225 protein-coding genes and 1 pseudogene (1 of these 226 cut by a window edge) are annotated in these 229,777 nt (G+C 63.8%); 62 read left to right on the forward strand and 164 right to left on the reverse strand.

The genetic code is table 11. From position 1 onward, the window contains the following. A pseudogene (locus tag E3T51_RS16740) lies at positions 1-443 on the forward strand (hypothetical protein); the annotation flags it as partial. Positions 444-648: 205 nt separating this feature from the next. On the opposite strand, the gene E3T51_RS09245 reads toward E3T51_RS16740, so the two are convergent. Together E3T51_RS09245 and E3T51_RS09250 are read right to left on the reverse strand one after the other, a co-directional pair. Then, the gene (locus E3T51_RS09245; RefSeq protein WP_134529603.1) at positions 649-2,454 is read right to left on the reverse strand and encodes an ABC transporter ATP-binding protein; all 1,806 of its coding nucleotides are present in this window, start codon (positions 2,452-2,454) and stop codon (positions 649-651) included. Next, positions 2,451-4,313, reverse strand: a complete 1,863-nt coding sequence (locus E3T51_RS09250; protein ID WP_134529604.1) for an ABC transporter ATP-binding protein — start codon at positions 4,311-4,313, stop codon at positions 2,451-2,453. The genes E3T51_RS09245 and E3T51_RS09250 overlap by 4 nt, the downstream gene beginning before the upstream one ends. A gap of 576 nt (positions 4,314-4,889) precedes the next feature. Here E3T51_RS09250 and E3T51_RS09255 point away from each other — a divergent pair. Further along, positions 4,890-5,579, forward strand: coding sequence for a DedA family protein (locus E3T51_RS09255; RefSeq protein ID WP_134529605.1), 690 nt, complete (start codon positions 4,890-4,892; stop codon positions 5,577-5,579). Between the two features lie 92 nt (positions 5,580-5,671). On the opposite strand, the gene E3T51_RS09260 is transcribed toward E3T51_RS09255, so the two are convergent. The 6 genes from E3T51_RS09260 to sucC form a co-directional block, all read right to left on the reverse strand. Beyond that, positions 5,672-6,751, reverse strand: coding sequence for a Glu/Leu/Phe/Val dehydrogenase dimerization domain-containing protein (locus E3T51_RS09260; RefSeq protein WP_134529606.1), 1,080 nt, complete (start codon positions 6,749-6,751; stop codon positions 5,672-5,674). Between the two features lie 227 nt (positions 6,752-6,978). Then, on the reverse strand, positions 6,979-8,646 hold the full coding sequence (gene purH, locus E3T51_RS09265) for a bifunctional phosphoribosylaminoimidazolecarboxamide formyltransferase/IMP cyclohydrolase (RefSeq protein WP_134529607.1): 1,668 nt from the start codon (positions 8,644-8,646) through the stop codon (positions 6,979-6,981). Positions 8,647-8,649: 3 nt separating this feature from the next. Next, positions 8,650-9,234: a phosphoribosylglycinamide formyltransferase gene (purN, locus tag E3T51_RS09270; protein WP_104193332.1), complete on the reverse strand. Its 585-nt coding sequence runs from the start codon at positions 9,232-9,234 to the stop codon at positions 8,650-8,652. A 10-nt stretch (positions 9,235-9,244) separates the two neighbouring features. After that, a complete protein-coding gene (locus E3T51_RS09275; protein WP_134529608.1) occupies positions 9,245-10,492 on the reverse strand; it encodes a cell division protein PerM in 1,248 nt (415 codons plus the stop codon). 106 nt (positions 10,493-10,598) lie between these two features. Beyond that, positions 10,599-11,486, reverse strand: coding sequence for a succinate--CoA ligase subunit alpha (sucD, locus tag E3T51_RS09280; RefSeq protein WP_134529609.1), 888 nt, complete (start codon positions 11,484-11,486; stop codon positions 10,599-10,601). 13 nt (positions 11,487-11,499) lie between these two features. Further along, a complete protein-coding gene (gene sucC / locus E3T51_RS09285) occupies positions 11,500-12,669 on the reverse strand; it encodes an ADP-forming succinate--CoA ligase subunit beta (RefSeq protein WP_134529610.1) in 1,170 nt (389 codons plus the stop codon). Between the two features lie 253 nt (positions 12,670-12,922). Between sucC and E3T51_RS09290 the strand changes: the two genes are divergently transcribed. Next, positions 12,923-13,633, forward strand: coding sequence for a VIT1/CCC1 transporter family protein (locus E3T51_RS09290; RefSeq protein WP_134529611.1), 711 nt, complete (start codon positions 12,923-12,925; stop codon positions 13,631-13,633). Positions 13,634-13,693: 60 nt separating this feature from the next. Further along, positions 13,694-14,104, forward strand: coding sequence for a DUF3054 domain-containing protein (locus tag E3T51_RS09295; RefSeq protein WP_241989244.1), 411 nt, complete (start codon positions 13,694-13,696; stop codon positions 14,102-14,104). Positions 14,105-14,138: 34 nt separating this feature from the next. Here E3T51_RS09295 and E3T51_RS09300 read toward each other — a convergent pair whose 3' ends face one another. From E3T51_RS09300 to E3T51_RS09325, 6 genes are all read right to left on the reverse strand, one after another. After that, positions 14,139-14,900, reverse strand: coding sequence for an FAD:protein FMN transferase (locus tag E3T51_RS09300; protein ID WP_241989245.1), 762 nt, complete (start codon positions 14,898-14,900; stop codon positions 14,139-14,141). A 9-nt stretch (positions 14,901-14,909) separates the two neighbouring features. Then, positions 14,910-15,383 (reverse strand): FMN-binding protein, encoded by a 474-nt coding sequence (locus tag E3T51_RS09305; RefSeq protein ID WP_134529612.1) that lies wholly within the window; start codon positions 15,381-15,383, stop codon positions 14,910-14,912. Then, the gene (locus tag E3T51_RS09310) at positions 15,380-16,804 is read right to left on the reverse strand and encodes a ferredoxin reductase family protein (RefSeq protein ID WP_241989246.1); all 1,425 of its coding nucleotides are present in this window, start codon (positions 16,802-16,804) and stop codon (positions 15,380-15,382) included. The genes E3T51_RS09305 and E3T51_RS09310 overlap by 4 nt, the downstream gene beginning before the upstream one ends. A gap of 65 nt (positions 16,805-16,869) precedes the next feature. After that, a complete protein-coding gene (locus tag E3T51_RS09315; protein WP_241989247.1) occupies positions 16,870-17,955 on the reverse strand; it encodes an FUSC family protein in 1,086 nt (361 codons plus the stop codon). Between the two features lies 1 nt (position 17,956). Further along, positions 17,957-20,497 (reverse strand): ATP-dependent helicase, encoded by a 2,541-nt coding sequence (locus E3T51_RS09320; protein WP_134529613.1) that lies wholly within the window; start codon positions 20,495-20,497, stop codon positions 17,957-17,959. A 50-nt stretch (positions 20,498-20,547) separates the two neighbouring features. Next, positions 20,548-21,543 (reverse strand): glycerophosphodiester phosphodiesterase family protein, encoded by a 996-nt coding sequence (locus E3T51_RS09325; RefSeq protein WP_134529614.1) that lies wholly within the window; start codon positions 21,541-21,543, stop codon positions 20,548-20,550. Positions 21,544-21,763: 220 nt separating this feature from the next. Between E3T51_RS09325 and E3T51_RS09330 the strand changes: the two genes are divergently transcribed. The 3 genes from E3T51_RS09330 to E3T51_RS09335 all read left to right on the forward strand — a co-directional run bounded on the left by E3T51_RS09330 (position 21,764) and on the right by E3T51_RS09335 (position 24,250). Further along, positions 21,764-22,582 (forward strand): Bax inhibitor-1/YccA family protein, encoded by an 819-nt coding sequence (locus E3T51_RS09330; protein WP_134529615.1) that lies wholly within the window; start codon positions 21,764-21,766, stop codon positions 22,580-22,582. 90 nt (positions 22,583-22,672) lie between these two features. After that, positions 22,673-22,822, forward strand: coding sequence for a hypothetical protein (locus E3T51_RS16745; RefSeq protein ID WP_166806424.1), 150 nt, complete (start codon positions 22,673-22,675; stop codon positions 22,820-22,822). A gap of 216 nt (positions 22,823-23,038) precedes the next feature. Continuing rightward, the gene (locus E3T51_RS09335; RefSeq protein ID WP_134529616.1) at positions 23,039-24,250 is read left to right on the forward strand and encodes an MFS transporter; all 1,212 of its coding nucleotides are present in this window, start codon (positions 23,039-23,041) and stop codon (positions 24,248-24,250) included. Positions 24,251-24,316: 66 nt separating this feature from the next. On the opposite strand, the gene E3T51_RS09340 is transcribed toward E3T51_RS09335, so the two are convergent. The 12 genes from E3T51_RS09340 to guaB form a co-directional block, all read right to left on the reverse strand. After that, positions 24,317-24,592 (reverse strand): hypothetical protein, encoded by a 276-nt coding sequence (locus tag E3T51_RS09340; RefSeq protein ID WP_134529617.1) that lies wholly within the window; start codon positions 24,590-24,592, stop codon positions 24,317-24,319. 64 nt (positions 24,593-24,656) lie between these two features. Beyond that, the gene (locus tag E3T51_RS09345; RefSeq protein ID WP_134529618.1) at positions 24,657-24,956 is read right to left on the reverse strand and encodes a hypothetical protein; all 300 of its coding nucleotides are present in this window, start codon (positions 24,954-24,956) and stop codon (positions 24,657-24,659) included. A gap of 31 nt (positions 24,957-24,987) precedes the next feature. Further along, positions 24,988-25,536, reverse strand: a complete 549-nt coding sequence (locus E3T51_RS09350; protein ID WP_134529619.1) for a GNAT family N-acetyltransferase — start codon at positions 25,534-25,536, stop codon at positions 24,988-24,990. A 129-nt stretch (positions 25,537-25,665) separates the two neighbouring features. Then, positions 25,666-25,857, reverse strand: coding sequence for a hypothetical protein (locus E3T51_RS09355; protein WP_174844581.1), 192 nt, complete (start codon positions 25,855-25,857; stop codon positions 25,666-25,668). Between the two features lie 161 nt (positions 25,858-26,018). Then, entirely contained in the window at positions 26,019-27,632 is a 1,614-nt protein-coding gene (gene guaA, locus E3T51_RS09360; RefSeq protein WP_134529620.1) for a glutamine-hydrolyzing GMP synthase, read from the reverse strand. Further along, a complete protein-coding gene (locus tag E3T51_RS09365) occupies positions 27,629-28,063 on the reverse strand; it encodes a DUF3817 domain-containing protein (protein ID WP_134529621.1) in 435 nt (144 codons plus the stop codon). Before E3T51_RS09365 ends, guaA begins: the two co-directional genes overlap by 4 nt. Positions 28,064-28,072: 9 nt before the next feature. Then, entirely contained in the window at positions 28,073-28,852 is a 780-nt protein-coding gene (locus E3T51_RS09370) for an SURF1 family protein (RefSeq protein ID WP_241989268.1), read from the reverse strand. Positions 28,853-28,857: 5 nt separating this feature from the next. Continuing rightward, positions 28,858-30,333, reverse strand: coding sequence for a cation:proton antiporter (locus tag E3T51_RS09375; RefSeq protein ID WP_134529623.1), 1,476 nt, complete (start codon positions 30,331-30,333; stop codon positions 28,858-28,860). A gap of 3 nt (positions 30,334-30,336) precedes the next feature. Continuing rightward, the gene (locus tag E3T51_RS09380) at positions 30,337-30,864 is read right to left on the reverse strand and encodes a cation:proton antiporter regulatory subunit (protein ID WP_134529624.1); all 528 of its coding nucleotides are present in this window, start codon (positions 30,862-30,864) and stop codon (positions 30,337-30,339) included. Positions 30,865-31,010: 146 nt separating this feature from the next. Continuing rightward, positions 31,011-32,741, reverse strand: coding sequence for a glycerol-3-phosphate dehydrogenase/oxidase (locus tag E3T51_RS09385; protein WP_134529625.1), 1,731 nt, complete (start codon positions 32,739-32,741; stop codon positions 31,011-31,013). 222 nt (positions 32,742-32,963) lie between these two features. Beyond that, entirely contained in the window at positions 32,964-34,082 is a 1,119-nt protein-coding gene (locus E3T51_RS09390) for a GuaB3 family IMP dehydrogenase-related protein (protein ID WP_104193350.1), read from the reverse strand. Between the two features lie 96 nt (positions 34,083-34,178). Then, positions 34,179-35,681 (reverse strand): IMP dehydrogenase, encoded by a 1,503-nt coding sequence (guaB, locus tag E3T51_RS09395; RefSeq protein ID WP_134529626.1) that lies wholly within the window; start codon positions 35,679-35,681, stop codon positions 34,179-34,181. A 297-nt stretch (positions 35,682-35,978) separates the two neighbouring features. On the opposite strand from guaB, the gene E3T51_RS09400 reads away from it, so the two are divergent. From E3T51_RS09400 to E3T51_RS09415, 4 genes are read left to right on the forward strand one after another with little or no spacing between them, the layout of a single operon-like run. Then, positions 35,979-37,244 carry a branched-chain amino acid ABC transporter permease gene (locus tag E3T51_RS09400; protein WP_174844582.1) on the forward strand — a complete coding sequence of 422 codons (1,266 nt, stop codon included), beginning with the start codon at positions 35,979-35,981 and terminating at the stop codon, positions 37,242-37,244. Between the two features lie 9 nt (positions 37,245-37,253). Beyond that, the gene (locus E3T51_RS09405; RefSeq protein ID WP_104193353.1) at positions 37,254-38,234 is read left to right on the forward strand and encodes a branched-chain amino acid ABC transporter permease; all 981 of its coding nucleotides are present in this window, start codon (positions 37,254-37,256) and stop codon (positions 38,232-38,234) included. A 55-nt stretch (positions 38,235-38,289) separates the two neighbouring features. Further along, a complete protein-coding gene (locus E3T51_RS09410; RefSeq protein WP_233206011.1) occupies positions 38,290-39,180 on the forward strand; it encodes an ABC transporter ATP-binding protein in 891 nt (296 codons plus the stop codon). Further along, positions 39,167-39,934, forward strand: coding sequence for an ABC transporter ATP-binding protein (locus E3T51_RS09415; RefSeq protein ID WP_104193355.1), 768 nt, complete (start codon positions 39,167-39,169; stop codon positions 39,932-39,934). Before E3T51_RS09410 ends, E3T51_RS09415 begins: the two co-directional genes overlap by 14 nt. Before the next feature lie 57 nt (positions 39,935-39,991). On the opposite strand, the gene E3T51_RS09420 is transcribed toward E3T51_RS09415, so the two are convergent. From E3T51_RS09420 to groES, 4 genes are all read right to left on the reverse strand, one after another. Continuing rightward, the gene (locus E3T51_RS09420; protein WP_134529627.1) at positions 39,992-41,290 is read right to left on the reverse strand and encodes an ABC transporter substrate-binding protein; all 1,299 of its coding nucleotides are present in this window, start codon (positions 41,288-41,290) and stop codon (positions 39,992-39,994) included. A 127-nt stretch (positions 41,291-41,417) separates the two neighbouring features. Next, positions 41,418-42,125 (reverse strand): type 1 periplasmic-binding domain-containing protein, encoded by a 708-nt coding sequence (locus E3T51_RS09425; RefSeq protein ID WP_134529628.1) that lies wholly within the window; start codon positions 42,123-42,125, stop codon positions 41,418-41,420. A gap of 75 nt (positions 42,126-42,200) precedes the next feature. Further along, complete coding sequence (gene rarD, locus E3T51_RS09430; protein WP_134529629.1) at positions 42,201-43,145, reverse strand: EamA family transporter RarD; 945 nt, start codon at positions 43,143-43,145, stop codon at positions 42,201-42,203. Positions 43,146-43,244: 99 nt separating this feature from the next. Further along, positions 43,245-43,541: a co-chaperone GroES gene (gene groES, locus E3T51_RS09435; RefSeq protein ID WP_092107311.1), complete on the reverse strand. Its 297-nt coding sequence runs from the start codon at positions 43,539-43,541 to the stop codon at positions 43,245-43,247. 125 nt (positions 43,542-43,666) lie between these two features. Here groES and E3T51_RS09440 point away from each other — a divergent pair, with 125 nt between their 5' ends. Then, positions 43,667-44,872 (forward strand): class I SAM-dependent methyltransferase, encoded by a 1,206-nt coding sequence (locus E3T51_RS09440; RefSeq protein ID WP_134529630.1) that lies wholly within the window; start codon positions 43,667-43,669, stop codon positions 44,870-44,872. Between the two features lie 55 nt (positions 44,873-44,927). Here the strand turns inward: E3T51_RS09440 and E3T51_RS09445 are convergent, their stop codons facing one another. From E3T51_RS09445 to glmS, 10 genes are all read right to left on the reverse strand, one after another. Continuing rightward, positions 44,928-45,329, reverse strand: coding sequence for a hypothetical protein (locus E3T51_RS09445; protein WP_134529631.1), 402 nt, complete (start codon positions 45,327-45,329; stop codon positions 44,928-44,930). 101 nt (positions 45,330-45,430) lie between these two features. Further along, on the reverse strand, positions 45,431-45,868 hold the full coding sequence (locus E3T51_RS09450; RefSeq protein ID WP_134529632.1) for a DUF4190 domain-containing protein: 438 nt from the start codon (positions 45,866-45,868) through the stop codon (positions 45,431-45,433). 84 nt (positions 45,869-45,952) lie between these two features. Beyond that, positions 45,953-47,023, reverse strand: a complete 1,071-nt coding sequence (tsaD, locus tag E3T51_RS09455) for a tRNA (adenosine(37)-N6)-threonylcarbamoyltransferase complex transferase subunit TsaD (protein ID WP_134529633.1) — start codon at positions 47,021-47,023, stop codon at positions 45,953-45,955. Continuing rightward, positions 47,020-47,526 carry a ribosomal protein S18-alanine N-acetyltransferase gene (gene rimI, locus E3T51_RS09460; protein WP_134529634.1) on the reverse strand — a complete coding sequence of 169 codons (507 nt, stop codon included), beginning with the start codon at positions 47,524-47,526 and terminating at the stop codon, positions 47,020-47,022. The genes tsaD and rimI overlap by 4 nt, the downstream gene beginning before the upstream one ends. Further along, complete coding sequence (tsaB, locus tag E3T51_RS09465) at positions 47,523-48,158, reverse strand: tRNA (adenosine(37)-N6)-threonylcarbamoyltransferase complex dimerization subunit type 1 TsaB (RefSeq protein WP_104193364.1); 636 nt, start codon at positions 48,156-48,158, stop codon at positions 47,523-47,525. The genes rimI and tsaB overlap by 4 nt, the downstream gene beginning before the upstream one ends. A gap of 54 nt (positions 48,159-48,212) precedes the next feature. Beyond that, on the reverse strand, positions 48,213-48,980 hold the full coding sequence (locus E3T51_RS09470) for a sulfite exporter TauE/SafE family protein (RefSeq protein WP_134529635.1): 768 nt from the start codon (positions 48,978-48,980) through the stop codon (positions 48,213-48,215). Between the two features lie 68 nt (positions 48,981-49,048). Further along, on the reverse strand, positions 49,049-49,570 hold the full coding sequence (tsaE, locus tag E3T51_RS09475) for a tRNA (adenosine(37)-N6)-threonylcarbamoyltransferase complex ATPase subunit type 1 TsaE (RefSeq protein ID WP_134529636.1): 522 nt from the start codon (positions 49,568-49,570) through the stop codon (positions 49,049-49,051). After that, positions 49,563-50,684, reverse strand: coding sequence for an alanine racemase (gene alr, locus E3T51_RS09480; protein ID WP_134529637.1), 1,122 nt, complete (start codon positions 50,682-50,684; stop codon positions 49,563-49,565). The genes tsaE and alr overlap by 8 nt, the downstream gene beginning before the upstream one ends. Beyond that, positions 50,681-51,037 (reverse strand): holo-ACP synthase, encoded by a 357-nt coding sequence (locus E3T51_RS09485; protein WP_104193368.1) that lies wholly within the window; start codon positions 51,035-51,037, stop codon positions 50,681-50,683. The genes alr and E3T51_RS09485 overlap by 4 nt, the downstream gene beginning before the upstream one ends. Before the next feature lie 19 nt (positions 51,038-51,056). After that, positions 51,057-52,907, reverse strand: coding sequence for a glutamine--fructose-6-phosphate transaminase (isomerizing) (gene glmS, locus E3T51_RS09490; protein ID WP_134529638.1), 1,851 nt, complete (start codon positions 52,905-52,907; stop codon positions 51,057-51,059). Between the two features lie 34 nt (positions 52,908-52,941). Between glmS and coaA the strand changes: the two genes are divergently transcribed. Beyond that, positions 52,942-53,898, forward strand: a complete 957-nt coding sequence (gene coaA / locus E3T51_RS09495) for a type I pantothenate kinase (protein WP_104193370.1) — start codon at positions 52,942-52,944, stop codon at positions 53,896-53,898. Between the two features lie 54 nt (positions 53,899-53,952). On the opposite strand, the gene glmM is transcribed toward coaA, so the two are convergent. From glmM to truA, 4 genes are all read right to left on the reverse strand, one after another. Continuing rightward, positions 53,953-55,314: a phosphoglucosamine mutase gene (gene glmM / locus E3T51_RS09500; RefSeq protein WP_104193371.1), complete on the reverse strand. Its 1,362-nt coding sequence runs from the start codon at positions 55,312-55,314 to the stop codon at positions 53,953-53,955. 19 nt (positions 55,315-55,333) lie between these two features. Further along, complete coding sequence (gene rpsI / locus E3T51_RS09505) at positions 55,334-55,819, reverse strand: 30S ribosomal protein S9 (RefSeq protein ID WP_104193372.1); 486 nt, start codon at positions 55,817-55,819, stop codon at positions 55,334-55,336. Between the two features lie 50 nt (positions 55,820-55,869). Then, positions 55,870-56,316 (reverse strand): 50S ribosomal protein L13, encoded by a 447-nt coding sequence (rplM, locus tag E3T51_RS09510; RefSeq protein WP_104083755.1) that lies wholly within the window; start codon positions 56,314-56,316, stop codon positions 55,870-55,872. Positions 56,317-56,448: 132 nt separating this feature from the next. Next, entirely contained in the window at positions 56,449-57,399 is a 951-nt protein-coding gene (gene truA, locus E3T51_RS09515) for a tRNA pseudouridine(38-40) synthase TruA (protein WP_241989248.1), read from the reverse strand. 92 nt (positions 57,400-57,491) lie between these two features. Here truA and E3T51_RS09520 point away from each other — a divergent pair, with 92 nt between their 5' ends. Next, positions 57,492-59,447 carry an acyltransferase family protein gene (locus tag E3T51_RS09520; RefSeq protein ID WP_134529640.1) on the forward strand — a complete coding sequence of 652 codons (1,956 nt, stop codon included), beginning with the start codon at positions 57,492-57,494 and terminating at the stop codon, positions 59,445-59,447. A gap of 3 nt (positions 59,448-59,450) precedes the next feature. On the opposite strand, the gene E3T51_RS09525 is transcribed toward E3T51_RS09520, so the two are convergent. The 59 genes from E3T51_RS09525 to E3T51_RS09815 all read right to left on the reverse strand — a co-directional run bounded on the left by E3T51_RS09525 (position 59,451) and on the right by E3T51_RS09815 (position 106,945). Beyond that, positions 59,451-60,494, reverse strand: coding sequence for a GNAT family N-acetyltransferase (locus E3T51_RS09525; protein WP_134529641.1), 1,044 nt, complete (start codon positions 60,492-60,494; stop codon positions 59,451-59,453). Between the two features lie 32 nt (positions 60,495-60,526). Next, entirely contained in the window at positions 60,527-61,570 is a 1,044-nt protein-coding gene (locus E3T51_RS09530) for a GNAT family N-acetyltransferase (RefSeq protein WP_134529642.1), read from the reverse strand. An 86-nt stretch (positions 61,571-61,656) separates the two neighbouring features. After that, the gene (gene rplQ / locus E3T51_RS09535; RefSeq protein ID WP_134529643.1) at positions 61,657-62,202 is read right to left on the reverse strand and encodes a 50S ribosomal protein L17; all 546 of its coding nucleotides are present in this window, start codon (positions 62,200-62,202) and stop codon (positions 61,657-61,659) included. Positions 62,203-62,252: 50 nt separating this feature from the next. Then, positions 62,253-63,242 carry a DNA-directed RNA polymerase subunit alpha gene (locus E3T51_RS09540; protein WP_104193385.1) on the reverse strand — a complete coding sequence of 330 codons (990 nt, stop codon included), beginning with the start codon at positions 63,240-63,242 and terminating at the stop codon, positions 62,253-62,255. Between the two features lie 125 nt (positions 63,243-63,367). After that, positions 63,368-63,766, reverse strand: a complete 399-nt coding sequence (gene rpsK, locus E3T51_RS09545) for a 30S ribosomal protein S11 (protein WP_092107270.1) — start codon at positions 63,764-63,766, stop codon at positions 63,368-63,370. A gap of 46 nt (positions 63,767-63,812) precedes the next feature. Next, positions 63,813-64,187, reverse strand: coding sequence for a 30S ribosomal protein S13 (gene rpsM / locus E3T51_RS09550; protein ID WP_092449488.1), 375 nt, complete (start codon positions 64,185-64,187; stop codon positions 63,813-63,815). Between the two features lie 143 nt (positions 64,188-64,330). Beyond that, complete coding sequence (gene rpmJ, locus E3T51_RS09555; protein ID WP_035834639.1) at positions 64,331-64,444, reverse strand: 50S ribosomal protein L36; 114 nt, start codon at positions 64,442-64,444, stop codon at positions 64,331-64,333. Between the two features lie 68 nt (positions 64,445-64,512). After that, on the reverse strand, positions 64,513-64,734 hold the full coding sequence (gene infA / locus E3T51_RS09560) for a translation initiation factor IF-1 (RefSeq protein WP_035834638.1): 222 nt from the start codon (positions 64,732-64,734) through the stop codon (positions 64,513-64,515). Between the two features lie 181 nt (positions 64,735-64,915). Continuing rightward, entirely contained in the window at positions 64,916-65,698 is a 783-nt protein-coding gene (gene map / locus E3T51_RS09565; protein WP_134529815.1) for a type I methionyl aminopeptidase, read from the reverse strand. A 171-nt stretch (positions 65,699-65,869) separates the two neighbouring features. Further along, positions 65,870-66,466: an adenylate kinase gene (locus E3T51_RS09570; protein WP_134529644.1), complete on the reverse strand. Its 597-nt coding sequence runs from the start codon at positions 66,464-66,466 to the stop codon at positions 65,870-65,872. Further along, a complete protein-coding gene (gene secY, locus E3T51_RS09575; RefSeq protein ID WP_134529645.1) occupies positions 66,463-67,785 on the reverse strand; it encodes a preprotein translocase subunit SecY in 1,323 nt (440 codons plus the stop codon). The genes E3T51_RS09570 and secY overlap by 4 nt, the downstream gene beginning before the upstream one ends. 144 nt (positions 67,786-67,929) lie before the next feature. After that, complete coding sequence (gene rplO / locus E3T51_RS09580) at positions 67,930-68,490, reverse strand: 50S ribosomal protein L15 (protein ID WP_104193395.1); 561 nt, start codon at positions 68,488-68,490, stop codon at positions 67,930-67,932. Further along, the gene (gene rpmD, locus E3T51_RS09585; RefSeq protein ID WP_066597599.1) at positions 68,490-68,672 is read right to left on the reverse strand and encodes a 50S ribosomal protein L30; all 183 of its coding nucleotides are present in this window, start codon (positions 68,670-68,672) and stop codon (positions 68,490-68,492) included. Before rpmD ends, rplO begins: the two co-directional genes overlap by 1 nt. Beyond that, positions 68,672-69,379 carry a 30S ribosomal protein S5 gene (gene rpsE / locus E3T51_RS09590; RefSeq protein WP_369827303.1) on the reverse strand — a complete coding sequence of 236 codons (708 nt, stop codon included), beginning with the start codon at positions 69,377-69,379 and terminating at the stop codon, positions 68,672-68,674. Before rpsE ends, rpmD begins: the two co-directional genes overlap by 1 nt. Then, entirely contained in the window at positions 69,376-69,747 is a 372-nt protein-coding gene (gene rplR, locus E3T51_RS09595; RefSeq protein ID WP_092107252.1) for a 50S ribosomal protein L18, read from the reverse strand. The genes rpsE and rplR overlap by 4 nt, the downstream gene beginning before the upstream one ends. 2 nt (positions 69,748-69,749) lie before the next feature. Continuing rightward, positions 69,750-70,286, reverse strand: coding sequence for a 50S ribosomal protein L6 (rplF, locus tag E3T51_RS09600; RefSeq protein ID WP_092339429.1), 537 nt, complete (start codon positions 70,284-70,286; stop codon positions 69,750-69,752). Positions 70,287-70,292: 6 nt separating this feature from the next. After that, the gene (rpsH, locus tag E3T51_RS09605) at positions 70,293-70,691 is read right to left on the reverse strand and encodes a 30S ribosomal protein S8 (RefSeq protein WP_104083772.1); all 399 of its coding nucleotides are present in this window, start codon (positions 70,689-70,691) and stop codon (positions 70,293-70,295) included. A gap of 209 nt (positions 70,692-70,900) precedes the next feature. Further along, a complete protein-coding gene (rplE, locus tag E3T51_RS09610) occupies positions 70,901-71,509 on the reverse strand; it encodes a 50S ribosomal protein L5 (RefSeq protein ID WP_134529646.1) in 609 nt (202 codons plus the stop codon). After that, a complete protein-coding gene (rplX, locus tag E3T51_RS09615) occupies positions 71,509-71,868 on the reverse strand; it encodes a 50S ribosomal protein L24 (RefSeq protein ID WP_092107244.1) in 360 nt (119 codons plus the stop codon). Before rplX ends, rplE begins: the two co-directional genes overlap by 1 nt. 2 nt (positions 71,869-71,870) lie before the next feature. Next, entirely contained in the window at positions 71,871-72,239 is a 369-nt protein-coding gene (rplN, locus tag E3T51_RS09620) for a 50S ribosomal protein L14 (protein WP_092451145.1), read from the reverse strand. A 34-nt stretch (positions 72,240-72,273) separates the two neighbouring features. Then, a complete protein-coding gene (gene rpsQ, locus E3T51_RS09625) occupies positions 72,274-72,573 on the reverse strand; it encodes a 30S ribosomal protein S17 (RefSeq protein WP_035834619.1) in 300 nt (99 codons plus the stop codon). A gap of 2 nt (positions 72,574-72,575) precedes the next feature. After that, positions 72,576-72,920: a 50S ribosomal protein L29 gene (gene rpmC, locus E3T51_RS09630; RefSeq protein ID WP_134529647.1), complete on the reverse strand. Its 345-nt coding sequence runs from the start codon at positions 72,918-72,920 to the stop codon at positions 72,576-72,578. Beyond that, the gene (gene rplP / locus E3T51_RS09635; protein WP_035880247.1) at positions 72,920-73,339 is read right to left on the reverse strand and encodes a 50S ribosomal protein L16; all 420 of its coding nucleotides are present in this window, start codon (positions 73,337-73,339) and stop codon (positions 72,920-72,922) included. The genes rpmC and rplP overlap by 1 nt, the downstream gene beginning before the upstream one ends. After that, entirely contained in the window at positions 73,339-74,109 is a 771-nt protein-coding gene (gene rpsC / locus E3T51_RS09640) for a 30S ribosomal protein S3 (RefSeq protein WP_092107240.1), read from the reverse strand. The genes rplP and rpsC overlap by 1 nt, the downstream gene beginning before the upstream one ends. Beyond that, positions 74,109-74,474 carry a 50S ribosomal protein L22 gene (gene rplV / locus E3T51_RS09645; protein ID WP_035880249.1) on the reverse strand — a complete coding sequence of 122 codons (366 nt, stop codon included), beginning with the start codon at positions 74,472-74,474 and terminating at the stop codon, positions 74,109-74,111. The genes rpsC and rplV overlap by 1 nt, the downstream gene beginning before the upstream one ends. 26 nt (positions 74,475-74,500) lie before the next feature. After that, positions 74,501-74,782 (reverse strand): 30S ribosomal protein S19, encoded by a 282-nt coding sequence (gene rpsS / locus E3T51_RS09650; protein ID WP_092107237.1) that lies wholly within the window; start codon positions 74,780-74,782, stop codon positions 74,501-74,503. Between the two features lie 9 nt (positions 74,783-74,791). Then, complete coding sequence (rplB, locus tag E3T51_RS09655; protein ID WP_092339441.1) at positions 74,792-75,631, reverse strand: 50S ribosomal protein L2; 840 nt, start codon at positions 75,629-75,631, stop codon at positions 74,792-74,794. A gap of 21 nt (positions 75,632-75,652) precedes the next feature. After that, positions 75,653-75,955, reverse strand: coding sequence for a 50S ribosomal protein L23 (rplW, locus tag E3T51_RS09660; protein WP_092107233.1), 303 nt, complete (start codon positions 75,953-75,955; stop codon positions 75,653-75,655). Then, a complete protein-coding gene (gene rplD, locus E3T51_RS09665) occupies positions 75,955-76,605 on the reverse strand; it encodes a 50S ribosomal protein L4 (protein ID WP_104193398.1) in 651 nt (216 codons plus the stop codon). The genes rplW and rplD overlap by 1 nt, the downstream gene beginning before the upstream one ends. 5 nt (positions 76,606-76,610) lie before the next feature. Beyond that, a complete protein-coding gene (gene rplC / locus E3T51_RS09670; RefSeq protein ID WP_092107229.1) occupies positions 76,611-77,270 on the reverse strand; it encodes a 50S ribosomal protein L3 in 660 nt (219 codons plus the stop codon). A gap of 8 nt (positions 77,271-77,278) precedes the next feature. Beyond that, positions 77,279-77,587 carry a 30S ribosomal protein S10 gene (gene rpsJ / locus E3T51_RS09675; protein WP_035834607.1) on the reverse strand — a complete coding sequence of 103 codons (309 nt, stop codon included), beginning with the start codon at positions 77,585-77,587 and terminating at the stop codon, positions 77,279-77,281. Between the two features lie 483 nt (positions 77,588-78,070). After that, positions 78,071-78,508, reverse strand: a complete 438-nt coding sequence (locus tag E3T51_RS09680) for a hypothetical protein (protein WP_134529648.1) — start codon at positions 78,506-78,508, stop codon at positions 78,071-78,073. Between the two features lie 144 nt (positions 78,509-78,652). Beyond that, positions 78,653-79,846: an elongation factor Tu gene (tuf, locus tag E3T51_RS09685; protein ID WP_104127849.1), complete on the reverse strand. Its 1,194-nt coding sequence runs from the start codon at positions 79,844-79,846 to the stop codon at positions 78,653-78,655. Positions 79,847-79,980: 134 nt separating this feature from the next. Beyond that, on the reverse strand, positions 79,981-82,095 hold the full coding sequence (gene fusA / locus E3T51_RS09690; RefSeq protein WP_134529649.1) for an elongation factor G: 2,115 nt from the start codon (positions 82,093-82,095) through the stop codon (positions 79,981-79,983). A 135-nt stretch (positions 82,096-82,230) separates the two neighbouring features. Continuing rightward, entirely contained in the window at positions 82,231-82,701 is a 471-nt protein-coding gene (gene rpsG / locus E3T51_RS09695; protein WP_092107221.1) for a 30S ribosomal protein S7, read from the reverse strand. Continuing rightward, positions 82,701-83,075, reverse strand: a complete 375-nt coding sequence (rpsL, locus tag E3T51_RS09700; protein WP_035834602.1) for a 30S ribosomal protein S12 — start codon at positions 83,073-83,075, stop codon at positions 82,701-82,703. Before rpsL ends, rpsG begins: the two co-directional genes overlap by 1 nt. Positions 83,076-83,503: 428 nt before the next feature. Continuing rightward, entirely contained in the window at positions 83,504-84,220 is a 717-nt protein-coding gene (locus tag E3T51_RS09705) for a spermidine/putrescine ABC transporter substrate-binding protein (RefSeq protein ID WP_134529650.1), read from the reverse strand. A 63-nt stretch (positions 84,221-84,283) separates the two neighbouring features. After that, positions 84,284-84,775: a DUF6121 family protein gene (locus E3T51_RS09710; RefSeq protein WP_134529651.1), complete on the reverse strand. Its 492-nt coding sequence runs from the start codon at positions 84,773-84,775 to the stop codon at positions 84,284-84,286. A 178-nt stretch (positions 84,776-84,953) separates the two neighbouring features. After that, positions 84,954-86,060: an energy-coupling factor transporter transmembrane component T family protein gene (locus E3T51_RS09715; protein ID WP_134529652.1), complete on the reverse strand. Its 1,107-nt coding sequence runs from the start codon at positions 86,058-86,060 to the stop codon at positions 84,954-84,956. 88 nt (positions 86,061-86,148) lie between these two features. Continuing rightward, positions 86,149-86,814 (reverse strand): hypothetical protein, encoded by a 666-nt coding sequence (locus E3T51_RS16750; RefSeq protein WP_166806425.1) that lies wholly within the window; start codon positions 86,812-86,814, stop codon positions 86,149-86,151. Positions 86,815-86,816: 2 nt separating this feature from the next. After that, positions 86,817-87,485 carry a hypothetical protein gene (locus E3T51_RS09725; protein ID WP_134529653.1) on the reverse strand — a complete coding sequence of 223 codons (669 nt, stop codon included), beginning with the start codon at positions 87,483-87,485 and terminating at the stop codon, positions 86,817-86,819. Continuing rightward, positions 87,482-88,597 carry a type IV pilus assembly protein PilM gene (gene pilM, locus E3T51_RS09730; RefSeq protein ID WP_134529654.1) on the reverse strand — a complete coding sequence of 372 codons (1,116 nt, stop codon included), beginning with the start codon at positions 88,595-88,597 and terminating at the stop codon, positions 87,482-87,484. Before pilM (E3T51_RS09730) ends, E3T51_RS09725 begins: the two co-directional genes overlap by 4 nt. A gap of 37 nt (positions 88,598-88,634) precedes the next feature. Then, complete coding sequence (locus E3T51_RS09735; protein ID WP_134529655.1) at positions 88,635-90,425, reverse strand: hypothetical protein; 1,791 nt, start codon at positions 90,423-90,425, stop codon at positions 88,635-88,637. Next, complete coding sequence (locus E3T51_RS09740) at positions 90,425-91,099, reverse strand: prepilin-type N-terminal cleavage/methylation domain-containing protein (RefSeq protein WP_134529656.1); 675 nt, start codon at positions 91,097-91,099, stop codon at positions 90,425-90,427. The genes E3T51_RS09735 and E3T51_RS09740 overlap by 1 nt, the downstream gene beginning before the upstream one ends. Next, positions 91,099-92,499, reverse strand: coding sequence for a type IV pilus modification PilV family protein (locus tag E3T51_RS09745; protein ID WP_134529657.1), 1,401 nt, complete (start codon positions 92,497-92,499; stop codon positions 91,099-91,101). Before E3T51_RS09745 ends, E3T51_RS09740 begins: the two co-directional genes overlap by 1 nt. Positions 92,500-92,648: 149 nt before the next feature. Continuing rightward, entirely contained in the window at positions 92,649-93,107 is a 459-nt protein-coding gene (locus E3T51_RS17420) for a prepilin-type N-terminal cleavage/methylation domain-containing protein (RefSeq protein ID WP_198417852.1), read from the reverse strand. 270 nt (positions 93,108-93,377) lie between these two features. After that, on the reverse strand, positions 93,378-94,607 hold the full coding sequence (locus tag E3T51_RS09755) for a type II secretion system F family protein (protein ID WP_134529658.1): 1,230 nt from the start codon (positions 94,605-94,607) through the stop codon (positions 93,378-93,380). Then, positions 94,607-96,016, reverse strand: coding sequence for a type IV pilus twitching motility protein PilT (locus E3T51_RS09760; protein WP_277613343.1), 1,410 nt, complete (start codon positions 96,014-96,016; stop codon positions 94,607-94,609). Before E3T51_RS09760 ends, E3T51_RS09755 begins: the two co-directional genes overlap by 1 nt. Before the next feature lie 219 nt (positions 96,017-96,235). Next, the gene (locus tag E3T51_RS09765; RefSeq protein ID WP_134529659.1) at positions 96,236-96,901 is read right to left on the reverse strand and encodes a hypothetical protein; all 666 of its coding nucleotides are present in this window, start codon (positions 96,899-96,901) and stop codon (positions 96,236-96,238) included. A 4-nt stretch (positions 96,902-96,905) separates the two neighbouring features. Further along, positions 96,906-97,451, reverse strand: a complete 546-nt coding sequence (locus E3T51_RS09770) for a hypothetical protein (RefSeq protein WP_134529660.1) — start codon at positions 97,449-97,451, stop codon at positions 96,906-96,908. A 107-nt stretch (positions 97,452-97,558) separates the two neighbouring features. Further along, complete coding sequence (pilM, locus tag E3T51_RS09775; protein WP_134529661.1) at positions 97,559-98,611, reverse strand: type IV pilus assembly protein PilM; 1,053 nt, start codon at positions 98,609-98,611, stop codon at positions 97,559-97,561. 71 nt (positions 98,612-98,682) lie between these two features. Further along, complete coding sequence (locus E3T51_RS09780; RefSeq protein WP_134529662.1) at positions 98,683-99,525, reverse strand: prepilin peptidase; 843 nt, start codon at positions 99,523-99,525, stop codon at positions 98,683-98,685. Beyond that, positions 99,518-100,894 carry a hypothetical protein gene (locus tag E3T51_RS09785; RefSeq protein ID WP_134529663.1) on the reverse strand — a complete coding sequence of 459 codons (1,377 nt, stop codon included), beginning with the start codon at positions 100,892-100,894 and terminating at the stop codon, positions 99,518-99,520. Before E3T51_RS09785 ends, E3T51_RS09780 begins: the two co-directional genes overlap by 8 nt. After that, on the reverse strand, positions 100,876-101,529 hold the full coding sequence (locus E3T51_RS09790) for a hypothetical protein (protein ID WP_134529664.1): 654 nt from the start codon (positions 101,527-101,529) through the stop codon (positions 100,876-100,878). The genes E3T51_RS09785 and E3T51_RS09790 overlap by 19 nt, the downstream gene beginning before the upstream one ends. 16 nt (positions 101,530-101,545) lie before the next feature. Further along, positions 101,546-101,941 carry a type IV pilus modification PilV family protein gene (locus E3T51_RS09795; protein WP_134529665.1) on the reverse strand — a complete coding sequence of 132 codons (396 nt, stop codon included), beginning with the start codon at positions 101,939-101,941 and terminating at the stop codon, positions 101,546-101,548. Positions 101,942-102,046: 105 nt separating this feature from the next. After that, positions 102,047-102,499, reverse strand: a complete 453-nt coding sequence (locus tag E3T51_RS09800; protein WP_134529666.1) for a prepilin-type N-terminal cleavage/methylation domain-containing protein — start codon at positions 102,497-102,499, stop codon at positions 102,047-102,049. A gap of 156 nt (positions 102,500-102,655) precedes the next feature. Continuing rightward, positions 102,656-103,885: a type II secretion system F family protein gene (locus E3T51_RS09805; RefSeq protein ID WP_134529667.1), complete on the reverse strand. Its 1,230-nt coding sequence runs from the start codon at positions 103,883-103,885 to the stop codon at positions 102,656-102,658. Beyond that, entirely contained in the window at positions 103,886-105,064 is a 1,179-nt protein-coding gene (locus E3T51_RS09810) for a type IV pilus twitching motility protein PilT (protein WP_134529668.1), read from the reverse strand. 159 nt (positions 105,065-105,223) lie between these two features. Continuing rightward, the gene (locus E3T51_RS09815; RefSeq protein ID WP_134529817.1) at positions 105,224-106,945 is read right to left on the reverse strand and encodes a GspE/PulE family protein; all 1,722 of its coding nucleotides are present in this window, start codon (positions 106,943-106,945) and stop codon (positions 105,224-105,226) included. Positions 106,946-107,481: 536 nt separating this feature from the next. On the opposite strand from E3T51_RS09815, the gene E3T51_RS09820 reads away from it, so the two are divergent. Further along, positions 107,482-108,879 (forward strand): HNH endonuclease signature motif containing protein, encoded by a 1,398-nt coding sequence (locus tag E3T51_RS09820; RefSeq protein WP_478213444.1) that lies wholly within the window; start codon positions 107,482-107,484, stop codon positions 108,877-108,879. 102 nt (positions 108,880-108,981) lie between these two features. Here E3T51_RS09820 and E3T51_RS09825 read toward each other — a convergent pair whose 3' ends face one another. From E3T51_RS09825 to E3T51_RS09880, 12 genes are all read right to left on the reverse strand, one after another. Further along, on the reverse strand, positions 108,982-114,267 hold the full coding sequence (locus E3T51_RS09825; RefSeq protein ID WP_134529670.1) for a VWA domain-containing protein: 5,286 nt from the start codon (positions 114,265-114,267) through the stop codon (positions 108,982-108,984). Next, the gene (locus E3T51_RS09830) at positions 114,268-115,533 is read right to left on the reverse strand and encodes a variant leucine-rich repeat-containing protein (RefSeq protein WP_134529671.1); all 1,266 of its coding nucleotides are present in this window, start codon (positions 115,531-115,533) and stop codon (positions 114,268-114,270) included. A 101-nt stretch (positions 115,534-115,634) separates the two neighbouring features. Continuing rightward, positions 115,635-117,497, reverse strand: coding sequence for a DUF7937 domain-containing protein (locus E3T51_RS09835; protein ID WP_134529672.1), 1,863 nt, complete (start codon positions 117,495-117,497; stop codon positions 115,635-115,637). 50 nt (positions 117,498-117,547) lie between these two features. After that, entirely contained in the window at positions 117,548-119,134 is a 1,587-nt protein-coding gene (locus E3T51_RS09840) for a variant leucine-rich repeat-containing protein (protein ID WP_134529673.1), read from the reverse strand. 75 nt (positions 119,135-119,209) lie between these two features. Next, positions 119,210-119,809 carry a hypothetical protein gene (locus E3T51_RS09845; RefSeq protein WP_134529674.1) on the reverse strand — a complete coding sequence of 200 codons (600 nt, stop codon included), beginning with the start codon at positions 119,807-119,809 and terminating at the stop codon, positions 119,210-119,212. Beyond that, a complete protein-coding gene (locus E3T51_RS09850; protein ID WP_134529675.1) occupies positions 119,796-120,650 on the reverse strand; it encodes a PP2C family protein-serine/threonine phosphatase in 855 nt (284 codons plus the stop codon). The genes E3T51_RS09845 and E3T51_RS09850 overlap by 14 nt, the downstream gene beginning before the upstream one ends. 3 nt (positions 120,651-120,653) lie before the next feature. Next, positions 120,654-122,264 (reverse strand): DUF5684 domain-containing protein, encoded by a 1,611-nt coding sequence (locus E3T51_RS17395; protein WP_166806427.1) that lies wholly within the window; start codon positions 122,262-122,264, stop codon positions 120,654-120,656. Then, positions 122,265-124,814: a transglutaminase domain-containing protein gene (locus E3T51_RS09860; RefSeq protein ID WP_134529677.1), complete on the reverse strand. Its 2,550-nt coding sequence runs from the start codon at positions 124,812-124,814 to the stop codon at positions 122,265-122,267. Beyond that, complete coding sequence (locus E3T51_RS09865) at positions 124,811-126,070, reverse strand: DUF58 domain-containing protein (protein ID WP_233206013.1); 1,260 nt, start codon at positions 126,068-126,070, stop codon at positions 124,811-124,813. The genes E3T51_RS09860 and E3T51_RS09865 overlap by 4 nt, the downstream gene beginning before the upstream one ends. A 125-nt stretch (positions 126,071-126,195) precedes the next feature. Next, positions 126,196-127,161: an AAA family ATPase gene (locus E3T51_RS09870; RefSeq protein ID WP_104193432.1), complete on the reverse strand. Its 966-nt coding sequence runs from the start codon at positions 127,159-127,161 to the stop codon at positions 126,196-126,198. 30 nt (positions 127,162-127,191) lie between these two features. Continuing rightward, complete coding sequence (locus tag E3T51_RS09875; protein WP_134529678.1) at positions 127,192-133,191, reverse strand: Ig-like domain-containing protein; 6,000 nt, start codon at positions 133,189-133,191, stop codon at positions 127,192-127,194. Between the two features lie 16 nt (positions 133,192-133,207). Continuing rightward, entirely contained in the window at positions 133,208-134,371 is a 1,164-nt protein-coding gene (locus E3T51_RS09880) for a serine/threonine-protein kinase (RefSeq protein WP_241989251.1), read from the reverse strand. Between the two features lie 531 nt (positions 134,372-134,902). Here E3T51_RS09880 and E3T51_RS09885 point away from each other — a divergent pair. Continuing rightward, entirely contained in the window at positions 134,903-135,334 is a 432-nt protein-coding gene (locus E3T51_RS09885) for an EAL domain-containing protein (RefSeq protein WP_134529680.1), read from the forward strand. 14 nt (positions 135,335-135,348) lie between these two features. Here E3T51_RS09885 and E3T51_RS09890 read toward each other — a convergent pair whose 3' ends face one another. The 12 genes from E3T51_RS09890 to rpoB form a co-directional block, all read right to left on the reverse strand. Next, positions 135,349-135,984 (reverse strand): type IV pilus inner membrane component PilO, encoded by a 636-nt coding sequence (locus E3T51_RS09890; protein WP_134529681.1) that lies wholly within the window; start codon positions 135,982-135,984, stop codon positions 135,349-135,351. Then, positions 135,981-136,649 (reverse strand): hypothetical protein, encoded by a 669-nt coding sequence (locus E3T51_RS09895; RefSeq protein ID WP_134529682.1) that lies wholly within the window; start codon positions 136,647-136,649, stop codon positions 135,981-135,983. Before E3T51_RS09895 ends, E3T51_RS09890 begins: the two co-directional genes overlap by 4 nt. After that, a complete protein-coding gene (pilM, locus tag E3T51_RS09900; protein ID WP_134529683.1) occupies positions 136,646-137,734 on the reverse strand; it encodes a type IV pilus assembly protein PilM in 1,089 nt (362 codons plus the stop codon). The genes E3T51_RS09895 and pilM (E3T51_RS09900) overlap by 4 nt, the downstream gene beginning before the upstream one ends. Before the next feature lie 6 nt (positions 137,735-137,740). Further along, entirely contained in the window at positions 137,741-139,147 is a 1,407-nt protein-coding gene (locus tag E3T51_RS09905) for a polymer-forming cytoskeletal protein (protein WP_134529684.1), read from the reverse strand. Then, positions 139,138-139,665 carry a hypothetical protein gene (locus E3T51_RS09910; protein WP_134529685.1) on the reverse strand — a complete coding sequence of 176 codons (528 nt, stop codon included), beginning with the start codon at positions 139,663-139,665 and terminating at the stop codon, positions 139,138-139,140. Before E3T51_RS09910 ends, E3T51_RS09905 begins: the two co-directional genes overlap by 10 nt. A 47-nt stretch (positions 139,666-139,712) precedes the next feature. Continuing rightward, positions 139,713-140,147, reverse strand: coding sequence for a type II secretion system protein (locus tag E3T51_RS09915; RefSeq protein ID WP_134529686.1), 435 nt, complete (start codon positions 140,145-140,147; stop codon positions 139,713-139,715). 36 nt (positions 140,148-140,183) lie between these two features. Further along, positions 140,184-140,615, reverse strand: coding sequence for a type IV pilin protein (locus E3T51_RS16900; protein WP_134529687.1), 432 nt, complete (start codon positions 140,613-140,615; stop codon positions 140,184-140,186). 149 nt (positions 140,616-140,764) lie between these two features. After that, the gene (locus E3T51_RS09925) at positions 140,765-141,994 is read right to left on the reverse strand and encodes a type II secretion system F family protein (RefSeq protein ID WP_134529688.1); all 1,230 of its coding nucleotides are present in this window, start codon (positions 141,992-141,994) and stop codon (positions 140,765-140,767) included. After that, entirely contained in the window at positions 141,991-143,223 is a 1,233-nt protein-coding gene (locus tag E3T51_RS09930; RefSeq protein WP_174844583.1) for a type IV pilus twitching motility protein PilT, read from the reverse strand. Before E3T51_RS09930 ends, E3T51_RS09925 begins: the two co-directional genes overlap by 4 nt. Positions 143,224-143,241: 18 nt before the next feature. Beyond that, on the reverse strand, positions 143,242-144,912 hold the full coding sequence (locus E3T51_RS09935; RefSeq protein WP_134529689.1) for a GspE/PulE family protein: 1,671 nt from the start codon (positions 144,910-144,912) through the stop codon (positions 143,242-143,244). A gap of 228 nt (positions 144,913-145,140) precedes the next feature. Next, on the reverse strand, positions 145,141-149,064 hold the full coding sequence (locus E3T51_RS09940) for a DNA-directed RNA polymerase subunit beta' (RefSeq protein ID WP_134529690.1): 3,924 nt from the start codon (positions 149,062-149,064) through the stop codon (positions 145,141-145,143). A 42-nt stretch (positions 149,065-149,106) separates the two neighbouring features. Continuing rightward, positions 149,107-152,598, reverse strand: a complete 3,492-nt coding sequence (gene rpoB, locus E3T51_RS09945; protein WP_104193447.1) for a DNA-directed RNA polymerase subunit beta — start codon at positions 152,596-152,598, stop codon at positions 149,107-149,109. Between the two features lie 338 nt (positions 152,599-152,936). On the opposite strand from rpoB, the gene E3T51_RS09950 reads away from it, so the two are divergent. Beyond that, positions 152,937-153,821, forward strand: coding sequence for a spermidine synthase (locus tag E3T51_RS09950; RefSeq protein ID WP_134529691.1), 885 nt, complete (start codon positions 152,937-152,939; stop codon positions 153,819-153,821). Between the two features lie 78 nt (positions 153,822-153,899). Here E3T51_RS09950 and E3T51_RS17135 read toward each other — a convergent pair whose 3' ends face one another. After that, the gene (locus E3T51_RS17135) at positions 153,900-154,175 is read right to left on the reverse strand and encodes a hypothetical protein (protein ID WP_233205994.1); all 276 of its coding nucleotides are present in this window, start codon (positions 154,173-154,175) and stop codon (positions 153,900-153,902) included. On the opposite strand from E3T51_RS17135, the gene E3T51_RS17140 reads away from it, so the two are divergent. The 3 genes from E3T51_RS17140 (at position 154,164) to E3T51_RS09965 (ending at position 156,334) form a co-directional block, all read left to right on the forward strand. Then, positions 154,164-154,451 (forward strand): hypothetical protein, encoded by a 288-nt coding sequence (locus tag E3T51_RS17140; protein ID WP_233205995.1) that lies wholly within the window; start codon positions 154,164-154,166, stop codon positions 154,449-154,451. The genes E3T51_RS17135 and E3T51_RS17140 overlap by 12 nt on opposite strands. A 160-nt stretch (positions 154,452-154,611) precedes the next feature. Further along, on the forward strand, positions 154,612-155,784 hold the full coding sequence (locus tag E3T51_RS09960; RefSeq protein ID WP_241989252.1) for a PQQ-dependent sugar dehydrogenase: 1,173 nt from the start codon (positions 154,612-154,614) through the stop codon (positions 155,782-155,784). A gap of 37 nt (positions 155,785-155,821) precedes the next feature. Next, on the forward strand, positions 155,822-156,334 hold the full coding sequence (locus tag E3T51_RS09965; protein WP_134529692.1) for a SprT-like domain-containing protein: 513 nt from the start codon (positions 155,822-155,824) through the stop codon (positions 156,332-156,334). Positions 156,335-156,408: 74 nt separating this feature from the next. Here E3T51_RS09965 and E3T51_RS09970 read toward each other — a convergent pair whose 3' ends face one another. Both E3T51_RS09970 and E3T51_RS09975 read right to left on the reverse strand, forming a co-directional pair. After that, positions 156,409-157,674 (reverse strand): hypothetical protein, encoded by a 1,266-nt coding sequence (locus tag E3T51_RS09970; RefSeq protein ID WP_134529693.1) that lies wholly within the window; start codon positions 157,672-157,674, stop codon positions 156,409-156,411. Positions 157,675-157,711: 37 nt separating this feature from the next. Further along, positions 157,712-158,152 (reverse strand): EVE domain-containing protein, encoded by a 441-nt coding sequence (locus tag E3T51_RS09975; protein WP_241989253.1) that lies wholly within the window; start codon positions 158,150-158,152, stop codon positions 157,712-157,714. Positions 158,153-158,210: 58 nt separating this feature from the next. Here E3T51_RS09975 and E3T51_RS09980 point away from each other — a divergent pair, with 58 nt between their 5' ends. Further along, positions 158,211-158,771, forward strand: a complete 561-nt coding sequence (locus E3T51_RS09980) for a hypothetical protein (protein ID WP_174844584.1) — start codon at positions 158,211-158,213, stop codon at positions 158,769-158,771. A 16-nt stretch (positions 158,772-158,787) separates the two neighbouring features. On the opposite strand, the gene E3T51_RS09985 is transcribed toward E3T51_RS09980, so the two are convergent. The 3 genes from E3T51_RS09985 to E3T51_RS09995 form a co-directional block, all read right to left on the reverse strand. Next, positions 158,788-160,152, reverse strand: a complete 1,365-nt coding sequence (locus E3T51_RS09985) for an enolase C-terminal domain-like protein (RefSeq protein ID WP_134529694.1) — start codon at positions 160,150-160,152, stop codon at positions 158,788-158,790. An 11-nt stretch (positions 160,153-160,163) separates the two neighbouring features. After that, positions 160,164-161,783 carry an aldehyde dehydrogenase (NADP(+)) gene (locus E3T51_RS09990; protein ID WP_134529695.1) on the reverse strand — a complete coding sequence of 540 codons (1,620 nt, stop codon included), beginning with the start codon at positions 161,781-161,783 and terminating at the stop codon, positions 160,164-160,166. Between the two features lie 109 nt (positions 161,784-161,892). Next, on the reverse strand, positions 161,893-162,807 hold the full coding sequence (locus tag E3T51_RS09995; protein ID WP_134529696.1) for a LysR family transcriptional regulator: 915 nt from the start codon (positions 162,805-162,807) through the stop codon (positions 161,893-161,895). 114 nt (positions 162,808-162,921) lie between these two features. Here E3T51_RS09995 and E3T51_RS10000 point away from each other — a divergent pair, with 114 nt between their 5' ends. The 5 genes from E3T51_RS10000 to E3T51_RS10020 all read left to right on the forward strand — a co-directional run bounded on the left by E3T51_RS10000 (position 162,922) and on the right by E3T51_RS10020 (position 167,958). Next, positions 162,922-163,851 carry a 5-dehydro-4-deoxyglucarate dehydratase gene (locus E3T51_RS10000; RefSeq protein ID WP_134529697.1) on the forward strand — a complete coding sequence of 310 codons (930 nt, stop codon included), beginning with the start codon at positions 162,922-162,924 and terminating at the stop codon, positions 163,849-163,851. An 81-nt stretch (positions 163,852-163,932) separates the two neighbouring features. After that, positions 163,933-164,787: an IclR family transcriptional regulator gene (locus E3T51_RS10005; RefSeq protein WP_241989254.1), complete on the forward strand. Its 855-nt coding sequence runs from the start codon at positions 163,933-163,935 to the stop codon at positions 164,785-164,787. A gap of 53 nt (positions 164,788-164,840) precedes the next feature. Further along, positions 164,841-166,133, forward strand: coding sequence for a glucarate dehydratase family protein (locus E3T51_RS10010; RefSeq protein ID WP_198417853.1), 1,293 nt, complete (start codon positions 164,841-164,843; stop codon positions 166,131-166,133). Then, positions 166,130-167,125 carry a 2-hydroxyacid dehydrogenase gene (locus E3T51_RS10015; protein ID WP_241989255.1) on the forward strand — a complete coding sequence of 332 codons (996 nt, stop codon included), beginning with the start codon at positions 166,130-166,132 and terminating at the stop codon, positions 167,123-167,125. The genes E3T51_RS10010 and E3T51_RS10015 overlap by 4 nt, the downstream gene beginning before the upstream one ends. Positions 167,126-167,265: 140 nt before the next feature. Next, complete coding sequence (locus E3T51_RS10020) at positions 167,266-167,958, forward strand: ribonuclease activity regulator RraA (protein ID WP_241989256.1); 693 nt, start codon at positions 167,266-167,268, stop codon at positions 167,956-167,958. Here the strand turns inward: E3T51_RS10020 and E3T51_RS10025 are convergent. After that, positions 167,952-168,650, reverse strand: a complete 699-nt coding sequence (locus E3T51_RS10025; RefSeq protein ID WP_134529698.1) for a GntR family transcriptional regulator — start codon at positions 168,648-168,650, stop codon at positions 167,952-167,954. The two genes, E3T51_RS10020 and E3T51_RS10025, sit on opposite strands and share 7 nt — an antisense overlap. Positions 168,651-168,725: 75 nt before the next feature. Between E3T51_RS10025 and E3T51_RS10030 the strand changes: the two genes are divergently transcribed. After that, the gene (locus E3T51_RS10030) at positions 168,726-170,300 is read left to right on the forward strand and encodes an ABC transporter substrate-binding protein (protein ID WP_241989257.1); all 1,575 of its coding nucleotides are present in this window, start codon (positions 168,726-168,728) and stop codon (positions 170,298-170,300) included. Here the strand turns inward: E3T51_RS10030 and E3T51_RS10035 are convergent. The 6 genes from E3T51_RS10035 to E3T51_RS10060 are packed head-to-tail and all read right to left on the reverse strand — an operon-like array spanning position 170,281 to position 176,711. Beyond that, on the reverse strand, positions 170,281-170,997 hold the full coding sequence (locus E3T51_RS10035; RefSeq protein WP_134529700.1) for a sulfite exporter TauE/SafE family protein: 717 nt from the start codon (positions 170,995-170,997) through the stop codon (positions 170,281-170,283). The genes E3T51_RS10030 and E3T51_RS10035 overlap by 20 nt on opposite strands. After that, positions 170,994-172,079, reverse strand: a complete 1,086-nt coding sequence (locus tag E3T51_RS10040) for an ABC transporter ATP-binding protein (RefSeq protein ID WP_134529701.1) — start codon at positions 172,077-172,079, stop codon at positions 170,994-170,996. Before E3T51_RS10040 ends, E3T51_RS10035 begins: the two co-directional genes overlap by 4 nt. Then, entirely contained in the window at positions 172,072-173,115 is a 1,044-nt protein-coding gene (locus E3T51_RS10045) for an ABC transporter ATP-binding protein (protein ID WP_134529702.1), read from the reverse strand. The genes E3T51_RS10040 and E3T51_RS10045 overlap by 8 nt, the downstream gene beginning before the upstream one ends. Then, positions 173,115-174,125: an ABC transporter permease gene (locus E3T51_RS10050; RefSeq protein WP_134529703.1), complete on the reverse strand. Its 1,011-nt coding sequence runs from the start codon at positions 174,123-174,125 to the stop codon at positions 173,115-173,117. Before E3T51_RS10050 ends, E3T51_RS10045 begins: the two co-directional genes overlap by 1 nt. Next, positions 174,106-175,101, reverse strand: a complete 996-nt coding sequence (locus tag E3T51_RS10055; RefSeq protein ID WP_134529704.1) for an ABC transporter permease — start codon at positions 175,099-175,101, stop codon at positions 174,106-174,108. Before E3T51_RS10055 ends, E3T51_RS10050 begins: the two co-directional genes overlap by 20 nt. A gap of 38 nt (positions 175,102-175,139) precedes the next feature. After that, positions 175,140-176,711 (reverse strand): ABC transporter substrate-binding protein, encoded by a 1,572-nt coding sequence (locus E3T51_RS10060; RefSeq protein WP_134529705.1) that lies wholly within the window; start codon positions 176,709-176,711, stop codon positions 175,140-175,142. A gap of 310 nt (positions 176,712-177,021) precedes the next feature. Here E3T51_RS10060 and E3T51_RS10065 point away from each other — a divergent pair, with 310 nt between their 5' ends. The 5 genes from E3T51_RS10065 to E3T51_RS10085 all read left to right on the forward strand — a co-directional run bounded on the left by E3T51_RS10065 (position 177,022) and on the right by E3T51_RS10085 (position 182,272). Next, complete coding sequence (locus E3T51_RS10065; RefSeq protein WP_241989258.1) at positions 177,022-178,026, forward strand: 2-hydroxyacid dehydrogenase; 1,005 nt, start codon at positions 177,022-177,024, stop codon at positions 178,024-178,026. A gap of 51 nt (positions 178,027-178,077) precedes the next feature. Beyond that, the gene (locus E3T51_RS10070) at positions 178,078-178,716 is read left to right on the forward strand and encodes a DUF1684 domain-containing protein (protein WP_134529706.1); all 639 of its coding nucleotides are present in this window, start codon (positions 178,078-178,080) and stop codon (positions 178,714-178,716) included. Positions 178,717-178,988: 272 nt separating this feature from the next. Beyond that, the gene (locus E3T51_RS10075; RefSeq protein WP_134529707.1) at positions 178,989-180,578 is read left to right on the forward strand and encodes a DEAD/DEAH box helicase; all 1,590 of its coding nucleotides are present in this window, start codon (positions 178,989-178,991) and stop codon (positions 180,576-180,578) included. A 105-nt stretch (positions 180,579-180,683) separates the two neighbouring features. Continuing rightward, complete coding sequence (locus E3T51_RS10080; RefSeq protein ID WP_104193453.1) at positions 180,684-181,175, forward strand: GNAT family N-acetyltransferase; 492 nt, start codon at positions 180,684-180,686, stop codon at positions 181,173-181,175. Between the two features lie 101 nt (positions 181,176-181,276). Next, on the forward strand, positions 181,277-182,272 hold the full coding sequence (locus tag E3T51_RS10085) for a nucleoside hydrolase (protein ID WP_134529708.1): 996 nt from the start codon (positions 181,277-181,279) through the stop codon (positions 182,270-182,272). Positions 182,273-182,390: 118 nt separating this feature from the next. On the opposite strand, the gene E3T51_RS10090 is transcribed toward E3T51_RS10085, so the two are convergent. Then, positions 182,391-182,975: an NUDIX hydrolase family protein gene (locus tag E3T51_RS10090; RefSeq protein ID WP_104193455.1), complete on the reverse strand. Its 585-nt coding sequence runs from the start codon at positions 182,973-182,975 to the stop codon at positions 182,391-182,393. A gap of 319 nt (positions 182,976-183,294) precedes the next feature. Here E3T51_RS10090 and E3T51_RS10095 point away from each other — a divergent pair, with 319 nt between their 5' ends. Continuing rightward, positions 183,295-183,957: an alpha/beta hydrolase gene (locus E3T51_RS10095; protein ID WP_134529709.1), complete on the forward strand. Its 663-nt coding sequence runs from the start codon at positions 183,295-183,297 to the stop codon at positions 183,955-183,957. A gap of 51 nt (positions 183,958-184,008) precedes the next feature. On the opposite strand, the gene E3T51_RS10100 is transcribed toward E3T51_RS10095, so the two are convergent. After that, on the reverse strand, positions 184,009-184,446 hold the full coding sequence (locus E3T51_RS10100) for a DUF5997 family protein (protein WP_104193457.1): 438 nt from the start codon (positions 184,444-184,446) through the stop codon (positions 184,009-184,011). Positions 184,447-184,529: 83 nt separating this feature from the next. Between E3T51_RS10100 and E3T51_RS10105 the strand changes: the two genes are divergently transcribed. Then, positions 184,530-185,381: a LysR family substrate-binding domain-containing protein gene (locus E3T51_RS10105; RefSeq protein ID WP_166806430.1), complete on the forward strand. Its 852-nt coding sequence runs from the start codon at positions 184,530-184,532 to the stop codon at positions 185,379-185,381. A 4-nt stretch (positions 185,382-185,385) separates the two neighbouring features. Here the strand turns inward: E3T51_RS10105 and E3T51_RS10110 are convergent, their stop codons facing one another. The 3 genes from E3T51_RS10110 to E3T51_RS10120 are packed head-to-tail and all read right to left on the reverse strand — an operon-like array spanning position 185,386 to position 187,809. Beyond that, entirely contained in the window at positions 185,386-185,784 is a 399-nt protein-coding gene (locus E3T51_RS10110; RefSeq protein WP_104193459.1) for a VOC family protein, read from the reverse strand. A 31-nt stretch (positions 185,785-185,815) separates the two neighbouring features. Next, positions 185,816-186,748, reverse strand: coding sequence for an ABC transporter permease (locus E3T51_RS10115; protein WP_134529711.1), 933 nt, complete (start codon positions 186,746-186,748; stop codon positions 185,816-185,818). Then, entirely contained in the window at positions 186,745-187,809 is a 1,065-nt protein-coding gene (locus E3T51_RS10120; RefSeq protein ID WP_241989259.1) for an ATP-binding cassette domain-containing protein, read from the reverse strand. The genes E3T51_RS10115 and E3T51_RS10120 overlap by 4 nt, the downstream gene beginning before the upstream one ends. A 259-nt stretch (positions 187,810-188,068) precedes the next feature. On the opposite strand from E3T51_RS10120, the gene E3T51_RS10125 reads away from it, so the two are divergent. Further along, positions 188,069-188,530 (forward strand): hypothetical protein, encoded by a 462-nt coding sequence (locus E3T51_RS10125; RefSeq protein ID WP_134529713.1) that lies wholly within the window; start codon positions 188,069-188,071, stop codon positions 188,528-188,530. A 36-nt stretch (positions 188,531-188,566) separates the two neighbouring features. Here the strand turns inward: E3T51_RS10125 and E3T51_RS10130 are convergent, their stop codons facing one another. The 3 genes from E3T51_RS10130 to E3T51_RS16760 all read right to left on the reverse strand — a co-directional run bounded on the left by E3T51_RS10130 (position 188,567) and on the right by E3T51_RS16760 (position 192,238). After that, positions 188,567-189,853 carry an ATP-binding protein gene (locus E3T51_RS10130; RefSeq protein WP_134529714.1) on the reverse strand — a complete coding sequence of 429 codons (1,287 nt, stop codon included), beginning with the start codon at positions 189,851-189,853 and terminating at the stop codon, positions 188,567-188,569. A gap of 231 nt (positions 189,854-190,084) precedes the next feature. After that, entirely contained in the window at positions 190,085-191,863 is a 1,779-nt protein-coding gene (locus E3T51_RS10135) for an aldehyde dehydrogenase family protein (RefSeq protein ID WP_198417854.1), read from the reverse strand. Between the two features lie 132 nt (positions 191,864-191,995). Continuing rightward, positions 191,996-192,238 (reverse strand): hypothetical protein, encoded by a 243-nt coding sequence (locus E3T51_RS16760; protein ID WP_166806431.1) that lies wholly within the window; start codon positions 192,236-192,238, stop codon positions 191,996-191,998. Between the two features lie 57 nt (positions 192,239-192,295). Between E3T51_RS16760 and E3T51_RS10140 the strand changes: the two genes are divergently transcribed. Next, positions 192,296-192,736 (forward strand): MarR family winged helix-turn-helix transcriptional regulator, encoded by a 441-nt coding sequence (locus tag E3T51_RS10140; RefSeq protein ID WP_134529715.1) that lies wholly within the window; start codon positions 192,296-192,298, stop codon positions 192,734-192,736. Positions 192,737-192,783: 47 nt separating this feature from the next. Here the strand turns inward: E3T51_RS10140 and ald are convergent, their stop codons facing one another. Beyond that, entirely contained in the window at positions 192,784-193,899 is a 1,116-nt protein-coding gene (gene ald, locus E3T51_RS10145; RefSeq protein ID WP_134529716.1) for an alanine dehydrogenase, read from the reverse strand. A 150-nt stretch (positions 193,900-194,049) separates the two neighbouring features. On the opposite strand from ald, the gene E3T51_RS10150 reads away from it, so the two are divergent. Continuing rightward, positions 194,050-194,535: an Lrp/AsnC family transcriptional regulator gene (locus tag E3T51_RS10150; RefSeq protein ID WP_134529717.1), complete on the forward strand. Its 486-nt coding sequence runs from the start codon at positions 194,050-194,052 to the stop codon at positions 194,533-194,535. A gap of 23 nt (positions 194,536-194,558) precedes the next feature. After that, entirely contained in the window at positions 194,559-195,185 is a 627-nt protein-coding gene (locus E3T51_RS10155) for a LysE/ArgO family amino acid transporter (RefSeq protein WP_198417855.1), read from the forward strand. Between the two features lie 108 nt (positions 195,186-195,293). Here the strand turns inward: E3T51_RS10155 and E3T51_RS10160 are convergent, their stop codons facing one another. From E3T51_RS10160 to E3T51_RS10175, 4 genes are read right to left on the reverse strand one after another with little or no spacing between them, the layout of a single operon-like run. After that, on the reverse strand, positions 195,294-195,476 hold the full coding sequence (locus E3T51_RS10160) for a hypothetical protein (RefSeq protein ID WP_134529718.1): 183 nt from the start codon (positions 195,474-195,476) through the stop codon (positions 195,294-195,296). Between the two features lie 45 nt (positions 195,477-195,521). Then, complete coding sequence (locus E3T51_RS10165) at positions 195,522-195,860, reverse strand: hypothetical protein (protein ID WP_134529719.1); 339 nt, start codon at positions 195,858-195,860, stop codon at positions 195,522-195,524. Further along, positions 195,860-196,507: an Asp23/Gls24 family envelope stress response protein gene (locus tag E3T51_RS10170; RefSeq protein ID WP_134529720.1), complete on the reverse strand. Its 648-nt coding sequence runs from the start codon at positions 196,505-196,507 to the stop codon at positions 195,860-195,862. Before E3T51_RS10170 ends, E3T51_RS10165 begins: the two co-directional genes overlap by 1 nt. Further along, a complete protein-coding gene (locus E3T51_RS10175) occupies positions 196,504-197,079 on the reverse strand; it encodes an RNA polymerase sigma factor (protein WP_241989260.1) in 576 nt (191 codons plus the stop codon). Before E3T51_RS10175 ends, E3T51_RS10170 begins: the two co-directional genes overlap by 4 nt. 130 nt (positions 197,080-197,209) lie before the next feature. Between E3T51_RS10175 and E3T51_RS10180 the strand changes: the two genes are divergently transcribed. The 8 genes from E3T51_RS10180 to E3T51_RS10215 all read left to right on the forward strand — a co-directional run bounded on the left by E3T51_RS10180 (position 197,210) and on the right by E3T51_RS10215 (position 201,550). After that, on the forward strand, positions 197,210-197,689 hold the full coding sequence (locus E3T51_RS10180) for an Asp23/Gls24 family envelope stress response protein (RefSeq protein ID WP_134529722.1): 480 nt from the start codon (positions 197,210-197,212) through the stop codon (positions 197,687-197,689). Then, the gene (locus E3T51_RS10185; protein ID WP_134529723.1) at positions 197,686-197,880 is read left to right on the forward strand and encodes a DUF2273 domain-containing protein; all 195 of its coding nucleotides are present in this window, start codon (positions 197,686-197,688) and stop codon (positions 197,878-197,880) included. The genes E3T51_RS10180 and E3T51_RS10185 overlap by 4 nt, the downstream gene beginning before the upstream one ends. A gap of 2 nt (positions 197,881-197,882) precedes the next feature. Further along, positions 197,883-198,323, forward strand: a complete 441-nt coding sequence (locus tag E3T51_RS10190) for a hypothetical protein (RefSeq protein WP_134529724.1) — start codon at positions 197,883-197,885, stop codon at positions 198,321-198,323. Then, positions 198,320-198,928: an Asp23/Gls24 family envelope stress response protein gene (locus E3T51_RS10195; RefSeq protein ID WP_134529725.1), complete on the forward strand. Its 609-nt coding sequence runs from the start codon at positions 198,320-198,322 to the stop codon at positions 198,926-198,928. The genes E3T51_RS10190 and E3T51_RS10195 overlap by 4 nt, the downstream gene beginning before the upstream one ends. Then, on the forward strand, positions 198,925-199,530 hold the full coding sequence (locus E3T51_RS10200; protein WP_134529726.1) for a hypothetical protein: 606 nt from the start codon (positions 198,925-198,927) through the stop codon (positions 199,528-199,530). The genes E3T51_RS10195 and E3T51_RS10200 overlap by 4 nt, the downstream gene beginning before the upstream one ends. Positions 199,531-199,606: 76 nt before the next feature. After that, entirely contained in the window at positions 199,607-199,780 is a 174-nt protein-coding gene (locus tag E3T51_RS10205) for a CsbD family protein (protein WP_104193475.1), read from the forward strand. A gap of 155 nt (positions 199,781-199,935) precedes the next feature. After that, on the forward strand, positions 199,936-200,373 hold the full coding sequence (locus tag E3T51_RS10210; protein WP_166806432.1) for a hypothetical protein: 438 nt from the start codon (positions 199,936-199,938) through the stop codon (positions 200,371-200,373). A 118-nt stretch (positions 200,374-200,491) separates the two neighbouring features. Further along, a complete protein-coding gene (locus E3T51_RS10215; RefSeq protein ID WP_134529728.1) occupies positions 200,492-201,550 on the forward strand; it encodes a YihY/virulence factor BrkB family protein in 1,059 nt (352 codons plus the stop codon). 75 nt (positions 201,551-201,625) lie between these two features. Here the strand turns inward: E3T51_RS10215 and E3T51_RS10220 are convergent, their stop codons facing one another. Continuing rightward, positions 201,626-202,000 carry a hypothetical protein gene (locus E3T51_RS10220; RefSeq protein WP_166806433.1) on the reverse strand — a complete coding sequence of 125 codons (375 nt, stop codon included), beginning with the start codon at positions 201,998-202,000 and terminating at the stop codon, positions 201,626-201,628. Positions 202,001-202,319: 319 nt separating this feature from the next. On the opposite strand from E3T51_RS10220, the gene E3T51_RS10225 reads away from it, so the two are divergent. After that, entirely contained in the window at positions 202,320-203,597 is a 1,278-nt protein-coding gene (locus E3T51_RS10225; protein ID WP_134529730.1) for a hypothetical protein, read from the forward strand. 198 nt (positions 203,598-203,795) lie between these two features. Here E3T51_RS10225 and E3T51_RS10230 read toward each other — a convergent pair whose 3' ends face one another. From E3T51_RS10230 to E3T51_RS10240, 3 genes are all read right to left on the reverse strand, one after another. Further along, positions 203,796-204,314 carry a CarD family transcriptional regulator gene (locus E3T51_RS10230; protein WP_104193480.1) on the reverse strand — a complete coding sequence of 173 codons (519 nt, stop codon included), beginning with the start codon at positions 204,312-204,314 and terminating at the stop codon, positions 203,796-203,798. Positions 204,315-204,325: 11 nt separating this feature from the next. Then, a complete protein-coding gene (locus tag E3T51_RS10235) occupies positions 204,326-204,997 on the reverse strand; it encodes a TetR/AcrR family transcriptional regulator (RefSeq protein WP_134529731.1) in 672 nt (223 codons plus the stop codon). A 101-nt stretch (positions 204,998-205,098) separates the two neighbouring features. Then, on the reverse strand, positions 205,099-207,456 hold the full coding sequence (locus tag E3T51_RS10240; RefSeq protein WP_134529732.1) for a trehalase-like domain-containing protein: 2,358 nt from the start codon (positions 207,454-207,456) through the stop codon (positions 205,099-205,101). 259 nt (positions 207,457-207,715) lie between these two features. Between E3T51_RS10240 and E3T51_RS10245 the strand changes: the two genes are divergently transcribed. After that, the gene (locus E3T51_RS10245; protein ID WP_134529733.1) at positions 207,716-208,726 is read left to right on the forward strand and encodes a heparan-alpha-glucosaminide N-acetyltransferase domain-containing protein; all 1,011 of its coding nucleotides are present in this window, start codon (positions 207,716-207,718) and stop codon (positions 208,724-208,726) included. A gap of 90 nt (positions 208,727-208,816) precedes the next feature. On the opposite strand, the gene E3T51_RS10250 is transcribed toward E3T51_RS10245, so the two are convergent. Next, positions 208,817-209,587 (reverse strand): hypothetical protein, encoded by a 771-nt coding sequence (locus E3T51_RS10250; RefSeq protein ID WP_134529734.1) that lies wholly within the window; start codon positions 209,585-209,587, stop codon positions 208,817-208,819. Between the two features lie 182 nt (positions 209,588-209,769). Between E3T51_RS10250 and E3T51_RS10255 the strand changes: the two genes are divergently transcribed. Beyond that, positions 209,770-209,988, forward strand: coding sequence for a hypothetical protein (locus E3T51_RS10255; protein ID WP_134529735.1), 219 nt, complete (start codon positions 209,770-209,772; stop codon positions 209,986-209,988). A 105-nt stretch (positions 209,989-210,093) separates the two neighbouring features. Here the strand turns inward: E3T51_RS10255 and E3T51_RS10260 are convergent, their stop codons facing one another. Together E3T51_RS10260 and E3T51_RS10265 are read right to left on the reverse strand one after the other, a co-directional pair. Then, complete coding sequence (locus tag E3T51_RS10260; protein ID WP_198417856.1) at positions 210,094-210,387, reverse strand: DUF1905 domain-containing protein; 294 nt, start codon at positions 210,385-210,387, stop codon at positions 210,094-210,096. Between the two features lie 19 nt (positions 210,388-210,406). Further along, a complete protein-coding gene (locus E3T51_RS10265) occupies positions 210,407-211,213 on the reverse strand; it encodes an alpha/beta fold hydrolase (protein ID WP_134529737.1) in 807 nt (268 codons plus the stop codon). Between the two features lie 124 nt (positions 211,214-211,337). On the opposite strand from E3T51_RS10265, the gene E3T51_RS10270 reads away from it, so the two are divergent. The 5 genes from E3T51_RS10270 (at position 211,338) to E3T51_RS10290 (ending at position 216,702) form a co-directional block, all read left to right on the forward strand. Continuing rightward, complete coding sequence (locus tag E3T51_RS10270) at positions 211,338-212,069, forward strand: mycothiol-dependent nitroreductase Rv2466c family protein (protein WP_134529738.1); 732 nt, start codon at positions 211,338-211,340, stop codon at positions 212,067-212,069. Positions 212,070-212,091: 22 nt separating this feature from the next. Next, entirely contained in the window at positions 212,092-212,595 is a 504-nt protein-coding gene (locus E3T51_RS10275) for an SRPBCC family protein (protein WP_134529739.1), read from the forward strand. Positions 212,596-212,706: 111 nt separating this feature from the next. Continuing rightward, entirely contained in the window at positions 212,707-214,035 is a 1,329-nt protein-coding gene (locus E3T51_RS10280) for a M20 family metallopeptidase (protein ID WP_134529740.1), read from the forward strand. A 57-nt stretch (positions 214,036-214,092) separates the two neighbouring features. After that, positions 214,093-215,667, forward strand: a complete 1,575-nt coding sequence (locus tag E3T51_RS10285; protein WP_134529741.1) for an AbgT family transporter — start codon at positions 214,093-214,095, stop codon at positions 215,665-215,667. Between the two features lie 72 nt (positions 215,668-215,739). Next, positions 215,740-216,702 carry an ATP-grasp domain-containing protein gene (locus E3T51_RS10290; RefSeq protein WP_134529742.1) on the forward strand — a complete coding sequence of 321 codons (963 nt, stop codon included), beginning with the start codon at positions 215,740-215,742 and terminating at the stop codon, positions 216,700-216,702. Between the two features lie 62 nt (positions 216,703-216,764). Here E3T51_RS10290 and E3T51_RS10295 read toward each other — a convergent pair whose 3' ends face one another. Next, positions 216,765-217,640, reverse strand: coding sequence for an EamA family transporter (locus E3T51_RS10295; RefSeq protein ID WP_134529743.1), 876 nt, complete (start codon positions 217,638-217,640; stop codon positions 216,765-216,767). A gap of 44 nt (positions 217,641-217,684) precedes the next feature. Between E3T51_RS10295 and E3T51_RS10300 the strand changes: the two genes are divergently transcribed. From E3T51_RS10300 to lepB, 5 genes are all read left to right on the forward strand, one after another. Beyond that, the gene (locus E3T51_RS10300; RefSeq protein ID WP_134529744.1) at positions 217,685-218,176 is read left to right on the forward strand and encodes a MarR family winged helix-turn-helix transcriptional regulator; all 492 of its coding nucleotides are present in this window, start codon (positions 217,685-217,687) and stop codon (positions 218,174-218,176) included. Positions 218,177-218,421: 245 nt separating this feature from the next. Then, a complete protein-coding gene (locus E3T51_RS10305; RefSeq protein WP_134529745.1) occupies positions 218,422-218,850 on the forward strand; it encodes an SRPBCC family protein in 429 nt (142 codons plus the stop codon). Positions 218,851-218,910: 60 nt separating this feature from the next. Then, complete coding sequence (locus E3T51_RS10310) at positions 218,911-219,282, forward strand: alpha/beta fold hydrolase (RefSeq protein WP_134529746.1); 372 nt, start codon at positions 218,911-218,913, stop codon at positions 219,280-219,282. A gap of 202 nt (positions 219,283-219,484) precedes the next feature. Then, positions 219,485-220,369 carry a multicopper oxidase family protein gene (locus tag E3T51_RS10315; RefSeq protein WP_338145156.1) on the forward strand — a complete coding sequence of 295 codons (885 nt, stop codon included), beginning with the start codon at positions 219,485-219,487 and terminating at the stop codon, positions 220,367-220,369. 29 nt (positions 220,370-220,398) lie between these two features. After that, the gene (gene lepB / locus E3T51_RS10320; RefSeq protein WP_166806442.1) at positions 220,399-220,893 is read left to right on the forward strand and encodes a signal peptidase I; all 495 of its coding nucleotides are present in this window, start codon (positions 220,399-220,401) and stop codon (positions 220,891-220,893) included. A 341-nt stretch (positions 220,894-221,234) separates the two neighbouring features. Here the strand turns inward: lepB and E3T51_RS10325 are convergent, their stop codons facing one another. Continuing rightward, a complete protein-coding gene (locus tag E3T51_RS10325) occupies positions 221,235-223,460 on the reverse strand; it encodes a fibronectin type III domain-containing protein (protein WP_241989262.1) in 2,226 nt (741 codons plus the stop codon). Positions 223,461-224,596: 1,136 nt separating this feature from the next. Between E3T51_RS10325 and E3T51_RS10330 the strand changes: the two genes are divergently transcribed. Together E3T51_RS10330 and E3T51_RS10335 are read left to right on the forward strand one after the other, a co-directional pair. Then, complete coding sequence (locus E3T51_RS10330) at positions 224,597-225,616, forward strand: lipase family protein (protein ID WP_166806434.1); 1,020 nt, start codon at positions 224,597-224,599, stop codon at positions 225,614-225,616. Between the two features lie 97 nt (positions 225,617-225,713). Continuing rightward, the gene (locus tag E3T51_RS10335; RefSeq protein ID WP_198417857.1) at positions 225,714-226,367 is read left to right on the forward strand and encodes a Pr6Pr family membrane protein; all 654 of its coding nucleotides are present in this window, start codon (positions 225,714-225,716) and stop codon (positions 226,365-226,367) included. A gap of 718 nt (positions 226,368-227,085) precedes the next feature. Here E3T51_RS10335 and E3T51_RS10340 read toward each other — a convergent pair. Beyond that, complete coding sequence (locus E3T51_RS10340; RefSeq protein ID WP_241989263.1) at positions 227,086-227,751, reverse strand: hypothetical protein; 666 nt, start codon at positions 227,749-227,751, stop codon at positions 227,086-227,088. Between the two features lie 14 nt (positions 227,752-227,765). Between E3T51_RS10340 and E3T51_RS17155 the strand changes: the two genes are divergently transcribed. Further along, positions 227,766-228,155, forward strand: coding sequence for an alpha/beta fold hydrolase (locus tag E3T51_RS17155; RefSeq protein ID WP_241989264.1), 390 nt, complete (start codon positions 227,766-227,768; stop codon positions 228,153-228,155). Between the two features lie 265 nt (positions 228,156-228,420). On the opposite strand, the gene E3T51_RS10345 is transcribed toward E3T51_RS17155, so the two are convergent. Beyond that, positions 228,421-229,777 carry the 3' portion of a hypothetical protein gene (locus tag E3T51_RS10345; protein WP_134529750.1) on the reverse strand. It continues 77 nt past the right edge of the window, so 1,357 of the gene's 1,434 nt are visible here — the last part of the coding sequence; the start codon falls outside the window, past its right edge; its stop codon occupies positions 228,421-228,423.

Consider the following 229,777-nt stretch of genomic DNA (forward strand, 5'->3'; position numbering starts at 1 on the left):
GCCGCTGGCCCGGCTGCGAACAACCACCATCGTGGACCGAAACCCACCACATCAAAAACTGGGCCGATCAAGGACTCACCAACATCGACCAAGCCATCTTGCTCTGTGCACTGCATCACCTGCTGCTGCACAACCGACATTGGAAAATACTGCTTCAGGGCGGCCGGTATTGGCTCAAACCCCCGACCGACATCAACCCCGAACAAATCTTGATTTACCTCCCCAGCAAGAACCCGCTCATGCACACGGCCCTGAAATCCGACCTGTCGAATTCGGCCCCACCCGTGGCTGGCACCGACGACAGCCGCCAACCACGAAATGGTGAACTCGGTGAATTCGACCAACAGGGTGGAGATGGCCCGAACCCGCACAACCCGCACAACCCGCACAACCCGCACAACCCGCACAACCCGCACAACCCGCACAACGACTATCAAAACTAGGCATACGTTCGTTTGGTGTACCTGCGACTAGCGCTGAGCACAATTGCGAGTGACGCAATGGCGGTCTCGACCAGCTCACTGGGGATCCGCGGCCGGCTCAGCTACACGGCGACTGCCGAAACTGGCCCTAAATTTGCACGAGCGACGTGGTTTCAAAATACCGTTCTCGGGGAGCGACGAAGACGCTCGCCGCCCCCAAGCGCGGCTACACGAGTGACTCGCGCCAAGCCGCGTGCATGGTCGCGAAGCGGCCGGTTCCCGAGATGAGGTCGTTCGGAGTTCCGTCCTCCACGATGCGACCGTGTTCCATCACGAGCACCCGGTCGGCGATCGCCACCGTCGACAGGCGGTGGGCGATGATCACGGCTGTGCGATCAGCGAGCAGGGTTTGCAACGCCTCCTGCACGAGCCGTTCGCTCGGGATGTCGAGCGACGACGTGGCCTCATCGAGGATGAGCACCGCCGGGTTGGCGAGAAAAGCGCGCGCAAACGAGATCAGCTGGCGCTGCCCGGCTGACACGCGCCCGCCGCGCTTATTCACGTCGGTGTCATATCCGTTCGGTAGATTCTCGATGAAGTCGTGAGCGCCGACGGCAGCCGCGGCGGCCCGAATTTGTTGCGCCGAAGCATCCGGCTTTCCTATTGCGATGTTCTCGGCGACCGAACCGCTAAACAGGTACGCCTCCTGGGTGACCATGACGATCGCGCGCCGCAGGTCCTTGGGATGCAGATCGCGCAGGTCAACGTCGTCGAGCCGAACCCGGCCATCCGTCGGGTCGTAGAACCGACTCATGAGCTTAGCGAGCGTCGATTTACCGGCTCCGGTCGACCCGACCAGGGCGATGGTCTGCCCGGCCGGAATATCGAGGTCGAAGTGCGGCAGAATCTCCCGATCAGCCCGGTATGCGAACTGCACGTTCTCGAACCGCACCCGACCACGAGCCTCCCAGAGGTCCACCGGAGCGACCGGATCGGGCACGCCGGGGCGTTCCTCAAGCACGCCCGAGATCTTCTCGAGCGCCGCAGCGGCCGACTGGTAAGAGTTGTAGAACATCGCCATCTCCTCCATCGGGTCGAAGAACCGGCGAGTATAAAGCAACGTCGCGAGCAGCGCGCCGATGGCCAGCTGGCCGTCAGCCACCCGAAAACCACCAACGAGCAGCACGGCAGCGACCGTGACGTTGCCGATGAGAACGAGCCCCGGGTCGAAGACCCCGAACAGCTGGATGACGCGCGCGTTGACCAGGCGGTAGCTTTCGACGAGCTTGCCGAACACCGACTCGTTGTGCTTTTCGGTGCGAAAAGCCTTCACGGCACGAATTCCGGTCATCGTCTCGACGAAACGCACGATCAGGCTGGCCGATGCGACCCGCGACTGCCGGAACAGGCTCTGCGAGCGCACCTGGAACCAGCGTGTGAGAATGACGAGCGGCAGCAGTGCGCCCAGAAGCACGAGTCCACTGGTGCCGTCGAGCAGCACCAGGGCAATCGCGGTGAACGACATGTAGAGAATGCCCTGCACTAACTGATTGATGCCGGAATCGAGCAGTTCGCGAATGGCATCGAGGTCACTGGTCTGCCGCGAGATGATGCGGCCGGAGGTATACGATTCGTGAAATTCGAGGCTGAGCTTCTGCGTATGCAAAAACACGCGCTTGCGCAGGTCGATCAGTACAGCCTGGCTCACCCGGGCGCTCAACACGGTGTACCAGGCGATGAGCAGCGCGCCGAACACCCCGGCGACCAAGTAGATCGCGCCGGTCGCGGCGAGCGGCACCCAGTTTTGCTTGAGCAATGCGGGTAGCCCGCGGTCGATGCCGAAGGCGATGAGCGTGGGGCCGGCGACCTGGGCTGCGGTCGAGACTACGACCACGAGCATGGCGAGCACGACCTTGCCGCGCACGGGCACCAGCAATGAACCGAGCAGGCGCAGCGAACGTGCACGAATCTGCTTGCTTTCGGCCTTGGTGAAGTCGTGGCGTTCTTCGCCCTTGACGCCGCTGACGGTCACAGGGCTTCCTCCGCTCGGTTCGATTCTCTGCGTTCTTCGTCTTCGAGGCTGGAGATGACGAAGGTGTAGTGCGCGCTGGTGCGCAGTAGCTCGGAGTGCGTTCCGACGGCGGTAATGCGGCCGTTCTCAAGCAGCGCCACGCGGTCGGCGAGCATGACCGTTGACGGTCGGTGCGCCACGATGAGCGCGGTGGTGTCGACGAGCACCTCCCGCAGCGCGTTCTCCACGAGCGATTCGGTGTTCACATCGAGCGCCGACAGCGGATCGTCCAGAATAAGAACGGATGGCCGCGCCGCGACCGCGCGGGCAAGCGCGAGACGCTGCCGCTGCCCGCCGGACAAGCTCATTCCCTCCTCACCGACGAGGGTGTCGACGCCAAGCGGCAGGTCGTGCACGAAATTGGCCTGCGCGATCTGCAGGGCCTGCTCGAGTGCGGCATCCGCTTCGGGGCTACTGTCGGCAAGGTCGGGACGACCGAGCAGAACGTTGTCCCGAACGGATGCCGAGAACAAGGTGGCATCCTCGAATGCCATCGCGAGGTGGCTGCGCAGTTCCTCCCGGCGCAGCGCCCGCACGTCGACACCGTCGAGCGTCACGGCGCCCGCAGTCACGTCATACAGCCGGGTGGTGAGGGCCGTGAGTGTGGACTTGCCGCTTCCAGTGAGGCCGACGAGCGCCATGGTCTCCCCCGGTTCGAGAACGAGGTCGATGCCGTTGAGCAGGTCGGGAAAGCGCTCCGGCGAGTCCGGATAACGAAAGTGCACGTTATCGAACGCGAGTCGGCCGAGCGGCGCGGCCACGGTGGCCGGGTCCTTCGGGTCGGTGATCTCGTTCGGGGTGTCGAGAATGTCGAAGAAGCGGTCGGTCGCGGTGCGCGCGTCGAAGGTCATCGACAGCAGAAATCCGATCGATTCCACTGGAAACCGCAGCACGGTCGCCGTGGCAAAGAACGCCAGCAGCTCGCCGCCGCTGAGCTCGTCCAGGCTGGTGAGCCAGACGCCGGCCACGAGACAGAGCGCGAACGCGACGTCGGGCACGAGCAGCAACCAGAGCCAGATACCGGCGATGGCGCGGGCCTTCTCGATCTCGGTGCCGCGCAGGTCTTCCGCCTGCGAAGCGAAGTTCTTGAGCGCGAACGATCCACGGCCGAAGGCCTTGAGCACCCGAATGCCGTGCACGGACTCCTCGACGGCGGTTGCGAGGTCGCCGGCCTGATCCTGGCTGCGGCGGGCGATCACGGAGTACTTCTCCTCAAAGACGTAGCCGTAGATCCAGATCGGAATCGAGCAGACCACGAAGATCACACCGAGCAGCCAGTGCATCCAGAGCAAAATAACGACGCCGACGACGATGGTGAAAAAGTTGACCACGAGCAGCACGAACCCGAACGACACCCAACGGCGGATAAGGTTCAGGTCGCTCACGGCGCGCGAGAGCAGCTGGCCGCTCGGCCAGCGGTCGTGAAAGCTCACCGGTAGGTCCTGCAGCCGGGCGTAGAGGTGGTTGCGCATGCGCGCCTCGATGTGGGTGCCGGGGGTGAGCACGAACCAGCGGCGCAGCGCGATCATGATCGCCTCGAGCACTCCGAGTCCGAGAACAATCCACACGGCCGGCCAGATCTGCGCAGCACTGTCGCCATTCCCGGCCTCGCTGAGCGGGCCGTCGACGAGCCAGGCCAGCACCTGCGGTATGGCCAGTGCTACGAGTCCGGCGAGAAGCGCGGCGACCATGCCGAGGTAGATACGGGGCAGAGCCGGTTGGGCATAAGGATAGAGCCGTTGCAGGCTGCGAAAGGTGTTGCTGCGTATTGGGGCGTCGTTGGTGGGAGGCGGCGGTACCTTCGGTGCGGTGGTGGTCATGGTCCAGTCCTGATTGTGGTGCGGCCGCGCCTCGGGTTGCGCGGGTGCAGCGGATAACTCTGGTCGTCGATAGCGTGCCCGCAACGTGCTGGGAGTGCTGACGAGACGTGTCGCAGTGGGTGAGGCGTCACGTGCGGCGGTACGGTGCGGCTATACGGTCAGGCGGTGTTGGCTCACGGGCACAATTGCAGAGTGCCTGCCCTGATGAGCAACGACGAAACTAGTCGGCGCAGGTCACAGTGACGGCGCCGCGGGAGGTTACGGGGCAGGGAAAGAAGCGCCAAAGGGAGCGCCGTCGTTCGCAACCGTTGCGAGCGTGACCGGTGCTGTCTTTGTCATGTCTGCCTCCTGGGCGCCTCAAGTCTGTCTGTCACATGCCCCTGGAACAGGCAGCCTTTCAGAATATTGGAAAACGGGGGCAGAACGCAAGTATTTTCTGAGCCGGGAACATCCGCTCACCTTGAGGGCATACCTGCGCCGACGCCCAACAGCCCGGCATCACGTCACGTAGTCTGGAGTCTGCGCCTCTCGTTGGCATGGCCATGCCCCCGCGCACCCGTGTTGGAAGGACTCTTCATGCTGCCCACCCTGTTCGGAATCGATTTTCTCGACTCTGAGTGGCTGATCTACTCGTTTGGATCGTTCGTGCTGCTGGGCGTCGCCGTTATCGTGTTCGTCGAGACCGGCTTCATCGTCTTGTCGTTCCTGCCGGGCGATTCACTGCTGTTCACCGTCGGCCTGCTCACCGCGACCGGCGTCGTGCCGCTGCCAATCTGGGTGACCTGCCTGGTCGTCTTTGCGGCCGCATTCGCCGGTGACCAGCTCGCCTACGTCATCGGCCGAAAGGCCGGTCCCGCAGTGTTTTCACGCGAGAAAAACCGGTTCTTCAACCCGAAGAACGTCGAGCGCACCAACGCGTTTTTCGCGAAGCACGGCGGTAAGTCCATCATCCTGGCCCGCTTTCTGCCGGTCTTCCGTGCCTTCGTGCCGGTTGCCGCCGGCGTCGGCAAGATGCGCTACCGCAGCTTTGTGACCTACAACGCGATCGGCGCCTTCGCCTGGGGCGTCGGCCTCACCCTGGTCGGATTCTTCCTCGGCCAGTTTGCCTTTGTCGCCAAGTACTCCGAATACTTCATCATCGGAATCATTCTTCTTTCCGGAATTCCGATCCTCACCGAGCTGGCCAAGGCCGCCCGCACGACGCTGAAAGACCGTCGTGCGGCCGCCCGTGTTGTGCCCACCATCCCGGCCGACCTGCGCGAATAAGCTATGCCTGCCGTGACCGAGCCCAACCTCGGCGGTCGCTACAATAACCGTACATAGCGCCCCCAATGGGGCGCGCTCATGCAGTGGGCGGACTACCTGGCAGCGTTCAGACGGGTCGCGGCGAGCATCTCGGCGGCCGCGAGGGTCGTGATCTCGTCCGCCCGGGCATCCGCGAAGATCTGCGTGAGCACGGACCCGATGGCCGCAACGCGCTCGGTGATTTCAGCTCGGTCAGCGTTCGGTTCGCTCGCCAGATCGAGGTAGACGACGCCACCGGCGTTGACGACGAAATCGGGTGCCCAGAGAATGCCCCGCGCATCCAGCTGGGCGGCACCGGCCGGGTTTTCGAGCTGGTTGTTGGCTGCGCCGCAGATGCCGAGCACATTCAACTCCGCGATCACGGCTTTCGTCAGCACACCACCCAGGCCGCACGGCACGAACAGGTCGGCGTGCACCCGGTGCGCATCCGCGACCGACACCCACCGGGCGCCGAGTTCGTCGGCAAGCGCGCGCTTGTCGGGGTTGATGTCCGTGACGGTGAGGGTGGCGCCGGCGGCGGCGGCGGCCGTAGCCACCCGGCCACCCACCTGGCCGAGGCCCGAGATCACCAGGTGGCGGCCGCGCACATCACCACTGCCGAACAGGGCTTCGAGAGTGGATTCGATGCTCGCGTATACGCCGGCCGCTGTGGCGTCCGCTGGCTCGCCAACGCCGCCGCTCGCAGCGGGCAGTCCGCAGACGTGGCTCGTGCGTTCGGCCACGATGGCCATGAGCTCAGCGCTCGTGCCGACGTCCTCTGCCGTCATGTATGCGCCGTTCAGGCTCTCGATGGCGTCGCCGAGGTCGAGCATCGCCAGACGCTTCTGGGCCTCCGTCAATACCGTGCCAAGCGGCAGGTAGATGACCGACTTACCACCGCCGCGATTCAGACCGGCGGCCGCGTTTTTCAGGGTCATGGCGGCGGAGAGGCGCAGCGCGTCGGCGACCGCGTCGGTCCAGCTTGCGTACTGCCACAGGCGGGCGCCGCCGAGGGCCTGACCGAGACGGGTCGAGTGGATAGCCACCGTGATCAGCAACCCGGATCGTTCCCCAGTCGTGATCAGCACTTTTTCATGGGAAAGTGGAATCTCTGCGAGGGAATCGAGGGCGGCGGCAGGGTGCGTGAGGGTCATGGAAACTCCGTTGTCTCGGGCCTTGTGGGCCGAATGCGGCGGTGCCGGTGTGTGGCGCCGCCTCGATTAGGATACCCGGAGCTGGTGCCGTCGTGAACAGCTGCGCTCCGCTCGGCAGGCATGAGAATTCCACAACCGGATTTACCTCTCACCCCTGTGGGAGGACGTCTGGGTAGGCAAAAAGCACCTTCAATTCAACATCGAAGGTGCTTTTCGTGCGCGGGGACCTAGTGGAAGAAGTGGCGCTCTCCGGTGAAGTACATTGAGACACCCGCCGCGGCGGCCGCAGCGATGACCTCAGCGTCGCGCACCGATCCGCCCGGCTGCACGACGGCCGCAATGCCAGCCTCAAGCAGCACTTCGAGTCCGTCAGCGAAGGGGAAGAACGCATCCGACGCCGCAACCGAGCCTTCGGCCCGTTCGCCGGCCCGGCTCACGGCGAGGTGACAGGAGTCGACCCGGTTGACCTGGCCCATACCCACACCGACAGATGCCCCGGCGTGCGCGAGCAGAATGGCATTGGACTTCACAGAACGACACGATTTCCACGCGAATTCAAGATCGGCGCGGGTGGCGGCATCCACATCGGGGCCGGCCACGAGGGTCCAACCGGCTGAGCTGAAGTCTTCGAAGCTGTCGGCTTCCTGCACGAGCAGGCCACCGGAGATTTGGTGCAGCTCGAGCGAGGAACGCTCGTAGTCGGCGGGCAGCTCAAGCAGGCGAATGTTCTTCTTCTTGGTCAGCAGTGCAACCGCTGCCGGCTCGAAGCCGGGAGCGACGAGTACCTCGGTGAAAATCTCGCTGATGGTTTCGGCCATGCCGAGGGTGACGACGCGGTTCGCAGCGATCACGCCGCCGAACGCGGAGATCGGATCGCAGGCATGAGCGCGCAGGTGCGCGGAGGCGATGGCATCCGGTGCGTTGGGCTTGGCGATGGCGATACCGCACGGGTTGGCGTGCTTGACGATGGCAACGGCCGGCTCGCTGAAGTCGAAGGCGGCGCGCACAGCGGCATCCGCGTCGACGTAGTTGTTGTACGACATTTCCTTGCCGTGCAGTTGCCTGGCTTGCGCGATGCCGCGACCGCCTTCGCCGACGTAGAGCGCAGCCGCCTGGTGCGAGTTCTCGCCGTATCGCAGGATAGCGTCGCGGGTGACCTCGATGCCGAGCCCCTCGGGGAACGGCGACTCGTCGTCATCCTCTTCTTCGGCTGCCTCGAACGTGACGTCCTCGCCCGGCGCTTCGACGTCGTCCTGCCACTGGTCGTAGACGTTCTCGGTGAACCAGGCCGACACGCTCAGGTCGTAGTCGGCGGTGTGCTCGAAGGCGAGCGAGGCGAGTTTCTGGCGCAGCTTGAGGGTCGATCCGCCAGCGGCGACGGCTTCGATGATCTCGCCGTAGTTGGCCGGGTCGACGACGATGGCCACGTTGGCGTGGTTTTTAGCGGATGCACGCACCAGCGCCGGTCCGCCGATGTCGATCTGCTCGATCACGTCGGCCGGCTCAGCGCCGCCCTCGACGGTTTCGACAAAGGGGTACAGATTGACCACGACGAGCTGGAAAGCCTTGATGCCGAGCTCGGTCAGCTGCGTTTCGTGCGCTTCCAGGCGCAGGTCGGCGAGGATTCCGGCGTGCACGCCGGGGTGCAGGGTCTTGACGCGACCGTCGAGCGATTCCGGAAAACCGGTAACCGCGGAAACGTCGGTTACGTCTAGGCCGCCGGCGCGAATGGTGGCCGCGGTGGAGCCGGTGGAGACGATTTCAACGCCATCCGCGGACAGAGCGGCGGCGAGCTCGAGCAGTCCGGTCTTGTCGCTCACGGAGATGAGTGCACGCTCGATCACGATCTGGTCCCGGTTACGGTCCGAGCTGGGCGCGTTGGTGTTACCACTCATGCGTTAGTTCTCCTTGAGGTTCATGTGTCCGTTGGCGATGTCGAGCACAGCCTGGATAAGCAGGCGTCTCTCGACGATCTTGATGCGATTCTGCAGGGAAGTCTCGGTGTCTCCGGGCAGAACGTCGACGCGCTCCTGCACCAGGATGGGGCCAGCGTCGACACCGTTGTCGACCACGATAATGCTCGCTCCGGTCTGTACCGCGCCGGCGGCCAGGGCGTCGCGCACGGCGTGCGCCCCCGGAAATTCGGGAAGGTAGGCGGGGTGGGTGTTGATCAGGTTTGGCGACAGGGCGGCGACCACGCGCGGCGGAAGCAGGCGCATCAGGCCGCTCAGCACGACCAGGTCGGGCTGCCACTGTTGAATCTGCGCGAGCAGTTCGTCGCCCCAGGCCGCCCGGTCTGCAAACGAGGAGAACGGAACGGAAAAGGCCGGGACACCGAATTCGACGCCGAGCTCCAGCCCGTCGGCGTCGCGGTCAGCGCCGATCGCCACGATTCGTGCCGGAAACTCGGCGTCTTCTGACGCCTCCAACAGGGCTCGAAGGTTGGATCCTCCGCCGGAGATCAACACGACAATAGACAGCACGATCTTGAGCCTACCGTTTGGAAGAGCGCCGACCGGGGAGCCGTACCCGGCCGGCGAGCATGCCGAGGGCCGCAGCGACGCCAATTTCGGCGGCGGCGAGCGCGCCGACCAGCAGCGGATTCGGCCCGACCTCAACCAGACGGCCCGGGCCCATCGCTCCGGCCGACCACCAGGCGAGTAGACAGAGGAGCGCGCCGGCGACGACGCCCATGCCGAGACCGGTGAGAACGTGCGCGAGTGTGGTTCTCTCGGGGACACCAGCGCGGTCTAAAAACTGCCGGGTCACGACCGCGAAAACGAAACCGATCAGAACGGGCGCAAGTAACCCGAGAAAGCCGTAGGTCGGGGTGCCCTGCGGCAGCGCGCCAAACAGGGGCAGGCCGGGAAGGGTTCCGACGACTGTGCCGATCGGCGAAACTGTAGTGCCAACGCCGAGCGCGATACCGGGCCCGACAAACCATGCGGCAGCCCAGATCACGAGGTTGGGAATGAGTGCGAGCTGCGCCAGGGTGATGGTAGCGCCACCGAAGACACCGGCCTGAACCGCCTCATAGAGCCCGATAATGGTCGCGTAATTGACCGCGATGAGCACGGCGACAGCCACGGCCGACACGATCAGCACGCCCGCCGCGGCGGCTATTCCGCCGCGCAGCGCACCCTCGATGACGGTACGAGTGGTGTGCGGTATCCGCTGGTAGGCCGCGCGGATGCCGCGGCTCACCAAATCCAGGCCCTCCGCGGCCCTCGCTGTCTTCCGCCGCCCCAGTTCCGCCCCCACCAGAACCCCGGCAGCATAGATGAGCGTCGGCAGCACGATCCCCTGCAGTTGGTTGGGCGCAACCGTTTCCGACACCGCGGACAGGGTCACCAGCGCGGCGAGAATCGCATACGTGCCCACGGCGACTCCGACGCCGGTCCACCGGTGCGGGGTCTCGGCGGCGCGACGGCCGGTGTGCACGCCCATCAGTACCGAGAGCATCGCGAAGCCGAGCGGCACGACCGAGATGAGAAAGGGGGTGTCTGCGCCGGTCAGGGCGAGCGCCGCGGCGACGTCAGGGCCAAGCTGCACCGTGAGGTCGACGCCATTGCCGAGCAGCCAGATATCGGCGGCAGCGCGCCAGAAGACGAACCATTCCACGGAGAGGCCAAAGTGGGCGGCCCAGAGCACGGTGAGCGGCACCATGGCGATGCCGATGCCGATGGCGACGACAAGTAATGCCTCGAGAGCGGCGAGCAGGGCGGTCGTTATGCGGTTCATCCGTTGCGAGCCTATATCGCCGCACCGACAATGCTCGCCAGCACGCGCCCGATACGCCGAAGGGACCCGCCGCGAATCGGCGAGCCCCTCACGACGTGCGTGCTGCCTACAGTGCGGCTAGTGCTTGGCGCAGCAGGTTCGCAGCCTCGCTCGGCGTCTTGCCGACCTTGACTCCGGCAGCCTCGAGGGCCTCCTTCTTGCCCTGGGCGGTTCCGGCTCCGTCGGAGACGATGGCGCCGGCGTGGCCCATGGTCTTGCCCTCTGGTGCAGTGAAACCGGCCACGTAGCCGATGACCGGCTTGGTGACATGCGCCTTGATGTACTCGGCGGCCTTCTCTTCAGCGTCGCCGCCGATTTCGCCGATCATGACGATCGCCTTGGTCTCCGGGTCGTTCTCGAAGGCCTCAAGGGCATCAATGTGCGTGGTGCCGATGATGGGGTCGCCACCGATACCGATCGCGGTGGAGAAGCCGAGGTCCCGCAGCTCGTACATCATCTGGTACGTCAGGGTGCCCGACTTGGAGACGAGACCGACCGGGCCCTTGACGGTGATGTTCGCCGGTGTGATGCCGACGAGTGCCTCACCGGGCGTGATGATGCCGGGGCAGTTCGGACCAATGATGCGGGTCTTGTTGCCCTTTTTGATGGCGTAGGCCCAGAACTCGGCCGAGTCCTGCACGGGAACACCCTCGGTGATGATGACGAGCAGCGGAATCTCGGCGTCAATCGCTTCGATGACGGCGTCCTTGGTGAACACCGGCGGCACGAAGATGATCGACACGTCGGCGCCGGTCTTGGCGACGGCCTCCGCGACCGTTCCGAAGACGGGCAACTCGACCGAGCCGTGCACGACGGTGGTGCCGGCCTTGCGGGCGTTGACGCCACCGACGACCTGGGTACCGGCCTTGAGCATGAGGGCGGTGTGCTTGGTGCCCTCACCTCCGGTGATGCCCTGAACGATGACCTTGGAGTCTTTGTTGAGGAAGATTGACATGCGTGGTTGTCCCTTACTTCGCTGCGTGGGCGAGTTCGGCGGCCTTGGCGGCGCCCTCGTCCATGGTGGCGGCCAGTGTTACGAGCGGGTGGTTCGCCTCGGCGAGGATGCGACGACCCTCCTCGACGTTGTTACCGTCGAGGCGCACCACGAGCGGCTTGTTGGCGCTCGCACCGAGCTCGGCGAGCGCGCCCACGATGCCCCTGGCGACGGCGTCACACGCGGTGATTCCACCGAAGACGTTGACGAAAACGCTCTTGACCTGCGGGTCGCCGAGAATGACGTCGAGGCCGGCGGCCATAACCTCAGCGGATGCTCCGCCCCCGATGTCGAGAAAGTTGGCCGGCTTGACGCTGCCGAAGTTCTCACCGGCGTAGGCGACGACGTCGAGCGTGCTCATGACGAGCCCCGCTCCGTTGCCGATGATGCCGACTTCACCGTCGAGCTTGACGTAGTTGAGGCCGGCAGCCTTGGCCTTGGCTTCGAGCGGGTCGGCCGCGGAGGCGTCCTCGAGGAGAGCGTGCTTGGGGTGGCGGAAGTCGGCGTTCTCGTCGATCGTGACCTTGCCGTCGAGGGCGATAATGTCGCCCTCTTCGGTGAGCACGAGGGGGTTGACCTCGACCAGGGTCGCGTCTTCGCCCGTGAATACGTTGTACAGCTTGACGAAGACCGGGGCAACCTTGTCGACAAGCTCGGCCGGGAACTTGGCGTCGATGGCGATCTGCTTCGCCACCGCCAGGTCGATGCCGACCGAGGGGTCGACGGCCGTGTAGGCGAGCGCTTCGGGCTTCTCGACGGCGAGAACTTCAATCTCCACGCCGCCCTCATAGCTGGCGAGCGACAGGTAGGACCGGTTGGACCGGTCCAGCAGCACGGAGAAGTAGAACTCCGCCTTGATGCGGGCTCCGCCGGCCACCATGACGCGGTGAACGGTGTGACCTTTGATGTCGAGGCCCAGGATGCTCTGGCCAGCGGCCTCAGCGTCATCCGGAGTCTTGGCTACCTTGACGCCGCCGGCCTTGCCGCGACCGCCGACCTTGACCTGTGCCTTGACGACAACCACGCCACCGAGCTTCTCGGCCGCTGCACGTACTTCGGCGGGGGTGTCCGCGATGATGCCCGGCAGAACCGGCACACCATATTCCTCAAAGAGGTCTCTCGCTTGGTATTCGTAAAGATCCACGCTGCTCTTCCAATCCGCGTCTTGGCGATCACACCGCCGGTGAAGATATATGAGGTTGTTGGTAACAGCAGTCGGTGCCGTAAATTAGCTCGACATCAAGACATACCGGCCCGAGAAAACTCTATCGCGTGATTCGAGCGGCGCGGCGCACGTGCCCAGCCGCCGAAACACCACTGTGGTGCCACGAAACACCACCGCGAAGGCTAGCCACACCTTGCTGGACGAGGCCCCCACTGAGTGCTTATCTAGGTCTATGACTGATCTTGTTCAAGCGGTGGAACCGCACGCCGCCGGCCTCGCTTCCCGGCTGAACTGGCTGCGCGCCGGTGTTCTCGGCGCGAACGACGGCATCGTCTCCGTCGCTGCCCTCGTTGTCGGTGTTGCGGCCGCGACGACCGATTCCCACGTCATTCTCATCGCCGGTGTCGCGAGCCTCCTCGCCGGCGCGATTTCGATGGCCCTCGGCGAGTACGTGTCGGTGAGCAGTCAACGTGACTCCGAACGCGCCCTCATCGCCAAGGAAACCTGGGAACTCGAGAACGAGCCCGAGGAAGAACTCGCCGAATTGGCTGGGTTCTACCAAGCCAAGGGGCTTTCGACCGCGACCGCCCAGCAGGTAGCGATCGAGCTCACCCAGCATGACGCCCTCGCAGCCCACCTCGAGGTTGAGTTGCATATCACCGAGCAGGACGTGTCGAACCCCTGGCACGCGGCCTACGCATCCGCTATCGCCTTCACCGTCGGTGCCGCGCTTCCCCTGCTCGCCGTACTGCTGCCGCCGGCCGAATACCGCATCGGTGCCACGTTCGTCGCGGTCCTGGTCGCCCTCGTCATCACCGGCTGGCTCAGCGCCCACCTCGGCAACAGCCCCAAGCCGCGGGCCATCGCCCGCATCGTCATCGGCGGAATCCTCGCCCTCGCCGTGACCTACGTGATCGGCGCACTCATCGGCGGCAGCGTCTGATCGAGCTGGGCTCACAGCCAACTCCGGGTTCCATCCCGACCGGGTGGATAGGCTGAAAATATGGCATCACTGCACATCGGAGCTGGCCCTATGTCGCGATCCTCGATCGGTACGGCGGTCGCTCTCGACGCGACCCTCGTGCTGGCTTTCGCCGCGATCGGCCGATTGAGCCATGGCGAGAGTCTGGCGGGACTGGGCGTAACCTATTGGCCGTTCCTCGGCGGTTTAATCATCGGCTGGCTAGTGCTTCGTGCCTGGCGACACCCGCGCCGCATCGTCTGGACCGGCCTCGGCATCTGGATCGCCACCGTGGCGGGCGGCCTTCTGTTGCGCCTCGCCAGTGGCCAGGGCGTTCAACTCAGTTTTGCGATCGTTACGACCATCGTGCTCGGCCTGTTTCTCCTCGGCTGGCGTGCCGTCGCCGCGCTCCTGCGCCGCCGCGACCGCCAGCACATGCCCGCCGCCGCCTGATTTCAGGATCACGCTGGCCCACACGCACACTCACCTACTCGGCCCGCCTGAGACCCGGAGTCGCGAGCAACTGGCCGTCACGCAGCACCGCGAGGACGTCGATGGCGAAGCGCTCGGTCATCTTGTTCAGGGTCGTCTCTCCGCCGGCCACGATCGCCGTCGCGAGTATGTCGGCAGTGACGATATCGGCTGCGAATACACTCACCTGGCGAAACGGCGACGGTTCGCCGTTCAGGGCGGTCCAAATGTGTTCGCCCCGTTCGGCGCTACCCGACGTTGCCACGGCCCGCAGCGGATGCCCCAGCGGTACGTTCGCAATCACGGTGCCCCGATTGCCCGGATCGACGATCGCTACGACCCGTTCGGGGTGCCCGGCATCCTCGCTGACCAAAACATCACCGCCAGCGTTGATAGACCAGTTGGCCGGGCCGCGCGCCGTCAGAGCTGCTCCGGCTTCGGCGATGGCGAGCGCCTTAACGATGCCCGAGAGGTCGATGACGCCATCGGCACGATGTGGTGTGAACACGCCCTGGGTGCGTTCCCGCCACTTCAACGCGAGGGCGTAGCAGTCGCGCAGACCCTGACTCGCCTCGGTCAAACGGATGTCCCCGCGCGCGATGCGACTCAGCTCTGAGTGTTCTCGGTACAGGCTGAACTGCTCGTCCCAGCGACGAAACACCGTCTCGACCCGTTCAACGGCATCGGCAGGGGCAGGCGAATCGGGCAGTCGCAGACTCACGACCGTCCCCATCGTTTCGAAGGTGAGCGCGGGCATCCGCTTGTAATCGCGGCGCACGGTGGGCACCTAGAACCCCGCCGTATCGAGAGCCGATTGCAGTGATTGCCGGTAGCCGTCGCTCGTGTACGTGGCGCCGCTCACGTTTTGCACGCTCGCGGACTGCGCGGCAAGCACCTCGGTGCGCAGGATTGGTGCAGCTCGGTTGCTGATCTGCACCGACCTGCCGTCGTGGTTGGTGAGCTGGAGGGCGGAGATGTCAGTGATGGCACCAGCTGCGATTGTCACGGAGACCTGCATGTTGCCAAACCGGGTGGCCACGACCGAGCCGGTGAAGGTTCCCGATTGAGCGGCGGATGCGGCCGTCGCGCTGATCGCTTCAGTAGCTGCCGGATTGGCCGCGCTCGCGGCAGCGGCGTCGGTTCCGGAGGCACTCGAAACAAGACTGTGCGACGCGTCGATCGCCTGCGATCCAAGTTGCCAGCCGACGCCGACAATCGAGATGGAGGCCAGTGCGGACAAGGCCACTGCACGTGCTCTCACCAGTCAAACCTTTCGTAGTGGATCTGCTTCTTGGGAACTCCGCCAGCGCGGGCATCTCGCACGACGGCGTCGGTCCACGGCCGGGGGCCGCAGATGTAGATATCGGAGTCAAGTAGTTCAGGCACGATCGTGTGCAGGGTGATGCCGGCGCGGACAGCATCCGCTGGAAGCCAGGTACTCACGCCCGTGGGTCGTTTGCCGGCGATGATGCGCAGCTCGGCGCCGCGAAGCCGGCACAGGTCGGTGAGTTCATCAACCAGGTAGGTATCGCCGAGGCTGTGCGAGCGGAGCAGCACGGTGGCGTTGCCGGGCACGAATGACACCGTTTCCAGCAGCGACCGAATGGGGGCGACGCCGATACCGGCCGCGATCAGCACGACGCGAGGCGAGGTTCGAGCGTTCTCGGTGAAAAGCCCGTACGGGCCTTCGAAGCTGACCCGGGTGCCGCGTTTCACCCGGGGAAGCTGCTGCGAGGCATCGCCCAGTCCGCGAACCGTGATGCGCAGTCCGCGCTCACTCGGCGCTGACGACAAAGAGAACGGATGCGCCTGCCACCAGAGTCCATGGGCCCAGAACCGCCAGACGAAGAACTGTCCGGAGGTCGCCCGGAGTTTGTCCAGCTTTCGGCCGGTCAGGGTGATGGAGACGACGCCAGGGGCGACGGCGTCCACTCGGTCCACCACGAGACGGTGGCGCAGCGACCGGGTGACCGGCAGCAGGAACCGAAATACGATAATGGAGCCGGCAACGGCAACGTAGAGGGCGAGCCAGTAGTAGCGGGCGATGGCGCCCTCACTGAGTAGGTTCCCCACGCTCAGCTGGTGCGGGATGGCGACAAGCACGGACAGGTAGGCGAGCAGGTGCACGGCATGCCAGGCCTCGTAGCGAAACTTACGACGCACGACCACGAGCGAGGTGATGACGACGCCGATCATGAGCGCGAGGCCGAGAAAGGCAAGCGGCATGTCAGGCAGGCCCGTGAACATGTTCCAGGTCTCGGCAACTACGTTCACGTTCTCGGCGAGCGCGTAGCCGGTGATGAGCAGAGCCGCATGGCCCAGGATGAGGTACAGGGCCGGCTTACCGAGCGACTGGTGCACGGCCATGGCCTGATCGTGCCCGAAGGCGCGGTCGATCGGGGGCAGCCGCGCGGCCAACACGAGCATTACGAGCAGAAGGTCGGTGCCGACCAGCCCGGCGACGATTCCGAGCGAGCTGAAGGCCTCGGCGGGCGTTCCGAACCTGGCAGCTCCCCCGTCAGCGAGAAAGATGGCGATCACGATGGCGACCGATGCGACGCAGAGAATCTGCAGGCTATCGGCCAGGCGCATCCGCTTGTTGTAGGCGGGGTGCAGGGTCGCAGCGCGGCTCCGGCGCGTGGGCACCGGGGCGGTTCGAGTGGTGCGCGTGTCGAGGCTCATGAGTAGAGCATCGACCGGGGTGCCATCGAATGGCTATCGATAACCTGTGAACAGTCTGTGTGTCGTCAATGCCTCTTTTTCAGCTGCGCCCTCGCCCGCACGAGCAGCACGATGGCCAGGGCGATGACGCTGCCGAGTACCGTCTCGAGCACCCGATCGACCAGTAGCGCCGGCACCGGAACCGGGCTCGTGAGGTGCACCACGGTGAGAGCGAGCGGGGTTACGAACAGCAGGGCCGCTCCGTAGTGGCGACCGATCAGAATTTCGGCGCCGAACTGGCCGAGCGCGATGACCAGAATGAGCACGGCGACCGGAGACCCGGGCAACAGCACGAGGGCGGTCAGGCCGACGCCCAGCGTTGTGCCGATCATACGGTGGAACGCTCGCGACACGGAGTGCTTCGCTCCCGGTGGCGGCAACACCGCAATCACGCTGACGACCGCCCAATACGGATGCCCGATGCCGGCCGCGATGGCGAGGGAACCGGCGGCGAGTGCACCGACCACGTTTTGGGCAATCGACACCCACACGCGTCGGTCTCGGATGGCAGCCGGACGGGTGAGAGCGCCGTGTACCAGATTCTTGTAGAGGTCGGGCTCACGGCGTCCGGCGACTCGGCGCAGCAACCAGCCCGACATGGTGAGCAGCCAGGCGAACGCTGCCGAGGCCACTGCCACGGTCAGCCTCGGCCAGAACTCATCGCCGGGCGTGGGCAGCTGGGCAATCACGGCGTACCCGAAGACGAAGAAGATCGGCGTGGCCGGAAAAAGCCCTGCCATCGATGCGACGACAATCCCGGCCACGATCACCACGACCAGCCCTGCGGTCAGCACGATCAGGGGTGCCTCGACCAGGGCGAGTATGAGGGCGAAGGTGATGATGGCGAGCATGAGCGTTCCGGCAACGGTGACGGTGCGCAGCCGTACCCGGTAGGGCTCGTTGCGGCCAAACAACGCCGTCATTCCGCCGAAGGCAGCGTAGGCGGCCCAGTCCAGTTGTCCAGTGAGCACGAGCACGGTGAGCGGCAGCGCAATGGCGACTGCGGCGCGGGCGGCGACCTCGAATTGGACGGCACGCAGGGAAACCACCCACTGTTTCAGGGATTCCGGCTTGCCCGGTTCCCTGTCCGGGCCGGGACCAACGGCGTGCACCCTAGATTTTTTCGATCGGGGCGATCTTGATCAACAGCTTTTTGGCGCCCGCAGTGTCGAACTGCACGTGCGCGATGCGCTTGGTGCCCTCACCGGTGACCTGGTTGACCCGGCCTTCGCCGAAGTCGTGATGACGGATACGGTCGCCCGCCGTCAGTTCGAGGCTGCCGTTGTCGCGCACCGTTCCGGTGATTTTGTTGGCCCACTCGGTCTTCGGCTTGCCTGGCGGCAGACCGGTCTGCTGCCTGCTGCGCCCGCCGAAGCCATCTGAACTGCCCGATCCACTCAGCGAGTTGCCGAAACCGCCGAAGCCACCATCGCGGCGCGCGTTGAGCGCCCGCGGCTGGGTACCGCCGCGGGAGTTGGCCATGCCCGGCGACTGTTTCCAGTCGATGAGATCGGCCGGAATCTCCTGCAGGTATCGACTCGGCATGGCCACGTTAATATCGCCGAACTGGGCCCTCGTCATAGCGAGGGAGAGGTAAAGCCGCTTGCGGGCGCGAGTGATGCCCACGTAGAACAGGCGGCGTTCTTCAGCGGGACCGCCCGGCTCGTTCGCCGACATCTGGTGCGGAAGCAGCCCCTCCTCGACGCCGGTCAGGAACACGGCCTCATATTCGAGGCCCTTCGCGGTGTGCAGCGTCATCAACGAGACCGTGCCGGAGGCGTCGTCGAGGTCGTCGGCCGCGGCCACGAGGGAGACCTGCGTGAGAAAGTCAACGAGACCGCCGTCGGGGTTTTCTTTGTTGAAGTCCTTGGTCTGGGCGACGAGCTCCTCGATGTTCTCGGCCCGCACCTCGTCTTGCGGGTCACGGCTGTTCCGCAACACGGCGAGCAGACCGCTGCCGCTGAGGAGGAACTCGAGCACTTCGCTCACGTTAGCGGCACCGTCATTGGAGCCGCCGACCGGTACACCATCGTCGGTGACCGAGGTCGGCACGAGCATGAGCGCTGCGGCATCGAGCAACTCGGCCAGTTTCAGGATGGCGCCGGTCACCTTCGGGCCGAGGCCGAGCGCGGCCGAGTTGCGCATGGCCTGCCGAAAGGTGAGTTCGTTGTCGTCGGCGAAGCTCGACAGCCCGGTTTCGGTGGCCGGGCCGATGCCGCGCTTGGGGGTGTTCAGAATGCGGCGCAGCGCGAGTTCGTCGACCGGGTTGGCGACGGCGATGAGGTAGGCCAGGGCATCCTTGATCTCGGCTCGCTCATAGAACTTGGTACCACCGACCACCCGATACGGCGTGGCCGAGCGCACCAGGATCTCTTCCAACGCTCGAGTCTGCGCGTTGGTGCGATAGAACACGGCCATGTCGCGGTACGCCATGCCGGCGGCGTGCAGCACCTGGATCTCGTCGGAGACGAACTGGGCTTCGTCGTGCCCGGAATACGCGGTGAAACCGACGATCTTCTCACCGTCGCCGCCCGCACTCCAGAGCTTCTTGTCGGTGCGGTCAAAGTTGTGGCCGATCACCGCGTTCGCTGCCGAGAGAATGTTCTGGGTCGACCGGTAGTTCTGCTCCAGCAGAATCACCTTCGCGCCCGGGTAGTCCCGCTCGAAACCGCTGATGTTGCGGGTGTCTGCGCCGCGGAAGGCGTAGATCGACTGGTCGGAGTCGCCGACAACGGTGAGCGACGCCCCGGGGATGGCGCCGGTGGCGTCACGCAGGTTACGCACGTGCACGCCGTCGTCTTCCATCTCCTGGGCGAGCTCGGCGGTGACCGGCCGGGTGAGCTCGTGCACGAGGGCATACTGGGCGTGGTTGGTGTCCTGGTATTCGTCGACCAGCAGGTGCCGAAACCGACGTCGATACAGGGCGGCGACCTTGGGGAACGCGCGGAACAGGTAGACGGTCTCGCCGATAAGATCGTCGAAGTCGAGCGCGCTCGCGGCGCGCAGCCGGGCGGAGTACTGCCGAAAAATCTCGACGAACATGACCTCCTGCGGGTCGCTCATGTTCGCATTGCGGGCGTAGGAATCGGCGTCGGCGAGCTCATTCTTGAGCTTGGAGATCTTGGCGCCGGCCGAGCCGGGAGTGAACCCGTAGGTATCGGCGTCGAGCCCCTTGATGATGCGCTTGAGGGTGACCTTGGTGTCGGCCGAGTCGTAGATGCTGAAGGTGCTCGACAAACCGATCTTCTCGGCTTCGCGGCGCAGAATGCGCACGCAGGACGAGTGGAAGGTGCTGATCCACATTCCATCGGAGCCCTGGCCGAGGATGGCGTGCACCCGCTCGCGCATTTCGGCGGCGGCTTTATTGGTGAAGGTGATGGCAAGAATCTGGCTCGGCCAGGCATCGCGCGTTTCGAGCAGGCTCGCCACCCGCCGGGTGAGCACGCTGGTCTTGCCCGAGCCGGCGCCGGCGATGATGAGCAGCGCCTGGCCGCGATATTTGACGGCCTCTTTCTGCTGCGGGTTGAGCCCGTCGAGCAGTGGGCTCTGTTCGCGTTCCCCCGTGCCCGCGTACCCGTTCGAATCGAGAATAATCGGCGTGGCCGAACGATTTGAGGTTGCGGGCGCGGATTCCGCGTTCAGAGGTGTGGTCATGTCGGTTTCCAGTGTAGGCGAGGCCCCTGACAGGCGGGCGGGCGGCATACTCAGAGTGCGTCCCGCACGTGCACGGCCAGATCGGGGTGGTCAGCGAACACACCGTCGATGCCCGTCGTAAGGATGAGGCGAAACTCCGCCTGCCATTGACCGAAGTCCGCCCTGCGGATACCGCGCCGAAACGTTTTCGCCAGAAACTTGTTCTCTGGACGCAGGGTCCAGCAGTAAATCTCCAGCCCGGCGGTCTGCGCGTCATTGACCAAAGCGGATGCCCCAGTCACCTCCCCCGCGGCATCCGTTTGGAGAATGAGGGATTTGGGCACACTGATGCCGTCGATCCCCGTAAATTCCGCGGCCAGGTTTGCGAGCCCATTAGCGGTCAGGTGATCGGTGTAGCTCACGTCGCCGGCCTCGGCGTCGGCCGGGTGGCCCTCAGCTTCGAGCAGAAAGATGCGTTTGCCGCGCACGCCCTGATCCCGAACCGCGGCGAGCACGCTCGGTTCGAAGCTCTCCACGGTGAGTCGGTCGGTGTTCCAGCCGGCCGCGGATACTTCGGCGGCGAACAGCTCGGGCAGCGGCAGGTCGAGCGCTGCGAAATAGTTGCCGTGTTTGATCTCGGCGACGATGCCGAGCACCCGATCGGTCTTCTCAGCCGCAGCGTCGACGAGGTTGCACAGGTCCCGCAGCCGCAGAATCGGCTGCTGGTCGTCAAAGGTCGTGTTGCTCTGCCGCAGCGACGGCAACCGTTCCCTGGCACGCAGGGTGCTCAACTCTGCCCAGGTGAAGTCCTCGGTGAACCAGCCGGTGACCAGCTTGCCGTCAACGTGTTTTTCGGTGCGGCGAGCGCCGAATTCAGCGCGCGTGGCGACATCCGTTGTGCCGGAAATCTCGTTTTCGTGGCGGATCACGAGCACACCATCTCGGGTTGCCACCAGATCGGGTTCGACGGCGTCGGCGCCGAGCGCAAAAGCAAGATCGAAGGCGGCACGCGTGTGCTCTGGCCGGTGGCCGCTCGCCCCGCGGTGGCCAATGACGATAGTGTGCATGTTTTCAGGCTATCCGCGCCGAGAGGACGGATGCTGAGGGGTGCTCTCCGCCTGTAGCGAAACGTCGTCGTCTGACGCCCGGAATGCTGCAAATCGGCTGATCCCCAGCACATTCGAATGCGCACTCGGGTAGCTTTGATGAAGTGCCGCACCAGGCGCTGCGTGTTGGTTCGCCCGCGCGCAACCGTGACTCCCCAGCTGATTGTGAGTACAGCAACACATGGCATCCTCCAACCCCGCTTTCTCCCGCAACGAGGCGTTCGGCCCTCGCGGCGCAGTGGCGTCGTCGCAGGCCCTCTCTGACAACGATCTGCAGTCGATGTACAACCGGCCTTCCGCCGGTGCGCAAGACACCGAACGCATGACCTACGAAGACACCATCACCAAGACCGGCCTCGGCTTCGCGCTGCTGCTCGTGGCGGCAATGATCTCCTGGGTCGCGACCCCGGTGCTCCCGTTCCTGTTCATCCTCGGCGCCATCGTCGGTTTTGTGCTCGGCCTCGTCAACACGTTCAAGAAGGAGCCGTCGGCTCCGCTCATCCTCGCCTTCGCGGCGGCACAGGGCTTGTTCGTTGGCGGCATCTCGCGCGTCTTTGACGAAAGGTACGGGGGCGTCGTAGTGCAGGCGGTCCTCGCCACCCTCGTCGTCGTAGCCGTCACCCTGGCCCTGTTCAAGAGCGGCAAGATTCGCGCCTCGAAGAAGGCCACCAAGATCTTCCTGATCGCCATGGTCGGCTACGCCGCGTTCTCGCTGATCAACGTGGGAATGATGATCTTCGGTGGCACCGACCAGGCCTTCGGCATGCGCAGTGCGAGCATCAGCATTCTCGGCTTCGACCTCAAGCTCGGCATCATCATCGGCCTGCTTGCGGTGCTCCTGGCCGCGTACTCGCTCGTGCTCGACTTCGACTTCATCCAGAAGGGCGTCAACAACCGCCTGCCCCGCAAGTACGGCTGGACCGGCGCGTTCGGTATCATCATGACCGTCGTCTGGCTCTACGTCGAGATGCTGCGCATCTTCGTGCTCACTCGCGAGTAGCAGCATCCGCTTTCGATCAGGCGCCCTCGTTCTCGTAACGCGGGCGCTTTTTCGTACCCCGCGAACGCCACACTGTGGTTGGCTTAAGCAATGAGTTTCACTGACCTGTACGTGCTGCCCCTCGAAATCAGCGGCTCGAATGCCGCGTTCGGCTACATCGGTAGCGCCATCGTGCTCCTCGGCCTGGCCTGGGTTGTCGTGCTCGCCATTCGCCGCTATCTCAAGGCCCCCAAGGACTGACTTCACAGGTCTCAAAACGATGTGAGGCTGCTCGATCCATTCGTGCGCTTCGTTCTTGGCCGGCCGGTACAGCGTCAGAGCCCGCTCGTGTCGGCGACCCTGCTCCGGTTGTCACTCGCCAACGTGACCTGCGCCATCACCGCAAGAAGGTACCGTAGCGAGCCATCGCGTTCACCTCGAGGGCGTGCGCGCCGGTGCCTGCCCTAGACTCGGGTCATGTCGCTCGGTCGCCCATTTCGAGCGCTGTGGGTATCGAGTGCCTCCGCTAATCTCGCTGACGGAGTCGCGTTCATCTCGATGCCACTTCTGGCGGCATCGCTTACCGACGATCCGCGACTGGTTGCCGGACTGGCGACGACCTACGCCCTGGTGCGGCTTTTGGTGGCGCTGCCTATCGGGGTGTGGGTCGATCGGATCGATCGACGCAACCTGCTGATCGCCGCTAACCTCATCCGCGGACTCGTCGTGATCGCCCTCGCGGTCTCCATTCAGTTGGAGCTTGGAACCTTGCCGCTGCTCTATGCGGTGTTTGCGGTGGTCGGAACGCTGGAGAGCGCGGCGGATAACGCATCCGTTTCTCTCCTGCCCGCGGTTGTGCCGGTGAAGCAGCTGGATCGCGCGAATGGCCGCATCTCGGCAGCACAGCTTGTTGCCGATGAGTTCGCAGGCCCGCCGCTTGGCGGACTGTTGTTTGCCGTCGCGGCCGCGGCTCCCATGTATCTCATGGGCGGACTATGGGCTGCGGCCGGGCTCCTCGCACTGGCATTGCCGATCCGGCGGCTCGGGTCGAGTGCTGAGCGCACGCATCGCCAGCCCGTTTTCCGCGAGGCGCTGGACGGAGCGCGATGGCTCGCCGGCAACCGCACCGTTGGCGGGCTCGCCCTGATCGGCGCCCTCGCGAGCGTGGGCTACATGCTCCCGTTCTCGATCCTCGTGCTGTTCGCCGAGCAAAATCTCGACCTCGATGCCGTCGGCTATGGAGTGATCCTCGCCATTTCAGCGCTCGGTGGGCTGGTCGGTTCGTTCATGACAGCACGGCTCACCAGTTGGATCGGCTACCGCCGCACGATCATTGCGAGCCTCGTCACGGGGGCGGCAGCGCTGTTCGCGCTGTCACTCACCACGAACGGAGTCCTCGCCGCGGTGCTTCTCGCGGTCTACATCCTGCACGCCGTAGTGTGGGGAATCTGCGCCACCTCCCTTCGCCAACGGCTCGTGCCCGATGCCCTCCGCGGCCGAGTCAACGCTGCGTCTCGCGTGCTCAGCCTCCTCGGGCTGGCGCTCGGTTCGGCGCTCGGCGGCCTGCTGGCCGTCACGAGCCTGCCGCTGCCGATCGCCGTCGGTGGTGGAGTCTTCGTGGGTTGCGCGGTACTGGCCGCCATCGTCCTCCCGCACGATCCTGCCCATAGCCGCGCCCGAAACGGGTAGCCGCTAGACCGGTTACCGGAGCAGCCACCCGTTTCGGACCCAGTCGCGGGTAGCACGTGCAAATTTCTAGCTATCTATCGTCCAGCCGAGCCGTTCCCCCAGCCACGACAGACCGGCCAGGCCTTCGGAGAGCTGAAACGCGCGCAGAGTCGGCATATTCGCCGGAGCGGGTTTTTGCGCTGCATCCAGAAAGTAGGCAGTCAGCCCCGACAGCACGGCGTTGATGGCGAGGTCATCCGCTTCAGCGAAGAGCGGATGCGTCGCGATGATCTCATCAGCGTCAGCGTCACTTCCGCGCAGGCGCGCGTCGAGCAGGAACGTGAGGGCGTCGAGCCACCGCACCCCGACGCCTGCCCACGGCCAGTCGACCAGCCACGCCCGGCCGGTGTCATCGAGCAGGATATTGTCACTCCGCAGGTCGAGGTGCCAGGAGCCGCGGTACCGCTAGGGAGCCGGGCAACATCCGCAGCACGGCCAGCTCGCGCCGGTGAAGGTCGACGGTGTCGGAGTTTCGCTCGCGACTCGCGGCCTTCACGAAGGCACTGCGGCCGTTGTCCGCGCGCACCCGGTCGGCGCTTCCGGGCGAGAATCCGTTGGCCTGGCTGAGTGCTTCGACGACGCATCCACTTAGAAGGTTCTCAACGGTCGTGTGAATCGAGGCCGGTAATTCCGGCCAGGTCAGTCGCAGCTGGTGACGGTCCGTCATCTGGCGAGCCTAGCGGGCGGACCGTTCTCCCTCAAAGTCGCATGAGGTACTGGCGGCAAACGTGCACACGAGAGTAGCGCTCACGCAGCTCGTTCTCGAATTCAATGGGCGCGTGCATGAACGCCTGCACGGGTGTTGACAGCCCAGCGGGAGACTCGAATCCGTCGTCCCCACTCGCCGAATCTTTGTAGACGTGCAGGTAACGATAGTTCTCACTGAACCCGGCGGATGCGTACCAGGCGTTCGCGCTCTGGGTTGCTCGCGTCCACGCATCCAACGACGTCACGTTCTCCGGCAGGCGCCGAAGCGCTTCGTGCAACAGCTTCGACGCGACCCCCTGGCGCTGGGCGCGCGGGTGCACGGCGATTGAGTCGATTGTCGCGGCGTTGCCGTCAATCTCCACGTCAAGCAGTCCCAAAACCTCCTCTCCACGCACCGCCACCAATTCCACACGACCATTCGTAAATGTGGTCTTGCAAATTTTGACATCGTCGTAGTAGTCGGTGTCGAAAAAACTCAGCAACCGGCAGATGAGCCAGCTGCGTTCGTCAGCAACGCGGTAGTTGCGTATCTGAAGCATCGTGTCCTTGATCGTTGCAAGCTCGGTAGCCAATCGTGCGGAATGCACGACAGCGCGAAACAATCAGGAGCGGAACATGTTTTGACTGTACTGCGCAGCCCTCTGCTTCGGCAAGCGATCGCGGCGGGCTCAGGCATCCGCTCGGGTTGCTCGCGCCTCAACGACCAGAACGACCGCGACACCGCCGCCGCAGGGCGCGAACCCGGCCAGGGTCAGAAGCGTCAGCGGCTCACCGAGCAGCATGGCACCGGTCATGGCCGTCGCGGGCGCGACCAGAGACAGAGGGGCGTTGAGGGCGGTGATGCCCACCTGATGCAGCAATGCCCGCGCCCGCTACGGGTGGCCGCTCCAACTATCACGGGTGCGCTCACCCATAGCGGACGCGCTCACGAGCGGATGCCGCGGGCACGCCCACGGCCGAGGGGCCGGCTCCTGCGAGCCGGCCCCTCTTGTCACGCTCCTGTTTCAACGGTGCTGCAGGATCACTCCCACTCAATGGTTCCCGGCGGCTTCGATGTAACGTCGAGCACGACACGGTTGACGCCGTCTACCTCGTTCGTGATGCGGTTTGAAATCTTCGCGAGCAGGTCGTACGGCAGGCGAGTCCAGTCGGCGGTCATGGCGTCTTCCGACGACACGGGTCGCAGCACTATGGGGTGGCCGTAGGTGCGGCCGTCACCCTGCACGCCCACTGACCGCACATCGGCGAGCAGCACGACCGGGCACTGCCAGATCTCGCGGTCGAGGCCGGCGGCGGTCAACTCGTAGCGCACGATCGCATCCGCTTTGCGCAGCAGATCGAGGCGTTCCTGGTTGATCGAGCCGACGATGCGAATGCCGAGGCCGGGGCCGGGAAACGGCTGGCGCTGCACGATTTCGGCAGGCAGGCCGAGCTCGGCGCCGATCGCGCGCACCTCGTCCTTGAACAGGGTACGCAGCGGTTCGACCAGTTCGAACTTGAGGTCGTCAGGCAGACCGCCGACGTTGTGATGGCTCTTGATGTTGGCAGTACCGCTACCGCCGCCGGATTCGACGACGTCGGGGTAGAGCGTGCCCTGCACGAGGAAGCGGATCGGGTCGCCATCGATTTCCTTGGCCTCCTCGATCAGTTCAGCCTGGGCCTGCTCGAAGGTACGGATGAACTCGCGGCCGATGATCTTGCGCTTGGTCTCCGGGTCGCTCACGCCCTCGAGCGCCGTGAGGAACTGCTCGCGCACGTCGACGGTGACCAGGCGAATGCCGGTGGCCTTCACGTAATCCTCTTCAACCTGGCGACGTTCGTCTTCGCGCAGCAGGCCGTGGTCGACGAAAACGCAGACCAGCTGGTCGCCGATGGCCTTGTGCACGAGGGCCGCGGCCACGGCAGAGTCGACTCCGCCGGAGAGTCCGCAGATGACCTTGCCGCTGCCGACCTGGGCGCGAATCTTTGCGACCTGCTCGGCGATGACGTTGCCGCTGTTCCAGTCGGGGTTGATTCCGGCGGCGCGGTGCAGAAAGTTCTCGAGCACGTGCTGGCCGTTTTCGGAGTGCTTGACCTCGGGGTGCCATTGCACGCCGTAGAGCCGCTTTTCATCGTTGGCGAATGCCGCGACCGGGGTGGAGGTCGACGAGGCGAGCACGGTGAACCCTTCGGGCGCGGTAGCGACCGAGTCGCCGTGGCTCATCCACACCGTCTGGCTGTTGGGCTGGTCAGCGAGCAGCACGTTGTCGGCGTTGCCGACCATGACGGGGGTCGAGCCGTATTCGCGGCCCCCGGTGTGGGCGACGGTGCCGCCGAGGGCGGTCGCCATCACCTGGAAGCCGTAACAGATGCCGAGAACGGGCACGCCGAGTTCGAAGATCGCGGCGTCAAAGGTGGGCGCACCCTCGGCGTAAACGCTTGACGGTCCCCCGCTCAGCACGATTCCGCGCGGATTTTTGGCTACCACCTCGGCGGCAGTGATGGTGTGCGGCACGATCTCTGAATATACGGATGCCTCACGCACGCGCCGCGCGATCAGCTGCGCATACTGCGCGCCGAAGTCGACCACGAGAACGGGGCGATCCAGCCCCGAGTCGGCGACGGGAGCATCCGGTGCATCGGCGGCGGCATTCATGAACATACCTCGGCGGTCTTTTTTGCTTCGAGCTGCGCGAGGGAACGTTTGACGCGGCGGGTCATGGGGCCTTCCAGGAAGAACGAGAGCGTGGGAATGACGCCGCCGAGAGCGATCAGCACGAAGAGCGGGAACGGCCAGCGCATCAGGCTCCACAAGCGAAAGTCGGCGAACAGGTACAGCACGTAGAACCAGCCGTGCACGATCAAAATGATCGTGCTGAGGTTGATCGCGGCGACCGTGTCTCGGGGCACGAGGGCGAGAAAACCTTCGGAGCCGTTCATCTCAAGTTCGTAGCCGAGCACGAACTTGGCGTAGACCTCGGCGCAGAGCAGTAGCAGAAAAACACCGGTAATGATGGACGACACCTGGTAGAGCCGAAGCGCACCGGGGATTCGGGAAATATCGGCGGGCTTGGGATCAAGTGGCATGGGCTGATTCTACGCGCCCGCGCTGGGAGCCCCGGCAGCGGCGCTCTCGAGCGCTGCTTCTTCCTGCTCGCGTTCCACGGCATCACGCACCATCCGGTACCAGAAGAACACGGCAAAACCGGCGAAGACGACCCACTCGATCGCGTAGAAGATGTTCAGCCAGTTCAGCGACTGGTCGACCTGGGGTATCGGGGAGTCGATCAGGTCGAGGCCCGTCGGGGCCGCAGCGTCGACGATATAGGCGGAATACACCGACTGGTCGGTGAAATCGGTCCACAGATTGATCAGAGCGGATGGCGCGACCTTCGTCAGCTCCATTGAATCGCCCTCGGGGTCGGGCAGCTCGGGGGCCTCGCCCGTAAGAAAACGCCCGGTCAGGGTGACCGGAGTGTTTTCCGGCTCGGTCTGCAGGGCTTCGATGGCGGCCTCGGCCGTGGCCCTGTCTGAAGCCCATCCGCGCGCAACGGCGATGCTGACGGCGGCATCCGTTCGAAAATGGCTGACGACCCAGAACCCTTTGACGCCGCCGTTAAAGCGGGTCGTGATCAGCGTCTCGTCACCGGCCACCCAGCTGCCGTCGGCGGCTACCATCTGGCCGGTCGCGATCTGCGTCACCCCGCCGTCAGGTTGCGCCACTTCGACGAGCGGCTTCACCTGCTCGGTACTGCGCTCCACAACGACGCCGGACTCGATGGCGCGGTCCAGCTGCCAGTGCCCGAGCAGGGCAAAAGCCGCCGCAATGCCGAGGGCAAGCAGCAGTGCGGCCACCCAGCGGGGGCGCAGCATCATTCTGATCACGAATAGTCACCTGTGTGGTTTTCTCGCCCGGGTTTGCGTGCCGGTGTGTCGGCCGTCTCATCGGGTTCTGGGGTGTGCTGACCGAGCGCGAAATCGGCCATCGAATCTAAGTCAGAATCGCCCGAATGCGCACGTCGTACTGTATTCACATTATCGACCGACGCTTGGGAATTGGCCGAGTCGTACTTGGACCCCCGGCGCGTGGACTCGTCGGCCTCCGCTGCCTGGGCGGCCGTCGCAGCCTCGACAAGGGCGATCTCTTCGTCGAGCATCGGGTTGCGCGGCGCACGAGGTTTAACGGATACTGACATCCGGCGGCGCAGCGCCGACCCGATCTTCTCGGAATTCGCCGCGAACAGCGGACCAAGGATTGCCATGACCAAGACGTAGAGTCCCGCGAACGGTTGCAACCGCGGGTCGAGCCCGGCCGAGACGGAGAGCGTTGCCAGAATCAGCGTGAACTCGCCGCGATTGACGAAGATCGCGGCGGTGTTGAGGGCCTCGCGCGGCCCCATTTTGTGCAGCCAGGCCAGCAGCGCTCCCGACAGCAGGCTCAAGATGAACGTCATCACGATGGCGATCAGCACGACGAAGATCACCGATCCGAACTGGGCCACATCGAGGGCGAGGCCGAAGTTGAGAAAGAAGAATGCCGCGAAAATATCCCGCAACGGTACCGCCACGCGTTCGATCCTGGCGCGATAGCTGCTCGCGCCGAGCACGACGCCGACCAGGAACGCGCCAATCGCATCCGTCACACCGATGATCTCGCCGATGCCGGCAAACAAAACCACGAGGCCGAAGAACAAAATAGTGAACAGCTCGTCGTCTTTGGTGCGCATGAGGCGGGATACGACTCGGCCGCCCCATCTGGCGAGCGAGAACATGGCCACGAGAAAGAGGAATGCGATGGAAAGCTGCAGCACGATCGGCCAGATCTCGGTCTTTCCGCTGAGTACAACGGAGACGATCGACAGGTAGATGGCGATGAAGATATCGCCGACCACGGTCACGCCGAGGATCATCGGTGTCTCTTTGTTCGCGAGGCGGCGAAGTTCGATGAGCAGTTTGGTGATGATCGCGCTCGAGGAAGTACCGGTCATGCCTGCGATAACGAGGGCTTCGCGCGGTCCCCAGCCCACGAGCAGGCCGAAGATGAAGCCGGCGCCCATGTTGATGAGAATCCAGGATCCGCCGGAGATGATCAGGGTTTTGGCGTTGCCGAAGAATTCCTCCTGGTCGAACTCGAGGCCGAGGCTGAACAACAACAGAATCAGGCCGAACACCGCGATGAGTTCGATGTCCGCGGCCTGAAAGTCCAAGGGGAAGAAGTCGGTGTTCGGACTCGCGAGAAGGCCCACAATCATATAGATCGGGATGGTGGGGAGCCCGATCAGCTTGCCCAGGCGGCCAAGAACGTAGGCGACGACGAGCAGTATGCCAAGAACGAGGAGATCTTCGCCCAGGTGCATCGATTACCCCCCGGGTGGAGCGTCGACGGTCTTCGCCTTCACTTCACCGGTGCGGAAGAACGCGAAGGCCTTGACGACTTTTTCAGGCGAACCCGCGACGACGAGCGTGTCACCGGGGAAGACCTTGAAGTCGGCAGCGGGGGCCGGGTTGGCCGATTCGCCGCGCACGACGGCGACGACGGTGAGTCCGGCGATGCCGCGGTCGGCCGGGTTGCCGAGGGTCTGGCCGGCGATGTGGTCTTCATAGTCCACGGTGAACCAGTCGATGCTGAGTCCGGGAATCTGATCTAGGGCGCTGAGCGACTCGGTGATCTGGGTGCCGCCGAGCAACTCAGCGAGGGTGTGTGCCTCGTCCTCATTGAGCCGCAGCGAGACCTTGCTCGCATCTGGTCCTCCCTCGTCGTCAGCGAAGGTAATGAGGTCGCTGTGGCCGGAACGATGAGCGATGACGCCAACCTTGCCACCGTCATCCGTGATGAAGGTGTGCAGCACACCCACGCCGGGAAGTTTGACCCGCCGAACATCAACCATTGTCATGACTCCTGAGGTCTAGGTGCAGTAGCCCTAGTCTACCGGAGCCTCTTTTACCGCTGCGCGCCGCGCGCGCCACTTAAAGCTGGAGCGGTTACCGCGAATGGGCGCGGCCACCGACAGCTGGCGCAGTGACGCGGTCGCAGCTAGTTGGTGACCACAATGTCGGGGGCCTCGAGGCGCACCCGGTCGGCGGATTCGTCGTTCGGCTCCTCCTGCGAAGCACGCTCGGCGGCAACCCGGGTGAGGTAGAAGCCGACCTCGCGGTCGATGCGCTCCTGGTCCCAGCCGAGCACGCCGGCCATCAGCGCGGCGGCGACGGGTGCGGCCGAGACCCCGCGGTCCCACGCCTCGATCGAGATGCGAGTGCGGCGCGCGAGCACATCTTCGAGGTGAAGCGCGCCCTCGTGCGAGGCAGCGTAGACGACTTCGGCGCCGATGTAGTCGTCGGCGCCGGGCAGCGGTTCGGCGAGCGTCGGGTTGGCGCGAATGAGGTCCAGCAGCTCGTCGGTGAGGGTTCCATAGCGGTTGAGCAGGTGTTCCACCCGCACGGTGTGCACGCCGAACGCCCTGGCTATCTTGCCGCGCTTATTCCACGCCGCCTGATAGCCCTCGGCACCGAGCAAGGGGATGTCTTGGGTCACCGAAGCGGGAATGCGGCCATCGAGGGCCGAGACCGCGGCATCCACTGCGTCCTTGGCCATGATGCGGTAGGTGGTCCACTTTCCGCCGGCGATCACAACGAGGCCGGGCACCGAATGCCCTACGAGGTGTTCGCGGGACAACTTGGAAGTCTGATCACTCTCACCGGCCAGCAGCGGACGAAGACCGGCATAGACACCCTCGACGTCTTCCCGGGTGAGAGGTACCGTCAAGACCTCATTGATGTGTTCGAGGATGTAGTCGATGTCGGCCGCCGTCGCGGCCGGATGCGCCTTGTCGAGATACCAGTCGGTATCGGTCGTGCCAATGAGCCAGTGCCGGCCCCACGGAATCACAAACAGAACACTCTTCTCGGTGCGCAGCAGCAAGCCCATGGCGCTTTGGAATCGGTCGCGCGGAACCACAAGGTGCACGCCTTTCGACGCCCGTACCTTGAAGGTGCCACGTTCGCCGACCATGCGCTGGGTATCGTCGGTCCAGACGCCGGTCGCGTTCACGACCTGTTTGGCCCGCACCTCGAAGTGTTCGTCAGTCTGCAGGTCGTGGGCGCGCACGCCGACGACGCGCTCCCCCACCTTGATAAAGCCTTCCACGCGCACCCGGCTAGCCGCATGGGCACCATAGAACGAGGCGGTGCGCACAAGAGACGAAACGTAGCGGGCGTCGTCGACCTGGGCGTCGTAGTAGGTGATACCGCCGACCAGGGCATCGTTGGCAAGACTCGGGATGAGCTTCTGCACCTGACTCTTCGACAGGTGGCGGTGGTGCGGCACGCCGGGCGGTCGCCCGCCCGTGTAGGAGAAGATGTCGTAGAGCAGCATTCCGGCGCCGATATAGAACCGTTCGGTGAAGCGCTTCTTGAGCGGGTACAGAAACCGCACCGGCTTCACCAAGTGCGGCGCGATGCGCTGCAGCAGCAGGCCCCGCTCGGTGAGCGCCTCACGCACGAGGCGAAAGTCGAGCTGCTCCAAATATCGGATGCCACCGTGCACGAGCTTGGATGACCGGCTCGACGTGCCCGACGCCCAGTCCCGCGCCTCGAGGATGCCCACGCTCAAGCCGCGGGTGACGGCATCAAGGGCAGCTCCGGCACCGACGATGCCGCCGCCGACGACAAGAATGTCGAGTTCTTTTTCCTTGAGCTTGGCCAGAGCGGCGACCCGCTCCTCAGGCCCCAATTTCGTGGACCGGGTAACCGAATTGTGGGAGGCCATTACTACTCCTGTTCAGACTCAGTGTTGAAGACGAGAGGTCAGGGGAGGTGCGACAAACAATTGCGACATCAGTGTTGCGCGTAATGCTGAAAGTACGTCTGTCCTCGGAGTTGATTCACACCGACGCTAGTTCACACCGACGCTAGTTCACACCGAAGTTGGTTCACACCGAAGTTGGTTCACACCGAAGTTGGTTCACACCGAAGTTGGTTCACACTGACGCTAGTTCACTCGGTACGGCGCGACAACCACTTCAACCCGCTGAAATTCTTTGAGATCTGAGTAACCAGTGGTTGCCATCGACCGACGCAGCGCACCGACGAGGTTGGCAGTGCCGTCCGCGACCGGTGCCGGGCCGTACAGAATCTCTTCGAGCGGGGCGACCGTGCCCACCTCGACCCGCTTACCGCGCGGAAGCTGGGGGTGGTGCGCCTCGGCGCCCCAGTGGAACCCGCCACCGGGGGCATCCGTTGCCCGCGCCAGGGCGGTACCGAGCATGACGGCGTCGGCGCCGCAGGCGATGGCCTTGACGATGTCACCCGAGGTACCGAGGCCGCCGTCGGCGATGACGTGCACGTATCGCCCGCCGGATTCGTCCATGTAGTCGCGGCGCGCGCCGGCGACATCCGCTACGGCAGTCGCCATTGGCGCGTGGATGCCGAGGGTCGCGCGGGTGGTCGACGCCGCTCCCCCGCCGAAACCGACCAAAACGCCCGCGGCGCCCGTGCGCATGAGGTGCAGCGCCGCCGTGTAGGTGGCAGCGCCGCCGACAATGACGGGCACGTCGAGTTCATAGATGAACTTCTTGAGGTTGAGCGGTTCCTGGTTCTGCGACACGTGCTCGGCCGACACGGTGGTGCCGCGAATGACGAACAGGTCCACGCCAGCGGCGACGACGGTTTCGTACAATTCCTGGGTGCGCTGGGGCGAGAGCGCCCCGGCCACGGTGACGCCTCCCGCGCGAATCTCGGCAAGCCGGGCGGTGACCAGGGCTGGCTGAATGGGGGCGGAGTACATCTCCTGCATGCGCGCTGTCGCCTTATCGGCGGGCAGGCTGTGAATTTCGGCGAGCAGCGGCTCGGGGTTCTCGTGCCGGGTCCAGAGGCCCTCGAGGTCGAGCACGCCGACGCCGCCCAGCTGCCCCATCATGATGGCCGTGGTGGGCGAGACGACGGAGTCCATGGGCGCGGCCAGGACCGGTATGGCGAACTGGTAGGCGTCGATGGTCCAGCCGACCGACACGTCCTCCGGATCGCGGGTGCGCCGACTGGGCACCACCGCGATGTCGTCGAAGGCATATACGCGGCGTGCGCGCTTGGAACGGCCGATCTCGATTTCCATGGTTCCAGTTTAGAGGCAGCCACCGACATCCCTTTTTCCAAGCGGATGCTGCTACCCCCGCCCGATTCAGAAGCGGGGGTAGCGGCCCGAGAAGCCCTACCGCCGGTAGTTCGGGGCCTCGACCACGATCTGCACGTCGTGCGGGTGCGATTCCTTGAGCCCGGCGGGCGTGATGCGCACGAACTTGCCCTTTTGCTTGAGCTCGGCGATGGTGCGGGCCCCCACATAGAACATGGACTGGCGCAGGCCGCCGACCAGCTGGTAAGCCACAGCGGCGAGGGGTCCGCGGAACGGGACCTGGCCCTCGATGCCCTCGGGAATCAGTTTCTCGTCGCTGGGAACGTCGTTCTGAAAGTAGCGGTCCTTGGAATACGACGTCTTCGTGCCGCGGGTCTGCAGCGCTCCGAGAGAGCCCATGCCGCGATAGGTCTTGAACTGCTTACCGTTGACGAACACGAGCTCGCCGGGGCTTTCGGTGCAGCCGGCCAGCAGGGAGCCAAGCATGACGGTGTCGGCGCCGGCCACGAGGGCCTTGGCGATGTCACCGGAATACTGCAGCCCGCCGTCGGCGATGACCGGAATGCCGGTTTCCCGCGCGGCAAGCGAGGCCTGGTAGACGGCAGTGATCTGGGGTACGCCCACCCCGGCCACGATGCGGGTGGTGCAGATTGAGCCGGGGCCCACTCCCACCTTGATCGCGTCCGCGCCCGCGTCGATGAGCGCCTGGGCGCCAGAGCGGGTAGCCACGTTTCCGCCGATCACGTCGACGTCGGCGAACGCCTTGTCCGATTTCAGCCGGCGGATGATGTCCAGCACGCCGGCACTGTCACCGTTGGCCGTGTCGACCACAAGCACGTCCACCCCGGATTCGAGCAGGGCGGTCGCCCGCTGCCAGGCGTCACCGAAGAAGCCGATGGCCGCGCCTACGCGGAGGCGTCCGGCATCGTCCTTGGTGGCGAGGGGATATTCCTCGCTCTTGTCGAAGTCCTTCACGGTGATCAGGCCGGTGAGCTTGCCGTTGGCATCGATCAGGGGGAGCTTTTCGATCTTGTGCTTCGCGAAGATTGCCAGTGCGTCTTCCGGGGCCATTCCAACCTTGCCGGTGATCAGCGGGGACCTCGTCATGACCTCGCTCACCCGGGTGAGCGCCTTCTTGGCGTACGGCACGAAACGCATGTCCCGGTTGGTGATGATACCGACCAGAATTCCCTCGCCGTCAATGACGGGGAGCCCGCTCACGCGGAACTGGCCGCATAGGGCGTCCACCTCGGCCACGGTGGCGTCGGGCGACGTGGTGACCGGGTTGGTGATCATTCCGGATTCGCTGCGCTTGACCAGGTCGACCTGTTCGGCCTGATCACCGATTGCGAGGTTGCGGTGCAGAATTCCGAGGCCGCCCTCGCGGGCCATGGCGATGGCCATGCGCGTTTCGGTGACCGTATCCATGGCGCTGGAGAGCAGCGGCAGCGACACGTCGATGCGCCGGGTCAAGCGGGATTTGGTGACCGCTTCGCTGGGAATGACGTCGGTGTGCCCCGGCAGGAGCAGCACGTCGTCGTAGGTGAGCCCGGTGAATCCGAACGGATCTGGCTGATCCATGTAACCCCTTACCTATAGCTAAAAACAAAAAAATTATGCGGCAAAACGCGTGATCACCCCATGGGACGTGATCTGAAATAACCGCTCCTTCAATGTTAAGCATGTTTGGGGTCATCACATTCCGCTCACATTTACTGTCTGGTGCAAAGTTTCGAAACTTATAGGACATAATCGGCAAATACTCTCAACGACGACGTTGGCAGCAGTTACCCGGCGCCCGCTCGGTTACCCATCGGTCGGCACCAACATGGAGGTCCCGTGCAGCCCACACCTACGGCTCAGAGATACATACCCAGGATGCTCGCCATCCTGTTTGTCACGCTTCTGGCGACCTTGACCATGGCCACCTTCTCGGTGAGCAGCGCTCACGCCGACGAGGTGGGCACCGAGTTCGATTTCACCATCTCGGGCAACGTACAGTTCAACGGTGATGCGCTCGACGGCGTCGCGATCGCCGTTGACGGCAACGGCTACCAGGCTGACACGGTCACAGATACTGAGGGTCGGTGGGCGATCGGGGTTCCCGAAAAGGGCACCTACGAGGTCACTCTCGACGAAGAAACCCTACCGAAGGGCGTCGTCGTCGCTAAGGGCGCCAACGTCATCGATGCGGAATTCGGGCTGACCGACCGAAAGTCGGTCAACTTTTTTCTCGGTGAAGACACTCGCAATACGGTGAGCTTCTTCGACCAGTTCGTCAACCGTTTCGTCAACGGCCTGAATTTCGGCCTGCTGCTCGCCCTCGCCGCGATCGGGTTGTCGCTCATCTTCGGCACGACCGGGCTAAGCAACTTCGCCCACGCCGAGATGATCACCTTCGGCGCGCTGATGACCCTGGTCTTCTCAGTGCAGCTGGGCTTGCCCATCTGGCTCGCCATCCTCATTGCAATCGCGCTCAGCGGCGCGCTCGGTTGGGGCCTCGATGCGGTGATCTGGAAACCATTGCGACGCCGGGGGGTCGCGCTCATCCCACTGATGATCGTCAGCATCGGTCTCTCGCTGGCGCTGCGCTATCTCTTTCAATATTTCTTCGGCGGCAGTACGAGTCAGCTACCGGGGGCCGGGCAGACAGACCTCAAATTCGGCCCAATCTCGCTGTCTCCGATCGATCTGATCAGCATGGGCATCAGTGTGGTCGTGCTGCTCGGGGTGGCTTATTTTCTGCTGCGCACCCGCATCGGCAAAGCCACGAGAGCCGTCTCCGACAATCCCAGCCTCGCCTCGGCCAGTGGTATCGACGTCGACAACGTCATTCGCATCGTCTGGGTCACCGGTGCCGCGCTGGCCGGACTCAGCGGAGTCTTGTGGGCGTACTTCCGTCCAGGGGTCAGCTGGGATATGGGATTCCAGATGCTTCTGCTGGTCTTCGCCGCCGTCACCCTCGGTGGCCTCGGCACCGCCTTCGGAGCACTGATCGGCTCCATCATCGTCGGCCTCTTCGTGGAGTTGTCGACGCTGTGGCTTCCGTCCGACATGAAGTACGTCGGTGCACTCGTGGTCCTGATCCTGGTTCTGCTGTTTCGGCCGCAGGGCATCATGGGTCGCAAAGAGAGAATTGGTTAGGGGTTCACGATGGACTGGGAAGCAATCTTCAACAACGCAGCCGTCGAGCTGATCAGCCCGACCACCGCAGCGTACGCACTCGCCGCGCTCGGCCTCGCCGTGCACTTCGGCTACACCGGCCTGCTGAACTTCGGTCAGGCCGGCTTCATGGCGCTCGGAGCCTACGGCTACGCGATCTCGATTCTGACCTTTGGTTTTCCGGTCTGGGGCGCGTTTCTCGTCGGTGTCGGGGCCTCCGTTGTTTTCGCTTTGATTTTGGGTATTCCTACGCTGCGACTTCGCGCTGACTATCTGGCGATCGTCACGATCGCTGCCGCAGAGATCGTGCGGCTACTGTTCACGACGAACACTTTTGCCTCGGTTACCGGGTCGGCCAACGGCCTGAGCGGGTACAAGAACGGGTTCGCGGCCCTCAACCCTCTCGCTGAAGGCAGCTACGGTTTCGGACCGTTCGAGAACAACGCCTACGACACCTGGCTGCGCATCGTAGCCTGGTCCATCGTGATCCTGGCGGCACTGTTCGTGTGGCAGGTCATGCGCAGCCCGTGGGGTCGAGTGATAAAAGGTATTCGAGAAGACGAAGACGCCGTGCGCGCCCTCGGCAAGAACGTCTACGCCTACAAAATGCAGTCGCTTATTCTAGGCGGGGTGTTCGGCACCATCGCCGGAATGATCTTCGCGCTGCCGCGCGCGGTGGTGCCCTCGAACTACCAGACAACGCTGACCTTCTTCATCTATGCCATTCTGTTGCTCGGCGGCGCAGCGACAGTGCTCGGCCCGATCATCGGCTCGATGATCTTCTGGGTGCTGTTGTCGTTCTTCTCCGGCTTCGTGTCCCGAGCCGTCGAGGCGGGCTGGCTGCCGTTCATGACGACTATTCAGGGCGGCCAGCTGCGCTTCATTCTGGTGGGAGTGGCAATCATGCTGATAGTCATTTTCAGACCGCAAGGCGTGTTTGGCAACAAGAAGGAGTTGGCTTTTGTCCGCTAACGCTGGTCTCGATCCGGTCGCTCCCCTTGAGCCGCCCGTTCCCACCCAAAAACCAATTAAAACGACCGGTTTGCACGTCGGCGACGCCGAACCGGGCTGCCGCAAGGTAGACCCGATTCTCGTCGTCGATAAGGTACGCCGTTCTTTCGGCGGACTCACCGCCGTCGACGTCGACCACCTGGAAGTTCCGCGCGGCGCGATCACTGCGCTGATCGGCCCGAACGGTGCCGGCAAGACGACCCTGTTCAACCTGCTGACCGGCTTTGACAAGCCCAACGACGGCAAGTGGATGTTTGATGGTCGTTCCCTGGCCGGAATGCCCGCCTATAGGGTCGCCCGCATGGGCCAGATTCGCACGTTCCAGCTCACCAAAGCCCTCGGACTGTTGAGCGTCATGGATAACATGCTCCTCGGCGCCAAGGGTCAGACCGGCGAGAACATGTTCCGCGCCCTGCTACCGTTTCTCTGGCGTACCCAAGAGGAGGCGAACCGCGCCAAAGCGCTCGACCTGCTCACCCGGTTCAAGCTCGATACCAAGAAAGACGACTACGCGGCAAGCCTCTCCGGTGGCCAGCGCAAACTCCTCGAAATGGCGCGGGCACTGATGAGCGACCCCACCCTGGTGATGCTCGACGAGCCAATGGCCGGGGTCAATCCGGCCCTCACCCAGTCGCTGCTCGATCACATTCTCAACCTCAAATCGCAAGGAATGACCGTTCTGTTCGTGGAGCACGACATGCACATGGTGCGCCACATCGCCGACTGGGTAATCGTGATGGCCGAGGGCAAGGTGGTCGCCGAGGGCGACCCGCACGAGGTCATGAAGAACCCGGCCGTGATCGACGCCTACCTCGGCCAGCATCACGACGAAGACATTGGGCAAGACCCGGGCGCCGAAACCGAGCACGTGTCAGCCATAAAGGAGTTGCTCGATGACGAACGCTAACCCGCTGAACACACCAATGCCGACCGAAACCCGTGAAGCCGTCGTCGAGGTCAAGAACGTCACCGCCGGCTACGTCACCGGCGTGAACATTCTCAACTCCTGCTCGCTCACCGCCTACGCCGGCGAACTGATCGGCATCATCGGCCCGAACGGTGCCGGCAAATCGACGTTGCTCAAGTCGATCTTCGGCCAGGTGAAGGTGCGCGACGGCGAGATTCTGCTCCGCGGCACAAACATCACCAACCTCAAGGCGAACAAGCTGGTCGCGCAGGGCGTGGGGTTTGTACCGCAGAACAACAACGTGTTCCCCACGCTGACCATTCGCGAGAACCTCGAAATGGGCATCTTTCTCAAGCCAAAGGGACTCGTCGAACGCCTGGCATTCGTCACTGAGATTTTCCCGGAACTCGGCAAACGGATGTCCCAGCGTGCGGGGTCACTCTCCGGCGGCGAACGGCAGATGGTCGCCATGAGCCGTGCGCTGATGATGGGACCACACGTGCTGCTGCTCGACGAACCGAGCGCCGGTCTCTCACCCGTGCGCCAGGACGAGGCGTTCCTGCGGGTGAAGGAGATCAACAATGCTGGCGTGACCACGATTATGGTCGAGCAGAACGCGCGCCGCTGCCTGCAGATCTGTGACCGCGGTTACGTGCTCGATCAGGGCCGCGACGCCTACACCGGCACCGGACGCGAGCTCTTGAACGACCCCCAGGTAATCGGCTTGTACCTGGGCACCCTAGGGCAGGACTAATCAAGCATGACTAAAGGGCCCCGGCCGAAGCCGGGGCCCTTTAGTCATGCCGGGTGACTAGTTGGTGCGAGAGTACGTGTTGTCCTCGGCGTACTTGTAAATACCGATGGTGGCCTCGGTCGGGTCACCATTCTCATCGAGGGTGATCGGACCGGAGAACCCGTCATAGTCGACCTGCTCACCGTTGGCGAGAGCCTCGGCTGCTGCACCGAAATCTTCGACCTTGGTTCCATCTCCGGAACCGCCGGAGACCTGCTGCATGTAGCTGGCAATCGACTCGCCCGATACATCGTTACCCGCATAGGCGGCCAGGGCGATCAACATGACGGCGTCGTAGGCTTCGGCCGCGTAGAGATAGTCCTTGAGCGTCGGATCGATTTCGAGCAGTCGGGACTGGAACTCGCCGAGGGTGGCCAGGTCGAGGCCTGGGGCCGTCCCCTGTGATCCGGCGATCAGACCGGCCGAAAAGTTGGTGCTGTAGTCCTTGAGGCTGCCGTCAACGAAGTACAGCTTGTCTCCGGGGAATCCCCCGGCGACCAGTGCGGGAACGATCGATATCGACTGGTCGAAGGTGACGATCGCAATCGCGTCGGGGTCTTCGGCGGTCACATCGGAGATCTGCGAAGTGAAGTTGGTTTCCCCGGTATTGAAGAGCGAGGTGGCCACGACTTTGCCTCCGGTGCCCTCAAAGGTTGACGTGATGACGTCGGCGAGGCCCGTTCCATAGGCATCATTGACCACGATCAAGCCCAGGGTGCTCACACCATCCTCGGCGATCTTGGTTCCGAGAACTTCGCCCTGCAACAGGTCAGACGGCGAGGTGCGAAAGTACAGGCCGCCATCGTTGTAGGTCGTGAAGTCGAGCCCGGTATTCGACGGCGAGACCTCGACGATGCCGGCGCCGGTGATCGAATCGATCACGGTTCTGGTCACAGCGGATGCCGCCGCTCCCACGATCGCGGTGACGTCCTGGCCGATGAGGTCGGTGACGGAACCGGTGGCGACGTCGGTCGTGGTGTCGCCCTCGTCGGCATTGATCGCTTCGACGGTGATTCCGAGGCCCAGATCGTTGATGTCCTGTACGGCCAGCGCAACGCCGGCAACCTGGGGCGGGCCGAGGAAGGCGAGCACGCCACTCTGCGGCGCCAACGCGCCAATCTTGAGGGTGAGATCGCGCTCGCCGGCAACGATCTCGTTCACGTCGGAACCCGCAACGGCGGTCTCGGTGTCGGTGGGTGTCGGCGCAGCGCCAGTGCTGCAGCCGGTGAGCAAAAGGGCGCTCACGCCGATGAGGGCGATACCGGTGACGAGGGTACGAACTGAGCGGGAAGCCGAGGCCTTCGCGAAAACGCTCATGGTGCTCCTTGATTAATAAAGAGGGGTGGGACTGGTCAGCCGGTTGACTGCCGTGGTGTCAGAGTAGGCAATCAACGGCCCGGAAACCTACCCCTTCACGGGAGAACTTTGTAAAGCGATCAAATCGTTACGAACGACGGCCGGTAATCCCTTGATAATCGACGTTCTGCTTGCCCATCAGGGCAAATACACACTCTCCCCAGGATGCGCACACGGCCGATCCGGAAACCACTTGGGGCCAGCCCGCTTTGAGCGAGACGCCACCATCGTCCGCGGTGATGACGGCGGCCAGGGCGGCCGTGATTACCCCGTCGTATGCTTCCGCGCCGCCAGCCGTGGCAGTCAGCCCCGGGTCGGCGGTCTTCAGCCGTGCAGTGAACCCCTCGTCGGCGGCGAGCGGGGTCCCCCCGTTGGCAAAGTCAATGAGGGCCACGACGAGGGTGTTGCCAATGAAGCCTTCAGCATCCGCTGGCAACGCCGTCGTTGCGTCCCACAGCACCAGGTCGACGCCGCGCGCCGCGAGGTCGGCGTAGGCGGCGGCGAGGTCGCCGGCGGAGTTGCGGTGAATGAGCTGCACGGGACGGGTGGGAGTGGTCTGGTCAGCAAGGATGTCCCGCACGGCGATTTGGGTGCCGGCGACCTGGGCCGCGCCGCTCGCGGCATTTGCACCGGTCATGGGAAACAGCGTGCCGATGCTCAGCGTGCCGTCGCCGGTCGGGCTGGTGCTCGCGACCGGAGTGGGGGCCGTGCTCGGCTTGGCCGCCGGCGCACCGGTACAGCCGGTCAGGGCCAGGGCCAGCAACAAGACGGCGGCGATAGTGGGGCGACGGGGCATGTGGATCCTCTGGTGCTGAACTGGGGGTGGCGCAAGCTTTTGGTCCAGCGTATCGGCTGGCCGGACCGGAGCGAGCTAGGCCGGTTCGAGGGCGCCGCGACGGGGAGCGAGACCGGAGGCCACCATATCCAGCATCAAGATGATCAGGGCCACCCAGACCAGACCGAAGCCGACCCAGCGTTCGAACGGCATTGCCTCGCCCAGAACGAACACGCCCACGAGGAACTGCAGCACCGGCGCCACGAATTGGATGAGACCGAGCACGGTCAGCGGCAGCCGCCGCGCGGCCGCGGCGAATAGCAGCAGCGGTACTGCGGTGATGACACCGGCCGCGAGCAGGCCAGCTGTATGCCAGGGCGACACCGTGCCGAAGGTGATCCCGGAGAGTCCAGAGACGACAACGAGTTGCACGACGGCGACCGGTGCCAGCCATGCGGTCTCAAGGGTGAGGCCGGTGACGGCATCCACGCTCGGACCGACGCGCTTTTTGATCAGACCGTACAGCCCGAAGGAAAACGCGAGAATGAGCGAGATCCACGGCAGGGAGCCGTATCCGACGGCGAGAACGACGACGGCGACAAAGCTGATGGCGATAGCCACCCACTGCAGCCGCCGCAAGTGTTCCCGCAGCACGAAAACGCCGAGCAACACGGTGACGATCGGATTGATGAAGTAGCCCAGGGCCGCTTCGACGACGTGCCCTGTGGTCGCGGCGATCACGTAGGTCTGCCAGTTAATGAAAATGAAAACCCCGGCCAGGCCCATAGTCCACACCAGGCGCCACTGCCGCAGAGCTCGCCCCAGCACCGCCCACGTGCGGGTGACCGTAATGATCAGAGCGCAGAAGGCGAGCGAGAACAGCACCCGCCAAGCCACGATTTCAAATGCCCCGGAGGGTGCCAGGAGCAGAAAGTAGAGCGGCAGCACACCCCAGAGGGCGTAGGAGAGGCCACCGAAGATAAGGCCGGTCCGGTGTGTGGAATGGGCCGTCGTGTGGGCCGATGCGGCAGCATCCGTCATGATCTTCTCCTGCGTAACAGAAAGCGCACAAACAAAAACTCCCGAACGGCGATGCCATTCGGGAGTTTCAGTCTAGAGACTAGGAGCGAAGAGAACTGCCTAGCGGACGACGACGGCGAGCACGTCGCGAGCGGAGAGAACCAAAAGGTCATCGCCACCGAACTTGACCTCGGTTCCGCCGTACTTGGAGTAGATCACCTTGTCGCCGACGGCGATGTCGAGGGGGACGCGGTTGCCATTGTCGTCAATGCGGCCGGGGCCGACTGCAACAACTTCACCCTCCTGGGGCTTTTCCTTCGCGGTGTCAGGAATGACCAGACCTGATGCGGTGGTCTGCTCGGCATCGACCTGCTTGATGACGATGCGATCCTCGAGCGGCTTGATGGAGACCGACACGGTTGACCTCTTTCTAAGATTTGGGTTAGCAGACTCACAGCGAGAGTGCCAAGTGAAGTTTAGGGGGGTTCTGGCACTCACGCAACGTGAGTGCCAGATGGGGGCCATTTTGGTAGCGTTGCTGCATGGATAGAACCGAACTCGTTGAGCTGCTTTCCCCCGCGAGTTTGCGACTGCTGGACTCCCTGCCGCCCTACGACAGCCACGGCGATGTGGTGAAGCTCGTGAGCGATCTACGTAAGGCAGGCCACGCCCCAGGGCTCGTGTCGGCCGTGCTCAGCCAGTCCCGGCTGCGAGTGAAAGCCACCCTCAAGTTCGGTGAATTCGCCGAACGAATGCTGTTCACTGAGGCTGGCCTGGAACAGGCGACGCGATTGCGGGTCGCCGCGCTGCACGCCGGCCGATTCGCCGGGCTTGGCGCAGCCCTCGGCCACCCGCCGCGGGTCGCCGACCTCGGCTGTGGCATCGGCGGCGACGCAATGGCCCTCGCCGCCCTGGACTTGCCGGTGGTCGCCATCGACGCCGATGAGGTCACGGCGACCGTCGCGAGCTTCAACCTCGCACCGTTTCCGAACGCCTCTGCCCTGCAGGCCGACGCGGAAACGTTTGACCTCGCCGATTTCGACGCGGTCTGGCTCGACCCGGCGCGCCGCACGAGCGGGCACAGCAATACGACGCGGCTGACCCGCTCCGAGGACTACTCCCCCTCACTCGACTTCGCCTACCTGCTGGCCACCCGCTTGCCGCTCGGGATGAAGCTCGGGCCCGGTCACGACCGCGACCTGATTCCCGTCGACGCCGAGGCCCAATGGGTGTCGGTGGATGGCCAGCTGGTGGAGATGGGGCTGTGGTTTGGTGCACTCGTGCGCCCCGGCATCCGTCGATCGGCACTGCTCTTAACTCCCGGCGGCACGCACGAACTAACTGCTCCCGAAGACAGTGCAGACGTCGAAGCGGGTAGCCTCGGAAATTACGTCTATGAACCCGACGGCGCGGTGATTCGGGCGCGTCTGATCGGTGATCTGGCCCGGTCGCTGGACGCTCACATGGTGAGCGAGGGCATCGCCTACCTGACCAACGACAGACTTACTCCGACACCGTTCGCGAGCGCGTTCCGGGTGCTCGAGACCCTGCCCTTCGACGAAAAGAAGCTTCGGCTGGCGCTGCTTGAGCGACGGATCGGCACCCTGGAAATCAAAAAGCGCGGTGTCGATGTGGATCCGGCGACGTTGCGCACTCGGCTCAAGCTCAAGGGACCCGAGTCTGCGACCCTGATTCTGACGCAGGCGGCCGGGCATCGCATTGCGCTGCTCGTGGAGCGCGTGCGCTAGCTGGCGAGCAGCGCATCATCCCGCGAAGCTCCGAAGCCCGACACGGGGCCACACCCTAGAGCAGGGGCAGCACGGTCTGACAGATGTAGACGATCCAGCCGGCCGCGATTAGAACCCCAAATAGACCGCTCAGGAGACCGCTAAGCCAGAGGGTGCGCGCCCGGTTCTCGGTGGTGCGCGCGATCAGTGCGAGGGGGATCGCAATGAGTGCGAGTGGCAAACCGAACACACCGAACACTCCCAGGCCGAGCCCGGCCAAGCCACAACTCACGGCGGCGATCGAAAGCCGACGGCGGCCGGTGATGCGCTCCACCTCGGCCGCGGTGTAGATGTATGGCACGAACTCGGTGGGTGCAGTAACCGTGGACGACCAGTCGAGCTGGCTGCCAGGCGGCGCGGGAGCACGCGTGTAGCCCACCTGCGCCGAGGTGTCATCGTGCTGGTGGGGTGTCGTCATGGCTGTCCTCTGGCCGCGAACCGCAAGCAACGGCACGTTGGGATCTGCCCGGAGTCGGTCGAAACGGGCCTAGGGGCCCCGACGGGGCCAACGCTGCGTCGCTATCTGTAATAGCCCGCGCCCGTGGAGGCCGCGGCGATCACTAAAGCGATCGTGATGATAACGAAAATGGTGCTGACAAGCACTCCGACGTAACCGAGAATGGTCCCCCAGAGAGCGAGCCCGCGCCCCTTTTCACCGGTTTTCTTGATCTGGCTCAGTGCGATGTGGCCGGTGATGATACCGACGACCGAGATAAGGAGGATCGAGGTGACAAGCGAGATGATCGACAGAACGTTGTACTTGTCCTGCGGGCTCTGCTGCCCGTACGGATTCTGGCCGTAGGCTGGCGGCTGGTCGTACGCGGCCGGCTGACCGTAAACCGGAGCCTGACCATATTCCGGCGCCTCCGGGCCTACCGGTGCCTGGTAGCTCGGCGCGGCCGGGTAGGCCGGGTCGTTGCTCGCCGGATTGACGGGGGGCTGGGTGGGATCAGACATCTGCTTCTCCTTTTTGCTAAGAAATTCGGGGTCGCTAGTTCAGAATATCGCGTGAGCCTACAAGTCGGTAAATTCCGGGGCAGATCAGACCTGAACCTGGTCGACCGGCAGGGTGGAATCGGCGCCGAATTCCAGCGTTGACGGTTCATGCCCGGCCATGATGAGCTGCGCGCCCAAGGCTGCGATCATGGCACCGTTGTCGGTGCACAGAGACAGGGGCGGGATACGCAGGGCGATGCCCGCGGCATCCGTTCTTTCGGTGGCTATTTGACGCAGCCGCTGGTTAGCGATCACACCGCCGCCGAGCAGCAGCCGCGGCACGCCGTAGTCGGCGCAGGCCGCAAGGGCCTTGATGAGCAAAATATCGACGACCGCCTCGCGAAAACTCGCCGCGACGTCGGCCGTGGGTACCGGTTCGCCGGCATCCTGACGCTGCTCCACGAAGCGGGCGACCGACGTCTTCAGGCCAGAGAACGAGAAGTCGTAGCGGTGCGCGGCCATGTCCTTGGGCTGGCTGAGCCCGCGCGGAAAGCGAATGGCCTTCGGGTTACCTTCAGCGGCGACCCGGTCGATCTGTGGGCCGCCGGGGTAGGGCAGCGAGAGAAGCCGGGCCACCTTGTCGAAGGCCTCACCAGCGGCATCATCGATGGTCTCGCCGAGCAGCTCGACGTCGCTGACCAAGTCGCGCACCAGAAGCAGCGAGGTATGTCCGCCGGAGACCAGCAGCGCGATCGTCGGGTACTCCAGCGGTTCGGTGTCGCTGCCGTCGATGTCGCTGCCCAGCAGGTCGGCCCCGACGTGGCCGACCAGGTGATTGACCGCGTAGATCGGCTTGTCGAGCGCTACGGCGAGCGCCTTCGCGGCGCCGACGCCGACCATTAGGGCGCCGGAGAGTCCGGGCCCGCAGGTGACGGCGATGGCGTCCAGATCGGCCAAACGGATGCCGGCCTCGGCGACGGCCGCGTTGATGGCCGGCACAAGTTCGTCGAGGTGCGCACGGGCCGCGATCTCGGGGACGACGCCGCCGTAGCGGGCGTGCTCGTCCATCGAGCTCGCGATGGTGTTGGAGAGTAGAACGGTTCCCCGCACAATACCGATGCCGGTTTCATCGCACGAGGTCTCGATGCCAAGCACGAGGGGATCGGAGTGATTCATGAGGGCACGGTTGCTGCCGGTGTGGTGAGCATAGATTCCAGTTCGGGAATATTCAAGCGCATGACGATGGCGTCGACGTTGTCGGGTTGGTAGTAGCCGCGTCGCACCCCGACCTCAAGGAAACCGAGGCGTTCGTACAGGCGCTGGGCGCCTGGGTTGTCGGCCCGCACCTCGAGAAAGATCAGCCGGGAGCCGCGCTTGCGGGCCTCGTTGATGAGCGCCTGCATAAGCGTCCGGCCGAGCCCACCTCCGCGCGCCGACTCGGCGACGGCGATGGTCTGAATGTCGCCCTCGGCAGCTCCCTGCGGGGCGAGCAGTCCGGCGTACGCTTCAACGTTGCTCGGGTCATCGGGCCGAAATGCCACAAGGTAATAGCAGCCCGGGTCACCGAGGTCGCGCACCATCATGGGCGCCGACCAGGCATCGTTCTCAAAAATGGTCGTCTCGAGGTGCATGATGGCGGCCAGATCGGGTTCGTGCGCTCGGCGCAGCTGCCAGGTCATCGACTGACCCGCTTGGGGCCGGCGGAGAGCGTGACGTCGGGTGACCGCAGGTACAGCGGCTCATTCAGAGCGAACGAACGGTGGTGCGAGTGGGTTAGCTCGGCGACCATACCGAGTTCCCCCGCCGACACCGTGGCAGCGTCGAGGCGATCCCAGCCCGCGTGCAGCCAGTTCGGGTCGTCGAGCTCGGCCGGCTTGGCCAGACCGGGCCGGCTCACACGCACGGGCAGACCCACGGCATCCGCGTGGGAATAGGCGCTCCAGTAGATTTCGCGGCGGCGGGCATCGGTCACGACCACGAGCGGGCCGCTGTGTCCACGGCGGTAATGGCCGTAGGCGATGGCGTCGTGGCTGATTACCGGTACGAGCGGCTTGCCGGCGCCGAGGGCGAAGACGCGGGCCGAAGCGATGCCGACGCGCAGGCCGGTGAACGGCCCGGGGCCCATACCGCCAACCACGCCGGAGAGCGCCGCAGGGGCGATATCCGCTTCCCGCAGACACTCGACAATGAACGGGCCAACGATTTCGGCGTGGCGCATCGTATCGGCCTCGCCGCGTTCGGCGATCACACCACGGGTGAGGTCGACGACGGCCACGCTCGTGCCAGCAGAGGTATCAATGGCAAGTAGCACCCGTTCAGCCTAGCTTTGATGGGACAAGCATTTCGCGCGCCGGGCGCGGAGCGATCAGGTTAGAAAGAGCACGACGGCGGCCGTCAGCGCAACGACGACGAGGATCGTGCGCAACACCGGGGCAGGGAGGCGCCGACCGATGCGGGCGCCGATCCAACCGCCGAAAGCAGACCCCACGCCGATCAACAGAGCGATTACCCAGTCCACGGTTCCGCTCGAGATGAAAATGATGGACGACACAAGGTTGGCCATGCCGGCCAAAACGTTCTTGGCTCCGTTTGCCCGGTGCATGTCGGTGGACCAGAGGATTCCCAGCAGGGCCAGGAGCACGACGCCCTGGGCAGCCCCGAAGTATCCACCGTACACACCCGTGCCGAGAATGCCGAGTACCAAACCGAACGTGACCGGGCGAGTGTCGATGGTGGTGCCTTCGGGCGCTTTGCGCCGAACGTACCGTGCCACTCGAGGCTGCACCGCCGAGAGCACGGCGGCCACCAGCAAGAGGAACGGAACGACCGCCGAGAAGGCCTCCTCCGGCAGCAGCAGCAGCAGCAAACCGCCGGTCACCCCACCGACAGCGGAGAACGCGGCCATCCAGGCCACCGGCCGCCACTGTGACTTAAGTTCCCGTCGGTAACCGTAAGCACCCGCGACCGACCCGGGAACCAGACCAACGGTGTTCGACACGTTCGCGGTGATCGGCGGAACGCCCAGGGCCAGCAGCGTAGGAAAAGTTATCAGCGTCCCCGCGCCGGCTACTACGTTGATGATGCCGGCGATGATGCCGGCGACCAGAATAATCGCGCCTTCAAGAAGAGTCATTTAGTGAGGGTTTCCTGTGTTCGAGTGTTTAACGGTTACGTCGCCGACAGCGCGCACCAACGCACACGCTAGGCCACCGCCAGATGGGCCCAGCGGGGGCCGTGACCGGCCAGAGTCACGGTACGCGGCTCATCCAGGTCGTGATCCAGATCGAGAACGGAGGCCGTAGCATCCGTTTTTGACATCATCATCAGCGCCGGGCCTTGCGGCCGCTCAATCTCAATGTCCAACCAGGATTCGGTGATGCCGTCGAGCAGCCCGCGGCCCCACTCGACCACGACGATGGAGCGGACGAAGTCGATGTCAAGGTCGTCGAGTTCCATGGCGCTGCCGAGGCGGTAGGCGTCGACGTGCACGAACGGCGGTCCGCCCACAAGACTCGGGTGCGTGCGAGCGAGCACAAAGGTGGGGCTGGTCACGGCTCCACGCACTCGCAACCCCGCGCCGAGGCCGCGCGTCAGAGTGGTTTTGCCCGCCCCGAGCGGTCCGGTGAGCACGATGAGGTCACCGGCCCGTAAAATCCCCGCGAGGTTCACCCCGAACCGGTGCATCGCCGCCGCATCGGCAATCGTTCGGTGCAGCTCAGTCATTGATGTGCCGCCGTGTCACCCTGGGTCCGATTCGGGTGACGATCTCGTAGTTGATCGTTCCGGCGGCGTCGGCCCAGTCAGTGGCACTCGGCGCGCCCGTGGCCGGGTCGCCAAACAGTATGACCTCGTCGCCCACGGCCACACCCGGGTTCTCGGGACCGAGATTCACGACAAACTGGTCCATCGCCACCCGTCCGACCAGCGGGTAATTGTCGGTGTGAATGTGCACGAGCGCAGCACCCGAGGCCTGCCTTGGGATGCCGTCGGCATAGCCGAGAGGCACGAGCACGAGCGTGGAGTCCTGCGGAGCGCGCCAAAGATAGTCATAAGAAACTCCGGCGCCAGCGCTAACCCGACGCACGAGGGCCACCCGACCGCGCAGGGTCATGGCCGGAATCAAGCCGAGATCGGCACTCGTCGCATCCTCGAACGGTGACAGCCCGTAGATGGTGATGCCCAATCGCACCATGGTGAAACGAGCGGCCGGCAGCCGCAGTGCCGCTGCGGACGATGCGAGGTGCACGAGGGTGGGGCTCAGCCCGGCCGCGCGGGCGGCGGCGACGCCACGTTCGAAGCATTCGAGCGCCTGCTGGTCGTCGAACGCCGACGCGTTGGCGAGGTGGCTCATGACACCGTCCACACGCAGCAGCCCGACGCGCTCAAGCGCAGCGGCGAGCGCGAAGACCTCGGCCCAGTCGTTTTCGTGCACGCCGTTCCGGCTGAGACCGGTTTCGAGTTTTAGGTGAACGGATGCGCTCTGGCCGAGTTCCGCCGCAGCATCCGCTACCTGTTGCAGCTGTCGCACCGAGGAGAGCCCGAGAGTGACGTCGTCGTCGATCGCGGCGCTGAAATCGGCGTCGGGGTCGTGCAGCCAGGCGAGAATCGGTGCATCGATTCCAGCGTCACGCAGGAGCAGGGCTTCGTCGATGTCGGCGACGCCGAGCCAGTCGGCCCCGCCGGCGAGGGCAGCACGCGCCACCGGAACAGCACCATGCCCGTACGCGTTGGCTTTGACGACCGCCATCGCGTGCGGGGTTCCGGCGACAGCGCGCAGGTGGGCTACATTGTGGCGGATGGCGGCGAGGTCGATCACTGCCTCGCGAAAACCGGTCATGACTCCCCCTCGGCAACAACGAATGCGCAGGCCACGCCGGCATCGTGGGTCATAGTGACGTGCACGCGGCTGATCCCGCGAGCGGTCAGGGCGGCCAGGGCGGCCCCACTGAGCTTGAATTCGGGGTTACCGTGCGGGTCGTTCACGATTTCCATCTCTTGCCAGGTGGCCCCAGCGCTGTCGCCGAGGGCCTTGATCAGGGCCTCCTTGGCGGCGAAGCGTGCTGCGAGGGAGTGCGCCGGCAGACCGCGTTCGTTTTCCGCGAACAACCGCGGTACAAGGCGCGGCGTGCGCTCGACCTGGCGCACGAAGCGCGCCAGGTCGACCACGTCGACCCCAATGCCCTTGATCACCGCGCCGTCTCGACCAGCACTATTCGACCGTGACGGACTTTGCGAGGTTGCGCGGCTGGTCGACGTCGAGGCCCTTGGCGATGGCGAGTTCCATGGCGAACATCTGCATCGGCACCACGGCCAGCAGCGGTTCGAACAGCGGAGCGGCTAAAGGAATGTGGATGACGGTGTCGGCAAACGGCAGCACGGCGGCGTCGCCGACCTCGGCGATGGCGATGATGCGGGCACCGCGCGCGCGGATCTCCTGAATATTGGAGACGACCTTCGGGTGCAGGTGGGCGGAGCCGCGCGGGCTCGGTACGACGACGAACACCGGCTGGCCGGGCTCGATCAGGGCGATCGGGCCGTGCTTGAGTTCACCGGCGGCAAAGCCTTCGGCGTGAATGTAGGCGAGCTCCTTGAGTTTAAGCGCACCCTCGAGCGCGATCGGAAAACCGACGTGGCGGCCGAGGAACAGTACCGCGCGGGTGTCGCTCATCCAGCGGGCCAATTGGCGCACCTCGTCTTCTACTCCAAGAACGGCCGTGATCTTCTCCGGAATGGCCTGGAGTTCGGCAACCTGCGCGGCCTGCTCGGCAGCACTGAGGCTGCCACGCACCCGGGCGAGGTGCAGGGCGAACAGGTAGAGGGCGGTGATCTGGGCGACGAAGGCCTTGGTTGACGCCACGGCGACCTCGGGCCCCGCGTGGGTGTAGATTACCGCGTCACTTTCGCGCGGGATGGTCGCGCCCTGCGTGTTGCAGATGGAGATGGCCTTGGCGCCGAGCGACATGGCATATTTGACGGCCATGAGCGTGTCCATGGTCTCGCCGGACTGGCTGATCGAGATCACCAGGGTGTCGTCACTGAGGACCGGGTCGCGATAGCGGAACTCGTGGCTCAGTTCGACGTCCACCGGCACCTGCGCCCACTTTTCAATGGCGTACTTGGCTGTCTGGCCGGCGTAGGCTGCGGTTCCGCAGGCGATGATCACGACACGACGGATGCCCGCGAGCACGTCGTCGCCAAATTCGGTCAGTTCGGGAACGATGACCTGCCCGTCGGCAATGCGCCCGCGCAGGGTGTTCGCGACGGCATCAGGCTGCTCGGAGACTTCCTTCGCCATGAAGCTGGACCAGCCGCCCTTTTCACTGGCGGAGGCGTCCCAGGCAATGTCGAACTCTTCGGTCTCGACGGGGTGACCGTCGAAGTCGGTGACGGTGACGGCATCCGCTGTGATGGTGACGATCTGATCCTGGCCGATCGCTACGGCGCGGCGCGTGTACTCGACGAACGCGGCGACGTCGGAACCGAGAAAATTCTCGCCCTCACCGAGACCGATGACGAGCGGTGAGTTGCGGCGAGCGCCGACGACGACGCCGGGCTGGTCCTGGTGCACGGCGAGCAGCGTGAACGCTCCGTCGAGGCGGGCCACGACGGTGCGGAAGGCCTCGGCCAGATCGCCGACGCGCTGGTATTCGCGGCCGAGCAACACTGCGGCGACCTCGGTGTCGGTCTCGCTCAGAAAGGTGAAGCCTTCGGCGAGCAGTTCGCCCCGCAACTCGGCGAAGTTTTCGATGATGCCGTTGTGAATGAGGGCGAGCTTGTTGTTGTCACCGAGGTGCGGGTGCGCGTTTTCGTCGTTGGGGCCGCCGTGGGTGGCCCAGCGGGTGTGACCGATTCCGGTCGTGCCGTCGTTGATGGGATGAGCTTTCAGCTCACCGACCAGGGCCGACAGTTTGCCAGCCTTCTTGGCGGTGTTGAGCACCCCGAACTCGTCGATGACGGCGATACCCGCAGAATCGTACCCGCGATATTCGAGCCGTCCGAGGCCTCCCATTAGAACATCAACGGTCTTGTTGCTTCCGACATAACCTACGATTCCACACATAGAAGTCGATTTTAGTCGGACTAAGCTTGGGGGAATGTCCGATCCGGTGCTGGCCCCTGTAATGAACGGCCACGGTACCCCTTTCGTGGAACTCGACCGAGCGGACTGGGCAGCTCTCGCTCCGACCACTCTGCTGCCGCTGAAAGAGACCGAAATCGTGCAATTGCGCGGCATCGGTGAGCCGCTCGATATTAACGAGGTGACGGATGTCTACCTCCCGCTCAGTCGCCTGCTCAACCTCTACGCCGCGAATGCCCGCACCCTGCACCGTGCCACCAGCGGTTTTCTCGGCGAACGCGCTCGCCCGACTCCGTTTGTGATCGGCGTGGCCGGCTCGGTCGCGGTCGGCAAGTCGACCACCGCCCGGCTGCTCCGCGAGATGCTCGCTCGTTGGGACGATACCCCCCGGGTGGAACTTGTCACGACCGACGGTTTTCTGTTTCCCAACGCCGAACTGAACCGACGCGGCCTGATGGAACGCAAGGGATTTCCCGAGTCCTACGACCGGCGCGCGCTACTGCGGTTCGTTAGTGCGGTCAAGAGCGGCGCCCCGGAAGTGCGGTCACCGTTTTACTCGCACCTGAGCTACGACATCGTGCCCGACGCGCAGATCGTCGTGCGACAACCCGACATTCTTATCGTCGAGGGCCTCAACGTGCTGCAGCCTCCCGCCCCCGGGCACGGTCTCTCGGTCAGCGACCTGTTTGACTTCACCATTTACGTCGATGCTCGTACCCAGGACATTGCCCGCTGGTATGAGGAGCGATTTCTCAAGCTGCAGCGCGGGGCGTTTGCCAACCCCAACTCGTTTTTCCACCGCTACGCGACGCTCACCGAAGATGAAGCGCGCGGCAAGGCGCGCAGCATCTGGACCAGCATCAACCAGCCCAACCTGCTTCAGAACATCCGCCCCACCCGGTCGCGCGCGACCCTGGTACTGCGCAAAGACCCCACGCACGCCGTCTCCAAGGTGCTGCTGCGCAAGGTCTGACCCCGCGCACGGACTTGTTGTCTCTGGACGGGGCCTGGGCCCCGTCCCGTAGCACTAGAGGGGCAGGCGCTCCCGCACTACGTCGGCGAGGGAGTGCGCCAGGCGATCGGCGGTGGGCTGGTCTGCCGCTTCCACCATGACCCGAACCATTGGCTCGGTACCGGACGGGCGCAGCAGCACACGACCGGTGTCGCCGAGTTCGGCTTCAGCAGCGAGCACGGCTTGCGCGATGACGTCGTCGGCGCCGAGACCCGTGTGGTTGACACCACGCACGTTTACCAGAATCTGCGGGTATACCGTCATAACGGATGCCAGTTCGGCCAGCGTCTTACCGGTGCGCGCCATTTCGGCCACGAGGTGAAGCCCGGTAAGAATGCCGTCGCCCGTCGTGGCGTACTTGGTCATGATGACGTGACCGGACTGCTCGCCGCCGAGGGAATACCCGTGGGCATTGAGTTCCTCGAGCACATACCGGTCGCCTACCTTGGTCTGCACGACGGTGATGTCGTTGGCCGCCATGGCCTTGCGCAACCCGAGGTTGCTCATGACGGTCGCCACGAGCGTACGGTCTTTCAGCACTCCGCGTTCGGCCATCGACACGGCGAGAATCGCCATAATCTGGTCGCCGTCGACGATATTGCCGTCGCGGTCAACCGCGAGGCACCGGTCGGCGTCACCGTCATGGGCGATGCCAATGTCGGCACCGTGCTCGAGCACAGCCTTGGCGAGATTGTCGAGATGGGTCGAGCCCACGCCGTCGTTGATATTGAGACCGTCGGGGTCGGCCCCGATCACGGTGAGGCGAGCACCGGCATCCGTGAATACCTGCGGCGAGACGCCAGCAGCGGCGCCGTGGGCGCAGTCGAGCACGACGTGGATGCCGTCGAGGCGGTGCGGCAGCGTCGTGAGCAGGTGCACGACATAGCGGTCTTCGGCGTCAGCGAACCGACGGATGCGTCCAACGTCGCCGGCGATCGGCATCAGCGTGTCGCGACCGATGTAGGACTCGATGCGGTCCTCGACGTCGTCGGGAAGTTTGGTTCCGCCATAGGCGAAGATTTTGATGCCGTTATCGGGCGCCTCGTTGTGCGAGGCAGAAATCATTACACCAAAGTCGGCACCGATGTCGTTGATCAAAAACGCTGCGGCGGGCGTGGGGATGACCCCGGCATCGAGAACGTCGACACCGCTGGAGGCCAAGCCGGCCGACACGGCAGCATTGAGAAATTCACCGGAAATTCGCGGGTCACGGGCGACCACTGCGACGGGCCGGCGGCCCGCTTCGAGGCGTGCCTCGGCACGACGACCCTTGGTCAGCACTGCGGCGCTGGCCTGGGCAAGGCTCAGGGCCAGGCCAGCCGTGAGATCACGGTTGGCCAGGCCCCGAACGCCGTCCGTGCCGAACAGACGAGTCATATCGTCGTCGGCTTTCGGGCTAGCGCTTGCTGAACTGAGGCGCCTTACGGGCCTTCTTGAGTCCAGCCTTCTTGCGCTCCTTGACTCGAGCGTCGCGGCTCAGGAAGCCGTTCTTCTTGAGGATGGCGCGGTTGTTCTCTTCGTCGATCAGGTTCAGCGAGCGTGCAATGCCGAGGCGAAGCGCGCCGGCCTGGCCGGACGGGCCACCGCCGGTGATGCGGGCGATGACATCGTACGAGCCGAGCAGGTCAAGCACCTTGAACGGGTCGTTGATGAGCTGCTGGTGCAGCTTGTTCGGGAAGTAGTCGGCGAACTCGCGGCCGTTCACAACGATCGTTCCGGAGCCGGGGACAATGCGCACGCGGGCGATAGCCTGCTTGCGACGACCTACGGCTGCGCCGGGAACGTTGAGGACGGCGCGGGGCACCTTGGTTACGGTTTCGGCCGGAGTCTCGGTGGAGTAGCTCTCCGGAGCCTGGTCAATCTGGTCTGCGATCTTCGCCACGATGATGGGAATCCTTTTTATCTAAGAGTCGAGAAGTCTGGTTGCCGGCGCTACTGCGCGACCTGGCTGAGGGTGTACGGGGTGGGCTGCTGAGCGGAGTGCGGGTGCTCAGGGCCGGCGTAAACCTTCAGCTTGGTGAGCTGGGCGCGACCGAGCGAGTTCTTCGGCAGCATGCCGCGAATCGCTTTCTCAACCGCACGGGTCGGGTGCTTCTCGAGCATCTCGGAGTAGTTGGTCGCCGTGAGGCCGCCCGGGTAACCCGAGTGGCGGTACGCGATCTTCAGGTCGAGCTTCTTGCCGGTGAGGGCAACCTTCTCAGCGTTGACGATGATGACGAAGTCGCCACCATCCATGTGCGGGGAGAAGGTGGCCTTGTGCTTGCCGCGCAGCAGAATTGCCGCGTGGCTGGCCAGACGTCCGAGGACGATATCGGTGGCATCGATGACTACCCAGTCGTGCTGGAGTTCGCTTGCCTTGGGAGTGTAAGTGCGCGTCACTGTTGTGCTGCTTTCTTCTTTTTCGAACGGAGGTGTTCGTGAATCCCGCTCCGGGTGTGTTCTCGTGAGGAGAACACTGTCGATGGAGGGCTCACGTTCGGGTGCCGCGCTGCAACGCACAGACACCAAGGGTCAACGATAGTCGGCTCCGACCGCAGGCGCAACTTGGGCAGCCGTCGGCAGCGAGCGCCGGTTGCGCGTGTCGATGGCACGCTGTGCCAAGGAAGCGTCATCGGGGTAACCAACGTCGATGAGGGTGAGGCCGTGCGCCTGCATCACCTTGAACTCGCTGATGCGGTGTTTGTCGAAGTGCAGGTGGGCGAGGGTCTTACCGTCGAGGCGCCCCTCCCCTACTGCCACGCAGGCACCGACCATGGCGCGCACCATGCTGTGGCAGAAGGCATCCGCTTTGATGCTGGCAACGATCAGCCCATCGTCGTCGCGGTGCCAGCGAAAGTCCTGCACGGTTCGAATGGTCGTCGCGCCCGGGCGCGGCTTGCAGTAGGCGGCAAAGTCGTGCAGGCCCACCAGGGTCGCCGCTGCGGCATCCATCGCGGCGAGGTCCAGTTTAAACGGATGCCACGTCGTGCGCAGGCGCTGCTGCGGGTCGTGCAGGCCCAGGGGGTCGGCGATGCGGTATTCGTAGCGGCGCCACATGGCCGAGAACCGGGCGTCGAAGCCGCCGGGCACGACCGTAGCGCGGCGCAGCACGATGTCGGGCTTGGTGACGAGGATGCCACCAAGGCGACGCAGCACGGCGGTGCCGAGGTCGACCGGCGGGCGGTTTCCGGTGCCACGCTGGATGCGCACGAGGGAATGGGCCTGTTCGGCGGTGAGGTCGAAATGGGCGACCTGCCCACGGGCGTGCACCCCGGCATCCGTTCGTCCGGCAACGATGAGGGTGGGATGCGGAGGAAAGCTTTGCAGAATGCCGGCGAGCCCATTTTCGATGTCGGCCTGAACGGTGCGAAAGCCCGGCTGGCGGGCCCAACCGGTAAAATCGGTGCCATCGTAGGCGAGGTCAAGGCGGATGCGCGTGGAGCCGAGCGCTGCGTTCGCGGCGCGGGGCACGAAAAGATTCACGAGGGTAAGCCTAGGCGGCGCGCTCGGGTTATCGTTGAAACCGGCCCTTGGCCCACCCCCATAATGAGTGCCAGAGAAACCCCGTATTGTCCATGACTCGTTCCCCGCGCTCGTTCCCATTCACCGGGAGGACTCGGTCAACGACCCTGGCAATCGGTCCCGAGAACACACCCGTTCTAGGGCCGAAGAACGCGCCGCGCCCGGGTCGACTGGCCGGCCTCGACGGCCTGCGCGCCCTCGCCGTCATCGCCGTCGCGATCTATCACTTCTTCCCGTCGATACTGCCGGGTGGCTTCATCGGCGTCGACGTTTTCTTCGTCATCAGTGGTTTTCTGATCACCGGCCTGCTCGTCTCCGAGCACACCCGCACCGGGCGCATCTCCCTGCACCGGTTCTGGCAACGGCGTGCCCGCCGACTGGTACCCCCACTCATTCCGGTCGTCTTGATCAGCTGCACGATCGCCTTTATTATTGGCGGCGACGTGCTCGTGGGTCTCGGCGGCCAACTGCTCGGGGCCGGCACTTTCGGCTACAACTGGGTGTCGATCGCAACCGACGCAAGCTATTTCAGCCTCAACGAACCCGAACTGCTGCGTAACCTCTGGTCGCTTGCCGTAGAGGAGCAGTTTTACCTGGTCTGGCCGCTGCTTCTGCTCGCCGTCTTGTTGGTTCGCCGCCCTCGCGTGCGACTGGCCATCGTCACCACACTGTTCGTCGCCGCGGCCCTGTGGATGGGCCTGCTGTATCAGCCCGGCGCCGACCCTACCCGGGTGTACTACGGCTCGGACACGCACAGTTTCGGCTTGTTCGCGGGTGCCGCGCTCGCTCTGCTGCTGCGCCGCCCGAGCGGACAGCGCAACGAACTGCCCCGGTGGCGTCCGTGGCTTGGCTGCGGCGCCATTCTGGCGATCATCGCCCTCGCCCTCTGGCTGCCGGAAGACGGCACCGCAACCTATCGGGGTGGCCTCGTTGCGGTGAGCCTGGCCACGGCCGTCGTCATCTGGGCGGGAGTGCGCGGTGGCCGGTTCGGTCGGCTGCTCGACGCCGCCCCGCTGCGCTACCTCGGTGAGCGCTCCTATGGCATCTACCTGTGGCACTGGCCGGTGCTCGTGCTGGTGCAATTGCTCTGGCCGGCATCGTCCCCGGCTGGCAGTCTCCTGCCGATCGGTCTGCTCGCCACGGTCATTACCCTCGTCGTGGCCGGCGTGTCCTATCGCTGGCTGGAATTGCCGATCCGGCGGGTCGGCGTGCGCGGCAGCATCCGTCAAATCGGTGCACTGTGGACCGGGCCCACCCGCCGCCGCCGCCTGGTTGCAGCGACGGTCGCCCTATCACTGCTGCTGGTCGGCGGCACTACGGCCGCCGTCGTCGCCGCGCCGGCGCAGACCTCGGCGCAGCTGCGCATCGAACGGGGCCAGCGGGCAATGGATGCTGCGGCGCGGGCCGCCGCGCAGGCTGCGGCCACCGAGGCGGCCCGCCAGGCTGCAGCGGCCCCCTCCCTGACCGAGAGCCCGATCACGGCCATCGGCGACTCGGTCATGCTGGCCTCGGCTCCAGAATTGCAGGCCACTTTTACGGGTATGACCGTTGACGCGTCGGTCTCCCGTGGGATGTATTCCGCAGACGACATATTGGTGGCCCTCAAAGCGGCGCGCCAGTTACAGCCGATTGTGGTTATCGGCCTCGGCACCAACGGGCCGATCAAGACCGATGAACTCACCGAGATTCTGCGCATTCTCGGGCCCGACCGGCAGCTCGTGCTCGTGAACGCCTACGCCGAACGCGACTGGACCGCCGCCGTCAACGCCACGCTCGCCGATTTCGCTGCGGGCAATCGTCGGGTCGAGCTCGCGAACTGGCACGACACGATCGCGGGGCGACTCGACCTCCTGGCCGGCGATCACGTACACCCCGGGCCGACCGGCGGCCAGCTCTACGCCGATGAGGTGCATGCCGCGCTCAAGCGTCTCGCGGCTGTGCCGCCGCTGCCCGACAACAGCTGGCTGATGCGTGACCCCGACGCGCCCCGTTCGCCGCCGTACCGCTGAGAATCAGAACTCGAGCACGAAAGCGAGCTCCCGGTTGGTAGGGAAGAAGCCCATGCCCGTGTACAAACCGAGCGCGCCGGTCGGGCTGGCCGAGTCCACGTCGAGGGTCGCGCGCTCGTGTCCGGCGGCACGGCTGGCGGCCAACTGTCTCGCTAGCAGGGCCTGCGCTATATGGCGTCCGCGCCATCCGCTCAGCACGCCGACGAGGCCAATATAGCTACTGCGGTAGCCGGCCGCTGCCCAGTCCTGTTCGTTGACGCTCGACATGATGAAGCCGACGACGTGCTCACTGCCATCGGGTTCCGTTCCAAACGCGACGAACGAGAGCTCGTCGACGAAAGAGGGGCCGGTCACGTAGGTATTCCAACTTTCGTCGGGAATCGGCTGGCTCGACCAGTGGTCCATGAATGCCACGTCGCGCGCGGCGTGCACGGCATTGGACAGCTCCGACGTATAACCAGCCAAACGGATACCCTCGGCCAGCACGAACTCGCGAATCGGGTTGGCGAGGATGCGGTCGAGCGAGAGAAAGTATCTGGTGCAGACCAGGTCGAATCGTTCGTAGAGGCTGACGTTCTGCGGGGCACGCTCGTCAGAGAACGTGGAGATCCAGCCGGGCAGCAGCTTGTCTGACGTTGCCAGTTGTTGTTTACCGCGCGCTATCTGCCAGTTCAGCAGTTCGCGACCGATGCCGCGGCCGCGCATTTCGGGCAGCACCCCGCCGCCAAGGTTGGATTTCACCAGTGTCTCCTGCCCCGGTTGGAGCAGCACGAGGCCGTGCGCGACGAGGCGCCCATCGGTGTCAAGACCCACGAGGGTATCGACGTCAACGTCGACGAAGGAGAACGTGAACGCCTCGCTCACTTCTTCGCGCTCACGAACGTAGTTGGGGTGGTCGGCACGGCCGATCGCGATTTCGAGCTGCCAGATCGCGTCGATATCGGCGGCCGTTGCCGGGCGCCACACGGCGACATCAGCGTGCACGGGTGAGGGCAACTGGGCAGGCGCGGTCACACGCGCAGAGAGTGGGGTCGGGTGAACGGTCATGCTCCACCCTACCGACGCGTCGCCGGATCGGGCTAGAACGTGCGGGTGTACGCCATCTTGCGGTGGGTGGGCACGAATCCCATGCCGGTGTAAAGGCCGAGGGCCCCGGTGGGGCTGGCCGAGTCGACCGCGAGGGTCACCCGCTCATGCCCGAGAGCCTGCCCGGCGGCCAGCTGGGCGGCCAGCAGCGACTGCGCAATGTGGCGGCCGCGCCATCCGCTCAAAACACCGACCAGATCGATGTAACTGCCGGTGAACCCCTGCGTGGCCCAGACGTTCTCGTTCACGGTCGACAGCACGAAGCCGACAACCTGCTCCGCGCCGGATGCGTCGGTACCGTAGGCCACAAACGAGAGGTCCGGGCGAAACCACTGTCCGCCGACGAAGGCGTTCCAGTTCTCGTCACTCATCGGCTGGCTGCCCCAGTGGTCCATGAAGGCGTCGTCGCGGGCGGCGTGCACGTCGGACGAAACGGCGGGGGTATAGGCAGCAACGCGGATACCGTCAGCCGCGTCGACAACGCGCACCGGCGCATCCAGCGTTCGTTCGAGGGTGAGAAAGTAGCGCGCGAGGGTCAGGCCACCGCGCTCGAACAAGGCCGCGTTCTGCGGTGACCGTTCGTCGGCATAGGTGAGGACCCAACCGGGCAGGGTTTTGGTCGAGGAAGCGAGCTGCTGCTTCGCCCGGCCCAGCTGCCAGGCCAGCAGTTGGCGACCCACGCCCCGACCCCGAAGCGCCGGGTGCACCCCGCCGATCGGCATCGAGCGCACCAGAGTCACCTGTCGCGGGGGAAACATGACCATGCCGACGGCGATGATGCGGCCAACCTGATCGACACCAACGAGCGAGTCGAGCTCCGGATGAAAATGTGAGTAGCCGAAGTCGGCGGCGATCGCGCCCCGAGCCGTGAGGTAATTGGGGTGGTCGACTTCGCCCATGGCGCAGCGCAGCTGCCAGATACCGTCGATGTCGTCGCTGGTGGCCGCTCGCCACGTTGTGACGTCCGGGTGCACCGGAAGCACCGGAGCCGATGCGATGCCGATGCGCTCAGCCAGCGAAGTTACGCGGTGATCCATTTTTCAACCCTAACTTCGTCATGCGAGACGGACGGAGACACAAAAAGGGAGGACCAACATGTGTTGGCCCTCCCTTGCTGGTACTGCTACTTCTTGTCGGCCTCGTCGGCTGCTGCGTCTTCGGCAACAACGTCTTCGGCTACAACGTCTTCGGCAACGACGGTCTCGTCGACGACAACGTCGTCAGCAGTAACGTCGTCGACAACAACGTTCTCGGACCCGATGGGGGTCGCGGCAACGGTCGCTGTCTTGGAGCGCTTGACCTTGGGAACCAGGGGCTCGAGAACGAGCTCCATCTGCACCATGGAGGCGTTGTCGCCCTTGCGGAAACCGAGCTTGGTGATGCGGGTGTAACCGCCCTGACGCTCGTTGACCTGCGGGGCGATGACCGTGAAGAGCTCGTGCACGACGGTCTTGTCTGTGATCGTCGCGAGAACGCGACGACGCGCGTGCAGGTCGCCGCGCTTGGCAAACTGCACCATGCGCTCGGCGAGCGGACGCAGGCGCTTGGCCCGGGTCTCGGTCGTCTTGATCGACTTGTGGGTGAACAGGGCCGCGGCCAGGTTCGCAAGCATGAGGCGCTCGTGCGCCGGGCCGCCACCGAGACGGGGGCCCTTTGTGGGCTTAGGCATTGGTAATCTCCAGTATCAAAAAATCGAAAGGCAGCGTTGAAGCGCGAGCCTTAGATGGTCTCTTCTTCGTAGCCGCTATAGAAGTGCGCGCCATCGAATCCGGGAACCGAATCCTTCAGGGACAGGCCGAGCTCAACGAGCTTGTCCTTCACTTCATCAACCGACTTCTGCCCGAAGTTGCGGATGTTCATCAGCTGGGTCTCCGAGAGGGCGACCAGTTCGCTGACGTTGTTGATGCCTTCGCGCTTGAGGCAGTTGTACGAGCGCACCGACAGGTCGAGGTCTTCGATCGGAACCGACAACTCGGTCGAGAGCACAGCGTCAACCGGCGCGGGGCCGATCTCGATGCCCTCAGCGGCGGTGTTGAGCTCCCGAGCCAGACCGAACAGCTCGGTCAGGGTTCGACCGGAGGATGCGATGGCGTCGCGGGGCGAGATAGCCGACTTGGTCTCCACGTCAACGACGAGGCGGTCGAAGTCAGTGCGCTCACCGGCACGAGTTGCCTCGACGCGGTAGGTCACCTTGAGCACGGGCGAGTAGATCGAGTCGACGGGAATCTGGCCGGCTTCGGAAAACTCGTTACGGTTCTGGGTGCTGGAGACGTAACCACGGCCACGCTCAATGGTCAGTTCGAGTTCGAACTTCGCCTTGTCGTTGAGGGTTGCGATAACCAGTTCCGGGTTGTGCACCTCGACGCCGGCCGGAGCCGAGATGTCAGCGGCGGTAACCTGGCCGGCTCCCTGCTTGCGCAGGTAGGCGGTGATGGGCTCGTCGTGCTCGCTCGAGACGACGAGGCCCTTGATGTTCAGGATGATCTCGGTGACATCTTCCTTCACACCGGGAACGGTGCTGAACTCGTGCAGCACGCCATCGATACGGATGCTGGTTACAGCAGCGCCCGGGATCGACGAGAGCAGAGTACGGCGAAGCGAGTTGCCGAGGGTGTAGCCGAAGCCAGGTTCGAGCGGCTCAATGATAAACCGTGAACGGAACTCCGAGATGTTCTCTTCGGTGAGCGTTGGACGCTGTGCAATAAGCACTGTTGATTCCTTTCGGCTAAGTGTCCGCTATATGACACTTGCAATGACGAGAGAGTGAAAAGTGAAAGAAAAGAGTTCCGACGGGCCCGGCTACAGCCGAGCCCGTCGAGATGACAGCGTGTGCTTTAGACGCGGCGGCGCTTCGGCGGACGGCATCCGTTGTGAGCCTGGGGCGTCACGTCGTTGATCGAACCGACCTCGAGGCCAGCGGCCTGCAGTGAACGGATCGCGGTCTCGCGGCCTGAACCGGGTCCCTTGACGAAGACGTCAACCTTCTTCATGCCGTGTTCCTGCGCCTGGCGGGCGGCCGACTCGGCGGCCAACTGTGCGGCGAAAGGGGTCGACTTGCGCGAACCCTTGAAACCTACTTGGCCCGACGAGGCCCAGCTGATGACGGCTCCGGTCGTGTCGGTGATCGACACGATCGTGTTGTTGAAGGTGCTCTTGATGTGGGCCTGGCCCACAGCAACGTTCTTCTTTTCTTTCTTACGCGGCTTCCGTACGGCCGACTTGGGTTGTGCCATGAATTTCTCCTGAATCCTAAAGGCGTTAGCGGGCTAGGCCGGGGGCCTAGCGCGCCTTCTTCTTGCCGGCTACGGTGCGCTTCGGGCCCTTGCGGGTGCGAGCGTTGGTCTTGGTGCGCTGACCGCGAACGGGCAGGCCCTTGCGGTGGCGAATGCCCTCGTAGCTGCCAATTTCAACCTTGCGGCGGATGTCAGCGGCAACCTCACGGCGGAGGTCACCCTCAACCTTGAAGGTACCCTCGACGTAGTCGCGGAGAAGGACGAGTTGGTCGTCGCTCAAATCCTTGACGCGGATGTTTCCGTCGATTCCAGTGTCGGCGAGGGTCTTGAGGGCCCTCGTACGGCCAACACCGTAAATGTAAGTCAATGCAACTTCCACGCGCTTATCGCGCGGGATGTCGACGCCGGCTAGACGTGCCATTGTGTCTCCTGTTAGTGATGGAGGTCTGTAACAGCTCCTGTACATCGGCCTCCAGCCGATGGTGTCACCCCGAAGGGCTCCCGGAACTGCTATCTATATCTATTACTGCAGGTAAATCTCGAAGCGACGAGTCGCGACGCGATTTAACCCTGGCGCTGCTTGTGACGCGGGTTCTCGCAGATGACCATCACGTTGCCGTTACGGCGGATGACCTTGCACTTGTCACAGATCTTTTTGACGCTGGGCTTGACCTTCATGGTAATTCCTTGTTTTTTCGCTGTCTTCGTACCCTCGGGATGCCGAGGGCCGTTACTTACAGCAGCCGTTACTTGTAGCGGTAGACGATCCGGCCACGGGTCAGATCGTAAGGACTCAACTCAACGATCACGCGGTCCTCCGGGAGGATGCGGATGTAGTGCTGACGCATCTTGCCCGAGATGTGGGCAAGAACTCGGTGGCCGTTTGACAGCTCAACGCGAAACATCGCGTTGGGCAGAGCTTCGACTACTGCGCCTTCGATTTCGATGACACCGTCTTTTTTGGCCATACCCTCACTGTCGCTCTGTATTGATTGCTGGTCATGCGGATTGATGTACGGACACGCCCGAAAAAGGCGACACCAGACACCAAGGATCAATCTTATGGTATGAGATTGCCTTTTGGCAATTCAGTCCTATAATCGCCCCGGACGCATGGATTGACGTTGCCCATCCGCGGTTCCGGTGCTGCTAGGGAATTGGAACGGGAACGATGCCGAATTGGGCGAGACCGGCGGCCCCACCATCGTCGGCGGTGAGCACCCAGATGCCGTCCTCGTGCACGGCAACGCTGTGTTCCCAGTGGGCGGCGGCCCGGCCATCGCTCGTGGCGACGGTCCAGTTGTCTTCGCGGGTGTAGGTGTCGATCGAGCCGAGAACGACCATCGGCTCGATGGCTACGACAAGTCCCGGCTTGACAGAAGGCCCCTTCTGGCGCACGCGGTAGTTGAACACGGGCGGGTCTTCGTGCATGGACCGGCCGATGCCGTGGCCGACATAGTCCGTCAGTATGCCGTAGCTGCCCTGCGACTCCACATAGTCCTCGATGGCTTCGCCGACCTCGTTCAGGTGACGGGCGGTGTGCAGACGGGCGATGCCGTGCCACAGCGACTGCTCGGTCACGTCGGAAAGCTTCTGGCGTTCGGCCACGAGCTCGGGGCGCGTCGCGTCGGGCAGCACGAAGCTGAAGGCGGCGTCGCCGTTCCAACCCTCGATGATCGCGCCGCTGTCGATCGACACGATGTCACCGGCGCCGAGGCGGCGCGCGGACGGGATGCCGTGCACGACGTCGTCGTTCACCGACGCGCACACGGTGTGGTGGTATCCCTGTTCAAGCTTGAAGTTGGGCTTGCCACCGAGCGCGACGATCGCAGCCTCGGCCGCAGCATCGATGTCGAGGGTGGTGGCGCCGACGACCAGGGCCGCGCGGGCAGCCGTGAGCGATGCCGCGGTGGCCAGACCGGGCGCGACCATAAGGCGCAGCTGGGCCGGATTCTTGTACATGGAACGACGAAGACTCACTGATTTTCCTACAAACTAGCTCCGAACCGGGGAGCGATATTTTATGTATTGGTTGTTCACATGATGATGGGCCGGGCCGAAAGGCCCGGCCCGAAACGGTCAAAGCGGCTCAGAAAAACCGGTTCAGAGCGTGGTCGTGCTGGCGCGCAGGCCGCGTTCGGCCAGCGCGGCCAGGATGCGTTCGGTGACGACCTCGACGGCGCCGAGGCCGTCGATCGTGACGACGAGGCCGCGGGCGCTGTACACATCGATCAGCGGAGCGGTCTGCTCGGCGTAGACGTCAAGCCGGTGACGGATGACGTCGGCCGTGTCGTCCGCGCGCCCTTGCTCGGCGGCACGCTTGAGCAGCCGGGTGACCACCTCGTCGGTGTCGGCGGTGATCAGCACGACAACGTCGAGCTGGGTCCCTTCGGCGTCCAGGAGACGGTCGAGCTCCTCGACCTGATCGGTCGTGCGCGGGTAGCCGTCGAGCAGAAAGCCGCTGGCAGCATCCGCTTCCTTCAGTCGGTCTGCAACGATCGCGTTGGTGAGGGTATCTGGCACGTAGGCACCAGCATCCATGAACGACTTGACCTCGAGTCCGAGCGGGGTCTCGTTGGTCACGTTGTATCGAAAAATGTCCCCGGTGGAGACGGCAGGAACACCGAAAGCAAGAGCGAGGCGTTCGGCCTGGGTACCCTTGCCAGCGCCGGGCGGGCCGATCAACAGTAAACGCGTCATTTAAGAAGCCCCTCATAGTGTCGCTGTTGCAGTTGCGAGTCAATCTGCTTAACCGTCTCGAGCCCCACGCCGACGATGATGAGAATGCTCGCGCCGCCGAACGGGAAGTTCTGATCGGCACCGACAACGGAGAATGCGACGAGCGGAATCAGTGCGATCAGGCCCAGATAGAGCGAGCCGGGAAGGGTGATGCGCGTCAACACGAAGTCGAGGTACTCGGCGGTCGGGCGGCCGGCGCGAATGCCGGGAATGAATCCGCCGTACTTCTTCATGTTGTCGGCGACTTCTTCGGGGTTGAACGTGATGGCCACGTAGAAGTAGGTGAAGCCGATGATCAGCAGGAAATACATTGCCATGTACAGCGGCTGATCGCCACCGGTGAGGTTCTGCGAGATCCACACCACCCAGGCCGGGGCTTCAGCGCCCGCTGCCGGTTGGTTGAACTGCGCGAGCAGGGCCGGCAAATACAACAGCGAGGAGGCGAAGATCACGGGAATCACGCCGGCCATGTTGACCTTGATCGGAATGTACGTGTTGTTGCCGCCGTAGGTTCGGCGTCCAACCATGCGTTTGGCGTACTGCACGGGAATTCTTCGTTGCGATTGCTCCACGAAGACGACGCCGGCGACCACCAGGATGCCGACGATCAGCACAATGATGAGGGTATCTGCTCCCTGCTGCTGGCCGATAGCGCTGAGCGAGCCGGGAAACAGTGCCGCGATCGAGATGAAGATCATGAGCGACATGCCGTTGCCGACGCCGCGCTCGGTGACGAGCTCACCCATCCACATGATGACGCCGGTGCCGGCGGTCATCGTGATGACCATGAGCATGATGGCGTACCAGGCGTCGTTGGTGATCAGCTGCGTGCATTCGGTGCTGGCGGATGTGCCGAAAAGGGCGCCGCTACGGGCCACCGTGATGAGCGTGGTCGACTGCAAAATGCCCAGGGCGATCGTCAGGTAGCGGGTGTACTGGGTCAAGGTGCTCTGGCCCGAGGCACCTTCTTTATACAGGGTGTCAAAGTGCGGGATGACCACGCGCAGCAACTGCACGATGATCGAGGCCGTGATGTACGGCATAATTCCCAATGCGAAGACGCTCAACTGGAGCAGAGCGCCACCACTGAAGAGGTTGACGAGCTCGTAGAGGCCGCTCGTGCCCTGGTTGGCTGCAAGACACAGCTGCACGTTGGCGAAGTCCACGAATGGGGTCGGAACAAACGAGCCCAAGCGGAACAGAGCAATGATGCCCAGGGTGAAGCCGATCTTCTTGCGAAGGTCGGGTGTGCGGAAGATCCGCGCAATGGCGCTAAACAAAAAGGCCTCCAGATTTTTACGCAGATCGACAGTGCAGATCGATATAGAGCGGCAACTCGACTTAAAACGATCGAGCTTGTCGAATCACACCAAACGATTTACTCGATTGACGGATTCGACAAGCTCGACTGAGCGTCTACGGACTTACTTTACAGATCCACCCGCGGCGACAATTTTCTGCTCAGCTGAAGCAGAGACCTTGTCGACCGTCACGTTCAGCTTAACGGTAATTTCACCGGTTCCAAGAACCTTGACTTTTTCGTTGTCACGAACTGCGCCCTTGGCAATCAGGCTGGCGATGGTGACATCGCCGCCGTTCGGGTAGAGCAGCTCGAGCTTTTCCAGGTTGACAACCTGGTACTCGACGCGGAACGGGTTCTTGAATCCACGCAGTTTCGGGGTGCGCATGTGCAGAGGCATCTGCCCACCCTCGAAGCCGACGCGCACGCTGTAGCGTGCCTTCGTGCCTTTGGTTCCTCGACCCGCGGTCTTACCCTTGGATCCTTCACCACGGCCAACGCGCTGGCGAGCCTTCTTCGCTCCGGGCGCCGGGCGAAGGTGGTGTACCTTCAGCACGTGCTCGCGGGGCTCAGTAGGCTCAGCTGCAACAGCGACCTTCTTCGGTGCAGCGGCCTTTTTGGGGGCAGCGGCCTTTTTCGTGGCAGGCTTGTCGGCTACTTTGGTAGCTTCCTTCTCGTCAGCCATTAGTCAATCTCCTCGACCTTTACGAGGTGAGCGACGGTGTTGACGTAACCACGGTTCTGCGAGTTGTCCTCGCGGATCGTGACGGCGCCAATGCGTCGCAGACCCAGGCTGCGAAGAGTGTCGCGCTGGTTCTGCTTCTCACTAATTTTGGACTTGATCTGTGTGATCTTCAGCTGGGCCATCAGGCACCTGCCTTCGCGGTTGCGGCCGCTGCAGCTGCAGCAGCGTCGGCACGAAGAAAACGGGCCGGAGCCACGTCTTCGTAGGCGAGGCCGCGGCGAGCCGCAACCGCACGCGGCTCTTCGAGCTGGTGCAGTGCCTCAACCGTGGCGTGCACGATGTTGATGGTGTTCGACGAACCGAGCGACTTGCTCAGCACGTCGTGGATGCCAGCGCATTCGAGTACGGCGCGCACCGGGCCACCGGCGATAACGCCGGTACCTGCTGCTGCCGGACGAAGCAGAACGACGCCGGCTGCGGCCTCACCCTGCACGGGGTGCGGGATGGTCAGGCCGACGCGAGGAACGCGGAAGAAGTTCTTCTTCGCCTCTTCAACGCCCTTGGAGATAGCGGTAGGGACCTCGCGGGCCTTACCGTATCCAACGCCGACCAGGCCGTTACCGTCGCCGACGACGACGAGAGCGGTGAAGCTGAAGCGACGACCACCCTTGACGACCTTCGACACGCGGTTGATGGTGACGACGCGCTCCAGGAACTGGCTCTTGTCGGCATCGCGGCTTCCGCGGTCCTTGTTCGGGTTGCGCTCACGTCCACCACGACGAGCCTCGCGAGGCTCATTCTGGGGCGGGGTGGTGGAGGCGGCGGTTTCAACCGGCGCCTCGGCAACGGCAGCAACAGGTGCTGTGGTTTCGATCTTTTCAGTGCTCACAGGTTCAATCCACCCTCTCGAGCTCCTTCAGCGATGGCTGCGACGCGTCCTGCGTACTTGCTGCCACCACGGTCAAATACAACGGCTTCGATGCCGGCGGCTTTCGCACGCTCAGCAACAAGCTCACCGACCTTGCGGGCCTTGGCGGTCTTGTCACCATCGAAGGTGCGCAAGTCCGTTTCGAGCGTGGATGCCGACGCAAGGGTGAAACCCTTGCTGTCGTCGACAACCTGCACGAATACGTGGCGAGCGGAGCGCGTGACGACGAGGCGCGGGCGAAGCGCCGTTCCCTCGATCTTCTTGCGAAGACGTGTGTGACGACGTCCGCGGGCTGCGGCCTTGCTCTTGCCTCTAGTTCCGAGTCCCATGGTTACTTACCGCTCTTTCCGGCCTTGCGGCGAACAATCTCGCCGGCGTAACGCACACCCTTGCCCTTGTAGGGCTCTGGCTTGCGAATCTTACGGATGTTGGCGGCAACCTCGCCGACGGCCTGCTTGTCGATTCCGCTGACCGTGAGCTTGTTGACACTCTCAACGGTCAAAACGATTCCAACGGGCGGCTCAACGACGACCGGGTGCGAGAAGCCGAGGGCGAACTCAACAGAGGTGCCCTTCTGCGCCGCGCGGTAACCGGTACCGACGATTTCAAGACCCTTGGTGTAACCAACGGTTACGCCGATGATCTGGTTGTTGATCAGGGTGCGGGTCAGACCGTGCAGCGAACGCGACTGGCGCTCGTCGTTCGGACGGGTGACGAGAACGTGACCGTCCTCGATCGACACCGAGATGGGGTTGGAAACAACGAGCGCGAGCTCGCCCTTCGGGCCCTTGACGGAGACGGCCTGGCCGTCAGCCACAACCGTGACCCCAGCGGGGATCGGGATGGGGAGTCTTCCAATACGTGACATTCTCGGTTACCACACGTAGGCGAGAACTTCTCCGCCTACGCCCTTCTTCTCAGCCTGGCGGTCGGTGAGCAGACCGCTGGAGGTGGACAGGATGGCAACGCCGAGGCCGCCGAGAACCGTAGGGATCTCGGTCGACTTTGCGTACACGCGCAGGCCGGGCTTGGAAACCCGCTTGATGCCTACGATGGAACGCTCGCGGTTCGGACCGAACTTGAGGTCCAGCGTGAGGGTCTTGCCTACTGTTGCATCCGTGACGGTCCAGGCGGAGATGTAACCCTGAGCCTTGAGGATGTCAGCGATGTGCGCTTTCAATTTGCTATGCGGCATGGACACGGTGTCGTGGTACGCCGAGTTCGCGTTGCGCAGTCTGGTCAGCATGTCTGCGACCGGATCTGTCATTGTCATTTTGTGGTGCCTTTCTCGCCTGGTTTCGCCCATCCGTTACACGAATGACGACCTGTGGTGGTGAGGAACCCGATCGGTTGATCGGCTTCCGGGGTGAAAATCTGTGTGCGCCCGGTGCTTACGTGCTCAGCGGCCGTTGCCAACCTGAGTTGGGAGCCTGCAAGCGCAAGCTCCCCACTCTAGTTGAAATTGTTCCTGCGTAGTGCGAACTACCTCTGTGCGTCGTCGGTCTTGAACGGGAAGCCGAGCGCCTTGAGCAGCGCGCGACCCTCGTCGTTGGTCTTCGCGGTCGTGACGACCGTGATGTCCATACCGCGAACGCTGTCGATGCGGTCCTGATCGATCTCGTGGAACATGACCTGCTCGGTCAGACCGAAGGTGTAGTTGCCCGCACCGTCGAACTGCTTGTCGGACAGACCGCGGAAGTCACGGATACGAGGAAGGGCCAGGCTGAGCAGCCGGTCCAGGAACTCCCACATGCGGTCGCCACGAAGAGTGACGTGGGCGCCGATGGGCTGTCCTTCACGCAGTTTGAACTGCGCGATGGATTTGCGAGCCTTGGTGACCTGCGGCTTCTGGCCGGTGATCTTGGTGAGGTCAGAAACCGCACCGTCCATCACCTTGCCGTCGCGTGCTGCTTCTCCAACACCCATGTTGACGACAATCTTCGTCAGGGTGGGGATGCGATGCACGTTGGTGAAGCCGAGTTCCGTCGAGAGCTTGGCACTGATCTCATCACGGTACTTCTGCTTCAGACGCGGCAGGGCCTTGACGGGCGCGGCGCCCTCAGTGCCTTCAACAACTGCGGTGTCAGTCATTAGAGGTCCTTCCCTGACTTCTTGGCGTAACGAATGCGGACCGTCTTGGTGACGCCGTCCTTCGTTACCTCTTCCTGGCGGAACCCGACGCGGGTCGGCTTCTTGGTCTCCGGGTCGACGATGGCAACGTTGGACACGTGGATGGGGGCTTCGAAGGTCTCGATGCCGCCCGTCTTGGTGCCGCGCTGCGTCTGGCCAACACGAACGTGCTTGGTCACGAAGTTGATGCCCTCAACGAGGACACGGTTCTTCTCGACATCGACGGAGATGATCTTGCCCTGCTTGCCACGGTCTCCGCCGCGAGCCTGGCTGCGGCCGCTGATGACCTGAACCAGGTCACCCTTTTTGATTCTGGCCATGATTAAATAACCTCCGGTGCCAGCGAGATGATCTTCATGAACTTCTTGTCGCGAAGCTCGCGACCGACCGGTCCGAAGATTCGGGTGCCGCGGGGGTCACCGTCTGCCTTCAAGATCACTGCAGCGTTCTCATCGAACTTGATGTAGGAGCCGTCTGGACGACGGGTCTCCTTCTTGGTGCGAACGATGACAGCTTTGACGATGTCACCCTTCTTGACGTTGCCGCCCGGGATTGCATCCTTGACCGTCGCGACGATGACGTCGCCGAGGCCGGCGTAACGACGGCCGGAGCCACCGAGAACGCGGATGGTCAAGAGTTCCTTGGCGCCGCTGTTGTCGGCAACCCTGACTCGTGATTCTTGCTGAAGCACTTTATAACTCCTTTACGTCAAGTAAGCGCGAGGCTTACTTGGCCTTCTCAAGAATCTCGACCAGGCGCCAGCGCTTGGAAGCGCTAAGCGGACGGGTCTCACTGATCAGGACCAGGTCGCCGATTCCGGCGGAGTTCGCCTCGTCGTGCGCCTTCAGCTTGGATGTACGGCGGATGACCTTGCCGTACAACGGGTGCTTTACGCGGTCTTCGACCACGACAATGATGGTTTTGTTCATCTTGTCGCTGGTCACATAACCACGCAGCGTCTTGCGGTAACCGCGTACGAGCTCGGTGGCTTCGCCCGCGACGACCGTTTCGTCAGTCTTCGCCATGACTAGGCCTCCTTCGTCTCGACGGCCTCAGCTGCAGCGTCGTCGGTGGACTCCGCTTTTGCCTTAGCCTTCTTGGTCTTCTTTTCAGCCTTCTCAGCCTTGGCCGGAGCCTCCACTGCAACCGGCGTGGCACGAATGCCCAGCTCGCGCTCACGGAGAACCGTGTAGATGCGAGCGATGTCGCGCTTGACCGCGCGGAGGCGGCCGTGGCTCTCAAGCTGGCCGGTGGCCGACTGGAAGCGCAGGTTGAACAGCTCTTCCTTGGCCTTCTTCAGCTCATCGAACAGCTTTTCATTGTCAAAAGTATCGAGCTCGACTGGGGCGAGCTCCTTGGTTCCGATCGCCATTATGCGTCGCCCTCCTCGCGCTTGATGATGCGTGCCTTGAGGGGCAGCTTGTGAATTGCGCGGGTCAGCGCCTCTTTCGCAACGGCGTCGGTGACACCGCTGAGCTCGAACAGAACGCGACCCGGCTTGACGTTGGCAACCCACCACTCGACCGAACCCTTACCGGAACCCATGCGGGTTTCGGCCGGCTTCTTGGTCAACGGGCGGTCGGGGTAGATGTTGATCCACACCTTCCCGCCACGCTTGATGTGACGCGTCATGGCGATACGAGCGGACTCGATCTGACGGTTGGTCACATAAGCGGGGGTCAGCGCCTGGATGCCGTACTCACCGAAGGACACCGTGGTGCCGCCGGTAGCGTGGCCGGTGCGACCCGGGTGGTGCTGCTTGCGGTGCTTGACTCTACGTGGAATCAACATTATTTAGCCTCAACTCCTGCTGCGACCGGTGCCGCTGCCGGAGCATCTGCACGAGGTGCACGGCGCGGTCGATCGTCACGACGCTCGGGGCGGGACGACTTAGCGTTGGCCTGCTCGCGAGCGAGTTCCTTGTTGGTGATGTCGCCCTTGTAGATCCAGACCTTCACGCCGATACGGCCGAAGGTGGTCTTGGCTTCGTAGAAGCCGTAGTCGATGTTCGCGCGCAGGGTGTGCAGGGGCACACGACCTTCGCGGTAGAACTCGCTGCGGCTCATCTCGGCGCCACCCAGACGGCCAGACACCTGGATGCGAACACCCTTGGCGCCGGCGCGCTGTGCGCCCTGCAGGCCCTTACGCATCGCGCGGCGGAAGGCCACACGTGCAGAAAGCTGCTCGGCAATACCCTGCGCGACGAGCTGGGCATCCTGCTCGGGGTTCTTGACCTCGAGGATGTTCAGCTGGATCTGCTTGGCGGTGAGCTTCTCAAGGTCAGAGCGGATGCGCTCGGCCTCCGCACCGCGGCGACCAATCACAATGCCCGGACGGGCAGTGTGAATGTCAACGCGAACACGGTCACGAGTGCGCTCGATCTCGATGCGGCTGACGCCGGCACGGTCAAGGCTGGTGCTCAGCAGGCGACGAATCTTGACGTCTTCTGCAACAAAGTCAGCGTAACGCTGACCCGGCTTGGTCGAGTCAGAGAACCAACGCGATACGTGATCGGTGGTGATTCCCAGACGGAAGCCATAGGGATTTACTTTCTGACCCATTACTTCGTACCCTCCTCAGGAGTGGTGAGCACAACCGTGATGTGGCTGGTGCGCTTCTTGATTTCGAATGCGCGGCCCTGGGCACGAGCCTGGAAACGCTTGAGGGTCGTACCCTCGTCAACGAATGCCCGGCTGATGAACAGGTCCTGCTCGTCCAGATACGTGTTGGCTGCATCTGCCTTGACCCGGGCGTTGGCGATGGCCGAGGCCACCAGCTTGTACACCGGATCGCTCGCACCCTGCGGCGCGAACTTCAGAATTCCCAGCGCTTCATGCGCCTGCTTGCCGCGGATCATGTTGACAACGCGACGAGCCTTCTGGGGGGTAACGCGGATGTGACGCACGCGTGCGATCGACTCCACCATTTCTTCTCCTCCTTCACGTCACCGCGTTAGCGGCGACGGCCCTTCTTGTCGTCCTTCACGTGTCCACGGAAGGTGCGGGTAGGTGCAAACTCACCGAGCTTGTGACCGACCATGCTCTCGGTGACGAACACCGGGATGTGCTTGCGTCCGTCGTGCACTGCGATGGTGTGTCCGAGCATGTCGGGGATGATCATCGAGCGGCGCGACCAGGTCTTGATTACGTTCTTGCTCTTGGCTTCGTTCGCCGCGAACACCTTGCGAAGCAGGTGGTCGTCAACGAAGGGGCCTTTCTTAAGACTTCTTGGCATCGTCTACTCCTACTTACGCTTCTTGCCGACGGTACGGCGACGAACAATGAGCTTGTCGCTTTCCTTATTCGGGTGGCGGGTGCGCCCTTCCTTCTGGCCCCAGGGGCTGACGGGGTGACGTCCACCGGACGTCTTACCCTCACCACCACCGTGCGGGTGATCGACCGGGTTCATGGCAACACCACGAACGGTCGGGCGAACGCCTTTCCAGCGCATACGTCCGGCCTTGCCCCAGTTGATGTTCGACTGCTCGGCGTTGCCGACCTCGCCGATCGTCGCGCGGCAGCGAGCATCCACGTTGCGGATTTCACCAGACGGCAGACGAAGCTGGGCGTAGACGCCCTCCTTCGCGACGAGACGAACCGACGAACCGGCGGAGCGGGCCATCTTGGCGCCACCGCCCGGACGCAGCTCAATCGCGTGAATGATGGTACCGGTGGGGATGTTCTTCAACGGCAGGTTGTTACCGGGCTTGATGTCAGCCCCGGCTCCCGATTCGATGATGTCGCCCTGGCTGAGCTTGTTCGGCGCGATGATGTAACGCTTCGTGCCGTCGATGAAGTGCAGGAGCGCGATGCGCGCCGTACGGTTCGGGTCGTATTCAATTTCAGCGACGCGGGCGTTGACGCCGTCCTTGTCGTTGCGCTTGAAGTCGATCACGCGGTACTGGCGCTTGTGGCCACCACCGATGTGACGGGTCGTGATGCGGCCCTGGTTGTTACGTCCACCGGTCTTGGAGAGCGGACGCAGAAGCGACTTCTCCGGGGTGGAACGCGTGATTTCCGCGAAGTCGGCAACGGATGAACCGCGTCGACCCGGGGTCGTGGGCTTGTACTTACGAATAGCCATTAGTTATCCCTCTGCCTGTCGCTAGCCGACGGCCGTGAAGATGTCGATGGAGCCAGACTTGAGCGTGACAATGGCACGCTTGGTGTCCTTGCGCTTGCCCATGCCGAACTTGGTGCGGCGAGTCTTGCCCACGCGGTTCAGGGTGTTGATCGAAGCGACCTGCACCTTGAAGATCTTTTCGATCGCGAGCTTGATCTCCGTCTTGTTCGAGCGGGGGTCAACGATGAAGGTGTACTTACCCTCGTCAATCAGGCCGTAGCTCTTCTCAGAGACAACCGGAGAGATGATGATGTCGCGGGGGTCCTTGTTGGTCGCGATAGTCATTATGCAGCCACCTCTTCCTTCTTGGTCTTGCTCTCCACGAACGCGTTGAACGCGCCGGTGGTGAAGACGATGTCGTCGCTGACGAGCACGTCATAGGCGTTGAGCTGATCCCACGAGAGGATGTGCACCGTCGGGAGGTTGCGAATGCTGCGCAACGTGGTCTCGTCGGTGCGCTCGAGAACAACCAGCACGTGCTTGCTCGTGGCGATCTGCGTGAGCAGCTCCAGGGCAACCTTGGTGTTGGGGGTCTCCGCCGTGAACAGTGCCTCGACGATGTGCAGGCGGCCACCGCGGGCGCGGTCGCTCAGTGCACCCTTGAGGGCTGCGGCGATCATCTTTTTCGGGGTGCGCTGGTCGTAGCTGCGCGGGGTCGGTCCGTGGACGATTCCACCACCGGTCATCTGAGGAGCACGGATTGAGCCCTGACGAGCGCGACCGGTTCCTTTCTGCTTGAACGGCTTGCGGCCGGCACCGGAAACTTCTCCACGGCGCTTGACCTTGCTCGTTCCCTGGCGTGCGGCAGCGAGCTGCGCGACAACGACCTGGTGGATGAGGGGAATGTTGGCGGGAACGTCGAAGAGTTCGTCGGGAAGCTCAGCTGAGCCTGCCTTCTTGCCCTTGGCGTCAATGATGTCGAGTGCTGTAGCCATGGTGACTAGGCTCCCTTCACTGCGTTGCGAACGAATACGAGGCGGCCACGAGCACCGGGAACGGCACCCTTGACGAGCATGAGGCCCTTGTCGGCGTCAATAGCGTGCACCTTGAGGTTCAGCACGGTTACGCGCTCGCCACCCATACGACCGGCCATGCGCATGCCCTTGAAGACACGGCTCGGGGTCGAGGAAGCGCCGATGGAACCGGGCTTGCGGTGGTTGCGGTGCGAACCGTGAGAGGAGGAGACACCCTTGAAGTTGTGACGCTTCATAACACCGGCGAAACCCTTACCCTTGCTGGTGCCCATGACATCAACCTTGGTGCCGGCAGCGAAAACACCGTCAACGGTGAGCTCCTGGCCCAGGTTGTAGTCAGCGGCGTCCGCGGTGCGGAGCTCGGTGATGTGGCGACGCGGCGTGACGCCGGCCTTGTCGAAGTGACCGGCAAGGGGCTTGTTGACCTTGCGCGGGTCGATGGGGCCGGCGGCGATCTGAACGCCGTTATAGCCATCCACTGCCTTGGTGCGAATCTGCGTGACAACGTTCGGCGCGATCTCGATGACGGTAACGGGAACAAGCTTGTTGTTCTCGTCCCAGACCTGAGTCATGCCGAGCTTTTTGCCGAGGAGACCCTTGGTGGTCTTGGTGTCGGAGTAAGACATCGCGGGCCCTAGAGCTTGATCTCGATGTTGACGTCGGCCGGAAGGTCGAGGCGCATGAGCGAGTCAACAGCCTTCGGGGTCGGGTCAATGATGTCGATCAGACGCTTGTGGGTGCGCATTTCAAAGTGCTCCCGGCTGTCCTTGTACTTGTGAGGAGAACGGATGACACACACCACGTTCTTCTCGGTCGGAAGCGGCACCGGGCCGACGACTGTAGCGCCCGCACGGGTCACTGTGTCGACGATCTTACGCGCCGAAATGTCGATGACCTCGTGGTCATACGACTTAAGTCGAATGCGGATCTTCTGTCCCGCCATGTCGAACTCTCTCTCTGTCGAGGCGTCTTACAGACAACGGCAGGATTTGCCGAGGTTGCATTGGACGCCGTAGTAGCACTGCTGCCATTAGCACCACTGTTCATATGTCAATTTCGATTCACGCCAAATAATCGACGCTCATCGTCAACGTCGACTCCCAGAAGCAGAACCTGGGGGACGGCACGGTTTTACCCAGGCCGACCAGATCGTTGATTTGTACTTCGCTCTGCTCCCTGCGGCCTAGCCTGCAATCTGCGCTCATCCGACAATGTGTTTTTCGAATGAGCGTGACGCGACTATGCACTGCCTGGCAGTGATTCCGGCGACGCGTAGCGCACGCCGAAAGTGTTGAACTAGAAGAGTCTGCCACACAGTTGCCACTTCATGCAACCCGGGCGTGTCGCATTCGGCGTGTCGCGCGATTTCGAGACGCAAGGCCCAACCAAGAGGCCGTGGGCGTCGGCTTTCCTGCTACTTGGACGGCTAGCCTGCGGTGATGCCGGCAGCAACGCGCGGGCTCTGGTCGGGGCAGCTTTTGGCAGTGGATTCGCTGAGAACTCGATGGGCCATAATCTGTCGTGATTGGTCAGACAAACCGGTAGTTGGGTATTCAGCAAGCACCCTGTTGATGATCTCGGGAATCGTCAGGGAGGCATACTGCGTGAGGCTGTCGCAGACCAGCACGCTGTACACACTGACGGTACTCGCCACGATGCTGTCGAGAACCTGCTGTTCAGACTGAGCGGTCGGCGTTGGCGTGGCGATCGGTGACGCAGTGATAGTCGGCGTGACCTGAGCGATCGGGGGTTCAGCGACGGGAGCAGACCCGACCAGGCGTGGCACGATCACCACGGCGAGGATGGCGATGACGACAACCGCAATCCCTAACAGAATGCGCATTTCCAGTTTCGATATCTGCATGCGCAGAACATAACCGGATATCCACCATCCCGCGTCGGACAGGTGAGTATCGTCATCCACTTGAAGTATTCGACTTCGTTTGGGGTGCAAAAAAGGGGTCGGACCCGAAGGCCCGACCCCCTTTAGGAGATCAGTAGAAAGAGACTACTTGATGATCTTGGTCACCGTGCCGGCGCCGACGGTGCGGCCACCCTCACGGATAGCGAAGCCGAGGCCCTCTTCCATGGCGATCGGCTGAATCAGCGCGACAGTCAGGTCGGTGGTGTCGCCAGGCATGACCATCTCGGTGCCCTCTGGCAGCGTGATGACGCCGGTGACGTCCGTGGTGCGGAAGTAGAACTGCGGGCGGTAGTTCGCGTAAAACGGGTTGTGACGGCCACCCTCGTTCTTGCTGAGGATGTACGCGGTGCCCTCGAAGTCGGTGTGCGGCGTAACCGAACCCGGCTTGACGACGACCTGGCCGCGCTCAACGTCTTCGCGCTTGGTGCCACGAAGAAGAAGTCCACAGTTCTCGCCGGCCCACGCCTCATCGAGCTGCTTGTGGAACATCTCAATACCGGTAACCGTGGTCTTCTGCGTCGGGCGGATGCCGACGATCTCGATCTCGGAGTTGATCTTGAGGGTTCCACGCTCGGCGCGGCCCGTAACAACGGTGCCACGACCGGTGATCGTGAAGACGTCCTCGATCGGCATCAAGAACGGCTTGTCCTTGTCGCGGATCGGGTCCGGGATGAAGTCGTCAACGGCCTGCATGAGAGTCAGGATGTTGGCGGTCCACTTCTCGTCGCCCTCGAGCGCCTTGAGTGCGGACACCGGAACGACGGGGGCGTTGTCGCCATCGAAGCCCTGGCTGGAGAGAAGTTCACGAACTTCGAGCTCAACGAGCTCCATGATCTCTTCGTCGTCAACCATGTCGGCCTTGTTCAGCGCGACGAGCAGGGTCGGCACGCCGACCTGCTTGGCGAGAAGAACGTGCTCACGGGTCTGAGCCATCGGGCCGTCAGTGGCGGCAACCACGAGGATTGCGCCGTCCATCTGAGCAGCACCGGTGATCATGTTCTTGATGTAGTCAGCGTGGCCCGGAGCATCGACGTGCGCATAGTGACGCTTGTCGGTCTCGTATTCAACATGCGAAATGTTGATCGTGATGCCGCGCTGGCGTTCTTCCGGAGCCGAGTCAATCGACGCGAAGTCGCGCTGAACGTTGATCTTGGACGGGAACTTATCGGCAAGAACCTTGGAGATCGCTGCAGTCAGCGTGGTCTTTCCGTGGTCAACGTGACCGATCGTTCCGATGTTTACGTGCGGCTTTGTCCGCTCGAACTTGGCCTTGGCCACTGTGGGTCCTCCTCAGGACTCGCGTGCAAATTCACGGCCGCCGTTATGAACGGCCGGTATGCGCTGGATGTGTCTACTTATGTTACTAGGGCCAGGTGGCCGAAGCGATTCGGCCCGAAGGCCAGAACAGTGGGCTATTCGCCCTTGTTCTTGTTGATGATCTCGTCGGCAACTGCCTTCGGGACCTCCGCATAGCTCTCGAACGTCATCGAGTACACCGCCCGGCCTGAGGTCTTCGACCGCAGGTCACCGATGTATCCGAACATCTCCGACAGTGGAACGTGGGCGCGAATTACCTTCACACCCTGCGCATCCTCCATGGTCTGGATCTGCCCACGACGCGAGTTGAGGTCTCCGATTACGTCACCCATGTATTCCTCAGGGGTACGAACTTCGACGGCCATCAGCGGCTCGAGCAGAACGGGGTTCGCCTTACGAACGGCTTCCTTGAAGCCCATCGAGCCGGCAATCTTGAAGGCCATCTCCGAGGAGTCAACGTCGTGCGCAGCGCCGTCAAGCAGGCTGGCTCGAACGCCCACCATCGGGTAGCCGGCCAGGACGCCTACGCGCAGCGCATCCTGAATTCCAGCATCCACCGAGGGGATGTACTCACGCGGGATACGGCCACCGGTGACCTTGTTGAGAAACTCGTACGACTTCTCAGCAGTGATTTCCATCGGCTCGATCGCGATCTGAATCTTCGCGAACTGGCCGGATCCACCGGTCTGCTTCTTGTGCGTGTAGTCGTGACGCTCAACGGCCTTGCGGATCGTTTCACGGTACGCCACCTGGGGCTTGCCGACGTTTGCCTCAACGTTGAATTCACGCTTCATGCGGTCGACGAGGATGTCCAGGTGAAGTTCACCCATTCCCTTGATTACCGTCTGGCCAGTTTCCTGGTTCTGCTCGGTACGGAAGGTGGGGTCTTCTTCGGCAAGCTTCTGAATAGCAAGGCCCAGCTTTTCCTGGTCCTGCTTGGTCTTGGGCTCGATGGCGACCTCGATAACCGGGTCAGGGAAGGTCATGGACTCGAGTACGACCTGCTGGTTCGGGTCGCACAGGGTGTCGCCCGTGGTGGTGTCCTTGAGGCCGATGACCGCGTAGATGTGACCGGCGGTGACGAAACCGACCGGGTTCTCCTTGTTGGCGTGCATCTGGAAGATCTTGCCGATGCGCTCCTTCTTGCCCTTGGTCGAGTTGATGACCTGGGCTCCGGAGTCGAGACGGCCCGAGTACACGCGCACGTAGGTGAGGCGGCCGAAGAACGGGTGCACCGCAACCTTGAACGCGAGAGCCGTGAACGGCTCCTCGGCGTCCGGGTGACGCATGATGACCTTCTCCTCGTCGCGAACGTCGTGCGCCTCAATGGCGGCCACGTCGAGCGGGGTGGGGAGGTAGTCAACGACAGCGTCGAGCATCGGCTGAACGCCGCGGTTCTTGAACGCAGAACCACACAGAACCGGGTAGATCTCGCTGTTGATGGTGAGCTTGCGGATGGCGCCCTTGATCTCGGCAACCGTCAGCTCTTCGCCGGCGAAGTAACGCTCCATAAGGTCGTCGTCGGTTTCGGCGACGGTCTCGAGCAGAAGCTTGCGGTACTCGGCAGCCTTCTCCACGAGGTCGGCGGGGATCTCTTCGATGGCGTACTTCGAGCCCATCTCCACGTCACCCTTGGAGTCGCCACGCCAGGTCAGCGCGCGCATCTGAACGAGGTCAACGACACCCTCGAAGTCAGATTCTGCACCGATCGGCAGCTGGATGACCAGCGGCTTCGCGCCGAGGCGCTTGATGATGGTGTCGACCGTGAAATAGAAGTCGGCGCCGAGCTTGTCCATCTTGTTGACGAAGCAAATGCGCGGCACGTCGTACTTGTCGGCCTGACGCCACACGGTTTCGGACTGGGGCTCAACGCCCTCCTTGCCGTCGAACACGGCAACAGCACCGTCGAGAACGCGGAGCGAACGCTCCACCTCCACGGTGAAGTCCACGTGTCCGGGGGTGTCGATGATGTTGATCTGGTTGTTGTCCCAGAAGCACGTTGTCGCAGCGGAGGTGATCGTGATGCCACGTTCCTGCTCCTGCGCCATCCAGTCCATCGTCGAGGCGCCGTCGTGGGTCTCGCCGATCTTGTGGTTGACACCCGTGTAGAACAGGATGCGCTCAGTTGTGGTGGTCTTGCCAGCATCAATGTGAGCCATGATGCCGATGTTGCGGACCTTACTCAGGTCGGTGAGCACGTCAAGTGCCACGGGGGTCCTCCGGAAGGGTAGGGGTGGAATTGTTGGAACAGAGTCCTGCGACCGAAGTTTTACCTCGGTCGCAGGCTCCCTCGGCGCTGGCAACGTGCAATCGCTGGCGCGATTGCCGTAGCTCCAGCGCGCTAACTACCAGCGGTAGTGAGCGAAGGCCTTGTTCGCTTCAGCCATTTTGTGAGTGTCTTCACGACGCTTGACAGCGGCACCGAGGCCGTTGCTCGCGTCGAGGATCTCGTTGGTGAGGCGCTCGGTCATGGTCTTCTCGCGACGCGCCTTGGCGTAGCTGGTCAACCAGCGAAGGGCCAGCGTGTTGGCGCGGTGCGGCTTGACTTCGACGGGCACCTGATAGGTGGAACCACCGACGCGGCGCGAACGCACCTCGAGGGTCGGACGAACGTTGTCGAGTGCCTTCTTCAGCGTGACAACGGCATCCAGCTCGTTCTTGGCAGAGACACCGGCGAGGGCATCGTAAACGATGCGCTCGGCGAGGCCCTTTTTGCCATCGAGAAGGATCTTGTTGACGAGCTGGCTGACGATGGGTGCACCGTAAACCGGGTCGGCAATGACAGGGCGCTTGGGAGCGGGTCCTTTACGGGGCATTACTTCTTCTCCATCTTTGCGCCGTAGCGGCTGCGGGCCTGCTTACGGTTCTTGACGGCCTGGGTGTCCAGTGCGCCGCGAATGATTTTGTACCGCACACCGGGGAGGTCCTTAACACGGCCTCCGCGCACGAGCACCATGGAGTGCTCCTGCAGGTTGTGGCCCTCGCCGGGAATGTAGGCGGTGACCTCTGTACCGTTGGAAAGCTTGACGCGGGCGACCTTACGCAGAGCCGAGTTCGGCTTCTTCGGGGTGGTCGTGTACACGCGGGTGCAAACGCCGCGCTGCTGCGGGTTGGACTTCAGGGCGGGAGCCTTGGTCTTGGTGACCTTGGGGCTACGGCCCTTCCTGACCAACTGCTGAATGGTGGGCACTAATTACTCCTTGTTATTGCTGCACGGTGACAGCTTTGTGATGGTTAGCATTCGACCACTTCTTACGATTTGGTCGAGTTCATCTGGACCCGCTTGAACCCACACGATTGCTCGCGCGTGTTTTGGTGGGTATGCCGTGGGGGCTACTCGTTGAGTAAACCCTGCATGTGTGGAATCTTGCCCCGACCTGGTGCTTCCTCGATGCGAACATCGTGCGGGCATAATTCAGGCGCACGACAAAGCGCACACCGGATAATCCTAGCCTGGCGCGGCCGCCACGGTCAAATGGGTTGCGGACACCGCCCGGCCGCCATTTTCGTGCCGTAGATGCGGACGGGGCCTGGGCCCCGTCCCCGGGCCCAGTTTATAAACTGGGCCCGGGTTCATAGGGTGGGCCCGGTCGGCAAAAAGCGGATACTCCGGCTCGACTACGAGTTGCGCGGCCACAGCGGGGAATCCAGGGTGCTCCCGAGGTCGACGAGCAGGGCCTGCACCTGGGGCTCGACGAATTGCGCGATGGCCTCGAGCAGGCGGGGCCTCTGTTGGGTGAGCTGGGCGCAGACTCGCAGGCCTACCTGGGTCGCGAACTCGTCGGCAAGTTGCATCTCGGCTTTGAGCGCTTGCTTTTCTTCGGGACTGAGCGGCGGAAGGGGGTCGGAGGATGGCGGAAGACTGTGCTCGTGCTTGGCACTGTCGGATTCCGCGGCGGGTAGAGACGGTGATTGCACGGCGGGGAGGTGCTGGTCGGCGAGTTCACCGAAGGTGAAGAGATAGGGGGTGTCTGCTGCCGGTTGCGGGTCGAGGTCCAGGCCGCGAAACTCCGGGTCGAGGCCCTCGGCGGGACGGTAGGCCTGGGCGGATTCGCGTCGCTCGCTCAGATTGAGTTCGTGCGCGAGCCGGGGCAGGTTGAGCTCGGTGTATTCGTCGACGGAGGCATCGATGACGATCTTCATGCGCATTGATAGGGCATGCTGAACGACGTGGGGGACGTCGACCGCGAGTCCGGCGGAGGCGACGATCGGCGATCCAAAGCACTGACGGCAGAGGCGCGCCCGACCGCGGTGTGTCGCGGGGCGCCACCTTGTGATCCAACGCAGCCAGTTCTCAACCTCGTGGTTGACGCGCGACTCGATGGACCTGTCCATAGTGCATAAGGGTACTCGTAACGCTTGCTGCGCGAGATGCCAAGATTGCACCCTCGTCGCGGGCTAGTTGTCGTCGTTCTTCTCCCACGGCCACTCCGGGGCGCCGGATCCTGCCGGTTTAGCCAGCAGTACCAGAAAGAACAGAAAGGCGATGAGCCAGCCGCTCACGGCGACGGCGATCGCGAATGGGCTCGTCAATTCGGCGCCAATGAAGATGACCGAGCGAAAGAGTTCGCCGGCGCCGAGGCTGTAGACGACTCCCCCGGAGATGCAATAGCCCAGATAGGCGGCGACGCCCGCGATGAAGATCGGTAGCGGAGGAATTTGTGTCAGTCGCTCTGGGGACCGCAACACGGCATTGAGGATGACCCAGACCAGCGCAAGCACCGCGATGGTGACCATGATGGGGCCGAGGAGGGCGCCGGCATCCGTTTCGTTGATGACATCGCGATCGAGCAGCAGGCTCAGGATGCCGAACGCCGCCACGATGAGCGCGACATAGAGCGCAACCGAAAAGGCCGCCACGGTGATCGCGTACTTTCGGTATTCCCGCATGGCTCCAGCGTAGGCCCGCCGGGTGTATCGCGCTGCCGAACGGATGCCCGCCGAGGCGTGCGCGAGACCGCTGCCGCCGGACGGGGCCCGGGCCCCGTCCCCCGGCCCAGGTTATAACATGGGCCCACGTTCCGGGCCCGGGCCCCGTCCGTGAGAGGGGGCCACTCCGGAATTCGGGTTAGGCGCGGGTGACGTGTGGGCCGTCGGCGAGGAGGCGCTCGTACTCGGTGCGGGCCTCAAGGTTCCTGGCGGTGACACGGCGTCCGCGGCGGGCGATCCAGGCGCCAGCCCAGATCGGTACCTCGCGGGCGATCAGCCCGGCAGCGATCGCACCGGGATTTAGCCACAGGGTGCCAACGAAGCGGTTGAGTTCAGCCGGGCTGATGCCGTCCAGGCTGCCATCAAGCATGAGGCCGAGCAGCGCACCGCCGATATAGGAGAGATAGACCACTGCGGCCACGAGGAACCCGAACAGCACGTAGGCCCACCAGCCGCCCCGATTGACCAGGGAGATCAGCCCGATGAAGGCGAGGAAGAAGAAAATGATGGGAATGTAGAAGAGTGGAAGAAGGGCCACGGTGCTGAACCCGTCTACGGTCGCCGCCATGGTCGTGCTCGTCAGGCCGATGATAACGAAGGCCGCAATGGCATAGAGCACGGCAAACACGACTGTGGCGAGCAGGGCGATCAGAATGCCGCCGCCGCGGTTGCTGCGGTCTTTCGGCTTCGTGGGTGCCTGCACGTAGATCGGCGACTGGTCCGGAGGTGTATACGACGACGGGGTCGAGACCGGCACGTCACGCGGGGCATCGACGACGGCGTAGTCAATAGGTGACTCCGCTGCGGTGGTTCCCACAACAAGCGCGACGGGCACAACCGGCAACGTCGGCTCGGAGTCAACGCCGGTACTTTTCGCCGGAACAGTTTCGGCGGGCGTATAGGAGTCGGCATAGTCATCGGCGAGGCTCGGCGCGACGGCATCCGTCGACGCGACCGGAGCGGCCGTCGACATGGGTGCCGAATTGCGGGCTGCGGTCGAAGCGGTCACCGCATCGGCGCGCTCGGCCGCACTCAGGTTGGCGTTGATGGCGTCATAGTCGATGACGATGGGCTCCTGTACGGCTTCCGGCGTGACCGCAGATCGCTCCGAGGTCGACTCCGCTTCGGCGTGCTCGGGGGCACCGACCTGGTCGGTGGAACCCTGCTCTGACGGGGTCAGATCGGGCGCGGTGGCAGCATCCGTTTCAGGATTCTTCTTGCCGTCGGTTGGCGTGTTGTCGCTCATGCTGAACTCCTCGTGGCCTTCGCCGTGACTGACTTCTACTGTACCAATGGCACGGCAAATGCCACGGAGACTCGGCGCGCCACTCGTATTATCCCGCGGATGCCGGCGGCGCTGCCACGAGCGAATACACCAGCCCCGAGATCGTCGCGTTCACCGCGCCCGGCAGCCCGGGTGCTGCTGCGGTGCCCAGGCCGTCGACGAGGAACAACCGACTCCCGGATTGCAAACGCGAGACGAAATCGAGCACCTGGCCATAGCTGCCCGTGACAGTGACCTGCAGCGGGAAGGCGGCGAAGTTGGTGTTGGTGATCTCTGTGGCGCTGGGCGCCGTGGCAACGGCCGGAACGACGGCTGGAGCTTCGGCCGCGACCGGCGCGACCGGCGCCACCGGCGCCACCGGCGCGATCGGTGCGTACGCCACCGCTTCGGTCACGGTCATCCCGGTCAGGGTGAGGCCGGTGGCCAGGGCCTGGGCGTCGAGCTGGTCGACCAGAGCTGGCATAGCCGAGCCGCTGGGCACCGATTCGGCGAGCGCGTCTGCGGTCGTGGTCAGCGCGTTGAGATTTTTGAAGTCATGCTTGAGGCGGGCAAGCAGCGCGACGTGGCCGGCATTGGTCGCCTGCACGGCGGTGCGGCTCGCGTCGGCGGAATTCATACTCGCAAGCTGCGGTTGAATCCCCAGCATGACGCCGAGAACGACGATGACGCCTGTCACCAGCACGGAGCCGATGAGCCAAAGTTTGTTCCTGTCCATGGCTACTTCTTTTCGATCGGGTCGAAACGATGCGCGAACGCGGTGTCGTTGATGTGCATGGTGATGGTGACCGTATAGGTGCCCGTGGTTTGATCGAGGGTGACCGATCCGGGCAAAGCGTCGGCGAACCCGTCGAGGGTGCCGAGCGCGGTGAGCCAGGCCGGGATATCCGGCAGTACGTTGCTCGTGGCGGTGAACGATACCGTCGCGACTCGTGAGCCCTGCAAGGGAGCGGTCGCCTGGGTATAGGCGACCAGCGGTGTGGCCGAATCAACCTGCACGGTGGCGATCGCCACGCTGCGCGGCAGGGTGTTCTGCACGGCATCGAGGTAGGTCTTCCAGTCGATTTCGGTGGAGGCTCCGACCCTCTGCGCCGCCTCGGTGAGCGTGACCTGATTTTGCAATGCGCGCACGGCGAAATACTGACCCTGTTCGGTCAGTAGGGTTGCGGTCCGGTCCTGCTCGCTGGCCAGATTCACCTGGGCCGTATACGAAAGGGCGCTCGCCGATGCGACGAGCAGCGCGACGACCGCTGCGACCCCGACGACACCGAGGGTCAGTCGTCGTCGTTGCTGCCGGCCGCGACGTTCAGCGCGTACCTCAGGCGGGAGCAGGTCCAGCCGATGGTCGCCGCCGATAACCAGCACGTCTTCTTTCGCTCTGCGCCTCATGCTGCACGCCCGAGCGCAAGTCCAAGTGCCACGGTGTAGGCGGCCCCGCTTTGGCGCAGCCCTTCCGCATCGACAGCGGATGCCAGCGCCACCGTCGACAACGGTTCCCCGGCAGACACCCTGAGACGGGTCAGTTTCGACACGGCCTCCCGCAGCCCAGGCATCTGCGCTCCCCCGCCGCTGAGTACGATCGCGGTCACCGGATCGCTGGGACGAGTGTTCGTGTAGTAGTTGAGGGTGTTGAGCACACTGCCGAGCTGATCGTTCATGACCTCCGCGATGATATCGGCACCGACCGTGTCGATCGGGCCTGATCCGCCAGCGATGACCCCGTCGAACGGGACCGTGCTGCGGGAGGACCCCGGTCGGGCATCGGCTGCAGCGCGCGCCAGCAGGCCGACGCGACGTTTGAGGAGGTCGGCAGTGCCGACATCCGTTTTCAAGCCGGCAGCGACGGCACGGGTGACGTCGTCGCCGCCGGTGGGGATGATGCGCACGAACTGCGGTACACCCTGCCGGGCGACGACTACGCTCGTGGTCGAGGCGCCGAGGTCGATCACCGCGACGACACCGTCGATGCCGGGGCGGGTGACCAGCAGGCGGCTGACCGCGAACGGAATCAGGTCGACATCGATCGTGGTGAGGCCGGCCAGCCGAACCGCAGACACGTTGGCGACGACCGCAGCCTTGACCGCCGCGATGAGCAGCCCGTGCACGGTGGGTCCGTGCTCTGTGGTGGATTCCGAGATGGGATAGAAGTCGAGCAGGGCATCAGCCACGGGCACCGGCAGGAGGTCCTGTACCTCGAATGACAGCGACTGGCGGATGCGCGCGAGCGACATTTTAGGCACGCTCAGGTCGCGGGCGAGCACCCGCTGACTGCCCATGCCGAGCACGACCTGGCGGGAGCGGAACCCGCCACTTGACCACAAGGTTTTGAGCGCCGCCGCGACGGTATGCGGCTCGAGCACCTCGCCGCCGATGACGGCGCCGACGGGCAGCGGCACCTCGTGATAGCGCAGCACCAGTGGCCGAGTTTTGCCGGGGTTGCGCACCTCGACGGCACGCAGCTGAGCCGTGCCGATGTCTATTCCTACGATGCTTGAGGACACGCGCGGTACTCCCTTATATATAGGTCGAGGATGATGCTCATGGAATCAACGCTCCCGCGGCGGTGAAGGCCGTGGTGACTTCCACCAGAAGGCTCACGCCGTAGGTCGCGGCCACCGGCGAAAGATACTTGGGGGGTGCGATGTAGCGAAATCGTGGATCGTAGGTGTAGTTCTTGCTGTACCCGTTGACGCCGCTGCTGTTGGTCACCCGCACGATGCCGCGATACTTCTGGGCAAGCGATCCGTTGATCGTGAGCACGCCCTGGCTGCCGCCGCGATCGTTGTTCTGCACCTGCACGGTGTGGTCGAGCGAGAGCATGGCCGCGTCGATGCGTCGGTTGTCGGGCAGAAGGGCTCCGCCGCCGCCAGGGCAGCCCCAGCCGGTACAGACCGGGTTCCAGATCCAGAGGGCGTTTTGCGCGACCAGACCGAGCACATCGGCTGCGGTATCCGCGTAAATGATGTTGCCGGTGACGTAGAGAAAATTGTCGGTGGCGACGGTCATGGTGCCGGCGAGGGTGCCCTTGATGAAGGCGTCACCGTGGCGGCAGCCGTACGAGGTGGCAATGGAGGCCACGTTCTCGTTCGACCGGGGAAAGCCGATACCGTTGCCGGCCGCGCAGGTCGCGGCGCTCTGACCGGTCGGCCAGGTGGTAGCGCTCCTGAAATTGGGGTCGGCCGTCAGCAGGGGCACGCTCTGCACGAACAACAGGTTGGCGTCCAATACCGGCACGGTGGCACCGCCAGACGATCCGAGTGCGCCGGTGCCGGTGCCGGGCATACCGCAGGCGGCGGGCATGCTGCCCGACGTGGCCGGTTCGCCGACGACCCGGGTAGCCCTGCTCCACGGTGAGCGGATGGTCATGGTGCCGTTGGAGTTCAGCACGATACTGGTGGGTCCGGTGTAGAGGCAGCCGGGTTCGGCGACGCCGGCGTCGGTGCGGGTCTCACCGCGCAACGACGCGTTCGTCGCGGGCATCGCGATGACGGGGCTGTTGGTGGGCAGGCCGCCGTTGAACACCTGCCCGCCGCAGTTCGATCCGGCAGAGTTTCGGCGCAGGTAGTTCGCCCCGACCGCGCCGGGATTGCCCGTGGTGACTTTTCCATTGAACGTCGCGTCGCACACTCGAATGGTGTCGTTGGAGTGCACCGGGCCGTTCACCACGTCCCCGCCACCAAAGGCGACGTCACTGCACACGCTCCAGCCGCCGCTTGGCGCCGGTCGTCCCGCCCAGGCGTAGGTGTCGGCGCAGGAGGGGTTGGTCACGCCGCTCTGGGCCGGATCCTGAATCTCGTACATGGTGAAATACAAAAAGTCGATGAACCCCGCTTGTTTGAGGTTGGCGACGACGCTGCGGGTCTTGGTTCCGACCCGGCCCGTCGAGCGGATGCGCAGCACCCCCGACGACGAGTAGGCCGAGTTATCGACCTCGTAGCGAAACGACGCGGTGCCATCGCCACCGGCAACGCTCGCCCAGCCGCCGGTAGCGCCCGCACCGAAAGCCGGATTGGCCTCGATCGGAGCGATCAGCGTGCTGCCGGAGCTGAACGCCGCAGCGGGGTTGCCGAATCGATAGTAGGTGTTGTCGTTGGCGAGCCGGCTCTCGTATTCGTCGACCCCGGCGTAGGCAGCGGCCATCGCGCCGTTCCAATTCTGGTCGCCGGTGGCTTTGAGGCTGCCGCTGACCGAGAAGGTCATGGCCGTCGCGACGAGGGTGAGCAGCACGAGGCCGATGCCGATCACGACGAGCAGTGCTGCTCCGCGTTCGGGTTTCTGCGCGAGTTGTTCGGTGCGCCAGAGCCAGGCGCGACGAACTGCGCCGCCCATCACGGCCCCCCTCCCGCGAGGCGCACGTTGGGCATGCCGACCGTATTGCTCAGGGTAACCGCGTTGCGGGCATCCGTTGCACTGGCCTGCACCGTGAGGGTGACCGTGACCGTGACGATGCTGCGCAGTTGCACCGGCGTCGGCGCCACATCGACCGGCACAACAACGCCTGCCGAGTCGGCAAAGCTGAACAGCGGCAGACCGCTGCCGGAAGGCGACACGGTCTGGGCCAGGATGCGGGAGGACAGCGCGGTGGTCTCAAAGGTGAAGAGGCCGCCGGAGTGCGGGATCGACGCCCAGCGCGTCTCGACCAGGCGTCGCTCGGCGTCGACCGCGAGACGAATTTTCACCGGTTGCTGGGTGGAAAAACCGAGGTTGACGTAGGCATACAGGGTGAGGGATTCGTTGCTCGCCTCGGAGATGGCCGGGTCGGCGAGGGCGGGGCTCGCGACAGGGTTTGCCGTGGCGGCGCGAATCGACCGCGCTATCGCATTCATGCCGTTGGACGCTTCACGGGTGCTGGTGCCCAGCGCCGTGGCCGAGCCGAGCGTCCGCGTCGCGCTCACATAGAGTCCCGAGATCATGACCAGACACACGCCGAGCAGCACCACCGACACGAGCAGTTCCACGAGAGACAGACCGGTCTGATCGGTGCGAATTGTGCGCCAGCGCATCACGGGGTCACCACCGTGCGCGGATCGAGAGTGAGAACGGCGCCCGCACTCCCCCGGGTCTGCACGGTCACGCTCGCAGCGATGACCGGAATGATTTGCGCGCCGCTCGTCACTCCGGAAAACAGGGTGAACGAACCAAACGGCAGCCCGAGCTGCGCCGTAGCCCCGACCGGAAGTGGCCCGAAGGTGTAGGTGGTGCCCAGCGCGCAGCCGGGGTCCCCTGGCACAACACCTGCAGGCTGGGACACGGCCCGCAGGTACTGCCCGGCCAGGCCAGTGACGGTGAAGACACCGAGCGGCACGTTCACGGTCGCAGCACCGCCGGGCAAGGTCGCTACCTGAACCGCAACCGTGCCGATCGCGCCGTCCGCGGCCGGAGTGGTCCAGGCCGCTGGGTCGACCGAGACACAGCCCTGCGACGTTGGCGTGGCGGGAATGATCGGAGTGGGCGCTACATAGGTGCCGGCGAAAACCTGATAGCCGGAGGCGAACGGGTGAAGCCGAAAGGTCTGGGTGGTCGCAACGCTGGCGTTCAGCGGCGTGTAGGCGGCATAGGTGCTGCGCCAAGTGGTGTGCAGGTCGCTCGGCAGCAGCGTCGTTCCGGTGGTGACGTTGGTGGCGTAATTGACCGTGAGGGTGCCGGCGAGGTCATAGGCGAACGAAACGGATGCCGCGGCTCCGGCCGCGACACCCACCGTCCTCACCGAGGTGGTCGCCTGGTTCTTGTCCACGTAGTTGGGGCGGGAGGCGCTGACGTCGTAGGTGCCGGGCTTGACCTTGAGCAGGTAGCTGCAGCCCTGGGCATCCGTCGCGGGCGGAGCGACTGACAGGGTCTGGGCACCGTTGGGGACCGCGTTCGGCACGGCCGAGATGGCGACCCCGGCGGCCCCGGTGCCGGCGGCGGTGAGCACCGACACGAGGATGGTGCCGAGGGTGGGATCGTTGATGCGACTGCCGGGGGCGAGCGCGCTGTCGGCGCGCACGAGCGGGGTCGAAGCGCGCATGCTGTTCCAGCCGACCGTGACGTTGATGTGGCGGTAGCGCAGCTGGCCGCCTCCGGAACCACAGTTACCATCGGCCCCGGTGGAGGTCTCCCAGGCTGTGGCGCGGTGCACGGAGAAGGTGGTGCCGTTCAGTACGACCGTGCTGTCGCGGTCGAGCACGCTGAACACGTCGCCGCTCGAGCGGGCCAGGTCGATCTCCTGGGCGGCCAGGTTGGTGGCGACTTCGCGGGACCGGGCGTCGTTGCTGAGGTAGAGCGAGGTGACGATGCCGTAACCCACGCCGACGGCGATGATTGCAAAGATCAGCATGGCCACGAGAACTTCGATCAGGCTGATGCCGGCCTCGGGGTTCGCTCGGAGGTCGGAGACACCTAGGCGACGTAATAGTGCACGCACGGGGCCTCCTTCGAAAGCGAAGTGCTAGGGACAAGCTGGTGAAAATAGCAGGCAGCAGATGGCTGACAGGTGTGGGTTGGCGGCAAAGCCGCGCAACCGGGGCGACCTCAAGTTCGCCCCGGCCGACGCCGAGCCTGCGCTCGAGCGATTTAGAAGGTGCAGGTCGTTGGTGCAGCCGTTGTGGCCTGCTTGGTGATGCCGAGGAGGTCGGTCACGTAGAACTGCACGCCGGTCGCGCTGGTGGCGCCGATGCAGAAGGTGGGGTCGGTCACTGCGCCAATGTGTACATAGCTGATCGAGGCCGTGTTCGGGCTCTGGGTGTAGCCGTAGCTCGCGATTCCGGCGATCGAGCCGAGCGTCGCGGTTGCGATCGGCGCACCGGTCTCGGTCTGCAGCGCGATGATGGCGGTCTTGGCGTTGGCGAGGTCGCTCTTGACGTTCGCGTCCTTGGCGTTGTTCTGCACGCCCAGGTAGATCGGGATGGCGATGGCGGCGAGAATTCCGATGATGATCACGACAACGAGCAACTCGATCAGCGTGAACCCTCTTTGGTTCTCGGTGAAGCGTGCGCGGCGCAGGTTGAGGGAAGCGAGCAGGCGAGTGAGCATGATGTATCCATTCGGGTTGGAGTGGGTCGTGCGAGGCGAGCCGGGTAAGGACTCGTTGTGCTGTGATTGTGTGTTGCGGTGACTCTTTCGACCGACGATGCGATCGGAGCTTCAGATTAGGGGCGCGATTTTCTTGGGCACGACCCACGTTTGCGGGTGATTTGGGTAATACCCACCCCCCAGAAAGAACGCCACCCAAAGGGGGCGGCCTACTTACGCGCGGGCGCGCCAAAAGCCCCCGCCGGAGCGGGGGGATCGGGGCAGACAGGGCTACTTGATCATGCTGGCGATGCTGAAGATGGGAAGGTAGAGGGCAACGACCATGCCGCCGATGACAACGCCGAGAAAGGCGATCAGCAGCGGCTCGATCATGGCGGTGAGCTGCTCAGTGGCCGTGTGCACCTCCTGATCGTAGAAGTCGGCGATCTTGTCGAGCATCAGCTCGAGCGTGCCGGCATCCTCTCCCACTGCGATCATCTGGGTGACCATGGCCGGAAAGACCGAATGCTCCTGCAGCGGCTCCGAGACCGACTGCCCGCGGCGCACCCCCTCCGCTACCTGGCTGAGGGCGTTCTCGATGGCCCAGTTGCCGCTGGTCTCCCCCACGATCGCGAGGGCCTGCAGAATGGGCACGCCAGCGCCGAGCATGTTGGCGAAGTTGCGGCTGAAGCGCGCCACGGAGATCTTCTTCTGCAGTGGGCCGAACACTGGCACTCTCAGCCGCAGCGGGTCGAGCACCCGGCGCACCCGGTCGGTGTGTTTGTTGCGACGCCACCACACGGCGAACGCGATACCGAAAACGAGGCCGATTGGCACGACATAGATCATCGATCCCGACAGGGTCACGAGTAGCTGGGTGGGTAGCGGCAACGAGCCGCCGAGCCCGGCGAACATATCCTGAAAGATGGGCACGATGAAGATCAGCATGATCATCACGGCGGCAACCGACATGGACAGCACGATCACCGGATAGGTCATCGCCGCCTTGATGGTGTCGCGCAGCTTGACCTCCTTCTCGAAGTTCTCGGCGATCGAGTTCAAGGCCTGGTCGAGAAAACCGCCGGTCTCGCCGGCCCGCACCATGTTGACCATGATGGGGGGAAAGGCCAGCGGATGCTTCGCGAGCGAGTCCGAGATAGACTGCCCGGCCTCGACGTCGTCCCGCACCAGTGCGAGCACCGCCGCGAGCGGTTTGCTCTCGGTCTGCTCGTTGAGAATGCGCAGCGCCCGCAGCAGCGACAGCCCGGCCGAGATCATGGTCGCGAACTGCCGACTCAGAACGGCGAGATCTTTCAGGCGAACCGCGCGAGAGAAGCCCGGCAGCGCAATGGACCGCGCCATTCCGGTGGCGGGCGGAGCCTCCACGATCGAGACTGGAGCGATGCCCTGAGAGTTCAGTCGCGCGGCCACCTGACCCGAGTTCTGCGCATCGACTCGTCCCTTAACGTTCCTGCCCCTCGTGTCGCGACCGGTGTAATTGAAGACCAGTGCGTCCGGCATCAGTTCACCGCGCGGGAGAACCCGACGTTGTAGTCGACGTCGTGGCCGGCGTCGTACCCGGCTCCGGCCCCCGCGAAGGCAAAGGCCCCGGCCGCCGGTTCGGCGCGGTGAATGAGCAGTTCGAGTCCGGCAATATCCTGGGCCTTGGCGTGCGCGGCCGTGCGGGTGATCTGCCCCGTGTTGACCAGTTCGGCGAGGTGCTGATCCATGGTGTGCATGCCGCGTTCCCGCCCGGTCTGCATCATCGATTCGATCTGGTGCGTTTTGCCCTCACGAATGAGGTTGGCGATGGCCGGAGTGGTGACCAGAACTTCCGTCGCGGCGACCCGGCCGGCCCCGTTCGCCCACTTCACCAGGGTCTGGCAGACAACGCCCTGCAGGGTTTGGGCGAGTTGTGCCCGCACCTGGTTCTGTTGGTGCGGTGGAAACACATCGATGATGCGGTCGATGGTTTGCGCCGCGCTCTGCGTGTGCAGCGTCGCGAACACGAGGTGCCCGGTCTCTGCGGCGGTCAGTGCCACCTGGATCGTCTCGAGATCGCGCAATTCACCGATGAGAATGACGTCGGGGTCCTGCCGCAGCACGTGCTTTAAAGCGGATGCGAAACTCGCCGTGTCGTGCCCCACCTCGCGCTGGGTCACCAGGGACTTCTTGTGGGCGTGCAAGAACTCGATCGGGTCTTCGACTGTGACGATATGGTCGGCCCTGGTGCTGTTCACGAGGTCGACGAGGGCTGCCAGCGTCGTGGATTTGCCCGAGCCGGTCGGCCCGGCAACGAGTACCAGCCCGCGAGGCAGCCCGGCGAATGTGGACACCGATTGAGGGATACCCAGGGCTTTAAGGTCTTTGATCTCGTGTGGAATGAGCCGAAAGACCGCGCCGACGGCGCCACGCTGCTGGTGCACGTTGACCCGAAATCGGCTGGACGCGCCGGTGACCGCGGCATCCTGCAGCGTGTAAGCGAAATCCAGTTCATGATCACGATCAAAGATGACCTGTTGAGCCCGGGTGAGAATGCTGCGGATGGCCCGGTCTGCTTTCTGGCTCGACCAGGCCGGGCCGACGCCGACCGGGCCGAGATCGCCGTCGCGGCGAATGCTCGGCGGAGCGCCGACAGATACGTGCAGGTCGGATGCCTGCCGCAGCACGACCTCATGGAGGGCTTCGAACAGGTCGACGTCGGGTAGGCCGAGAACATCGGGCGCGGCCGGGTCGACACCGCGCAGCATGCGGTCGCCGGGAACGCTTCGGAGCGGCACACGCCTGCGCCGGAGATTCGTGGGCAGCACATGAATTTCGTCATAGTGGGTGGCGTTCACTGCGGCGCTTGCCGAAACCGGGGCGAAGCCCGCCAGGTCGCCGGCTATGAGGGTGTCGTTTCGTGACAGAGAGGTTTTCGGGTCGTCCATGAGCAATTCCTTCTCGGAGCAAGCGTGTCGGGTACTGATTGCCGCGAAGAAATGCGGCCCTTCGGGTACGCGACCACTCGCCGAGGGTACGGCGAACGGTCGTTGCAGGCCTCGCGAGAATGGAGCCAGGGTAAGTCTTATTCGCAAGAGGTCTACGTCTGGCGCAACGCTATTGAAGCTCCCTACGCGGCGGTAGCCCGCGATCTGGGGGTGTGCCGCTTACTGGCTGAGCGTCACCCCGGTTGGATCCAGCAGAACGTAGATCGTGCCGAGAACGGTCATTTCGTTCACGCTCGCTCCCTCACCGGTATCGGTCACCACCGTGGAAATCGCGATGCTCCGCTCGCCGTGCTGAAGGCCGGCCACGAAGTCGAAGAGATTGCTGTGAGCACCGGCGATTGTCAGGGTAACGGTTACCGCCAGATAGTTTTCCGGGTTGAGAACCGATGATGCCGCGGGAACAGCGGATGCGACGGCTGCGGAATCCGTGCCCGTTCCTGCCTCTGCCGCAGCACTGTCGGCGGCCACTTCCGCGGCGGGCTGAAAAGCAACCGCGTCGCTGATGACCAGCGAATTCAGTGTCACGCTGTTCTGTCGGGCAATGACTTCGAGCTCATCCAAAAAGTCGGGAATTCCGGCATCGACCGGTACCCCGCTCTGCAGGGTGGCGAGGTAGGTGCGGAGTTCTGCGATTCCGGCAAAGTCCCGTTTGAGAACGATCAGATCGGCTTCGTGTTGAGTATTCTGCGTCAGTATGACCTCGCGCTGTGCCTTTGCGGCCTGAATCTCGTCCAGTTTTGGCGCGATCCCGAGCATGCCGCCGAGAACCACCGAAGCGCCGACGATCAAGATCAGCACAGCGCCGAATAATCTGTTGCGAGTCATAGTGTCACTGTCCCCCGATGCGATTTGATCGCGCATCTTCATTGATATTGATGACCATTTCGACGACGTACTGACCGGTTTGGGTGCGGGTCACCGAACCGGGGTGGGCATCGGCGTAGCCGGGCAGCGTGCGCAGGTTCGTCAACCACATGGGAACAGCTGGCAATGTCGGGCTGGTTAAGCTCAGCGTCAGACTGGCAACACGCGGGTTATATAAGGGAACGCTGCTTTGCTCGTATTCCGCCCACGGCGTACCGGAACCGACCGCAATAGCCTCAATGGTGACATCGGACGGCAGACTTGCTCGTACGGCCACCATGTAAGCACGCCAATCGACCTCGGTTTCAGCAGCCAGCTGCCGCGCAGCCGTTGTCATTTCTATTTGGTTTTGAACGTTGCGAACCTCCGAGTATTTTGCGGACTCCTGCAACAATTCTGTGGTGCGCGCCTCGGCGGCGGCAAGCCGATTTTGTGCCCGCCCGGCTTCAAGGGACACGGTCGCGACAGCGGCGATAACGACCAGCACGATGCCGGCGGCAACGATTGACATGATTCGGCGCAGCAGCCGGCCCTGACGGGCGGCCTTGAGCTCGGGGGGAAGCAGGTCTGCGCGTGGTTCCCCGCCGAGGACCAGCTCATGGCCATCCGTTGTGCGTCTCATGCCTTGCTCCCTAGTGCGAGGCCAAGCGCAGCAACGAACGTGCACTGGGAGTTGTCGAGATCTTGCTGATTGACATCGGGTCCGAGTTCGAGTGCGCCGTACGGTTTCGCTGCAACCACCGGAAAACGAGTCAGCGCGCTGAGCGCAGTACCGAAGCCTTCGAGCCGGGCGCCCCCGCCCATGAGCACGATGCGTCCGATGGGTAGTTCCGGACGGCTGTTCGTGAAGTAGGCAACGGTGTTGCGCAGGCTTTCGAGCAGTTCCGAGGTGATCTCCCGAATGATCGTGGCGGCTATTTCATCTTCTGGTGCAGCCTCATCCACTAGGCCCACCCGCCTCTTAAGCAACTCCGCCGCCTCTTCATCGAGGTCGAGACGCACGCGCAGCGCCTTGGTGAGCTGATTGCCGCCGGAAGGAATCACGCGCACGAACTGCGGCACGGCGTTCGACGAGATAAGCACGCTCGACGAGCCGCCACCGATATCAATCTGCACGATCACCTCGGGGGCGGTCACTGCGCGGTGAATCGCACGACTGCGTGCGAACGACATGATGTCAACGTTGATCGTGCGCAGTCCGGCAAGCCGGGCGGCCCTGATGTGCGACTGCACGACACCTTTCATGGCTGCGATCAGCAGCCCGGCAATTTGCGGGTCAGCCTCCCCCTCGCCGTCGACCTCGGCAATGGGGTAGAAGTCGAGCAGCGCCTCGGCGGTGGGAAACGACAGCAGGTCCTGCACCTGAAATGGCAGCGACTCGCGAATGCGGCGCAGCGACATCTTGGGCACGGTCAGGTTGCGCACGACCATGCGGTGATAGCCCATTCCGAGCACGACGTCTTTGGTCGTGAATCCGCCGCTCGACCACATCCGCTTCAGCGCCGCGGCGACGACAGCCGGCTCCAGTACCTCACCGCGGCTGACCGCGCCAAAGGGCAGCAGCTCTTCGTAGCAGCGCACGAGCACGGGATGATCCGTTTCGGCATCCCGCATCTCTACGGCGCGCACGGCGGTGGTGCCGATGTCGAGTCCGACCACACGTGTCGTCATTTGTTTCCCCCAGTAAGAATTCGGTTCATAAGCGGTGATCGAAGAGCGGGCCGGGTCGTGACACCCGCCAATTAGGCGAGGCCGTAAAGCGTGAGGTAGCCGATGGCTATCTCGTCGCCGAAGAAGACGCCAAGCCAGGCGGCCAGCAGCATCCACGGGCCGAACGGAATGCCACTGCGGCGTTTGGCCTTACGAGTGGCGAGCAGAAGGAGCCCGAACACGCCGCCGAGCAGAAAGGCTCCGAACGCCCCCACGATCAGGGGGCCCCACCCCAGATAGCCGAGGTAAAGGCCGAGCAGCCCGGCAAGTTTCACGTCACCGAGCCCCATGCCGCCGGGGCTGATCAGCGCCAGGGCCAGGTAGAGGCCGAACAGCGCCCCCGCTCCAATCAGGGTGGTCAGCAGACGACCCGGTTCGCCCGCCACAAGGGAGGCCGCAGTGAGCAACACGGCAGCCACCGGGTAGGCCGGCAGCAGAATCTTGTTTGGCAGGGTGTGCGTGTCGAGGTCGATCATGGCCAGGGCAACGCTGATCGCCGCCAAGTAGAGGAACGCCACGAGCACGATGAGCTGAGTGGCGAGGGTGTTGTCGTTGGCAGTGACGGCCGCCCAGCCAGAACCGGCGGTCGAGAACACCCAGAGAGCCACGATCGCGAAGAAGACTCCGGTGCCAAGTTCCACCGCGGGGTAACGGGGCGAAATCGGCGCCCGGCAATCACGACATTCGCCGCGCAGCACGAACCAACTCAATACCGGAATGTTGTCGTACGGCCGAATGCGCGCGCCGCAGCAGCTACACGAACTCGGCGGAGAGACGATGGAGCGGCCGGCCGGTATGCGGTAGATCACCACGTTGAGGAAGGAACCGATGACGGCGCCCAGGATGCCGAATAGCCCGGCAACGATGCTAGCCATTCAGGTCTCGAATCGAATGCCGCACACCCAGGGTAGAAATCCCCGAAGCTGTTGCCCCGCCACTGACCGAGGTTGCGCCCGGAAAACCGACCTCAGCGTAGGTGTAAACACCCGAGTTGCCCAGTTGCACGGTTCCGCCCCAAATTTGACCCCGCCACTGAGACGAGGTGGAGATATTAACGTTGCAGGGCGTGTAAACCATCACATCAACGTTTTGATTGACTTTGACTGATTCGATTACTGAAAAGTTACCAGCGTGACCATTACATTTTGCCTTATCGTTGGGCGACTTGTCCGAAGTCACCAACCAGAGTTTTTGCTTCGCTGCGGCATCGATTCGAGCAGTTTCCCGAAATTGAAAGCTGTCCGCGACGATAGCAATGTCGCTGCTGATGGTCAGGGTTCCATTACTCGAGACGTCGACACCATCGGCGCACTCGATGATTCCAGGAGCGCCAGCGAGGTCGTTAGCGGCCAACTGGAGCGCAGCGAGAGTGCACGTACCCTCAATTGGCACCACGTTTTCGAAATATGCCCAAGCGGCCTGATCCTTCTGACTCTTTTCCTTTTTGGGCTTAGCCCCATTTGTCTTGGAGTATTTGTATTTCAGGTCATACCATCCGGGATCGACGAATTCCGGTTTCGACTTGTCCTTAGCAGTGCCGTGAACTGCCGCCGTTCCGCTCATAGTTAGCTTGCCGGAGACCCAGGCATTCCCGTAAACGGCGCAGGACTCGCCCAATCGCAAGTCACCGTCGTAGAGGAGCACGTTGCCAACGTTGGCGCCAGAACCGACACAACTTGCGTCTCCGTTGCGCACAATAATCGATGAGGTGTTTGCATGGATAGCCACAGAATCGACTACGGAAAAACCCGAATCCGCGTAGATGGCAATCCCATCCGTCGTGCCGGATCCCGTCATATTCAGGGCATAGATCGCTTCGATAGTTCGCGTGTTACCGCTCGCGTTGCCGGCTTGACCGTTCTGAATGGCATATCCGGTAGAGACAATCTTGATTTGCGTGACGGCGTCGCCGACAGGGCAGCCGTTGCCCCAGTCGCCGGTGATGGCACTGGGCCAGTACGAAATGGTGACCGTAGCGACTGGCGTAGGGACAGCTGTACCGAGGGTGACTGTGTCGCAAGGGGCAGTAGTGAGTTTAAAAAGGGTGTCGTCAATGCCGGCCTCGGCCGCAGCTTGGGCCTGCACACCTGCGCGGGCGGCGCTGCTGACACCGAGGGAGTTCATGGTGGATCCGGCGATCGCGAGAGTGGCAATGGCAGCCACAGCCATGAGCCCGACGACTGCGAGCAAGCTGCTGCCACGCTCACTGGCGACAGCGGCCGGTGTCACTCGATTTCGAAGCATCGTGCAGTCTCCGTTGACGGACCTTGGCGAGTCTTGAACGCGGTTGAGATGAGTGCCGGGCTGCCGTCGCCGTCTGCGTTGATCATGAAGTTGAGGGTGATCGCCGGGTTCACTGTGTTCGCGCCAGAGAAGATAGGTTGACCGTTTGGGAAGAGGCCGGAACCGAGCAGAGTCCAGCCGGTCAGATTGTCGACACTGGTCGCGTTGATAGCCTCCGGGGTCGCGCCTCGCTGGTAGTACATGGCTCCGCCGTTCTCTTCTGTGTAAAACCATGCTTGGCAGACGCGGTCCGCTGCGGTCTGGGCCGGGTCGCTGCTTACGGTGGTGAGCACGAGAAGTTGGTCATCGGGGTCGTCGGGGGTGTTCTCAGGCAGGTCGAGTTGGGTGGCATTGCGCATCCCGGAAGATATTGAAGTAACAATGAGTTGGCTAACGCCATTGGCGTCAGCGCTAGCTAGAACCTTTTGTTCGGACTCCATGGCGTTGAGTAAAATACCGCCAACGAGCGTAAAAATGAGCACCATCAAGCTGGAGTAGATCAGAACCTCGACCAGGGTGTAGCCGGCTTCGTTAGAGCGCCGCTCGCGTAGTCGAGCGAGTAGCCGAGAAATGTGGCGTCGCTTTTTGTGTTGCATCGTTGGCATAGGTCCTCTAGCCCGTGACAAAGATGAGTGTGGTGGCTTCAGCGAGCATAGGTACCGGGTCACTTGCAGAAACGGATACTGTCACGGGCACTTTCGCTGGGTAGTCGCTGGCCGGACAGTCAATCTCAATGGTCTGTGAGAACTTACGTCCTCCCGCATCGAACTCGGATGGGAGATTATTGCCGTACGTCTCAAGCACCGCGCAGGTCGTGCCCAGGGCACGGAGCTCAGACATTTGCGTAGACACGAGCTGCGTGGCCGTGGATAGGGACGCATTGGAGACCGAAACTCGCAGCGCGGTGACCAGCATCGGCAGAAAGGCTATAGCGAGAAGGGAGAGCAGCAGCATCGAGACGACAATCTCGATCATGCCAAAGCCGCCGTCGCGAGGTCGTGAATTCATCACGGGGCGGTGTGGCACTGACACTACTTCCCTTCGACTACGGGCAATTTCAAGCACCGGCAGGGCGTCTGGGACGCCCTACCGGTATAGGGCCGTGAGGCAGTGCTACCCCACCTCGGCAGCCGTCGTGGCGACAGGCGCCGCACCCTTTTCCGCAGCGCCCTTTTCGGTGATGTGGTGTAGATGATCGGTGCCAATCGTCGCGCCCCAGTTACCGGTAATAATGAAGGTCGTCGAAGAAGTTACGTCCATGGCGACTGAAATTTCTCCGCTCTCGGTGTACGCGGTAAGGCCGCTCGGAAAGCCGGTTTCTAGGGTGGTGAGCGCGGTACCTTCAACCAGTTCCGCGACAACAGCTGTCTTGGCATTGGTGATAGCGGCTTCCACGGCGCTGTCCTTGGCCTTGTCCTGCTGGCCGAGGTAGATCGGGATGGCGATCGCAGAGAGAACACCGAGGATGAGTACCACCACGAGGAGCTCGATGAGCGTGAAGCCCTTCTCCTTCTCTCCGAGGGCCTTGCGCTTGTTGACCAGGGCTGTCGTAAAGAAGCGGTTCATATGTCTGTGTCCTTTGCGTGGTGCAGCAGTGAGAAATGCGGTGGGCTTAACCGCTTTTAAGCCTAGGTTGGCCCCCACTCTGAACCGTTGTTTTTTTGGGGAGACGCCTACCCCCAGTGGGAGTGCAGCCCAAACGGGGGCTGTACCTCCTGACTACTAATTGACGTAGTCGAAAACGCTGAACATGGGCAGATAGAGCGCCACGACCATGCCCCCGATGATCACGCCAATCACGGCGATCATGAGTGGCTCGATGAGCGCGGTGAGCTGCTCGGTGGTCGACTGCACTTCCTGGTCGTAAAAATCGGCGATCTTGGTGAGCATCTGCTCGAGCGCACCGGCATCCTCTCCCACGGCAATCATCTGCGTGACCATGGTCGGAAAGACCGGCTCGAGTGAGAGGGGCCCCGCAATGGAGCGGCCCTGACTTACTGATTCCTGCACCTTGACCAGTGCTGACTCGATGACCCAATTGCCCGATGTCTCGCCGACGATCTTGAGCGAGTGCAATATAGGCACACCGGCGCCGATCATGGTCGCGAAGTTGCGGCTGAACCGTGCGATGGCAAGCTTGGAGAGCAGCAGGCCGAACACGGGCAGTTTGAGCTTGAATGGGTCGACCACGCGGCGCACGGCCAGGGTGTGCTTGTTTTTGCGCCACCACAACGAGAAAACGATGACGGCAATGAGCAGCACCGGGGCCACCCAAATCATGCCGTTGGAGAGCACAACGAGCACCTTGGTGGCCGCGGGCAGTTCGCCACCGAGACCCTGGAACATCTTCTCGAACACGGGAACGATGAAGATGAGCATGCCCACCACGGCGAGAAGTGCCATGACCAGCACGATCACCGGGTAGGCGAGTGCGCTCTTGATCGTGTCGCGCAGCTTCATCTCTGACTCGAAGTTGTCCGCGATGGAGTTGAGGGCGTCTTCGAGAAAACCACCGGTCTCCCCCGCGCGCACCAGGTTGATCATAATCGGGGGAAACACCACGTCGTGCTTATCGAAGGCATCGGAGAGTGACACGCCGGTCTCGACGTCGCTGCGAATACCTGCGAGCACCTGGGCGAGCTGCTTGTTCTCAGTCTGCTCCGACAGAATATTCAGTGTGCGCAGCAGCGACAGCCCGGCCGCGGTCATGGTCGCCATCTGGCGGCTCATCACGGCGAGGTCGGTCAGGCCGATGTGCTTCTGAAACCCGGGGATGCTCAGATCCGCGTGAAGCCCCGTGAGCTTGCGGGCCGGCGCAATCGAAATGGGCGAGAGCCCCATGGAGCGCAGTTGTAGAAGCGCTGCCCGCTCCGACGCCGCGTCCATACGACCTTTGACTACGCGGTCGCGGGAATCCCGGCTGGTGTAGCTGAACGAGGTTTCGGAAGACATCTAGCGCCTCCCGCGCGAAAATGAATCGTTGAAGTCAATTTCGCCATGGCTCAGATCGCTTGCCGGGGCGGTCGTCGGATCAACCCGGTGCACGAGTTGCTTGAGCACGTCGACGTCCATTGCCTTCTCTTCGGCGGCCTCACGGGTGATCTGGCCGGCATTGACGAGTTCGGCCAGGTGCTGGTCCATGGTGTGCATGCCGAGCGATCGACCCGACTGCAGCGCCGAAGCAATCTGGTGCGTCTTGCCCTCCCGCACGAGGTTCGCGATGGCTGCCGTGGTCACCAGAATTTCGGTCGCGACCACGCGTCCGCCGCCGATCTTGCGCACGAGGGTCTGGCAGACCACCCCTCGCAGGGTCGCCGCGAGCTGCGTGCGCACTTGCGCCTGCTGGTGCGGCGGAAAAACGTCGATCATACGCTCGATGCTCTGCGCCGCATCCTGGGTGTGCAGGGTGGAAAAAACGAGGTGGCCGGTCTCAGCGGCGGTCAATGCAACCGAGATCGTCTCAAGGTCACGCAGCTCGCCGATCAGAATAACGTTGGGGTCCTGGCGCAGCACGTGCTTGAGAGCGGATGCGAAACTGTGCGTGTCCTGCCCGACCTCACGCTGGCTGATCATCGCTTTCTTGCCCTCGTGAATGAACTCGATCGGGTCCTCCACCGTCACGATGTGGTCGTCCCTGGTGCGATTCACGAGGTCAACCATTGCGGCCAGGGTGGTGGTCTTACCGGAGCCCGTGGGGCCGGTGACCAGCACGAGGCCTCGCGGCAGGTGTGCAAACCGCGCAACAGATTCCGGAATGCCCAGCTCAGCCAACGATTTGATCTCACTCGGAATGAGACGAAAGGCGCCACCGACCGTGTTGCGCTGCTGGTAGAAGTTGACCCGAAAACGGGTGTCCTCCACCGTGTGGGCGAAGTCGAGCTCAAGCTCCTGATCAAATTCGTTCCGCTGCTCGGCCGACAAAATGCTGCTGAGAGCAGCGACGACCTTCTCGGGCGACCAACGATCCCACCCGGGAATCGGCCGCAGGGAACCGTCAACGCGCATGCTCGGCGGTGCACCACCAGAAATGTGCAGGTCGCTCGCTCCCTCGTCTAACACGAGCCGGAGTGCCTTGAGCAGGTCGGGATCGGGCGTTGGTGCGCTGAATTGTGTCGATGATTCGGAACGCATAAGCCTCCTGGAACGGATATCAACGGTAGAGGCGGGCATGTCAGCGACCGGCTTCCCATATTCAGTGTCATCGGATTCCTGGACGGCATAACCGAAGTCGGACGACGTCACTGCGATACCTGCGGGGTCTGACGTTGACGAACCGGGGCATCCCAGAAACTAGGAAACCACACGGAGCACCTCGTCGATCGAGGTCAGCCCGAGAGCGACCTTGGCCCAGCCGTCTTCACGCATGGTGACCATTCCCTGCTTGCGTGCCGCGGCTCCGATCTGCGCGCTCGAGGCGCGGGCCACGGTAAGCCGCTCGATTTCTTCGGACACCGTCATGACCTCGTGAATGCCGAGTCGGCCGCGGTAGCCCGTCTGCGAGCAGCTCGCGCACCCGGCGGGCTTGTAGATGATGGTGCCCGTTGTTGTGGGGTCGATGGCCGGACCGATCTCCGGCATGATCGTAGAACGGTTCGAGACGTAGCCCACCGTGGGATTGACCACAAAACCCAGATAAGCCAGGTCGGTGCGATCATCGGGTACCTTGCAGCGGTCGCACAGGCGCCGAGCCAGCCGCTGTGCCACAACGCAGTCCAGCGCCGAACCCACCAGAAACGGCTCGATGCCCATCTCGGTCAGCCGGGTCATGGCGCTTGGAGCGTCATTGGTGTGCAGGGTCGACAGCACGAGGTGACCGGTGAGCGAGGCCTCAATGGCGATCTTCGCGGTCTCCTGGTCGCGAATCTCACCCAATAGCACAACGTCGGGGTCTGCACGCAGAATGGAACGCAGCGCCACAGCGAAGGTGAGGCCCGCCTTGCGGTTCACCTGCACCTGGTTGACCCCTTGCATGCGGTATTCGACCGGGTCTTCAACGGTGATCACGTTGATCTCTGGCCGGTTGATAGCGTGCAGGGTTGTGTAGAGGGTGGTCGACTTACCCGAGCCTGTCGGCCCGGTGACCAGAATCATGCCGTAGGGCTTGGTGTACGCCATCTCGTACTCGTTGAAGTTATCGGTGAGCAGGTTGAGGCCGTCCATTCTCATCGACGAGGTCGCGTTGTCGAGAATTCGCAGAACGACCTTTTCACCCCAGACCGTGGGCAGAATGGCAACACGCAGGTCGACCGTGCGACCGTTGTGGTGCACGGACATGCGGCCGTCCTGCGGTTTACGGCGCTCGGCGATATCGAGATCACTCATGATCTTGATGCGCGAGGTGACGCCGCCGGCGATGGTTGACGGTGCCTTCTGCATCTCGTGCAGCACGCCGTCGATGCGGTAACGCACGCGCACGTCGTTCTCGCCGGGTTCAATGTGAATATCCGACGCTTTGTCCTGAATCGCTTGGCTGACCAACAGGTTGACGAAGCGCACGATCGGTGCTGCGTCATCCGTTTCCGCTGGCGTCGGGGTGTCGTCGGGCTCCTCACTGTCGGCAGTGAGCGTGGTGCTGAGATCGATCAGTTCGTTATCGGCACGATGGTAGCGTGCAATAGCCGCGTGCAGATCGGACGGCTCGACGACGACCGGGCTGACTCGCATGCGGGCAGCCTCACGCACGTCGTCCACGGCGAATACGTCGCCGGGGTTGACCATAGCCACCACGAGACGACCGTCTTCGAAGCCGATGGGCAGCACGTTGGCCCGGCGGCAGACTGCGGCGGGCACTTTGGCCACGGCCAGCCGATCTACGGGATAGTCGAGCAGCTCGACAAATGGGAGGTTTTTCTGCTCGGCGCGTGCTTTGGCGAACTGCAGCTCGGTGATCGTGCCCACCTCGACCAGGTTGCGCACCATAGCTTCGTCAGCGCGGTCGTTCAAACGTACGGTGTCGAGTTGCTCGTTCGGGAGCAGTCCGTGCACGATTAAAATTTCGGTCAGGCTGGTCACGTATGCGCGGCTCCCCCGGTTCTCAGTCATCTCAACGTGCCTTTGTGGAGGCACACCGCAGTCGCGGCTCGAGACTGACTCTTTACGTTATCGCGGTGGGGAAAGGCGCAACCCGTTCTCACCGCTGGCGACCCTCCAAATAGCGGCCCCAGTTCAGGGGCAACTTTGCCCATAATGGGTTCATTGGGGAGATTGGTCGTCTACCCCCGTTGCGCTACAGCTCGCTATTTCGGGTACATGGCTACTTCAGGAGGGCCGAAGTGGCCGTTACCCGCTCTCGCGGATCAAAATAAAATTTGACTGTACGTCACCATTTTGTTGAGATTGTCTCGTGTTTGTTCTCGATTCGGGCTATAATTGGGGGTGAAGGAGGCACCGACGCCATGACCCTCACCGCTCCGCCCGCAACAGCCGGCCGCATGCCGGAGCCCAGGGGTTCTCGCGTTGCGGCAGTTGCGCAGGCTGCTGCGATTCTGGCTTTGGCGTTTGACGGGGTGCGGTTTGGTCAGCTCGATGACAGCGAAGCTGTCGCGGTCATGGCAGCCCTGGAGGGTTTGGGTCGCAAGGTTGATGGTGTCAGGCTACGCGCCACCACCGACATCGGTGTCCGTGCCGAAACCGACCTCGGCAACGGCTCGCTCGCCTACAAGAACGGATGCCGCAACCGGGTCGAGTTCATCACCCAACTCGCCGGTATCTCCGGCCGCGAAGCGAAACGGCGCCTGAAGCTGGGTGAGACCACGGTCGAACGCACGCCGCTGGGTCTGCCCGTGCCGGCCCGGTACCCGGTCATTGCCGCCGGACTCAGCAGCGGTGAGCTCGGGGTGGAGTCGGCAGAAATCATCGCCACCACGTTGACCGCGCTGCACGGGAAAGTCCTGCAGGACGACCTCGACCAGGTGGAACGTGCACTGGTCGCGTCGGCGACCGGAGCGATCACCCCGGAAACGGCCGGGCTGCCCGGGGCAGGCATCCGCTTCGCTCCCGACCTGCTGCGGGCGCAAGCCCTCGAATGGCAAGGTCGCCTCGACCCGGACGGCACCGCCCCCAACGACGACCTCGTCGAAGCAAAAAGCTCTCTGACGTTCGGGCTGCTGCGCAACGGGCTCTACCCGCTGCGCGCCGACGTCACTCCGGAACTGCGTGGCATCATGGACACCCTCTTCGACACGTACCTGTCGGCCCGGTCTCGCACACCGCGGTTCGAGCCCACCGAACCCGGCGACGACCCCAGCGAGCTGGACGGCGTCGACGCTAGTGATCCGAACGCAGATGGTCAACGGTTTAGCGCCGACCCCTTCACCGGCGACCCCCGCTACGACGGCGACCGCCGCACCGCCGGCGAAAAACGCGCCGACATCCTCCGCTCCGTCTTCGAAGCGGCCGCCCGCGACCCGAGAACCCCGACCATGGGCGGCGCCGCCCCCACCGTCATGATCCACATCAACGCCACCGACCTCGACCAAGGCCACGGTGTCGGCTGGATCGACGGCATTGAAGCCCCAGTATCGTTGCGCCGGGTGAAAGAAGCCATCTGCGCCGGCGGCGCCCAACACGCCATCATCGGCGCCAACGGCGACATCCTCCGCCTCGGCGACAAAATGCGCTGCTTCACCGCCAAACAACGCGCCGCGATCAGTGCCCGCGACGAAGGCTGCATCATCCCCGGCTGCACCACCCCCGCCCACTGGTGCGAAACCCACCACGTCATCCCCTGGCGCAAACACGGCCCCACCACCATCGACAACGGCACCCTCCTCTGCTGGTTCCACCACCACACCATCGACACCAACGGCTGGAACATCCGCATCATCAACGGCAGACCCCAAATACGCGGACCACTACTCTGGGACCCCACCCAAACCTGGCGGCCAGCCCACACCCACCGCGCCANCGCCAACACCCCCAGCCCCGAACCACCCTGGCGCACCTGAGCCAGTGCGCACCTGAACGACCCGGTTCTACAATCTGAATGCGGCGGAGCCTTGAGGCGCCGAGATTTCTCGCACTAGATTCCGCGTGCACGCAACGGGACTCTAGCGGGCGCGGCGACGCGAGGCACCCCCGGCCAGGCTCCGGGCGAACAGCGCCAAACCGATCGCGGCCAGCAGCAACAACAAGCCGCCGAACACGGTGGCCACGATCCAAACCGGCACGAGAGCGCCGATCCGCAGATCGCGAACCAGCTCCAGTTCCAGCCCGGTCGCTGAAGCACCGTTCATGGTCAGGGTCGCTGTGCCGAGATCCGTCTGCTGAGGAACGATGGCGGTCAGCTCGGCGCGGCCGGCAGCATCCGCTGTGGCGGTGCCGAGAATGCTCGGGTCGCCGAAGAGGGTCACGACCACCGGCGAGCCAGGCAGGTAGCCGGAACCGGTGACGTGCACCTGTTGCCCCGGCGACACGTGCACAGCCGGGCCGTTCACACCAAGTTCGGCCAACTTCGTGGGATTGGCGAGGCCAGCGACTGCACGGCCAATGGACTTACTGAAGCCGGGCGCAGGCACCGCGTAACGCTCGGCGCTGGCCAAAGCGGATGCCGTGGGTTCGACACGCGCACGGTTCTGGCTCCAGAGCAGCAGGGCATCACCGATCGCGGCGAAGCCGTCGGCGTTTGGCACAAGCTGCCCCTCGCCAGTCACCGTCACGAAGCTGTCGTCATCGCACAGGGTGTGGTTGGGCTGCAGGGCATCTTCGGGCCCGGCGACGTAGTAGACCTCATAGCCGTCAGCGGCCACGCGCAGGGCCGCGGTTTCAAGGGACGCGTTCAGGTAGGCGATGACCGTGTGCCCAACACGGGCTTCGGCGCGGCCCCACTCTGAGGTGCAATCGATGCCGCGGTCACTCGAAAACAGCTGCGGGTAAGCCGTCACGATAACCGGCGCGTGGGCGCCACCGCGAGCTTCACGAGCCTGGGCCGTGTTCACTGTCGCCCAAATGCTGCGATAAACCGGGCCCAGGTCAAGCGCCTGAGCCTTGCCGATCACGGTGCGCACGGCCTGATCGTCGAGCGCGCAGCCGGAGCTGGCACATAGGGCGAGCAGGGCATCGAGCCCTACGTCGGCGGCGCCAACCGAAACGACCACCTCACTCACGGCCGGCTCGGCTGCGAGGCGTTCAAGTTGGTTGTCCGCGCCGCTTCGCACTTGCGAACCGAGCAAGTTATTGCCCGACGTTGCTGCGCAGGCGAGCACGACCGGGTCGGTCGATGCGGCCACAGCGACGGCGTACCCGGCGGCTCCGCTATCACCGTCACCGCCACCGTCAGAACGGCAGGCGGCGCCGGGGTCTGCTGACGCCAGGCCGTCGCCGACGAGAGCTGCCGGATAGTCGCTCGTCGCGGCATCCGCCAGAATAGGCCCGGGTTTGATCGGTTCGGTGCGCTGCTGCAGGGTCACGTAGCTGCCTTCGACGATGACGGCATCGACCTCTGGACCCCAGGCAATCACCCGATAGTCGGTGTCGCCGATCGCGTTCTGCACCGTACTGTACAGTTGCACGCTTTGCGTGCTGCTGGCCCCGGACGGCAGGTTGCCGAACAACAGTTGCGGTGACGGGCTGACCAGCGGCACCAGATCACCGCTCGGAAAGGTGAGCGCGACGGTAATATCTGCCGCGTCCCGACCAGAGGGGTTCGTGACCGTGACGTCAACGTTTTGGGCCTGATTGGCTAAAATGGTGTCGCCGGCGGCGACCGTTAGATCGATGCTGGCTCGACCGAGTTCGGAGAGCTTGTCGGCGAGCGCATCAACGTCGTCGACGGAGGTGTATGTGCCGTCGGTCTCATCGGCGATGCACTTGAGCTCAGTTTCGCCCAGGCCGGAGGTTTGGAAGCCAACGGTCTGCACCTGCAGGTCGAAACCCTGCGCGCGAATCTGGGCCGCGGCCTCGCAGGGATCGCCACACCCGCTTTCCCCGTCGGATACCAGAGCCACGGTGGCGCCGGTATGGCCGTCTTCTTGCAACTGCGCGGTCGCAGCGAGCAGCGCTTCGGCGGTCGGGGTACCGCCACCGGCGGTGAAGCCGTGAATTTCCGATACCAGATCGCCGGTGCCCATGACCGGTGCGACCTCGATGGCGTAGTCACCAGGTTCGTCACAGCCGCCACCGTAGGTCCAGATGCCGACCTCGGCACCCAGCGGCTGACTCATCACCAGCTCGGTGAGGGCGTCCTGCGCCTTCTCTATACGTTCACCCATCATCGATCCAGAAATGTCTACGACGACGAGCAGTGCGCGGTTGCCGGTTCCGGTGGCCGTGTCGGGGTCGACCTCGGGGGCAAAAACTTTGTCCCGAGTAACAGCGAACGCGAGCTCATCAAGGGTGTACTCCTTTTCCCAGAAGACTTTTTTGTACAGCTGATGCGGTTCTGCTTCCCAGCTGAGCAGATTCTTGTCGAACAGTTCGAGTTTCACGCCGACAACTCCCATAACGACGATGTCAAAGGTGCTCGTGAACAAAACGGATGTCTCCGCTCCGGTCGCCCCTTCGGCCTCAGAGCCCACGGTGAGGGCCGGGGTGATGTCAATGCCGAAGTAGGCCCCGGCCATGTCATAGATCATCGCGTCGACCCGCAGGGAGAGCGTCGCGCCGAGGGCAACCTCAAGTTCGCTTTTCCACACGGTGGGGGCGGTCTCGGTGACGGTCTCGGTGAACGATTTAAGCTTGCCGCTCTCGAGGCGCACACCGAATTCACGAGTGATGCGTTCAACGGCCGTCAATGTGGTGGTGCCGGTGAGTGACAGTGACCAGTCGAACTCCGCGCTCAGGTCGAAAGTGAGCACCCAGGGGATCGGGACAGGAGTCGGAATGACGCCCACCAGACGCCCCAGCGAAACGTGGGGGAGGTCGCCGGCGGTCACCTGCAGCGGTGTGCCGATCTGGCCCACGCGTCGCTGCTTTTTGCCCGAGCCGTAGGCCACGGCAATTTTCCCGTAGGAACTCACCTCGATCGTCTGCGTCTGCTGCTGCTTGACGCTGGATTCGAACTCGTTGAGAACCGTGCGCACGTCGCGGGTCCATTCCCAGAACGGTGCGATCTCTATGGTCAATGTGGAGTAGGTGACCAGTTCGAAGGCGACGCCCAACTCGACGCTGGCCTTACCGCTGAACGTGGGTTTGTTGGGTGTTGGTGCGGGAGTGGAACTCGGCACGGGAGCCGGGCTGGAATTTGCGGCTGGCGCGGGAACGGATACCTCGGTGTCGCCGGCCGAGAAGCTCGCGTCTGCACCTTCGGCCGAGGCGGTGATACTCATTTTGAGATCATTGCTCTTGCTCTCATACTCGACGGAGACTTCGGGCTCGGTGGTGACTGAGACCTTGGCGCTGAGGTCAACGACTCCGATGCGCTGTGTTTCAGCCGAGTCGGTACCAGGGAAGCCCACTGGGTCGGCCGTCTCGGCCGTCTGCGCGGCAGCAGAATAGGACGCCGGCAGAACGACCGGGCGACCATCGCCGCTCGCGGTTTCGGCGGCCACGCCCTCGTTCGCCGTTTCGGCCCCGTCGGGCAGCACCGCCTGATCCACGATTCGATGATTGACCTGTAGCACGATGTCGCCGAACGCTGCCGGCCGGGTCGTCAGGACCACGAGCCCGTCGATGAGTTCGACCGCGGTGACTTCACGCATGATGCCGTCCGGCGTTGCCGTCGACACCCCGGCGACGATGAACTCGCCGACGACCGCCGGAGACAGCCCGGCAAAGGAAATCGACGAGGCTGTCAGGTTGGATGCTACGTTGAGGCTCGCCGCATCGAGCACGACGGTGCGGTTGTTGGCGATGGCCGCACTCTCGGCCGGTACGTCTACGCTGAACGCGACATCGTCTTGGCCGGTCTGGCCGGCCCAGTCGGTCACCGTGACGCTCACCTCGTGCTCGCCGGGGGTCGCAGAGGTCTCGATGCTCCAGCTCACCGGAGTCGTGGTCGTGTTGACGTGGGCACTTCCGATGGAACGATTGCCCAGACGCACCTCTACGAGCTGCACACCGGCATCCGCTTGCTCGATCGTGCCGCGAACGGAGAAAGTTCCACCAGCGTCGCCGAGGTTGACCGTGCCGTTGGCAGCCGGTCGGGTGATAGTGAGCGTCGGCGCGTTATCGTTGGCCGGCAGTACGGTGGGAAAGTAGCCGAGCAGGGTGAGCGACTCCGCAATTGCTCCGTCTGGCAGGCTGATGGTGCCGCCAGGGCCCGCGATGACGAGAGAGGACGCCGCTCCACGCACCGGCAGGGTCGTCTCACGTCGGTCATCGGCCCGGCTGTCACCGGCGTCAGCGCTCACAGTGCCGGGTGCGGCGCTCGTGATTTCGACGCTGTACAGCGCGGATCCGACGGCCGCGCTGTCAATCGCTGTCGGCAGGGTCGGCGCCGGGTCTGCCGGGTCCAGGGCGGTGGTAGCGACGGGAACGAGCCCGCCGACGATGGTGGCAGCGTCGAGCGACCGGATCTGGCCGGCTACCCAGCCGGTCACGCTCGCACGCACAGCGTCGACTGTGCCGCTAAAGCTCCACTGGAACAGGCCGCGATCATCGAGCGGGACCAGAATGAGTGCATTCGTCCAGGCTCCGCTGCTGTGCACAACGGCCGGGCTGTCATCGGCACCCTCGGTGGGCAGGCTGAGCCTCGCGTCGGAACCGAGCAGGGCAACCTGCAGCCAGACTGCCGCCACGTCTTCGGTCGGCACGGCGCCGAGACCCTGGGGGCTGAGCGTGATCGGCGTGTCGATGGCGGCGAGCGTGCCGCCGAGGCCTGCCTCTGTGTCGATTACGAGGCGGGGTGCGATGGCCACGCTGCCGCCGGGGCCGACCGCCGGCTCACCCTTTTCGGCGACCTGCAGGTAGGCGAACAGGGTCAAGGTGACAGTAACCGTCTGGTCGGCGGTCAGGGTGAACGATCCCGTGTCGTCGAGCAGTACGAGTTGCGAGGTCGTGCCAGGCACGTTAGCGCTGAAGCTCACGGCCGGGCTGTCGCTCGGCTCTGCACCAATCACGATTGCACCGGTCTGGTCGCCGGGTACGATCTCGAACTGCAGCAAAACGGAGGTGGTATTTTTGGGGAGCTCGGCATCCGCTCTGTCAATGGAAAACTCGGTCACGGCATTTGCGACAAGGTCTTCTGACCCGACCGCGAACGGTTCGACCGCGTGCCAGCTTCCGGCCAGGCCTGCGTCGTCGAGACCATCGAGGGTGCCGGCGGAAGCGCTGCTGCGGCCGTCGATGAGAAACCAGACGACCCCGAGCGCCAGTACCAGGGTTACGACGAGCCCGGCGGCGATCATGATGAGTGCTGCGCGACGACGCGGTGTCGGAGCGGCCCCCGAGGCACTCACTTAGAACTTTCCGAGTTCGTCGATGCTGCCCAGAACTTCGGGCACAATCAGCACGACCCGCGAACCGCGACTTGATTCGGTGTTCGTGACCTGCACTGTGAGGTCGGTCACGCCGGCGACGAGCCAGCTGTACGCTACCGATGGGCCTTTGACCACCGTATAACGGGCAATTTCGGCGCCGTCGGCGAGCACGACGACCGTAACCGGATCGTCGGACGAGGAATCGTCGTCGAGGCCGAGCGCACCGGTAATCTCGGCGGCATAACCATCGAGCGACCAGTTGAATGTTTCGGTGTCGGTGCTGGAAGACAGCGCCAGCACGGTGTCGTAATCTTGGCCTCCCACGGACCGTGTACTCGTGTTTGGAGACCCCTCGCTCATCTCAACATCGTCGAGCGGAATGCGGGAGGCGCTGTCGGCGATGATGATCGCGACCGATTCGGGCAGCGCCGAGCCGGGCGCCGGAATGACGCTGGTGACCATCCCGATGACGGCGCCGGGGACGTACTGGCGCGTCTGTTCGACGCGGGCCCCCATACCCTGCAGCTCGTCGATAATCTCAGCGGCAGAACGGTCGGCTAAGGCAGGCACGACGGCGGGCGTGGATTCCAGGATCGTGACGCTCGTAGGATTCTCGGCGCCGAAGACCGGCGTTTGCTGCACGATGACGCCGATCACGCCGGCTGCCGGACGGGTGGCGACCTCGATGAGTTCGGCCGGGACACCCGCATCGACGATAGCCTGCAGTGCCCGATCGGTAGCGAGTCCGCGCACATCGGGCATGATGGCCACGTCGCCGGGTTGATATTCGGGCAATGCCACGGTGATGACCTCTGGACTCGTGCGCGTAATCTCAGCCACGACCAAGTGATTAGCCACGGCCCAACCGGCGAAGATTCCGCCGGCACCGCTCGCCAGCATGAGGGCGAGAATGGATGCCGCCGCCACGGCCATCCACCAGCGCGCCTTGTGCTCCCGCGGCTCCGGTGCCGTAGCCGTGGCAACCAGCTCCGGCGCGGGCGAACCATTACTCTCGAGGCCGACTGGCAGATCGGCTGCCACCAGCTCCACGTTCGCCAACTCTGCCGCTGCCAGATCTGCCGCTGTGACCTCGGCGATCCACTGCAGGAGCCCGGGATAGCTCGCGGGGTTCTGCGCGATAGTCTCCCGCAATTCCGGATACTGTTGGGCAAGCTCGGCGAGGCGCTCCGGGCTGCTCTGGGGGTCAGCGGCAAGGTTCTGCAGGGCGATAAGCGTGGGATTCACAGGCTGGCTCCAGTACTGAGTGTGAGTGAGGTGTGGTCGACCGTCCGGCCCAGCGACTGCTGAAGCGCTGGGCCGGTGCTCGGTGGACTAAAGCGCGTGGGCTAAAGTCCGCGGGCGCGCAGCGCCTGCTGCACGAGAGGGTCGGGCGACTGTGCCAACCAGGTGAGCAGGTCGGGGTAAGTGCTCGGATTGCCCGCCAGTTGCGGCCAGACCTCCGGGTGCTTCTGCGCAAGGTCATACAGCTCGGCGGCCGAAGTGGCCGGGTCGCCGGCCGCCAGGCTGGCCGCGCTGGGAGCTGGGACCGGCGCTTGGGCCGGCGCTGGGATGGCTTCCGCGACGGGCGTTTGAACCGCTGCAGGAGGAGCTGGCGGTGCTACCACGGGCACGGGGGGCGCGGTGGCTGGAACGACGGGCGCCGTGGCATCCGCTTGAGTGGTCGGCGCGGCTGACGGCGCCGCCGCATAGCCGGTGTAGGTTGCCTGGGCCTGGGCCCGAACCGGTCCGTACTGGGTGAAATAACTGCGAACGGGTGCCGGCATGGTCAGCGCGTAGAACACCAGCGCGGGCAGTCCAAAGGCCAGGGCGAGGCTCAGCGTGGCCGCTGTGCTGAGGATAACCAGGGAGAAGGAGGCGAATTCCGCGCCCTCAAACAGCCAGGAATAGAGCTCATTCAGGTTGTCGTCGGTGAGGGTTTGTCCGCGCAGCACGACGAAAACGATTCCGAGCACGGTGATGAGGCCGGTGAGGCCGAGCACGAGCCACTGGCTGCCAGCCGGGTTTGACCGCAGGGTCGTGCGGGCGATAATCGCGACAACGATGATGATCGAGAGCACGATCGTGGCGCCGATGTTCAGTCCGGTAGACCCGGTACTGGCACCGCTGCCGATGAGGTTCGCAATGACCATCAGCACGCTCAGCCCGGCGGTGCCGATGATGAGCACGAGCGTGAGCGACGCGACACCGAACCATTTGGCAATCGGCTCAATCGGTACCATCGCCAGGCGCAGCGCCGGCGTCGAGGTCAGGCCGAACAGCCCGGCAAGCAGAATGAGCGGGTAGCCGCCCCAGCGCAGCGATTCGATCCCGCCAACGGACAGACCAAAATCGGTGAGCGCGTCGATCGTGATGACTCCGAGGGCGATGCCGCCGAGCGTGCGCCCGATGGTGAGCCAGATCGCGTTGCCGCGCAATATTCCGTAGATGGGCAGCAGCACAGCGGCCGCACCGGCGAGCACGGCCACGACCGCGGTGAGCAGCACCACTGCGCTGACCGGAGCGGCTGACCCTACGACTCCGAGAATGATCGCACCCAGCACGGTCAGGCTCACGACCGCGCCATAGCCGATCACTATGCGATACCAGAGGCGGGCGACCGGGTGGTAGCCGACGATTCCGACCAGTTCTGCGGAGCGAGGCTGCGCAGCGAGGAAGGCCCCGGCCAGTCCGAAGGCTGCCGCGTAACCGAGCCCGGTCGTCTCATCCTTCGAGAAAGCGTCGACGAGCATGAACCCCAGAACGAGGAGCACGTACGGAACGTTGACCAGCAGCCGGATCAACCAGATCTGGGCCAGCCCAAGGCCGGGACCGAAGACGCCCGCCCTCAGCAGGTAGGTGAGGCTGAGCGAGAACAGCGACAGCAGAGTGATCAGGATGACTTCGATGCGGCCGGTCGCTCCGATCGTTTCGCTCATGCCGAAGTCAGTGCTGAACATCCACGGTAGGGCCAGGGAGATCAGGAGCAACAGCAGCGCTCCGCCGTCGCGCGCCCAGTCTGACGCGGGGATGCCCGCGAACGGATTCGGTCGGGCCGGCGCGGGCGCGTACTGTGGCGGCGCGACGGGTGCGGCGTACTGCGCGGAGGCCGGCGGCGCGGCGTACTGCGGGGCGGCCGGCGGCGCGGCGTACTGCGGGGGTGCGGGCTGCGCCGCGGGCGACTGCTGGGGGGCGTTCGGGTCGAAAGTCATCTGAGTCCTTTGTGTTCGTTCTGCACTCGTGTTACTGCCTTGCGTGGTTGTTACTGGTAAAGCCGGTCGAGCTCGCCGTCCTGGCTGAGTCGCACCAGGTTCTTTACGGCGATGCCGGTCACATCGGCCGCAGTGCGCATAGGGCTGACGAACCATCCGCTCTTGTCCTGCACGGCGAGAACCCGCCAGCTATCGGCACCGAGCTCCTTCATCCACACAGCATCGTCGAGGCATCCGTCGAACGACGAGTAACCCGAATCCGTGGTGACACAGACCCCGGAGAATTCGGTGCGATACGGCCAGCTGTAGCCGTCACCCTCGATCACGATGCTGTCGATGTCGAGATGGGCGGTGTCGCCGGCGCCCTGCGGGGTCACCCCAAAGTCGGTGATTTGAAGGTTGTCGTAGTCACCGTCACCATCGGTGGGCATGAGCGCGTCACCGTACAGGCTGAGAAATCGACGTTCCGCTTCGGGTAAGACGGCGGCGAGGTCGTCGTAGTCGCCGTTCTCCCCGAATGCGATCACGGCCTCGGCAAATCCTTCGGCGGCGGCGTCAGCGGTGTCGAAGGTGGCCACGTCGTCGGCGGCGAGCAGGCTGCCTCGCGTGAAATTGTCCGATCCGCTCTGCAGGATGTTCTCGCCGGTAGTGAGCAGGGGGCTGACATACCAGGAGCCGCCCTCACGAACGGTGACGATGGTCGCATCGTGTCCGAGAGTGTCGGCAAGGTCGGCGGCGGTCTGCGTGAACGGCAGTAGGTCGTTCAGGTCGTCGATCGACGACTCGCGCAGGTCGGCGATCATCGAGTCGATGTCACCGTCATCCGAGCCCCACGCCTCCTGCTGCAGGCGCAGCTGCGGCGCCACGACCTCAAGGTAGGCGTCGGTGATCGTTTCGGCATCACCGTTCATGGTCAATTCACCCGCCGTGATGGAGACGATCGCGATACCGTCTTCAATGTCTTCTGCCTCGAGTTCAAGCCCGGTCAGGGTGATATTCAAGCTGTCGACGACCGTGTTGATGAGCTCCGGCATGTCGATCGGGTCGCCGTTCTCGTCGTCCATGGCGATGGTGCCGAGCTGATCGATCGGAGCCTTGAACGATTCAGCCTCAGCGGGAGACAACGAGCCGTACAGGCTGATCAGGTCCATCTTGGCGGTGCCGTCGAGCAGTTTCTCGACCGCGGCCGTCGGAGAGGATGCCCCGCCCAGCTTCGAGAAGACGGCCCCGTAGGCCCACATGCCGCCACCGGCGACGAGCAACACTACGACCCCGATTGAGCTCCAGATCAGGAGTTTCTTGCGCGGTCGCTTGGAGGGCTGGCCTGGTTTTGCATAGGGGTTTGCCAGAGCGGATACCGCCGCGTCTGCTGCCTGTCCCGGGGTCGCGGCGGTTGCCTGGACCGCAGCGGCGGCAAATGGGGCCGCTGCGGCGGGTGTGACTTGGGCGGGTGCTGGCGTCACGGGCGCGATAGTGCCGAGCTGGAGCATCCACTCAATCAGGGCTGGGTAGCACGACGGGTTTCCGGCGATGACGGGGTGCAACTCGTGGTGGGCGGCGGCGATCTCCGCGAGCCGGGCCTGCGGGGTGGCCGGATCGGCGGCTTCCCGGTGCAGGGGGGAGGTGGAATCTGTCACGAAAGTAAAGCTCCTAGCTGATCGGTGCGTGCGGAAGCAGGCACAGTATGGGGGTGACGGTCGGACGAGGCGCGATTACCACGTGAGAATCGTGAAAACGGTGTACGCGGCGGCTGCCAGCACGACCAGAACGGTGCTGGAGATGATCGCCATCAGGGTGAATCGGCGACGGCGGCGTTTCGTGACTTCGGCACGCTCGCGAATTCCGGCGGCCGCGTCGGCGAGACGGAGACGGGCCGGGTCGGGCGGCGCGTCGGGTCTTGGCACCGGGGCCTTCGGCGAAATAATCGCCGGAGTCGGCCGCGCCGCGTAGCGCACACTCGCGCCGCTCTGCACCTGCGGCGGCTGATATCGACGTTGCAGGGAATCAACGACCGGAGTATGGACGGGGGCGGCCGCCCGCCGCTCGCTCAAGAGCGTGTCGGTGGCCGTGCTGCCCCTAATGGATTGCACGGTGGCCTCGTCGGCCTGGTCGGCTTGGTCGGCAGTTGCGTCATCCTCGTGCGGCGTGTCCGCAGAAGCTCCGACTTCGGTGGGGGGCTGCCGCACCACACGGCGGGTGTGGTCATCATTTGCTCGCCGCGCGATACGCGTGTGTTCGTCGGCAGTTCGTTCAACGATGATGGTGTCATCAATGTCGGGCCCAGCTACCCCTGTTGGTTCAGCGGGCTGCATTGCGGGCCACTCGTTGCACCGGTCGGGTGTCTTCGGTGCGGGTGTCGGACTGGTCTTCGCCGATCGCGACGCCGTGCCACGAGCTGACCCCGCCGGCGATCACATCGATCACAATCACTGAAACGTTGTCGCGTCCGCCGTGTTCCAGAGCGCCGGCGAGCAGCGCATCCGCCGTCTGTTGGGTGCTGCCGCCCAAGGTCAGGCCGGCCTTGATGGCCTCGTCGGAAAGCTCGCCGCTGAGCCCGTCGGAACACACCAGCAGACGTTCGCCGGTCACGACCGGGCGCAGCCAGTAGTCTGCCTTGCTGTTATCGGCGCCCATCGCGCGAGTGATGACGTTTTTTCGCGCGAAGTTGGCGACATCTTCTTTCAGAAGCGAACCCTCATCGATGAGTTCCTGGGCGAGGGAATGGTCGACGGTGAGCTGCTGAAACTCGCCGCCGTGCAGGCGGTAGACACGCGAGTCGCCGACGTTCACGATGAGCCACTGTGGGAAATCTTCGTGGTCGATGAGCACCAGACCGGTGAGGGTGCTCCCCGCGCCCCGCCCGGTCGAATCCGACACGGCGCGAACCCGGGTGTGGGCGCGCTCAACCGCAGCTACCACGTCTCCGGCCACAACATCGATGCGGTCGACGCAGGCCCGAAATTCAGCGATCACGGCGGAGCTGGCGCGCTGGCCGGCTTCGAGCCCGCCCATGCCATCGGCGACGATGAACACCGGTTGGGACGCCAGCAGGGAATCTTCATTTTCGTGACGTTTGCGGCCGACATCTGTGCGCGAGCCGCACTGCAGCGATACCCCGGCACTGGTCGCTCGCGGGTCAGCGAGGGCTGTCATGGCTCAAGCCTCCAGGTAGATGCGCGCCGCGAGCTCCCCCAACAGGAACCGATCGGTCAGTGGCGCACTCGCACCCGCATCGAGCTCATTTTCAAGGCCTCCGCCATCGATGAGCACGACACCGTTGGTCGAGTGCAGGTCGCTGATGCCCCACGCTCCATCGACAAAATCCAGGCGAGCGTGGGTCTTCGACACCGTCTTACCGGGGTCATGCAGGGGGACCAACTGTGCGTCTGAATGTGTTCCGCCTCGCGCGGGGTTACGGCCGAGCAGCACGACGGGCTTGGTGAGCGAGACTTTCAGTCCGTGTTCGGTTTCGAGCGTCCACGGCTTCATCCGACGCACCACGATCATGGTCTCGTCGAGGTCGTCGTCGGAGGCGTCGTCGGAGGCGTCTTCGGAGGCGTCTTCGGATGCCTCGCTGGCGTGTGCTGCGCGCGCTGCGAGGGGAACGACCGCAGAAACGTGCGCGGCGACCGCGACCGGAAGCACTGCGGGCACCGGTATCGGGACGGCTGCGGGAAGTGCCGCGGGGATTGCCGCGGGGACTGCCCTGGCAGCAATCTCCGCGGCGGCAACGGCGAGCTCACCAGGCAAGGCAATCGGGAGTTCGGCGGCCAGTGACTCGCGGGGAGCAGTAGCGAACGGTGCAGCAACCGCCTGAACGACCGGCGCCGGCGGAGCCCATGGATTCACCAGTGCGGCGACCGGTGCATTTTCAACGGGAGGCGCGGGCGGCGCGACGATGACCGGCGGGGCCGGCGGCGCGACGATGGCCGGTGGGGCCGGCGGGGCCGGCGGCGCGACGATGGCCGGTGGGGCCGGCGGCGCAGACACGACCGGCGGTACGAGCACAGCGGCCGGGGCCGACAACACCGGCGGAGCCGGGGTTGGAGTTGGTGCCGGCGGGGCCGGGGTTGGAGTTGGTGCCGGCGGGGCCGGGGGTGCCGGAGGCGCGCTCACGTAGAACGGCGGCGGACCGGTGGGCAGACCGTGCGGAACCTGAGGTGCGAGCGGGGCGGGTGCTGCGGTCGCTAGAAACGCTGCCGGCGGGGCCGGGGGAAGTAGCGCAACGGCCAGCTGAGCGGGCACCTCCGGCGGTGCCGTCGGCACGGGCGGCACGGGCGGCATCGGTGTCAGCACCTGTTGGCCGGCCGGTTCTGGAGCTGCCGGAGGTGCCGGCGTCATCGATAGCGGCGTTACCGGCGCAAATGGAACGTACCCGGTCGCGGCGATCCCGGGCATCCAGCCGGTGTCGACGGACTTTCCAAACCCGAGCAGACCAGCCCAGATGGGAATGGTGACCAGGTAGAGCAGGGTGAAGCCGCCGCCGTGGCCGAGGCGCCGGTTGACGTTGTTGACCGCCATCACGAGCACGACGACAGCCACTACGTTCGCGATGGGGATAAAGAGGCCAATCACCCACAGGGCCGAGTAGCGGCCGAGTTCATATAGGGTGATGCTGTTGACGATCGGCACCCAGGCCTTCCAGGCCTGTTCTCCGAGTTTCACAAAGACTTTACCGAGACCGATCGACGAGAAGACGTACACGCCGAGACTGAGCAGCACAGTGACCACGACGATTGCGATCATCGCTCCAGATGATTCATTCATTTATGCTTCGCGGCCGCTGACGGGCGGCCGCTCCCCCATTCTGCTGGTGTCGCGCCGGTTCGGGCGCACGGTGGTGACGTCGTAACGAGACGTGCGTCGGCGAACAGTAAACAGTCGGCGGGCATCCGCCAGTCGAGAAAAGGAGCGCAGCGAGATGGCGGCGCGCAGGCGCTGGCGCCGGGTTCCGCTCGCCGCGAGGCCCGCTCGTTCGGCCGTGACGAGTGCCCAGAAGGCATCGCTCTCGGCGGCTAGCGGCGAGGTTTCGCCGAAGACGGCCCGGTCGGCCATGGTCGCGAGCTGTGCGCCACCGACCGACTGATAGTGCGAGGCGGTCTCGACCCGGGTCATGCTTCCCTGATCAGCCAGGCCGCGGTCGACGGCGGCGTCGATGTATTCGTCCCAGCCGCCGGCAAACCGCGCCGACACGTCGGTAGCCCGCGCTCGGTCACGGCGGCGTTTGAATTTGGCGCCGAGAATGACCAGGAACGGCGTACTGATGGCGAGCAGTGTGGCCAGGCTGATGCCGCCAATCTTCAGGGCCGCGAACAGCCAGGCCAGGTCGGGGCCGGTGACCGAATCCTGTTCCTGCTGATCTTCGCCGCTGGTGGGGTTGGCCTCTGGCGCGCGCTGCTCGGTGGCTCCCTCGACGATGACCTCGGTGTTGTACTGCGGGTCGCGCGTCGTGTCGTCGATGGGTGAGAGTGGGTTCTGAAATTGCGGGGTCGCGTCGACGGTGACCCAGATGCTATCGCCGCTACCGACCTCGACCCAGGCCGCTAGATTCTGCCCCGAACAGATACCCGCGAGGCAATCGCCGGGTACGCCCGAATCAGCAGCATCGGCCGCGCCGAGGGTGAATCCCAGCACCACCCGAGACTCAAATCCGAGGTAACGGGCGAGCAGAGCGGTAGCCACGGCGAACTGTTCGTCGTCACCGATTCCGGCCACGAGCTGAGAATTCTCGGTGGCAGTCGTGCTGTTCTGCTTCTCGAGCAGCGCGGTGAAGAGCGCGTCAATGCGGGCGACCGAGTGCCCGGACAGGCTCGGTGCGAACTGGTAGTCGCCGAGGTCGGCGGTCCAGGACGCCGCCGCCGGGACGGTCAGGGCGTGGCTGAGATAGCCGCGCTCGCGCAGGCGGGTGACTAGTTCGGCCAAACCGGCCCCGTCTTGCGTAAGTGCCTGGGCGTCGACCCAGTCGACCAGGCTCTGCGGAATGAGCGTTTCATCGATCGTGCTGCCGGCCGGACGGGTGAGGCCGGCCAGGTCCGTCGTATCCGCTTGCTGCTCGGAGACGATTGTGTAGCGGTCACCGCTGTCGAGGGCTTTGAGTTGAATTCCAGATGCCGTACCCGCGTTGTAGAAGAATCCGTCGCTCAAGTCAGCAGCGCGATCACCGGCAAAGCGGATGCTCGACAGCGCGCCGGCCCCCGGCATCCAGACGCCGGAGTACCCGGCAATGTCGAACTGGGTCGTGGCGCTCTCGGCGCTTATGCCGCGCGAGTGCGGCACCCGAGCAAAGGCGGTGGTCTGGTCGGTCTCGCCGTCGGCCGGGTTCACGACCCGAAAGACTTCACCGTCGTAATAGCTGAGCACGGCCAGGCGCACGCGCGAGTCGGTGCCGTCGTCGACCGCGGTGCCGGCCACCGTGAACAGCTCGGCATCGTACTGCTCGGCGCTGAAGTAGCTGCGGTATTGGCTGAGCGGGCTAACGTACTCACGCAGTTCGACGGCTGGGTCGATGCTGCTACGCAGCACCTCACGGGTCGGCGTGGCTGCGACGGCCGAGAGTCCGCCGAGGGTGATGCCGATGGCGAGCACGAGTACCCCGCCGGCAAGAATGGCCCGACGGACGCGACCGCCCAGACCGCCAGCGGTGCGCCGTACACCGGTCGTGCGGGCAGCCAGGTCGAGCGCCGCACTTCGGGCCAGGTGGGTGCGCCAGGCCAGAAAACCGAAGGCTAGCAGCAGAGCGGCCAGGCCGATCAGGCTTTCGCGCGGAGCCGGCACGCTCACCCCGGCCACGGTCAACGGAACGCTCACGGCACTCGACCCGAAAACCAGGCCGAACAGTTGCACGCCAAAGATCAGCGGCACAGCGAGGGCCACGAGCCGGCCGGCGCGCCAGGCCAGCGAGAGCGCGACCGTGGTGCCGCCGAGAAACAGCAGAAAGGCCGGGGCCAGCAATGACTGATACGAGCCGACCGGGAGTTGGATGGTAACGAGCTCTTTCCAGCTGAACACCGTGGCAGTCACCAGGTCGAGCAGCCCACCGAGCACGCCGTCAATACCCGTGAGGGCGGTCGGCACGGCGAGCGGAACTCCGAGCACAAGGTACGCACCGAGAACGGTGAGCAGCACGGTGAACCACGACCATCCCCGGCGGGCACCGAGCCAGGCGAGGGCCACCCCGGTCAGAATCGCTCCGGCGGCCATGATCAGGTAGCTGGTGGCCTGATAGATCGGCCAGGCGGCCCACACGGCAACAAGCAGCATCGCCACGATGAACAGGGCGTTGATCACGTGGGCACGATACTGAACGGGCGCGCTCATGCGGCCCTTCGGCTCAGCAGGGAGCGAAAATCGTCGAGCACGCCGATGGTCAGCACGCTCGTGCCGGCCAGGTCGCGAAAGCTCGGCTGTTCGTTGGGGTTGCACAGCACAGCGACGACCTGCACGTTGCCGGAGAATTTGAGGGTGAGGGCCTGTAGACGCCGCGCGGTCATGACGGAGCCGCAGACCACGAACGCGATGGAAATATCGGGCACCACCTGCGCGGCAAGCACGCAGACGTCTTCGACGTGCATCGCGTGCGGACTGGTTTCGATCGCGGTGAGGTCATCGAGCAGGGTGCGGGTGGACACAACGCTCAGGCTGCGCACAGAACGGATGCTGCTGCGCACGATATCGGGGATCTCCTCGCTCGCCACGACAGCCAGGTCCCGCCCGTCGCGAATGGCGCGCACACCGAGCGAGCCGGCGGCACTGACCGCCATCTCGAACTCCTCCTCGGAGGCGTACTCCGCGGCGTTCCGGCTAAGCACGATGGCCAGGCGTGAGCGGCGGCTCTCTTCGAACTGACGCACCATGAGTTTGCCGGTCTTCGCGGTGGACTTCCAGTGGATGTGCCGCTGCCCGTCGCCGGGCGCATACTCACGAATGGCGTGGAAGGAGATGTCGGAGTCGACGATATCGCTCGTGGGGTTGCCCTCGAGGTCGCGCACGAAACCGGCGCTCGTACTCGGAATCGACACGGTCACCGGGTGCACGAACAGGCGGTTGACGTCGGCCCAGGCAACTTCGCGGCCGAGCACACCGAGCGGGTCGCTGCGCACGGTCGTGACCGGGCCCACGTCGATGACGCCGCGGCGATAGGCGGGCACGCGAACGTGCTCTTCGTGAACCTGGCCGGCGCGTAGGAGCGGAACGTAGACATCCGCCAGCCCTTTGCCAATGGGAACGTCGACGCGCCCCGGCAGCTCGAGCCGTTTAGAGACGTTGGTCACGGTGAGGGTGCCGAGCACCTCGGAACCGGCCACGACCCGATCGACCGGCAGTACGAAATCCACGCTATAAGCGCGGCCGCCGGCCAGAAAAGGCAACGAGATGAGAATGAGCGCGACCGCCACACAGCCGGTGACGATCAGTTCGGTCCAGCCGAAGACCAAGCCGAGCGGCAGCAGCACGATCGCGGCCGCGACCACCACCCAGCCGGCCGGCGTCACCGTTTCGCCGACCCATTCGACGGATGCCTTCACACCGGTTCGCACCGTTCGCAACACGCGCATCCAGAGCACGACAGCGCCCACGAGCGTCAAAGTCGTTGACTTCGCTCTGCGCGTGGTGCTGTACCGGGTATGCGTGGCAGACCGGGTCTGGGTGGAAGTGCGCGTTAGCGTCGATGTAAGTGCGCGACGCGATTCGGTGTGAAAGCTCACGCCAGGTCGGTCCGACTGGGCGGAACGACGTCGAGCAAAATCTGGCCGATGACAGCGCTCGCAGTGACGCCGTCGAACTCGGCCTCGGGGTCGAGCACCATTCGGTGCGCCAGCACCTGGTCGGCGAGGGCCTTGACGTCGTCGGGCGTGACGAAGGTGCGGCCGTGGGCGACTGCCCAGGTTTTGGCAGCCTTGGTGAGGGCACGGGCGCCGCGCACGCTGACGCCCATGCGCACCTGGCGGGCGTCACGGGTGGCCTCGACCAGGCGGCCGATGTAGTCATACACGAGCGGGTTCACGAACACTGAGCGTGCAATGTCGCTCATGCTCACGAGCGCCTGCGGGGTGATGACGGGGGCGAGTTCATGGCGCACGTCAGCGGTACCCTCGAGAATGCGAATGGTCGAGGCGAGATCGGGATAGCCGAGCGACGCCTTCATCATGAACCGGTCGAGCTGAGCTTCTGGCAGCCGGTAGGTTCCGGCCTGCTCGATCGGATTCTGGGTGGCGATGACCAGGAACGGCACTCCCGTGGAGCGGGTGACGCCGTCGATGGTGACGTTGCCCTCTTCCATCGCTTCGAGCAGCGCCGACTGGGTCTTCGGGCTGGCCCGGTTGATCTCGTCGGCGAGTACGACGTTGGCGAAGATGGGTCCGCTGTGAAACTCGAACTCGCCGGTCTTCTGGTCGTAGACGGTGATGCCGGTCACGTCGCCGGGCAGCAGGTCGGGGGTGAACTGAATTCGGGTAGAGACGCCCTGCACGGTTTGCGACATGGCGCGGGCGAGCGAGGTTTTGCCGGTGCCCGGGTAATCCTCGAGCAGCAGATGGCCCTCACTGACCATCGCGGTGAAGGCAAGTTCGATCACGTGGCGCTTGCCGAGGACGACCTGCTCAACGTTGTCGACCATCATCGTGAAGGTCGCGGTGAACCAGTCTGCCTGTTCCGGGGTGATTGTCATGTGGGGAGCTCTTTCAGTGAGGCGGGGTCGTTAAGAAGTGGGGGCCGCGCCGCAGCCGATGGGACCGGCCAGGCTTCCGGAGACGGCCTTGAGGTTTATGGTCTGAGGGGCGGTCCAGCTGATGGTCCATTTGACCTGTCGTGTCTGCGCAGCGTTGGCGGGTACTTTCTCGTCCCCGTCTACCCAAACGCGGGTGCTGTTCTCGCCGGGTACGTCGTACTGCGCTGCGTCAACTGTGCTCTCGGCAAGACCGCTGTCGGTAGCCGTGACGGCTACCTCCAGGGTTCCGCCGACAACGCAACCCGGCGTGGCTAAAGCGGTCACGTTGTAATCGACCTGCCAGGCGCGGCCGGCATCCGCTGGCTTCACCGTCGACCAGTCGCTGCAGTGAGCGGTGTCGTCTTCAATGCAGTACCGCACGCTAATACCGGGGTCGGCACCGAAAACGATCGAGCCGGTCGCAACGTCGTAGTTCTTCCAGTCGACTACGAAGTCGGCGGGAACGGTGGCCGACGACGTGGGCGTCGTGAGCAGGTACTGTCCACTCGGCAGTCCACTGGGCGGCGCCGTCATGCCGTAGGTGTACGAACCGTCGCCCGGAGCGGAGGGCTGCACCCAGGTCGTGATGGGGCCGCGGCTGTCAGCCGCCTCCCCATATCCGTTGGAATAGCAAACCGTCACGTAGTAGTCGGTGTGCTTGGTCAGGCCACCGATCGTGGAATCCTTCGAGGTGAGATTGCCAGCCGAAGTGAATCCCGCCGGAGTGAGCGTGCAGACGGCACCGGGCGTGGTTGATGCCACATAGAGAATATGTTCGGTCTCAGCGCTGAAGTTCTTGTCGGCCACGGTGCCCGACACCGTGATCGAGGTGTTCTCGGAGGCCAGGGTCCCCGCCGTGACCGAGGGAGCTCCGGCCACGGTCACCGGCTGGTTGAACGACAGGTCGGTGGGTCCGCTGCCGGCCGGCTGGTCGTACTTACTCAACGGGGTGACGGTGATCGTCTGCTCGCCGACGGGCAGCACGCGGCTGAATTCCGTCGTTCCAACACCGGGAGTTGCGACGGCTTCTTCCGTGCCGTCGACGCTGTACCGGTTGGTTGATGGGTCGTCGTTTTTGATCTTCACGGTAACAACACCCTGCGCCGTGTTCGTACGTTCGTTGAAGACCGGCTCCGCAGTCAGTTCGCCCATGCCCGGAGTGGCATAGGACCAGGCCGTTACGCTGACGGCGCTGCGGGATTCACCGACCGCGTTGACGGCTTTGGCCTCGTAGAGCGCCTTGTCACCGTTGTCAGTGGTGCGAATAACCCCGCAGTCACCCGACGTATCGCAGCGGGCCACCGAGGCGCCATTGCGGTACAGGTTGAAGCCTTCCAAGGCCGGGTAGGCCGCATTCGCACCGCCCGGGCTGACCGAGAGCGTGATTGCCCGGTCGTTATAGGCGATCTGAGCCACGGCGTTCGGGGCTTTCGGGTAGCCCTGCAGGTCCACCGTGATCGACCCGTTTCGGCTTCCGGCACTGAGTTTTCCCTGCGCGTCGCGCACGACAAAGCTTGCCTGGCACACCCCGCCGGCGGTGTCGCCCGACCAGGTTGCTCGTACGTTCTTGGAGTTCTCAACCGCGAACGACACGCCAACGCAGGTGCTCGGCTCGGTGACCGAGACCAGTTCAAGTGGGGTATTGCGGTAGAGGTTGACCTCGCCGGCAGTGCCGACGACCGCGATCGAGCAGCTCGATCCCGACGACTGGGTGCAGGTCGTCGCCACGGTGCCGCCCTTGGGCAGTTCGCTCGGAGCCGGGCCGACCTTGAGCGCGAGCGCTGCCGGAATCGCCTCGCGGTGGCTCGACAGGCTCACCGTGACCGCTACCTCGCGGCCGGCCACGGCGTTGTCCGCAACACCGATCGTGACAATGGAGCCGTCCTGCGTCACGGTGAACTGGTCAGACGAGTAGTCGATCGCAAAGGTCAGTGCCGGCACGTCGCCCTTGCCCTGCCACTCGACCATGTGGCTGAGGTCGTACCGAATGGATTCAGAGCCGGGGCTTGCAGTGAGCGCCGCCGGCCGCAGTTCCGGCTGGGGGTCGAGCGGCTCGACCACGATCGGCACAACCAGCTGCGTGTAGTCCTCCTGCCCGTCAATGCGTGCCGGCACCGTGCAGGAGTCGGTCCACGGCGCGTCGGAACCAGCCGTGTAGGTGACCGTCGTGCCGGAGTCGAACGTGCACGTCGCGTTGCCCCGCTCCCCCGACGAACGGACGCCGGTGCGCTGCAGTTCCAGCGTGGAATCAGCGGGAATCGACACGAGGCTCTTCAGATCAAAGCTGACAGAGGCGTCTTCCCGCACGTTTTGGTCGACGCTTCCTTTTCTGAGCGCGATGATGACCGCATCCTTGGCTGGAATGCGGAGGAACCCATAAGTGGTCACCTCGATACCTTGAAAGTTCAGTCCGGTTAGAGCGAACGGTGCGAGCAGACCCTCGTCAGGAACGTCGCCGCTGATCTTCCACCCCGACACGTCGAGGCCCGGGTGGTTACCCCACAGGGTCAGGGTGAGGTCAGACACATCTCCAGAGTTCCAGGACACCTTGTCGTTGACCACGTCGATCCCCATGGGAAACGCGTCTCGTTCGTCGAGGGTCAGGGTCGTATCGATCACGACCGGATAGTCGGGCACCGAGGTGCGCACAACCTTGACCACGATGAGTCCCTGGCCGACGTCGTCGTTGGCGTTGGTCACCGAGTACACGAAGGTCAGCAGGCCCGGCTCGTCGCCGGCTGTAAACACCACTCGCTCCTCGGTAACGGAGCCGATGCGCTGCGCCAAAGCGTCGTACTCCTCGGTGCCGATCGTCGCGTCGGGGATGACCGCACTCAGGGTCAGGCTGCCCCCGCCGGGTTCGACGTCGTTGGCGGCGGGAAAAACGACGACCTGGTTACCCGGACCTGCCTGCACCTCGACGTAGTCGCTGAAGGTGATCGGGCTCGGGTTGGAGCGCTGGTCGAGCACGCCGATGCGCACGAGAGCGACGCCGACGGAACCTTCAGTGTCGCTCACGCGGTACTGAAATTCGATGGCACCGTGATAGTCGCGGGGGCTGGAGTAAACGATGGCATCCCCGGTGGCATTGAGCGAGGCCGTGCCACGGGCCGGTTGGGTGAGCACCCGGTCAAGCACAACGGTATCGCCGTCGGGGTCGGTACCGAAGCTGTCAAACGGAATCTCAATGGTCTCGCCCGACAGCACCCGACCATAGAGAGTGTGCGGCTGCGGAGCCGTGTTCTCGCCGTTGGCGAGCACCTCCACCGACACCACGGCCGAGTCGATGAGTTCGGGAGAGCCAGCGGTATACACACTGTAGGCGAGCTCGTAGCTGCCAGGTTCCTCGGGGGCGAGGTAGCGCAGTTCGGCGCCGGCCGCGAAGGCGAGGCCGCGGTCACTGCGGTTCTGCACCGATTCGGCGTTGAGCATCACGATATTGCCGTCGGGCGCCACATCGTTGTTGAGCACCGGAATGTCGATCTGGGCGCCGACCCGCACCGAGACGCTGTCGTTTCTGGCGATCGGTGTCTGCGGAACGGATGCCTCGAGCAGGTAGACGGTGGCCTCGCCGCGCACGGTGTAAAGCGGGTTTTCGGTGCCGTCCGACACGGTGTAGCGCACGGTACCGAGCTTGCCCGGCCGTTCGTCGACAGTCGAGCCGCGCACCCGCAAAATGTTCTGCCCGACGACGTCGACGCTGAGCGAGGCGCCGAATACGGTCTCGGGAATCGCTTCGCCAAGCAACAGCACTCGTCCGGCCGGGTTGGAAACGGCGGTGAAGACGTCGACACTGGTGTCGGCCTTGGGGCGCACGAAAACCGTCACCGGTGACGTGGTGAGAGCCTGGGCATCCGCTGACACCACCGAAATGCGCACGAGCGATACGACCTCGGCCACATCGTCGGCGATGGTGAGGCTGACCGTGTAGTTGCCGATCGTGGTCGCGGCGAAGTCGATGGCGGTGCCATTCGCGGTAATGCTCACGGTCGCCCCGTCGGCGCTCGACGGGGTCGTCGCCGACGTGATGCGGTACAGGCCGGCGGCTCCCGAGATGTACTCGGCCGGGTTCACCGTGAGCCGCTCGTTCACCGACGCGAGCAGCGCGAAGGGTTCGACCGTGAGCCGCGGCGTCGGCGTGACCACGATGGTGAGTACCTTCTCGGTCGAAGCGCCGTGAATGTCGGAAACGCGCACCAGAATCGTAGCCGACTGCGCGGTTTGTTCGGCCGCGTTCGGGTGTTTGTAGACCAGCACGCCGGTCGGCGTCACACTGACCGAGCCGATGTCGGTGGTGTTTACAGCGGATGCGACGAAAATGGGATCACCGTCGGGATCGACCCAGCCGGGCAGCACCGGCACGGTCGCTGTTCCGCCCGGTTGTACCTCGGGGCTCGGCCAGTCCTGCAGACAACCGTCGGTACCGCACCAGACCGGCGCCGCGTTCACGTCGTCGCCGTGCACGGTAAGCGTGACCGTGGTCGACGGCGAATCGAGGCCGTCCGTACGGGAGCCGTCGGTGATGGCGTAGTTGAATGTCGCCGAGCCGCTGGCGCCGGGGGCTACCTGCACAGCGAGTGCCTGGTTCTGATCCGTGACTGTGACGGTGCCGAAATCGGGATCGAGGCCGGTGACCGAGGCCGGAACGACGCTGAGCACGTCGTCGTTGGCGTCGTGGTCGTTGAGCAACGCCGGCAGCGGAACGAGCTGGTCGACGCGCACGCCGAAGGAATCCGGCACGGCCACGGGAGCCTTCGGGTCAATGACTTCGGAGGCTTCCTCCACGTCGTCCTGGCGCTGGGGCTCTTCGGCGGCGGCCAGGGTCCAGTCCTGGGAACTCGCAACCAATGCGCCGTCAGGAATGGTCCACACCCATCCGCTCTGGGTGTCATTGAGAATCAGGAGTGACTCGTTGGCGCGAAACGCGGGCGCGGCGTCGCCGTTCGGAGTGAGAGCGCCGTAGCTGAGTACGGATTCGCCGCCGCTCTCGCTAAACAGAGTGCCGCCAGCACCGGAAGCGGGCAGCCAGGCGGCGTAACGTTCCCCTTTAAAAGGGGTCGGCGCGGCGGGAGTACCGAGCACCGCTTCGGAGGTGCCGACCAGTTCGGTTCGCGCGCCGTCGGTAAGCGCAAAAGCGACGAGGCCGGTCTGGTCGGCGATGAGCACGTCGTCGGCGGTAGTGCTCGGGTGTTGCAGCACGGCCAGTTCGCTCAGATTGGTCTCGACCGGTGCGTTTTGACCTGCCAGCCACAGTTCGTCACCGGCCACGCTGAGCAACGCCCAGCTGTCACCGACGACGCTCAGCTGACTTCCGGGTTCGCCCGGGCCGTCGGTGACAGCGTCCTCACCGAGAATTTTGTCGTCGACGATGGAGTAGCGCAGCATGCTTTCTGCCTCGCTGGAGTAGCTGTAGAGCACCCCGTCAGGCGTGATCGCAATGGCGTCGGAGCGGTACGCGCGTGGCGCCTCGCCCGGGGTGGCCTCGTCGTCGGCGAAGGGGTTCACTGCGCGGGGCTCTTCCGAAGCGCCGACCGCCCCGGCCAAGACCGTTCCCGCGCTCGTGAGGTACCCGACCCAGGAACCCGACGACGCGATGGTGCGGGTTCCGGCCGGCGTGCTGTCGTAATCGCCCGCGTCGTCGCCGAGGTTGATCGGTGCCGCGAGGCTCACATCGACGACTTTTTCGTTGTTCTGGGCGAAGAGCAGCACGGTGGAATCGGTTTGTACCAGTTCGCTGGGCGCTGGCACCGTCTTTACTGTGTCCAGTTCCCCCAGGTCGGTGTTGACGCGGGCGTACCGGTTGCCGTCGCCGCTTTGCAAGGCCCAGATCGAACTCGCGTTCACCGGCGTCTGCTTCACATCGAAGCCATCGACGACGATCGCCACCGTGGCCAGCAACGCGCCGATCGCGGCGACGGCGACAATGCGAATCACACCGAGGCGAGCCTTCGAGAGCACGGGCCGGTGACGGCGAGCCCGTTTGCCGGCCACTAAAAGACCCTGCCCATCAGATCACACCGGCGATCATGAGGACACCGATGGTGGCGCAGACGCCCGCGACGACGGCGCCAGACAGAACCAGACCCAACGTGAGCGGCGTAAATCGCGTGCGCCCGGTGTCGTGATCGCCGAGCAGGGTGCCCTCGCGGGTCTCGGATGCCGGGTTGCGAGGGTTGCGCCTGGCGCCAGGGCGCAGGGTGGGGATAATGACATCGGAGATGACAGCGCCGCGAGCTTCGTGGTTGTCAAAGTCCACCGGTGCACCAGCGGATGCCCAGGCTTCGTCGGCTACCTCCAGCGCGGTGAGGGGCAGCCCGAGGTCCCGCTCCACGCGCTGCAGGTCGTGGGCACATTCGAGCATGCTCGTTTGGCGCGCCGCGGGGTCACGACTCATCATGCGGGCGAGGGCCCTATCGAGGGAGGCGGGAGCATCCGCTCGCCCGATGCTGGTGTATTTCGCTCGGCCAATGCGCTGTTTCAGTTGCACGCGCGACCCGTTGGACCCCGCGGGCAGTTCGAACGGCGCCCTGTCGGCCAGAAGCGAGTAGATGGTGGCGCCGAATGACCAGACCTCGGTCGCTACCGTGCCGGTGGTGCGTTCGTCGACGACCTCGGGTGCGCTCCAAGGCAGCGACATGGCGAACAACTCGTCTCGAGCGCCGCCGGCCAGGGAGGCGGCGATGCCGAAGTCGCCGAGCACCGGCCCTCCGAAGGTGGTGGTGAGAATGTTGGACGGCTTGATGTCGCGGTGCAGCACCTTGGAGCGATGCGCCGTCTCAAGGGCACAGGCGATGCGCACGGCGACGCTCAGCACGGTCGTTATCGGAAGCGGTTCCGCACGTTCGCGAGAGGAATAGGAGCCGGGGCAGAATTCCATGACCAGGTACGGGCGGCCATCGGCAGAGATGCTGGCGTTATACACGGTGAGAATGGACGGATGCGAACTGAGCCGCGCCATGACATCGGCTTCGGCGTTGAATGAGCGCAACACGTCGTCGTCGACGATGTCCTGCAGCAGCACTTTGACCGCAACGGAACGGCGGGGCATGTTCTGTTCGAATAAAAAAACGTCGGCAAATCCGCCGGTACCGAGGGGGCGCACGTAGGTGTAGCCCGACAAAACGGGCGGAGCAGAAGGAAGCCGCCTACCCATCGTTCCCCCGACCTGCATTGTTTCTATGGTGCGTCTTTGTGTTGGCTCGCAAAGACTCAGCTGGTCTCGAGATCAAGCTTAACGATGCCGCCCGACCCCATGGCCGATCGGGGCATGTGGTACACCCCCAAAATGGGGGTGCACCCGCTCTGGTTGAGACTTTATCTCTGCGTAGTTGGCCCGCAAATTAACGGTGCTTCGTTCCCGTTGGCGCAGGCCAAAGCAACCGCGCGTTGCTTCGGGGCGCTCGTGGACCCAACGTTAAAATATCGTTCGGCGCATGTGCCCTGGCCGCGGTCACGGATGTCACCGCCCTCCGCACCGCCGAGCACGACGCATCCGCCTCCCGTGCCCGGTTCGAGGCAGCTTTCGAGTCCTCTCCCCCGGGAATGGCCATGGTCTGACCGCTCTGCCCAACCGACTCCTTTGCTCAATCGACGCCAGCATCGGTGTCGTCTTCGGCACAGGCACCGCCGATGCTGAAGCGCTGCTGCGTGACGCCGACCAGGCCATGTACCTGGCAAAAAACAGGGCCCCGGTGAGTTCAGAATCTTCGACGAACACGAGCGCGGTGTCACTGCGCGGCGGCTCTGCCGCGAGTTGAACGAAAGCGAGGTGGTCGAGGCTATGGATTCTGCCGCCGCGAGTCTTCAGGAACTCCGCGAGCTAGGGGTGCGCTGGGCTATCGATGATTTCGGTACCGGGTATTCATCCTTCACTCAATTGCGCACATTTACCTTCGACTGGCTCAAGATCGATATGACATCCATCCGCGGCATCGAAAAGTCCAGCCGTGATCGCGGCATGGTGGAAGGAATCCTCAGGCTGGCCGATGCGCTCCACCTCGATGTCGTCGCCGAAGGTATCGAGACGGAGGGTCAGCGCGATCTATTGCGCGAGATGGGCTGCCGGTACGGCCAGGGTTATTACTTCGCCCGGCCATCACCCGCTGCCCAGCCCACCCTCGTCTCGCACACGTGACGGCCGCTGTAACCTCAGCCCGCGTTGAGAAGCACGTAGACGATCCCCGCGATTTGGCCCGTCACCCGGTTGGGAGTATCAGCACTGGGCATACCCGAGCTGAACGAGGTAACCGTCATCAGGCGCTGTGCGTTTTGCACGCCGTCAAGAAATTCCAGCACGGCATCGAAACCGCCGGCGACGGAGATCGTGACCGGCACGGCAATGAAATTCTCGGCGGTCACCAGCGGGCTCGGCGCCGCTGAACCAGCGCCGTCGGTGCCCGGCGCGGTCGAGTCCGGCGCGCTCGCGTCGGGCACGACCGGCAGGTAAGGCATCGCGTCGGCCGACGAGAACTCAGTCACAGTGACCGACGTGCGACCGGCGATAGCATCGAGCTGGCCGATAAAAGCGGGAAGGGCCGCGCCCTCCGGGATTGCTGCCCGCAATACCGCAAGTTCGTCCTGCACTGTTTCCAGGCCGTCGAATTGACGCTGCAGGGCCGCGAGCTGCAGCTCGTAGACCTCGTTCTGGGCGAGGGCTGCGGTTCGGGTCGCGCGGGTGGCGCTCACCTCTTCCAGCTTGGGCGATATCCCGAGGGTGAACCCGGCCAGCACGACGAGCGCGATGATGAGCATCGCCCCGACCAGCCACCACTTCGTCGTCGTCACTGGCTGACCTCCGCTTCTGCGAATCGGTTGGAGAACGCCTCGGCGTTGACGTGCAGGGTGAGACTGACCTCATACGCACCGGAGTCGAGCATCGTCACCCGGGTCGGGGCGCTGTCGGCGTATCCGGGCAGGGTCGCCATCGCCTCGAGCCAAACGGGAACACTGGGCAGGGTCGGACTGGTCAGGGTGAGGCTGATCGTCGCCACCCGGATCGGCTGAAGCGGCACGGTCGCCTGCACGTACGGCACCCACGGCGAACCCGCATCGAGAACCACGGCGCCGATCACGACGTCACCGGGCAGGCGAACGCGAATCTGCTGAAGGTAGGCATTCCAGTCGACGTCAACGGATGCCGCCAGCCGACGGGCCTCGACCGTCACGTCGACTTCCTCCTGCGCCCGACGCACCTCGATGTACTCGCCCTGCGCCGCCAAAAGTTCGGTCGTGCGTGCCTGCACGACGGCGAGGCTGGCCTGGCTGCGCTCGGCTTCCCAGGTAGCGGCCGCGATGCCGGCGCCCGTGACGAGCATGACCGCGACGACCGCGACGGCAAGGCCTCGCCGCAGCCGGCGCCCTTTGTGTTCCGCCGTGATTTCGGGCGGCAGCAGGTCAACCCGGGGGTCACCGCCGATGACCGGGTCGTGATCGGTGTTCTGGGCGCTCATGACGTACGTCCCAATGCGAGACCGAGCGCGACGAGATAGTCGCCGCCCGAATTCGCCAGCCGCTCGGCGTCGACTCCCCGACCAACGGCGAGGCCACCGGTCGGGTTCGGCGGTGCGACCGGCAATCGGGTGAGTTCGGCGAGTTGCGCGGCAAACCCGCCCAGCCGTGCTCCACCCCCGGTGAGAACGATACGGGTCACGGGCAGGTCGCTCCGGGTGTGGATGAAGTAGTTCACGGTGTTACGCAGGCTGGCGAGCAGTTCACTCACGCCCTCGTGAATGACGAGCGCGGCAGTCGCCGCGATATCGGGCGGCTCGGCGGCATCCGCTGACCTGCCCGGGAGCGACCCACTTGAGCCGATGCTGGAGGCGCGTTTAAGGGCCTCCGCTTGATCGACGGGCAGGTCGAGCCGCGCTGTGAGCGCCTGGGTGAGGTCGTCACCGCCGGCTGGAATGAGCCGCACGAACTGGGGCACTCCGCACGCGGTGATCACGATGCTGGTGGTACCGGCTCCGACGTCGATCTGCGCAACCACATCGTCGGCGGGGCGGCCCCGACGAATGGCACGGCTGAGGGCGAACGGAATCAAATCGACCGCGACCGGGTTGAGCCCGGCCAACTGCACCGCCCGAACGTTTCGCAAAACCACTTCCTTGACCGCGGCGATCAGCAGTCCGTTGAGCTGCGGCCCCGACGGGCCATCGCCGGGAACGGCCTTGATCGGGTAAAAGTCCAGCAGGGCCTCAGACACCGGAACGGAAAGCAGATCCTGCACCTGAAACGGCAACGACTCACGGATGCCGCGAATCGACTGCGCCGGAACGGTCAGATCTCGAGCAACCACCCGATGGTTTCCCATGCCGATGACGACATTCTTGCTGGTGAATTTGCCACCCGCCCACAACCGTTTCAGCTGCGAGGCGACCGTGTTGGGCTCGAGTACCTCGCCGCGTCCCACGGCGCCGTCGGGCAACGCCTCCTCATGGAATCGCACAATGGTCGGCTGCTCCCGATCAGCATCGGCCAGTTCGACCGCCCGCAGCGAAGCCCGCCCAATGTCGATGCCGACGACGTGGCGCGTCATGGTGTTCTATCCATCACTCAGGTCCCTCATTGACGTCATGTTTCCCAGCCGGGGAACGGTGCCAGCCGAGCCGCCGACGGTCACCGTGCCCGTGTCGAGGTCGATTCCCGGCAGGCCGAGCGGCGCAGATTCGAACCGGGTGTTGTTCTTGAAGTCGTTGGCCCCGTTCGCATAGAGCTGGCCGCGCCACTCGAAATTATTCATGGCGTTGAACCGGCAGGGTGTGTAGGTCATGGCGTCGAGTGTGGGCGCTACCGTGAAACTGTTCTTCATCAAGAAGTCGCCCTGCGACGCGCCGCAGGTGGGCAGACTGTCGGCCACCAGGTCGGGCGTGATGAACCAGACTTTGTGTCGAGACGTCGACGAGGACTGAAAATGCACGTTGTTGACGAAGGTGAATTTATTGGCGAATATCACGACATCGGAGGTGAGCTTTACCGTGCCGACGGCCGTGACACCGGAGGCACACGCAGCCAGAGCGTTGATAATGACCGGTTTGCCACCGTTCGCGGTCGCAGCCAGAGTGCTCGCGTCGATGGTGCAGCTAGCACCGATTGACGAAACCTTATAGGGCACTCCGCTGGCGTCGATCCAGTCGCCCGGTGTGTAATTGAGATCGACCCAGGGCGGCACCGTGGGAATCGGTGTTCCGACGGTATAGCGCGTGTAGACGCCGCCGATCCTGCTGGCCCGTTGGGCCGCCGTCAGGTTCACGCTCGCCGCGGTGAGGTTGCCCGTTACGGCGCCGAGTGTCGCGGCGCCGGTGGCCCACGCGTTACCCTCGATGGAGCATCCGCCGATATTGAGGCTGCCGGCCGAAACGACTACATCACCCTCGATCACCGTGTTATTGGAGCACGATACGTTTCCGTTCTTTACCTGGATGGCTGCCCGACCTGACTCGGCCACGAGCAGGTCGGCATTGTTCATGAACACGACCCCGCCATAGAGGTACATGGCCGCGCCGCTTGGCTGCACGCCCGGGGGCACGGCTGACTCGTACTCGAAGATCGCCTCGACCCGGGCTCTATCCGACGCCGCCCCGGTCAACGAGCTGCCGGTCGACTCAACGCGCAAGCGCACAGCCGCGACGCCGGCAGCGGGGCAGCCCGCCACCCAGACGTTGTCGGTCGAGCTCAGGGAATATGCCACCTCGGCTGTGAATTGCGGTGAGGATCGCGAGTAGCTTGGCAGGCAGGTGCCTTGGGTCAAACTAAGCTCGGCCGCGCTGACACCGCTTTCGGCGGCCGCCACCGATTGCACCGAGGCACGAGTGCTGCGCGTGAAATCAAGGGAGTACAGCGTGGCCGTGGTCAGGGTGAGGGTGATGACGATCATCACCCCCATGACGCCGATGACGGCCATGAGTGCGCTGCCGTCCTCACCGCTGGCACCGTCGCGTTTCACAAGCATGGTTCACCAATCGTTGCGAGTGTGCGCGGCGTCACCGTCGTGTTGACGACCACGGGTTTTTGCGCGCCGGCGTCGAGGGTGAGGGCTACGGTGATGCGGTCGTTTACCCCGCCGAAGACCGATGCACCGGTCGTGCTGACGCCGTCGCCCAACTTGATCCAGCTACCCAGATCACCAGAAACGGGTGCGGTGATGAGACTCGCCGGTGAAGTGCGCTTCGTGTACAGCGAGCCGCCGTCAATCGGCGTGTAGAACCATGCCTGGCACGACCAGACCACGGGGGTGGCGCCGCCCGCGGTTCGCGCCACCAGAAACTGGGTGTCGTCGATGCTCTGCAGCGAGACCTGCGACGCGTTACGCACCCCGACCTGCACCGAGCGACTGATCAGCTGTCCGAGGTTGGTCGCCTCGGTCGTGCTGCGCACGTCCCGTTCTGTTCCCACCGAGCTGATCAGCATGCCACCGATGATCGTGAGTACCACCACGGTAAAACTCACGTAGACAAGAAGTTCGATCAAGGTGTATCCCGAGTCCAGGGGGCGCGAAGCTGACGTCGCGCAGCAAGTCATGGCGCATCCAACAGAATGAGGGTTTCCGCGGCAGCCAGTTCGTCGTTCGACCCGACGGCCGATGCCCACACCCTCATCTGCACGACGCGTAGGTAAGGCTCGGCGCAGACGTCGGTGGACGGCAGGTTGAGCCTCAAGTGCGGTTGCAGGAAACCACGTTTCGTTTCCACCGCCGCCGGAACGCTCGCGGTGACGGCCTTGACCGCTGAGCAGCTCGACCCGGCCGCCCCGACCCGCTCCAGTTGCTGGGCAACAACCTGGGTCGCCTCGGCGATGGTCACGTTCGTGTCGGAGACGCGCACACTCTGCACGAGAATCGGTAGAAAGGCGACGGCTAAGAGTCCGATGAGGAACATGCCCACGACGATTTCGACCACTCCGAATCCACCCTCGTTGCACGGTTTCGGGTTGCGTTTCAGCGGCGTGGGCATGGTTCCCCCTTTCACCAATGGGTAACGACAGCGCGGTTACGGACCCGCGAGGAAGGCGGCGCTACAGGTGCCTTCGAGTGCGGCGCCGTTGTCATCGATGGCGAAGGAGTGATCGGAATCCTTGAATGTTCCCTTGATGCAGAAGGCGGTGGCTGACCCGGTCAGCACCACGGTGACGTCTTTGCTCTTGGTGTACGCGCTCGCGGCATCGAGGCTCGCAGGGTATCCCTTGGTGACAATCTCGGCGACAACGGCGGTCTTCGCCTGGGTGATCTGGGCCTTGACGGCGCTGTCCTTGGCGCCCTCCTGCTGGCTGAGGAAGATCGGAATCGCCACGGCGGCGAGCACGCCGATGATGAGCACGACTACGAGCAGCTCGATGAGGGTGAAGCCCTGTTGCCGCTCTCGAATCGCCGTGCGGGTGCGGGAGAGTGCGTGCAGGGTGCGGTGGATCAGGGGTCGGATCATGAGCGTGGTTTCCTTATGCTGTGGAACTGCTGCGGGCTGGGAAAAGTGGGAATATGGGAAATGTGACATTCTCACTTGCTCTGATCTTACGGTTTTCCACCCTTAATTGGGGGGTATCTCGAAAACTTATGCCAGCAATCTCAGACCGGCTATTTCACGTATTCAAAGATGCTGAACATGGGCAGATAGAGGGCGACGATCATGCCGCCGATCACCACTCCGATGAACGCGATCATCAGCGGCTCGATGAGTGCCGTGAGCTGCTCGGTGGTGGCCTGCACCTCCTGGTCGTAGAAGTCAGCAACCTTGGCGAGCATCTGCTCGAGGGCGCCCGCGTCTTCGCCGACGGCGATCATCTGCACGACCATAGGGGGAAAGATCGGCGCCTGCGCCAGCGGCCCGGCGATCGACCCGCCTTGGCGCACCGACTCGGCCACCTTGCGCAGCGCGGATTCAATCACCCAGTTTCCGCTCGTCTCGCCGACAATGGCCAGCGACTGCAAGATGGGTACGCCGGCGGCGATCATGGTCGAGAAGTTTCGGCTGAACCGCGCAATGGCGAGCTTCATGAGCAAGGGCCCGAACACCGGCAACTTGAGCTTGAACGGGTCGACCCGGCGACGAACCGCTTCGGTGTTCTTGTTGGTGCGCCACCAGAACGCAAAGGCGGCGCCGAGCACGAGCAGCAGCGGCCCCAGCCAGACCATCATTTTCGACAGCACCACGAGAAACTGGGTCGGCAGCGGCAACTCCCCGCCGAGGCCCGCGAACATCTTCTCGAACACCGGCACGATGAAGATCAGCATGCCGATTACGGCAAGCACGGCCATGATGAGCACCACGACCGGATAGGCGAGCGCCGATTTGATCGTGTCGCGCAGCTTCACCTCCGACTCGAAGTTGGCGGCCACCGAGGTGAGTGAGCTTTCAAGAAAACCGCCGGTCTCCCCGGCCCGCACGAGGTTGATCATGATTGGGGGAAACACCGTGGCATGTTTCGTCATCGCCTCGGAAAGCGACGACCCGGTCTCCACCTCGGAACGAATGGTCGCCAGAACGCGGGCAAGTTGAGGGTTCTCGGTCTGCTCCGAAAGGATGTTCAGGGTACGCAGCAGGGACAGACCGGCACTGGTCATGGTCGCCATCTGTCGGCTCATGACGGCGAGGTCCTTCAGCCCGATGCCCTTGCTGAAACCGGGTATGCGCACTTCTCGTTTCAGCCCGGTACCCACGTTGACCTCGGCCACCGAGATCGGCGCGAGCCCCATGCCGCGCAGGCGCTGCATTGCGGCGTTCTCGGAGGCGGCATCCAGTCGACCGGTGACGATTTTGCCGACCGCGGTGCGGCCCTTGTACGCGAAAACACCACTGGCGGTCATTGCTGTTCCCGGTTGGAGTACGAGTCGCCAAAGTCGATGCCGTCAAACCCCGACGGCCCGGCGGCGAGGTCGCTGCTGTCCGATTTGCGAATCAGTTGGGCGAGGCTTTCCTGGTCCTGCGCTTTGTCTTCAGCAGCCTTGCGGGTGATCGACCCGGTGTTGACGAGATCGGCGAGGTGCTGGTCCATAGTGTGCATACCCAGGGCTCGTCCGGCCTGCATGGCTGAGGCGATCTGGTAGGTCTTGCCCTCGCGAATGAGGTTGGCGACGGCCGGCGTGACGATGAGAATTTCGGTCGCGACGACCCGGCCACCGCCGACCTTCTTCACCAGGGTCTGGCAGACGACGCCCTGCAGGGTCGCAGCCAGCTGGGCCCGCACCTGCCCCTGCTGGTACGGAGGAAACACGTCGATGACCCGGTCGATGGTCTGAGCGGCGTCTTGGGTGTGCAGGGTCGCGAACACCAGGTGACCCGTCTCGGCTGCGGTCAAGGCCACCGAGACCGTCTCGAGGTCGCGCAGCTCGCCGATAAGAATCACGTCGGGGTCCTGCCGCAGCACGTGTTTGAGAGCGGATGCGAAACTGTGCGTGTCGTGGCCGACCTCACGCTGGTTGATCAGGGATTTTTGGTGCTGGTGCAGAAACTCGATCGGGTCTTCCACCGTGACGATATGGTCGGCACGGGTGCGGTTGACCAGGTCGATGAGCGCGGCCAGGGTCGTTGATTTGCCCGATCCGGTGGGACCGGTCACGAGCACCAGGCCTCGGGCCAGCTGGGCGAACTGGCCCACCGCATCGGGCACACCGAGCTCGCTGAGCTGTTTGATCTCCCCCGGAATCAGGCGAAACGCGCCGCCCACGCTTCCCCGTTGCTGAAAGTAATTCACCCGAAACCGGGCTCCCGCGGTCGTGTAGGCGAAGTCGAGCTCGAGTTCCTCTGCGAACTGGCGCCGCTGTTCGGTGGTCAGCAGGCTGAACAACGCCGTGGCGACTTTGTCACGCTTCCACACCGCGGCTCCCGCAATCGGCCGCAGCCCGCCGTCGAGGCGGATGCACGGCGGCGCACCCACCGTCACGTGTAGGTCGGAGGCGCTCTGAACGACGACCTCGCGCAGCGCCGCGACCAGCGCGGGGTCCGGCCCGACGTCGAGATCGGGGTCGTCGAGCGGCCAGCTTTTCGCAGCGACGCCCGGCAGCGTGACCGGAATCTCGTAAATTTCCTGACTCATCGTGACTGTCCTTTCGACCTAAGCGACCACTCGCAGAATTTCGTCCACCGAGGTAAACCCGAGCCCGACTTTGGCCCAGCCATCGTCCCGGAGGCTGACCATTCCCTGCTCCTGGGCGGTGTGCGCGATCTCAGCGCTCGACGCACGCGCCACGCACAGCCGTTCGATCTCTTCGGTTACCGTCATCACCTCGTGCACGGCAAGCCGCCCGCGATAGCCGGTATTGGAGCAGCTGGCGCATCCGTTCGCTTGGTAGATGACGGGCAGCGCCAACCCCGGCTCGAGCGGAAATCGCAGGTGTGCAAGCTGCTCCCGGCTCCGCAGGTCCGGAAGTTTGCAGCGTTCGCACAGGCGGCGGGCCAGGCGCTGGGCGACGACGCAGTCGAGCGCGCTGCCCACCAGAAAGGGTTCGATTCCCATTTCGGTGAGGCGCGTGATCGCGCTCGGCGCATTGTTGGTGTGCAGGGTGGAGAGCACGAGGTGGCCGGTGAGCGCTGCCTCGATAGCGATCTGGGCGGTCTCGTGGTCGCGAATCTCGCCGAGCAGAACGACATCGGGATCGCACCGCAGAATGCTGCGCAGGGCACTCGCGAAGGTGAGTCCCGCCTTCGGGTTCACCTGCACCTGGTTGATGCCGGCCATGCGGTACTCCACCGGATCTTCGACGGTGATCACGTTGATCTCCGGGCGAGCCACCGAATACAGGGTCGTGTACAGGGTCGTCGACTTGCCAGACCCGGTGGGCCCGGTCACCAGGATCATTCCGTACGGCTTCGAGTACGCCGTCTTGAAGGCGTCAAAGTTGTGGTCGAGCAGGGAGAGGTCGCGCAGGTCCATGCTCGTGGTCGAATTATCGAGGATACGCATGACGACCTTCTCGCCCCAGACCGTCGGCAGGGTGGCCACGCGCAGGTCGATCTTGCGGCCACCGTGACTGACCGACATCCGGCCGTCCTGCGGTTTGCGGCGCTCAGCGATGTCGATATCTGCCATGATTTTCAAGCGGCTGATGACGCCGTTCTGAATGCTCTTCGGTGCGCTCGGCATCTCGTGCAGAACACCGTCGATGCGGTATCGCACCCGCAGGCTGGCTTCACCGGGTTCGATGTGAATATCGCTGGCCTTGTCCTGAATGGCCTGGCTCACCAGCAAATTGACGAAGCGCACAATGGGTGCGGCATCGTCGCTCGCCTCATCGGACGCCTCAGACGCCGACTTACTCGAATCGTTCTCCTCCTCGAGTGCAGTGGTGAGGTTACTGAGTTCGTCATCGGCGCGATGAAAGCGCGCGATTGCCGCGAGCAGGTCGCTGCGTTCGGCCACCATCGGAGACACCCGCATTCGAGCGGCTTCACCGACATCGTCGAGCGCGAACACGTTACCGGGATCCACCATTGCGAGCACGAGCCGCCCGCCCTCAATTCCGATCGGCAGCACTTCGTGTCGACGACAAACCAGCGGCGACACGAGGGCGAGGGCACTCGCCTCGACCGCATACTCGAGCAGTTCGACAAATGGGAGGTTGGCCTGGGCCGCTCGCGCCTTCGCGAACTGCAGCTCGGTGATCACTCCGCTGTCGACAAGCCGCCGAACAGCGCCTTCATCGGCTGGATCCCCCGCTAACAGGGTGTCGAGAGCTTCGATCGGAAGCAGACCGTGCAGGATTAGAATCTCGGTCAGGGTTGCCACGCGGTTCTCCCCCGAACTGGTTACATGTACTCTAAAACTCGAGTATACGTCCCCCTCGCCCTCTCCCCGACCGTCCCTTTTGCGGACGGGGCCCGGGCGGCCCGGGGCGGCGCGGGGGCGGGTCTGCGGCATCCGCTCACCAGCCCGTCGAAGGTCACTTAAACGACGGATGGCCCCTGCCGAAGCAGGGGCCATCCGTGTAATGCTGCCGATCAGTTATTCGAGTTGCTAGTTGTACGTACCCGGACTCAGGTCGTCCGACGAGAAGCTGTCGAAGTCGACGAAGCTCAGGTCACCCTCATTGAACGTGGCATCTTCGGTGAAGATGCGGTTCGGGTAACGCTCAGCCTTGGCTTCCTCCGTTGCCTCGACGCTAACGTCGCGGTAGCGGGGAAGGCCGGTGCCGGCCGGGATCAACTTACCGATGATGACGTTCTCCTTGAGGCCCATCAGCGGGTCGCTCTTGCCTTCCATGGCCGCCTGGGTCAGAACCCGGGTGGTCTCCTGGAAGGAAGCGGCCGACAGCCAGGACTCGGTCGCCAGCGATGCCTTGGTGATACCCATGACCTCCTGGCGAGCGGATGCCGTCTTCTTGCCTTCGGTGAGCGCGGTGCGGTTGAGGTCGTTGTACTTCAACCGGTCAACGAGCTCGCCCGGAAGCAGCCCGGTGTCTCCGTGTTCAACGACGGTCACCTTGCGAAGCATCTGGCGAACGATGACCTCAATGTGCTTGTCGTGAATCGGTACGCCCTGCGAACGGTAGACCTCCTGCACACCGGAGACGAGGTGCTTCTGCACCGCGCGAACACCCTTGACGCGAAGAACTTCCTTCGGGTCGACGGCGCCGATGATGATCTGCTGTCCGAGGTCGACGTGCTGACCGTCCTCGACCAGGAGGGTCGAACGCTTCAGCACCGGGTAGGCGATTGCTTCGTCGCCATTGTCGGGGGTCAGGATGACCTTGCGGCCCTTGTCCGAATCCTCGATCGTAATGCGTCCGGCGGAGTCGACGATGGGTGACGCACCCTTGGGGGTACGCGCCTCGAACAGCTCCTGGACACGCGGCAGACCCTGGGTGATGTCGTCAGCGGATGCCGACCCACCCGTGTGGAAGGTACGCATGGTCAGCTGGGTGCCGGGCTCACCGATGGACTGCGCGGCGATGATACCGACGGCCTCACCGATGTCGACAAGCTGACCCGTGGCGAGCGAACGGCCGTAGCAGACCGCACACACACCGACGGCCGACTCACAGGTGAGTACCGAGCGCACCTTGATGGTTTCGACACCACCGGCAATGAGCTTGGCGATAAGCACGTCTCCGACGTCGTCTCCGGCGTCGGCGATGACCTCACCGGCAGCGTTGACCGCGGCTGCGGCCAGGCTGCGGGCGTAGACCGCGTTCTCGACGTTGAAGTCGACCAGAAGGCCGCCGTCTTCGTCGCGCAGGAGCGCACCGGTCGTTGCATCGGTTCCGGCGATGGGCAGTTCGAGACCCTTCGTCGTGCCGCAGTCGTCTTCGCGGATGATGACATCCTGCGAGACGTCCACGAGACGGCGGGTGAGGTATCCCGAGTCGGCGGTACGCAGAGCCGTGTCGGCCAGTCCCTTACGAGCACCGTGAGTAGCAATGAAGTACTCGGCGACGGACAGGCCTTCGCGGTAGCTCGAGATGATCGGGCGAGGGATGATCTCACCCTTCGGGTTGTTCACGAGGCCTCGCATGCCGGCGATGTTTCGCACCTGCAGCCAGTTACCACGAGCACCAGAGGTGACCATGCGGTTGATGGTGTTGTCGGCCGGGAAGTTCGCCTGCATTGCTGCGGCGACGTCTTCCGTGGCACGGGTCCAGATCTGGATAAGCTCCTGGCGACGCTCGAGGTCGGTCGTGAGACCCTTCTCGAACTGTGCCTGAACCTTGGCGGCCTGCTTCTCGTAGCCGGCGACGATCTCCTTCTTGTTTGGAGGCGTCAGGATGTCGCTGAGCGCAACGGTCACGCCGGAACGGGTTGCCCAGTAGAAACCGGCATCCTTGATCCGGTCGAGGGTTGCAGCGACCTCCACCTTGACGTACCGCTCCGCGAGGTCGTTGACAATGGTCGACATGGTGACCTTGTTGGCAACGTCTTCGAAGTACGGGTAGTCAGCCGGAAGCGCCTCGTTGAAGATGGCGCGACCAAGGCTCGTGGTGACCAGAACGGTGCCGGCAGCCTGGCCGTTGACCAGTTCGACGCCCTCGGGCTGGGTGCCCTCGGTGAAGAACTTGTCGGTCAAGCGGATGCGCACCTTGGCGTTCAGGTCGAGCGTCTTCTGGTCGAACGCGAGGATGGCCTCTGACACGGTGGAGAATGCGCGGCCTTCTCCGACCACACCTTCCTTCATCGTGGTGAGGTGGTGCAGACCGATGATCATGTCCTGGGTGGGCAGGGTCACCGGGCGGCCGTCAGAGGGCTTGAGAATGTTGTTCGAGGCGAGCATCAGGATGCGTGCCTCGGCCTGGGCCTCAACAGAAAGCGGAAGGTGGACAGCCATCTGGTCACCGTCGAAGTCGGCGTTGAACGCCGCGCAGACGAGCGGGTGCAGCTGGATTGCCTTACCTTCAACGAGCTGAGGCTCGAAGGCCTGGATACCCAGGCGGTGCAGGGTGGGTGCACGGTTGAGCATGACAGGGCGCTCGCGGATGATCTCCTCGAGCACGTCCCAGACCTGCGGGCGGCTCCTCTCGACCATGCGCTTGGCGGCCTTGATGTTCTGAGCGTGGCTCAGATCGATCAGGCGCTTGATCACGAACGGCTTGAACAGCTCGAGTGCCATCTGCTTGGGCAGACCACACTGGTGCAGCTTGAGCTGCGGGCCGACCACGATGACCGAACGGCCCGAGTAGTCCACGCGCTTGCCGAGCAGGTTCTGACGGAACCGACCCTGCTTTCCCTTGAGCATGTCGCTCAGGGACTTCAAGGCGCGGTTACCGGTACCGGTGACCGGGCGACCGCGACGACCGTTGTCGAACAGTGCGTCGACGGCTTCCTGCAGCATCCGCTTTTCGTTGTTCACGATGATCTCGGGAGCACCGAGGTCAAGCAGACGACGCAGGCGGTTGTTGCGGTTGATCACACGACGGTAGAGGTCGTTCAGGTCGCTTGTGGCGAAACGGCCACCGTCGAGCTGCACCATCGGGCGCAGTTCCGGCGGGAGCACGGGTACGACGTCGAGCACCATTCCGGCCGGCGAGTTGCCGGTCATGATGAACGCGTTCACCACGCGCAAACGCTTGATGGCACGGATCTTCTTCTGACCCTTGCCCTCGGCGATCTGCAGGTGCAGGTTTTCGCTCTCGGTGACCAGGTCGAAGGCCTCAAGACGCTTCTTGATGGCTTCGGCGCCCATGTAGGCCTCGAAGTACATGCCGAAACGGTCCTGGAGCTCGTGGAAGACGGAATCTTCCGGCTTCAGGTCGCCGACCTTGAGGGTGCGGAAATCTTCCCACACGCGTTCGAGGTGAGCGATCTGCTCGTCCAGGGACTTGCGAACCTGGCCCATTTCCTTTTCGGCGGCGTCTTTCGTGCGCTTCTTCTGGTCGCTCTTGGCGCCTTCGGCCTCCAGTGCTGCGAGGTCGGTTTCGAGGCGCTGCAGGCGATCAGCGATGCGCGAGTCGCGGCTGGACTCAATGGTCTTGAGTTCGAGACGCAGCTCGTTCTCGAGGCCAGGCATGTCCTGGTGGCGACCGTCTTCGTCAACCGTGATGACCATGTATGCGGCGAAGTAGATGACCTTTTCGAGGTCCTTCGGAGCCATGTCCAGCAGGTAACCGAGACGCGAGGGCACACCCTTGAAGTACCAGATGTGCGTGACCGGGGCAGCAAGTTCGATGTGGCCCATGCGCTCACGGCGCACCGACGACTTCGTGACCTCTACACCGCAACGCTCGCAGACGATGCCTTTGAAGCGAACACGCTTGTACTTGCCGCACGAGCATTCCCAGTCCCGTGAGGGTCCGAAGATCTGTTCACCGAACAAGCCGTCTTTTTCCGGCTTGAGCGTGCGGTAGTTGATGGTTTCGGGCTTCTTGACCTCACCGTGCGACCAACGACGGATGTCGTCAGCGGTAGCCAGGCCAATACGAAGCTCGTCAAATGTTGTTACGTCGAGCAATTTCTCTCCTTGGAAAGTTTTCGAAGTTTCTTTGGTCCGGGCTTAGATGTCGTCGATGGACGACGACTCAAACCGGGTGGAAATGTTGATGCCGAGCTCTTCCGCAGCACGGAACACCTCGTCGTCCGTGTCGCGCAGGCTGACTGCGGTGCCATCGGCCGAGAGCACCTCGACGTTCAAGCACAGCGACTGCATTTCCTTGATAAGAACCTTGAAGCTCTCGGGAATACCGGGTTCCTGGATGTTCTCACCCTTGACGATGGCTTCGTACACCTTGACGCGGCCGAGGATATCGTCAGATTTGATGGTCAGGAGTTCCTGCAGGGCGTAAGCGGCTCCGTATGCTTCGAGCGCCCACACCTCCATCTCACCGAAACGCTGTCCACCGAACTGCGCCTTACCACCCAGCGGCTGCTGCGTGATCATGGAGTACGGGCCGGTCGAACGAGCGTGGATCTTGTCGTCGACGAGGTGGTGGAGCTTCAGGATGTACATGTATCCAACGGACACCGGCATCGGGAACGGCTCGCCGGAGCGGCCGTCGAAGAGCTGGGTCTTTCCGGTGGAACCGATGAGGCGTTCGCCGTCGCGGGTCAGAGTCGTGGAGTCCAGAAGACCCTCGATCTCGATCTCGAGCGCACCGTCGAATACCGGGGTGGCGACCTTCGTGCCGGGGGCGGCACTGAAGGCGTGCTCCGGAAGACGAGCAGCCCATTTCGGCTTACCCTCGACGTTCCAGCCCTGCTTCGCAATCCAGCCGAGGTGTGTTTCGAGCACCTGGCCGAAGTTCATGCGACCGGGGATGCCGAGCGGGTTGAGGATGATGTCGACCGGGGTTCCGTCGGCGAGGAACGGCATGTCCTCGATCGGCAGAATGCGGGAGATGACACCCTTGTTGCCGTGACGGCCGGCGAGCTTGTCACCCTCAGTGATCTTGCGCTTCTGGGCGATGAACACGACCACGCGCTGGTTGACGCCCGAGCCGAGCTCGTCGTCGCCGTCCTGCGAGTCGAACACCTTGACACCGATGATGGTGCCGCGCTCACCGTGGGGAACCTTCAAGCTCGTGTCGCGAACTTCGCGACTCTTCTCGTTGAAGATGGCGCGCAGCAGACGCTCCTCGGCAGAGAGCTCGGTCTCGCCCTTGGGCGTGACCTTGCCGACGAGGATGTCGCCGGGGCGAACCTCGGCTCCGATGCGAATGATGCCACGCTCGTCGAGGTCGGCGAGGAAGTCCGGAGACACGTTGGGAAGGTCGCGAGTGATCTCTTCCTTACCCAGCTTGGTGTCGCGGGCATCCACTTCGTACTCTTCGATGTGAATCGAGGAGAGGGTGTCGTCTTTCACCAGGTTCTGGCTCAGGATGATCGCGTCCTCGAAGTTGTAGCCTTCCCACGGCATGAATGCCACGAGCAGGTTTTTTCCGAGGGCAAGCTCGCCCTGGTCGGTGGCGGGTCCGTCGGCGATGACCTCGCCGGCTTCGATGCGCTCACCGGCGTTGACGATCACGCGGTGGTTGAAGCTCGTGCCCTGGTTGGAGCGGCTGAACTTGCGCAGGTAGTAGTCCTGCGTGCCGCCCTCATCGAGCTGAATGGTGACGACGTCGGCCGACACCTCGGAGACCACACCGGGCTTGGCTGCGGTGAGCACGTCGCCGGCGTCGATGGCCGTGTAGACCTCCATGCCGGTTCCGACGAGCGGGCTGTCGGAAAGGAGCAGCGGTACCGCCTGACGCTGCATGTTGGCACCCATGAGCGCGCGGTTTGCATCGTCGTGCTCGAGAAACGGGATGAGGCTGGTCGCGACCGACACCATCTGGCGCGGCGAGACATCCATGTAGCCGATGTCTTCAGCGGGAACGAGGTCGACCTCGCCACCCTTCTTACGAGCAAGCACGCGGGCCTCGGCAAAGTGCGAGTCCTTCGTGAGCGGCGCGTTGGCCTGGGCGACGATGAAGTCGTCCTCTTCGCTCGCGGTGAGGTAGTCGATCGTCTCGGTGACCTTGTTATTGAGCACACGACGGTACGGCGTCTCGATGAAGCCAAACGCATTGATCTGCGCGAACGAGGCGAGCGAACCGATCAGGCCGATGTTCGGGCCTTCCGGGGTCTCAATGGGGCACATGCGGCCGTAGTGCGAGGGGTGAACGTCTCGCACTTCGACGCCGGCGCGGTCACGGGACAGACCACCCGGGCCCAGCGCGCTGAGGCGACGCTTATGCGTGAGGCCTGCGAGTGGGTTGTTCTGGTCCATGAACTGCGAGAGCTGCGACGTACCGAAGAACTCCTTGATCGCGGCGACGACGGGGCGCACGTTGATCAGGGTCTGCGGGGTGATCGCTTCGATGTCCTGCGTGGTCATCCGCTCGCGAACAACGCGCTCCATCCGGGACAGGCCGGTGCGCACCTGGTTCTGGATGAGCTCGCCAACGGCACGGATCCGACGGTTACCAAAGTGGTCGATGTCGTCGATGTCGATGTTGATGTCGGTCATCTTGCCGTCGCGCAGGCCCGGAAGGGTGGTCTGGTTGTCGTGCAGGGCGACGAGGTACTTGATCGTGGCCAGGATGTCCTGGAGCGTCAGTACGGAGTCACTCAGCGGGGCTTCGAGGCCGAGCTTGCGGTTGATCTTGTAACGACCAACCTTGGCCAGGTCGTAGCGCTTGGAGTTGAAGAAGAAGTTGTCGAGCAGCGCACGCGCAGCCTCGGCGGCAACCTGCTCGCCGGGACGAAGCTTGCGGTAGATGTCCTTGAGGGCTTCTTCCTTGGTGAGGATGTTGTCCTTCTCGAGGGTGAGCTCGATGGACGCGTAGCCCTTGAACTCTTCGAGGATCTCCTCGGAAGTGAGGCCGAGAGCTTTCAAGAACACGGTCACGGACTGCTTGCGCTTGCGGTCGATGCGCACGCCAACCTGGTCGCGCTTGTCGATCTCGAATTCAAGCCAGGCACCACGGCTCGGAATGACACGGGCGGAGTAAATGTCCTTGTCAGACGTTTTCTCCTGCTCGCGGTTGAAATACACTCCCGGGGAGCGCACCAGCTGCGACACGACGACACGCTCGGTGCCGTTGATCACGAAGGTACCCTTGGGGGTCATCAACGGGAAGTCGCCCATGAACACGGTCTGAGTCTTGATCTCACCGGTGAGGTGGTTCATGAACTCAGCGTTCACGTAGAGGGGTGCGGAGTAGGTCTTACCCTTTTCCTTGCACTCATCGATGGTGTACTTCTCCGGCTCGAGCTCCGGGTTGGTGAACGACAGCTGCATCGTTTCGCCGAGGTCTTCGATGGGAGAGATCTCCTCGAAGATCTCATCGAGCCCGGTGCGATTCGGCAGGTCCTGGCGTCCGGCTTTCTGGGCCTCGGCGACGCGAGCCTTCCAGATGTCGTTGCCGACGAGCCAGTCGAAGCTCTCGGTCTGCAAAGCAAGCAGATCCGGAACGTTCAAGTGGTCGCTGATCTTTGCGAACGACAGACGCTCAGCTGAGCGGCCGTTCTTGGGTGAATTGGTGGTTGCGTTGCGCGCAGCAGCCAAGGAAATAACCTCCGTGGACCCCGTCAGGTCTAGTTACTGTTATTGGTGATGACTCCGCAGACCCTCGTAAGAGGTGTGCCTCAAGGTGGCTTGAACACGCAAAGCCGACCGCAATATGAAGGCATAGTTTGTCTGGGAGCGCAAGGATCAACTATATGCCCCCTGTTGCGACATGTCCACCCCAATCTTGCGAATGTGCAAATTCTCAGGTATAACCCGTCGCACTACTCACCACAGCGCAAGAAGTATCCGCTTGGCAACCGCAAAGCGGTACTTTGTACGCTCTCGGAACGGACGGTAAGCGCAGATCGCGCGCAGCGAGGGCGCAGACTGGAACTATGAGTACTGGGCGTAAGGGTGAGGCAACGGACGAGCATCCGTCTGTCGTCTTGAAGTTAAGCGGACACACGGCGGTAATTGAACCGGATCGGTTCACCCCCGGCAGCTTTCAGCTCGTCGTCGACGGCACGCCTCAGTCGCATGTAAACATCGACCACCCCGATGAGTTGTTCTTCGAGTACATCCAGCGCATCGGGCACGTGATCGACCTGCTCGGCGACCCGCACGAGCCAATCACCGCCGTGCACCTCGGTGCGGGTGCACTGACCCTGCCACGCTACGTGGAGGCGACCCGGCCGGGCTCCCGCCAGCAGGTCGTCGAGATCGAGAGCGACCTGATCGACCTCGTGCGGCAGGTTTTGCCGTGGGACAAACGGGCCCAGCTGCGTGTGCGCCACGGCGATGCCCGCGAGGTGCTCGGCAAGCTGCCCGCCGGGCTGCACGGCGCGGTCGACCTCGTCGTGGTCGACATCTTCTCGGGGGCGCGCACCCCGAAACACGTCACAAGTCGCGAATTCTTTGCTCTTGCCGCTCCCCTGCTGTCGCCGCGCGGCGTGCTCGCCGTCAACGTCGCGGATGGCCCCGGCCTCGCGTTCGCGCGTGGCCAGGCCGCAACCCTCTCGGCCGTGTTTTCGCACGTGATCGGATTTGCCGAGACACAGGTGCTCAAGGGCCGCCGCTTCGGCAACATCGTCTTCGTCGCAGCGCATACCCCGATTGACCTCAACTGGATCCCTCGGCTGCTCGCGAACGGACCGCATCCAGCAAAGGTGATCGAGGGTGCGGAGCTGAAAGCGTTCATGGCCGGTTCACTCGTGGCGACGGATGAGACCTCCACGCAGTCGCCCCTGCCCGGTCGCACCGTCTTTCAGATCGGGCACTAGCCTGCGACCGGTTTCGCGGTCGCGGCAGTACTCTGGGGATACCACTCCTCTCCCGCGCGGCCTCGGCCGCCTTCGTCATTACAGGAACACTCCCTGAGTTTCATCATTGGTTACGATCCCATCACGCTGCGCGAAAAAGTCGACCTGCTGGCCGCCGGCGAGCGGCTCGTCGAACTCGGTAACCTGCGCAGCCTGGCCGCCCTCAATGAAAAGGTCGCACTGCTGCGCCTGGTCGGTCGGCTCGACGAAGCCTGGGAGATCGCGAATGAGGCGCTGCGCCAGTCCCGCTTCACCGGCAACCGGGAACAGGCGGTGGCCAGCCGCATCCGTCGCGCCCAGGTTTTGCAGTTTCAAGGCAAACTCGACGAGGCCGCGAGCGAACTGACCCACTGCATCCTCGATTCTGAGGTACACGAGTGGACCCGACTAGCCGCCTATGCCCGGCAGCACCGCGGCAAGGTGTACTTCGACCAGGGCAACCTCGAAGGTGCGCTTGCAGACTTCACCGCGGCCGTGTTTCTGCGCGAGAAAGACGGCGCCGATGCCGACGAACTCGACAGTTCACTGCTCGCCGTTGCGGTAGTCGAGTCGCACATCGCGGCCCGTGGGACCAGTCCCCTTCGCGCATAACTCCTGCAATTCGATGTCGGCACGTCAACCACCCGCGCAATCTCGCGGCCCCCGACGATCGGCGCCGCAAATTGCAGGAGTTATGGTGCGTCGTGGCCGGGTGCTGGCCGTCGGGCGCGTTCTACGGCATGCTGTGTTCACCACGAAGGCGAGGTGAACGGTGACTTTTCAGGCATTTGGGCGCGCGGCTGCCACCGCGTCGGCCGCCCTGCTGGTTCTGGCGCTGGCCGCGTGCAGCGCGGACGCTCCGCGCGCCACACCGATGACGTCGACACCGGCCCAACCCGCACCCAGCGCGACCGGAAACGGGACCGTGCCGGGAGACCTGACGCCGGTGCATCCGGTCGGGGAACCTGTCGTGATCGCCTCGGGACTTCAGGCTCCGTGGTCGATTCTGCGGCTGCCAGACGGCGCCACCCTCATCAGCGAACGCGACACGACCCGCGTTCGCGAATTACTTGCCGACGGCAGCCTGCGCGAGGCGGGCACGATCGAGGCAGCAGAGCCCAATGGTGAGGGAGGGCTGCTCGGCCTGGCCTTTCTGGCCGACGAAGCAGCACCCGGCGGCGCCGGCTGGGTCTATGCCTATTTCTCGACCGCAATCGACAACCGCATCGAGCGGATGCCGCTGGCCGGCGGCCCGGGCAGCCACACCCTCGGGGCGCCCACCCTCGTGCTCGATTCGATCCCGCGGGCCGGCAATCACAACGGTGGACGCATCGCCTTCGGACCGGATGGCCTGCTCTACGCGACCGCCGGGGATGCCGGAGACACCGCCAACGCCCAGAACCCCAATTCGCTCGGCGGTAAGATTCTGCGCCTAACACCGACCGGCGGCGTGCCGGACGACAACCCCTTCAACACCTTGGTGTACTCGTTCGGGCACCGGAATCCGCAGGGGCTCGCCTGGGACTCACGCGGACAGCTCTGGGCAAGCGAGTTCGGTCAGAACACCTGGGACGAGCTGAACCGCATCGTTCCCGGCGCAAACTACGGCTGGCCGCACGTTGAAGGCCAAGCCGGTGACGCGGCGTATATCGATCCCCAACAGCAGTGGCCAACCGACCAGGCCAGCCCGAGCGGTATCGCCATCGTGAACGACACCATCTTCATGGCGAGTCTGCGCGGTCAACGGCTGTGGAGCATCCCCGTCACCGGCCCGTCCTCCACAGCCGCACCCACCGAGTGGTTTGTGCACGACTATGGCCGATTGCGCGACGTGGTGTCAGGCCCTGCTGGCACACTGTGGTTTGTGAGTAATAACACGGATGGCCGGGGTTCCCCGGCGGCCGGCGACGACCGGCTCTTTCAGGTAGTGATCGGTCCCTCATGATCCACACGACACATCTCGCCGGAATGCTGGCAGCCTGATGGCCGATCTCACCCAGGTACGCCGGTGGGCCGATGCGCTCATCACGATGCACCTCGACCCCGGTTGGACCTTCGGCTTCGACAACGCCAAGAAGCGGGCCGGCCTGTGCAATTTCAGCTCGAAGCACATCACCGTCTCGCGATACCTCGCCTCCCGCTATGCCGACGACGACGTCCACCAGATTTTGTTGCACGAGGTTGCGCATGCCTTGGCCGGGCCGCGCGCCGGGCACGGGCCACGCTGGAAGAAAATGGCGTTCGACCTCGGCTACGACGGCAAGCGCACCCACGACGGCGAGATCGCCAACGAACTCGCCCCGTGGGTGGGCACGTGCCCGGCCGGCCATACTCACTTTCGGTACCGGCAGCCCACCCGGCCCCTGGCTTGTGGCCTGTGCGCCCGCCGCTTCGACCAGGCCCACGCCATCAGCTGGTTGCGGCGCGAAATCACCCCAGCCATCCGACGTCGGGCTGCGGCTTCCGCTGGACCACGGCTGCCGCCGCAGCACTGAGCGACGGACCGCGACGCCGGACAGCGACGACGGTCAGCGACGACGGACCGCGACGCCGGTCAGCGACTGACGGTTCAGTGCACGTCGTAGCGGGCGAGGGCATCGGCATCCGTTGCATGCGTCATCGCTCGACGCGCGGTGTCGAGCGCCGTCACCGGGTCGCTCTCGGCCACGGCGAGCGCGAGCTGCCGTTCGGCTTCGGCGAGGCGGGTGCGTGCGGCCGCTTGCACCCGAACCCGATTGCCGGCCACAAAGTCGCGGGTGAGCGTGATCTGGCTGCGCGCGGTGAGCAGCGCGCCGGCCAGGGCGGTGCGGGCATTGTCGAGGCGCAGCTGGCGGTTGCGCGCCTCAGAGCGGATGCTGTCCAGCCCGTTCATCGCCGCCTCAAGGGTCACGAGATCCACGGCCGGGTCGTTGAGCCGCTTGGGCTCGCGGAGCGACGCCTGTACCGCTGCGGCATCGGTAATGACGTGATTGAGCGACGCGCTCGTGTCGGATTCCTCGTGGTTATCGCGCAGGGCGCGGGCTTCGGCGAGTTCCGAGCTGGCAGCATCCAGAGCCTTTTGCAGGTTGGCGAAGCCGCGATGAAGCTGGTCTTCGCCGGTTTCGATCGCATCGAGCAGTTGCGTCGCCTGGAACAGGGCGTGCTCTGCGCTCTGCAATTGCTCCCCCACCGGTTCGGACGATGCTGCTTCGAGGCGGGTGGCCGCGGCAACGGCACTCGTCCGTGCCGCTCGGAGGGCGGCGCTGGCCCGACCGACGTTGCCGCTGATCGGCGCGAGCGCCGCCGCGGAATAACTTAAGCCCAGTCGGGCGAGGGTGTTCGCGCCGCCGGCAACCCGATCGGACACCCGGTCGAGGCGTCGGTGCAGTTCATCGATCTGCTGTGGGGCGTTGCGTTCAACGCCGCGTTTGGCGGTGAAATTTCGAGCCTGGTTGCCCAGTCGGGTGGTCGCCTCATCGGCGAGTTGAACAATCTGCTGGTTCCAGCGGGTGCGTTCTTGAGCGGAATCCGGCACGGCGTCGTCGAGTTTCTGCTGCAGCGCGAAGGCATCGCTGAGCTGGAGCTTCGACGTCGCAAGCGCCGCCGCGAACTCCCGCGTCGCCGATTCGCCGAACTGGGCGATGGCGAAACTGAGTTCGTCGGTGGCGTCCTGCACCAGGTCGTCGGCGCGCACAAGGCTGCTGGACGCACTGCGCTCCAGCTCGGTGGCGGCCGCACTCACCTGCCCGAGCCTGGCTCGCGTGCGCCGGCGCGACACGCCCACAAGCGCCCAGACTCCGGCCACGACGAGGCCGATAACGATGACCGAGGGTACCCACCAGAGATCGCCATTCATGCGCTTGAGTCTAATAAAAAATTACTGACCAAACGCCCTACCGGTCGTCGGCGGAGGGTCGCCGCATCTGCTGCCGGATCATCTCGAAGTCGTGCCGCGAGATCTCGAGCACGCCTCGCCGCAGCTGGAAACCCCAGTTGGGATTGCCCTGGGTCAATTGCAGCACCGACAACAGCGGGCGGATGCTCGTGGGCCAGGCATCCAGGTCGTAGTCGGCCCGGCGGCGCCAGGGTCGCCAGGAGCTGCCGGGGTCTCCTACCTGGTAAGCGTAGGCATCCGCTATGCGACCGATCGCGGTGAACTCCTTGAGTGGATCGCCCTCGATAGCGGTCTTGGGTGAGTAGTAGACGATGCCGTCGGCCTCACCCATCTGCGCGATCACGTCGCCGGCGCCGCGGTTGGCGCGTGCAATGCCCAAATCGACCCCGCGCAGCACGTGCTCGCGGTGTACAACGCCGAGCCAGAACCGAATTGCCACCTTTCATTTGTACTGCATTTAGTTGTGTCGCATGCCACGATCAGACCAAACTAGAGCAATGCGCGTACTGCTCAAGGAGATCCTCGACTGCCCCCCGGATGCCGCCTGGCACGCCATCCACAGCCCGGCCGTCTTCCGTGAGGTGAGCAGCCCGTTCATGGCGGTTCAGTCGCTCGAAGCCGACGGTTTTCCCACCCGCTGGGAGCCGGGCGAACACCCCGCGGCGTTCTCCATGCTCGGCCTGGTGCCGATGGGGACCCAGGTCATTCGGCTGGCCAATTCGGCTCACCGTGCCGATGGGGTGCGAATTCTGCGCGACACCGGTCGTGGTGTGTCGGGCGCACTGAGTGCGGTCACGCTCTGGGACCACCGCATGGCGATCGCCCCCGACCCGGCAGGCACCGGCAAAACGCTGTACCGCGACCAGCTCATTTTTCGCGGGCGCCCGGCCACGATCGCACTCTGGCCGACCTTTTGGGCGTTCTGGCAGTGGCGGATGCTGCGCCTGAAGCATCTCGCGCCCCACTGGCAGTACGATATCGGCATCGACGACCCCAGCTTTGTGCCGCCGTCGCAGCGTGAAATCGGCGACAGCCGGACGGGACTAACCGGCGAGTAGCCGCCGGTCCAGGTGGTCACCGGTCGAGAGCCGGCCGCTTGGGATCGAACGCCCACCCATTGATGAGGTACTGCATCGCTGCGGAGTCATCGCGACTGCCGAGCCCCCCGCTTAGATAAAGCTCATGCGCGGCCTGCAGACGCTCCTCATCGATGGTCACGCCGAGTCCTGGTGCGGTTGGAACGGCGATCTGGCCGTCACGTATCTGCAGCGGGTTCGAGGTGAGGTTCTGCCCGTCCTGCCAAATCCAGTGCGTGTCGATTGCGGTCGGCGTGCCCGGTGCGGCGGCGGCGACGTGCGTGAACATGGCCAGCGACACGTCAAAGTGGTTGTTCGAGTGCGACCCCCACTGCAATCCCCAGTCGTTGCACAGCTGGGCGACGCGCACCGAGCCGGCCATGGTCCAGAAGTGCGGGTCGGCGAGCGGAATATCGACGGCATTTGAACGGATGGTGTGGCCCAGTTCGCGCCAGTCCGTCGCGATCATGTTGGTGGCCGTTGGCAGGCCGGTGGCACGCTTGAACTCCGCCATGATCTCCCGGCCCGAGAACACACCCTCAGCCCCGACGGGGTCCTCGGCGTAGGCGAGCACGTCACGCAGGGAGCGGCCGACGTTTACGGCCTGCTCGAGCAACCATCCTCCGTTCGGGTCAAGGGTGACTCGCGCCTCGGGGAACCGGTTCGCGAGAGCGCAGATGGCCTCTGCCTCCTCCCACGCCGGCAGCACCCCACCCTTGAGTTTGAAGTCACGAAACCCATACCGCTCGAACGCGGCGTCCGCGAGCCGAACGATTCCTTCCGGGTCGAGGGCAGCCTCATGGCGAACCTGCGACCAGGCATCCGTTCCAGGATCGGTCTCAACGTATGGCAAGTCAGTGCGATGCTTGTCTCCGACGAAGAATAGGTACCCCAGAGTGTCAACGGCGTCGCGCTGCTGGCCTTCGCCGAGTAGGGCTGCGACGGGCACTCCGAGGTGCTGACCCAGAAGGTCGAGGTGGGCGGCCTCCAGGGCGGTGACCACGTGAATGGTGGTTCGCAGGTCGAAGGTCTGCACCCCGCGGCCACCGGAATCGCGGTCGTTGAACTGGAGGCGCACCCGGCGCAGGGTGTTCAGATAATCACCGAGGCGCGATCCGACGACGAACTCCCTTGCATCATCCAGGGTACGTCGAATCGGCTCGCCACCGGGAACTTCCCCCACCCCGGTGTTGCCGTTTGAGTCGGTCAAAAGCACGATATTTCGTGTGAAAAAAGGACCGTGGGCTCCGCTCAAATTGAGCAGCATGCTGTCGTGGCCGGCAACAGGCACCACCCGCATCGACTCGATGGTCGGACTGGTACTGGTCGAACTAGCGCTAAACAGGGTCGGGGTGGAAGTCATCGGGTTCCGATCTACTCGCGCGCGTACTGGCCGTTGTGCTGGCGCACGATGCCGAGCGGGTTGTCGTCTTGCAAGGCCTCCGGCAGCAGAGCCGCCGGTACGTTCTGGTAGCTCACCGGGCGCAGGAAGCGATCGATCGCCAAGGTGCCCACCGAAGTGCCCTGCGCGTTCGAGGTCGCCGGAAATGGTCCGCCGTGCACCATGGCCGAGACAACTTCGACGCCGGTCGGCCAGCCATTGAACAGTACCCGCCCCGCTCGCAGCTCGGCGGCGTCCAGCAGCTCTGCCGAACCGGGCTCATCGGCATTCGTGTGCAGCGTCACGGTCAGCTGACCTTCCAGACCGGCCAGAATTTGAACCATCTGGGCGGTGTCGCGCACGGTCACGACCAGGCTCGCTGGGCCGAAAACCTCTTCCTGCAGCGCACGGTCGGCAAGAAAAGTGGCGGCGTCGGTGGCAAAGATCTGCGGTGCGGCCCCTACGACCACGGCGTTGTCGGCGGCACCATCAGCCAGGTTCTGTACGCCGGTATGTTTGCGGAACCGGGAGGCACCACGGTCGAATGCGTCCCTGATTCCCGCGGTCAGCATCGGTGTAGCAGAGAGTTTCTGCACGGCGGCCGAAGCGGCGGCCGTGAATTCCTGTCCGTCAGCACCCTCCGGAACGAAAACGAGGCCTGGACTGGTGCAGAGCTGGCCCGTTCCGGTCACAACGGAGGCGACCCACTGCTCGCCGAGGCCGGCCGCGTTGTGCGCGAGTGCTCCCGGCAGGACGAAGACGGGGTTGATGCTGCTCATCTCCGCGTACACCGGGATGGGTTCCGGCCGGCTCGCGGCCGCCGCAACGAGGGCGAGCCCTCCGCTGCGCGACCCGGTGAAGCCGATGGCCTTGATCCGCGGGTGGGTCACGAGGGCCGCGCCCAGCACGCTGCCACTGCCGTAGAGAAGGGAGAACACCCCTTCGGGGAGGTCATGCTGCACGACTGCGGCGCGGATGGCGCCTCCAATGAGTTCGGAGGTGCCGGGGTGGGCGCTGTGCGCTTTGACGATGACCGGGCATCCGGCGGCGAGCGCTGAGGCGGTGTCGCCGCCGGCGACCGAGAAAGCGAGCGGAAAGTTGCTCGCGCCGAAGACGGCAACCGGTCCAAGCGCAATCGATTGCAAGCGAATGTCGGGACGGGCCAGTGGGGCCCGGTCAGGCTGCGCCTGGTCGATGCGGGCGCCATGAAAATTTCCCTCCCGCAGCACGCCAGCGAATAGCCGCAACTGGCCGACGGTTCGCCCGGTTTCGCCGAGCACCCGCGGCAGTGAAAGGCCGGTCTCGGCGATGACCCGGTCGGTGAGTTCCGATCCGAGGGCAGCAATATTGTCGGCGATGGTCTCGAGAAAAGCCGCCCTGGCCGCCGGCGCCGTCTTGCGGTAGCTGGCAAAAGCCGTCCACGCGAGTTCGGCGGCGCGGTCGACCTCTACGACGCCGGCCAGTCCATAACTCGGCGTCAGGGTCTCACCGGTGACCGGGTTGACACCGACAACCTCGCCGTGGTTTCCGCGTACTGCGGCTCCGCCGATTAGGCAAGATCCGGTGAGGTCGGTGGTCTCGGTAGTCACGGTGGTTCCGGTCGGCACGGTCATGAAAGCACTCCTTTGGGCGGCGGGTTACGCTGTCTGCCACCCAGCTTAGGAATGAATCAATGCCGCTTCAACATGAAATCTGCATGCACTGATGCGCGCACAGCATCGATCACGGTGCGACGGCGTCAGCTTCGGGCGTTTCCGATCGTGTCAGCATTTCAACGGCCTTCGCTACGACCGGGTTGGCACTTTCCTCGCTCCAGGCCACGTCGAGGTGAACGATGTTGAGTCGGTTCGAGTCAAGGTCACGAAAGACCACGCCCTCCGGCGCAAAGCGTCGGGCGGATTCCGGCACCAGAGTCAGACCGAGCCCAGCCTGCACGAGCGCCAGCAGTGCAGGCACCTGGCTCGCATACTGGATGACGACCGGCTGGCTGCCACTCGCGGCGAAGAGTCGCAGCAGCAGGTCGTGAAAGTATCTGGCCTCGGTGGGCGAATACATGAGCAGGCGTTCGTGGTCGAAATCGAGGAGCGAGATCGGGCCGGTTGGTCCGGCGAGGTGACTGTTTGCGGGAATGGCGGCGACCATCCGCTCTGACATGATTTGGCGCGTCAGGATGCCGGGCCGCGCCACCAGGGGCCGCAACAGCCCGAGGTCAACGGTGCCCTTGACGAGCTGGTCCATCTGATCGGTGGTCACGAGTTCGCGCAGCACGAGGGTCACGTCGGGCATGTCCTCTGCGGCTCGGCGAATGAACAGCGGCAGGGCGCTCTGCGCCGCCATGGCCGTATAGGCCACGGTCAGGGTGCCGGCCGCGCCCGAGGCGACCCTGCGCACGTCGACGGCCATTTTGGCGGCCAGATCGAGTACCCGGCGCGCGCTCGGCAGCAGCGACTGACCCGCGGCCGTCATCTCCACCCTGCGGCTGGTGCGATTGAATAGTAGGGCGCCCAGCTCACGCTCGAGTAACTGGATCTGGCGACTCAATGGAGGCTGGGTGATCCGCAGCCGTTCGGCAGCGGCCCCGAAATGCAACTCCTCGGCCACTGCGACAAAACACTCCAACTGCACCAACGAAAACATCGATTTACTCCTTGTATCAGTCTGTGCATATTTTAGCTTGGACTTGAATCGATTTCTCTTTTATCGTTTTCGACATAGCCGCTGCAGTGTGCAGCCGACCAAAGGAGTCTTGCCGTGCTCGACGGAATATTGTTCTTCCCGATTACGCCATTCCATGCGGATGACACCGTCAACCACGAGGCGCTCACCGCTCACCTCGAACACGGAATCAGCTACGGTCCCGGCGGAATCTTTGTGGCCTGCGGCACCGGAGAATTTCATACTCTCGCCGTCGATGAGTTCGCCGAGATCGTCGCCACCGCGGTCGCCGTCGCCGCTGGCCGGGTTCCCGTCTTTGCCGGGGCTGGCGGCCCGATCGCGTCGGCCAAACTCATGGCCCGTCAGGCAGCGGAGGCCGGCGCTGAAGGCCTGCTACTGCTGCCGCCCTACCTCGTGGGCAGCCCGGCTGAGGGCCTGCTCGACTATGTGCGGGCCGTCGCTGACGCCACTGACCTGCCGATCATCGTCTACCACCGCGGGAACGCCCAGTTCACCGTGGCGATGGCCGTGGAGGTCTCCACTTTTCCCACCGTCATCGGGTTCAAGGATGGTGTCGGTGACCTCGATCTCATGTCACGCATCGTGCGCGCGGTCGAGGATTCAACCACCGCAGCCGGGAAGGACTTCCAGTTCTTCAACGGCCTGCCCACCGCCGAGTCTTCGCAGGCCGCCTACCGGGCCATCGGCGTTGGACTGTACTCCTCGGCGACCTTCGCCTTTGCCCCTGAGCTCTCCGTCGCCTTCTATGGCTCGCTGGTCTCGGGCGACACCGAACTGACGAATGCTCTCAACCGCGAATTCTTCCACCCTCTCGTTGCCCTGCGTGATCAAGCACCCGGCTACGCCGTGGCCCTGGTCAAGGCTGGCGCCCAACTGGGAGGCATCGCGACGGGCAGCGTGCGGCCGCCACTGCGCAATGCCTCAGCCGAACACGTGGCCGAACTCGTCACCATTATCGCCGCCGGACGCCGGGTGCTCGCCGAACGCGCGGTACCCGTTGGCTAGGGGGCACGGGTGAAGTCGTCGCTCGACTAGGCTCACCAGCAGCTTGGCGTCCAAGGAAGGGCGTCCGACCAAGGAGTTGACTTGCCGATTTCAGCAGTTCCGCCGGTGGCCGTGCTGGCTGAAGCAGCGTCAGATTCCGACGCGGACTTCGCCGCGGAGTCGGGCATGCGCGAGGTAAAGTCGGCGGCGCGCACGGTCGAACTGCTCGAACGGCTGGCCGTGCTCCAGAACCGGCCCACCAGCATCCGCGAGCTCAGTGAGGCCATGAACGTGCCTCGCAGCAGCCTACACGCCCTGCTGCGAACGCTCGCCCGCCACGGTTGGGTGCGCAGCGACAGCTCCGGGTCGATGTACATGATCGGCATTCGGGCGTTGCTGGCAGGCACCAGCTACCTCGACGCCGACCCGTACCTTCCTATCGTGCAGACGTTTCTTCACGAGCTCCACGAAGAGTTCGATGAGACATTCCATTTTGGAAGACTTGATGGATTCGACATCGTCTACCTGGCCACCCTCAAGTCGAGCCGGTATTCTCGCCAACTCAACCGGGTCGGGCGTCGCCTGCCCGCCTTCGCCACCTCGCTGGGCAAAGCGGTGCTGGCCGAGCGCAGTGGCGCCGACCTCGACCCTCATCTTTCACCGGATGCCCTCCCGCTGACACCGCAGACCCTCACCGTGCGCGCTGACCTCGATGCCGACCTCGAGCAGACGCGGTCGCGAGGCTACGCCATCGACAATGAGGAAAACACTCTCGGGCTGAAGTGTTTCGCCGTCGCCCTTCCGTACACCGATCCAACCTCGGACGCGATCAGCGTCTCCCTCCCCCTCGCGAGGCTCACCCCGCAACTGGAGGAACAAATCGTGGCCGCATTGCGCCTGTCGGAACGAAATATTTGCAATATCGTGCGTTCGATCAAGGATGCCGCCTGGCTGTGAGCGTCAGTCAACCACTCAATTCATTGACCATGTGCCGCTAGAAGGAGCACCCCGTGACCAACCCTATTGTTGTATCCGAACGTCACCGTGTGAGTAACATCACCATCACCCCGATCGCCTTTCGCGACCTGCCCCTGCTGAACACGGTTGGCGTGCACGAAACCTTCGCCCTGCGCGCGATCGTGGAGATCGAAACGGATTCCGGTTTCACCGGGCTTGGTGAAACCTACGGCGACGCCCCGCATATTGGCCGGCTCCGGCTGGTGGCCCGTGATCTCGTCGGCGTCGACATCTTCAATGTCAGCGAGATGCGCCGACGCATCATCCTCGCCCTGCGCGCCGACACGAGCGTCGGCGGCCACGGCATGAGCGGCATGGTCACCGGCTCGAGCACGCCAGACCGGGTGCTGTCCCCCTTCGACGTCGCCGCCCTGGATATCCAGGGCAAGGTCGTCGGCCGCCCGGTGAGCGACCTGCTTGGCGGTGCCGTGCGCAGCGAAATCGCGTTCAGCGGGTACTTGTTTTACAAGTGGGCCGGCCACCCCTGCCAGGACGAGGATTCGTGGGGCGCGGCCCTCGACACCGCTGGCATCGTGGCGCAGGCCAAGCGCATGGTCGCGGACTTCGGCTTTACCGCCCTCAAGCTGAAGGGTGGGGTGTTCACGCCCGAAGAGGAGATCGACGCGGTACTGGAACTGCGCAAGGCGTTCCCCCACCATCCGCTGCGCCTCGACCCGAACGGTGCCTGGACGGTTGACACCTCCATCAAGGTCGGGCAGGTCCTCGACGGGGTCTTGGAGTATCTCGAAGACCCCACCCCCGGCATCACCGGCATGGCCGCGGTTCGCCGCGAGGTGCCGATGCCGCTCGCCACCAACATGTGCGTGGTGAGCTTCGGCGATGTCGCCTCCGCCGTGCGCGAGGGCGCCGTCGACGTCATCCTCTCTGATCACCATTTCTGGGGTGGCTTGCGGCGTTCCCAGGCGCTCGCTGGCATCACCGAGACCTTCGGTCTCGGACTGTCTATGCACTCCAATTCGCACCTCGGCATCAGCCTGGCGGCGATGGTGCACCTCGCCGCGGCCACACCCAACCTCGACTACGCCTGCGACACGCACTGGCCATGGAAAGACACCGACCAGGACGTCATCGTTCCGGGCGTGCTGTCGTTTCACGACGGCGCTGTCGCCGTTCCGACAACGCCGGGTCTCGGCGTCGAGCTTGACCGCGACGCCCTCGCCCACCTGCACGAGCAATACCTGAAATGCGGTCTACTCAACCGTGACGACACCGGCTATATGCAGAGTCTCCAACCGGACTACGAGCTGCTGAGCCCGCGCTGGTGAGCGACGCGCCCACCCCGCTGCGGGTGCTCGTGACCGACAACATCATGAGCCGATTCGCTGCCGAACTGACCGAGAACGGCAGCGGCACCGAGTGGACCATCGCGAATACCTGGAGCGAGCAGCAGATTCTGGCAGCGCTCCCCAACACGGACGTGCTGGTGTGCTCCTCGATGTCGTCTCAGATGGCGGTCACGGCCCCTGGTCTGCGACTCGTCCACGTGACCGGAGCCGGTTTCGACAAGATTCCCCTCGCCGACCTCTCGCCAGGCACCCGCGTTGCCAACACGTTCCACCACGGTGAGGCGATTGCCGAGCACGTCATCATGACCGCACTCATGCTTTCCCGACGGGTCATCCCGGTCGACCGTGAAATGCGGGCTGGCAGGTGGCACACCGTGGCCAACGACCTGACGGTGCCATTCCACGGCACGTTGCGCGGCCGCACCCTGGGCTTGCTCGGATTCGGCGGTATCGGGCAGGAGGTTGCCCGCCTGGCCTCCGCCCTCGGCATGCGAGTGCGGGCCGTTCGGCACAACCCGGCCGGCGCGGTCCCAGACGATCTCACGCTCGACTGGGTCGGCGGCCGGGGCGATCTGCCCGAGTTGCTCGGCAGTTCCGACGTGGTTGTCGTGACGGTACCCCTGAGTGAGGCCACTCGCGGGGTCATCGACGCACGCGCCCTGGGCCAGATGCGACCCACCGGCATCCTGATCAACGTGGCCCGCGGGCCGCTGATCGACGAGGATGCCCTCGTGGAGGCCCTCACCGAGAAGCGCATCGCGGGTGCTGCGCTCGACGTCTGGTGGGGCGCACCAAGTGGCGATGGGGCGGCGCCGGCCGCCGTCGTCCGTTTCGCCGGCTTCGACACGGTCGTCCTCACCCCGCACTACTCTGGGCACGCGCTGCGCACCTTTCAACTGCGCGCAGCCGATATCGCGGCCAACGTCGACAATCTCGCGCACGGTCGGCCACTCGCCCGCGTCGTGCACTAATGCCAGGAAAGTTGGTCAGCATCGTGGTATCTTGGTATACCAAAGGGAGAACAACGATGTTCTGCCATTCTTGAGAGGTCGTAACGGTGCCAGCATTTTCATTGCAACTAAGCCACACTGAGTTTCAGGACGTGCCACCGGTGAGCCCGGACGCGATGCGGGCGTTGGGAGTCGTCAGCACGGCAACCATCACGACGCAGCTTCTGGCCAGGGGGCTTCGCAACACCTATCTCGAAGGCCTGGTGGCTTCGAACCCCTCACGGCAGAGACTGCTAGGGGAAGCGTTCACGATGCGGAGCATTCCCTCGAGGGAGGACGTTGACGTACCCGCTATTTTTCAGGACTACGACCACCCCCAGCGTCGTGGCGTCGAGTCGGTAGAGCACGGCCAAGTGCTCGTGATCGACGCTCGCGGCAAGAAGAGAGCCGCCTCCCTCGGTCACATCCTCGCAACTCGCTTGAGGGTACGTGGCGCTGCGGGAATCGTGACGGACGGGGCGTTTCGTGACATGGTCGGCTTCGAACACCTTGACCTACCGACGTTCTCGGCCGGCGCATCACCAACGACGAATCTTGCCCAGCATCATGTTGTCGATTTTCAAGTCCCGATCGCCTGCGCTGAAGTCGCGGTCTATCCAGGAGACATCATGGTTGGCGACCGCGATGGCGTCGTCTGCATTCCGAGGAACCTCGTCGAATCCGTGGCTCGAGACGCCTTGGTGCAGGAGAACTTGGAAGAGTTCATCCTCGTAAAAGTAGAGGGCGGGAGTGCCTTGCGCGGGACGTATCCACCGAATGAAGAACTCCTCGAAGCCTATAAAAACGCTCAGTGACCAAGTTCACTTCGCGAGACTCTAGCAATGGAAGCGGCTATGTGTTCCTTCATCAGCTGGGCTGCGGTGATCGCGTCGCCACTACGAGCCGCATCGTAGATGGCCTCATGCTCTGCAGCTTCGATCTCACGCTTTGGCCATCGTTCCCACAGCACTCCCGCCACCGCGAGCGCCGTTAGGTCTTGCAAGCCATCGAGCGATTTGACTATAAATTCGTTCTCGCTGCTCGCGTACATACCGCGGTGGAATCTTCGATTTGCCATGGCCGCGGCGGCGTTGTCATTCGAGTCGACGTGCGCACGGGCATCCACCAGGGCGCGTCCAGCGACAGAAAATCTACTATCGAACCGAGCGGCGTCGACGATGGCCCATGGCTCGAGCAGCACGCGCTCTTCGTATATATGACGAATGTCCGTGAAGCTCAAACTCCGAACGGTAATTCGTCGCGCTTCAACCGCCAACAGCCCCGATCGCTCCAGCACGATGAACGCTTCGCGAACCGGCGTCTTCGATACGCCCAGCTGCTCGGCGATCTTCCGTTCCACCAAGATCTGACCTGGCCTCAGGCGGCCGGACACTATTGCCGATTTCAACGAATCGATCACGAGATCGGCGCGAGTGGGGCCGTCGATTGGCGCAGGAAGCGGGGTGGGAAATACGGCGTCGAACACATGACTCATAATCGTCAGCATAAACGAACCGCGTGCCGGACCTGTCCCAACTGAGGCCGCACGAAATTGATTGCAACTGAGCACTGGAGGAACCCAATGATGTCTACTTCACCGTCCGGAAAGCGTGGCAGGACCCGCTGGCTGATTGTCGTGGCAGCCGGAACTGCCCTCCTACTCAGCGGGTGCGGCGTGGCCGACCCGGAATCGCCGGACGCCTCAGCTGCCGCCGTGCGCATAGTCTTGCCGATCGAGCCCACCACGCTCGAAGCGTGTGATTCGACGTTGTCGTCTACCGGCGTCGTCATTCGGTCGAATGTCACCGAACCACTCATCGAACGCAACCCGACGACCGGCGAACTCGAGCCGCTTCTGGCAACCAGCTGGGAAGCGACCGGTGAAACCGACTGGACCTTCACGCTTCGCGACGATGTGAAATTTCACGACGGGACGTCGTTCACCGCAGAGGCCGCTGCCTTCGCGATCGATCGGGCGGTCAACTTGGACCTGGGCTGCGACGTCGAAGGACAAATGTTCGGCGACCCGAATCTCACGCTCACTGTCGTCGATGACACCACGTTGGTGGTGACAACCGAGAATCCAGACCCAGTACTTCCACTGCGGCTGTCCTTCATCGAGATTGGCGCACCGATCGACGCGGGGGCGAAAGTTCGTGAACCTGTCGGCACCGGTCCCTATTCGATCAAGGAATGGACGACGGGGATCAAAATCGTCCTCGCGGTCAACACCGACTACTGGGGAGAAGCACCCGCGTACCAGTCTGCCGAATACCAGTGGCGTTCTGAGGGAACGGTACGAGCGGCCATGGTGACCGGCGGTGAAGCCGACTTGGCGTTGAGCCTGAGTGCCGATGATGGCGCGGGCGATTTAGGCCTCAACTACCCCAACAATGAGACGGTAGCGCTGCGGTTCAGTGGAGACATCGCGCCGCTGAACGACATTCGCGTTCGCCAGGCCATCAACTTCGCCATCGACCGCGACGGAATTACCGGATCACTCTACGAGGGCGCCAGCGAACCAGCCGAACAATTGGTCCCACCGGGAGTGGTTGGGTACAACCCGTCCATCAAGCCCTGGGAATACGACTTGGATCGGGCGAAACAGTTGATAGCTGCCGCTCGTGCAGATGGGGTTCCGGTGGATGACAAGATCACCATCGTGGCGCGGTCAGACCAATTTCCCAAGATTGCCCAAATGACCGAGGTACTTCAGGAACAGCTTGGCCAGGCCGGCCTGAACATTGAGGTCAAGGTTGCGGAGACCTCTGTTGGTCTCCAATATCAGGTGCGGCCATTCATTCTGAATGAGGGAGCAATTGCCATGCTCATCCAGCACGGCAATCAGGCCGGGGACGCCTCGTTCAGCGTCGAATCGTATATGACGACTTCCGCAGCGATGAGCATGTTTGGAACGTCGACATTCGACACCCTGCTGGCGGACGCCGCGGCGACGACCGGCGAGGCTCGCCAAGACGCCTTTGCCGATGCACTCGCCTACGAGAAGGAGGAACTGGTCCAGTTCGCCTACATCGCCCGGATGAGCGGCGTGATCGGTAAATCTCCCACTGTGGACTTCGAACCGAATTCCCTGTCGGGGGATGAACTCCGCCTGTCGGAAATCACTCGCGCGGGCGCTACAGAATCTGCGCGGTGATTAACAACACCGCACCCAGAGCGGATGCCGTCAGGGCAGCGAGGCGTAGGATGCGGTGATTGAGGAACCGGTTGACGTACCGCGACAAGAGGTAGCCGGCGATCACGGCGGGAATCATCCACGCTGCGAGTTGCAGGGTTTCACGACCGATCGTGCCGAGAACGGCGAGCGCGAGCAGCGAGATCGATGACCCCACCAAGAAGAACGCGCTCATGGTGCCGCGCAGCTCTGGTCCACGCGAACGCTGCCAGATCAGTGCCATGGGCGCGCCACCGATCGACGTGGCGGTGCCCATCACGCCGGAGGCGGCACCGGCAGTGATGAGGGAGACCCGCCCTGGCATCGGAGCCCAGCCTGACACGGCCATGATCACGCCGCCGAGAACGACGACAGCCACCGCCCAGGCCAGGCCGCTCGCCGGAAGCACAAACACCAGCCACGCTCCAAGGAGGCTCCCGGGAATGCGTCCGACCAGCGCCCATCCAGCGCCCTTGAGATCTAGGTGGGACCGCTCGCGCAGGGCCACCATCGCCGTCACGACAACCGCGAGCAGAATGATCGTGCCCGGCAGCAGGGTCGGGTCGATGAGCCCGATCACTGGGGCGGCGAGCATGCCCATGCCGAAGCCGATCGATGCCTGCAAAGCGGTTGCCGCCACGATCACGACCGCAATGATCGCGATCTCGACTCCGCTCACTGACGCGGTGCGAGCAGGTTTACCGCGTCGTTGGATCTGACCGGCCCGCTGGCCGCTTTCAAATCGTCTGCAGTGATCGGAAAATGGCATTCGGCCACGTGCCGGGGATCGTCGGGCGAGCTCGCTGCCGGCGGTGCCAGCGTCGCACAGATCTCCTCGGCCTTCCAGCAGCGGGTGCGAAACCGGCAGCCAGAGGGTGGGTCGAGCGGTGAGGGCATTTCTCCCTCGAGCACGATGCGGCCGCGCGGCGCGGTACCGGTCACGTCCAGCTGCGGTGATGCCGACATCAGGGCTGCCGTGTATGGGTGCCGTGGCCGCTCAAAGACCTGCTCCGTGGTACCGGTCTCGACGATGCGGCCGAGGTACATCACGGCGACGCGGTCTGCGACGTGCCGCACCACCGACAAGTCGTGCGAGATGAAGATGTAGGCAACGCCGAGCCGCTTCTGCAGATCGTTGAGCAGGTTGAGCACCTGTGCCTGCACCGACAGGTCGAGAGCGGAGACGGGCTCGTCGAGCACGATGACGTCGGGATTGAGGGCCAGGGCTCTGGCAATACCGATGCGCTGACGCTGGCCGCCCGAGAATTCCTGAGGGGACTTGCCGGCGTCGCTCGGGCGCAGCCCGACAATTTCCATCAGCTCCTGCAGGCGAGCTGCACGCGCCTTCTTGGTCGGGTACAGGTCGGTGTGGGTCGCCCACGGCTCGGCGATGATCTCGCCGGCCGTCATGCGGGCATTGAGGGACGCGAACGGGTCTTGGAAAACCATCTGCACCCGCCGCCGCCAAGCCAGGAGCTGCTTGCCCTTGAGTCCGAATGGGTCTGATCCTTCGAAACGGATGGTCCCCTCATCCGGCTGTTCCAGCATGAGCAGCGTGCGGGCGAGGGTGGACTTGCCGCACCCGGATTCGCCCACGAGACCGAGCGTCTCGCCGCGACCAACGTGCAAGTCGATCTTGTCGAGCGCGCACAGCACGTTGTTGCCCCGACCAGGTACGTGAAAGTTCTTGGTCAGACCGCGCACCTCGAGCAACGGAACGGCGGTATCACCCGTGAGAGTGTGTGCGGCGATGTCAGACATTGTTCGGCTCCTTGGTGTCAGACGAAGCCGAGAAGTGACAGGCGACGGTGCGGCTAGTGCCCTCCGGCTCGAGTGCAGGGCGAATGGCGCGGCAGACGTCTTGCACGAGGGGACAGCGGGATTGGTAGACGCATCCTTCGGGGATGCGATGAAGTTCGGGCGGAGACCCGGCGATGGACTTGAGGTCGGCTCCCCGGCCGACGTCGGCCGGCACCGAGTCGAGCAGGCCGCGGGTGTACGGATGCTTCGGCGAACCGAAGACCTCGCGCACCGGGCCGGTCTCCACGACGTTACCGGCATACATCACGGCCACGGTGTCCGCCTCTTCGGCAACGAGAGCGAGGTCGTGGGTGATCAGCACGACGGCCATGTGGCTTTCGGTGCGCAGGTCCCGCAGCAGCTTCATGATCTGGGCCTGCACGGTCACATCGAGTGCGGTGGTGGGTTCGTCGGCGATCAGCAGCCGCGGGCCCAGCGAAACGGCCATGGCGATCAGGATGCGCTGACGCATACCCCCGGAGAACTGATGCGGAAATGAATCCACCCGGGATTCCGGCTGCGGGATGCCGACGTGACGCATCAATTCGATGGCCTTGACCTTCGCCGCCTTTTTCGAGAGCCCCTGATGGATTCGAAAGGCTTCGCCGAGCTGGGTACCCACGGTGTACACCGGGTTGAGCGCGGTGAGGGCATCCTGAAAGACGATGCCGAGTTCGGGGCCTGCGTATTTCAGGCGTTGCTTCGGGGTCAGGGCGGTGAGGTCGGTGCCGTTCAGCACGACCGTACCGCCGGTGACGTCGGCGACCGGGTCCAGCAGCCCGGCGACGGCCTTGGCCGTCATCGACTTGCCGCAGCCGGATTCGCCGAGCAGAGCCAGGGTGCGGCCAGCGCGGGCCTCGAAGCTGACATTATTGACGGCCCTCAGCACGCCCTTGGGGGTGCGGATGTCCACGTCGAGTCCGCTGACGGTGAGAAGAACCTCGCCCTCGGTGAGCTGATCGCGTGGCGCCGTAGCGGTCTGGGTATTAGTGGTCATCACTGGACCTCCTTCGCGGGAATGCGCATGATCATCCGTTTGCGGGGCAGTGTGAGCCGCCAGCGCTGGGCCGGGTCGGTCGCGATGCGCAGCCAGGCGGCGAGCACGTTGGCGGCCACCGTCGTGAGCACGATGGCGAGTCCGGGGAAGAACGAGAGCCACCACGCGGTCTGCAGGTACTGGCGGCCCTGGGCGACCATGAGGCCCCAGCTCACGTCCGGCGGCTGAATTCCGATGCCGAGAAAGCTCAGCGAGCTCTCGGCGAGCATCACGTAGCAGAACTCGAGCGTTGCCAGGGTGAGCAGGGTGGGCAGCACAACGGGAATGACATGGCGGCGGATGATCGCGTTGGGTTTGGTGCCGAAGGTACGGGCCGCGTCGACAAAGGTCCTGCTCTGCAGCTCGGCCGATTCGGCGCGGGCGGTACGCAGGTAGATCGGGATGCGGGTGACCGCGAGGATCAACACGATATTGGCGGCGCTTGGGGAGAAGACGTAGAGGATGACAACGGCAAGCAAGAGCGACGGGAAGCTCATGATGACGTCGGCGATGCGCATGGAGATGGTCTCACGGATGCCGCGGTGAAAGCCGGCCCAGACCCCCCACAGCGAGCCGATGACGAGGGAGATTCCCACAGCGGGCAGCGCCACCGAGAGGGTGGTCTGGGTGGCCACGACCAGCCGGGCAACCATGCTGCGGCCGAGCGAATCGCTGCCGAGGATGAAGGCCCAGCCCTCGCCGAAGCTGAACGGCGGGCGGTTGGTCGCGCTCAGGTCCTGGCGGGTGGCGAGGTCGCCCATCAGCGTCGGCCCGAACAGGGCGGTCAGCCCGACGAAGACGAGTACGAGCGCTGCGACGGTGGCGAAGCGGTCCTTGAGCAGCAGGTGGAAGAGGCTGATCTTTTTGTCGGCCTGCTCTGGCCGAGGCAGCGCGATCGCCTCGGTGCCGGGCGGGGCAATGGCACGGCCACCCGTCGGCAACTGATTGACGTTACGAGGCGGTTTGGACATGGACTTTCCGTTCCTTCGGCTCGGCAACGCTGGCGGCTTTGGATGACTTCGGGCGTTTGCCGGCGGGACGTACTCGAGCATCAAGCCCGGCGTAGCCGAGGTCGATCAGAATATTCAGGATGAAGATCGAGATCGCCGTGAGCAGGACGGCAGCCTGCAGCACCGCGAAGTCACGCTGCAGGATGGAGTCGATCATGAGCTTTCCGATGCCAGGCCAGCCGAAGATCGACTCGACCACGACCGCGCCGTTGACGAGGCCAACGGCCAGGTCGCCCGCCACGGTCAGCGCCGGCGCTGCCGCATTGCGCAAAGCATGCCGGGTGACGACTCGAAATTCGCTTGCGCCTTTGCTGCGAGCGAGCTTGATGTACGGCTCGGACAGTGACGACACCATGGCGCCACGCACGATCTGCACGAGCACACCGAACGGCCGAAGCAGGAGCGTGAGGATCGGCAGCACCCAGGCGCTGGGACCGCCGACACCCGAGGTGGGCAGCCAGCCGAGCGAAATAGCGAACACCCAGATGCCCATGATGGCGAGCCAGAAGTCGGGAACACTCGCGGCGGCCATCGAGATGAAGCTCGAAATGCGGTCAGCGATGCCATTGGGCTTGAGCGCGGCCCAGCTGCCGACGATGACCGCGAGCACCACGGCCAGGAGCATCGTCGTGCCGGCCAGTTGAAGAGTGGCGGGGAAGGCCCGCAGCGCCATGGCGGCTGCGGACTCCCCCGTGCGAAGGGACTCACCGAAATCCAATCGCAGCACCCCACCGAAGTAGTCGGCCATCTGCACCCAGATCGGGTTGTCGAGGCCGTTCTTCTCCGTGAAGTCAGCCCGCATCTGCTCCGTGGCGTTCAGGGGCAGGTACAGGCTCGCCGGGTTACCGGTCAGCCGCGCCAGGGCGAACACCCCGAGCACCACCACGAGCAGGGGGAGTGCACTGGAGACGATTCGCCGTCTGAGGAAAGTCAGCATGAGTGTCTTCTACCTTGAGCTAGCTGTTAGCGGAGGCGTCAGGCGACCGGCGTGATCTCCGCGATGCGGAGTTCGTCACCAGATGATGAGTTCGGCGTGTAGTATACGTTCGCCGCCTTGCCAATGACGCCCGTCTGGTGAGCGATGAAGGCGAATTGAACGATTTCATCATTCTGGTACTCGAAGATGTCCTCGTAGGCCGCCTGGCGCTCTGAACCGGTCTTGATTGACGCGGCTTCCAGCATGGCGTCGAAGGCCTCGGTGCCGTAGACACTCTGCGCTCCGGTCGTGGTCATGTACTGGTCGGCACTGAACTGGGCGTCACCGGCCTGGTTGCCGTGCTGGATCAGCAGGGCAATGGCACCCTCGTTGTCGACGAACGGACGCAGCTGGTACTGCAGGTGCTGCGTGGTGTCGACCATCTTGAGTTCCACATTGAGGCCGGCCTGGGTGAGCTGCTCCTGCAGCACCTGGGACATCTCCGACACCTTCGGGAACTGCGCGTTGCGGGCGACGATGGTGATCTTCTCGTCCACCGGCACGCCATCGGCCTTGGCCTCGGCAACGAGAGATTTGGCCTTCTCCACGTCGAACTCCCACGGCTCGAGGTCGGCGTTGTGGCCCACGATGCCCTCCGGCACGAGCTGGGCGGCTGCGATGTGCGCGCCCTGGTAGAGGGAGTCGGTGATGCCCGACTTGTCGATGGCGTAGTTCACTGCCTCACGAACACGGATGTCGTTGAGCGGTGCGATGGCGGCGGTCATGCGCAGGGCGACCGTCTCGTTGTTGGGGTAGTCGAGGCCCAGGTCGCCGGCGCCGTCATCGGGGCCGAGGCCCATCGCGATGTCAGCTTCACCGCTCGTGATCATGGCAGCGCGCACGGTGCCTTCGGAGCGCCACTGGTACTCAGCGGTCGCGTAGGCGGGGGCGTCGCCCCAGTAGTCGTCATTGCGCTCGAGGGTGAGCTTGGTGCCGGCCTCCCACTGCCCGATGGCGTATGGGCCGGTGCCGATGGGCTCCCGAACCTTGGCCGCGGCATCCGTCGAGGTGGGAACGATCTCAATGAACGAGAGACGAAGGGGAAGAATCGGGTCTGGCGACACCGTGGTCACCGTGAGGGTCGTGTCATCGACGGCGTTCACGACGAGGTCGTCGTCACCGAAGACATAGCCCTCGACGTTGCAGGCGAGATCGGAGTTGACGGCTCGGTCGATGGTGAAGGCGGCCGCTTCGGCGTTGAAAGGGGTGCCGTCGGAGAAAGTCACGTCATCACGGAGGGTGAAGGTCCACTCTGTGTCGCTGGTCTGCTCCCACGACGTGGCGAGCAACGGGTCGAGGTCACCGGTTGTGGGGTTGCGTTCCACGAGGGGCTCTGTGACGTTCGAGCGCATCACGACGCCGGTCGAGGTGAGGTTGGCCTCACAGGCTTCGAGCGTGGGCGGCTCTTGGGTCAGGACAATGCGAATGGTGTCGGCTGACCCGGCTTCATCCGTGGACTCGGAGTTGGCGACGGAGCAGGAACTCAGCAGCAGCACGGCGCTCGCGGCGACCGCGGCGCCGGCGACGACACCGCGGGGTGTCCTCGTACGACGGGAAAAAGAAAACGACATTGGTTCCTCCGGTTGATGTGGCACAGGGCTCGTGCTGAGCGCTCGTCTACAGATGAAGATGAAGTCTGTGCTGGTAGACAGGTCTCAGCTTGTGCGGCGTCGGGTGGATCGTCAAGCCACGAATTCGGTGCGCCGCACCTGGATGCCCAGCAAACGCGGGATTTGCGTCGCCGCAACCCCGCAGCGCAGCCCCATGTTCCGCGGAATTCCGCGGAACTGGGAACCCGGCACCCGGTTCATGCGCTGCAGGTATCGATCTATACGAATTACGTGTTGGACGGTATCGGTAAGGCAACCTAACCTGCAGAGTGTGACCATCAACGCAGACTTTCAAGCCGCGGGTATTCCGACACCGACCGAGCAGGGCAGTCCTCGCGGGCGGGTGCTGCAGGTCGGGCCGCTCATGCCAATGGTGCAGACCACGATAGTGGCCGAACACAACGCGGTGCGGGTTCCCGACGGGCCGGCTCGGCAGGCTTTCCTCGACGAGCACGGCTCCGAATTCACGGTGGCCGTGACGTCGGGAAAGATCGGCGTCGACAGCGCGCTCATGGCCGGACTGCCCAACCTGCTCGCGGTGGTTAATTTCGGCGTCGGTTACGACACAACGGATGTCGCTCAGGCCCGATCTCGCGGTATCCAGGTCAGTAACACCCCCGATGTGCTCAACGACTGTGTCGCCGACACCGCCCTCGCGCTGCTCCTCGACGTTTTTCGACGTACCAGTACGGCCGATCGGTTCGTGCGTCGCGGTGCCTGGCAGGACGGCAACTTTCCGCTCGCCAGCAAACTGTCCGGCAAACGGATCGGCATCGTCGGCCTTGGCCGCATCGGCACGGCGATCGCCCAGCGGCTAGCAGGCTTCAACTGTGCCATCTCGTATCACAACCGAAATCCCGTCGCCGGGGTGGAGTATCGATACGTGGGCTCGCTCACTGAGCTTGCGGCGACCTCGGACGCCCTGATCATCGCTGCGGCCGGCGGTGCTGACTCGGTCGGGCTCATCTCAGCCGAGGTTCTCGCTGCGTTGGGGCCGCAGGGGTACCTCGTGAATATCGCTCGCGGATCGGTCGTTGACGAGGCCGCACTGGTAGCCGCGCTGCTCAGCGGTGATCTCGGCGGGGCCGGGCTCGACGTCTTCGAAGACGAGCCCAATGTTCCCGTGGCACTGCTCGCCCTCGACAATGTGGTTCTTCTCCCCCACCTCGCGAGTGGAACGCTCGAAACTCGAACGGCCATGGCAGAACTTACGCTCACCAACCTGAACCAGTTCGTCAGCACCGGAACCCTCCTGACACCCATCGCCGGCGCGTGAGCGACGACCGACCCCGTGCAGTCCGCGCCCGCCGGAGGTAGCGTAGCCACTATGAGTTCTTCCCTGGGTGCCCTGCAGATCGCCGACTGGCGCCGCCGTGTGACCGGACTGTATGCCGGGGTGCGCCAGTTGAGCGCGAGCAGCCCGGCGAGCGGGCACGAATTGTGGCGTTCCGGACGTGACGAACTGTTCGCCGGGCATCCGTCGTCACCCTTGCTGGCCGACGACCGCTCGGCCTTCACCGGGCTGCCGATTGCCGCCTATGACCCCGACTGGCGATTCGAGGTCGAGGTGCACCGGGCCGAAGAGCCGCATCGCATGAACGTGGAAACGGGAACTGACGGGACAGTGCCATTCGACCTGGTCGGCACCGTGCGACTGCCGTACCTCGGTTCGCTCGACGTATGGCGACTGGTGAGTTATGGCGGCGGATTGTTCCTGCCGCTGAAAGACGCCCTCGCCGGTAAGAGCGACGGTACCTACGGCGGTGGACGTTACCTTCTCGACTCCATCAAGGGCGCCGACCTCGGCCCGGGTCTGGGCGACGACAGCCTCATCCTCGATTTTAACTTTGCCTACAACCCCTCCTGCGCGTACGACCCGATGTGGGCCTGCCCGCTGCCGCAGAGCGGCAACATGATCGACGTTGAGGTGCCCGTCGGCGAGCTGTACCACGGCGATCACTCCTGACGGCCAGTAGCCGATTTGACAGCATCCGCTAGAGTAGGACTACTTGCGAGTGCGTAGTTGCGCTCGCTGCGTCGTAGAACGCCCTCTTCTCTATCCGGCGGCCCACCAGGGCCGACCTGATTTTTCGAATGAAACATTCTTACGGCGAACGGATGTGCCCTTCGGCACCTTCGCCATGTGAATCCTCCTGGTTTGCTTATCGCTGCGCGGTAAGTCGAACGGGCTAGGAGACTGATGCCCTGAAAGGCACCACTTTGTCTACAACCACGACTGTGTCCACAACCTTTGGCACACTTGGCGTGCCAGCTCCCCTGGTGAAGGTTCTCTCTTCTCAGGGAATCGACACCGCCTTCCCGATTCAGGTTGACACCCTTCCTGACACTTTGAATGGCCGCGACGTGCTCGGCCGCGGCAAGACCGGCTCGGGTAAGACCCTGGCCTTCTCCATTCCGATGGTCTCCCGCCTCGGCGGCAACCTCGCCGGAGGCAAGCGTCGCCCGGGCCGCCCGCTCGGCCTGATCCTCGCGCCGACCCGCGAGCTTGCCACGCAGATCACCAACGCCATCACCCCCCTCGCCGAGGCCTACGGCCTCAACACCACCACCATCTTCGGTGGCGTCTCGCAGGGCCGCCAGGTCGCCGCACTCAAGGCCGGCGTCGATATCGTCGTAGCCTGCCCCGGCCGGCTCGAAGACCTCATGAAGCAGGGCTTTGTCAACCTCGACACCATCGAGATCACCGTGCTCGACGAGGCCGACCACATGGCCGACCTCGGCTTCCTGCCCGTCGTGACCCGCATTCTCGACAAGACGCCCGGCAACGGCCAGCGCATGCTGTTCTCCGCGACGCTTGACAACGGCGTGGACAAGATCGTCAAGCGTTTTCTGCACGACCCGGTGATGCACTCCGTCGACGAGGCCAACAGCCACGTTTCGGCGATGACCCACCACGTGTTCGAGGTCTCCGGCGTCGACGCGAAGAAGGAGCTCGTGCAGAAGCTGGCGAGCGGCTCTGGCCGTCGCATCCTCTTCATGCGCACCAAGCACCAGGCCAAGAAGCTTGCCAAAAGCCTCACCGACGCCGGTATCCCCTCCGTCGACCTGCACGGAAACCTGTCGCAGGTTGCCCGTGACCGCAACCTCGCCGCGTTCAGCGCCGGCACCGTCAAGGTTCTCGTCGCAACGGATGTCGCCGCCCGCGGCGTGCACGTCGACGACATCGAACTGGTGATCCACGTTGACCCGCCGGCCGAGCACAAGGCCTACCTGCACCGCTCTGGCCGCACCGCCCGCGCCGGCAGCGCCGGTGACGTCGTTACCGTCGTGCTCCCGGAGCAGAAGCGCGACACCGACGCCCTGCTGCGTAAGGCCGCCATCAAGGTGACCCCGCAGCGCGTGGATTCTTCCTCCCCGGCCGTCGACGCGCTCGTCGGCGACGTCGCTGCCTACGTCAAGCCGGCTCCCCGCGTCGAGGCACCGCAGCAGCAGCGCCAGTCGCAGGGTGGTCGCTCACAGGGTGGCCGCTCCCAGGGTGGCCGTGCTCAGGGAGAGCGCAGTGGTCGCCCGAGCCGCGACGGTGACTCCAGCCGCGGTGGCCGCGATACCGGCGCCAGCCGGGACGGTGCCCGCACGGATCGTAACGACGGCGGCCGCGGCCGGAGCAGCGACTCGGCTGCGAACGGTGGCGCCCGCCGCGAGCGCACCGGTCGTCCGGCCGGCGCGTCCACGAGCGCGCCCCGCTCCGGTTCGGCCGCCGGCCGTTCCGGCGGAGCCCGCGTCGGCAGCCTCCAGGTCGGCGGACTCGTTCGCGGACCTGGCTCGGGTGGGGCCGGTCGTTCGGCTCCGCGCCGCTCGCAGGGCTAAGCCGGCAGCATCCGTTCGCTGAAACGGGCCGGTCTCTTCGGGGGCCGGTCCGTTTTTTGTACCAGAGCGTAAAGGGGCACCCGCAAACACGGTTAGGGTCGAATCATGAACACCACAGTTGTCGTTCGACCCGTAAGTGAAACGGATGCCGAAAGCCTGGGCCGCGTACACGCCGCCTGCTGGCATGAAACCTACGATCACCTGCTCAGCCAGGCCGCCCTGTCCCAGTTGCGACCGCATCGTCTGGCCGCCCTGTGGGGCCGCTTCACTGCCCAGGGCACGCAATATCGCCAGAATGTCGTGCTCGTCGATGGCGAGATCGTGGGCTTCGCCGGCAGCGGACCGACGCGCGATGGTGACCAGCCCACCCCGAACGAGTTGTTCTTCATGTACCTGCTCGAGGCTAACCACGGTTCCGGCGTCGGCCAGCAGCTCTTCGATTCCGTCGTCGACCCGGGCCCGTCGTCGTTGTGGGTAGCCGCAGACAACCCTCGGGCGCACGCCTTCTACGCCCGAAATGGCTACGTCGCAGATGGTCTCGAGCGCAACGAAGAGGTGCTCGGCGAGACGCTGCACGAGGTGCGCCTGGTTCGGTAGTGGCCTGCTCACAAGTGCAAACTTCGCCCTAAAGCGTTCGATTGTGGCCCAAAGCCCCCCGAAGCGGTTTGGGGGCAGATTCAAAGTAATAGGGTGAGCGGATGACTTATTTCGCGGCCCCCGAGGCGATCCCCGTCATCCTCGATGTTGACACCGGGGTCGACGACGCCCTGGCCCTTTTGTTCGCGCTCGCTCACCCGGGCATCAACGTGCTCGGCATTAGTTGCGTGGCCGGCAATGCCTCGCTTGAGCGCGTTGTCGAGAACACCCTGCGCATTCTCGATGTCGCGGATGCCCCGTATATTCCCGTGGCCGCCGGGGCAAGGCGTCCTCTGCTCGAGCCGGCCCGATCGGCAGCGCACGTGCACGGCGAAGGTGGCCTCGGCACCCTGCAGCTTCCGCCGAGCGACCGCCACGCAGAGCCGATCAGTTCGATCGAGCTCATGCACAGGCTGATCCAGACCAGCCCGCACCCAGTCACCCTGGTTGCACTCGCCCCGCAAACCAACCTCGCGCTGTTGCTGCGCCAGTACCCCGATGTGGTCGACAACATCGAACGCATCGTCTTCATGGGCGGATCCACCACGGTCGGAAACGCCACCGCCGTCGCCGAATTCAACGTTTGGCACGACCCGGAAGCCGCGGCCATCGTGCTCGACTCCGGCGTGCCCACCTTCATGTACGGCCTCGATGTGTTTAATCAGGTTGCGATTCCGGAGCACGTCGCCAGTGCACTCATGCACAGCGACTCCGACCTCGCCCACGTTGTCGGTCAGTTACTCGGCAACAGGATCGCGCTCGGTTCGGGCCGCAATGCCGACTACACCGGACTGATCGGCGACGCCGGTGCCCTGTGCGCGCTGGTCGACCCTGGCGCATTGCAGACGGCCATGCTGCCGCTGCGCGTGCAGCTCTCCGGCTACGGCCGTGGCCAGACACTCGTCGACAAGCGCACGCATCCCGGTGAGGACATCATGCACGGCCTGGCGGGCGAGTGGGAGGCAGCCGAGGTAGCGCTCGACGTCGACGTCGACCGCTACGTTCGCCTGTTCCTCGATACGCTTGGCCTCGGTTCGGCGCTGCCGCCGTCCAAGTAGCGGCCGGGCCGTCAAAGCGGATGCCGTGGTCTGGCTATTCCTCTCGCGGCACGCGTTAGAGAAGCGGGCACTCGTTTCACCGAGTGCCCGCTTTTTTATCGAGTGCCGCGACGCCAGCTCAGTACAGCTGGCCGACCGAGGCAAGGGCTGCACGCAGCAGGGTGCCGCGGCCTCCTTCCATTTCCGCTGATACGCCGGGGGATGCGGCCTCGGCCGGGGTCATCCAGGTAATTTCGAGCGCGTCCTGGCGGGGATCGCAGGTACCGCTGACGGGAACGACGTAGGCCAGCGAGACGGCGTGCTGACGGTCATCCGTGTAGGCGGTGATGCCGGGCATGGGAAAGTACTCAGCGACTGTGAATGGCACGGGACTGGTCGGCAGTTGCGGAAAAGCCATCGGACCGAGGTCTTTTTCGAGGTGACGAAACAGTGCGTCCCTCAGCGTTTCTCCGTACAGCACGCGGCCAGAGACCAGGGTTCGGGTCATTTCGCCGGTCGGTCGGGCGCGCAGCAGCACGCCGACCTCGACGACCTGGCCGAGACCGTCGACCCGCACGGGTACGGCCTCGATGTAGAGAATGGGCAGCCGCCGGCGAATCTCGGCGAGCTCGACGTCTTTCAGCCAGCCCGGATTCGTATTCGGGGCTCCCGCGGGGGGCTTCGGCGTCCAGTCCGGGTCTGGGTCAGGGGTTCGCACGCTCATAATGCCATTCTGTCTTACGTGGCCACCGCGCGCGCACCCGGTCCGGATCCGCCCGGTTACCCAACGTCGGTTTCCCTGATGCTGCGCGCATAACTCCTGCAATTCGTGCGGTGTCTGTTTTCCTCGGAAGTGTTTTGGGCCCATCTGGCGGCTCGCACCAGTTTTCTGCAGGAGTTATGCCCCACTGCGACCGGCAGAGTTGCCGAAGATCGCCGGCCAGGCGCAAATCGCGGACACGGACACGGACACGGACACGGACACGGAGATGAAAGTATGGACAAGCGCGGCGCCAACACGTCGCGAACCCCGGGAGGACTTCATGACCGTCAGCACCCCCATCGATGCCGCCGCCGTACTCTGGTCAGCGACCGGCGCCGATCAGGCTGGCCGACCGTTGCTAATTATCATGCACGGCTACGGCTCGCACGAGGGCGACCTGTTCTCGCTGGCTCCGCACCTGCCGCTCGCGCCGGTGATCGCGGCCCTGCGTGCGCCGCTGCCAGTTGGTGACGGCTGGGCTTGGTTTCCGATCAGTGAACCGGGCAGCCCCGACCCGGCCGCCGTCACCGCCGCGGTCAGCGCCGTGCTCGCCTGGCTCGATGCCCTGCCGCAGCATCATCCGACTGTCGGGCTGCTCGGATTCTCGCAGGGCGGCGCTATGGCGCTCGAGCTGATGCGCGCCGCGCCCGACCGGTTCCGTTTCGCGGTGAACCTTTCCGGATTCGTCGCGAACGGCCCGCGATCCAGCGACGCCGCGTTGGCCGAGCAGGCGCTTCCGGTGTTCTGGGGCCGCGGCACCGCCGACACTGTGATCCCGCCCAGCGCGATCGAACGTACCCAGGCCTGGTTGCCAGCACACAGCAGCCTGACCGAGCGCATCTACGAGGGACTTCCCCACTCGATCTCGCAGGCTGAACTCGGCGACGTCGTCAACTTTCTGCGCGCCCAATACGCTGAAAGTGCGCCGGTGCCGAACGCCTAGGTCCGCTCCGGAACGGGCGGGGTTTTCGTGATCGGACCCCGTGACGACGTGCTAGCGGTCGCGCTTGGCCTGCTCCTGGGCGGCCTGGCGCTCGACGTGCGCCTTCTTGGCCGCGCGTTGGGCGTCGCGGTCTTTCACCGCGATCTGGTCGGCGCGCACGCCGGCCTGGGTAGAACGTTCAAGCACGAGCCAGGCCGGCGGCTGCTGGAGCAGGGCGGCGATCTCTGCGGTGCCGAGCGGGTCGGTGATCTCGCTGCGGGCCAGGCCGGAGATCGAGACGCCGAGCTTGGCGGCGACGACCTGACGCGGGTGCGGACCGTTGGCTCGCAATTCGACCAGCCATTCCGGCGGGTTCGCCATGAGCTCGGCCAACTCGGTGCGGCTGACAAATTCGGTCTGGAACTCGGCCGGTGCCGCGTCAAGCAGAATCCCGAGTTTCTGGGCCGCCGTGGCGGGCTTCATGGTCTGGGGCTTCTTCTCGGAACTCATTGTTCAAGCGTATAGCCTGAGAGGGCCCTTGTTTGGGCAAAGCGCACGCTGTACTGCCGTCAACTACCCGAGAAAGGATGCCGGTGAGCTTTTCTATCGCCTTCGTCGCCGGTGTCACCCCCACCAAATGGACTCGCATCTGGGGCGACCGCCGCCCCGACGTTCCCCTCACCGTGTTTCGCATCGAGGCCGCTGAGCAGATTTCAGTGCTGCACGACGGTCGCGCCGAAGTCAGCCTCGTGCGCCTGCCGATCGACGACACCAACCTGAGCGTCATCAACCTGTACAACGAGATTCCGGTCGTTGTGGCGGCGAAGGATCACGTCATCGCGCAGGCCGAGACCGTGCTGCTGGCCGACCTGGCCGACGAACACCTGCTGCAAAACCCCGAGGATGTGCCCGAGTGGCGCGACATTGCCACGGAGGTGCGCGACGGCAGCCGTCGGCCCCTGCCGTCGATGAGAGACCTCGACGAGACCATGGAACAGGTCGCCGCCGGCGTCGGCATCATCATTGTGCCGCACGGGGTCGCCCGGCTGTACAGCCGCAAAGACGTCGTGTCCCGCCCGGTCACCGACGTGGCCGACACCCAGATCGCCCTCGCCTGGATCACGCGGGAGACCACCGACGACATCGAAGAGTTCATCGGAATCGTGCGTGGGCGCTCCACGGCGAGTTCGCGAACGGATGCCGGCCCGTCCGCTGCGGCCGACGCCGCCGCGACCGCAGCTGGAGAGCCCGAAGTTCCACGCGATGGCCGCCCGCAAAAGCCACCGCGCAAACCGAAGAAGACTGACAAAGCGAAGGCCGCGGCAAAGGCCATTCGGGTCGCCGCCGCAAAAGCGAAACCTGCTGTACGCAAGAGAACCGAGAGCGCCCCTGGCCGCACCCGGCCGACCAAGAACCCAAATAAGGGCAAGGGCCGCGGGCACTAAGAACTTACGGGTTTTTGAGCACCGACAGAATATTGCCGGCGGGATCGGTGAACCAGGCAATATCGGGGCCCGCTCCGCCGCCGGGCGCGATGCCTTTGTCATTCTGCTCGAAACCGTCGTAGTGCAAAAACTCCACGCCGCGCTCGGTGAGTTCGTCGACTGTCGCATCGAGATTAGTGACCGCGAAATTGAGAATCGTATAGGTGGCCGGCACGAAGTCGGGCTTCGGGTAGACGATGACGGTTGCTCCGCCGGGCAGGGCGATGCGCAGCACACCCATCTCCCCCACCGTGACGTCGAGTCCGAGGGTCTCGTCGTAGAAAGTGCGGGCAGCGTCGAGGTCGGAAACGGCGAATCCGCTGAAGCCGGCAACGATTCCAACATTGTGCTCGGTCTGGGGCATGGGTGACTCCTTCAGTCGGAATAGTGATCGGTCAGCGGGAACTGATCGAGGCGAACTTGCGAATACACAGCGGCACGAAGACCAGCAACATCACGGTGATACCGATGAGTACGGTCAGAATCGGATTTTGCATCGTCCAGATATCCGGCACCGGGGCGGTGCCAAGGTTGCCGAAGAGCTGCCGCACGGCCTGCACGAGCGACGACACCGGGTTCCACTCGGCAAAGACGCGAAGCGCTGTCGGCAGGGTCTCGCTCGGCACAAAAGCGTTCGAGACGAAGGTCAGGGGAAAAAGAATCAAAAACGACGCATTGTTGATGACCTCTGGGCTTTTTACGCTCATACCGAGTAGCGCCATCACCCAGCTGAATGCGTAACCGAACAGCAACAGCAAGCCGACTCCGGCAAGGAATTCAGCCGGCGAGGTGTTCACCCGCCAGCCAACCGCGAGGCCGGTCGCCATCATGATGATCATGGAGATTGTGTTCAGCACGAGGTCGCCATTCGTTCGACCGACAAGCACTGCGGATGCGTTCATGGGCAAGCTTCGAAAGCGGTCGATGATCCCTTCCTTGAGATCGAGCGCCATGGCCGCGCCGGAGAACGTCGCCCCGAACACGACCGTCTGAGCGAAAATACCAGCCATGAGAAACTGCGTGTAGTCGCTGCCCTGAACGGCGATCGCTCCGCCGTACACCTGGCTGAACAACAGCACGAACATGATCGGCTGGATCACAGCGAACACGAGCATGTCGGGCGAACGCTTGATCTTGATGAGGTTGCGCTTAGTGACGGTCCAGCCGTCGGAATACCAGAGCGAGAATGGATTCCACGTGGGAAGTGGGGGCAGGGTGGCCACCCGAGATTCGCCCGGGACGGGACCCGCCTGGGTTCCAGCGGGCTTGGGCGTGGTGGACACGGGCGTGGTGGACTCGAGCGGTGCACCAGAGTGCCGGGGGCTCATTTGGCTTTCTCCAGATCTGCCGGGGTGGCATGGGCCGCGCGTGCCTGGTCTTGTTTGGCCTGTGCCCGTTTCGAGAGTGTGGGCCCGCCGGCATCGTCTTCGTCGGTCGCTTTCAGGTCGGCCTTGTGACCGGTGAGCTTGAGGAACACATCGTCGAGGGTGGGGCGACGCATGCCGGCATCGTGCAGGTTGACCTGCGCCGCACGAAGGTCGGAGAGCATGTTCTGCAGCGCGGTCGGGCCGTCCGTGACGGCAACCTCGACACCACGGCCATCGGTCGACACCGAGGGCTCACCCGAGCCGTGGCGGGCCAGGATCTCGCGGGCAGTCCCGCCATCGGCGGCATCGACGAGGGCCACCACCACGCGGTGCCCGCCGATCTGGGCCTTGAGTTGATCGGAGGTGCCCTCGGCGATGACGCGGCCGTCATCGATAACGACGATGTCATCGGCGAGCTGATCGGCTTCTTCGAGGTATTGCGTCGTCAGCAGTACGGTGGTGCCGTCGGCGACGAGATGCTTGATGACATTCCACAGGGCGATGCGGCTGCGCGGGTCGAGCCCGGTCGTTGGTTCATCGAGAAAGAGCACCTTGGGATTGATGACCAGGGCACCGGCGAGGTCGATGCGCCGCCGCATACCGCCGGAGAAACCCTTGACCGGCCGGTTGCCGGCAGCGGTCAGCTCGAAGAGGTCGATGAGCTCCTTCGCCCGCTGGCGAGCGGCCGGGCCGCCCAAATGGTACAAGCGACCGACCATCTCGAGGTTTTCAAAGCCGGTGAGGTTCTCGTCGACCGCGGCGTACTGGCCGGAGACGCCGATGATCCGGCGTACCGCCTTGGGGTGGAGCACGACGTCGATTCCGTCGATGACGGCGGTGCCGGCATCCGGTCGAATCAGGGTCGTGAGCATTTTCACGACGGTGGTTTTTCCGGCCCCATTTGGGCCGAGGAGGGCTTTCACTGTGCCGCGCGGAACCTGCAGGTCGAGCCCGGCGAGCGCGTGTACCGGCCCGCTCTTGGATTGGTAGGTCTTGGTCAGGCCCTGAGCCTCAATAATCACTAAATCAGTTCCTTGCCTGGATATAGAGAAATTGGCCGGATGTAAATCGTCCTACCCTGCGATGTTAACCGGGCCTGATTCCTTTGACAACCGATACTCCGCTCGGGCTGATCCGATTAGCGCTCCCTGTGAGAATCTCAGAAACGGGGTCTATTTCTGGCACCCACCACGGAGGACGCTATGCACTGCCAATGATTCGCCTCCGGCAGCTGAACTCCTGTCACTATGCATTCAGGGAAACACCCATGGAGAGGTATTCATGACCACGACTACTGCGCAATCAACTGACGAACACATGCAGTCCACCGCGCTGCACCGGGAGAACACGGGCGACCGCCTGATCAATCAGGGCCTGCTGATGCGCCGCATCACTGTCGGGCTCTCGCTTGCCGTCGTGGGGGCAATCCACATCCTTGATCTCCCGGGCAAATTCGCCGAAACCCCGTATCTGGCGTTCGCCTATATCGGGCTCATCCTCGTCGCTGCCGTCCTCGTGGAGCGGGTACTGGTTGTCGGTTCGAGAATTGACTTCCTCGCCGCAGCTGCCCTGTCAGCAGCCGTCATCATCGGCTTCATCGTCAATCGCACCGTTGGTATGCCGATGGCAACGGGTGACATTGGAAACTGGCTGGAGCCGCTCGGTCTGCTCTCACTCACCGTCGAGGGCTTCGTTATCTGGCAGGCCCTCGTCGCCGTTGCGCTGCACCGCACCAGGCGCTAGCGGTACGCCCAGACTCTCGCTCCGGAAGATCCGCTCCTAGAGCCGGGCGAGCCGCTCGATGTCTTCGAGAAACTCGGCCGCGACCTCTTCGGACACGGTTCGTCGGGTTTCGGAGATCGCGACCTCATAGTCTTTGGTACTGGGGCCGTTGATGAGCGGTCCGTCACCGGCCTTGTACAGCGCTTTCTCAAGCGCGTGTTGGGATGCTCGATGGGCAGCGTATTCGACGTCGGCCGGCGAGAACCCGTCGCTCTGCTCGACCAAAACGCCGAGATCGACTTTGCCCGACACCGCTTCTGGAATGTAGCGCTCCCAGATGGCCTGGCGGGCGGCAACATCCGGCAGCCCGATTGGCACAACGTAGTCGAAGCGGCCGTGGCGGAGGAAGGCGGAGTCGAGCGCGCGAATGAAGTTCGTCGCACAGACCAGCAGTCGACCGGGTTGTTCGCGGAATGCCGGGATGATCTTGAGCAACTCGTTGGTGACACCCTGCATGGCCGAGGGCGGTTCGCCCGAGCGCTGGGCGGCGATCTCCTCGACCTCGTCGATGAACACGACAGCATGTTCGAGCTCGGCGATCTTCAAAAAAGTTTCCCGCAGTGCGCCGGCCAAGCCCAACGGGTCGGCGGCGAGGCGGGACGGAAATACCTCGATGAACGACCACTCCAGGCGCGAGGCGATGGCCTTGGCAAAGGTGGTCTTTCCGGTGCCCGGAGGGCCGAACAGAACGACGGCTTTGGGCGGCGATACACCGTATTGCTCCGCGAGTTCGGGTTTAGCCAAGGGCATGACCAACCGGCGCTCAAGCAGTTCCTTCTCCCGTTCCATACCGCCGACCTTCTGCCACAGGTCGCGCGGCAGTACACGACCGCCCAGCTCACCGAGCAATTTAAGCTCCTCCCGCTGCACGGGAATGTGCCGCTCGAAGTAGCGCAGGTTCTTCTTCACCTCGAAACCGCGGTTGAGAAAGGGATCGACGTTCGTCTCTGATTCGGGCATAAGCGCCGACAGTTTGGTCATGCCGTGCGGGGCCATACGGGTTTCTAGGGCAGCAAGCAGGGCCGTGCCGATGCCCTGGCTCTGCCAGCTTTGCGCGGTCGCCAAAAATACAATCCAGCCTTGCGCGTGAGCCGCGCGGCCGACTGCGGCACCGACGACCTCGTCGCCGTGCACCGCAACGACGGCGTGATCCTTCTGGCAGGAGGCGAGCACCTCGGAAAGGCCGTAGACCGGCTCTGTGTCTGAGGCCTTGATCTCTTCCCACAGGCGCAGAATGCCGTCCAGATCGTCGGAGTGAAAATCGCGCAGTCGCCAGCCAGTCATCGTGAACCTCGCATCGTTGGTGTGCAGCCAATCTATTGCACCCGCCATCCGCCCTCGACCAGACCACCACCGTTCCGTGCCCCGGTGCGAGTCATAACTCCTGCAATTTGGCGGGCCAGTTCTGGTGAGCCCCGAAAACACGCTCAACTATTTGACCCCGTAACTGATTTGCAAGAGTTATGGGAAATGAGTCAGCCGTACAAGCACCGCGACACGGCTGGCGCAGCCCGCTCAGGCCCGAAATGCGGCGGCGAGGATGCGCGGCAACTTGCGCGCCGCTGGATGCGCGGCGAAGCCGGTCAGCAGGCGGGCGGTCAGCGTGCCACTTCGAGACGACACGAACCACGGCGGCTTCGGCAACAGCGCCCATTCACCATGCATCACCGAGCGCGGAAACGGCCGAAAAGGTCCCCGCACGACGGTGCGCTCGACGTCGTCAAGCAGCAGGGCGTTGTGCACCACGCCGATACCACTCTGCACGTTGTCGAGCGTATGCCCGGGAAACGCGCCCCACGGCGCCGCCGCTGACAGAAAGCCCACACCGGTCCAGGCATTGATCGCGATCGTTCCGTAGCGCAGGCGCGCCACGGCCTGCTCGAACCCCGGCCCGAGCCGCCGGATGGTGGCCGGCATCCCGAGAATATTGGCGCCAAGAGTGCCCAGAAAGTCGCGGTTGACGCTCTCCACCGCCAAGTCGAGAAAGGCCTGACCGAAGCCGGGGAGTTCGACCACACCCAGAACCGGCGCGAAATATTCCGTCGTGAGCATATCTTCGGTTGAAGCGGATGCCGCGCCCGTCAGGCCGTGCCCAGCTCCAGCTCCAGCCGATCGGCCGGACGCGGCCGAGGTCGCCAGCGCCGCAGTCATCGGCGGCGCGGAGGCCGCTACGAGCAGGCGCCCGCCGGGAATCGACTGCGCGGCCGGGTAGGCGGCGCTGGCTGCTCGCATCCGGTCGTCGCTGCCGGGGTACCAGGCCGGTCGTGTCGGCGCGGCAGCGAGGGCGGCGGCGACCGCGTCGAGAAATGCGCGCTTCTGCGGCCAGGCGGCGCTGAGCACGAGCACCTGCCCGGCGATGCAGTTATAGCCGCCGTTGTGCAGCCGCATGGTGGCGACGTGTTGGGCCTGGTAGCGCAGGTCCCTGCGGCTCCATCGGCCCGGCAACACGATGATCGGGGACACTCCGCCGAGTTCGCTGCTGATCGGTTTACCGAGGCGCAAAGTTGTGGACCCACCGAACACGATCGCGTCGTGGGTGGCCGCGCTGCCGGTGATATGCACGTGCCTGATACCAAGGTGGTGGGCAAGGTAGCCGCCCACGTCGGCGCCGCCGGTGACGATACGCAGCAGGCCCTGCTCGATGAGCGGGGCGAGGGCCGCCCGATAGATCGGCAGCAGTTTGTCGAAGGTGGGATTGAGCTTGAGTATCGAGGCTCGATTGTGCGCCACGAGCTCGTAGAGTACATCGAGCGGGGCGATCGAGCTGATATTGCCGGCACCGAGCACGAGACCGACCCCGCCGGCCACTGTCGGAGTGAGTTGGCCCAAACCGGCCGCTACCCGGGCATGCTCCATGGTGACGCCCGGCCGCAGCCAGGCCCGGGCGCTGAATCCGTGGAGAAGCAGCCCGTCCCACGCGTTGTGCGGCAAGACGGAAACAGTGACGCGACCGCCCGGTGCGCGCCCGAGTCTCTGGCCGGCGAGCGGGCTGCGCCCGGAAGCGAGCGCCCGCAGGGTACGGCCGAGTGCGTTCAGCGAGGTGAGCACTGCGTACGGTCCGGTTAGCCATTCTTCGCCGATCAGCAGCGACGACGGGTTTAGACCTTTGGAGCGGGCCGCAGCAGCCACCCAGCGCTCGGCTTCCTCAGAAACGGATGCCCTGGTGCGCGCCAGCAAATCGCCGCGCGCCCCGAGCGGAGTCGCCCCCCACCGCTCGCTTCCTTCGGCCAGCTCAGCGATTGCGAGGTCGAGCTGTGAACTGTGCAGGTCGGTGCGGTCTGCCATCGTAGACATTCATCTCCCGTGATTGGCGCCCAGACTAGCCCATCGACTAATAACTGTTGCCTGTGCGGGCGTCTGCGCCCGGTGTGCTGGGCGCAATCGTCGGAAGTATGAACAGTCCGGGCATCCGCCCGAAGCGGCAGGCTAGTGCGGGGCGACCGGGCAGTGGAGCTGGGTACGCTCGCCACTGCGATCGATGTCGTGCTGGTCCATGGGCTGGGCACAGACCGGACAGCTACGCACGGGCGCCGGCTGTGCGGGAAGCAGATCGGACCCGCTCAAGCCAACCGGAGGCGGCCCGAGAATGGGAAACAGCCGGCCGTTCAGCCAGGCCGTCAGGCCGCCGGGTCCCGTTCCACGCGAAGTGGATTTCCTGCCGAATGTCATATTTGTTAGTGTACTAACTAAAGTGCACAATGAACAATAGGTTGGAACGGGACACCCATGACGTCGTCAACGCTTGACAACCCCCTCGCCCTCGACAACCAGGTCTGCTTCGCCCTGGCCATCGCCTCGCGCAGTGTCATCGCCCTGTATCGACCCATTCTGGAGCCACTCGGGCTAACTCATCCGCAATATCTGGTCATGCTCGCCCTGTGGGACGAGAGCCCGCGCACGCTCACGGGCCTCGGCCGGACCCTCCGCCTCGAGCCGGCGACTCTCTCCCCCTTGCTCAAGCGACTCGAAGCCACCGGCTACGTGCGGCGGCAACGCCGGGAGGCCGATGAACGCACGCTCGATATCACCCTGACCGACCGCGGACTGGACCTGCGCGCGGTGGCCGAAACCATCCCGACGCGGGTCATCGAAGCGCTCAGCCTGCCGCTGGACGACCTGCTCCGCCTGCGCGATGCGTTGCACCGGGTCATCGTCGCAACGTCCTGACCCACCGGAGCTGGCACTTAGTTGAAAAATACCGACCCGGGACCGGCTCAGGCGATCGCGTCGGCGACCGTCAGGAGCTCAGCGTGGAAGGCAGCTGCCACGTGCGCGTTGGTGATGCGGCCGTTGTGCACGTTGAGGCCCAAAGCGAGGGCGGCGTCTTCGGCGATGGCCTTCTTCCAGCCCTTCTGCGCCAGCGCGATGACGTAGGGCAGGGTGGCGTTGGTGAGGGCGCGGGTCGAGGTCGCCGGCACTGCGCCGGGCATGTTGGCGACGCAGTAGTAGACACTGTCGTGCACGGCGAAGGTGGGATTGTCGTGCGTGGTGGCGTGCGATCCCTCGAAGCAACCGCCCTGGTCGATCGCGATGTCTACGAGCACGGAGCCGGGCTTCATCGAGGCGACCATGGCGTCGGTGACGAGCTTGGGGGCCTGCGCACCCGGAATGAGCACGGAGCCGATGACAAGGTCAGCCTCCCGCACCTGCTCGGCAATCTCGTACTGGGTCGACGCGCGCGTCTGAATCTCGCCATTGAAGCGGGCCTCGAGCTGGCGCAGGCGAGCGAGCGACAGATCGATGATGGTCACGTCGGCGCCCATGCCGAGCGCGTTAGCCGCCGCATGCTCGCCGGCCACGCCGCCGCCGATCACGACGACTTTGGCCTTGGGAGTTCCGGGAACGCCGCCGAGCAGAATTCCGCTGCCGCCGTTGGCGCTCATCAGATGGTAGGCACCAACCTGAGCCGAAAGGCGGCCAGCAACCTCGCTCATCGGCGAAAGCAGCGGCAGGCTTCGGTCGGGCAGCTGCACGGTCTCATAGGCGATCGCGGTCGTACCAGATTTGATCAGAGCCTCCGTGCAGTCAGCGGATGCTGCGAGGTGCAGATAGGTGAACAGCACCTGCCCCGCGCGCATCAACGGGTATTCGCTGGCAATGGGCTCCTTGACCTTCAGGAGCAGGTCGGCCGCGGCCCAGACTTCGGCGGCGGTGTCGACGATGGACGCCCCGGCGAGCCGAAAAGCATCATCGGTGATGCTGGAGCCCAGCCCTGCGCCTTTCTCAATGACGACGTCGTGGCCGCGGCGACTTAGCTCGTGAACACCGGCCGGAGTGATCGCCACACGGTTCTCATTATTTTTAATCTCGGTGGGAATGCCGACCAACATGTCTGCTCCGTTTCGGGTTGCCAGTGCCGAACGCATCGGCAGTGATAGGGCTAAGACTGCTATTGCTTCGTTTCGGCTAGGTAAAATCCGTAGAATCTGCCAGACTAAAAAAAATATTTTACTAAATATGCGGTTGTCAGGAGATGTGAGATGGCAGAAACGAAGAGGATTCGGGTGGTCGAAACCCTTGACGAAATCGATCGCATCCTGGTCGCAGCGCTGCAGGCCGACTCCCGCACCACCAACAGCCGGCTGGCCAGCGCGGCCGGTATCGCCGAATCGACGTGCGTCTCCCGGGTGCGCTCGCTGGTCAGTCGCGGCATCGTCACGGGCTTTACGGCCATGGTCGACCCAAAAGCGATCGGCCTGGGCCTGCAGGCGCTGATCAGCGTGAGCATTCGCGCAGGCGCCCGCACGCACATCCCGGCCTTTCGCGATTCGATCCGGGTGATGCCGCGCGTTGTGCAGCTATATTTTCTCGGCGGGTCCGAGGACTTCATCATTCACCTGTCAGCCCGGGATACCGACGATGTGCGCGATTTCGTGCTGGACAACCTTTCAGCCAATCCCGCGGTCGCTTCAACCCGTACGAGCATGGTGTTCGAGCATTTCTACAACGGCGTCGCCCCCGAATAGCGCGCCCCTAAACTATCCACGAGATGAACCTCGCCGACACGATCCTGCCCGCCATGTTCGGTTTCGGCACCGGTCTCGCGCTCATCATCGCGATCGGCGCCCAGAACGCGTATCTCCTGCGGCTCGGCATTGAGGGGCGCAACCGCACCGTGCTCACTGCGGTGCTGATCTGTTCGGTCTCCGATGCCGTGCTCATTCTGGCCGGCATCGTGGGAATCGGCGCCCTCATTCAAGCAGCTCCGGTCGTTCTGATCATCGTGCAGGTGCTCGGCGTCGGCTTCCTGCTGACCTACGGTGTGTTCGCCGCCGTGCGCGCCCTCCGCCCCGGCGTGCTCATCGCGGCGGCGAGTACCGAGATCAGCACCAGGGCCGCCGTCATGACGACCATCGCGCTCACCTGGCTCAACCCGCACGTCTACCTCGACACCCTGATTTTTCTCGGATCGGTGGCTAACCAGCAGGGTGTGAACGAGCGCTGGTGGTGGGGCGCGGGGGCAGTCACAGCGAGTTTCGTCTGGTTTTTCGCGCTCGGTTTCGGTGCACGGAAGCTTCGCCCCTTGTTCGCAAAGCGCACCTCCTGGCGAGTGCTCGACGGCTTCATCGCCGTTGTCATGATCGCTCTGGGCGTTCGAATGGCGCTCGGCGCTTAGCGTTGTTACTCGCGCCAATGCCCGGCCTTGTCCAGCAGCGCGACCTCACGATTCGCGTTTTCCGGCACCGGAACTTCGGGCGGAAACACCCCAAAGCCTCGCCTTATTTCAATATCGGCCGCAATCTGCTCCCCCAGGTTTTCCACCAGGGTCTTCGGCGTAGGAGGCGAGAATGTCACGCAGGGTCGGGTCTTTTTTATACGACCACTCGGCCGGCGCCGGCAGCGCGAGCTGCGCGGGGGTGAGCCGGTCGATGACAAAGCGTAACGCGGCATCCGCTTGAAGAAACATCTCTCTGTTGCAGAGATGTCAGCTAGCACGGCTGCCCGTCATCGCCTAGACGCTCAGCCGCACGCTGGCCACGATCACGACGATCTGCACGACCGGCGGGTAGTCGCCCTGCTCGAGGTGCGCGGCGATCGCGTCGTGTACCCGACCGCTCACGTGACCCGAGGACTCCGCCGCACCGATGCCGATCTTGGCGGTGACCCGAACGCCGTCGCCCTGCTCCCCGACATGCACCAGGGGCGCGGCTGGCGCGCGATGAGCCACCGCGTCGAGCGCGACGGTGAGCACGGCGGTCAAAAGCGGCCCGGCCGGGTACAGCGACTCGACGCCGGGCACCTGGCGCACCAACGCATCAAGCTGGTCGGTCGAGGGAAGAACCGAGGTCATCAGCGCTCCATTTCTCGAACGGATACATCGGGCAGGGCGTGCAGATCGCTCACCGTGATATCGATGGCCGCCACGACGAGTTCCGTGTACCTACCCAGTGCGACATACATCGCCTGTCTGAGCCGCTCGGCCAGCAACGGTATGTTCTCCCCCGGAAATACGGTCACGTCGACCCGAATCAAAATTGGCGTTCCGGGCACGCTAACGTCGCCGACCAGCACACACCGGCCCACGAACATGTTCTGCATACTGTCGCCGGTCTCGCGCAGAATGCCACGAACCGCTCCCTCCGTCACGACCAGGCGCGCGGTCGGCGACGGGTGAGTCAGCGGAATGTCCCGTCCGGCGTGGGCCTCCAGCGTGATGTTGTCGAGAATCGACGCCACCCAGTCGTCGGCGCGCAGGGACTCACGTTCCAGGTCTTTGGCGAGCAGCGCCTGCCGGGCCCGGCGCAGGCGTTCGAGACCCCGCAAGGCGATCTCGCATTCGGGTGAATCATCAATACGGGGGTCGGCGGGAACCCGTCCACGGTCGAGGTAGTCGCTAAGCTGTTCAACCGTATGCCCGTTCAGCTCGGCTTGTTCTCGAACGGTGTCATCCAGATCGAAAGCAACGAAGCGCTCGTCTGCCGGCGTCAATTCAGTCATCGCCAGTCCTCCATCTCTCGAAGCAGGGTCTTGCGGGCCCGTGCCAGCAATCCACGCACGGTCGATAACGGCAGGTGCAACTCGGATGCAATGTCATGGTAGCTGTACTCGGCGAGTTCGCGCAGGGTCCAGCAGCGTCGTTGGTCCTCAGGGAGATCAGCGAGCACTCGGGCGAGGGCTTCGGTCTGGGACTCAACCTCCGCGACGACGTGCGGGGCGGTAATCTCCGGCGCCGGGGCGTCCGTGTCTTCGATGTTGACGTGGGCGCGCCTGGCACGCAGCCGATCGATGCTCTTACGACTGACGATGCGCATCAGCCAGCTTTTGACAGCGCTGCCATTGTCGAGGGTGCCCAGCTGCTGCCAGGCCGTAATGAAGGACTCCTGCACGACATCATCGGTCTCGTCGTTGAAACCGAGGACCCTGGTCGCGTAGACCCGCATAAGCGGTCCATAGCGCCGCACAAGCACCTCAAAGGCACGCAGGTCGCCATCGGCGGCGCGCTCGGCCAACACCTGGTCGGCGGCCGCATCGAGCGGCGACGCGACCTGATCCCGCACTGTGCCGGGCACATCCCCTCCTCCAGCGAACGGTTTGAGAGAATTTCTCATCTGCGTGTGACGAATATGCCACAGGTTTCGTCTTACAGGTAACAATCCACTTCGGCTTGACCGTCCGGCCGCACGCAAAGGAGCTATTCCCATGGACCTTATCGACACCAACGGCGCCGCATCCCCGAACAAGTCCCCGCGCAGTCGCGCCCCGATCAACACACCATTGGCCGGTGAGTCGGCTACCGGAACCGGCAAGACAGTCATTAACGACGGCGTCGTTGCGAAGGTGGCCGGCATGGCCGTCCGGGAAGTCTCCGGCGTGCACGCCCTCGGGGGAGGTGCGGCCCGCGCCCTCGGAGCCATTCGTGAAGCCATGAACAACACGGATGTGAGCCAGGGCATCTCGGTTGAAGTCGGTGAAACGCAAGTGGCAGTCGATGTGACCATCGTCGCGGAGTACCCCGTTCAGCTGCAGCAGGTAGCCGATGACATCCGCTCGAGTGTTATTCGTGCCATTGAAGACCTTGTCGGTCTCGAGGTCACCGAGGTCAATGTGACAATCGTCGACATCCATCTGCCGAGCGATGACGCTGCCGAGACCGAGCCGAGCAAAGCCGCACTCCGATGACCACCGCGACCCGTACCGGAATGCTGGTCGGAGCGGTTCTCGCATTGACCTGGGCGATTTTGGGCTTTTGGGCATTCCTGTTCGTGGGCCTGGCCATGCTGGTCGGCGCCCTCGTGGGCCGTGTCGTTGATGGCCGCCTCGACCTGAGCTCACTGATCGGAGCGTTCCAAGGAAAGCGTTCATCATCGTGAGCGTGGCGGCCGATACCGCGCACGGCTGGTTTCTCGGCGGGGCAGAACAGGACGCAGCAGCCAACGGCATTTCGGCCGCGACCGTGACTTCTGCCCCGCCGCGCGGCCGGACCCGCATCGTGCCTCGGGCGCTTCGCCAGGTCGTCTCGATGGTCACGGCGGAATCGCTCGGCATTCCCTCCGGTCAAGTCCACGTGGAACTCGGCGACGACCACGGCCAGCTCGCGCTCACGATCAGCACCACCATCCGCGTCGTTGCCCTCTCCCGCATCACCCGCGAACCAGCCATTATCGCGCGCACTGGCGGCACGATCCTGGCCCGGTCGGCCCGGTCGCAAGTCGAGATTCGTCGCCGTGTCGGAGAACTGACCGGTGCCGATGTCGGCCGGGTCATTGTGCGGCTGACCGGCATTGACGTGCAACAGGAACGGAGGGTGCAATGACATCGGCGCAGATTGATCGGTCCTCGGAGCCGATGACACCAATCTACCGGCGCATCAGGCGGCGTGAACTGCACTCGCCGCGGTCAGCGGCGGCCATCAGCGTGGCCATCGTCGTCATCACGCTCTGCGGATGGTTGGGCACCGAAATTGTGCTGCTCCTGATCGGCCAGCCACCCCTGTTCGTGACACCAGCGGGACTGGCTGCCGCCATTGCATCCGTTTCGACCGTTCCGGCATCGCTACTTGCCGTTAGCGCTCTCGCCTGCGCCATCCTCGCCATCACGCTCTTGGTCATCGCCGTCACGCCCGGGCGGCGGGCGCGGCATTTGATCGATTCGGAACGCACGGTGACCGTCGTTGATGACGAAGTCATCGCGTCCGCTCTGGCCGGGCACGCCGCTCGTGTGGGCCGCACCGACCCCGACAGTACCCGGGTCAGCATTTCTCGTCGCCTCGCCACTGTGCATCTAGTACCGACATCGGGGCAGCCGGTGCAGCGCGACTCCGTGCAGCAGGCCGTGCGCGATCAGCTCGATGGCCTGCACCTGCGACCGACGCTGCAGGCGCAGGTGGTCGTGGCCCTGGGCGGCAAGGTCGGAACGTGAACAACACCAACCGCGCGCTAAACCGCAGCGTCATTCTGTTGACCGGGCTGGTACTGCTCGCCGCAGCCACCCTGCTGGGCCTGCTCGCAACACAGGTCACGCTGCGGGATGCCTGGAACGCGGTTACTGAAGGAGTTGGCGGCACCGTCGCCGGCTGGCTCGAAACCACGCCGCTCGGCGGCACGCAGAATAGCTGGATCTGGTTTGTCCTCCTCGCCCTGTTGCTGGCCATCGTCGCCCTTTTGCTCAGCTTCATTTTGCGGCAGGGGCGCGGCCATTCCGGCCACCTGATCAGTGAACACACCACGGATTGGGGCACCACACAGGTTGATTCCGCGGTCGCCGAGCAAGCGCTGCACAACGCACTCAGCGAGCACCCGGAATTTCTGTCGACCCGCGTCACGACCTACCGGGTGGCCCGCGACGCCGTACTCAAGGTCTCGGTCACCTGTCGACGAGGAACCTCCCCGACCGACGTCGTGCGCGTCGTCGAACAGGCCCTGCATGCCCTCGATGAACTCCTCGGCCTGCGCATCCCTGCCGTTTTGCAGATCAGCGGGGGCTTCCGGGTGCGTACGAGTCGCACCACGCGCATTACCTAAATCTTTGCCGATACTTGCGTTCAGCGCTTCCGCGCCGAACACTCCCCCAGAAACACCTCACGAAAGAGAGAACACCATGAGTGCAGCCGACAAGATCAAGAACGCCGCGCAGGACCTCAAGGGCAAAGCCACTGAGGCCGTGGGCAAGGCCACCAACGACGACTCCAAGGTTGCCGAAGGACGCGCCGACCAGACCGCGGCGAGCGCCAAGAAGGTCGGCGAAGACGTCAAGGACGTCTTCAAGAAGTAGTTTCACCTCGGACCAGGGCTGGCCCAGCGTTCGTCGCGCTCCATAACATCCCTGGCCCTGTGGCCGATTATTACGCGAGGAAAGGAGGCATGATATCCAACCTGTATGCAACTTCGCCAAGCTCAAACGCCGACGACTCCGTCTTCAACGCGGGTATGACCTCCCTCCTCGGGGCAGCCGCGACCCACACGGCGAAAGTAGCCGCCGATGAAGCCTCGAACATGGCCAAGGGCAACCCTATAGGCGTCGGACTGATCGCCTTCGGCCTCGGATGGCTGGTCGTTTCGCTGGTTCCTACCAGCGGCGAGGAGAAGGAGCTGGCGGGTTCTCGGAAGGAAGCCGTCCAGCCCTTCATCTCCGAGGTACCCGACGCCGCCAAGGAGGTGGCCGAGAACCTGCGTGAACCCGCGCAGGAGGCCGTCGCCGCGGTGAAAGACAGCGTGACGGATGCCGTGGAAGAGGTCAAGTCGGCCGCACAGGACGCGGCTGGCGAGGTGAAAGACGAGGCCCAGTCGGCGAAGGACGCCGTCACCGACACGGCGCGGGATGATGCCGCATCGGCTAAGTACAGGAGCGCGACCATCCCGTATTGATTCGCTTCCGTGCATGCCGCCGGATTGCTCCAAACGCAGTACATTCTTAGCGCCGGGGAACACGGTCGCCCTGACCGATCGTGATCCCGGGCTCTCATTCCACCTGAGCAGGAGACACATGGTTGACAATGGTCAGAGCCAGGAACTCGCCAACGCGCCAGCCCCCGATGATGCCCGGAAGCCCGATTCCCCGGCTGAGGTCACGAAGGCCTCCTGGAAATATGTCTTCAAACGCACGTTCAGTGAATTCGGTACCGACCAGTGCACGGACATTGCTGCGACGCTCACGTACTACGCCGTGCTGTCGCTGTTTCCCATGCTCATCGCCTTGGTGTCACTGCTTGGCGTGTTCGGGCAGGGGCGGCAATCCGCCGACACCCTGCTGACCATTCTCGCCTCGGTCGCCCCCGGCGACGCCCTCGACGTTATTCGGGGGCCGATCGAACAGTTCAGCACCGCACCGTCCGCCGGGTTCGCGCTGGTGGCGGGGATCGCGGTCGCGATCTGGTCGGCATCCGGTTATGTCGGAGCGTTCAGCCGCGCCATGAACCGCATCTACGAGATCGACGAGGGCCGGTCATTTCTCAAACTTAAGCCCACTCAGTTGCTCGTCACCATCATCGCCATCGCTTTGCTGCTCATCGTCGTGTTGATTCTGGCCATTTCCGGTCCCATAACGGATGCCGTCGGCGCGGCCCTCGGCCTCGGCCAGACCGTTCAGCTGGCGTGGTCCATTGCCAAGTGGCCAGTGCTGGCGGCCACCGTCGTGCTGCTGATCGCGGTGCTGTACTACTTCACGCCGAACGTGCGCCAGCCGAAGTTTCGCTGGCTGAGCCTCGGGGCAATGGTCGCTCTCGTGGCGATCGTCGTCGCGTCCCTGGGATTCGGCTTTTACGTCACGACGTTCTCGAACTACGCCAAGACCTACGGTTCACTAGCTGGAATCGTCATCTTTCTGCTCTGGTTGTGGCTGACCAACCTGGCTTTGCTGTTCGGTGCGGAGTTCGACGCCGAACTCGAACGTGCCCGCCAGCTGCAGGCGGGCATCGCCGCCGAGCAGAACATACAGCTTCCGCCCCGGGGAACCAAGAAGAGCCAGAAAGCCGCCCTGAAGGAGATGCAGACCGTCGCTGACGGCCGGCGAATCCGCAAGGCGAACGCTGGCCCGCGCGACTAAGAGGTACGCGCGCCCGGTTCTGACCTCGATGGCTCCGGCGGAGTCGACAGTGTCCAAGGCGACGATGAAGCTCCTCTAGCGACCCACCCGGGCCTGGACCGGAGACTTCTCGATGACCGTTCTGGACGTTGTCGTGTTTCCCTCCTCCGACTGCGACTGAAACGCCGGTGTACCCAAGGTCGAGCCGAGCGCGAGTACGGTCACCAGCGCCGTGCGGCCCATCACCGGGGCGGCCCGGCGCAGCAAGTCCGCGTAGCGCGAGCGCTGGCCGGCGGGGCGGACGTCGGTATCCGCTTGTTTGGTCATGGTTGGAAGACTGAGCACAGCGATGGTTGCGCCGATAAAACTGATGGGCAGCGCGAGGCTGCCAGGGAGGGACTGCGGGCTTCGCGCACGCGTTTTGTCGTCGGGCCGGACACGCTCATATGGAACCTCTCTCAGGGAGAGCACGCCGACCATGGTCGGATGCTGCTTGGGCTCTGTGACGGCGAATGCCGGTGCAGAGAAGGCGTCAATTCAACTGTGTGCGCGGCTGGCCAGGGGCGAACAGTGTCGCTGGTCTGTACATTAGCAAGCCTGTGTGCCACGGGATATACCCCTGTTATGGGTAGTATATCAAGTTGCTTTTACCGTTATATTGCGGGAGGTTAGGCGGCACACGGGACCTACGGTCTGGCCTGGGCTCCCGCGGATCATGAATAAGTGCAGACACTGGTTGGATAGGAGGGCGTGTCCGACCGGACGCACGGTTTACGGTTCGGGGGTACGAGTGAGACTGCTCTATGCGCTGCTCCTGAGCGGGATCATCCTCACCGTGGGCCTGTCTGTCCTGCTGCCCGATGCGACACTCGCCGCGGGCGGGCTCACTGTCGCTGCGGCAGCGGTCGGCCTGTCGCTGGTCAACCGCACCCAGCGCATCATTGCGGGGGTGCTGATCGGTGTGGGCATTGCATCCGTTGTGGTCGGTGTGGTGCTGGGCGGGCAGATCGTGGGCCGCGACCTGCTCCTAGTTAACCAGGACCTTACCGGCATGCTGGCCGCGGTCTCGTTTCTACGACTCATCACACCGACCCCGTCGATCACGCGAACCCGGCTGCACGGTCGCCTCGCCATCGTGCGCACCGCGCTGGCCACGCACGCGCTCGGCGCGGTCATCAACATCGGTGCGGTCGGTATCGTCGGTGATCACCTGCGCGGCCGGTTCGCCCTACGGCTCGCCGATGCGGCCCTGATCTCCCGTGCGTATTCGACCGCTGCGTACTGGTCGCCATTCTGGGCGGCCGCTGCGGCTGCGACCTCGCTGGTTCCCGGCGCCAACTCCCTCGTGGTGATGCTCGTGGGATTGGGCCTCGCGCTCGTCACCATCGGGTTAAGCGTCTGGGACATCTTTCATCTGTGGGGTCGCGAGCTGCCGGCGTATACCGGCTACACGCTGACCTGGGCGCTCTTTCGCGTGCCACTGGCCCTGGTCGCCCTTGTCGTCATCGCGCACCAGCTCGTTCCCGCGGTTCCGGTGCCGCGCATCGTGCTGCTCGCCAGCCTCGGCGTCACCCTGATCGGTCTGCTAATCATGAACGGTCGTGGCGCCCTGCACGCGCTCGCCCGGCATGCCCGTCACGACCTGCCGCAGCTGCGCGGCGAGGTCACCCTCTTCGCCTCCGCCGGGGTGCTCGCGGTCGGCCTGCGGATGCTGTTTCCCCTGTTCGACCTTCAGCTGCCGGTGACCGAGTTCACCGTTCCCGCTGCCTGGGCGATGATGTTCGCAATGATTTTGTGCGCGCTCATCGGGGTGCACCCGGTCGTGTCGATCGCGATCGTCGCCGCGATCGTGCAACCACTATCTCCCGACCCCACCCTGTTTGTGCTTGCCGCGTGCATCGGCTGGGGAGTCTCGACTGCGGTCGGCCCGCTCACCGGCCTGACGATGCTGCTCAGTGCGCGGTATGGCATAGACAGCATCGTTTTGACCCGCCGCAACCTGATCTACCTGGCCGCTGTGCTTGTGGCCTCATGGCCGGCGCTGCTTCTCTGCGCCGCACTGGTGTAGAAATGGGGCAGGAGCCCTGAGCCATTCGCGCTGCGCGGTAGCTACGCCAGTGTGCGGGAGTTCGGGTCTGGCCAGAACTCCAGCGCTGCGCGACGTGCGGGAGGTGCGCCAGTGCGCGGGAGTTCCGCCTCCCGCGCAGCGGCGCAGGTCGCGCGCAGCAGAAAAACGTACGCGGACGGGGCCGACCGCAGAGTTGGGCTAGACGGTTACCTCGACCGGCTCGTCACTGACGACGTAGTTCTGAATTTCGATGAGCAGCAGGTCGCCGGCTTCCTGGTCGGTCAGACCCTGGGCCAGAGCGAGTTCGGAGACGAGGATCTGGCGGGCCTTTTCGAGCATCCGCTTTTCGCCGGCGGAAACGCCCTTGTCCTGGTCGCGACGCCACAGGTCGCGCACGACCTCGCTGACCCGATAGACGCTGCCGCTGGCCATTTTCTCCTGATTGGCCTTGTAACGGCGTGACCAGTTGCCCGGTTCTTCCGTGAAGGCGTTCTGCAGAATTTCGTACACAGCGCTGACACCCGCGGCGTCAATGACGTCACGCACGCCGACGAGCTCAACGTTGTCAACGGGAAGCTGAATGGTCAGCGCGCTCGTGTGCACGTTGAGGGTCATGAACTGCTTCTCGACGCCCTTGATGTTACGGGTCGCGAGGGCCGTGATGGTGACCGCTCCGTGGTGGGGATAGACCAGGGTTTCGCCGATTTCGATCTTCATAGAATGCGCCTTCAGTTTTGTGTGGGTGATGCAACGCGAACAGGCGTTGCGCGTGAGGTAACAGGTTCGAGCAGCCAGCCCGGCAGCAGCGCCACGAGCTGGTCGACGAGTTCGTCGTCGGAGACATCGAGGTGACCGCGCATCCATGCACCGATCAGGGTGAGCGCGCCGCCGGCGACGTAAGTGGTGACCAGCTTGGCATTCACGGTGTCGTCAAAGACGAGCACCGACTGCAGCATGCGGGTGGCGTAGGCCTCGATGATCTGGTCGTGCGCGCTGCGGGTCAGCGGCAGCTCAAGCACGCTCGCATACAGGGGAAAGTTCTCAACCAGATGGGCGACGAGGCGGGCATAGCCGAGCCGTGAGGCATTCTCGCCGGTGCGCGGCCGCGGCAGGTCCAGCCCAGCCGAGCCGATATCGACGAACTGCGCCCGCAGCAGTTCGGCGGCAAGCACGTCAAGGCTCGCAAAGTGCGCATAGAACGAGCTGCGGCTAATGCCGGCCAGGCGCACGATCTCGGCCACCGAAACGGATGCCGCCGGCTGGGCGATCAGCGTGCGTATCGCCGTGAGAATGAGCTGTCTGGTGCGTTCAGCCCGGGGATCGTGTGTGATCTTCGACTCAAGCTGGACGTCTGACTGCACCTGACCCGCCTGCAGGCGGGGGTCAGTCAATGAAGTCATTCTGTAATAGTAACACTTTTCGGACACGTGTCCGAGATGATGTAACCTTTCACGGCTGACTCGCGGAAAGGGACGCCCTTGCGCGAGTCAGCCGCACTCCCCTAGCGCCCGCGGTACTCGTCGAGCAGCTGCGCGCAGCGGATGAAACCGAGGTGCGAGTACGCCTGCGGGTGGTTGCCGAGGTGCTTCTCGGTGGCGGGGTCGAATTCCTCCGACAGTAGCCCGGTCGGACCGAAGAGACTGACCAGCTGGTTGAACAGTGCCTCGGCCTCGTCGAGGCGACCGGTGAGCACGTAGGCCTCGATCAGCCACGTCGTGCAGATGTGAAAGCCACCCTCGAGCCCGGGCAGGCCGTCGTCGTAGCGGTAGCGGAACACCGTCGGGCCCACGCGAAGTTCGCGCTCTACCGCGCTCACGGTCAGCTGAAAGCGCTCGTCGGTCACGTCGAGCAGGCCCGACAAACCAATGTGCAGCACGGCGGCATCCAGGTCGGGGCTGTCGTAGGCGACGGTGTACGACTGGGCTTCCTCACTCCAACCTTCGCGCAATACCTCCTCGCGAATTGTGGCGGCGAGCTGCTCCCACCCCTGGCCCACGTCGCGCCCGTGCCGCACGGCGGTGCGGATGGCCCGGTCTACGGTCACCCAGCACATGGTCTTTGTGTAGGTGTGGTGCCGCGGCGAGCGCCGGGCCTCCCAAATGCCGTGGTCCGGTTCCTGCCAGCGACTCGTGACGGCGTCGACCATCTCAACGAGCAGGTGCCACTGAAAATCCGAGAGCGTTCCCTGCCGGGCGCTAAGCGTGTCGATCAGTTCGGCGACCGGCCCGAACACGTCGATCTGCACCTGGTTATCGGCGGCGTTTCCGATGCGCACCGGGCGTGATCCGGCGTAGCCGGGCAGCGACTCGAGGCTCGCCTCGGTCGACAGCGACGAGCCCGTGACCGAATAGAGCGGATGCAGCCACTGCGCGCCGGGACTGTCCGCCACGACCCCGGCCAACCAGCGCAGAAAGGACTCCGCCTCATCGGTGGACCCGAGATCGACGAGCGCCTTGACGGTCATCGACCCGTCGCGCAGCCAGCAATACCGGTAGTCCCAGTTGCGGGTGCCACCGATCCCTTCGGGCAGCGAGGTCGTCGAGGCAGCGAGCACCGCTCCGGTTGGTTCGTAGCAGAGGGCACGCAAGACGAGGGCTGACCGGCCAACGAGCGACGGCTTGACGCTCGGCATCGACAGCGCGTTCACCCAGGAGCGCGAGTCATTCATGACCGCGCCGCGCCTGGTGGCCTCGCCAGCAGCATCCGGAATGTACGGCTCGGTATCGCCGCAACGCAGGTTGAGCACGACCGCGCCCTGGGAGAGGTCGACGACCGCGGTGGCCGTCTCGTTGCGGCCGTCGCTGGTGACGGTGAAGTCGACACCCGCCGCCGAGAGCACGATCGGGTCGGGCGTACCGGTGATGGTGACCATGCCATCGGTCGCGTGCATATTGAAATAGGCGACGGCGTAGTCGGGCCGCGGTGCGAACACGATGCGGGCGCGCCCGGTGCCGGTGAGTTTGCGCACCAGGTTGGTAATGCCGAGCGGCGAGGGCTCGATGTAGTCGGTGACGGTGACGTCGGCCCAGCGGGTTTCAACGATCATCGTATTGTCGACATAACGCTGGCCGAGCACGCGACTCTTCTTGACCGGTTCGATCGAGAAGTGTCCGGCTTCTTCGCTGCCGAGGATACTCGCGAACAGCGAGCCGGAATCGGGCAACGGATGCGTCATCCAACAGATGCGCGCTTCCGGCGTCACGAGAGCCGTCGAGGTGCCGTCGCCGAGCATCGAGTGGCGTTCGATGGCCACGACGTGCTGGCCAAACAGCCAGTCTTTGCGCAGCTCGAACAGCAGGGCAAGGATCTGGGCGAGCTTTTCGGGGCCGCTGATGCGATGAGCAGCGACGGATTCGTCGTCGCCGATGCGAATGCCGAGGTCGGGGCCATGCAGGGTGTTCATGGCTATTTCGTCGCTGGCGGCATCGCCGGCGAAGAACGCGGCGCTGACGCCGAGTCGGGTGCGCAGCCGGTCGAGCGCGATGCCGGAATCTTGGGACTCGTTGGAGGGCTCGTGAGCGGCAAAGAATTCCGAGTCGAATTCAGCTCCGTTCGACCCGACCAGGTGCACCTCCCGGGGCAGCCGGGAATCCGCGGCCAGATCGCGGAGCGGGCGGCCCGACATGACGGCCGTGTGGGTGTTGGGCAGGGCGGCGAGGGCCCGCAGGGCGGTCGCAGACTCGGCCAGCAACACGGACGGCACGTCCGAGGCCACGTGATGGGACAGGGTGCCGCCGTAGTTGCAGGCCACTAACAGCGATGGGGTGCGGGCTAGCTGTTGCAGATCCTGCAGGATCTCGGTGGACAGGCCCGTCAATGTGGGTGGCAGGTTCTTGGAAAGATTCATGCGATGGGGCATATGGAGGTTCCTTGCAGAAGTGCGTCGACCGTCAAACCAGTGGCTAGACCTACGCGACGTTACCATTTGCAGAAGGCCGGTCTGCAGGCCACCCGCCTTCTGGTGGGGTGTTGTCAGAATCAGGCACCCCGACCCGGTATTGGCTCGCGGCACTCATTAGCGCTCGCGGCACGCCTGCAAGGGAGTGCTGCGAACTCGAAGGCGTGCCGCGACGACCGCGAGGCGAGAACCTGCCCGAAGGAACCCGTAGCCTGTTCTCATGAAGACGAGGCCTGACCCGAGCGAGCGGGTCGTCGCCATCGACATCGCCAGAGGCCTGGCGATCATCGGCATGTTCGTGGCGCATGCCATCCCGCGTGTGGGCGACGCCGAGCTGCTCGCCGACGGGCGTTCGTCGATTTTATTCGCGACCCTGGCCGGGGTGTCGTTGGGAATCATGACCGGGTCACAGCATCCGCTCGTGCGCGGCCAGCGCTCCGACCGGGTACGAGGCATCGTGGTACGCGCGCTAGTCTTGTTTCTGCTCGGCGTCGTGCTGGCCAGTTTGCACAGCGGCGTTGCGGTCATTCTGCACTTCTACGCCCTCATGTTTCTGCTGCTGATTCCGATGCTGTTTTTGCGCCGCTGGCTGCTGGCCCTGATCGGCGTCGTCTTCCTGTTCGGCGCTCCGTGGCTCGGAGCCGCTCAGGGTGAGGTGGATGCCGAGGCGCCGCCGGTCAGCTACTTCGTCGACTACTTCTTTCTGAACGGCACCTACCCCGTGCTCATCTGGATGCCGTTCCTGATCGCGGGTCTCATCATCGCGCGCTCCGATCTGCTCAGGGCGAAAACCCAGGTAGCCCTCGTCGGTGTCGGTACAACAGCGGCGGTCGCCGGCTACGGCGCAGCCATCGTGGTCCCCGGGGTCGATGCCGTGGCCCATTCCGGATCGATCGCCGAGGTGACGGGCTCCGGCGGGATCGCGGTCGCAGTCATTGGAGCTTTGCTCTGGCTCACCGCCGTTCAGCGGCGGTCTGTGGGGCGTGCCCTGCGCGTGATCTTCCCGCCGGTCGGGGCTACCGGCTCGATGGCACTGACCGTCTACACCGTGCAGATTCTCGCCCTGACCGTCATCGGAGGCGGCGCCGAAATCGACTATCCGGGCTGGCCGCTGCTGATCGGTATGCTGCTGCTCACCTTCATCGGCGCCAGCCTGTGGCGGTATTTTCTGGGCAAGGGTCCCCTTGAACGCCTGCTCTCCACGCTGGCCCGGGCGCCGCGCTCCAGCTAGCGGCCCGGCTGCGTGTGACACGGATGCCCTCCCTTCGCCCGACGTCAGTGCGCGGGTCAGCCCGACCAGCTGCAAAATATCAAAGTCTGCTTAGCGGATGCCGCCGAGGCGTTCCAGCGCCGCCCGCATGATCTGCGCCTCGGGTGTCGGGGCCACGTGGTGGTTCGTGTAGATGCCGACAAGCCACTCCAGAACCTCGTCTTCGCTCATGGCTACGGCGTTCCAGTCCACCCCCGGCTCGGCGGCCGTTCTCGGCTCGCCGGTGTCCAGGTCGAGCCAGGCGCGAGCGATCGGCGTGTCGGGGTCGTCATTGTTCATATTCCAGAGCAGGGCGATCGGGTGGTTATCCCCTTCGACATGCTCGTGGTCGACGCGCCCGGAGCCAAGCCACGGCAGTGTCAGCAGCTCGCCGATAACGCCGACTTCAATCAGTTCGAGCTGGGTCGGTTCAGTCTCGGGAACGTAGAGTGTGAACCCCTGCTCGAACCACTCGGCGGCCTCAAAGATCGAGTCAAGCAGGTCATCGAGGGCGTCGATTTCCTGCACCAGAATGAGCGCCCACTCGAGTAATTTTTCGGTCTGATCGTCCGGCCACGGGCTCTCGAACGGGTCGCTTGTGCCGTGGTAGTGAAAACTGGGGCCGGCCTCGTCGAGCAGCACGTGCAGCTGGCCGCTGTCGAAGTCGATCGACAGGTTGAGCGCTCCGCCTTCATCGTCGCGGTCGGCGAACAGGTCCGGGTGCGCCAGTTCCGCCGGCAGGGTGACGGCCGCGGCGAGCCGGGGGCCCAGATCGAGAACGACGCGAAACTGAATGGTCGGCAGGCGCAGGGTTTCATCCTGCTCGAAGTGCTGGTCTGACATATTCAAAGTTTATCGACCGCGGAATGGTCTTCCAGCAGCTTGCGCTCTGGACGCACATCCGTCGTCATAAAACATGCGTCAAACAGTACGGTGCTCGTTCGGTAACGCTCCGCTCAACGCTGATTGAGTCGAAGCCACGCGAGCCGTCGCACAGCAGCGGCAGGCGTGGCAGAATGCGCCCCATGAATATTGAGTTGTGGTGGCCCAAGCTGACACCGTCGACTCGCCAGTGGCTGATACAAAACAACGGCGATACCGTGCAGCCGGAGCTCGTGGGCGAAATTATGCGGGCCGGCGGTGAAGTTGCCACCGACAGCGAGGGCGAACAATCCGGCGTCTACCTGTCCGACGACGACATCGACTGGATTGAGACGGTCGCCAACGAGGAAGAGCCCACCTGACCCTCAGGAGCAGACCGATCCGAGCGGGCACGCATCACCGAGAGCAGTGCCAGCACGCGCGCAGTGTGCGGCTCGTATCTGGTAGCCCAAGTGCGCACCTCGCGGTCAACTGAATCGTTGATCGAGGTGGACAACAGCTTCATCGCCGATCACTTTGCCGATTGCTTTGCGTAAGGCTGCTTTGAGTGGAACCATGTGCGTTCCATCGCCCATCGGGAGCAGCGTCGCGTGAAACGACTGCCCGTCGATCGTGCCGGCAACTTTCACAGGTTTTCTGGTGCCGAAAAAAATTCCCGGCTCAGGCATGACAACGCAGGTCCAACCACTGTTGCGCTCGGTGGTGATTGTCGCCGTGAAGGTGACGTCGATATTTTGAGGGTAGTCCTCCTGGGCAGGCATGATTCCGTTTCTCATCTCTCTAGCGGGCCCGATTCCCTGGGTGGGCAGCTTTCACGAACGCCGCGAGCTCGGCCGCCATCGGCTCGGTCTCCCAGGTGTGGCGGGCCCCTGGCATTCGTTTTTGGATCGCTCCCGGGATTGCCGCGACGATCGAATCGGCGGCGACGAACATCTCAGGGAATGTCTCTTCGCCCAGCATCACCTGGACTGGAACTCGGATGTTCGCGAACAGCTCCGAGTGGGGTGCCGACTCTGTCCAGGCGAGCGACTCGCCATCGGGGCGCAAGCTCCCGACGTTTGCAACCAAGTCGGGGAACTCCGGAGACTTTCGCCATGATTCCAGGAACTCCGGTGGGATGTCTTTCATATAGTGCACGAGGGCACCTTCCAGATCTCCCTCTTTGATCAGGCGGTCCACTATGCCAGCCCATTCCCGGGCTCCGCCATCCTGTGGTCCAAGTGGCGCTTCCCACAGTGCAAGTCCATTGACGGGCATTCCTTGCGCAGCCGCGGCCAAGGCGATAGAGCATCCGGAGGAGTGTCCACAAAGCACGGCGGTCCCTCCGACGACGTCGAGAAGAGCGGCGATAGCGAAAAGCTCACGCTCGAGATCGATCGTCTTATCGACTGGACTCTCACCGCGACCCAGCCGGTCGTAGACGACCGTCGAGATCCCCTGGCGCGCCGCCGATTCGGCGGTTGCGGTGGTCCACGGGTCGATAGCCCGATACGGGCCGGCTCCGGCAATGAAAATCAGCGCAGGGCCAGACCCTCGATGGTCGAAAGCTACTCGGTCGCCGCGAGAGGTGGTAACGAATTCACTCACTTCTGGAACTCCTCCAAGATTGGTCTAACCGTACAGTTCTGCACATCTTGACAGTCGACCAGGCGGGAGTCACCTAAAGCCACCGATCTCGGTCGTGTTTCTGGCACTGACCTAGGGTGGACGTATGGACGCCGACATCAACTTTTACTTCGACCCGGTCTGCCCCTTCGCCTGGATGACCAGCAAGTGGGTGCGACAGGTGCAAAAGCGGCGCGACTACACCGTGGACTGGCGGTTCATCTCCTTGCGCTTGATCAATGCCAACGTCGACTACGACGCGCACTTCCCTCCCGAGTACGAAGCTGGCCATACCGCCGGGCTCCGGCTTTTGCGGGTAGCCGCCCGGGCGCGAGCGGAGCACGGCCGCGAGGCAGTGGCGCCGCTGTACGCTGCATTCGGGACCCACATCTTCGACACCGCCCCGGACGACTATCGAACCGAGGGCGAGGTGCGTGAACTCCGCGGGACGCGCAAGTTCGTGGAGCCGATCCTCGCCGAGGCTGGCTTGCCGCTCGAGCTGGCCGAAGCTCTCGACGACGAGTCCTGGGACATCGAGATCCAGCAGGAGACAGACGAGGCGCTCTCACTGACGGGAAAAGACGTGGGCACGCCCATCATCCACTTCGAGCCGCCCGCCGGTGTGGCCTTCTTCGGGCCGGTGATCAGCCGGTTGCCACACGAAGACTCGGCGGTCGAGTTGTGGGACCACGTAGTCGCCCTGGCACGCTTCCCGGGTTTTGCCGAGCTCAAACGCAGCCTGCGCGAGCAGCCACAGCTGGCCGCGTTCGGAATCGACGTGGACGCGGTCGGAAAGCAGGAGGACTGGCATGGCGGCAGTCGACGGCAGAAGAAGTGACTACCTCCGTTAGGGTAAACGCATGAGTGAGACAGGCATCCTCAGCCACCAAGAGTCCGTTATCGTCGCGGCGTCGGCCGCGTTTCTCTACGACCTGCTCTCCGACATCACCCGCACCGGTGAGTGGAGCCCGGTCTGTACGTCATGCTGGTGGGACGACGAGGCCGAGGCCGGCCGGGTCGGTGCCTGGTTTACCGGGCACAACGAGCTCCCACACCGGACCTGGGAAACCCGGTCTGAGGTGGTGACGGCAGAGCGCGGTCGCGAGTTTGCCTGGGTGGTGGGCGGCAGCTTCGTGCGCTGGGGCTTCAGCTTCGACGCCGCAGAGACCGGGACGAGGCTCACAGAGTCTTGGGATTTCCTGCCGGACGGGATCGCCATGTTCGAGGAGAAATTCGGCGAAGACGCGCACGCTCAGATCACCGACCGTACCCAGCAAGCCCTCGACGGCATCCCGAAAACCCTCACCGCGATCAAGCGGCTCGCCGAGGTCGCCATCGACTCAGGGGCGCAGGCACACGCCTGACCTGGTCGTTCATCCCCGGTCAGGTGGGGTGTGCTGCCAGCACAGGTTCTGAAGATGACGGTGTAGGTCAGGACGGCACCACGAGGCAATCTCCGTGTCTAGGGTGGGTCTATGAGCCATTCGATAGTGCCGAGCACCACGTATCTGCAGAAGCTTCAGGCCGAAACGGCCCGCAGGGTACTGACCTCTGAGTCGGTGCCGTCGCCGTTCTCCGGGGCCCCGGAGGAACTCGCAACCGCCGTTGAAGCCCAAGTGGAGGCACTCGCCCGGGACCTGAACGACGTCGTTCACACCCTGCACGCCGACCCGGAGATCGCCTTCGCCGAGCGTCGAAGCGCCGCCTATCTGGTGGAGCTGCTCGGTCGCCATGGGATAGCCGCGCAGCTCGGCGTTCACGGACTCGACACCGCGATCCGCGCCGAGATCGGCTCGGACGACGGCCCGGCCATCGCAATTCTCAGCGAGTACGACGCCTTGCCCGACGTTGGGCACGGTTGCGGGCACAACGTGATTGCCGCCACCGGAGTCGGCGCTTTCCTCGCGCTGGCCAACACGCGCAAAGAGAACCCCGACGCATTCAGCGGCCGGGTGGTTTTGCTCGGCACTCCCGCCGAGGAAGGCTTCTCCGGCAAAGAAGTGATGGCCAGGCACGGTGCCTTCGATGGCGTCGACGCCGCGATTATGGTGCACCCCTACGGGTACGACCTCGCCGACCAGGTGTGGCTTGGCCGCCGCGTACTCACCGTAACGTTTACGGGCGTCGCGGCGCACGCATCCGCTCAACCCTTTATGGGTCGTAACGCCCTCGATGCTGCAACCCTGGCGTACCAGGCCGTTGGACTGCTGCGCCAACAGCTACCGCCGGTTGACCGCGTGCACGCTGTCATCAGCGAGGGGGGAATGCGTCCGAGCATCATTCCCGAGCGCGCAGTACTCAAGCTTTATGCCCGTTCGAAATTCGCGGACACGCTCAAAGACCTCAGCGCGCGACTGGACGACATCGCGCGCGGCGCGGCCTTGATGACGGGAACGAGTGTTGAGATCGACTGGGACGAGCACGCCCCCTCACTGCCCGTGCGCACGAACAGCGCGCTCACCGGTCGCTGGGTCGCCGCCCAGCAGCGCCGTGGGCGCCAGCCGCTCCCGCTTGGCGTGGTCTCAGAAACCATCGCAGCGTCCACCGACTTCGGCAACGTAAGCCATCGCATCCCAGGCATCCACCCCCTGATCAAAATTGCGGCGCCCGACGTTGCCCTGCACACCCGCGAATTCGCGGCAGCCGCCGCAACGGATGCCGCAGAAGCGGGCGCCCTCGACGGTGCCTGCGGTCTCGCCTTGACCGCCCTGGATTTTCTCTGCGACGCCGAATTGCGCCGCAGCGTGGCGAATGAGTTCGCGGAGCAGGGCGGCGCCATCGATGTGCCGCACTTCTTCGACTGACTTGCAAAACTTCGGTCACCACGATCGCTTCATTCCATCCGACGCAAGGTAGTCCCCATGTCTTCAGCACAGACCCTCACTCGGCGCACCGTCGTGATCGATCGTGTCCTCGGCGGAATCGAACGCGTCGGCAACAAGCTGCCTGACCCTTTCATGCTCTTCCTCCTGCTGTTCGCAATCACGGCGGTGGCGTCGACTGCTATGGCCTGGGCCAACGTCACGGTGCAGTTGCCCGGGACCGACGAGACCACCGTGATCAAGGGCTTCTTCACGGCCGAGGGACTCACCTGGTTCACCCAAAACATTGGGGTCAACTACCTGGGCTTCCCGCCGCTGGCGACAGTGCTACCCATCCTGCTCGCGGTCGGTGTGGCCGAGAAGTCCGGCCTGCTCGCCGCGCTGATTCGTAAGGCTTTCGGCTCGGCGCCGCGCTGGTCACTGCCTTACGCCGTGGCCTTCGTGGGGGTTGTGGGGTCGATCATGTCGGATGCCGCATTCGTGGTCATCCCGCCGCTTGCCGCCCTGGTATTCAAGGCCGCCGGCCGGCATCCGGTCGCCGGGCTGCTCGGCGGGTTTGCCGCCGTGGGTGCCGGCTACTCGACCTCGCTGTTCGTGACAAGTCTCGACGCCCTTTTCGCCGGGATCACCACGTCGGTCACACAGAACCTACCCAACGCCGGTTCCGTTGTGACCCCGGTATCGAACTACTTCTTCAATGTGGTCTCCGCGCTCGTACTCATCGCCCTGGCCGGCTTCATCATCGACAAAATCCTGGAACCGCGTCTGGGCCGGCAGGGAATCGCGCGCGAGGAAATCATCGACGACGGCGACGTGTCGGGTGCCGCAGTGATGCACACACGGCTCACGGACACCGAGAATCGCGGCCTGTTCTGGGCGTTCGTGGCCGGCGTCGTCGTCGCCGGAGTGATCCTCGTCGGCCTGCTCCTGCCGGACTCCCCCTGGCGAAACGAAGACGGCGGGTTCTTGCCGCGCTCGCCCCTGTTGAGTTCGATCGTGTTCATCGTTTTCGCCACATTCGTGATTCCGGGGCTGGTGTACGGCAAGATCACCGGAACCATCGCCAAGGGCAGCGACGTACCGCGCGTCATGGGGCACGCTATCAAGGACATGAGCGGATTCCTCGTGCTCGCGTTCATCCTCGGCCAGTTCGTCGCCCTGTTCAATTTCTCCGGAATCGGAAGCTGGCTGGCCGTTGCAGGAGCCGGGGGCCTGGAGTCTATCGGCCTCACCGGATTTTCGGCCGTCATTGCCTTCGTATTGCTCGCCTCTCTGCTGAACCTTTTCATCATTTCCGGTTCGGCCATGTGGACGTTGATGGCCGCCGTGTTCGTGCCGCTGTTCGTGTTGCTCGGCTATGAACCCGCGTTCATCCAGGGTGCTTTCCGGGTCGGGGATTCGGCCACCCAGGTACTCACCCCCCTTAATCCATACATGATCGTGCTCCTGACGATGCTGCGCAAATACGAGCCACAAGCGGGGCTCGGCACCGTCATCGCCCGCATGCTTCCGTTCGCTGTCACGTTCTGGCTTGCCTGGGTAGCAGTGCTGAGCGTCTTCTTCTTTTTCGACCTGCCGATGGGCCCGGGCAACGGCATCATGATCCCGCAGTAGTAACCATGTAAGACCCAAGGAATACCCGGCGCCGGAGCCTCCTTGAGTGCAGTGCAAACCGAAAGGATTTCTATGACTTCCACCCAGCCCACGATCTACGCCCTGCACGAGAACCCTGAATGGTTCCCGCCGTTTGCCCGGGCCTTTGAATCAGAGGGTATGGAGGTGAAGGAATGGCTGCTCACCGACGGCGTTCTCGACCTGGACTCGGTACCACCGGAGGGAATTTTTTGGTCGCGCATCAGCGCATCCGCTCACACCCGTGACCATGGAAAGTCGAAGGACTACGCGCGCGCCGTATTGGCCTGGCTCGAGGCTCACGGCCGCCGCACGGTGAACGGCCGGCGCGTGCTCGAGCTCGAGATGAGCAAGGTCGAGCAGCTGGTCGCGCTCAAGGCCGCTGGCATCGACACCCCGCGCACGGTGGCTGCGGTGGGCCGCGAGCAAATCCTCGCCGCCGCACGCGATTTTCCCACCCCGTTCATGACCAAGCACAATCAGGGCGGCAAGGGTCTGGGCGTGCGCAAGTTTACGAGCCACGAAGAGCTCGCCGAGTACGTAGCCTCTGACGAGTTCGAGGAGCCGCAAGATGGCATCACCCTGATTCAGGAATACATCCAGGCTGCGGAACCGTTCATCACCCGGGCCGAGATCGTGGGGGGCGAGTTCATCTACGCCGTCAAGGCCGACACCGCGCGCGGCGGCTTCCAACTGTGCCCGGCGGATGCCTGCGCCATCGACCCGATCACCCGCGAGCTGATCATGCCTCCCGGCGCCACCATCGCACCCGTAGCCGGTCAGCAGTTATTCAGCTTGCGCGAAGACTTCGACCACTCGATTATCGAAAAATACCTCGAGTTCGCGCGCCGCAACGGGTTGGAAGTGTGCGGCATCGAGTTCATCGAAGCCGAAGACGGCCGAGTGCTCACCTACGACGTGAACACCAACACGAATTACAACGCGGTTGTTGAGGCTGAAGCCCCTCGCTCGGCTCCACGTGCCTTGGCTCGGTACCTCAAAAGGCTCGCGGCCTGAATTACTGGGCAACGGCTTTAGGGGACCAGCTTACGAAACGGATATCGGGGAGAGTGGGTCACTCACCGCAGCACGTCGGCGGTTGCGGTTCTGGAAGTGATGGCGGCGCAAATTGAACCCAGAACGATAATGATCCCGGCTATCTGCATTGGAGCGAGGTCCTCTTCGGCGATTATCCAGCCGAGGAGGATGGCCACGACGGGGCTGAGTAAGCCAAGGAAAGCCGTGGTGCTCGCGGCAAGCCGTGCGATTCCACGAAACCACATGACGTACGCGAACGCGGTGCCGATGACCGAGAGGTAGGCGTATCCAATGATGTTCGGCGGTGTCAGTGGCACTACGGGAAGGCCCTCGATTACGATCATAAGGATCAGGAGGGAGAGGCCGCCTGCGATGAGCTGCCATGCGGTGGTCGTTAGTGGGGACTCGGGCTGCCCCCACTTTTTGGTGAGCACGATCCCGGATGCCATAGAGAGTGTTCCGCCGATAGCGGCCATGAGCCCAATGGCGTCGAGGCGGGCTTGGGCCTGGAGCACAATGAGGCACACGCCGAATAAGCCGGTAGCGCCGGCGACGACGACCCGGCCTGTCAATCGCTCGTGCAGGACACGGCTGGCCAGAAGCGCGATGATGAGCGGCTGAATCCCGCCCATGATTGCGGCCACACCACCGGGGAGCCGATAGGCCGCGATGAAGAGCAACGCAAAGAACGCTCCGATGTTGAGGATGCCCAGGACCCAGGATTTCCACCACCAGGCGCCGCGTGGCAACCTTCGGCAGAGCATGAGCAAAAGGATTCCCGCAGGAAGTGCGCGCAACGTAGCCGCCAGCAGCGGCCGATCCTCCGGCAGCAGCATGGTGGTTGTCAGATATGTCGTGCCCCAAATCGCCGGGGCCAAAGCTGTCGTCACCAACAAGAAAGTTCGATTGCTAAGCACTTAGTCATTATACCTAAGCACTTAGCAATTGATAGTATGGCTCTATGCCGGACCAAGTCGATCGAATCATCGAACAGTGGAATACAGAAAAGCCCAAGCTTGATGTCTCACCCATGGCCGTCATTGGTCGATTAAGTCGCACCGCCCTCGCCGTGGAATCGCGACTTGCCAAAACGTTCGCCGAGCACGGTTTGGATGCTGCCTCCTTCGACGTGCTCGCAACACTTCTGAGAAGCGGCGCCCCCTATCGGATCACTCCGCTGAAGTTGGCTCGTGAGGCCATGATTTCAACGAGCGCAGTGGCCCAGCGACTGAACAAGCTGGAGAGCCGCGGGTTTGTCGTGCGTGGCGCAAACCCCGACGACGGTCGCGGCACACTCGTCGCGCTCACCGATCGTGGAAGGGATCTTATCGAGACGGCATTGCCAGATCACCTCGAAACCGAGCGCGCCATCACGGCCGCGCTCAGCAGCGGGGAGCAGGCAGCTCTCGCGGAGCTCCTTCAACGACTCAGCACCGCCGCCAGTGATTGCTGATGCCCCTATCCGCATATGCATCCTACGACCAGCGCGTCGAGAACTGTCGATCGAATGATTAGGGAGCCCAATCGCTGAGCGGATACCGCGCGCGGTAATTCGGTTAGGCAAAGCTCTCTGGCGCGTTCGGCCCTTGACTTGGTGAGGGCAAGCCTGGTCCGGTGTGCCCTGCCCCTAGGCTGTGATTGGGGAGCGCGAGCATCCGTTCTTGAAGATTTTCTACGGGCCAGAGTACGGAGCGAGTGATGGAATACATCGGAAGTCGCGTCATCAACGCATCGAGGGCGACGATTGCAAACATTCTCGCCGATATTCGCCGCCTGCCGGAGTGGAATCCCGCGATTCTTTCTGTCACAGCGATCGACCCCCGTGTGCTGGTTGGCAAGCCGTACTCGATTCGAGCCAAACTACCTGGTTCCCCCACGATCATCTACGAACAGGTGTCCACGGATTACGTTGTCTGGCACCTGGACGGATTACAGGCGCATGAAACAGGCGCTTGGAAACTCGTTTCGCTTGCCGACCAAAAGACAGAGGTTACCCACACCATCACTCACAGCGGAGCCATCTTTCGCATGCTTGCCGGCGCCTTTCGGACTGTGCCAGGTCTGAGGCTCGATCGTTTGCAGCGCCGAGCAGAATTCGGTCAGGAGCGCGCAGGCCGCGAGAATTGAACGATCATCCCGAAGTCGCTGGTTGATTGCTTCACCGGCCTTGATGAGAACACGCACATTATGCACGTAAGTGAATTCGGCCCCTCAGACGGCCCTCCAGTGCTTCTTTTACACGGTGGCGGTGTAGCAGGGTGGATGTGGAACTCGCTACGAAAGAGCCTCGAATCGAGGTACACGGTACTCGGGCCCGATCTTCCTGGCCATGGCCAAAGTGCCGATAAGCCGTATCGATCACATACCGAAACGGTGGACGCTCTCAGCCAGGTGCTGGTGCGTCGCGCCTTGATGCGTGACTCCGTCGTGGACGTTCACACGGCCCTGCCTGGCAGCGAGATAGAAATTATCGATGGCCGTGGCCATGGAATCCCGCTGGAATGCCAAACTGGTTCAACGGTCGCGTTGCCGATTGGCTCGCACTGCGGAACCGCCTAAATGCAGACACTTGAAGACGTGGCGGCCAGTAAAGGCTCCCCGAATGGGACGACGGTAGGCGCCGGCCGTGGCGTGGGGCAACGAGTCTCCGCCTGATCGTCTTGGTACCGCTTGGTTGCGTCACCTCTCGAACGTGTCATCGCCGGGATCGTTCCGCTACGACAGGTTCCGGGTGTGATGGCGGATCAAGGTTTTTCAATGGTTGGCGCGCACCGCGCTCAACGTCTACTCGGGGCTGGCCGCGCAATATCACCTGCACGATCCGCTGGAACGAGCGCTCCTGCCGCAGGGTGAATTCGACGTCTCCCTGACCATCAATGACGCCATGTTCGCGGTTAATGGAGCGCTGGGTTTTGATGACAACGACCGCTCCGGGCTGTGGGGCGACGTGATTCTGGTCAACGGGAGGCCGTGGCCGGTCATGAAAGTCAAAAAGCGCATCTACCGGTTCCGGGTCATGAACTCCTGCATTTCCCGTTCGCTGCGGCCCAGCCTGAGTACGGGCGATCCTGTCACCATCGTCGCCACCGACGGCGGCCTTATGCCGGTATCGCAGTCAGTGGCGAGCTGGCGGCATAGCCCCGCCGAGCGCTACGAAATTCTGATCGATTTCCGCAAATACACACCCGGCCAGCGGTCCTTCCGAATAAACCGCAAGAACGGTTTGTGGACCGTGAACGGCGGCACGTGGGAGCAAGTCGTTGCCAGCGAGTTCCGTGATGTGTTGGCGAATCCGAACCTGAACGCGGTTGAGATTTGGGAATTTGCCCACAATGCTGGCGGCTGGTTTCACCCCATGCACTTCCATCTGATCGACTTCAAAATCCTCAGCCGAAGCGGCCGAGCTCCTTTCTCGTACGAAAAGGGGCCCAAAGACGTTGTCTACGTGGGCGAGAACGAAAGCGTGAAGCTCCTGATGCAGTTCGGTCCGCACCGAGGCCGGTACATGATTCACTGTCACAACACCGTGCACGAGGACCACGACATGATGGTGCAATTTCGTGTCGGACCCGAGGACGCCAGCGATAGGATCACCAACAATCCGATCACGGCAGCACGCGCCGAATGGGACACAAGCCGAGCCTGACCGTGACAGAAGACGGGCATACGCGACACATGGGCTACCGTGGTTCGACCGAGACGCGCGGTCGAACCACGGCCGTCATCATATTCCTGGTCCTCGTTCTTGGGCTGCGTATATGGGTTGTTGAACCGCTCACTGTCTCGTCCACCAGCATGGAACCCACAGGCCTGAGCGGAAGCACCATATTCCTACTCAAAACCTCGCCGCCACCGGATACATTCACAGCCGGTCAACTCGTGGTCTTTCAAAGCCCGGAAGATGGTCACACCACGCTCAAACGCGTCATCGCCGTCGGAGGCCAACACGTCTCCATCGAGGATGCCATCCTCTACGTCGATAACGTCCGAATCGATGAACCCTTCGTGGATCACAGCCGTATCGACGGGACCTATTTTGGCCCGGTGACCGTCCCCGAGGGTCACGTCTTCGTGCTCGGCGATAACCGCGCCCTATCCATCGACTCGCGCGAATTCGGTGCCGTACCGCTAAAAAACTTCACCGCAACCCTCCTGTGGCTCCAAAACTAGGCATCGTTGCGGTCGCGCTCTTTGTCTGTGGGGTAGTTTTCGCCCGGCCTGGGTGACACCCCGTAGTCATTGCCGGGAGCGGTTTTCGTCTAGGTGTGATCGGCACCATTTTCTTGACCCGAATAATGGACGCGCACGGGGAATAACAGAAATAGGTCACCGCGCATTTGAACCGTCGCTGACACCCTATAAACCGCTCTATAGACGGTGGTGGCCCCGGCTTAGGCCAATGTTGTGTCTTGTTCTGGCTTCTGTCTAACCAGCCTGCGGCCAGACGACGCACGAAACGGGCTCTCACCGCTGACGCGGGGAGAGCCCGTTCCGGTGTCACCTCGTGGTCGTTACCCCGCGGTCACGGTCACCGGACCCACGACGCCACCCAGAGTGGAATCGAGCCAGACCGTGCCAGGGTTGCTGACTCCAGTCCTGAGCCGGTAGGTAAACACTCCACCGGTCTGCGGCGCCGCCGCTGCGGTGATTGGCGCTCGTCCAATGACAGGACCCGTCGGTCCATCACGATGGATCGTCACGGTGCCGCCGACCGACGAACTGATACCGTCGATTCTAAAGTCGCGCGCCTTCCACCTCGCCCCGGTGACACTGATCTGGCTGGCGATCGGCGTGATTCGCACCTCATCGGTGCGCACGGCAGAACCCGAAGTAACAGTCAGTCGGAAGGTCAGCGGATTATTTGTCATCGGTGTCGCGAAGAGCGGCAAGGCGAACGTTGGCTTGACCGTCGTTGGCCCTGAAAGGGTGACGCGGTCGGGATCCGTTGGCCCATTGAGCACCTGCTCCCACAGATAGGTCGTTTCCGTGCTGGTCGAGCGGCTCCCATCGAGCACCACCGTGGTTGCGGTGACTGCCCGAGTGATCGCCTGATCGGCTCCCGCGTTAGCGACGAGAGCGCCGAGTGTTTGGACCGGGTCGGACTTCGCCGATGCGATGCTGGCGCCGTTAGCATTGCTCGCAGTGACCGTAAACTGATAGGCCGTATCTGGAGTCAGACCGTCGAAGACGAGTGTCGTCACATCTCCCGCAGTGGTGCGTGCGGGGCCCGCCGCAGCTCCATCAGCGGTGTACGCCTGCACGGAATAGCCTGTCACCGTGAGTTCCGGTGCCCCAGGGTTTGCAGCAGCCCAGTTCAGCGTCACGCTTCCCGTGCCGGCGAGCGGTGGCGAGGAGAAGGTTGGCGTGGAGGGGAGAGGATCATTCGTGACGGTCAACACCACCTGGCCCTGGGTCGAGATGTTGCCGGATGGGTCGACCGCGGCAAAGTTCACGGTCGTCGTTGCGGCAATGTTGACGGGCTGCGTGTAGAGCACAGCGACCGCGGACAAAGTGCCGCCGGATAGAAAAATATCCGACCCATCGGTCGTGTAATACAGCTCAGCTGCCGCCTCATTGGAGCTCAGGGTGAGCTGTTGGGCGGTGCGGAATGACCCGCTCTGGGGGGAGGCCGTAACCAGGGGCGCCACGATGTCGGTAACCGGGATGGCATGCACGGCGGGGAAGGTTTCGCCCGCGCTACTTACTGAGACGAGAAAAACGTCATACGTCTCGGCTGGATTAAGCCCCGAAATCGTAGTGGCCTTCGCCATAGGGGAGTCGATGCGCTTGCCAAATTCCGCGCGCTCTCCGTTGACGACCGTTTGCGCCACCGCGTGAACCCGGTAGCCGGTGATCGCCGGGGTGCCGGGGATCGCTTGTGCTGGCGTCCACGTGATCTTGAGGGAATCTGCCACCGTGGCGGCGACCACATCGGTCGCTCCGGCGGGTCCTGATTGCAACGGACCGTTCGGGCATCCGCCCATTCCAGGACCGCCCAATTCGCCAAACTCGGCGATGGTGAGGCCTTGGCGGTTAGCTGCGGCATCTTCGAGCTGCCAGGACATCGCGCGCACACCGCTTCCGGCGGCAGCAGCAATGCTGGCAGCATCCCGGCTGTCGAACACGTAGGTGGCCGTGAAAGTGTTAGGGCCCGCAATGCCGAACGCGAGCGATGAGCTGTAGCCCACGTTGGCTGTAAGCGGTCCAGGCACAGCGCGCACGTCCCGACGGCCGATAGCTGTGTTCTTGAACGCTGGTTCGACGATTCGCTGCTCTACCTGAGCTTGATTTGCACCGTCGCCAATGAAACCGTTGATGGTGACAGTGACGCCGTCGGCGGCAAGCACCGGCGTTGCTGTCACATATACGTCTTGGGTTGTGGTGTCACCGGCTGCAGTTGCACCGAACTTCATCGACACGAGATCTCCGGACCGGATGTCGGGGGTAACTTTCAGGGTTGTGCCGGCGCCCCAGCAGACCCCGCCCGGGTGGTTGATCTCAAACGCGACATCGCCCGCGCCCACAACCGACTCCGCTGAGCCAATCACACCTACCCCGGGACGCGTCACCTCCACGGTTGCGACCTGGCCAATGTGTTCCTGGTAACCCTCGATGGTGATGAAGTCGCGGTCAGGGAAGACGACGATGTTGTTGGGAAAGGTCGGGACAGCCGCCGAAGCGGCCGGTACAGCGATGATGAACGGTGCAATCAGCACTGCTGCTGAGACTCCAAACACGGTCGCGCGCCTTACGGAAGAAATCCTGTTTCCAGGACCCGCCGCAGATGGGCTGGTTTTCACGGTCATCCACTCCTTCATAAAAGTGCGTGAATAATTCACGCATAATTGCACTTTCGTCCCGGGGCCTTGGAAAAACCATGTCCCTCCAGCCGCGACATTGGTGATCAGGAGTGGCGCCTTGTGTTGTCCAACATCGGAGTCGATAGAGGCTTCTGACTACGGGAAAAATGGAAAGTCACCTAGAACGGTCAAACTCACCACCTCGAATCCAGCGGATAAATCGATTCTGCAACCCGATCATTCGATACTCATCCGCGGATTGTATTCCCGTAGTCCGTCCCGGACTGCTCCAACGCCTTACGTACTCCGATCGCCTCCTGTCAGAGATGTCCTGACAGGTAACAGGCAAAACGAAACCCCCTACACCCCAGTGAATCACTGGGGTGTAGGGGGTTTCGTGGCGGTACCGTTGGGATTTGAAACCTAAAGCGCCCCCAATCAGAAAGCGGAACAGGCCTCAAATCCGCGTGATTACGCGGCTTTTCAATCACTTGAATTACCTTGAAACCGTGGCAATTTCGTTCACATGTTGCCAAAATGTTGCCACGGGTCCCAACGTCGAGCCGCTTCGTGCGGCCGGGACATCATGAAAATACTCAGTCACCAGCCGGCCTTGGCAGCGTAGAAGAAACCACTAATTCCGCTGTCCAAAATCCCCGCGGCAGCCCAGCCCGGGCAAGGGCGTATCGGGCCTCGCCTTTGTTCAAGTCTGCGGTGACGGTGCGGCGGAGTTCGGGGTTCTGTAGCCAACCGACCGTCATGCCGGGCATATTGACGTTCTTGGTGGTGGCCAGCCATAGTTGCCAGATGAGTTCTCTTTCGCCTGCACGCGGCCGTCTTGTTATCGACGCCTGCTTTCGACTCTGATGGGCCTCCTGCCAGACACGGAGCCTGTGGATCCGTTCTATCAAGCGGGCGCCACCGACTTTATAGGCGAACATGGTGACGTCATCCGTGTGCGCACGATGTCGGGACCTGCCGCGTTGGAGTCCGCCGCAACGTGCGAGCTTGTGATCTATCAGTCCACGCGCGTGTCTGATGGGGCGCCGATAGGTGTTTCGGGAATCATTGCAATGCCCCGGGGGAACCCGCCAGCGGGTGGTTGGCCAGTCGTCAGTTGGTCGCACGGGACCGTCGGTGTCGCAGATCGCGGTGCTCCCTCGCTGGACTCGGAAGAGCTAGCCGACATTGGTGACCCGACCGATCCGCCCCTGACCGTTCACCGCAAGATCAATGCGGCCCCTCACGGGCTGTTGAACGAGTTCCTCAACCGGGGCTGGGCCGTCGTTATGACCGACTATGAGGGGCTAGGCACTTGCGGCCCGCACCCTTACCTCTTCGGGACCTCGGAAGCGCGTGGAGTGCTGGACATCGTCCGAGCAGCTCGTGCCCTTTACAATCGCGACAGTGCCACTGGACAGGAAACAATTTCTCGACGTTTCGTGATCGTCGGTCACTCGCAAGACGGGCAGGCTGCGTTGTTCGCCGCGCACCTCGCCCCGACCTGGACCGCGGAGCTCGCCCTTCTCGCTGTCGCCGCGATCGCGCCGGCGTCTGCGCAAGAGCGCCTTCTCCTACTGTCTCTGTTGCCGGCCGCGCCCGAGTTGGCGTTCTTGCCGCTCGCCATTGCCGGCGCCCTTGCGAGTGACCCTGGCCTGGCTACTGAGCTGGAACAACAAGTTTTCACGCCACTCGGACTCCAGCTCTTCAAAGACACAATTGACGTGCAAACCCGAGTCGAGTTGAGCGAGCCCGATTCCTGGGGGGCGTTACCGGGGCGCAAATACTTCCGCATTCTCTCCCACAAACCGCGGCTGACAGCCGCACTGAGACGGATGCACCCAGATCTGGAAATTCAGGTACCCATCCGGATATCCCAAGCTGTCAACGATCGTCGAGTGTCAGCGGCTGCAACCAAAAGACTGTGGAAGCAGCTCAAGCGAAGAAACCAAACCGTCACGGTCGAGTGGGTCGGCTACGACAAAGTTGAGCCAGCGGTCCCGACCAGTCTTGGTGATCACTTCGGAATTCTGACCAGCGATATCGTGCCGCTCGCCGATTGGCTGGAACGTAAATTTGCCACCGTTATTTGAACGGATGGAATGACCCATTCGCTCGGTTTACGCGCTACCCTTAGCGCAGGCTCTGGGAGTTCCCTAGTCGCGATTTTATAGGGAACTGAGGGCGTTGTTGACCAAGCTCATCGCAGTAATGCGTCTCGCGGCCGTCGCGCTAGGGGTCGTGGCCATCATCGCGACCTTCGCTGACACCGCCACCAGGGCGACCATCAACCCGTTCAACTTCTTCGGGTTCTTCACCATGCAGAGCAACATCATTTGGCTCATAGTGATCGCGATCACGGGGATCCTCGTACTGCGTGGAAAGAAACAATCCAGTTTGCTGCTCCTCGCCCGCGGCTGTGCAACGGCGTACATGATTCTCGTCGGAGTTATTTACAACGCACTTCTCGCTGGCCAAGAAGGCGGCGTCGCCCTGGACTGGGCAAACAACGTCGTTCACATCATCCTTCCCATTTACGCCGTGCTCGACTGGATCCTCTTCGCCGACCGCCCGCCGCTGGCCTGGAAGCACCTCTGGGCCTCACTCATCTACCCGATGGTGTGGGTGGTCGTCGTGCTCATCCGGGGAGCCACCGACGGGTGGGTTCCTTACCCCTTCTTCAATCCCGCTACCGGATACGGACTCGTGTTCACCTACGTGCTGGCCATTGCGGTGCTGACCGTCGTCACCGCCGCAATCGTCTGGGCTCTCAGCCGACTGAAACGTGTGAAACTCGAGGCCGAGAGCGGTGCCCTGGGACAGGACAGTCGACAGTCCGTCTGATTGTCTCAGGGCATCTCTGACAGTTCTAAATGGGTGAAGACCGCCCAGAGCATCGGACATCACGTCTTAAAAGACCGCCCCATTCACGCGGGATTCCCGGATGCCTGCCCGGACGCTAGAGCCCCCACGGCGCGGTGCATTTCAGCGGCCCATTCCGCCACAGCGAACTTAGCGGTGGCGGACACGAAATAGATTATGCAGATTTGCACCCTGATCGCGACAAGGAAGACTGTTGCTGTTGAGCGTCTGAGCGCATCTCGCCTTGTTGTGGTTCGGCGGGTCGGCCAATCGTTCCAGTGGTTTAATCGCGGGTCGACGAGGTAGATGCTGACTGGTTGGCATCTCAGACACACCTCAAGCCGTCTCCGCTTCACCCCGTTGAGGTTGCATGGAGGCGATACGTCCTTCCGACCGGGGGGCACCTACAAGGTCGACGAGTTCTTCCTCCTCGTCGACGATGGCGTTCAGGACTCCGTCTGTCGGGTTGCCAAGGTACAGCTGAGGTATTGGAGCGCCAAACGCGCTCGCGGACACACAGCGTCAAGCCTTTGCCCGCTGCGCTGACTCATGCTGGCTGTCCGCTCTTCGCTGACCGAGTGAACGGGCATGTGAGATTCCTGGCGGGACCACCGCCCCATTGACCACTCGGCCGTGCGGAGCTTTGGAATCCAGGCTCCTCCCGAATATTTCGTTCTCAGGCCAGTTAGGCCATGCGACCCTATTTGTTGTGGTTGAGCCGGTCGCCGTCCGACGTCAGGTCGGCATCGGTGCGCATCGACAGCACCTCGAGGCCGGCCGTCTGCACCAACTCCTGGATAAGCTTCGTGGTGCCCGCAACGAGTGTCGAGTCGAAGTCAATCTCTGTTGCAAGAACCCAGGAATGATCCTCGGGCCACACGATGCTCGGCGACTGCGCCCACATGGGCTGATCGACCCAAGCCGCACGTTCAGGCCAAGCACTGTCCGCTAGGTCGTTCGCGCCGACTTCGAACAATACGTAGTGTCGCGCAGTTTTGCCGTGCAGATCGAACCGTGACCCTGTCGCGACCTCTCGAGAGAGCCACCCCGAACCTGGTTCCGGATCGCCGCCATCCTCACCACCCGTATCATCAACCCCTGCGGGCAGGCCGTCACTCGCCTCGAACGTGAACCGGGCAACGCCTGCCGAACTTGCGAGCCCTCCCCACCCCTCCCATGCTGCGGCGATGCCGGCAGCCGGAGTCCCGGTGTGACGGGCAAGAACCGCGGATGCTGCCGCAAGCGAGGCGTCGTCGATGCATCCCTCGCGCGGGGCCGCGTAGCGCCGGCCGTCTGGGGCGATCTCCATAGCGGCAGTACCGTCGTCGCGCGGTAGCAGTCGTGCGTACTGCGCTTCAGAGTGCATGGCTGTGCCGAAAGATGCCGCAGCGTTCGCCAGGTTGTCACCTCGGTCTCGAGCGCCTCCCCGATATCAGTGACACCGTCGAAGTGCGTACTCTCATCGACGCCCTGCCACGTCTTTGTGTCACGCGGGCGGTCGCGCTCAACCGGATGAAAGACGCGCGCGCACGCCTGGAAACCGCGAGGTACGACGGACAGAATGCTTCCGAATGGCTCAGCTTCCATCACCCGAAGCCACTCACCCCGTCCGCAGATCGCCACATTCCCCTCGCCGCCGCCGAAGAGACAGTCGCCGCAATACCTGCAGCCACATTCACCATCCTCGAGGGCGCCGGACACTTCTTGTTCCATGAACGGCCCGCCGCCGCACGAGACGCTGTAGACACATGGCTCGAGTCAGCTAAATAGCTGAACCGCAGCCAGGTGATGCCGCCAGACAACGTTCGACCACTGGGCCTGCGCGCGTCCGGGACGCCTCAGCAAACCTTCTACACCGCCCGATGCGACTTCGGGTAATCCTGCGTATCTGGACTTGGCAATACATCCGGCCACGTCCGTTCGGCCGGTCAAGCGCACGCCGCAGAAGGAACGGCCTGCGGGCCGACACTCAGAGCCCTTGGAACTCCAACTGGCTCTCAGCCCCGAGAATCGCCAATAATCGACTTCTCGGACACTAGCCCGCTCGATTTTCGGAATGCTCGCGATCACTGTCCGAGTTGACCTCCGCTGTAGCGAGAACGTCTGGCAAGGGTCGCAAGAACAGCCACGCTGCTACGGCAATAACCGCATACATCAGGTATAGCCCAATCCAGACCGTTAGGTCCAGGTCAATTCCGGCCCACGAGGACGGCAGCGGCAGGAGCACAATGAAGAACACGAGGAGCGCGAACCCGTACAGGCCACCCCAGACCCAGCGGTTCCACATGAAAATGCCGTGTCCACTGAGACCTCGCAGCGGAACCAGGGCGAGGGGAAGCCCCGCAAACGCGCCTATTGTCAGAGAGGCCAGCGTCTCAAGAGCGAATTGGCTACCGACATTCTTTCCCGGCTCCACGCCACCGGAAATGAGTGAATATGCGACCCAGGCGATCAAGCCAACGCCCATCGTGTAGCAGGTACTGATCAAGGTCGTCCGGATTTTGAGGTGGGTAGATGCTGTGGCGAAAGCGACCCCCGCCACAAGTCCGAACAGCAGGGCGGGTTGAAACTCGGTAATCCGGGTGAAGATCACAGCGGCAATCACGATGAGCAAAGACGCGGGCTTGAACTCGACACTGGGAGGGGCGGAGGGGGCGAGTCGGCGCATGACTGCGATGAGAATGAACCAACCGACCCCTAGCTCAAGGACAAAGGAGAAGGCGATGGACCCGAAGACACGAGCAGAAGCCGCCGTGAACCCGAAGCCTGGATCCACGAACGACGAGATCAATGCTGCAGTGAGCAGCCCGCCCGCAGCCGCTGCGAAGGTCTTCACCGTACGGCCTGCCTTGGGGGCGGCCACTCCCCCGTGGTGCCGCCGCTGCCAGCGTTCGAAACCTTCTTCAGTAGCCCGGTTTAGAAGTTGGGTAGGGAACGCAAGCAAAAGGACAAGAATCACCACCACGATCGCGGTGAGCGCGAGATGGCCTGCGTCCACACGCACGGCATCCGCCACAGGAAGAGTTGAAAGAACGCTCGGTGCTGCCGGCGACGCGCCGATCAGGCCAACGAAGCGCTCTTGGAGGGTTACATCCGCACCAACCCCCACTGCTGCCGGGTTATCCGCCTGTCCGTCGGCACCGGCATCATGTACAGCCTCTTGGCACGTGGCGATACCGGCGAAGATGCATGTGTCACCGCCGGCGAACGTACCTCTCCAGGTGTCGGTGGAGCCGACCGAGGTAGTAGTGTGATCGGGCTCGCAACTGTAGTCATGGTTGGGGGTGACGGCGACCAAGAGAAAAGATTCTGGTGTCGCGGTCATGGTCACGTGACGCTCAAACTCATACCCTTCCGGTTGGCACAACTCGCCCTCGCGGGGGAGAAACACG

Source organism: Cryobacterium serini, from assembly GCF_004404025.1.
Lineage (GTDB): Bacteria > Actinomycetota > Actinomycetes > Actinomycetales > Microbacteriaceae > Cryobacterium > Cryobacterium serini.

Coding starts and splice junctions, on each gene's coding strand:
- E3T51_RS09250 (WP_134529604.1), bottom strand. CDS start 4,313: ATGACCACCACCGCACCGAAGGTACCGCCGCCTCCCACCAACGACGCC.
- E3T51_RS09255 (WP_134529605.1), top strand. CDS start 4,890: ATGCTGCCCACCCTGTTCGGAATCGATTTTCTCGACTCTGAGTGGCTG.
- E3T51_RS09260 (WP_134529606.1), bottom strand. CDS start 6,751: ATGACCCTCACGCACCCTGCCGCCGCCCTCGATTCCCTCGCAGAGATT.
- purH (WP_134529607.1), bottom strand. CDS start 8,646: ATGAGTGGTAACACCAACGCGCCCAGCTCGGACCGTAACCGGGACCAG.
- E3T51_RS09275 (WP_134529608.1), bottom strand. CDS start 10,492: ATGAACCGCATAACGACCGCCCTGCTCGCCGCTCTCGAGGCATTACTT.
- sucD (WP_134529609.1), bottom strand. CDS start 11,486: ATGTCAATCTTCCTCAACAAAGACTCCAAGGTCATCGTTCAGGGCATC.
- E3T51_RS09290 (WP_134529611.1), top strand. CDS start 12,923: ATGACTGATCTTGTTCAAGCGGTGGAACCGCACGCCGCCGGCCTCGCT.
- E3T51_RS09295 (WP_241989244.1), top strand. CDS start 13,694: ATGGCATCACTGCACATCGGAGCTGGCCCTATGTCGCGATCCTCGATC.
- E3T51_RS09310 (WP_241989246.1), bottom strand. CDS start 16,804: ATGAGCCTCGACACGCGCACCACTCGAACCGCCCCGGTGCCCACGCGC.
- E3T51_RS09320 (WP_134529613.1), bottom strand. CDS start 20,497: ATGACCACACCTCTGAACGCGGAATCCGCGCCCGCAACCTCAAATCGT.
- E3T51_RS09325 (WP_134529614.1), bottom strand. CDS start 21,543: ATGCACACTATCGTCATTGGCCACCGCGGGGCGAGCGGCCACCGGCCA.
- E3T51_RS09330 (WP_134529615.1), top strand. CDS start 21,764: ATGGCATCCTCCAACCCCGCTTTCTCCCGCAACGAGGCGTTCGGCCCT.
- E3T51_RS16745 (WP_166806424.1), top strand. CDS start 22,673: ATGAGTTTCACTGACCTGTACGTGCTGCCCCTCGAAATCAGCGGCTCG.
- E3T51_RS09335 (WP_134529616.1), top strand. CDS start 23,039: ATGTCGCTCGGTCGCCCATTTCGAGCGCTGTGGGTATCGAGTGCCTCC.
- E3T51_RS09345 (WP_134529618.1), bottom strand. CDS start 24,956: ATGACGGACCGTCACCAGCTGCGACTGACCTGGCCGGAATTACCGGCC.
- E3T51_RS09350 (WP_134529619.1), bottom strand. CDS start 25,536: ATGCTTCAGATACGCAACTACCGCGTTGCTGACGAACGCAGCTGGCTC.
- guaA (WP_134529620.1), bottom strand. CDS start 27,632: ATGAATGCCGCCGCCGATGCACCGGATGCTCCCGTCGCCGACTCGGGG.
- E3T51_RS09365 (WP_134529621.1), bottom strand. CDS start 28,063: ATGCCACTTGATCCCAAGCCCGCCGATATTTCCCGAATCCCCGGTGCG.
- E3T51_RS09370 (WP_241989268.1), bottom strand. CDS start 28,852: ATGATGCTGCGCCCCCGCTGGGTGGCCGCACTGCTGCTTGCCCTCGGC.
- E3T51_RS09375 (WP_134529623.1), bottom strand. CDS start 30,333: ATGCACCTGGGCGAAGATCTCCTCGTTCTTGGCATACTGCTCGTCGTC.
- E3T51_RS09380 (WP_134529624.1), bottom strand. CDS start 30,864: ATGGTTGATGTTCGGCGGGTCAAACTTCCCGGCGTGGGTGTGCTGCAC.
- E3T51_RS09385 (WP_134529625.1), bottom strand. CDS start 32,741: ATGGCCTCCCACAATTCGGTTACCCGGTCCACGAAATTGGGGCCTGAG.
- E3T51_RS09390 (WP_104193350.1), bottom strand. CDS start 34,082: ATGGAAATCGAGATCGGCCGTTCCAAGCGCGCACGCCGCGTATATGCC.
- guaB (WP_134529626.1), bottom strand. CDS start 35,681: ATGGATCAGCCAGATCCGTTCGGATTCACCGGGCTCACCTACGACGAC.
- E3T51_RS09400 (WP_174844582.1), top strand. CDS start 35,979: ATGCTCGCCATCCTGTTTGTCACGCTTCTGGCGACCTTGACCATGGCC.
- E3T51_RS09405 (WP_104193353.1), top strand. CDS start 37,254: ATGGACTGGGAAGCAATCTTCAACAACGCAGCCGTCGAGCTGATCAGC.
- E3T51_RS09415 (WP_104193355.1), top strand. CDS start 39,167: ATGACGAACGCTAACCCGCTGAACACACCAATGCCGACCGAAACCCGT.
- E3T51_RS09420 (WP_134529627.1), bottom strand. CDS start 41,290: ATGAGCGTTTTCGCGAAGGCCTCGGCTTCCCGCTCAGTTCGTACCCTC.
- E3T51_RS09425 (WP_134529628.1), bottom strand. CDS start 42,125: ATGCCCCGTCGCCCCACTATCGCCGCCGTCTTGTTGCTGGCCCTGGCC.
- rarD (WP_134529629.1), bottom strand. CDS start 43,145: ATGACGGATGCTGCCGCATCGGCCCACACGACGGCCCATTCCACACAC.
- E3T51_RS09440 (WP_134529630.1), top strand. CDS start 43,667: ATGGATAGAACCGAACTCGTTGAGCTGCTTTCCCCCGCGAGTTTGCGA.
- E3T51_RS09445 (WP_134529631.1), bottom strand. CDS start 45,329: ATGACGACACCCCACCAGCACGATGACACCTCGGCGCAGGTGGGCTAC.
- E3T51_RS09450 (WP_134529632.1), bottom strand. CDS start 45,868: ATGTCTGATCCCACCCAGCCCCCCGTCAATCCGGCGAGCAACGACCCG.
- tsaD (WP_134529633.1), bottom strand. CDS start 47,023: ATGAATCACTCCGATCCCCTCGTGCTTGGCATCGAGACCTCGTGCGAT.
- rimI (WP_134529634.1), bottom strand. CDS start 47,526: ATGACCTGGCAGCTGCGCCGAGCGCACGAACCCGATCTGGCCGCCATC.
- E3T51_RS09470 (WP_134529635.1), bottom strand. CDS start 48,980: ATGACTCTTCTTGAAGGCGCGATTATTCTGGTCGCCGGCATCATCGCC.
- tsaE (WP_134529636.1), bottom strand. CDS start 49,570: ATGACTGAGCTGCACCGAACGATTGCCGATGCGGCGGCGATGCACCGG.
- alr (WP_134529637.1), bottom strand. CDS start 50,684: ATGACCGGTTTTCGCGAGGCAGTGATCGACCTCGCCGCCATCCGCCAC.
- glmS (WP_134529638.1), bottom strand. CDS start 52,907: ATGTGTGGAATCGTAGGTTATGTCGGAAGCAACAAGACCGTTGATGTT.
- coaA (WP_104193370.1), top strand. CDS start 52,942: ATGTCCGATCCGGTGCTGGCCCCTGTAATGAACGGCCACGGTACCCCT.
- glmM (WP_104193371.1), bottom strand. CDS start 55,314: ATGACTCGTCTGTTCGGCACGGACGGCGTTCGGGGCCTGGCCAACCGT.
- E3T51_RS09520 (WP_134529640.1), top strand. CDS start 57,492: ATGACTCGTTCCCCGCGCTCGTTCCCATTCACCGGGAGGACTCGGTCA.
- E3T51_RS09525 (WP_134529641.1), bottom strand. CDS start 60,494: ATGACCGTTCACCCGACCCCACTCTCTGCGCGTGTGACCGCGCCTGCC.
- E3T51_RS09530 (WP_134529642.1), bottom strand. CDS start 61,570: ATGGATCACCGCGTAACTTCGCTGGCTGAGCGCATCGGCATCGCATCG.
- rplQ (WP_134529643.1), bottom strand. CDS start 62,202: ATGCCTAAGCCCACAAAGGGCCCCCGTCTCGGTGGCGGCCCGGCGCAC.
- rpsK (WP_092107270.1), bottom strand. CDS start 63,766: ATGGCACAACCCAAGTCGGCCGTACGGAAGCCGCGTAAGAAAGAAAAG.
- rpsM (WP_092449488.1), bottom strand. CDS start 64,187: ATGGCACGTCTAGCCGGCGTCGACATCCCGCGCGATAAGCGCGTGGAA.
- rpmJ (WP_035834639.1), bottom strand. CDS start 64,444: ATGAAGGTCAAGCCCAGCGTCAAAAAGATCTGTGACAAGTGCAAGGTC.
- infA (WP_035834638.1), bottom strand. CDS start 64,734: ATGGCCAAAAAAGACGGTGTCATCGAAATCGAAGGCGCAGTAGTCGAA.
- map (WP_134529815.1), bottom strand. CDS start 65,698: ATGGTCGCGCCCGGTCTGGCCACCGCGGCATCGCTCACGGCTGCCCGC.
- E3T51_RS09570 (WP_134529644.1), bottom strand. CDS start 66,466: ATGACGCGTTTACTGTTGATCGGCCCGCCCGGCGCTGGCAAGGGTACC.
- rplO (WP_104193395.1), bottom strand. CDS start 68,490: ATGGCTGACGAGAAGGAAGCTACCAAAGTAGCCGACAAGCCTGCCACG.
- rpmD (WP_066597599.1), bottom strand. CDS start 68,672: ATGGCCCAGCTGAAGATCACACAGATCAAGTCCAAAATTAGTGAGAAG.
- rplR (WP_092107252.1), bottom strand. CDS start 69,747: ATGGGACTCGGAACTAGAGGCAAGAGCAAGGCCGCAGCCCGCGGACGT.
- rplF (WP_092339429.1), bottom strand. CDS start 70,286: ATGTCACGTATTGGAAGACTCCCCATCCCGATCCCCGCTGGGGTCACG.
- rpsH (WP_104083772.1), bottom strand. CDS start 70,691: ATGACAATGACAGATCCGGTCGCAGACATGCTGACCAGACTGCGCAAC.
- rplE (WP_134529646.1), bottom strand. CDS start 71,509: ATGACTGACACCGCAGTTGTTGAAGGCACTGAGGGCGCCGCGCCCGTC.
- rplX (WP_092107244.1), bottom strand. CDS start 71,868: ATGGCCAGAATCAAAAAGGGTGACCTGGTTCAGGTCATCAGCGGCCGC.
- rpsQ (WP_035834619.1), bottom strand. CDS start 72,573: ATGGCGAAGACTGACGAAACGGTCGTCGCGGGCGAAGCCACCGAGCTC.
- rpmC (WP_134529647.1), bottom strand. CDS start 72,920: ATGGCGATCGGAACCAAGGAGCTCGCCCCAGTCGAGCTCGATACTTTT.
- rplP (WP_035880247.1), bottom strand. CDS start 73,339: ATGTTGATTCCACGTAGAGTCAAGCACCGCAAGCAGCACCACCCGGGT.
- rpsC (WP_092107240.1), bottom strand. CDS start 74,109: ATGGGTCAGAAAGTAAATCCCTATGGCTTCCGTCTGGGAATCACCACC.
- rplV (WP_035880249.1), bottom strand. CDS start 74,474: ATGGTGGAGTCGATCGCACGCGTGCGTCACATCCGCGTTACCCCCCAG.
- rpsS (WP_092107237.1), bottom strand. CDS start 74,782: ATGCCAAGAAGTCTTAAGAAAGGCCCCTTCGTTGACGACCACCTGCTT.
- rplB (WP_092339441.1), bottom strand. CDS start 75,631: ATGGCTATTCGTAAGTACAAGCCCACGACCCCGGGTCGACGCGGTTCA.
- rplW (WP_092107233.1), bottom strand. CDS start 75,955: ATGACTATCGCGACCAACAAGGACCCCCGCGACATCATCATCTCTCCG.
- rplD (WP_104193398.1), bottom strand. CDS start 76,605: ATGGCTACAGCACTCGACATCATTGACGCCAAGGGCAAGAAGGCAGGC.
- rplC (WP_092107229.1), bottom strand. CDS start 77,270: ATGTCTTACTCCGACACCAAGACCACCAAGGGTCTCCTCGGCAAAAAG.
- rpsJ (WP_035834607.1), bottom strand. CDS start 77,587: ATGGCGGGACAGAAGATCCGCATTCGACTTAAGTCGTATGACCACGAG.
- E3T51_RS09680 (WP_134529648.1), bottom strand. CDS start 78,508: ATGCAGATATCGAAACTGGAAATGCGCATTCTGTTAGGGATTGCGGTT.
- rpsG (WP_092107221.1), bottom strand. CDS start 82,701: ATGCCCCGTAAAGGACCCGCTCCCAAGCGCCCTGTCATTGCCGACCCG.
- E3T51_RS09705 (WP_134529650.1), bottom strand. CDS start 84,220: ATGGACAGGTCCATCGAGTCGCGCGTCAACCACGAGGTTGAGAACTGG.
- E3T51_RS09710 (WP_134529651.1), bottom strand. CDS start 84,775: ATGCGGGAATACCGAAAGTACGCGATCACCGTGGCGGCCTTTTCGGTT.
- E3T51_RS09715 (WP_134529652.1), bottom strand. CDS start 86,060: ATGAGCGACAACACGCCAACCGACGGCAAGAAGAATCCTGAAACGGAT.
- E3T51_RS16750 (WP_166806425.1), bottom strand. CDS start 86,814: ATGGACAGGAACAAACTTTGGCTCATCGGCTCCGTGCTGGTGACAGGC.
- E3T51_RS09725 (WP_134529653.1), bottom strand. CDS start 87,485: ATGAGGCGCAGAGCGAAAGAAGACGTGCTGGTTATCGGCGGCGACCAT.
- E3T51_RS09735 (WP_134529655.1), bottom strand. CDS start 90,425: ATGGGCGGCGCAGTTCGTCGCGCCTGGCTCTGGCGCACCGAACAACTC.
- E3T51_RS09740 (WP_134529656.1), bottom strand. CDS start 91,099: ATGCGCTGGCGCACAATTCGCACCGATCAGACCGGTCTGTCTCTCGTG.
- E3T51_RS17420 (WP_198417852.1), bottom strand. CDS start 93,107: ATGCTCACTCGCCTGCTCGCTTCCCTCAACCTGCGCCGCGCACGCTTC.
- E3T51_RS09755 (WP_134529658.1), bottom strand. CDS start 94,607: ATGCCGGACGCACTGGTCTTCAATTACACCGGTCGCGACACGAGGGGC.
- E3T51_RS09760 (WP_277613343.1), bottom strand. CDS start 96,016: ATGGACGACCCGAAAACCTCTCTGTCACGAAACGACACCCTCATAGCC.
- E3T51_RS09765 (WP_134529659.1), bottom strand. CDS start 96,901: ATGACTCGCAACAGATTATTCGGCGCTGTGCTGATCTTGATCGTCGGC.
- E3T51_RS09770 (WP_134529660.1), bottom strand. CDS start 97,451: ATGTCAATCGTTGCCGCCGGCATCGTGCTGGTCGTTATCGCCGCTGTC.
- pilM (WP_134529661.1), bottom strand. CDS start 98,611: ATGACGACACGTGTGGTCGGACTCGACATCGGCACCACCGCCGTGCGC.
- E3T51_RS09780 (WP_134529662.1), bottom strand. CDS start 99,525: ATGGCTAGCATCGTTGCCGGGCTATTCGGCATCCTGGGCGCCGTCATC.
- E3T51_RS09785 (WP_134529663.1), bottom strand. CDS start 100,894: ATGCTTCGAAATCGAGTGACACCGGCCGCTGTCGCCAGTGAGCGTGGC.
- E3T51_RS09790 (WP_134529664.1), bottom strand. CDS start 101,529: ATGCAACACAAAAAGCGACGCCACATTTCTCGGCTACTCGCTCGACTA.
- E3T51_RS09795 (WP_134529665.1), bottom strand. CDS start 101,941: ATGAATTCACGACCTCGCGACGGCGGCTTTGGCATGATCGAGATTGTC.
- E3T51_RS09800 (WP_134529666.1), bottom strand. CDS start 102,499: ATGAACCGCTTCTTTACGACAGCCCTGGTCAACAAGCGCAAGGCCCTC.
- E3T51_RS09805 (WP_134529667.1), bottom strand. CDS start 103,885: ATGTCTTCCGAAACCTCGTTCAGCTACACCAGCCGGGATTCCCGCGAC.
- E3T51_RS09810 (WP_134529668.1), bottom strand. CDS start 105,064: ATGCGTTCCGAATCATCGACACAATTCAGCGCACCAACGCCCGATCCC.
- E3T51_RS09835 (WP_134529672.1), bottom strand. CDS start 117,497: ATGACTTTCGACCCGAACGCCCCCCAGCAGTCGCCCGCGGCGCAGCCC.
- E3T51_RS09845 (WP_134529674.1), bottom strand. CDS start 119,809: ATGCAGCCCGCTGAACCAACAGGGGTAGCTGGGCCCGACATTGATGAC.
- E3T51_RS09850 (WP_134529675.1), bottom strand. CDS start 120,650: ATGACAGCCCTCGCTGACCCGCGAGCGACCAGTGCCGGGGTATCGCTG.
- E3T51_RS17395 (WP_166806427.1), bottom strand. CDS start 122,264: ATGAATGAATCATCTGGAGCGATGATCGCAATCGTCGTGGTCACTGTG.
- E3T51_RS09860 (WP_134529677.1), bottom strand. CDS start 124,814: ATGAGCGCGCCCGTTCAGTATCGTGCCCACGTGATCAACGCCCTGTTC.
- E3T51_RS09870 (WP_104193432.1), bottom strand. CDS start 127,161: ATGACAATCACCCCGGAACAGGCAGACTGGTTCACCGCGACCTTCACG.
- E3T51_RS09880 (WP_241989251.1), bottom strand. CDS start 134,371: ATGCAGGTCGGGGGAACGATGGGTAGGCGGCTTCCTTCTGCTCCGCCC.
- E3T51_RS09895 (WP_134529682.1), bottom strand. CDS start 136,649: ATGAGCGCCCAGAACACCGATCACGACCCGGTCATCGGCGGTGACCCC.
- pilM (WP_134529683.1), bottom strand. CDS start 137,734: ATGACGCGCCACGTCGTCGGCATCGACATTGGGCGGGCTTCGCTGCGG.
- E3T51_RS09905 (WP_134529684.1), bottom strand. CDS start 139,147: ATGCTTGTGAAACGCGACGGTGCCAGCGGTGAGGACGGCAGCGCACTC.
- E3T51_RS09915 (WP_134529686.1), bottom strand. CDS start 140,147: ATGCCCACGCCGCTGAAACGCAACCCGAAACCGTGCAACGAGGGTGGA.
- E3T51_RS16900 (WP_134529687.1), bottom strand. CDS start 140,615: ATGATCCGACCCCTGATCCACCGCACCCTGCACGCACTCTCCCGCACC.
- E3T51_RS09925 (WP_134529688.1), bottom strand. CDS start 141,994: ATGACCGCCAGTGGTGTTTTCGCGTACAAGGGCCGCACCGCGGTCGGC.
- E3T51_RS09930 (WP_174844583.1), bottom strand. CDS start 143,223: ATGAGTCAGGAAATTTACGAGATTCCGGTCACGCTGCCGGGCGTCGCT.
- E3T51_RS09950 (WP_134529691.1), top strand. CDS start 152,937: ATGAGTACTGGGCGTAAGGGTGAGGCAACGGACGAGCATCCGTCTGTC.
- E3T51_RS09965 (WP_134529692.1), top strand. CDS start 155,822: ATGGCCGATCTCACCCAGGTACGCCGGTGGGCCGATGCGCTCATCACG.
- E3T51_RS09970 (WP_134529693.1), bottom strand. CDS start 157,674: ATGAATGGCGATCTCTGGTGGGTACCCTCGGTCATCGTTATCGGCCTC.
- E3T51_RS09980 (WP_174844584.1), top strand. CDS start 158,211: ATGCGCGTACTGCTCAAGGAGATCCTCGACTGCCCCCCGGATGCCGCC.
- E3T51_RS09985 (WP_134529694.1), bottom strand. CDS start 160,152: ATGACTTCCACCCCGACCCTGTTTAGCGCTAGTTCGACCAGTACCAGT.
- E3T51_RS09990 (WP_134529695.1), bottom strand. CDS start 161,783: ATGACCGTGCCGACCGGAACCACCGTGACTACCGAGACCACCGACCTC.
- E3T51_RS09995 (WP_134529696.1), bottom strand. CDS start 162,807: ATGTTTTCGTTGGTGCAGTTGGAGTGTTTTGTCGCAGTGGCCGAGGAG.
- E3T51_RS10025 (WP_134529698.1), bottom strand. CDS start 168,650: ATGCTGACGATTATGAGTCATGTGTTCGACGCCGTATTTCCCACCCCG.
- E3T51_RS10030 (WP_241989257.1), top strand. CDS start 168,726: ATGATGTCTACTTCACCGTCCGGAAAGCGTGGCAGGACCCGCTGGCTG.
- E3T51_RS10040 (WP_134529701.1), bottom strand. CDS start 172,079: ATGTCTGACATCGCCGCACACACTCTCACGGGTGATACCGCCGTTCCG.
- E3T51_RS10045 (WP_134529702.1), bottom strand. CDS start 173,115: ATGACCACTAATACCCAGACCGCTACGGCGCCACGCGATCAGCTCACC.
- E3T51_RS10050 (WP_134529703.1), bottom strand. CDS start 174,125: ATGTCCAAACCGCCTCGTAACGTCAATCAGTTGCCGACGGGTGGCCGT.
- E3T51_RS10055 (WP_134529704.1), bottom strand. CDS start 175,101: ATGCTGACTTTCCTCAGACGGCGAATCGTCTCCAGTGCACTCCCCCTG.
- E3T51_RS10060 (WP_134529705.1), bottom strand. CDS start 176,711: ATGTCGTTTTCTTTTTCCCGTCGTACGAGGACACCCCGCGGTGTCGTC.
- E3T51_RS10070 (WP_134529706.1), top strand. CDS start 178,078: ATGAGTTCTTCCCTGGGTGCCCTGCAGATCGCCGACTGGCGCCGCCGT.
- E3T51_RS10080 (WP_104193453.1), top strand. CDS start 180,684: ATGAACACCACAGTTGTCGTTCGACCCGTAAGTGAAACGGATGCCGAA.
- E3T51_RS10085 (WP_134529708.1), top strand. CDS start 181,277: ATGACTTATTTCGCGGCCCCCGAGGCGATCCCCGTCATCCTCGATGTT.
- E3T51_RS10090 (WP_104193455.1), bottom strand. CDS start 182,975: ATGAGCGTGCGAACCCCTGACCCAGACCCGGACTGGACGCCGAAGCCC.
- E3T51_RS10095 (WP_134529709.1), top strand. CDS start 183,295: ATGACCGTCAGCACCCCCATCGATGCCGCCGCCGTACTCTGGTCAGCG.
- E3T51_RS10100 (WP_104193457.1), bottom strand. CDS start 184,446: ATGAGTTCCGAGAAGAAGCCCCAGACCATGAAGCCCGCCACGGCGGCC.
- E3T51_RS10110 (WP_104193459.1), bottom strand. CDS start 185,784: ATGCCCCAGACCGAGCACAATGTTGGAATCGTTGCCGGCTTCAGCGGA.
- E3T51_RS10115 (WP_134529711.1), bottom strand. CDS start 186,748: ATGAGCCCCCGGCACTCTGGTGCACCGCTCGAGTCCACCACGCCCGTG.
- E3T51_RS10125 (WP_134529713.1), top strand. CDS start 188,069: ATGACCACGACTACTGCGCAATCAACTGACGAACACATGCAGTCCACC.
- E3T51_RS10130 (WP_134529714.1), bottom strand. CDS start 189,853: ATGACTGGCTGGCGACTGCGCGATTTTCACTCCGACGATCTGGACGGC.
- E3T51_RS10135 (WP_198417854.1), bottom strand. CDS start 191,863: ATGTCTACGATGGCAGACCGCACCGACCTGCACAGTTCACAGCTCGAC.
- E3T51_RS16760 (WP_166806431.1), bottom strand. CDS start 192,238: ATGACATTCGGCAGGAAATCCACTTCGCGTGGAACGGGACCCGGCGGC.
- E3T51_RS10140 (WP_134529715.1), top strand. CDS start 192,296: ATGACGTCGTCAACGCTTGACAACCCCCTCGCCCTCGACAACCAGGTC.
- ald (WP_134529716.1), bottom strand. CDS start 193,899: ATGTTGGTCGGCATTCCCACCGAGATTAAAAATAATGAGAACCGTGTG.
- E3T51_RS10150 (WP_134529717.1), top strand. CDS start 194,050: ATGGCAGAAACGAAGAGGATTCGGGTGGTCGAAACCCTTGACGAAATC.
- E3T51_RS10155 (WP_198417855.1), top strand. CDS start 194,559: ATGAACCTCGCCGACACGATCCTGCCCGCCATGTTCGGTTTCGGCACC.
- E3T51_RS10160 (WP_134529718.1), bottom strand. CDS start 195,476: ATGTTTCTTCAAGCGGATGCCGCGTTACGCTTTGTCATCGACCGGCTC.
- E3T51_RS10165 (WP_134529719.1), bottom strand. CDS start 195,860: ATGACCTCGGTTCTTCCCTCGACCGACCAGCTTGATGCGTTGGTGCGC.
- E3T51_RS10170 (WP_134529720.1), bottom strand. CDS start 196,507: ATGACTGAATTGACGCCGGCAGACGAGCGCTTCGTTGCTTTCGATCTG.
- E3T51_RS10180 (WP_134529722.1), top strand. CDS start 197,210: ATGGACCTTATCGACACCAACGGCGCCGCATCCCCGAACAAGTCCCCG.
- E3T51_RS10185 (WP_134529723.1), top strand. CDS start 197,686: ATGACCACCGCGACCCGTACCGGAATGCTGGTCGGAGCGGTTCTCGCA.
- E3T51_RS10195 (WP_134529725.1), top strand. CDS start 198,320: ATGACATCGGCGCAGATTGATCGGTCCTCGGAGCCGATGACACCAATC.
- E3T51_RS10205 (WP_104193475.1), top strand. CDS start 199,607: ATGAGTGCAGCCGACAAGATCAAGAACGCCGCGCAGGACCTCAAGGGC.
- E3T51_RS10210 (WP_166806432.1), top strand. CDS start 199,936: ATGACCTCCCTCCTCGGGGCAGCCGCGACCCACACGGCGAAAGTAGCC.
- E3T51_RS10215 (WP_134529728.1), top strand. CDS start 200,492: ATGGTTGACAATGGTCAGAGCCAGGAACTCGCCAACGCGCCAGCCCCC.
- E3T51_RS10230 (WP_104193480.1), bottom strand. CDS start 204,314: ATGAAGATCGAAATCGGCGAAACCCTGGTCTATCCCCACCACGGAGCG.
- E3T51_RS10235 (WP_134529731.1), bottom strand. CDS start 204,997: ATGACTTCATTGACTGACCCCCGCCTGCAGGCGGGTCAGGTGCAGTCA.
- E3T51_RS10240 (WP_134529732.1), bottom strand. CDS start 207,456: ATGCCCCATCGCATGAATCTTTCCAAGAACCTGCCACCCACATTGACG.
- E3T51_RS10245 (WP_134529733.1), top strand. CDS start 207,716: ATGAAGACGAGGCCTGACCCGAGCGAGCGGGTCGTCGCCATCGACATC.
- E3T51_RS10250 (WP_134529734.1), bottom strand. CDS start 209,587: ATGTCAGACCAGCACTTCGAGCAGGATGAAACCCTGCGCCTGCCGACC.
- E3T51_RS10255 (WP_134529735.1), top strand. CDS start 209,770: ATGAATATTGAGTTGTGGTGGCCCAAGCTGACACCGTCGACTCGCCAG.
- E3T51_RS10260 (WP_198417856.1), bottom strand. CDS start 210,387: ATGCCTGCCCAGGAGGACTACCCTCAAAATATCGACGTCACCTTCACG.
- E3T51_RS10270 (WP_134529738.1), top strand. CDS start 211,338: ATGGACGCCGACATCAACTTTTACTTCGACCCGGTCTGCCCCTTCGCC.
- E3T51_RS10275 (WP_134529739.1), top strand. CDS start 212,092: ATGAGTGAGACAGGCATCCTCAGCCACCAAGAGTCCGTTATCGTCGCG.
- E3T51_RS10280 (WP_134529740.1), top strand. CDS start 212,707: ATGAGCCATTCGATAGTGCCGAGCACCACGTATCTGCAGAAGCTTCAG.
- E3T51_RS10285 (WP_134529741.1), top strand. CDS start 214,093: ATGTCTTCAGCACAGACCCTCACTCGGCGCACCGTCGTGATCGATCGT.
- E3T51_RS10290 (WP_134529742.1), top strand. CDS start 215,740: ATGACTTCCACCCAGCCCACGATCTACGCCCTGCACGAGAACCCTGAA.
- E3T51_RS10300 (WP_134529744.1), top strand. CDS start 217,685: ATGCCGGACCAAGTCGATCGAATCATCGAACAGTGGAATACAGAAAAG.
- E3T51_RS10305 (WP_134529745.1), top strand. CDS start 218,422: ATGGAATACATCGGAAGTCGCGTCATCAACGCATCGAGGGCGACGATT.
- E3T51_RS10310 (WP_134529746.1), top strand. CDS start 218,911: ATGCACGTAAGTGAATTCGGCCCCTCAGACGGCCCTCCAGTGCTTCTT.
- lepB (WP_166806442.1), top strand. CDS start 220,399: ATGGGCTACCGTGGTTCGACCGAGACGCGCGGTCGAACCACGGCCGTC.
- E3T51_RS10330 (WP_166806434.1), top strand. CDS start 224,597: ATGCCCCGGGGGAACCCGCCAGCGGGTGGTTGGCCAGTCGTCAGTTGG.
- E3T51_RS10340 (WP_241989263.1), bottom strand. CDS start 227,751: ATGCACTCTGAAGCGCAGTACGCACGACTGCTACCGCGCGACGACGGT.
- E3T51_RS17155 (WP_241989264.1), top strand. CDS start 227,766: ATGCCGCAGCGTTCGCCAGGTTGTCACCTCGGTCTCGAGCGCCTCCCC.